General features: G+C 63.4%; 137 protein-coding genes, 5 tRNA genes, 1 rRNA gene and 2 pseudogenes (1 of these 145 cut by a window edge). 72 read left to right on the top strand and 73 right to left on the bottom strand.

Annotated elements, in window-relative coordinates; genetic code table 11:
* The 3 genes from PT282_RS00725 to PT282_RS00715 all read right to left on the bottom strand — a co-directional run.
* Positions 1-1376, bottom strand: the start of a protein-coding gene (locus tag PT282_RS00725) for a hypothetical protein (protein WP_277167685.1). The gene continues 1822 nt to the left of window position 1, outside the view; only the first 1376 of its 3198 coding nucleotides appear in the window; the start codon lies at positions 1374-1376; its stop codon lies off the left edge, out of view.
* A gap of 1035 nt (positions 1377-2411) precedes the next feature.
* Complete coding sequence (locus PT282_RS00720; RefSeq protein ID WP_277167684.1) at positions 2412-3710, bottom strand: ATP-binding protein; 1299 nt, start codon at positions 3708-3710, stop codon at positions 2412-2414.
* A gap of 154 nt (positions 3711-3864) precedes the next feature.
* On the bottom strand, positions 3865-5127 hold the full coding sequence (locus PT282_RS00715) for a putative ABC transporter permease (RefSeq protein ID WP_277167683.1): 1263 nt from the start codon (positions 5125-5127) through the stop codon (positions 3865-3867).
* 397 nt (positions 5128-5524) lie between these two features.
* Here PT282_RS00715 and PT282_RS00710 point away from each other — a divergent pair, with 397 nt between their 5' ends.
* The 3 genes from PT282_RS00710 to PT282_RS00700 all read left to right on the top strand — a co-directional run bounded on the left by PT282_RS00710 (position 5525) and on the right by PT282_RS00700 (position 11139).
* Positions 5525-5893 (top strand): hypothetical protein, encoded by a 369-nt coding sequence (locus PT282_RS00710; protein WP_277167682.1) that lies wholly within the window; start codon positions 5525-5527, stop codon positions 5891-5893.
* Positions 5894-5992: 99 nt separating this feature from the next.
* Positions 5993-8581, top strand: a complete 2589-nt coding sequence (locus PT282_RS00705; protein ID WP_277167681.1) for a YhgE/Pip domain-containing protein — start codon at positions 5993-5995, stop codon at positions 8579-8581.
* A complete protein-coding gene (locus PT282_RS00700) occupies positions 8578-11139 on the top strand; it encodes a YhgE/Pip domain-containing protein (RefSeq protein ID WP_277167680.1) in 2562 nt (853 codons plus the stop codon). The genes PT282_RS00705 and PT282_RS00700 overlap by 4 nt, the downstream gene beginning before the upstream one ends.
* 177 nt (positions 11140-11316) lie before the next feature.
* On the opposite strand, the gene PT282_RS00695 is transcribed toward PT282_RS00700, so the two are convergent.
* From PT282_RS00695 to PT282_RS00675, 5 genes are all read right to left on the bottom strand, one after another.
* Positions 11317-13152 (bottom strand): ABC transporter ATP-binding protein, encoded by a 1836-nt coding sequence (locus PT282_RS00695; protein WP_277167679.1) that lies wholly within the window; start codon positions 13150-13152, stop codon positions 11317-11319.
* 119 nt (positions 13153-13271) lie between these two features.
* Positions 13272-15131 carry an ABC transporter ATP-binding protein gene (locus tag PT282_RS00690; RefSeq protein ID WP_277167678.1) on the bottom strand — a complete coding sequence of 620 codons (1860 nt, stop codon included), beginning with the start codon at positions 15129-15131 and terminating at the stop codon, positions 13272-13274.
* Positions 15132-15623: 492 nt separating this feature from the next.
* The gene (locus tag PT282_RS00685) at positions 15624-16226 is read right to left on the bottom strand and encodes a MarR family winged helix-turn-helix transcriptional regulator (protein ID WP_277167677.1); all 603 of its coding nucleotides are present in this window, start codon (positions 16224-16226) and stop codon (positions 15624-15626) included.
* Between the two features lie 290 nt (positions 16227-16516).
* The gene (locus PT282_RS00680; protein ID WP_277167676.1) at positions 16517-16723 is read right to left on the bottom strand and encodes a hypothetical protein; all 207 of its coding nucleotides are present in this window, start codon (positions 16721-16723) and stop codon (positions 16517-16519) included.
* Positions 16724-16959: 236 nt separating this feature from the next.
* Positions 16960-18531: an amino acid permease gene (locus PT282_RS00675; protein ID WP_374114116.1), complete on the bottom strand. Its 1572-nt coding sequence runs from the start codon at positions 18529-18531 to the stop codon at positions 16960-16962.
* Between the two features lie 187 nt (positions 18532-18718).
* On the opposite strand from PT282_RS00675, the gene PT282_RS00670 reads away from it, so the two are divergent.
* Positions 18719-20380, top strand: a complete 1662-nt coding sequence (locus tag PT282_RS00670; RefSeq protein WP_277167675.1) for an amino acid permease — start codon at positions 18719-18721, stop codon at positions 20378-20380.
* Between the two features lie 296 nt (positions 20381-20676).
* On the top strand, positions 20677-22398 hold the full coding sequence (locus PT282_RS00665; protein ID WP_277167674.1) for an amino acid permease: 1722 nt from the start codon (positions 20677-20679) through the stop codon (positions 22396-22398).
* Between the two features lie 217 nt (positions 22399-22615).
* Here PT282_RS00665 and PT282_RS00660 read toward each other — a convergent pair whose 3' ends face one another.
* Together PT282_RS00660 and PT282_RS00655 are read right to left on the bottom strand one after the other, a co-directional pair.
* Positions 22616-23524: a DUF5067 domain-containing protein gene (locus tag PT282_RS00660; RefSeq protein WP_277167673.1), complete on the bottom strand. Its 909-nt coding sequence runs from the start codon at positions 23522-23524 to the stop codon at positions 22616-22618.
* Between the two features lie 110 nt (positions 23525-23634).
* On the bottom strand, positions 23635-24237 hold the full coding sequence (locus tag PT282_RS00655) for a hypothetical protein (RefSeq protein WP_277167672.1): 603 nt from the start codon (positions 24235-24237) through the stop codon (positions 23635-23637).
* Between the two features lie 350 nt (positions 24238-24587).
* On the opposite strand from PT282_RS00655, the gene PT282_RS00650 reads away from it, so the two are divergent.
* The gene (locus PT282_RS00650) at positions 24588-25778 is read left to right on the top strand and encodes an ATP-binding protein (RefSeq protein ID WP_277167671.1); all 1191 of its coding nucleotides are present in this window, start codon (positions 24588-24590) and stop codon (positions 25776-25778) included.
* Between the two features lie 121 nt (positions 25779-25899).
* Here PT282_RS00650 and PT282_RS00645 read toward each other — a convergent pair whose 3' ends face one another.
* From PT282_RS00645 to PT282_RS00635, 3 genes are all read right to left on the bottom strand, one after another.
* A complete protein-coding gene (locus tag PT282_RS00645) occupies positions 25900-26211 on the bottom strand; it encodes a hypothetical protein (RefSeq protein ID WP_277167670.1) in 312 nt (103 codons plus the stop codon).
* 1519 nt (positions 26212-27730) lie between these two features.
* A complete protein-coding gene (gene ilvC / locus PT282_RS00640) occupies positions 27731-28786 on the bottom strand; it encodes a ketol-acid reductoisomerase (protein WP_277167669.1) in 1056 nt (351 codons plus the stop codon).
* A gap of 471 nt (positions 28787-29257) precedes the next feature.
* Positions 29258-30631, bottom strand: coding sequence for an MFS transporter (locus PT282_RS00635; RefSeq protein WP_374114115.1), 1374 nt, complete (start codon positions 30629-30631; stop codon positions 29258-29260).
* Positions 30632-30846: 215 nt separating this feature from the next.
* Here PT282_RS00635 and PT282_RS00630 point away from each other — a divergent pair, with 215 nt between their 5' ends.
* Entirely contained in the window at positions 30847-31032 is a 186-nt protein-coding gene (locus tag PT282_RS00630) for a hypothetical protein (RefSeq protein WP_277167668.1), read from the top strand.
* An 846-nt stretch (positions 31033-31878) separates the two neighbouring features.
* On the opposite strand, the gene PT282_RS00625 is transcribed toward PT282_RS00630, so the two are convergent.
* Positions 31879-34128, bottom strand: a complete 2250-nt coding sequence (locus PT282_RS00625; RefSeq protein ID WP_277167667.1) for a BspA family leucine-rich repeat surface protein — start codon at positions 34126-34128, stop codon at positions 31879-31881.
* 398 nt (positions 34129-34526) lie between these two features.
* A complete protein-coding gene (locus PT282_RS00620; protein ID WP_277167666.1) occupies positions 34527-41231 on the bottom strand; it encodes a hypothetical protein in 6705 nt (2234 codons plus the stop codon).
* Positions 41232-41697: 466 nt separating this feature from the next.
* Here PT282_RS00620 and PT282_RS00615 point away from each other — a divergent pair, with 466 nt between their 5' ends.
* Positions 41698-42000, top strand: a complete 303-nt coding sequence (locus tag PT282_RS00615) for a hypothetical protein (RefSeq protein ID WP_277167665.1) — start codon at positions 41698-41700, stop codon at positions 41998-42000.
* A gap of 115 nt (positions 42001-42115) precedes the next feature.
* On the opposite strand, the gene PT282_RS00610 is transcribed toward PT282_RS00615, so the two are convergent.
* From PT282_RS00610 to fbaA, 4 genes are all read right to left on the bottom strand, one after another.
* Positions 42116-42883 (bottom strand): DUF3800 domain-containing protein, encoded by a 768-nt coding sequence (locus tag PT282_RS00610; protein ID WP_277167664.1) that lies wholly within the window; start codon positions 42881-42883, stop codon positions 42116-42118.
* A gap of 27 nt (positions 42884-42910) precedes the next feature.
* Positions 42911-44560 carry a ClC family H(+)/Cl(-) exchange transporter gene (locus PT282_RS00605; RefSeq protein WP_277167663.1) on the bottom strand — a complete coding sequence of 550 codons (1650 nt, stop codon included), beginning with the start codon at positions 44558-44560 and terminating at the stop codon, positions 42911-42913.
* 208 nt (positions 44561-44768) lie between these two features.
* Positions 44769-46070, bottom strand: coding sequence for an adenylosuccinate synthase (locus tag PT282_RS00600; RefSeq protein WP_277167662.1), 1302 nt, complete (start codon positions 46068-46070; stop codon positions 44769-44771).
* Between the two features lie 466 nt (positions 46071-46536).
* Entirely contained in the window at positions 46537-47628 is a 1092-nt protein-coding gene (gene fbaA, locus PT282_RS00595; RefSeq protein WP_277167661.1) for a class II fructose-bisphosphate aldolase, read from the bottom strand.
* Positions 47629-47637: 9 nt separating this feature from the next.
* On the opposite strand from fbaA, the gene PT282_RS00590 reads away from it, so the two are divergent.
* Positions 47638-47814 carry a hypothetical protein gene (locus PT282_RS00590; RefSeq protein ID WP_277167660.1) on the top strand — a complete coding sequence of 59 codons (177 nt, stop codon included), beginning with the start codon at positions 47638-47640 and terminating at the stop codon, positions 47812-47814.
* Positions 47815-47922: 108 nt separating this feature from the next.
* On the opposite strand, the gene PT282_RS00585 is transcribed toward PT282_RS00590, so the two are convergent.
* A complete protein-coding gene (locus tag PT282_RS00585; RefSeq protein ID WP_277167659.1) occupies positions 47923-50883 on the bottom strand; it encodes an HAD-IC family P-type ATPase in 2961 nt (986 codons plus the stop codon).
* Positions 50884-51544: 661 nt separating this feature from the next.
* Between PT282_RS00585 and PT282_RS00580 the strand changes: the two genes are divergently transcribed.
* Positions 51545-52129: a hypothetical protein gene (locus PT282_RS00580; RefSeq protein WP_277167657.1), complete on the top strand. Its 585-nt coding sequence runs from the start codon at positions 51545-51547 to the stop codon at positions 52127-52129.
* Between the two features lie 259 nt (positions 52130-52388).
* On the opposite strand, the gene PT282_RS00575 is transcribed toward PT282_RS00580, so the two are convergent.
* Positions 52389-52459, bottom strand: a tRNA-Gly gene (locus PT282_RS00575).
* A gap of 664 nt (positions 52460-53123) precedes the next feature.
* On the opposite strand from PT282_RS00575, the gene PT282_RS00570 reads away from it, so the two are divergent.
* From PT282_RS00570 to PT282_RS00555, 4 genes are all read left to right on the top strand, one after another.
* Positions 53124-54290, top strand: coding sequence for an ABC transporter ATP-binding protein (locus PT282_RS00570; RefSeq protein ID WP_277167656.1), 1167 nt, complete (start codon positions 53124-53126; stop codon positions 54288-54290).
* Positions 54291-54469: 179 nt separating this feature from the next.
* Positions 54470-55441 (top strand): ABC transporter permease, encoded by a 972-nt coding sequence (locus PT282_RS00565; protein ID WP_277167654.1) that lies wholly within the window; start codon positions 54470-54472, stop codon positions 55439-55441.
* 134 nt (positions 55442-55575) lie between these two features.
* Positions 55576-56049: a LytTR family DNA-binding domain-containing protein gene (locus tag PT282_RS00560; protein ID WP_277167652.1), complete on the top strand. Its 474-nt coding sequence runs from the start codon at positions 55576-55578 to the stop codon at positions 56047-56049.
* 1 nt (position 56050) lies between these two features.
* Positions 56051-56488, top strand: coding sequence for a DUF3021 domain-containing protein (locus PT282_RS00555; protein ID WP_277167651.1), 438 nt, complete (start codon positions 56051-56053; stop codon positions 56486-56488).
* A gap of 430 nt (positions 56489-56918) precedes the next feature.
* On the opposite strand, the gene PT282_RS00550 is transcribed toward PT282_RS00555, so the two are convergent.
* Positions 56919-58376 carry an FAD-dependent oxidoreductase gene (locus PT282_RS00550; protein WP_277167650.1) on the bottom strand — a complete coding sequence of 486 codons (1458 nt, stop codon included), beginning with the start codon at positions 58374-58376 and terminating at the stop codon, positions 56919-56921.
* Between the two features lie 246 nt (positions 58377-58622).
* Positions 58623-60533 carry a S1C family serine protease gene (locus PT282_RS00545; RefSeq protein WP_277167649.1) on the bottom strand — a complete coding sequence of 637 codons (1911 nt, stop codon included), beginning with the start codon at positions 60531-60533 and terminating at the stop codon, positions 58623-58625.
* Positions 60534-60882: 349 nt separating this feature from the next.
* Here PT282_RS00545 and tgt point away from each other — a divergent pair, with 349 nt between their 5' ends.
* The 3 genes from tgt to PT282_RS00530 all read left to right on the top strand — a co-directional run bounded on the left by tgt (position 60883) and on the right by PT282_RS00530 (position 64409).
* Entirely contained in the window at positions 60883-62349 is a 1467-nt protein-coding gene (gene tgt / locus PT282_RS00540) for a tRNA guanosine(34) transglycosylase Tgt (RefSeq protein WP_277167648.1), read from the top strand.
* Between the two features lie 555 nt (positions 62350-62904).
* On the top strand, positions 62905-63780 hold the full coding sequence (locus PT282_RS00535; RefSeq protein WP_277167647.1) for a nitroreductase family protein: 876 nt from the start codon (positions 62905-62907) through the stop codon (positions 63778-63780).
* A gap of 543 nt (positions 63781-64323) precedes the next feature.
* Positions 64324-64409 (top strand) — tRNA-Leu (locus tag PT282_RS00530).
* Positions 64410-64561: 152 nt separating this feature from the next.
* On the opposite strand, the gene PT282_RS00525 is transcribed toward PT282_RS00530, so the two are convergent.
* Positions 64562-65137, bottom strand: coding sequence for a TIGR00730 family Rossman fold protein (locus PT282_RS00525; RefSeq protein ID WP_277167645.1), 576 nt, complete (start codon positions 65135-65137; stop codon positions 64562-64564).
* Between the two features lie 873 nt (positions 65138-66010).
* Here PT282_RS00525 and PT282_RS00520 point away from each other — a divergent pair.
* Positions 66011-67018, top strand: coding sequence for a ketopantoate reductase family protein (locus tag PT282_RS00520; RefSeq protein ID WP_277167644.1), 1008 nt, complete (start codon positions 66011-66013; stop codon positions 67016-67018).
* Positions 67019-67367: 349 nt separating this feature from the next.
* Entirely contained in the window at positions 67368-68285 is a 918-nt protein-coding gene (locus PT282_RS00515; RefSeq protein WP_277167643.1) for an Abi family protein, read from the top strand.
* A gap of 136 nt (positions 68286-68421) precedes the next feature.
* Here PT282_RS00515 and PT282_RS00510 read toward each other — a convergent pair whose 3' ends face one another.
* From PT282_RS00510 to PT282_RS00500, 3 genes are all read right to left on the bottom strand, one after another.
* Entirely contained in the window at positions 68422-69633 is a 1212-nt protein-coding gene (locus PT282_RS00510; protein ID WP_277167641.1) for a MalY/PatB family protein, read from the bottom strand.
* 293 nt (positions 69634-69926) lie between these two features.
* A complete protein-coding gene (locus PT282_RS00505; RefSeq protein ID WP_277167640.1) occupies positions 69927-71324 on the bottom strand; it encodes an alpha/beta fold hydrolase in 1398 nt (465 codons plus the stop codon).
* Positions 71325-72006: 682 nt separating this feature from the next.
* Positions 72007-74703, bottom strand: a complete 2697-nt coding sequence (locus tag PT282_RS00500) for a prolyl oligopeptidase family serine peptidase (protein WP_277167639.1) — start codon at positions 74701-74703, stop codon at positions 72007-72009.
* Between the two features lie 245 nt (positions 74704-74948).
* On the opposite strand from PT282_RS00500, the gene PT282_RS00495 reads away from it, so the two are divergent.
* From PT282_RS00495 to pknB, 9 genes and pseudogenes are all read left to right on the top strand, one after another.
* A complete protein-coding gene (locus PT282_RS00495) occupies positions 74949-77693 on the top strand; it encodes a PASTA domain-containing protein (RefSeq protein ID WP_277167638.1) in 2745 nt (914 codons plus the stop codon).
* Positions 77694-78078: 385 nt separating this feature from the next.
* On the top strand, positions 78079-80697 hold the full coding sequence (locus PT282_RS00490; RefSeq protein ID WP_277167636.1) for a zinc-ribbon domain-containing protein: 2619 nt from the start codon (positions 78079-78081) through the stop codon (positions 80695-80697).
* Positions 80698-80914: 217 nt separating this feature from the next.
* The gene (locus PT282_RS00485) at positions 80915-81616 is read left to right on the top strand and encodes a DUF3662 and FHA domain-containing protein (RefSeq protein ID WP_277167635.1); all 702 of its coding nucleotides are present in this window, start codon (positions 80915-80917) and stop codon (positions 81614-81616) included.
* A gap of 27 nt (positions 81617-81643) precedes the next feature.
* Entirely contained in the window at positions 81644-82204 is a 561-nt protein-coding gene (locus tag PT282_RS00480; protein ID WP_277167634.1) for an FHA domain-containing protein, read from the top strand.
* Positions 82205-82593: 389 nt separating this feature from the next.
* Positions 82594-84477, top strand: a complete 1884-nt coding sequence (locus PT282_RS00475; RefSeq protein ID WP_374114122.1) for a PP2C family serine/threonine-protein phosphatase — start codon at positions 82594-82596, stop codon at positions 84475-84477.
* Positions 84474-86357 carry an FtsW/RodA/SpoVE family cell cycle protein gene (locus PT282_RS00470; protein ID WP_277167632.1) on the top strand — a complete coding sequence of 628 codons (1884 nt, stop codon included), beginning with the start codon at positions 84474-84476 and terminating at the stop codon, positions 86355-86357. Before PT282_RS00475 ends, PT282_RS00470 begins: the two co-directional genes overlap by 4 nt.
* Positions 86354-87820 (top strand): penicillin-binding protein 2, encoded by a 1467-nt coding sequence (locus PT282_RS00465; protein ID WP_277167631.1) that lies wholly within the window; start codon positions 86354-86356, stop codon positions 87818-87820. Before PT282_RS00470 ends, PT282_RS00465 begins: the two co-directional genes overlap by 4 nt.
* Positions 87817-88719: pseudogene (locus tag PT282_RS00460) on the top strand (serine/threonine-protein kinase); the annotation flags it as partial. The gene PT282_RS00465 and the pseudogene PT282_RS00460, both read left to right, overlap by 4 nt.
* An 839-nt stretch (positions 88720-89558) precedes the next feature.
* The gene (pknB, locus tag PT282_RS00455) at positions 89559-91577 is read left to right on the top strand and encodes a Stk1 family PASTA domain-containing Ser/Thr kinase (protein WP_277167629.1); all 2019 of its coding nucleotides are present in this window, start codon (positions 89559-89561) and stop codon (positions 91575-91577) included.
* Positions 91578-91925: 348 nt separating this feature from the next.
* Here the strand turns inward: pknB and PT282_RS00450 are convergent, their stop codons facing one another.
* From PT282_RS00450 to crgA, 3 genes are all read right to left on the bottom strand, one after another.
* Positions 91926-93047 carry a class C sortase gene (locus PT282_RS00450; RefSeq protein ID WP_277167628.1) on the bottom strand — a complete coding sequence of 374 codons (1122 nt, stop codon included), beginning with the start codon at positions 93045-93047 and terminating at the stop codon, positions 91926-91928.
* Positions 93048-93213: 166 nt separating this feature from the next.
* On the bottom strand, positions 93214-94899 hold the full coding sequence (locus PT282_RS00445) for a SpaA isopeptide-forming pilin-related protein (RefSeq protein ID WP_277167626.1): 1686 nt from the start codon (positions 94897-94899) through the stop codon (positions 93214-93216).
* Positions 94900-96009: 1110 nt separating this feature from the next.
* Positions 96010-96483, bottom strand: a complete 474-nt coding sequence (crgA, locus tag PT282_RS00440) for a cell division protein CrgA (protein WP_374114121.1) — start codon at positions 96481-96483, stop codon at positions 96010-96012.
* Positions 96484-96773: 290 nt separating this feature from the next.
* On the opposite strand from crgA, the gene PT282_RS00435 reads away from it, so the two are divergent.
* From PT282_RS00435 to trxB, 3 genes are all read left to right on the top strand, one after another.
* Entirely contained in the window at positions 96774-97535 is a 762-nt protein-coding gene (locus PT282_RS00435; protein WP_277167623.1) for a DUF881 domain-containing protein, read from the top strand.
* Between the two features lie 445 nt (positions 97536-97980).
* The gene (locus PT282_RS00430) at positions 97981-99156 is read left to right on the top strand and encodes a class E sortase (RefSeq protein WP_374114120.1); all 1176 of its coding nucleotides are present in this window, start codon (positions 97981-97983) and stop codon (positions 99154-99156) included.
* Between the two features lie 444 nt (positions 99157-99600).
* Positions 99601-100569, top strand: a complete 969-nt coding sequence (gene trxB, locus PT282_RS00425; RefSeq protein WP_277167621.1) for a thioredoxin-disulfide reductase — start codon at positions 99601-99603, stop codon at positions 100567-100569.
* Between the two features lie 792 nt (positions 100570-101361).
* Here the strand turns inward: trxB and PT282_RS00420 are convergent.
* The 8 genes and pseudogenes from PT282_RS00420 to rpmH form a co-directional block, all read right to left on the bottom strand.
* Positions 101362-102768, bottom strand: a complete 1407-nt coding sequence (locus PT282_RS00420; RefSeq protein WP_277167620.1) for a ParB/RepB/Spo0J family partition protein — start codon at positions 102766-102768, stop codon at positions 101362-101364.
* 1 nt (position 102769) lies between these two features.
* Positions 102770-103714, bottom strand: a complete 945-nt coding sequence (locus PT282_RS00415) for a ParA family protein (RefSeq protein WP_277167619.1) — start codon at positions 103712-103714, stop codon at positions 102770-102772.
* Positions 103715-105372: 1658 nt separating this feature from the next.
* Entirely contained in the window at positions 105373-106062 is a 690-nt protein-coding gene (gene rsmG / locus PT282_RS00410; RefSeq protein ID WP_277167618.1) for a 16S rRNA (guanine(527)-N(7))-methyltransferase RsmG, read from the bottom strand.
* Positions 106063-106523: 461 nt separating this feature from the next.
* Positions 106524-107066, bottom strand: a pseudogene (locus PT282_RS00405) (protein jag); the annotation flags it as partial.
* A 441-nt stretch (positions 107067-107507) separates the two neighbouring features.
* Entirely contained in the window at positions 107508-108524 is a 1017-nt protein-coding gene (gene yidC / locus PT282_RS00400) for a membrane protein insertase YidC (protein ID WP_277167616.1), read from the bottom strand.
* Positions 108524-108814 carry a membrane protein insertion efficiency factor YidD gene (gene yidD, locus PT282_RS00395; RefSeq protein WP_277167715.1) on the bottom strand — a complete coding sequence of 97 codons (291 nt, stop codon included), beginning with the start codon at positions 108812-108814 and terminating at the stop codon, positions 108524-108526. The genes yidC and yidD overlap by 1 nt, the downstream gene beginning before the upstream one ends.
* A 79-nt stretch (positions 108815-108893) precedes the next feature.
* On the bottom strand, positions 108894-109376 hold the full coding sequence (rnpA, locus tag PT282_RS00390; RefSeq protein ID WP_277167614.1) for a ribonuclease P protein component: 483 nt from the start codon (positions 109374-109376) through the stop codon (positions 108894-108896).
* Positions 109377-109393: 17 nt separating this feature from the next.
* Complete coding sequence (gene rpmH / locus PT282_RS00385; RefSeq protein ID WP_277167613.1) at positions 109394-109528, bottom strand: 50S ribosomal protein L34; 135 nt, start codon at positions 109526-109528, stop codon at positions 109394-109396.
* Positions 109529-110183: 655 nt separating this feature from the next.
* On the opposite strand from rpmH, the gene dnaA reads away from it, so the two are divergent.
* The 13 genes from dnaA to lepB all read left to right on the top strand — a co-directional run bounded on the left by dnaA (position 110184) and on the right by lepB (position 133727).
* On the top strand, positions 110184-111824 hold the full coding sequence (dnaA, locus tag PT282_RS00380) for a chromosomal replication initiator protein DnaA (RefSeq protein WP_374114119.1): 1641 nt from the start codon (positions 110184-110186) through the stop codon (positions 111822-111824).
* Between the two features lie 120 nt (positions 111825-111944).
* Entirely contained in the window at positions 111945-112220 is a 276-nt protein-coding gene (locus PT282_RS00375; protein ID WP_277167610.1) for a hypothetical protein, read from the top strand.
* Between the two features lie 281 nt (positions 112221-112501).
* Positions 112502-116647 (top strand): BspA family leucine-rich repeat surface protein, encoded by a 4146-nt coding sequence (locus tag PT282_RS00370; RefSeq protein WP_277167609.1) that lies wholly within the window; start codon positions 112502-112504, stop codon positions 116645-116647.
* A gap of 214 nt (positions 116648-116861) precedes the next feature.
* On the top strand, positions 116862-117596 hold the full coding sequence (locus PT282_RS00365; protein ID WP_277167608.1) for a response regulator transcription factor: 735 nt from the start codon (positions 116862-116864) through the stop codon (positions 117594-117596).
* The gene (locus PT282_RS00360) at positions 117575-119809 is read left to right on the top strand and encodes a hypothetical protein (RefSeq protein WP_277167607.1); all 2235 of its coding nucleotides are present in this window, start codon (positions 117575-117577) and stop codon (positions 119807-119809) included. Before PT282_RS00365 ends, PT282_RS00360 begins: the two co-directional genes overlap by 22 nt.
* Positions 119810-120126: 317 nt before the next feature.
* On the top strand, positions 120127-122916 hold the full coding sequence (locus PT282_RS00355; protein ID WP_277167606.1) for a BspA family leucine-rich repeat surface protein: 2790 nt from the start codon (positions 120127-120129) through the stop codon (positions 122914-122916).
* 715 nt (positions 122917-123631) lie between these two features.
* Positions 123632-124756: a DNA polymerase III subunit beta gene (gene dnaN, locus PT282_RS00350; RefSeq protein ID WP_277167604.1), complete on the top strand. Its 1125-nt coding sequence runs from the start codon at positions 123632-123634 to the stop codon at positions 124754-124756.
* A 306-nt stretch (positions 124757-125062) separates the two neighbouring features.
* Positions 125063-126352: a DNA replication/repair protein RecF gene (recF, locus tag PT282_RS00345; protein WP_277167603.1), complete on the top strand. Its 1290-nt coding sequence runs from the start codon at positions 125063-125065 to the stop codon at positions 126350-126352.
* On the top strand, positions 126349-126840 hold the full coding sequence (locus PT282_RS00340; RefSeq protein WP_277167602.1) for a DUF721 domain-containing protein: 492 nt from the start codon (positions 126349-126351) through the stop codon (positions 126838-126840). The genes recF and PT282_RS00340 overlap by 4 nt, the downstream gene beginning before the upstream one ends.
* Before the next feature lie 241 nt (positions 126841-127081).
* Positions 127082-129175 carry a DNA topoisomerase (ATP-hydrolyzing) subunit B gene (gyrB, locus tag PT282_RS00335; RefSeq protein ID WP_277167600.1) on the top strand — a complete coding sequence of 698 codons (2094 nt, stop codon included), beginning with the start codon at positions 127082-127084 and terminating at the stop codon, positions 129173-129175.
* Positions 129176-129234: 59 nt separating this feature from the next.
* On the top strand, positions 129235-131973 hold the full coding sequence (gene gyrA / locus PT282_RS00330; protein WP_277167598.1) for a DNA gyrase subunit A: 2739 nt from the start codon (positions 129235-129237) through the stop codon (positions 131971-131973).
* A gap of 264 nt (positions 131974-132237) precedes the next feature.
* On the top strand, positions 132238-132768 hold the full coding sequence (locus PT282_RS00325; RefSeq protein ID WP_277167596.1) for a DUF3566 domain-containing protein: 531 nt from the start codon (positions 132238-132240) through the stop codon (positions 132766-132768).
* Between the two features lie 128 nt (positions 132769-132896).
* The gene (gene lepB, locus PT282_RS00320; RefSeq protein WP_277167594.1) at positions 132897-133727 is read left to right on the top strand and encodes a signal peptidase I; all 831 of its coding nucleotides are present in this window, start codon (positions 132897-132899) and stop codon (positions 133725-133727) included.
* A 308-nt stretch (positions 133728-134035) separates the two neighbouring features.
* On the opposite strand, the gene gdhA is transcribed toward lepB, so the two are convergent.
* Positions 134036-135382, bottom strand: a complete 1347-nt coding sequence (gene gdhA / locus PT282_RS00315; RefSeq protein ID WP_277167592.1) for an NADP-specific glutamate dehydrogenase — start codon at positions 135380-135382, stop codon at positions 134036-134038.
* A gap of 336 nt (positions 135383-135718) precedes the next feature.
* On the opposite strand from gdhA, the gene mscL reads away from it, so the two are divergent.
* The 3 genes from mscL to PT282_RS00300 all read left to right on the top strand — a co-directional run bounded on the left by mscL (position 135719) and on the right by PT282_RS00300 (position 142098).
* Positions 135719-136201 (top strand): large conductance mechanosensitive channel protein MscL, encoded by a 483-nt coding sequence (mscL, locus tag PT282_RS00310; RefSeq protein ID WP_277167714.1) that lies wholly within the window; start codon positions 135719-135721, stop codon positions 136199-136201.
* Between the two features lie 172 nt (positions 136202-136373).
* Positions 136374-137369, top strand: coding sequence for a helix-turn-helix domain-containing protein (locus tag PT282_RS00305; protein WP_277167591.1), 996 nt, complete (start codon positions 136374-136376; stop codon positions 137367-137369).
* 472 nt (positions 137370-137841) lie between these two features.
* A complete protein-coding gene (locus PT282_RS00300) occupies positions 137842-142098 on the top strand; it encodes a CshA/CshB family fibrillar adhesin-related protein (RefSeq protein ID WP_277167589.1) in 4257 nt (1418 codons plus the stop codon).
* A 110-nt stretch (positions 142099-142208) separates the two neighbouring features.
* Here the strand turns inward: PT282_RS00300 and PT282_RS00295 are convergent, their stop codons facing one another.
* The 5 genes from PT282_RS00295 to PT282_RS00275 all read right to left on the bottom strand — a co-directional run bounded on the left by PT282_RS00295 (position 142209) and on the right by PT282_RS00275 (position 146419).
* A complete protein-coding gene (locus PT282_RS00295) occupies positions 142209-142880 on the bottom strand; it encodes a hypothetical protein (RefSeq protein ID WP_277167588.1) in 672 nt (223 codons plus the stop codon).
* A gap of 74 nt (positions 142881-142954) precedes the next feature.
* Entirely contained in the window at positions 142955-145657 is a 2703-nt protein-coding gene (feoB, locus tag PT282_RS00290) for a ferrous iron transport protein B (RefSeq protein WP_374114114.1), read from the bottom strand.
* Positions 145658-145732: 75 nt separating this feature from the next.
* Complete coding sequence (locus tag PT282_RS00285) at positions 145733-145960, bottom strand: ferrous iron transport protein A (RefSeq protein ID WP_277167587.1); 228 nt, start codon at positions 145958-145960, stop codon at positions 145733-145735.
* 254 nt (positions 145961-146214) lie between these two features.
* Positions 146215-146287 (bottom strand) — tRNA-Ala (locus PT282_RS00280).
* Positions 146288-146345: 58 nt separating this feature from the next.
* Positions 146346-146419, bottom strand: a tRNA-Ile gene (locus PT282_RS00275).
* 137 nt (positions 146420-146556) lie between these two features.
* Between PT282_RS00275 and PT282_RS00270 the strand changes: the two genes are divergently transcribed.
* The gene (locus tag PT282_RS00270) at positions 146557-147159 is read left to right on the top strand and encodes a M48 family metallopeptidase (RefSeq protein ID WP_277167586.1); all 603 of its coding nucleotides are present in this window, start codon (positions 146557-146559) and stop codon (positions 147157-147159) included.
* A 111-nt stretch (positions 147160-147270) separates the two neighbouring features.
* Positions 147271-148056 (top strand): SDR family oxidoreductase, encoded by a 786-nt coding sequence (locus PT282_RS00265; RefSeq protein ID WP_277167585.1) that lies wholly within the window; start codon positions 147271-147273, stop codon positions 148054-148056.
* Positions 148057-148395: 339 nt separating this feature from the next.
* Here the strand turns inward: PT282_RS00265 and PT282_RS00260 are convergent, their stop codons facing one another.
* A complete protein-coding gene (locus tag PT282_RS00260) occupies positions 148396-148893 on the bottom strand; it encodes a Dps family protein (protein WP_277167584.1) in 498 nt (165 codons plus the stop codon).
* 375 nt (positions 148894-149268) lie between these two features.
* Positions 149269-150669 carry a hemolysin family protein gene (locus PT282_RS00255; protein WP_277167582.1) on the bottom strand — a complete coding sequence of 467 codons (1401 nt, stop codon included), beginning with the start codon at positions 150667-150669 and terminating at the stop codon, positions 149269-149271.
* A 481-nt stretch (positions 150670-151150) separates the two neighbouring features.
* On the opposite strand from PT282_RS00255, the gene PT282_RS00250 reads away from it, so the two are divergent.
* The 5 genes from PT282_RS00250 to PT282_RS00230 all read left to right on the top strand — a co-directional run bounded on the left by PT282_RS00250 (position 151151) and on the right by PT282_RS00230 (position 161223).
* Positions 151151-153325 (top strand): leucine-rich repeat domain-containing protein, encoded by a 2175-nt coding sequence (locus PT282_RS00250; protein ID WP_277167580.1) that lies wholly within the window; start codon positions 151151-151153, stop codon positions 153323-153325.
* Positions 153326-154007: 682 nt separating this feature from the next.
* Complete coding sequence (locus tag PT282_RS00245; RefSeq protein WP_277167579.1) at positions 154008-156398, top strand: BspA family leucine-rich repeat surface protein; 2391 nt, start codon at positions 154008-154010, stop codon at positions 156396-156398.
* A gap of 445 nt (positions 156399-156843) precedes the next feature.
* The gene (locus PT282_RS00240; RefSeq protein WP_277167577.1) at positions 156844-157407 is read left to right on the top strand and encodes a redoxin domain-containing protein; all 564 of its coding nucleotides are present in this window, start codon (positions 156844-156846) and stop codon (positions 157405-157407) included.
* Positions 157408-157567: 160 nt separating this feature from the next.
* Positions 157568-159355 (top strand): FAD-dependent oxidoreductase, encoded by a 1788-nt coding sequence (locus tag PT282_RS00235; protein WP_277167575.1) that lies wholly within the window; start codon positions 157568-157570, stop codon positions 159353-159355.
* Between the two features lie 50 nt (positions 159356-159405).
* The gene (locus PT282_RS00230) at positions 159406-161223 is read left to right on the top strand and encodes an FAD-dependent oxidoreductase (RefSeq protein ID WP_277167573.1); all 1818 of its coding nucleotides are present in this window, start codon (positions 159406-159408) and stop codon (positions 161221-161223) included.
* A gap of 266 nt (positions 161224-161489) precedes the next feature.
* Here PT282_RS00230 and PT282_RS00225 read toward each other — a convergent pair whose 3' ends face one another.
* The 3 genes from PT282_RS00225 to PT282_RS00215 form a co-directional block, all read right to left on the bottom strand.
* Complete coding sequence (locus PT282_RS00225; RefSeq protein ID WP_277167571.1) at positions 161490-162731, bottom strand: Fic family protein; 1242 nt, start codon at positions 162729-162731, stop codon at positions 161490-161492.
* Between the two features lie 235 nt (positions 162732-162966).
* Positions 162967-163707: a DUF805 domain-containing protein gene (locus tag PT282_RS00220; protein WP_277167569.1), complete on the bottom strand. Its 741-nt coding sequence runs from the start codon at positions 163705-163707 to the stop codon at positions 162967-162969.
* A gap of 273 nt (positions 163708-163980) precedes the next feature.
* Entirely contained in the window at positions 163981-166860 is a 2880-nt protein-coding gene (locus PT282_RS00215; protein ID WP_277167567.1) for a phosphoenolpyruvate carboxylase, read from the bottom strand.
* A 1054-nt stretch (positions 166861-167914) separates the two neighbouring features.
* Between PT282_RS00215 and PT282_RS00210 the strand changes: the two genes are divergently transcribed.
* Entirely contained in the window at positions 167915-169603 is a 1689-nt protein-coding gene (locus tag PT282_RS00210; protein ID WP_374114118.1) for a threonine/serine exporter ThrE family protein, read from the top strand.
* Between the two features lie 430 nt (positions 169604-170033).
* Here the strand turns inward: PT282_RS00210 and trpS are convergent, their stop codons facing one another.
* Entirely contained in the window at positions 170034-171143 is a 1110-nt protein-coding gene (gene trpS / locus PT282_RS00205) for a tryptophan--tRNA ligase (RefSeq protein WP_277167566.1), read from the bottom strand.
* Between the two features lie 140 nt (positions 171144-171283).
* Here trpS and PT282_RS00200 point away from each other — a divergent pair, with 140 nt between their 5' ends.
* The 4 genes from PT282_RS00200 (at position 171284) to PT282_RS00185 (ending at position 175027) form a co-directional block, all read left to right on the top strand.
* Entirely contained in the window at positions 171284-171700 is a 417-nt protein-coding gene (locus PT282_RS00200) for a DUF3073 domain-containing protein (protein WP_277167565.1), read from the top strand.
* Positions 171701-172173: 473 nt separating this feature from the next.
* On the top strand, positions 172174-173145 hold the full coding sequence (locus PT282_RS00195; protein WP_277167564.1) for a glutamate ABC transporter substrate-binding protein: 972 nt from the start codon (positions 172174-172176) through the stop codon (positions 173143-173145).
* 374 nt (positions 173146-173519) lie between these two features.
* Positions 173520-174203: an amino acid ABC transporter permease gene (locus PT282_RS00190; protein ID WP_277167563.1), complete on the top strand. Its 684-nt coding sequence runs from the start codon at positions 173520-173522 to the stop codon at positions 174201-174203.
* Positions 174200-175027 carry an amino acid ABC transporter permease gene (locus PT282_RS00185; RefSeq protein ID WP_277167561.1) on the top strand — a complete coding sequence of 276 codons (828 nt, stop codon included), beginning with the start codon at positions 174200-174202 and terminating at the stop codon, positions 175025-175027. Before PT282_RS00190 ends, PT282_RS00185 begins: the two co-directional genes overlap by 4 nt.
* 406 nt (positions 175028-175433) lie before the next feature.
* Here PT282_RS00185 and PT282_RS00180 read toward each other — a convergent pair whose 3' ends face one another.
* Together PT282_RS00180 and PT282_RS00175 are read right to left on the bottom strand one after the other, a co-directional pair.
* Positions 175434-175850, bottom strand: a complete 417-nt coding sequence (locus tag PT282_RS00180) for a sterol carrier family protein (RefSeq protein WP_277167559.1) — start codon at positions 175848-175850, stop codon at positions 175434-175436.
* A gap of 280 nt (positions 175851-176130) precedes the next feature.
* Entirely contained in the window at positions 176131-176346 is a 216-nt protein-coding gene (locus PT282_RS00175; protein WP_277167558.1) for a hypothetical protein, read from the bottom strand.
* A 202-nt stretch (positions 176347-176548) separates the two neighbouring features.
* Here PT282_RS00175 and PT282_RS00170 point away from each other — a divergent pair, with 202 nt between their 5' ends.
* Positions 176549-177295, top strand: coding sequence for a rhomboid family intramembrane serine protease (locus tag PT282_RS00170; protein WP_277167557.1), 747 nt, complete (start codon positions 176549-176551; stop codon positions 177293-177295).
* Between the two features lie 109 nt (positions 177296-177404).
* On the opposite strand, the gene PT282_RS00165 is transcribed toward PT282_RS00170, so the two are convergent.
* From PT282_RS00165 to PT282_RS00135, 7 genes are all read right to left on the bottom strand, one after another.
* On the bottom strand, positions 177405-178433 hold the full coding sequence (locus PT282_RS00165; RefSeq protein WP_277167556.1) for an ATP-grasp domain-containing protein: 1029 nt from the start codon (positions 178431-178433) through the stop codon (positions 177405-177407).
* Between the two features lie 10 nt (positions 178434-178443).
* Positions 178444-179778, bottom strand: a complete 1335-nt coding sequence (locus PT282_RS00160) for a PLP-dependent aminotransferase family protein (protein ID WP_277167555.1) — start codon at positions 179776-179778, stop codon at positions 178444-178446.
* A gap of 170 nt (positions 179779-179948) precedes the next feature.
* A complete protein-coding gene (locus PT282_RS00155) occupies positions 179949-180491 on the bottom strand; it encodes a hypothetical protein (RefSeq protein WP_277167553.1) in 543 nt (180 codons plus the stop codon).
* Positions 180492-180626: 135 nt separating this feature from the next.
* A complete protein-coding gene (locus PT282_RS00150) occupies positions 180627-183002 on the bottom strand; it encodes a hypothetical protein (RefSeq protein ID WP_277167550.1) in 2376 nt (791 codons plus the stop codon).
* Positions 183003-183155: 153 nt separating this feature from the next.
* Positions 183156-185606 (bottom strand): murein biosynthesis integral membrane protein MurJ, encoded by a 2451-nt coding sequence (locus tag PT282_RS00145; protein ID WP_277167548.1) that lies wholly within the window; start codon positions 185604-185606, stop codon positions 183156-183158.
* Positions 185603-188116 (bottom strand): DUF6049 family protein, encoded by a 2514-nt coding sequence (locus PT282_RS00140; protein ID WP_277167546.1) that lies wholly within the window; start codon positions 188114-188116, stop codon positions 185603-185605. The genes PT282_RS00145 and PT282_RS00140 overlap by 4 nt, the downstream gene beginning before the upstream one ends.
* 95 nt (positions 188117-188211) lie before the next feature.
* Complete coding sequence (locus PT282_RS00135; protein ID WP_374114117.1) at positions 188212-189144, bottom strand: NUDIX hydrolase; 933 nt, start codon at positions 189142-189144, stop codon at positions 188212-188214.
* Between the two features lie 767 nt (positions 189145-189911).
* On the opposite strand from PT282_RS00135, the gene PT282_RS00130 reads away from it, so the two are divergent.
* Positions 189912-191333 (top strand): CCA tRNA nucleotidyltransferase, encoded by a 1422-nt coding sequence (locus PT282_RS00130; RefSeq protein WP_277167545.1) that lies wholly within the window; start codon positions 189912-189914, stop codon positions 191331-191333.
* Positions 191334-191490: 157 nt separating this feature from the next.
* Here PT282_RS00130 and PT282_RS00125 read toward each other — a convergent pair whose 3' ends face one another.
* The 4 genes from PT282_RS00125 to PT282_RS00110 all read right to left on the bottom strand — a co-directional run bounded on the left by PT282_RS00125 (position 191491) and on the right by PT282_RS00110 (position 195394).
* Positions 191491-192120 carry a LytR C-terminal domain-containing protein gene (locus PT282_RS00125; protein WP_374114113.1) on the bottom strand — a complete coding sequence of 210 codons (630 nt, stop codon included), beginning with the start codon at positions 192118-192120 and terminating at the stop codon, positions 191491-191493.
* 249 nt (positions 192121-192369) lie between these two features.
* Positions 192370-193347: a 16S rRNA (adenine(1518)-N(6)/adenine(1519)-N(6))-dimethyltransferase RsmA gene (gene rsmA, locus PT282_RS00120; protein ID WP_277167543.1), complete on the bottom strand. Its 978-nt coding sequence runs from the start codon at positions 193345-193347 to the stop codon at positions 192370-192372.
* Positions 193348-193531: 184 nt separating this feature from the next.
* Positions 193532-194941, bottom strand: a complete 1410-nt coding sequence (locus PT282_RS00115) for a G5 domain-containing protein (protein ID WP_277167541.1) — start codon at positions 194939-194941, stop codon at positions 193532-193534.
* 379 nt (positions 194942-195320) lie between these two features.
* A tRNA-Thr gene (locus tag PT282_RS00110) sits at positions 195321-195394 on the bottom strand.
* Between the two features lie 690 nt (positions 195395-196084).
* Between PT282_RS00110 and PT282_RS00105 the strand changes: the two genes are divergently transcribed.
* Positions 196085-197068, top strand: coding sequence for a thioredoxin domain-containing protein (locus PT282_RS00105; RefSeq protein ID WP_277167539.1), 984 nt, complete (start codon positions 196085-196087; stop codon positions 197066-197068).
* Positions 197069-197398: 330 nt separating this feature from the next.
* Here PT282_RS00105 and PT282_RS00100 read toward each other — a convergent pair whose 3' ends face one another.
* A complete protein-coding gene (locus PT282_RS00100) occupies positions 197399-198370 on the bottom strand; it encodes a thioredoxin domain-containing protein (RefSeq protein WP_277167538.1) in 972 nt (323 codons plus the stop codon).
* A 159-nt stretch (positions 198371-198529) separates the two neighbouring features.
* Positions 198530-201013 carry a protein kinase gene (locus PT282_RS00095; RefSeq protein WP_374114112.1) on the bottom strand — a complete coding sequence of 828 codons (2484 nt, stop codon included), beginning with the start codon at positions 201011-201013 and terminating at the stop codon, positions 198530-198532.
* A gap of 381 nt (positions 201014-201394) precedes the next feature.
* Between PT282_RS00095 and PT282_RS00090 the strand changes: the two genes are divergently transcribed.
* The gene (locus PT282_RS00090) at positions 201395-203128 is read left to right on the top strand and encodes a hypothetical protein (RefSeq protein WP_277167535.1); all 1734 of its coding nucleotides are present in this window, start codon (positions 201395-201397) and stop codon (positions 203126-203128) included.
* A 142-nt stretch (positions 203129-203270) separates the two neighbouring features.
* Here the strand turns inward: PT282_RS00090 and PT282_RS00085 are convergent, their stop codons facing one another.
* Positions 203271-204851, bottom strand: a complete 1581-nt coding sequence (locus tag PT282_RS00085) for a dicarboxylate/amino acid:cation symporter (protein ID WP_277167534.1) — start codon at positions 204849-204851, stop codon at positions 203271-203273.
* A gap of 1008 nt (positions 204852-205859) precedes the next feature.
* Between PT282_RS00085 and PT282_RS00080 the strand changes: the two genes are divergently transcribed.
* On the top strand, positions 205860-207308 hold the full coding sequence (locus PT282_RS00080) for an amidohydrolase (protein ID WP_277167532.1): 1449 nt from the start codon (positions 205860-205862) through the stop codon (positions 207306-207308).
* A gap of 215 nt (positions 207309-207523) precedes the next feature.
* Here PT282_RS00080 and PT282_RS00075 read toward each other — a convergent pair whose 3' ends face one another.
* On the bottom strand, positions 207524-207835 hold the full coding sequence (locus PT282_RS00075) for a hypothetical protein (protein ID WP_277167531.1): 312 nt from the start codon (positions 207833-207835) through the stop codon (positions 207524-207526).
* 929 nt (positions 207836-208764) lie between these two features.
* Here PT282_RS00075 and PT282_RS00070 point away from each other — a divergent pair.
* From PT282_RS00070 to PT282_RS00060, 3 genes are all read left to right on the top strand, one after another.
* Positions 208765-211569 carry a hypothetical protein gene (locus tag PT282_RS00070; protein WP_277167530.1) on the top strand — a complete coding sequence of 935 codons (2805 nt, stop codon included), beginning with the start codon at positions 208765-208767 and terminating at the stop codon, positions 211567-211569.
* Between the two features lie 268 nt (positions 211570-211837).
* Positions 211838-212974 carry an ABC transporter ATP-binding protein gene (locus PT282_RS00065; protein ID WP_277167529.1) on the top strand — a complete coding sequence of 379 codons (1137 nt, stop codon included), beginning with the start codon at positions 211838-211840 and terminating at the stop codon, positions 212972-212974.
* A gap of 14 nt (positions 212975-212988) precedes the next feature.
* Positions 212989-214398 carry a DUF4032 domain-containing protein gene (locus PT282_RS00060; RefSeq protein ID WP_308201359.1) on the top strand — a complete coding sequence of 470 codons (1410 nt, stop codon included), beginning with the start codon at positions 212989-212991 and terminating at the stop codon, positions 214396-214398.
* Between the two features lie 74 nt (positions 214399-214472).
* On the opposite strand, the gene rlmB is transcribed toward PT282_RS00060, so the two are convergent.
* Together rlmB and dcd are read right to left on the bottom strand one after the other, a co-directional pair.
* Positions 214473-215486, bottom strand: a complete 1014-nt coding sequence (rlmB, locus tag PT282_RS00055) for a 23S rRNA (guanosine(2251)-2'-O)-methyltransferase RlmB (RefSeq protein ID WP_277167527.1) — start codon at positions 215484-215486, stop codon at positions 214473-214475.
* 244 nt (positions 215487-215730) lie between these two features.
* Entirely contained in the window at positions 215731-216312 is a 582-nt protein-coding gene (gene dcd, locus PT282_RS00050) for a dCTP deaminase (protein ID WP_277167526.1), read from the bottom strand.
* Between the two features lie 562 nt (positions 216313-216874).
* Here dcd and PT282_RS00045 point away from each other — a divergent pair.
* Positions 216875-217654, top strand: a complete 780-nt coding sequence (locus PT282_RS00045) for an alpha/beta hydrolase (protein ID WP_277167524.1) — start codon at positions 216875-216877, stop codon at positions 217652-217654.
* A 288-nt stretch (positions 217655-217942) separates the two neighbouring features.
* Here PT282_RS00045 and PT282_RS00040 read toward each other — a convergent pair whose 3' ends face one another.
* A complete protein-coding gene (locus PT282_RS00040) occupies positions 217943-220018 on the bottom strand; it encodes a sodium:proton antiporter (protein ID WP_277167522.1) in 2076 nt (691 codons plus the stop codon).
* A 304-nt stretch (positions 220019-220322) separates the two neighbouring features.
* On the opposite strand from PT282_RS00040, the gene PT282_RS00035 reads away from it, so the two are divergent.
* Positions 220323-220805: a nucleoside deaminase gene (locus tag PT282_RS00035; protein ID WP_277167521.1), complete on the top strand. Its 483-nt coding sequence runs from the start codon at positions 220323-220325 to the stop codon at positions 220803-220805.
* A gap of 39 nt (positions 220806-220844) precedes the next feature.
* Here PT282_RS00035 and PT282_RS00030 read toward each other — a convergent pair whose 3' ends face one another.
* Together PT282_RS00030 and asnB are read right to left on the bottom strand one after the other, a co-directional pair.
* Positions 220845-221687 carry a sulfite exporter TauE/SafE family protein gene (locus tag PT282_RS00030; protein ID WP_277167519.1) on the bottom strand — a complete coding sequence of 281 codons (843 nt, stop codon included), beginning with the start codon at positions 221685-221687 and terminating at the stop codon, positions 220845-220847.
* Between the two features lie 302 nt (positions 221688-221989).
* Complete coding sequence (asnB, locus tag PT282_RS00025; RefSeq protein WP_277167518.1) at positions 221990-224056, bottom strand: asparagine synthase (glutamine-hydrolyzing); 2067 nt, start codon at positions 224054-224056, stop codon at positions 221990-221992.
* Between the two features lie 293 nt (positions 224057-224349).
* Between asnB and PT282_RS00020 the strand changes: the two genes are divergently transcribed.
* Entirely contained in the window at positions 224350-226875 is a 2526-nt protein-coding gene (locus PT282_RS00020) for a bifunctional alpha,alpha-trehalose-phosphate synthase (UDP-forming)/trehalose-phosphatase (RefSeq protein WP_277167517.1), read from the top strand.
* A 122-nt stretch (positions 226876-226997) separates the two neighbouring features.
* On the top strand, positions 226998-228263 hold the full coding sequence (gene ilvA, locus PT282_RS00015; RefSeq protein WP_277167516.1) for a threonine ammonia-lyase: 1266 nt from the start codon (positions 226998-227000) through the stop codon (positions 228261-228263).
* 119 nt (positions 228264-228382) lie between these two features.
* On the opposite strand, the gene PT282_RS00010 is transcribed toward ilvA, so the two are convergent.
* Positions 228383-229144, bottom strand: coding sequence for a Sir2 family NAD-dependent protein deacetylase (locus PT282_RS00010; RefSeq protein WP_277167515.1), 762 nt, complete (start codon positions 229142-229144; stop codon positions 228383-228385).
* A gap of 1375 nt (positions 229145-230519) precedes the next feature.
* Between PT282_RS00010 and PT282_RS00005 the strand changes: the two genes are divergently transcribed.
* Positions 230520-230686, top strand: a 16S ribosomal RNA gene (locus PT282_RS00005); the annotation flags it as partial.

The following is a 230686-nucleotide window of genomic DNA, read 5'->3' as shown; positions in this document are numbered from 1 at the left end:
TAGGCAAATACCTTGTTCACAGTACCGTCATCACTGTCCGCGGGAAGGTTCGGAGCTCCGGAATGCTCTCTGGCCAGTGCCTGTCCGGTTGCGAGTTGCGCCGATGTGCCCGTCAATGAGGTCACCGGTACCCATTGGTCATTGTTTTTAAGCTCAACCCATTGCCACCAATAAGATGAATAAGTATTACATGAGTGTGCCGGATTCGTAACCCAGCTCCTGCTCTTGTTGTCTGTATACCAAGCGATATTGAATGACGCCCACGGAGCGACACCTTCGGCAGTAGGCGTAAGACTAGAAGTTGACCTTGTTTTGTCTCCATTTCTCACTTGGTCATGATTTCCCTTGCTATCTTCCAATGGACTATAGAATGAGCCGCCCAGACCGTAATCCGCAACCAACCCCCAATTGGACTGATTAGCCGTCCACAATTTCTTGGGTTGATCGTTATAGCTCATATAGAGGCTCGGCACATTACAAGCAGGCAAATAATCCTTATTGGTCTCATCGCCATCGCAATCCGGGAATAGGTGCACCTTATAACCAGCCATGATGTTGGTCGTCAAATCATGGTGATTCGCCTGATAATCTTGGAAATCGGCAGTGCTTTTCAATGGATATCCGGAAACATCATAGGCTGCAGGACCCACCGTCAGATAGACTTGTGCAGCATCAGTCAAACGCCCCTCTTTAGTCGTACTCTTCCACCAGCCAGCACCATATCCAGTATCTCTATTGGGATAGTCTTCATCGGCGACGAATGAGATGGTGAGATAATCATAGAGGCCAGAATGGATAATCTTGTGGATAGTGAAATATTCATGTTGGTTGGCAGCCCAAACATTCGCGCCATCGCGACCGACGGATGTAGGCGCATATAAGATTCCTTCATCCGACTTATTTTTACCTTGATTGGTGCTGAAATCCTCACCGATAGTGTCACCACTGACCCTATTGTTAATATAGTTATATTTCATCCTAAGGCCGGTATCACCGCTTGGAGATAAGGAATGGAGCGGATTGCCATTGGGATCAGTGGTGGCAGAAACTTCACCATGTGCCACACGAACCACCGCATCAAGACGATTTTCATCGATATCTGTGTTCATCTTGTCGTTGTATGCGAGCATCTGGAACAACACAGGCTTACGATCGGCGCCATTGGGCGCACAACGAGCATCAGTCTTACGCCAGTCACTGCGCGTCGTGTCATTCGGATCGCCACGCGTCGCACCGCTGGATTCACCAGACGCCATGCAATCTGTCTGCGAGGCCGAAGACAGCACCGACACGGATGCGGGAATCGCCACGGCACATATCATCGTCACCACGGCGATGATGCATCCGAGACTTGCTGAAAGCCTACGCTGCTTCACAAAATCACGTCCTTCTAGACGAATCGACCTTGTCCGCCCCAAGCGTCCCCTACGTTCGGAGCAGACATCAATCCTTTACCCGCGTGTGTAGTCAATCGTAAAATTGAACGTTCCATGCTGTGATTCATATCACGGGTCTTACATTGATAAGAATACTTCGTATGACGACATAAAAACGGTCGATGCCTTTGTTGCCATAGCCAAATATCTAGTCATTTGCCGAAAAAGAGACAATTTTCAGTTCCTGGAGTTCGCATAGGCTGCATAATTATGCATCCCTATCAATCCATCCGATTCCGCGTTTTCAAAACGTTTGAAGCAATCTGCCGATCGTTATCCATCACCGCTATGCACTACGTTTATTACCCGTTATTTAGACATTTTTTCATCACAGACCCTTCACATTCCCGGGCGCGTCCGTTATTCATTTGGCAACAAAGCGCTTACGGGTTAAGAGGATTCTGCGCAAGCGACGATAATTCCAGTCATATCGCGCAACCTTGTTCGTGAGTCAACTCACTCGCAGCACCGTCCGAACGCGCCTCCCCGACGAGACTTCGCTCACAATAAGCTGCTTCCAAACCCCGTACCCAACCATGAGCCATCACACCGTGTCACCCGCCGCGTTTACCGCCAACGCGAAGGCAAGGAGAACGGATCCAATCCGGTGAAGCCCCGAAACCCAACGCGCAATATACAAATCCACCGAACTTGCCAGCGAACTTACCAACTACTTACCACTTAACATGTCAGATTGATAAGTTGTTGGCATGTTAAGTGGTAAGTTGCATGACAAAGAAGTGCTCGACGAGAATCACACGCGGTATAGCGGATTCATCGGTTGCGGCATCGGAGACCTTTCGAGGACTAGGCGAGCAGCAAAGCTTTCATCGAAAGGGGCTGCAATCGGTAGGGACATAAGTCCTCCTTATTCAATAAGACACCGTCGGCCCTGGCGCTACACAACGAGCACCGAGGCCGAGGCGTATCCGCCGCAGGTCGCCGCCGGAATCACGCTCGTAAGCAATTTCGCGCCTACCCGAGCAACCAGTCCATGGCATTGACGACCTCGATACCCTCGACCTCGCCCAGACCGACCGCGTCATAGGTGATGACCATGCGCCGGATGCCCTGCTCGGCAGACAGCCTCGCCAACGCTCGCAACGGTTCCAGCTCGCGCTGCCTGGTCTTCGGGTCGAGCATGCTGGCCGTCACCTGGATCGCCAGTTTGGCGTCAGGCCGGATCGCCACGAAATCGACCTCAGCGGCGCCCAGCCGGCCCACGCGCACGTCGTAACGCCTCACCAACAACTCGTTGTAGACCGCGTTCTCAAGCGCGAAGCCGAAATCGGACGCAGGGAAATCCAGCAGCATGTTGCGGATGCCCATGTCGGCCGGGTAATACTTGCCGCCGCCCTGCAGGTAGGCACCGCCGCGGATGTCGTAACGCCGCGATTTCGAAAACAGGAACGCATCCACCAGACCCTGCACATAGCGCTCGACCGTGGTGCCGGAAGGCTTGCGGTGGGCGGCGGCCAGGCGACGCTCGATTTTCGCCACCGACACACTGGAACCGGCGGTCTCGGCCAGGAAGCGGGCGATGTCGGCGAGCACTTCCATGTTGCGCACCTGCACATGCTGGGCAACGTCCTTGACCACCACCGTGTTGTAGATACCGGAGAGCATGACCGAGGCGAGGTCGCGGTCGTCGCCTTGGTCCACCACCGGCGGCAGACCACCGTAGGCCAGGTAGCGGGTGAGTGCCTTCGTGCGGGCATCGGCCGACGCATCGGAACCGGCAGCGAAACCGGGGACTCCCGCATAGTCCACGAACTCGCGGAACGAAAGCGGATGGACGTGGATCTCCTCGTAGCGACCGGAAAGCAGCGTCGAGATCTGCGAAGAGAGCAGATAGGCGTTGGAACCGGTGAGATAGATGTCGGCGTCGGCATCCACGCGCAAGGCATTGACCGCACGCTCCCAGTGGTCGATCAGCTGCGGCTCGTCCAAGAGCACGTAATAATGGCCGCTCTCCGGCATCTGACGCTGTAACCACGCGGTGAGATCACGGTAATCGGCGATGTCGAAGAACTCGGAGGACTCGAGATTCGCGGTGACGATCCGCTTCGCCGGCACGCCCTTGCCGCGCAGATATTGCGCCAGCAGCATCAGCAGGCTCGATTTGCCGCAACGGCGCATGCCGGTGACGACCTTGACGGCGCCGTTGTCGAGTGTTTTCTCGAGCATCTCGAGATAGCGCGGGCGCTGCTGCAGGTGGGCCTCGGCGTAGCGCGACAGCGAATCCACCTTGCCCTTGGCATTATCGGCGACCATGGTTCACCAACTTTCCCCAGTATACTAGTAAAAGTCCCTTTTTCTTCGTACTTTCACCAGTATACTATGAAAAGTCTATTTTTATTCGCGCTTTCACCAGTATAATATAAAAAGTTTGTCTGATTGAGACGCGGCAGCGACCGAACGACCAGCCTCAGGCACGGCCGGACCACTGGGGGTTGATGCTCATGGTCTGGAAGCGGTGGCGCATCACCTCGTCGCCGAAGTGCTCGCCGAAGAAACGGGTGACCGGCGAGGTCTGCGGCAGCCCGGCGACGCGGCCGTACCAGCAGTCGAGCGCCATCAGGGTGACCGCGATGTCGACCAGCATGAACGCCAGCGCCACCGCTGTGAGGGCATAGCGCCACTTCCACGGAATGAGGTTGACGAACTTGAGCAGCCACGGCAGCAGCTCGCGCACCCAGAAGAGGCCGGCCAGGCCCCAGAAGATCATGTACTTGCCGCTGGTCCTGCCGCCGAACAGGGGCAGCCAGTCGTTCGCGTAGTTCCAGGCGACGATGCCGAAGGCCACCTGCATGAACCAGGCGACGAACGCCTCGAATGCCCCGCCGATCACCGCGCTGGCGCAGAAGATCAGCGCCGCGTTGGCGTGCCAGAGCCGGTTGAGGAACATGGTGAGGATGACCACGCCGAAGCCGTAGATCGGCGAGAACGGTCCCCACATCAGCCCCGCGCGGTCCTGCCACTCGTTGAAGAAGATGAGGTGGTAGACCTCCTCGACGAACAGGCCGCCCACGCAGCCGACCACGAACAGCCAGAAGACGTTGAAGACGTTGAGCTCGACGTAGCCCTTGCCGCTGGGGTCGCGCCCGAGCATGCCGGCGTCCTTCGCCTCCACGTACTCGTCGCGCTCGTCCATCCGCTTGAGCTTGCGCTGCACGGCCCGCTCGCCCAGCAGAGCCGGGTCGAGGGCGATGGCGAGCGCCACCAGGATCACGACCTGCACCAGCGAGAGGCCGACGCCGAAGCCGAGGCCCTGCAGCGCCAGCGAGAGCATGCCCTGGGCCACGGTGACCGCCATCAGCACGTAGGCCCACCGTGCGGCGTGGCGGCGTTGGTCGCGCAGCAGCATGACGCCGAAGACGATCAGCGCCACCGCGTTGGCCAGCGAGACGAGGGCCTGCGCGCAGGTGAGCAGGAAGGTGAGGTCGAGCGCGTCGACGTGCAGGCGGCCGACGAGGATGCTGCGCACGCCCACCACGATCGCGTAGGCGACGTAGGGCACGGCCACCAGGCCGACGGCCAGCACCAGGAAGCCGCAGACGCGGGCGATGACACGGATGCGGCGGGAAGCGCGGGAGGTACGAGAGGTACGAGAGGCACGAGAGGCACGAGAGGCCGAATGCGTCGTGGTCCCCGCAACGGAGTCCTCGGCCCCGCCTGGGATGTTTGCCAAGATCCGCGCCGGATCGCACGTCTGCGCGCCCTTCGGCTTCCCCGCATGTTCGGTATCGGGAGCAACTCCCATGGCCAACTCCCTCTTACTCGTTGTGCTTGTTTTGGCCGTCCGCGATCTTCAGCTCGCGGTCTTCGGCTCGTCCCTACAAGGCTACCCCGCACGGCGACCGCGGCCCATGGGAATCCACGCTATCGGCGGAAACGAATCCGGCGGAACAGTGCCAATGGGCCAGAGACATCCGACGGATTTATGTGGTACAATATTCAATTGTTTCCCCGGCTTTCTCCTTGAGGCAAGAAGTCGACGAAGAGGACATGCCACCCGGCAAAGCCATCATCCACGCCATGCCGATGCGCAAGAAATACTGACCCTGTCTCATCAAAGGCGGCAGAACATGAAAGACGGAATACTTGATTTTGACGACTTCCCGCCGGAGGAGGCTGCGGAACTGCGCGCTACCTACAAGGAGGCGGAACGCGGCTACACCGACGAGCAGATACGCCACAGCAAGATCCGCTACCCCGGCCACCCGCTGCTGACCGCGAGGGCGAACCTGGGCAACCGCATCATCAACACGGTCACCGACCACCGTCGCCGCGGGCGCCCGCTCACCGTCGGCAAGACCCGCGCCGACAGCGTGATCCGCGTACGGCTTGACAGCGCGCGCAAGAACGCGCTCAAGTCCTATATGAAGAAGCACCACATCGCCAACCTGAGCACCGCCGTCCGGCAGCTGCTCGACATCGCCCTGGCCGCGGACTGAGCAACGGCCGCACCCGCACGAGCGTTGCGCTCATGACATAAGGTTCCGGGCGGCGAATATGGTGAGACCTCGGACATCAATGACTTCAAGGAGCAATCCATGCACACAGTGTTGGCCATCCTAAGGCGTGACATCATGCGCCTGCTGAGGGTGCCCGCGGCGTGGGTGGTGCTCTTCGGCCTCGTCTTCATCCCACCGCTCTACGCGTGGTTCAACATCGCCGGGTTCTGGAACCCCTATGGCAACACGCAGGGCATCCAGGTCACCGTGGCCAATGACGACCGCGGCGCCAACGCCAAGCCGATGGGCAGGCTCAACATGGGCAACCAGATCGTCCAGCAGCTCAAGGGCAACAAGCAGATGGGCTGGAACTTCGCCAGCGAGCAGGAGGCGATGCGCCGGGTGGAGTCGGGCGAGAGCTACGCGGCGATCGTGATCCCCAAGGATTTCAGCGCGCGCACGGCCGGGGTGCTGCAGGGCGGCAGCAAGCGGCCGACGCTCGAATACTACGTCAACGAGAAGGCGAACGCGCTGGCCAGCCGCATCACCGACACCGGCGCTTCCACGGTCGACAGCCAGGTCAACGAGACCTTCGTGGCCACGGTGAGCAAGGTGGTCTCGGGAGTGGTCAACAAGACCGGCGAGCGCATCGATGCCAAGACCGGCACCGCCACCGCCGACACCATACGCGACCTGCGCGCCACACAGAAATCCGTGGCCGACATCCGCGCCGACATCAACGACCTGACCGACTCGCTCGCCGACGTGCCCAACCGCACGAAGGTGGCGCGCGGCACCCTGCAGCAGGCGCGTCAGAGCAGCCTGCAGACCGCCAGGCAGCTGGACGGCACCTCCACCGCGATCACCCAGACACAGGCCGCGCTGGGCGAGTTCACCGGTTCGATGGGCGGCACGCTCGACCAGAGCTCGAGCCTGCTCTCGCAAGCCAGCTCGCAGGCCAACGTCACCATCAACTCGATCGCCGCCGGGCTCACGCAGGCCAACGGCGACGTGGGCTCGGCGCTGAGCACCGCCAAGCAGATCAACCGCGCCACCGGCCGGCTCATCGACGCGCTCGACGCCTCGGGCGCGCCCGGCAGCGCGGCGGCCGTCGCCAACCTGCGCCAGCAGAACCAGCGCCTGGCCGAATCGATCGACTCGCTCAGCGATCTCAATTCCAGCCCGAACCTCGGTGCGACCGTCTCGAGCACGGTCTCGGCGGCCAACGGCATCGACAAGGCGACCCAGACCGCGCTCTCCAACTCCGCGCAGGCCCGCAAATCGCTGGCCTCCGACGCCCTGCCCCAGCTCAACAGCGGGCTGACCGGCCTCGCCGGATTCGCGGCCACCTCCAGCGCCGACCTCACCTCGCAGGGCTCGCTGGTCAACCAGTCCGGCCTGGTGCTCGACCAGCTCGACCAGGCGTGCGCCACCGCGTCGAAGGCGCTCAAGGGCACCGACAAGGGCCTGGCCAACCTGCAGGGCCAGCTGGCCACGATCACCACCGACATCTCCGCGCTCTCCGGCTCGTCCGCGCTGGACGGGGACGGCGCGCTGGCGAAGGCCATCGGCGGCAGCGGCAAGCTCGACGCCACGAAGATCGCCGACTTCATGCTCTCCCCCACCGTGCTCGACACCAAGGTGGTCTACCCGGTCAAGACCTACGGCTCGGGGATGGCGCCGCTCTTCACGAACCTGACGCTGTGGGTCGGCGCGTTCATGCTCGTGGTGCTGATGAAGCTCGACGTGGATGACGACGACCTCGAGAGCGTGGGCCTGCGCGGCCTCAAGGGCGTCAGCCCGCGGCCGACGCCCGGTCAGCGATACTGGGGCCGCTGGGCGCTTTTCGCGATCATCGCCGCGCTGCAGGCCATCGTGACCGTGCTGGGCGAGCTGGTGATCGGGGTGCAGTGCCACAACGTGCCCGTCTTCCTCGTCACCGCCGTGCTCGCCTCGATGGTCTACGTGAGCATCACCTACTCGCTCTCCACCTCGTTCATGCACGTGGGCAAGGCGCTGTGCGTGGGGCTGGTGATCATCCAGATCCCCGGCTCGTCGGGCATGTACCCCATCGAGATGATGCCGAAGTTCTTCCGCCTACTCTACCCCTTCTTCCCGTTCACCTACTCGATCAACGCGCTGCGCGAGACCATCGCCGGCTTCTACCGCGCCGACTGGCTGGTCAACATGGCCAAGCTGATGGTCTTCGCGGTGCTCTTCTTCGTGCTCGGGCTGGTGGTCCGGCCGCATATGGGCGCGCTGCGCCAGCTGGTCGACCGGCAGCTGGGGGCCACCGACATCTTCGTCAACGAGCCGTCGCTGCATAAACCGCGCCAATACCGGGTCACGCAGGCGCTGAGCCTGCTGGCCAACAAGGCGGAATACCGGGCGGCCATCGAGCGGCGCGCGCACAAATTCGCCCTGCTCTACCCCAAGATCATGCGCGGCACGCTGGCCTTCGGCATCGCGGTGCCGGTGGCGATGGGGGTCATCTTCTCGCTGACGAACGGCACGCGCGTGGTGGCGCTGGCCGCCTGGCTCATCTGGTTCCTGGCCACGATCATCTTCCTGGTGGCGGTGGAGGCGATCCGCGACAGCCTGGCCCGGCAGGTGCAGCTGGGCAATCTTGACGACGACGCCGTGCGGACGCTGCTGCACGAGGACCAGCGGGGAGGCAAGGCGCGATGAGCACGATATGGAAACTCTTCACCGGCGACGTGCGACGCATCACCGGCAACGTCATCTCGATCATCATCCTCATCGGGCTGGTGGTCATCCCCGCGCTGTTCACATGGTTCAACGTGACGGCGAGCTGGGATCCGTTCGGCAACAGCAAGAACCTCAAGTTCGCCGTGGCAAGCGTGGACGAGGGCTATTCCGGCGACCTCGTGCCCGTCAAGATGCGGTTGGGCGACCAGGTAATCAGCCAGCTGCGCGCCAACAGCCAGCTCGACTGGACCTTCACCACCAAGGACCAGGCCATCGAGGGCACCAAGTCCGGCAAATACTACGCGGCCGTGGTCATCCCCAAGCATTTCAGCCGTGACATGATGACGTTCTTCTCCAAGGACGCCAAGCACGCCACGCTCACCTATTACACCAACGAGAAGAAGAACGCCGTGGCCTCGAAGGTGACCGGGCAGGGCGCCGACGAGATCAGCAAGGAGGTCAACGAGACCTTCGCCAGGACCATCACCACCACCGCGCTCGACGTGGCCGGCGGGCTCTCCAAGCAGCTGGATTCACCGGACGCCCGGCAGCGCATCGGCACCTTCAACGGCAACGTGGCCGACCTCGCCGCCCAGCTCGACGACGCCGCCACCAACGTGGGCGTCTACAGCGGGCTGCTCGCCTCCTCGCAGACTCTGCTTTCCAGCTCCGACAAGCTTCTGCGCAGCACCTCGGCGGACGCGGGCAAGTCGCTGCGGCAGATGAGACAGGCGGGCAAGAGCGTGCACGACGTCTCCGGGGCGCTGGACACCTCGGTCGACACGCTGCTCAAGGCGCTCAAGGCCAGCAGCGCCGGCAACGCGGCCATCGGCACGGACATCGACCACGCGTTCACCAGCGCGGGCAGGTCCTCCGCCGACGTCTCGGCGACCATGCGCACGCAGGCCGGGCTCATCGGCGATCAGGCGGCGCAGTACCAGTCCATCCGCGACTCGCTGGCCGCGGCGGGAGGCTCGACGCCCAACCTGAACGACATCCTCGCCACGCTCGACGATCTCATCGCCCAGCAGAAGTCGCTGCAGAACGCGCTGAACGACGCCGCCACCAAGCTCGACCAGCACACCGCCGACGCCGAGGCGCAGCGCGAGCAGATCGTCAGCCTCGCCAACCAGTCCAAGACTTCGATCGACGGGCTCAACCAGAGCTTCGAGCAGACGCTGAAACCGCATATCGCCCAGATCTCCCAGTCGCTGGCGGGCATCTCGGGCTCGATCGACACCACCGACGCCACGCTCAAGGGCAGCGTCTCGGCGCTGGGCGACGCCACCGGCAAGATCGGCGGGAAGCTCGACGGCGCCAAGCAGACCCTCGACGGCACGGCCGACTCTCTGACGCGGGCGAGCAAGCGGCTGACCACGTTCAGCCACGAGCTCTCCAAGGCGCTCGACACCAACGACATGGCGAAGGTGCGCAAGCTGCTTTCCGGCGATTCCGACCAGCTCGCGGGGGCCCTGGCCGCGCCCGTGCAGCTGCACCGCAACGCCGTCTTCCCGGTGGAGAACTTCGGCACCTCGCTCACGCCGTTCTACACCTTCATCCCGCTGTGGGTCGGCTCGCTGCTGATGGCGCTGGCCATCAAGACCGACGTCTCCCCGGCCATCCGGCGCAGGCTCGGCGAGGCGAAGGCCGGGTGGAGCTGGGCGCGGCGGCGCAGGAGGAACGGCGGCCTTCGAAGCGGCAGAGATGGTGCGGTCGCGGCGACGGCTGTGGGCACGAGCGCGGGCGCGACCGAGGATGCGGCAGACGCACCGGACTCGGCGGCTACGGGCGAAGCAACCAAGGGCGCGGTCGTATCGAATACGGAAACGACCACGGCCACGGCAATGACTGCGAAGACGGCAACGGGCGACCGCGACCTCGCCGATACCATGGATATTCCGGTGGTGGACGGTGGCGACGATGTGGCGTCCGACAAGACATCCAAGACCGACAAGACCGTGACGGCTGCCAATAGCGCAGACCACGAGCAGACCGAAAGCATCCCCATCGACCAGGCCGGCCGCCTGTTCGAGGAGCCGAAGCCGCACGAGCTCTTCCTCGGCCGCCTCGGGGTGTTCATGCTCATCTCGCTGCTGCAGAGCACCTTCTCATGCCTCGGCACCCTGCTGTTCCTGCGCGTCCACGTAGTGCACCCGCTGCTCTTCATGCTCTCCGGCTGGGTCTCCGGGCTGGTCTACGCCATCGTGATCTATACGCTGGTGGCCTGCTTCGGCACCATCGGCAAGGCGCTGACGGTCATCGTGCTGGTCATGCAGATCTCGGGCTCGTCGGGCACCTACCCGCCGCAGGTGCTGCCGAGCTTCATCCGCGTGATCAACCCGCTGCTGCCGGCCACGCATTCCATCCAGGCCATGCGCGCCGCCATCGCCGGCATTTACCAAGGCGACTTCTGGATCCAGATGGGTATCGTGCTCGTCTATGCGGCGGTGATGCTCGTCATCGGGCTGCTCATGCCCAAGCCCTCGAAATTCAACCGATGGTTCACCGGCCAGATCGAGCGCACCAAGCTCATCTAGGGCGGGAGGTGCGCGGCAATCCTATCAAGGGTTTCGCAGGCGATAATACCCTATTTCCATATACGACGATGGCCGCCGCAACCGCGAAAGTTGCGACGGCCATCATCATCTCCGGCGTCTCAGGCCCCGGACCCTGGCCCTCGCCTCAAGCCCTGGGCCAGACCAGGCCAGTCCGGATCAGGCCACGAGCGTGGAGAACTGGCTGTTGTAGAGGTCGGCGTAGAAGCCGCCCTTGGCCAGCAGCTCGTCGTGGGTGCCGCGCTCGACGATGTCGCCGTGGTTCATCACGAGGATCATGTCGGCGTTGCGGATGGTCGAGAGACGGTGCGCGATCACGAAGCTCGTACGGCCCACGGTCAGCGCGTCCATGGCCTTCTGGATGAGCTCTTCGGTGCGGGTGTCGACCGACGAGGTGGCCTCGTCCAGGATCAGGATCGGCGCGTCCTGCACCATCGCGCGGGCGATCGTCAGCAGCTGTCGCTGGCCGGCCGAAAGCGAGGACTTGTCGTCGAGCACGGTGTCGTAGCCCTGGGGCAGCGAGCGCACGTAATGGTCGAGCCCGACGGCCTTGCACGCCTCCTCGATCTGCTCGTCGGTGACGCCCTTCTTGGCGTAGGCCACGTTCTCGCGCACGGTGCCGTGGAAGACCCAGGTGTCCTGCAGCACCATCGAGAACTGCTCGTGCACGTTGGCACGCGGGACGGTGGAGGTGTCGATGCCGTCGATGGTCATGGAGCCGCCGTCGATGTCGTAGAAGCGCATCAGCAGGTTCACCATGGTGGACTTGCCGGCGCCGGTCGGGCCGACGATGGCGACCTTCTGCCCGGCCTTGACGCTCGCGGAGAAGTCGTGGATGATCGTCTTGCCGGGCTCGTAGCCGAAGTTGACGTCCTTGAACTCCACGTCGCCACGCACGCGCGTCGCCTTGCCGGTCTTCGGGTCGCGGCCCAAGAGCGCGGGCTTGGCGGACTCGTCGCTCATCTCGGGCTCCTCAAGGAAACCGAAGACGCGTTCGGAGGCGGCGGCGCAGCGCTGCAGGTTCTGGAAGGCCTGCGCGAACTGCGAGAGCGGCTGGGTGAAGAGGCGCACGTACATCATGAACGCCACGATGACGCCGAACTCAATCTTGCCGTCGATGGCGAGCGCCCCGCCCACGATGCAGACGGCCACGAAGCTCAGGTTGCCGATCATGTTCATCATCGGGCCCATCAGGCCGGAGAGGAACTGGCTCTTCCACGCGGAATCGTAGAGGTCGTTGTTGTACTTCTCGAACTTGCGGATGGAGTCGGCCTCGCCGTTGTAGGCCTTGACGACGACGTGGCCGGCGTACATCTCCTCGACGTGGCCGTTGACGTCGCCGAGCGCGATCTGCTGGCGGGCGAAGTACTTCTGCGAGTACTTCATGATGAGCATCATCACCACGATGCCGAGCAGCGAGACCACGATGGCGCACAGGGTCATGATGACGTTGTTGTAGAACATCATGATTAGCGAGCCGAAGAACAGCGTGACCGAGGTGATCAGCATGCCCAACGACTGGCCGAGCGTCTGGCCGATGGCGTCGACGTCGTTGGTGATGCGCGAGAGCACGTCGCCGTAGCTGGTCTTGTCGAAGTACTTGAGCGGCAGCCTGTTGATCTTGTCGCTGATCGAGCGGCGCAGGCCCTGGCCGACGCGCTGGGTGACGGTGGACATCATCCACTGCTGGATGTAGCCCAACACCGCGTAGCCCACGTAGAGGCCGACGAGCAGCCACGCGATGCGCGTGACCTCGCCCATGTCGACCGCACCCATCACGGGCATGCCGTGCACCATGGAGGGCAGGCCCTTGGCGATGGCGTTGGTCATGTTCTTGAGCTGGTCGGGCCCGATGATCTGGCAGATGGTGCCGGCGGCGCCCAGGACCAGCGCGGCGACGATGGCGGGCAGGTACTTCCTGCAGTACCGCACCAGCTTGAGCATCACCCCGCCGAAATCGGCCGGCTTCTCGACCGGCCCCCTCATTCTTGGCATGTTTTCTTCCTTTTAAAGATTGTTTTCCGAATTCACGCACACACTAACTGGAGAATCAAAAAATCTTCCGCGGAATTCCGCCCCTCTTTTTTTAATTCTTGAGTTAGTGTGTGCGTCACTCACGCGGCCAGCTCGTCCGGGCTCAGCTGCGAGGCGGCGATCTCCTTGTAGACCTCGCAGTTCTCGAGCAACTCCTGATGGCTGCCCTGGCCGACGACCTTGCCGTCGTCGAGCACGACGATCCGGTCGGCGTCCATGATGGTGCCGACGCGCTGGGCGACGATGAGCTTGGTGGCCCCGGCCGCGTGCTGCTTCAGGGCGTCGCGCACCTTGCGGTCGGTCTTGAAGTCGAGGGCGCTGAACGAGTCGTCGAAGACCATGATCTCGGGCTGGCGGTAGACGGCGCGGGCGATGGAGAGTCGCTGCTTCTGGCCGCCGGAGACGTTGGAGCCGCCCTGGGCGATGGGCGAATCGTAGCCACCGTCCATGCGCTCGACGAATTCGCTGGCCTGCGCCACCTCGCTGGCGGCGCGCACGCCCGCCTTCTGCTCGTCGCTCAGCTCGTCGCGCTCCCCTTCGCTGGCGATCAGCTCCAGCTCGCGCTTGCGGCCCTTGGCGGTGGAGGTGTCGGCCACCTCGACGTCTCCGGACTCGCCGGCCCGGTCGCCGTAGCTGACGTTGGACGCCACGGTGCCCTTGAACATCACGGATTCCTGCGGCACGTAGCCGATCTTGTCGCGCAGCGCCTTGATGTCGTAGTCGCGCACGTCGACGCCGTCGATCAGCACCTCGCCCTCGGTGGCGTCGTAGAAGCGCAGCACCAGGTTGACCAGGGTCGATTTGCCGGAGCCGGTGGAGCCGATGAAGGCGACCGTCTCGCCCTTGCGCGCGGTGAAGCTGACGCCGCGCAGCATCTCGTCGCGGGTGCCCGGGTAGGCGAAGCCGACGTTGCGGAACTCCACGGTGCCTTCCTCGCCGGGCTTGCCTTCCCTCAGCTCGCCGGACTTGACGGACGGCTCGGTGTTGAGCACCTCCATGACGCGCTGGGCGGAGACGTCGGCGCGCGGCCAGAGCACGAAGACCATGCTCAGCAGCAGGAAGGCCATGATGACCTGCATCGCGTAGCTGGAAAAGACGACCATGTTCGAGAAGTAGGTCAGGCGGTCGCCCGGCAGCGCGGCGTCCTTGATGAGGTAGGCGCCGATCCAGTAGATGGCGAGGCCGAGGCCGTTCATCACGCTGGACATCACCGGAATCATCGCGCCCATGGTGCGGGTGGTGAAGAGCTGGGTGTTGGTCAGCTCGTCGTTGACGCGGGCGAATTTGGCCTCCTGGTAGTCCTCGGCGTTGTAGGCGCGGACCACACGCAGGCCGGTCAGGTTCTCGCGGGCCACGGCGTTGATGTTGTCGGTCAGGCGCTGCATCGAGCGGAACTTCGGCATGACCATGGCCATGATGATGAGCACGAACGCGAGCATCACCACGGTGGCGATGGCCGTCGCGAGCGTCCACTGGAAGCCCTTGCCCACGATCTTGCAGACCGCCCACACGGCCATGATCGGCGCGCGGAAGACCAGCAGTACGCCCATGGTGATGAACATCTGGATCTGGGTGATGTCGTTGGTGGAGCGGGTGATCAGCGAGGCGGTGGAGAACCTGTTCATCTCGGCCGGCCCGAAGGACTCGACCTTGCGGAACTCGAGCGAGCGCAGACGCTGGCTGAACGAGGCGCCAACCCGGGCCATGAGGTAGCCGACGATGACGGCGCAGACCACGGAGCCGAGCGAGACGAGCAGCATCTTGCCGCCCTCTTTCCAGATATCGGCCATGGCGCTGCCCTTGGTCTCGACCAGCGCCGTGACCTTGGACATGTAGTCCGGCAATTTCAGGTCGAAGAAGACCTGGCCGGCGATGAACGCGAGGCTCAGCAGCATCTGGCCGATCTCCGTCTTGGAGAGGTATTTGCTGATGCGAAGCATGGATCCCCTTTCATACTTCCTTGGGATGGACGACGAATTGTCGACTACCCATACATTACTTACAGTGTTAGATATTTCGTTGGCTGAGCGTTACCTTACACTCAACCTCTACGCTTCATCTGAATTTCGCTTTGCGCTTGAACCGGGTTGGCAGCCGCGATTGGCGCTATGCATCGGAAGGTTTCCGGCAGAACGCACGGGCCAAGCGACAAGCCCGAATCCGATATCGAGCCACGCCAGAGGGACGCATCAAACGACTCGCCTCAAGCCACGCGCACCAGGCAAGCCACGTCAGACGAACACCCCGCATCAGGCATCAGGCCACACACCAGACGACCCACCCCGGTTTACGCGCACCAGGCAACCCATATACCGGCCCCACGCACATCAGGCACCGGACAGGCAGCAGACCACACATGCCGGATAGCATGCACCAAACGCCACGAACGCCCCCACCTCAAGTTTTCACACCAGGCGCCGCGAATCCTCGCCTCAAGCCTTCGCACCGGCCTTCGAATCCGCCTTCGCGCCGACCTTCGCATCGGTCTGCTTCGGCTCGTCCTTATGCGGCCCGCGCACGGCCTTGCCGCCCGACTCGAGCCATGCCCGATGCCGCTCATTGCGGTCCTTGAACGCCTGCGACACCTCATCGGGCGCGGGCCGCTCCTCGCCGGGCTTGCACAGGGTGAGGTAGACGACGAACTCCTCGGCCAGGTCCACGAACTCGCGGGTGCGCCGCTCCCCCATCTGCGAGAAGATCCAGCACACCGCCGAATTGATCTTGCCCTGGTCATTGGTGGCCTGCTCCCGACCGGCGTCGGTGAGTGTCACGAGGATGTTGCGCCGGTCCTTCTCGTCGATCTGCCGCGAGACGAGCCCCTTGGCCTCCAAGGCCTTGAGCAGCGCGGAGATGCGGCCCGAGCTGGCGTGCAGCGCCACGGCGAGCTGGGTGGGCGTGGCGGTGCCGTGCCGCAGCAGCTGACGCAGCACGAACGGCTCGCCACGCTTCGAACGGTCCAATTCGTCCCACAGCACGGATTTGCTGTTCGCCACGCTCCAGCTCAGATCGCGCAACGCCTCCTGCTCGAACCCCATGCCGCACCTCGTTCCCATCACCCAGTCTTCAGACACCCAAAATATCTTATAGTGTAAGTATTTATTGATACCTGTAAATATAGCAGATGCACTCAGCCCAAGACGAACACCGACAGCTTTGCCGGCCATGGGCACGGGACCCGCGCAGACACGCGAAACCCATATGGGCATGCGAAAACGCGGCAACCGCATCGCTGCGATCGTCGCGTTCCTTGTCGTATTGTCGGCGACGCTTCCCTTTCGGACCCACTTATCCCATGGGACTACGAAGCGCGCCTAAAAACCTGGTTTCAGGCCGTCGCGCGAACCGGACGGGCATCGGCGTGATGAGCGTCGAGATACTCACGCACGGCCTCGCGGATCAGCGTGGAAGGACGAACTTCCTCAGCGGCAGCACCGGAAAGCACCCAGTCTCCAAGCTCGGCCGTGGCGCGCACGCACCAAGTCCTCTCACGGCGTTCACGGGTACCATGCTGCACCTGCTTAATCTCAGCCATCTTGCTTTCCTCCATTGCAATTCGGTTATTCACATCTTTACGTCAATCAGTATATGGCAATTTGTCGGACAAATATGCCGTATGACATAAAAATGAAACACATTCGCGCAAAATGAACTTCTCGTTTCACCTAACGCATTGCAATATATATTATCACTGGTACTGCACAATTTGAGCTTGTGCGATTCTCGAACCGATGACTAGTCGTACGTTTACAACCGTTGTCACACAACGCGTCAGCCCTTGAGCTCGACGGTGTCCTTTCCACGATGGCTGATCAGGCTATAGGCGCCGAAGATCGCCAGCCACACCAGCCCCGCGACGGCCGAGCCACGGGTGTCGACCGAGAGGAAGAGGGTGGCGTAGATGAACACGAAGAAGGCGATGGTGAGCGCGCCGGTGAACTTGTAGGCGGGCATCAGGAAGCCGGTCGACTCGAAGTCGGCGGAACGGCGGTAGCGCTGGTGGGCCAGCATCGTGAGCACGTAGATGAAGATGATGGCGGCGCTGGACGCGGAGGCGAAGAGCACGAAGGCGCTGGAGACCTGCGGAATCGCGTTGATGACCGGCGACAGGAGGATGAAGCAGGCCGAGACAATGATGGCGCGGGCGGGCACCTTGTTCTTCGAGACGACGCCGAGCTTGCGCAGCGTGCGCGACTTGGAGACCTCGGAGAGCTGGAAGAGGTGGCGGCCGGCGGAGTAGAGCAGCGAGTTGAGCGCCGAGGACGCGGCGGTGATGACCACGAAGAAGACGAGCGCCGAGGCCCATTTCAGGCCCGCGTACTGGAAGACCATGATGAACGGGGAGGCGAAGGAGCCGTCGCGGTTGGGTTTGAACGACTGCCACGGCACGATGAGCATGATGGCGATGAGCGCGCCCACGTAGAAGATGAGGATGCGCACGATGATCTCGTTGATCGCCTTCGGCAGCACCTTGCGCGGGTTCTTCGTCTCGGAGACGGTGACGCCCACGAACTCGATCATCTCATAGGAGAAGAAGACCATCTGGAAGGCCATGAGGAAGGCGAGCCAGCCGTTGGGCGCCAGGGTGAGGCCGTTGAAGATGTTGCCGAGGCCCGCGTGGCCGGCGGGGCTGATGTGGTCGACGCCGTGGACCTGGACGGCCGGGTAGTGGAAGTTGACGATGACCATGACCACCGCCGTGACGATGAGGCCGGCGATGAGCGTGATCTTGATCATCGAGAACCAGAACTCCGTCTCGCCAAACGCCTTGACCGCCACCAGGTTGATGACCGCGAGCGCCGCGAGGAAGCAGACCTCGATGAGCGGCTGCCAGGCGCGCAGGTCGTAGCCGAAGGTGTCGAAGAAGGTGACGAAATAGGTGCCGACGGCGGTGATCTCGCTCAGGCCCATGAGGATGAGGACGATCCAGTAGGTCCAGCCGGCGAAGTGGCCCCAGCCCGCGCCGAGGTAGCGGCCGATGAAGTTGATGAAGGTGTGCTGGTCGGGGTCGTGGTACATCAGCTCGCCGATGGCGCGCATCAGCAGGAACATGATCAGGCCGACGACGATATAGACCAGGATGATGCTGGGGCCGGTGAACGCGATCGACTTGCCGGAGCCGAGGAAGAGGCCGGTGCCGATGGTGCCGCCGATGGCGATGAACTGGACGTGGCGGTTGTTGAGGCCGCGCTCGAGCTCGTTGCCGGCGGTGCCCTTGCCAGCGGTGGTGGCGCTCGTGGCGTTGGTGCCGCTGCCGCTCGCGCCACCCATCTCCGGCGTCGTGCTGTGGCCATTGCCCTGCGCCCCGACGGCGGCGCCCTGCGTTCCCCTGTTTTCAGTCATAATAGAGATAGAGTACGCCATGTTCCCAGACATCCCCACATCGCCGGCACATATCGTGGACGCGGCGGGCGCGGGACGGCTGAGCGGATCGGCGGCAATGACACCCCGGTGACATAAAATGCTGACATCGCTCGTTTCCCGATGCATCGCCACCGATCCGCAGGAGATGGCGGTAGGGGGAGCGAATATGAGCAATCACGACGACCGGGCGCGCGCAGAAAACATGCCCGCGACCACAAGCGCACCCATATCCGTATCAGCAAACGGACAGGCAGGCACACCCACATCCGCAAACGGACAAGCAGCCGCAAACGAGCCCATACTCGTAAACGGCTCCACAAGAGCGCCCGCAAACGCGCCCACATCCACATCAGCAAACGGGCAGGCAGGCACATCCGCAACCACTCCCACACCCGCGCTAACCCCCAAGAAGCCAACCCTGCAACGCTCGCTGAAGAACCGCCACATCCAGCTCATCTCGCTGGGCGGCGCGATCGGCACCGGCCTCTTCTACGGCTCCAGCGAATCGATCTCGCTGGCCGGCCCCAGCATCCTGCTCGCCTACCTCATCGGCGGTGTGGCCATCTTCATGATCGTGCGCGCGATGAGCGAGATGAGCGTGGAGGATCCGAACGCCGGCGCCTTCAGCTACTACGCCACGCAATACTGGTCGAAGCGCGCGGGCTTCGTCTCCGGCTGGAACTACTGGTTCAACTACATCCTCGTCTCGATGGTCGAGCTGTCGGTGGTCGGCTCCTTCGTCAACTACTGGTTCCCGGCGATCCCGGCGTGGGTCTCGGCGGCCGTCTTCCTCGTGGTGATCACGGCGGCCAACCTGCTCGGCGTCTCGAAATTCGGCGAGTTCGAATTCTGGTTCGCCCTCATCAAGATCCTCGCGGTGGTGGCGATGATCCTCGGCGGCCTGGCGGTCATCGTGCTCAACCTGCCCACCGCCTCGGGCATCCGCGCCTCGTTCGCCAACTGGTTCAACGTGGGCGGCGGCTTCCTGCCCCACGGCCTGATGACGCACGCCCCAGGCCCCGACGGGCAGTGGACGGGCCTGCTGATGGCGCTGTGCGTGGTGATGTTCAGCTTCGGCGGCACCGAGCTCATCGGCATCACCGCTGGCGAGGCCGAGGACCCGCGCCGCACCATCCCCAAGGCCACCAACGGCATCATCGCGCGCATCCTGGTCTTCTATATCTTCTCGCTCGGCGTCATCATGGCCGTGGTGCCGTGGAACACCATCGACGGCAAGTCCAGCCCGTTCGTGCAGATCTTCGACTCGGTGGGCGTGCACGCGGCGGCCGGCATCCTCAACTTCATCTGCCTGACCGCGGTGATGAGCGTCTACAATTCGGCGCTCTACTCCAACTCGCGCATGCTCTACTCCCTGGCGCAGCAGGGCAACGCGCCACGCTACCTGGGCCGCCTCAACTCGCGCGGCGTGCCGGCCAACGGCGTGCTCACCTCGGCCGCGGTCACCGTCATCGCCGTCGTGGTCGTCTTCCTCTGGCCGGAGTTCGCGTTCAACTACCTGATGAGCATCGCCACGATCTCGGCGCTCATCAACTGGGGCATGGTGCTCGTCACCGAGATGAAGTTCCGCAAGGCCGTCGCCGCCGGGCGTGGGCCGAACCTGCTCGCCGGGCTGCACGGCCGCGAGGCGCTCGACCGCATCGCCTTCAAGCTGCCGCTGCACCGCGTCATGCCGTGGGCGGTGCTGGCGTTCATGGCGTTCGTGATCGTGCTGATGTGCTTCTCGCCCAGCTACCGCATCGCCGTGGTCGTCGGCCCGATCTGGGTCGCCACGCTTCTGGTCGCCTACCAGCTCGTCTCGCGCAAGTAGGTGCGGGCCCGGCACAGACGCACCTTTATATATGGATATTTATACATGCATATATAAAGGTATATAAGGAACGCCACGGCCGGGCAGCCACATCGTGACACCGGCGGGACGGATATCCGGCGACGGACTTACACTTTCGTCGAGTCAAGGAAATTCGCAGGCAACGGCCTCTCCGCCCAATCCACGGTCAAGCAGCACACCGTCGATTTTCTCGGCAGACAACATAACCACATATAGGGCATCGCACCGCGCAAGCAAGCAGGCGGACGGTGACCGCAACACGAGCAGGGAATCCCGTGAAAGAGGAGCGCCACATGACCAGCCAGTCGGGCACAATAACAGGCACATCGAGCGAGACCACGTCAATGGCGGCGGGCGGCACAACCGCAACCGGCGGCAGCGCGGCGAACGCAATCGGCAAGGGCGCGACCAACAACACAGACACACACGCGGGCGGCTCCCCCGGCACGGGTTCCGGCGGCAACAGCGGCAACGGCAAGCGCGGCAAGGGCGCGGGCGGCGTGGTCCGCAAGCTCAAGACCCGCCACATCTCGATGATTGCGCTCGGCGGCTGCATCGGCACGGGCCTCTTCATGACCTCCGGCGGCACCATCGCGCAGGCCGGCCCCGGCGGCGGACTCGTCGCCTACGCGGCCATGGGCGTCATGATCTACTTCCTGATGACCAGCCTCGGCGAGCTCGCCACCAACATGCCGGTCTCCGGCTCGTTCGCGGTCTACAGCTCCAAATACGTCGACCCCGCTCTGGGCTTCGCGATGGGCTGGGACTACTGGCTCAACTGGGCGATCGCCGGCGCCACCGACATCTCGACCGCGGCGCTGCTGATGCAGTACTGGTTCCCGAAATCGCCGGGCTGGGTATGGAGCCTGACGATGCTCGTCATCATCCTCTGTCTCAACGCCTTCGTGGTCTCCGCGTTCGGCGAGACCGAGTTCTGGCTGGCGCTGATCAAGGTGGTCACCATCATCGTCTTCATCGTCATCGGCCTGCTGATGATCTGCGGCATCATGTTCCAGCCGGCCATCGGCTTCAAGAACTTCACCTACAAGGGCGGTCCGTTCATCGGCGGCCTGCCCGCGATCATGGGCGTCTTCCTCATCGCCGGCTATTCGTTCCAGGGCACCGAGGTGGTGGGCGTGACCGCCGGCGAGTCCGAGGACCCGAGCCAGGCGGTGCCGAAGGCCGTCAACAACGTCTTCTGGCGCATCATCCTCTTCTACCTGCTCTCGATCTTCGTGATCGCGGCCATCATCCCCTACACCGACCCGAACCTGCTGGGCGCCTCCGACACCAACGTGGCGATGTCGCCGTTCACCATCGTCTTCGAGAAGGCCGGCCTGGCGGGCGCGGCGAGCATCATGAACGCCATCGTGCTCACCTCGATTCTGTCCGCCGTCAACACCGGCGCCTACGCCTCCAGCCGCATGCTCTACGGCATGGCCAAGGACGGCTACGCGCCGAAGTTCCTCGGCAAGACCACCAAGCGCGGGGTGCCGCTGCCGGCGCTCATCACCACGCTGTGCATCGAGGCGCTGGCGTTCTCGAGCAGCATTTTCGGACCGAAGTTCTACATGTGGCTGGTCACGGCCACCGGCCTGACCGGGTTCATCTCGTGGATGGGCATCGCGCTGAGTCACCTGCGTTTCCGTCACGCGTTCAAGCTGCAGGGCCACAAGCTCTCGGAGCTCAAGTACCACGCCAAGCTCTTCCCGTTCGGCCCGATCCTGGCCATCGTGCTGTGCCTGATCGTGATCTGCGGGCAGGACCTGCCGGCCTTCGCCTCGGGCAACTGGGGTGAGCTGATCGCGACCTACTTCAGCGTCATCCTCGTGGCCGTCCTCTACTTCGGCTTCAAGTTCACGCACCACACCCACATCGTGCCGCTCAAGGACATGGACGTGAGCTCCGCCCGGCCCGAGGTGCTGAAGGCGAAGGCCGAGGCCGCCGAGGGGACCGCATCAGCCAAGCAGGAGGCGGCGGCCGCCACGGAGCGGTAATCGACGGACGCGCCAATAGGTCGCAATAATTCTGTCAGTCTGTTGACACTTTTCGACATCTATCGCAAAAGTTGTCAGCAGACTGACATTTTTATGCTCGGTAGGTCAAACGCAGAGCCTCATTGCCCAAACGAAACAACTCGCTGCATATGGCAGCCGCTAGCCGATAACTGCCACCGACCGCTGACCGCGTACGCGTACGCCTGAGCCGCGCATATCAGCTTAATTGAAGCGTCCCTTTGATTGTCGTCTGATCGTCGAAATTCACATTCGAACTCAACTCCACATCCACCGGCGACGATTTATCATGCAGTTGATACGCAATGCTGACGTCCACCCCATGGCCACGCTGGACGGCCCTGTACTCGGAGGAATCATCATATCCGGAAGTGTCGTGTGCGATCTTGGCCCGATCCAACTCAACACCGTCCTGAAACACCCGGGCCCAGACGCCCTCCATGAAGCAGCGGCTCTCTTTATCCGTGTTGGTGTACCGGTAGGTCACGATTACCGAAGGATTGCCATCATTATCCGCCGGCCCTTTCCTGGCGGAAACGATCTTGACCTCGCCGCCCGAGAAGCTGCCGCCGTTTTTCAGCACCTTTCCTTTCGTCCGTTGGAAAGTCTCGGAATCGAACTGCGAAGTGCCGGCGTGAGCCGGATTTTTCATTTTTTCGACCATAGCCGCACGCATATCGGTTGGCGTGACGACCATGATGACCGCAAGAATCAGACCTATGATGCCGGTGACAAGACCGGCAACGGGCATGCCCAGGCTAGCGCGAATCTTACGTATCGCCACGACGCCGGCGGCGATGGCGGCGATACCGCACCCCACACCTATCCCAGGAACCTTGAACAGGACAATGGTGAGGACGCCCAACAGCAGCGAGGCAATGCCCAACTTCGACCAGGAATCCGCCTGCAGTTGGCCAGTCTTCGGCTGGCTCGCCACCAACGGCAGTCCCGCCGAAGACTGGTCCACCGCTGAAAGTTGACCCACCGAAGGCTGATCACTCGACGCCCACTGCGCCGCCGGCGCCTGCGGAAGCCCCTGCTCGGATTGCTGCGCATTGGGCAGAGATTCGGTATTGCCGCCCTCACTTTGATCGTTATCGTACTGCATTGCCCGCATCCTTTCGAAAACCCTTTACCAACACATCGTCCAGCTCATCGATACATCGCAAATCCGAATATGGCTGTCAGGCCACGTATATATCGCCACCGGTTTCAGCGTTACCGGCCGAATACGCCCGCGATGACGACCGTGGCCACAACAATCAGAACGTTGACGGCAAGCGTGATCGCGAGCGCCACCACGCAATTGAGCGATTTGGACCAGTTGCGCTTCTGCATAAGCCAAATCCACCAAAGTATTGGCGCCACCGCCATCAGTACCACCACAAGCGCCAGCAGCAGTAATACAAAATTGTCTATCGGCTGTCCCAACTCAAGATGCAGCGCATCAAAAAGGCCCATGCTCGCGAAAAACAGGAACCACCAGACCAGAGGTGCCAGCGCAAGCGACAAACAGTGAACCACAGCCAATACCGCCACAAGCACCACCGTCAATGGCCCGCCCTTAGGCCTGGCCTGTTTGGCGGACGGGTCCGCGGACGCCGCGACCGGGATCACTGAGTCCGAACACACCGAAGCCGAAGACGCCAAACCCACAGATGCCGAGTCTGCGGACACTGGATCCGGGAACGCGGATGAAGCACCCAAATTCCGCACGCCCTCGGCCAAGCCCCGCATCCCGTTGCTTTGCCGGTTGCCGGCATCACCTACAATCTGCGTCTCGCAACCTTGCCAATCGTCACCGCCACCATCAACCTGCATTCCGTCCCTCGCTTCGCTACCGGCACCTCTGCTCCAACCAAACTACTTTTTCGTACAGCTGCCAGCGATTCCCCGTCGTCGATTTGGCACAATACCGGCACACCGACCATCGTCCGTTCACCGAACATCAACAATTACTTTGGACTGTCGCAATAAATCCGTCAGTCTGCTGACGCTTCTCCGAGCTTTTTAAAAGAATTATCAACAGACTGACACCTTTTATTGACTTAGTAAAAGTTGTCAACAGACTGACAAGTTTTGAATCTTTATGCTAAAGTTGTCAGCAGACTGACATCTTTATCGTTTATTTGGTAAAAGTATCAACAGACTGACAAGTTTGGAGCATGAAGATGATAGACCGTCCTTATTATTTGGACTGGCTGGAACGCTGGCGCGCCAAGGACCCCATCAAGGTGGTGACGGGCATGCGCCGCAGCGGCAAATCCAAGATCCTCGAGATCTTCCGCGACCGGCTTGCCCAAACCGGCGTCGACCCTAGGAACATCATCGCCATCAACTTCGAAAGCCTGGAAGAGGACTACCCCACGCAGGCCAAGCCGCTCTACGACTACATCGCCAAGCGCCTGCAACCGGGGATGAACTACGTCTTCTTCGACGAGATCCAGCACGTCGAGCACTTCGAGAAGGCCGTCGACGCCCTCTACATCCGCAAGGACACCGACCTCTACATCACCGGCTCGAACGCGAAGCTGCTCTCCAGCGAGCTAGCGACGCTGCTGACCGGCCGCTACGTCGAGCTAAACATGTTCCCGCTCTCGTTCGCGGAGTATCGCGGCACGCGTCCGGAATCCGAAGCCGTCGACCAGTCGTTCGAACGCTACCTCACCTACGGCGGCCTGCCCTACACCACCTACCTCGACGACGAGCAGAGCATCGCCGACTACCTCGGCGGCGTCTTCAACACCATCCTGGTGAAGGACATCGCCGCGCGCCGGCCCAAGCTCGACATGCCCGCGTTCAACGCGGTCGCCTCGTTCCTGGCGGACAACGTCGGCAACCTGACCTCCGTCAACCACATCGCCAACACGATGAAACAGGAGCACACCGCGGTCTCGCGCAACACCGTCCAGGAATACATCACGGCGATGCGCGAGAACTACCTGCTCTTCCGCGCCGACCGGTACGACCTCAAGGGCAAGTCCCACCTGCGCACCACCCAGAAATACTATCTGGGCGACCCAGGGTTCAGGTTCTGGTTCCTCGGCAAGACCGGCGGCGACACCGACCATCGCCTCGAAAACGTCGTCTATCTCGAATTGCTCAGGCGATACCGCAGCGTGTCGATCGGCAAGACCGGCAACAAGGAGATCGACTTCTGCGCCACCGACGACTCCGGCATCCATTATTTCCAGGTCTCGCAGACCGTCCTCGACCCTTCGACGCTGGACCGCGAGCTTGCCCCGCTGCAGGCCGTCGACGACAACCATCCCAAGACCCTGCTGACGCTGGACCGCATCGGCAACGGCGACCACGACGGCATCAGGCAGCTCAACCTCCTCGACTGGCTGCTCGACGCCTGACGCGGCATGGATGACGCCGCCTCCGCCCTCCCCTGCACGGCTCCGAATACAAAAGATCCCACCGTTTGTGGCGGTGGGATCTTTCGCGAAAAGGGATTGCTATACGTTCACCTGATATCTCTCAGACGGCGAGAGTGACGGAGGCTTCGTCGACCGCGTCGGCGCTGGGCGTGGTGTACATCGCCGGCGCGACCTCAGCGGACTGCTTGACCGTGGAGTCCGACTCCATATAAACGGCGGAGACGGTGCTCGGGCCCTGCACCTCGATGATGGTGGAGGAGTTCATGGCCTTCATCGCGGCGAACACCACCACGACGATCAAGGCGAACATGACGGACAGCCAAATCGCGTTCCTGACACGGGACCTGCGGGCGAACGCCGCGGCCTTTGTCTTGAAACCGAACCTCGTGCTGATTCCGTTGTGCCTTGTCATGATTTCCATCCTTAATACAAAAGTAATTACCTCTTCACTCGCGACCGGTTGGGGTCGTTACCTGACTGATTGGTGAATGTGAGAACAGCGTATCGCTCCGCGAAGCGCATCGGAGACCAACTTTTGCGCGCCGTGATACATCATTGCGCGGCCAACGTTTGACGTATTTTTACAAGAATATGCACGAAACCCTTATTTTTATTCGGTTTTTTGGTGTTTTAAATGAAGAAATTACGTTTTATTAAATTTATCAAAATGTTATGCCGGTCACAGCCGAAAAACGCCATACAACGCAATACGAGATTCACCAAACGAAATGGGCACCGAGCCGGTGAATGCCGAATAAGCACAATCGGAGATGTTCACGTTCACAAGCGCGTGATTTCAGGGGTTACGGCGATGTTCACCGCGCGCAAGAACGCGCCAGATTCCGCGTTACGCCATCGTAGGTTACGGTTGCGTCACCAGGCCCAAAAATGACGCTTTCCACACCCTCGCGTCGACCGGTCAGAATTCCAGAAAATCAGGTACATTCCCTCTCGGCTAGACATATACGTTGGTATGTCCATTTTTTATAGCTGTATATTAATCCGATTTATGCATAAATATACATACCGACGCTGCGGCCGAAAATCCAGGCAAAACGACCCACAAAGCGATAATTCATATAGGGAATCGAGACGGCCGCGCCTTCGCTTCCGCCATGCCGAAACCGCCTCGCCAACCCCATTGGGACCACATATTATGCGTCGCGGATCACGACCCCAGCACCGTCGCCGCTCCCCCACGAGCCGACTACGGCCTTTCAGGAACTTCTTTCACGCTCGCCGCGAGGCCGTTCGTCCATTTTGCGAAGCTACCTGCGTACACGCGACACTCCCCTGTACTCCCAAAACTCCAGAGACTCGACCACACAAGCTCAGGAACGCCACCCGGCTGCTCCTTGAAGACCCACTCTGACCAACTGCACACCATCCCTGTTCGCACACTCAGCGACTCAGCTGCGCCCCGCTGCGTTCGAACACTCACCTGCCTAGCCAAGTGTTCACACACTCACCTACTCAGCTACGCCCCGCTATGTTCGCATACCAACCCGCTCAGCTGCGCCCTGCCGTGTTCACACACTCACCTGCCCAGCCGCACCCTGCCGTGTTCACACACCCACCTGCTCAGCCGCACCCTGCCGCGTTCACACACTCACTGGCTCGGCTGAGCCCCGCCGGATTAGCACACTCATCTGCTCAGCCACACCCCGCTGTGTTCGCACACCCACCTGCCCAGCCGCATCCTGCCGCGTTCCCTCGCGCTCCACGCCGTCCACGGCACGCAGCGCCTCATCGACCGGAACGCCATCCGTGGCGCGCGGTCCCCCACAATTCCGCGCCCGCCAGAGCACGCAAAAAGCGTTGCCACCGGGCCGAAACCCAGTGACAACGCCACTCTCTTATCTCTCGCCCCTCCCGGCCCCTAGGGCCCCGGGAAGTGCGTGGACGCGAGCCCGCTCAACGCGAGCACAAGCTCACTTCTGCACCTGCGTACGGGCGATCGAGCCGTTGAAGGACTCGTTCTCGTCGGCGTCCGCAGCCTTGCCCTTGAGCCAGGAGAACATGCCGCGCAGCTTCGGGCCGACGGTCTCGATCTTCTCGTGGCTGTACTTCTCCTGCAGCTCCTTGAAGCGCGGGGCGCCAGCGGCCTGGTCGTCCATGAATTCCTTGGCGAAGGAGCCGTCCTGGATGCGCTGCAGCTGATGCTCCATGTTGTGGCGGGTATGCTCGTCGATCACCGTGGAGGTGAAGTCGCCGTACTGCGCGGTGTCGGAGCAGGACCAGCGGGCCTTGTTCAGACCGCCCTCGTTCATCAGGTCGACGAGCATCTTCAGCTCGTGGCAGACCTCGAAGTAGGCGATCTCCGGCTGGTAGCCGGCGTCGGTCAGCACCTCGAAGCCGGTCTCGACCAGGTGGTTGACGCCGCCCATGAGCACGTCCTGCTCGCCGAAGAGGTCGGTCTCGGTCTCTTCCTTGAACGTGGTCTTGATGGCGCCGGCGCGCAGGGCGCCCAGGGCCTTCGCGTAGGCCAGGGTGATGTCCCAGCCGTCGCCCTTGTCGTCGTTCTCGCAGGCGACGACCACCGGCACGCCACGGCCCGCGGCGTACTCACGACGGACGATGTGGCCCGGGCCCTTCGGCGCGACCATGAAGGTCATGTGGCCCTTGCCCGGCTTGATGTAGCCGTAACGGATGTTGAAACCGTGCGCGAACGCGAGCGCCGCGTCGGGCTTCATGTTCGGCTCGATCTCGTCACGGTAGATCTGAGCCTGATACTGATCGGGAGCCAGGATCATGATGATGTCCGCGACCTTGGCCATGTCGGCGACGGACTTGACCTCAAGTCCCTGCTCCTTGGCGTATTCGACGGACTTGGAGGTAGGCCGCAGGCCGACGACGACGTCCACGCCGGAATCGCGCAGGTTCAGCGCGTGGGCGTGACCCTGGGAACCGTATCCGACGATTCCGACCTTCTTGCCGTTGAGAACCGAGAGATCCGCGTCATCCTCGTACCAGATTTGTGCTGCCATAATATGCACTCCTTGCATAATTCATTATTGATTCCCCGCGATCGGGCGAACTGCCCGCCGGGGCCTAGAAACTGGCTCTTGGTCAACAAGGGATTTTGTCCCGTTAGCTGCTCATTGTAACCAGGGTCACAGCGTTCGCCGCGCCATGGTCCAATTATCGAACAACAATTTTCGGGATCGTCCCGGACCGCCCAAGACCTCGAGCCAGCCTCACATTTGTTCTGTTCAGTTATCGATATTCAGTTATGAAACTTGAGTTTGCTGCCGCTTACCCGGGCTCGGCCGCCGCAGCTGCCACCACCCGGCCGCCACGGACCACATTTGTAGCCGATCAAAAGTCTGAAGCTACAAATGCATGTTTAGGGGACTCCCCGTCATCGATTTGTAGCTTTGCACAATCGAAAAGCTACAAACCGATGACTGGACCGACGCCGATGCGGAAAGCGCCCGGCGGCAGCGGGCCATTCGGCATCAGGCGGTGAAGTCGGTGTCCTTGGTCTCCTTGCAGGTGAGCAGGGCGACCAGGCAGCACACGGCCATCACGGCCATGTAGAGCCCGACGGAACGCACGCCCCAGTGCGAGGAGAGCCAGGTGGCGATGGTGGGCACGAAGGCCGCGCCGACGATGGCCGCGAGGTTGTACCCCAGGCCGGAGCCGGAGTAGCGGACGTTGGCGCTGAAGAGCTCGGGCAGGATCGCGCCGACCGGGCCGAAGGCGATGCCCATCAGGGCGAAGCCGACGCACAGGAAGACCATGATCTGGGCGAAGTTGCGGTGGCCCATCAGCAGGTAGGGGAAGACGAACGAGAAGACGACCAGCGCGGCGGCCGAGAACATCAGCACGCGGCGGCGGCCCAGGCGGTCGGCGTAGACGCACGAGAGCACGATGAACGCGGCGAAGACGCAGATGGCGACCATGAGCATCAGCAGGTACTCGCGGTTGGTGAAGCCGAGGCCGCCGCCGCCCTCGCCCTTGGGCTTGGTGCCCCAGGCGAGCGACCAGGTGGCCAGCGTGTAGAAGAGGGTGTAGGTGACCGCGACGATGAAGGTGGCCTGCAGGACCTGGCGCCAGCTGGTGCGGAAGACCTCGACGAGCGGCGACTTGACGGTCTTCTTCTGCTCCTGGGCGAGGCGGAAGATCGGGGTCTCCTCCATATGGACGCGCACGACCAGGCCAATCACCACCAGGACGGCGGAGAGCAGGAACGGCACGCGCCAGCCCCAGGCGAGCATCTGGCTCTCGTCGCAGAACGATTCGAGCAGGAAGTAGGTGCCGTTGGAGAGGAAGAAGCCGATGGGCGCGCCGAGCTCGGGGAACGAGCCGTAGAGCGCACGCTTGTTGGCCGGGGCGTTCTCGGTGGCGACCAGCGCCGCGCCCGACCATTCGCCGCCCAGGCCGATGCCTTGGATGAAGCGGCAGAGGCAGAGCACGAAGACCGCGAGCAGGCCCCACTGGCTGTAGGTCGGCAGGCAGCCGATGAGGAACGTGGCGATGCCCATGGTCATCAGGCTGACCACCAGCGTGGTCTTGCGGCCCATGCGGTCGCCGAAGTGGCCGAAGACCAGCGAGCCGAGCGGGCGGGCGACGAAGGCGATGCCGAAGGTCAGCAGGCTCACCAAGAGCGCCACGGTGGGGTTGGTCTTGTCGGAGAAGAAGATCTTCGGGAAGTAGTTCGCCGAGGCGGTGCCGTAGGCGTAGAAGTCGTAGAACTCGATGGCCGTGCCCACCATCGAGGCGGCGATCACGGTGCCCACCGAATCGTGGGCCATCTCCTTGAGTTTCGCCTGTCGAGCCGCGGCGCTGGTGGCGCCACCGCCGTTCGCAGTCATGTCGACCGATGTCATGATGTTCTCTCCTCCGGTGCTCTCCCGCACCGCTTTCGCCCTTGTTGACCCTGCCTTGCCGTTGGCGCTTCGCGCTCTGGCAAGCGGATCGGGTCGGGGCGAATCCGTGGATTGCTTCTGGATGCCGCGTCCTGGATATCGCGTCCTGGACGTCGCCGGATATTTCTTGTGGATGTCCTGGATTTCTTCTGGATATCCGTCCTGGACGTCGCCGGATGCTTCTGGACATCCTGGACACCCTCGGCAATTCAGCTGTTTCGTCTGTTCGGTTATGGTTATTGAGTTATCTGGTTATTCGTTGGCTATGGGAGATCGGCACCGCCACGCAACCGTTCGCAGGGAACGATGCGCGGGAGGCTGGTGCCATCACGGTGGCCTTTTGGGGCGCGACAACAAAATGAGCCCTGCTGGTGAATGCAGGGCTCGAAGACTAATCCGAAAAGCTGATATCTCGTCTGATCGACGTTGTGCTTGTTCGCCCTGCCTTCATTGGCGGGGCTCAAACTGAATGCTGAAATCAGGCCGCCAACGAAGACGGGCTAATAATTCGTGCTGACATATTGAGCTTGGTCATCGTAGCGTCCTCCTTCCGGCATCTACCAAAATCCCACGAGCGTTTGCTCGTTAGCTTGCACAATAAGCGCGGCCGGGCGGCGCTGCCGGTCATGTTTCACTATTCGGACAGGCGCAAAACTGTTCGGCGGTCAAATCGGCGGGCGTTGGCAGAACGAATCCGGCGACGATACGAGAAGAACGCGGCACGACGAAATTGGCAGGACTCCAGCGAACGAATGGACGTCAGCCGGCCGACTGCCACCCTCGATTGAAAGGACATTGACCAGCCGGCACCGTTGCGGACCAAGCAGGCCAAGCGGACTAAGCGGATCAAGCAGACCATGGAGGCCAAGCGGGCAGAGCGGGCCAAGCAGGCAGAGAGGACCAGGCGAACCAAGCAGGAGCCTCAGGCATCGTGGGCGCTGGTCCGAACCGAACCAGCGCCACCGCGATTGGGGCTCGTCGGGAGGGAGCTAGCCAAGCGGGCGCGGGTTCGCCGGAATGAGTCGATGGCGGCCGAGTCGGCACTGGTACGGGTCAAACCGACGCACGATGGGGCAAGCCTCCGGACCAAGCACACTTGGCGAGATCGCCGGTGACAGGCCAGCGACAGCGAAAGGCGCACACCGGTTAGACCGGCATGCGCCCCTCTCTCAAGCGTCAGGCCCTATGGCCGGCGCACCGTGTGCACGTCACTGCCATTCGGTGGCCGCGTGACGGACCGGGAACATGCTCTTCTGACGCCGCGAGACCAGCATCGCCAGCAGCAGGAGCAACAGCAGGAACAGCAGGACCGCAAGCAACGGCGACGCCACACGATGGCTGGCAGCGGGTGCCAACGCCGACTCCTGCGCATCGGTCGAGCAGCGCACGGCCGCGGGAATCACACCGCCACGAGCGGAACCCTGCCACGCGGTCTCGCACACGTTGCCACTACGAGCGCCCGGCAACGCCTTCGGACCGGCCTGCACGCCGTCATGCGACTGCGCCGCCACAGGCGAAGGAACCAGAGCCAGCACGGCGGGGCCGCTGCTTGGAGCAGGGGCCGGAGCCGGAGCGGGACCGCGGTTCGGAGCCGGGTTCGGGTTCGGATTGCTGGGGCTGGAAGGCACCGGTGTCACGTTCACATTGACCGGGACGCTCTCCCACTGCGCATACAGCGTGATGTCGCCAGAGTGGAAGTGGACCTTTTCAGGGTTGGAGACGCTGATGGTCTTGCCGCTGCCATCGGCCTTCGTGTTCCAGCTGGCCACGCGCCAGCCGACGGCCGTATACGTTCCCTGCGGGTTCGGCGTCACGTTCGGCGTCAGGCTCCTGTCGGCGTTGCCGGCGTCCTGCACCTGCTGCGGAATCAGCGCGCCAGGCGTGCCGTTCATCGACACCGTCGTGTCTTTCGGAGCGTTCGGCAGATAGCTGATCACGATCTTCGACTGCTGCCACAGATACGTGCCCGGCCCAACGCCGCTGCCCGGCTTGTTGGATTGGGTGATGCGTTCAGCGAGTTCTGCGTCGGAACAACCTATGCCACTACATGCATATCCGAGACTTGCCAGACCGTTGTCCGACGGGCTCACCCACGCCGGCAGACCGGTGCCATCGTCATCAGGCGAAAGCTGCAGCCAATGCCCCGTATATGCGGGGTCCGCCACGCAGTTGAAGTAGTCAAAATCCGTACACTTCATACCGGCATTGATTTCAGTTTTGAAATCATGATAAGGAAGGAACACCGTGTCCGGGCCGACAACGATTTTCCTGACTGACTGCGGGAAGCTCCCTTCCATCGCGCTGAAGAAGCTGCTGTTACGCAGTCCCGATAAATCAAGCTCAGTAATCCCCGTCTCATCGAACATGCTATCCGTATTGATAGCCCACTCATCGTTCTCCATTGGGTGCCACCCACCCAGACCGACTAACTGCAACGAAACATCATACCGGAACATGCCCTCGAAGCTAAGACAGTTAGAAACATCCCAGTGGTCGATGCCTTTGATTTCCGCCAGATCCCCTCGACCATAGAACATTTCTCCCATGCTATAGACAGCGCTGGTGTCCCATCCACGCAAATCAATAGTCTTCAGGTGGTCGATGCAAGTGCCACCGCCATAATAATCGAAAACGCCTTCAAACATATAAGCCATCGACTCCACATGAGAAACATCCCATTGGCCGTTCGGACCGGTATGCAGGTCGAGCGAGGTCAATGCGCCGTCACTGGCGAACATGCCTTCCGTCGACCCATCGCCATCTTCATCCGTACCGACCTTTGAAGTATTCCACGAGGTGATAGGCAACGAGGTCACCGAACCGTCATCTGCGAACAATTCAGAAATATCAGTCGCCTGGCTGGTGTCGATCCGCCCGATGCCATCGAACGAGACGACGTTCTCCAAGCTTGCGAACATACGGCTGACGTAGCCGGCCAAATGGGTGTTCGCCGGGTCGTCGAAGACCACGCGCTTGATACGCGACGATGCACCTGGGCTAGCCGCCTCGACCGCATTATAAATCACACCCTTATAGTAGTAATTACTCCTATTGCCAGTGCGCACCATCACGCCCGGGCACACATGCAGCACCGTCGCATCAGCACGGTCGAAATAGAGCGCCGACGGCTGGGTCGTCGGGTCGATGATAACCGGGCACGAATCAACCACCTTGAGCGCCATGCTCGCGTCGGGATCCCCCTGCGCCTGCGGCTTGTTGGCGGACTGCGAACGACCGGCGTCATTGGACTGAGCTTTCGGGCTGGCGGCCGGGGAGGAGGCCACCGCATGCTCCGTCTTCGTCACGGTCTGTGTGGTCTGTGTGGTCTGCTGCTGCGCCGGCGCGTCCGAGGCGTCCTCGTTAGCCGATGCCATCACCGGGACGACGACCATGGCGGAAGCGACCGCAAGACCGATCGCCGCTGTTCTCCACGATTTCATGATTCCCTCTCTGCTCATGTTCTCGATACGGATTCCAGCCCGGCCACGCTTCCCCGCACCCCTTGAGCGGCGGAACGCTTCCTGCCGGAACAATCACATATGTGCATCCATAGATAACACATTTGTGTCGTTTGCATCACATTTAAAATCCGAACTGCGGAAAATCGGTGCTAAACGGCATGAAACGCGGTGCCAATAATTGAGCGTTTTGGACATTGTTCCCATGTACGTTTTTCACGCATTTCATCAAGTTCCGTGAGCGCCATGACCGCTCCGCCATGAACTCCCCGGGCCAAATACAAATCGGCGGGCGGACCCGGGTCGCACAGCCGCTGTGGCCATGTTGCCGGATCCGCCCGCCGATCGGGGTGGCGGCCGCCTGCGCGAGACGACCACCTGACTCACCTATCGATCATCTAACCCCTGTTCTCGTGGCGCTTGCGGATAAACCACACCGCGCCGCCCGCCACCAGCAGGACGATGACCACCACCACGACCGCCGCGATGGCCGCGCCGGTGGAGCCCATGCGGCCCTTGCCGTTGCGGCTGTCGCTACCGTCGCCATTGCTCGGGCTCGGCGGGACGTAGGTGTTGGTGATGAGGGCGGACTGCGCGTCCACGACCTCGTTGGTCGGCTTGTTGTCACCGTCGAGCGTGTCGGGGCTCTCGATGCCCATGGTGTCGGAGTCGGAGGTGTTGCCATCGCCGTTGACCTCCACCACGCGCTTGACCTCGCCGAACTGGCCGGTATAGCCCTCTTCGGAGACCACGCAGGAGGTGGAACCGTTGCCGGAGGCGTCCACGCTCATCGGGATGCCCGAGATGCGGCCGGGAGCGTAGGTGCCATCACCCTTGCGGTTCAGGGCCACCAGGCCCTGCGAGCGGCCGCCGAAGGTCATGGGGTCACCGTCGGCGTCCTTACAGGAGACCGCGCCGTTGATCCTCGCCGGGGCATAGCCGGTGGCGCCCTCGACCTTCTTGGTGACCGATACCGAACCGGTGGCGATGCGCGTGCCGACCTTCTCGGTGGCCGTCGGCGACTGGGTGCCCGCCGCGTCCATATAGAGCAGGCCGAACTGGCTCCAGGCCTCCTGCGGGCCGGACGTCTGGTCGAGCGAGGCGAGGACCGAGGGATCGGTCTGCGCACGCGTGCCGACCGTGCCCTGGGGCACGTTCCTGGTGGTGTAGACCACGTCGGCGCTCTCGCCCGGATTCAGCACGCCGGCGGACGTGCCGGTGAAGTCGAGCGTGACGCGCAGGCCGGTGACCTGCGACCAGTCGGTGCCGGAGCTGGCGACGGTCCACGCATCCGCGGAGCACGCGGCGTTCGCCGGGGTGGCGCTGTTGCCGGGCAGGGTGTCCCACGTGCCCACGCACGCCTGCGCGGCGGTGGTGACCTCGATGATCTTGGTGGTGCCGTCGGGCGCGCCCACGACCTTCGGGGCCTTAGTGAGCTCCGGACGGTAGCCGGACCCGCGGTCGTTGCCGCTGGCCGCGATCATCTTGTCGTGGCTGGCGGGCAGCTGCTCGAAGAACTGTGCCTGCTTGAACGACGTGCTGCCGGCGTTGACCATGTGCAACGCCCAGTCATCGGTGCCGCCGACGGCCGTGTTGGCGCGGCAGGGAGCGCGGTAGTAGCTGTGACCATCGAGGCCCGTGAGCAGCGGGGCGCAGCTCTGCGCGGAGTCGATCGTGTTGACCGCGCCGGAGCGGGCGCCCTTCACGCCCTCGACGATGTAGATCTTCTCACCGGACTGCGTCTGCACGAAGGCGGTCGTCTTGGCGCCGATGGTGTTGGTGCCGGTGGCATCGAGCACCGGATCCACCAGCGCGCTCGTGCCCGCGACCGGGCCGGTGCCGTCGAGATGTTGCTCGGTGAGCACGGTGACGGGCAGGGTGAGGGGATTGCCGGCCACGGCGCCGGGTTCCACCTCGAGCCAGAGGCGGACCACGGCCCGCTCTCCCGGCTTCATGCGGTTCTTGCCCTGCTGCCAGGTGAAGGTCACCGTGTTGGCGGTGCCGTCGGAGGCGACGCTCGGCGCGGTGTTGAAGTCGCCCGAACCGGCGACCTCATCCACCTCGCCCGGGGTGAACGACGTCGGCGGCTGGCTACCGTCGTAGCCGCCCTGGCCGGTGTACATCAGGTGCGCCGGCACCTGCGCGGTCATCGTGGTGATGTTGATATAGCCGGTGCCGCTGTTGGCGATGGTGACGTCCCACGGCACGAGGTCGCCGACGCCCACATCGGGATTGGCGCCGTTGGCGACCTCGTTCAACGCGAGTTCGGCGGTGCCGAGGCTCCAGCGGATCTGCGCGGCGGTGTCGGCGTTGGCGGTCTGGTCCTCATTGCCGCCGCCGATCCTGCTTTCGGCCTCGGAAGAGGCGGCGTTCAACGTATCGCCCGGATAGGCGACCTCTTGCGAGCCGCCGCGGACCTGCTGGCGCTGGACCACCTTGTACTGCACCTGCGCGCTCCACGAGGGATCGGTCGACGAGGAGAAGAGCTTCAGCGCGCCGGTGGTGGCGCCAGGGTTGGTGAAGACGAACCGCAGGCCCTGGATCTGGCCATACTGCGCGGCCGGAACCGGCAGGTCATAGGTCGCCGGGGCAGTCACCGCGCCCTGGTCGGAACCGTCCTTCCACGCCATGGCACCGCCGGCGCCGAACGGGCCGTAGACGCCGATCTTCACCTTGGTGGCGCCGTCGGGGAAGGTGATGGACGCCAGGCCGGTGAAGTCGAAGTCCTTCCAGAACTCACCGGTCTTGGTGGCGCCCGTGGCACGCGACTGGCCGTCGGGCCAGCTGGTGAGCGTCACCTTGGTGGGCGAAAGCGTAGAGGCCACGCTGATGTCGGTGCTGTCCGCATTCATCGTCACCGTCTGCGGCGCCTGCGGATTGGCCTTGAGCACGTTGTTGGGATCGATGGACTCGCTGACCGAGGTCTTCAGCACGCCGGTCTTGTAGCTGACCGTCGAACGGACGAACTTACCGACGGGACCGCGCGTGTAGGTTGCCGGCGCATAGATCTGCGCGGTAGTGCGGGTCTCGTCCTCGGTGACCATGCCGGCGTGCCGCCCATCGGGGATGAACGGCTTGTTGGTGCTGCGCACGGCGGCGCGGGCACGCGTGGTCACCTTGATGTGGACCCAGTTGTCGTTGGTCAACGTGGCTCCGGTCACGTCGGGAGTAGGGCTCTGGAAGGTGACCGATACGCCGACCACATCCTTGAGCTGCGCCTCGGTCAACGCGTTGGCCGCGGCGGCGGTCATCGGCTCCGAACGGAAGGTGCCCTTGCCGTTGACGTAGTCGGTCGGGGTGTAGTGCAGGATGTAGACCACGGAATCGCCGAGCGAGACCTGGCCCGGGTCATCGGAGCTGAGCTCGATCTTGGTGATGTCCTGCCGGTTGAACATGTTCGGCGTCGAGTCGTCACTGTCGAGCTGGCCACTGGCCATGTCGGCGACCCTCGCCGAAGTGAACGGGTCCGACTTCGCCCCGGCCGCCGTGTTGGGCGTATAGCACCTGGGAAGGCTACCATCGGCGCACTCGGAGGGGACGGTCAGGCGCAGGTAGGAGGCACGGTTCGGGGCATCGTTACGGGCCTTGAAATCGTAGGACTGCGTCGGATACGTGGACGAGGCGCCATATGGCGGCACCACGATCGTCGATGTCGTCGGGTCGCCCTCCTTGACCACCGCGTCGAAGTCCTTGATATTGATGGAGCTGCCGTTCACCGCCTCATAGGCGAGGGTGTTCGGATGATTCACCGGGTCTTCGGCCACGAAGGAGTTGGCATGCAGGCTGACGCGCTGCGGCTGTGAATGCATGACATCGTTGCTCGGCGTCTTGCCGACCACCAGGCAGTCGGCGGCGCAATCCTTCCTGACGTTGCGGATCTTCCAGGTCGAGGCGAACTCGCGCTCGCCTACGGCCGAGGGAACGACGCTGCTATGCGCCTCGTCCGAACCGACCGCGGGGGTATAGGGCACGCCCGCGGCGAGATCGGCCGCGCGCCGGGCGACGTTCGGCTTCAGCGAATACTCGATGCCTGTCATCTTGCCGGCCTCGTCGTCGGAGAGCGTGTAGCCCTTGAAGCTGCCGTTCGCGGATTGCCATTGGCCGCTGCCATCCGTGGGATTAGCCACGACCCATTGGCGCGTCTCGGAATCGTAGAGACGGATCTTGGTGATGACGTCGTACTTCAGGTACCAGCCGTTGGTGTAGGCGGCGGCATCGGAAGCGTCAATCGGTTCGATGCTCTGCAGGTCGAACACCGTTCCCCACGCGTCGCTGCTCGCAGGCTCGTCCAGGTAGGGTCCGACGTCACCGGACTGCTTGAGCGTCACGTTCTTCATGTTCTGCTCGACGCCCCACTTCAGATGCGCGGTCGTCGTCCTGCCGGACTGCGAGGGAATGTCGTCCATAGCGGAGCCGGGATTGTTCGAATCCTCGGGATCGGTGAAATCGGCGGCAATCCAGTCGTTCACCTTATAGTAGTCCTCACCGGTGGTCGGCGGAACCTTCTTGTAGACGATGATCTTGGCCGTCTTGGGATTGGAGGGATCCGGGTCCGAGTCGACGGCGTTCGAGACGATCGGATTGGCTTGGTCATCATCAGTGAAGCCCTGCGCGTTGAGGCTGGTGGTGGTGCCATAGGTATAGGACGTCGGCTTCTGATCCTTGTTGTCGAGCACGTCGGTCGGACCGCTGCCGTCGCGCTTCTGCTCACGGGCGGTGAAGCACACATACTGCGAGACGGCGGTGGCTCCGCTGAACGGCGTGGCACCAGGTTCCGCTTCGAGTGTGAACCGGATACCCACCACATCGCTCGGCGTGGCACCAGGATGAGCGGCGCTCAGCTTGCTCACCAAATCCGCATTGGAAAGACTGTAGATATGGCTGTCCGGGGTCTCGGCGCTGGTGTCGAGCGTGACCCAGCTGCCGTCGACCTTCACCTCGACCTTCAGGCTGGTCTTCGAGGGAACCTGCGTGGACTGGATGGAGTTGATGTCGAAGGCGTTCCAGAAATCATCGCTGTCGTTCGCCGTGCCCTCCATGACATGGCCGGACGAATCGAGGCTCTTGGCGACCCACGAATCCTCCACGACCAGTTTCCTGGGCCGCAGGTAATCCGAACTCGTGCTCGTGTGCTCCTGCAACGCGACGACGGCCTTCTGCCCCATGGGAATCGCCGAGGTGGGGTTGACGGTCTTGTTGACCGTCACCCTCACCTGCGGCTTGACCAGGGTCATGGTCGCGGGTTCGGCGTCGGCGGCCTTGTTGGTGCCGTTGTGCGCGAAGACCTTGGCCGCGGGCTTGTCGGTGAACGCCTTGCTGGTCTGGCCGCTGGGGAAGCTGAAATCGTGCGGGCTCTTGACGGTGTAGCCGATGGTACTGCCGGCGCCCGCCGCAATCGGATTCGGGTTGGTGTCGGTCGGCGTCGAGGTGAAGATGACGTCGAAAGACTTGATCTTGCCGCTCGGCGCAGCCGGCACGGCCCCGCTGGCGAAGGTCACGGTCTGGTCGGCGCTGCCGTCGAGCATGTGATAGACGACCTTGCCGCCGCTCGCCCCATTGGGATAGGTGATGGCGTCGAAGCCGCCGAAGGTGATGTCGTTGTCGAAGAAGTCCTTGCCCGCCGAGACCTGCATCTTGTCGGCTGCACCGGTCGCGCCGTTGGTCACGATGAGGGTGGCCTTGGCCTTGTTGCCCGCGGGATGGCTGCCCGGGGCGAAGGACTCGCTGACGCTGACGTTCAGTTCGGCCGGGGAAAGCGTGACGGACGTGGGGTCGGAAGCCACGGAATCGCTGGCCTGCGCGCCCTTGGCGACACTGGACTGCGTGGTCGCGTTGACGGTGGTCGGGGTGGTGAGATTGGCGAACAACGCGTTGGTGGCGTCGTTGCGGTCGCTGGCACGCTGCTTGAGCTTGAGCGCGATATGGCCGCCGCCGGGAATCGTGGCGCCGGAATTCATCGCGCCCGTATAGACGAAGCGCAGGCCGCCGACCTTGGAGGCCGCCGTGACGCTTGCGGGCAAGGCGAACGTGTTGGCGGCCGTGCCCTTGACCCACTTCCACTTGCCGGTTCCGGCGTCCTTCACATAGGCGTCGACCTCGACCTTCGTGGCGCCGGCGGGCATCACCGTGGCCGTGCCGGGGAACCCGGCGAAATCGAAGTAACGGAACGGATTGGACTCACCGAGCTGCTGCGCGTTGTCGGCCGCGCCGGCGTCCTGCGGCACCTGGACGGTGAGCTTGTCGACCTTGACGTTGGAGCCGTTGGTGACGGTGAGGTTCAGGCCTTCGGCGCCACCGGCGTTATAGGGGCTCGTGGTCGGGTCGAAGGCCGCCGTGGAGGCGCCCTTGAGCAGGGTCTCCACGTCCATCGTGATTGGCGAAGTGCCATTGCACGGCTTGGAATTGGCGGCCGAAAGCGTGGACGAGTTGGCGATCGTGGCATGGGCGCGCGAATCGTCGGGCGAGAAATTCTCCGGCACCTTCAGCTTGAGGGTGACGGTGCCGGTCCTGTTGACGACCAGGCCGCTCTCGACGCCGTTGGCGGTCTCGAATTTCTGGCCGGGCGTGACCTCGAACGAGGTGGCGTTGCCGACCGTGGCCGGCTGGCTACCCAGAGCCGTTTCGCCTTCCTTCCACGCCACGGTGCCGCGCAGGTCGGAATCCACACGGAGATCGACGATCTGGAAGCCGTGCAGCTGCGCGGGCAGCGTGTCGGTGAGCTTGACATCCACGCAATTGCTTTCCGAGCATCTCAGGTCGAACTGATAGAGGAACACGTCGCCGGACTGCAGGGCGTTCGGGTCGGAGTGGCCGTCGCCGCTGACGGTCTGGGTGAGGCCGAGGTACTTGTATTGGGGCTCGGAAGGAGCGGGATCCCCGCCCTGGCCGGGCTGGCTTTCGCCGCCGCCACGGGTCTGGCTGGACTGGCCGGACTGACTGGTGCTCGCCGCCGGCTGGCTCTGCGCCGCATCGTCGGCGTTGGCCGTCACCACGCCACCCACGAGCAGCGTCGCGGTCGCCGCCGCCACGGCGGCCAGCCTCTTCAACTTGCGGGCAGGCTTGCGCGCCGAGCCACGGGCCTTGTCATCATCATCGCCCAACATAGAGAAACGCATTCTCCGGGTCCTTTCCCTCTCCACCTACACTTGCGCCGGAAGCCACACCATTCGAGACCACCCTGAACCACATCCGCGCGGAAACCACCGACCATGATGGTCACCGCTGCGGAAGCCGCAATTGCAAAAGTGTGATACCAATCATAGTCCATTTCGAGCGTCTTTATCCGGCGTGGCACGAAAAACCACGGAAATCCACAAGTCATTCTGGACGCGACCTTGTGGACACGGCCGTAGCAACCCTTGCACAGCCTTGGCATCCTAAAATCAAGCAAATAATATCAATTCGCCCAAATAATGGACACATCTGCGAAACCGCTTCCAAATACCACTCTTCCGATCCCGCAACTCCGACGCCGAACCATCCATTTACACTTTTTCGGAGATAAAAATGCGAATCGTTACATTTTTTTGGAGATAAAAATGTATTTTCTACACTTTTTTGGAGATAAAAATGCCGCAGACGCTGACCGCGAGCGGGCACACGCCTCGCTACTGGGTAAGCAAAAGCGACGCGGAGGTCGATTTCGTCGTCACGTTGGACGATGACGGTGCGGCGGACGCAAGCGGCGCGGCCAGCTCGGCGGGCTCGGCCACGCCCATCGAGGTCAAATCGTCCGGCAACGTGCGCTCACGCAGCCTTGGCGTCTACCGTGCCAAATACCAGCCGAGCCAGGCAATCCGCCTTTCGACCAAGAACTTCGGCGTCGATAACGACGTCACCAGCGTGCCCCTCTACGCGGCGTTCTGTTTATAGGGATACCAGCCAAAATGTGCGTCTACACCGTGTATCTGATGCATGATAACATAATAGATATGGATTGGGAGTTCCCGGTCGGCAAAGTCTCGATGAATAATCGAGACTTTGTTTTTTATAAGCTCCAGTGACTCGTTTCATGCTGCCAATACGGGAAAATTTTAATCCCATATCCAAGCATATTTCCAGTCGCGGAAACCCTGATCTTGGATTGCAGTATCCGCCAAGAACGATCCTTAGATTCTGGATGCAGATAATGATTCCCTATCGGCCTTGCAACCATATCCGCAAATTGGAGCCCCACACTGTTGGAAAATTTACTAGCGCACTCACAATCAAACATCTCTGGCATACCCTTACAACGAGTCTTATTCTTAATTCCTTGAATAGCCGCGAGTAGGGCTTTATCTTCCTTTTTGCCACGACTTTCAAAAATTATGGGAATCCGCAGTCCTCTCTGCCCACGTGCCTCCATTTCATAAAATACACGTTCCATGCCAAACTGCGTAGCAACATCATAAGGAGTTCTCGCCCATGTGCTCTTATAAGTTCGTTTATCAATGATTGTGGAAACGACATCGTATTGGGCATTCGTCATAATCTCATTTAATCGAGCAAAGAAAACCTCACGCTTATCTCCATCCATAAGAATCTCAAACGCGTTCTGACGTTTTCTCATTTCCCTCTCATGAAGAATAACAGTGTCCGAACCCCAAAAATCAAATTTCAATTCAGTGATAGCCGGAAGCACATAGTCAAGATAATGCCGTTTCTTGAATATGCAAAAAGCAAGAACGAAAATTGGATAATCCGAATCAGCATTCTTAAGGCTTTGGTCACCCGATTCATCAACGAATACGATATAATCTCCAAAATTATCCATATTCTAAAGGCTACACCAACATTCGGTTCACAAAGTGCTCTTGGAGTGGCCGCTGAGGTAGCGGGCCAGGAGGGCGTCGTAGATGGGGTCGGCGCCGCACAGGTCGGAGACCATCAGCGCGATGAAGCTGCACGCGGCCACCGGGAGCATGTGCATCAGGGTGCCGCTCATCTCCACGGTGAGCAGGATCGAGGTCATCGGCGCCTTGACCGAGGCGGTGAGTGTGCCGGCCATCGCACAGACGGCGAAGAGCGGGATGACGTCGGCGGGAACCAGCGGGCCGCCGTTGAACTCGACTGCGTGAAGCGCGACGCCACAGGCGGAACCGGCCAACGTGCCCACCGCGAGAATCGGCATGAAGATGCCACCGGGCACGCCGCTGCCGAAGCTCGTGGAAGTGAAGAGCATCTTGGCGGCGAGCAGGACCAGCAGCGCCGCCAGGCTCGTGCCGAGCGCGCCCGAGCGTTCCGCGAAACCGATGAGGCTTTCGCCGCCGCCCAGCACCTGCGGCAGGAAGACGCCGACCGGCAGAGCGACGGCCAGCGAGATCACCGGGCGGGCCCACCACGGCAGCTTGTTGAAGAGCGTCTGGGAGGCGAGCAGCAGCTTGCTCATCGCGACGCCGACCAGACCGGCGACGAGGCCGAGCGGGACCATCCACCAATATTGCGGCAGGCTCAGCTGCGCCAGGCGCGTGAAATCGAGCACCGGTTTCAGGCCGAACCAGTATTTCGAGACGATGTCGGCACCCATCGCGGCGGCCGCTGACGAGAGAAGGATGGCCGGCGAGAAGCTGTGGTGGACCTCCTCGAGCGCGAACATCATGCCGGAAAGCGGGGCGTTGAACGCGGCGGAAAGGCCGGCGGCGGCGCCAGCGGTGACGAGCACGTTCGTCTCGGCGGTTTTGGGGCCGCCCGCGCCCGCGCGGCCGTTGGAGCTGGCGCCGACGCTTTCTTTATGTCCAACTTGGCTGGCGGATTGTCCGACTTCGTTTCCGTCATCGTTTCCGCGCACATCATACGTATGCGAAACATCGCCGCCAGCAGCTCGGGCATCGAGACTCCCATCGGCATCGGAATCGACCGACCCCGCATCGGAAACTTTGACTCCAACTTTGCCACCGATTCCGTCATCAGCATCAGCGCCGACCGATTCGCCGTGGCCGGATACCATCGAACGGATCCGGCGAATGACGGATACCCTCGACTTCGGCGCACCGTCGGATTCCGACCCCTTGCGGAAACCCCTCATCGCCCGGGCGGCGCCCTGGCTGGCGGCGGCGCCGATCTGGACCGACGGGCCCTCGCGGCCGAGCGAAAGGCCGAACATACCGCAGAGCAGACCGCCCGCGAAACGGACGACAAGCACCACACCCGCTCGCATGTTCAGTCCGAGCCGCACCACGCCTTCGACCTGCGGAATGCCGCTGCCCGAGGCCATCGGCTCGAGTCGGACCAGCCACGCCACGAAGAGGCCGGCGAGCACGGCCGCCAGGGCCCACGGCGCGATCAGCCATGGATCGGCGCCGATCTGCGCATACATCCAGCGGGCGAAACGGGTGCCGTATTCGATGCCCTGGCGGTAGCAGGTGGCCAGGATGCCAGCGACCAGGCCGCAGACGACGGCGCGCGCGGCGACGAGCCATTTGCTGCGCCGCGATATGCCCACCGTCGCCATCTGCCGCCAGTCCTTTCCGACTATCTGACAGCCGCCTGCCAGCCGCCTGTCAATCTTCGCCCAATCGTTAAATTACGCCATAAACAAGCCACTGAGCATCCGTCAGCAGCCCAAAAATGGCGCAATTATAAGAACCCGCCATAAACGAGCCGCTCACTGCTCGCCAGCGGCCCATTTATGGCGGAATCAGATCATCGCATCCTCATGCTCAGTCGACGAGCGAGCGCACCTCGATGATGTGGTCGCGCTGCGGGCCGGTGCCGATGGCGGAGATGCGGCAGTTGGAGATCTCCTCGAGGCGCTTGACGTAGGCCTGGGTGTTGGCCGGCAGGTCTTCGAACCTGTGCACCTTCGAGATGTCCTCGGTCCAGCCGGGCATGGTCTCGTAGACGGGCTTGGCCTTGGCGAACGCCTCCTGGTCGATGGGCATGTCGTCGTAGCGGGTGTGGGTGCCGTCGCCGTTGTCGACGTCGTAGGCCACGCAGATCGGAATCTCGTTGAGGCCGGTGAGCACGTCAAGCTTGGTCAGGACGATGTCGGTCAAACCGTTGACCTGCGAGGCGTAACGGGTGACGACGGCGTCGAACCAGCCGCAGCGGCGCGGACGGCCGGTGGTCACGCCGAACTCGTGGCCCTGCGCGCGCAGCCATTCGCCGGAATCGTCCAGCAGCTCCGTGGGGAACGGGCCCTCGCCCACGCGGGTGACGTAGGCCTTGGCCACGCCGATGACGCGGTCGATCTTGGTGGGCCCGACGCCCGTGCCGGTGCAGGCGCCGCCGGCGGTCGGGTTGGAGGAGGTGACGAAGGGATAGGTGCCGTGGTCGATGTCGAGCATCGTGGCCTGGCCGCCTTCGAAGAGCACGGTCTTGCCCTCGGCGATCGCCTTGTTCAGGAGCAGCGAGGTGTTGGTGGCGTAGGGCTTCAGGCGTTCGCCGAGCTTCAGCAGCTCGTCGGTGGTCTCCTCGATGTCGATCGGACGGCGGTTGTAAAGCTTGACGAGCATCTGGTTCTTCTGGTGCAGGCTCGCCTCCACCTTGTCGCGCAGTCGGTCGGCGTCGAAGAGGTCGTGAACGCGGATGCCCACGCGGTTGATCTTGTCGGCGTAGGCCGGGCCGATGCCGCGGCCGGTGGTGCCGATCTTGTGCTTGCCGAGGAAGCGTTCGGTCACCTTGTCGATGACGCGATGGTAGGGCGCGATGACCTGCGCGGACTCGCTGACGCGCAGCTTGGAGCAGTCCACGCCGCGGGCCTCGAGGCCGTCGATCTCCTCGAAAAGCACCTCGGGGTCGACCACGACGCCGTTGCCGATGACCGGCGTGACGTGGGGGTTCACCACGCCGCTGGGCAGCAGGTGCAGCGCGTAGGTCTCGTCGCCGACGACGACGGTGTGGCCCGCGTTGTTGCCGCCGTTGAAGCGCGCGACGTAGTCGACTTTCGTGCCGATGAGGTCGGTCGCCTTACCTTTGCCCTCATCTCCCCATTGAGCACCAATCAGAACAATTCCAGGCATAGTAACCTCCCGAGATTCGCGTTATTTCGCCGTTATCAGCGTACCGTCACGCCTATACCGAAGTGAGGGCGGGCTTGGCGCCGACTTGCCGGACCGGTGGTCGACGGCATCCACCGCACCATTGTCCGCCATGCCCAGCCTTCCGAATCGTCACTGTGGAAAAACGTAATCTCATACGCCACCAGATTCTGTTTCCTCACTCATTCCCCTGTCACCGTGAAGAAACAGGACCTTGCCCACCGTCAGGACACGTTTCTCCACTCGTGTATGTCTTATTGCGGAGAAACCGGACCTTGTATGCCACCAGAACCCGTTTCTCCACTCGCATATGCCCTATTGTGGAGAAACAGGACCTTGTACGCCGCTAGGTCGCGTTTATCCATTGAACGCCCGATGCACCTACTTAATGCCCAAGGCAGCGATCCACGCAACGCGCATCAACCGCCGCACGGAGGCGGAAGCCGAACTACTTGAGGGCCTTGCCGGCGCTGCCAAGCTCGACGCAGGCCTCGACGACGCGCCTGGCCATGGCGTCCTCACCCTCGCGGCCCCACGAGCGCGGGTCGTAGTACTTCTTCTCGCCCACCTCGCCGTCGACTTTGAGCACGGAATCGTAATGGCGGAACATGTGGCCGGCGATGGCGCGGGTGAAGGCGTACTGCGTGTCGGTGTCGATGTTCATCTTCACCACGCCGTAGCGCACCGCCTCCGCGATCTCCTCGCGGGTGGAGCCGGAACCGCCGTGGAACACCAGCGCGAACGGCTTGTTGTCGGGGAAATCCGGGGCGCTGGCATTGTCGCCGTTGCCGGAAACCGAGCCGCCGCCCAGCGAACCGTCGCGCACGGCGTCCGCCACCTCGTGCTGGATCTCCTGCAGCAGCCTCGGGCGCAGCTTCACCACGCCGGGCTTGTAGGCGCCGTGCACGTTGCCGAAGGTGAACGCGGCCATGTAGGCACCGCGCTCGCCCAGCCCAAGCCTGCGCGCGACCTCGAGGCCGTCGGCGGGCGTGGAATAGAGCTTGGCGTCGACGCCGGCGCGGTGGCCGTCCTCCTCGCCACCGACCGCGCCGATCTCGATCTCGAGCACGGTGCGCGCCGCGGCGGAACGTTCCAGAAGCTTCGAGGCGATGTCAAGGTTCTCGCCCAGCGGCACCGTGGAGCCGTCCCACATATGCGACTGGAACGCCGGATCCTCGCCATGCGCCACCTGCTCGGCCTCGCGCACCAGCAGCGGGACCACCCAGCTGTCGAGGTACGGCTTGGCGCAATGGTCGGTGTGCAGCGCGATGGAGATATGGGGGTAGCGCGCCGCCACCTCGTGCGCGAAGGCGGCGAAGGCGAGCGAGCCGACCACGCGGTCGTTGACGCGGCTGCCGGAAAAATAGGAGGCGCCGCCGACCGACACCTGGATGATGCCGTCTGAATCTGCCTCGGCGAAGCCCTGCAGCGCGGCGTTGAGCGTCTGCGTGCTCGTCACGTTGATCGCGGGGTAGGCGTAACCGCCGCGTCGAGCCGAATCCAACATCTGCGCATAACGTTCCGGGGTAGCAATGGTCATGTCTCCATTATGAGTGCCACCATGACCGCGGGCGATTCCGGGGCCACTATTCGCATCGTTGCCGGCGAAGGCGTTGGCGACGGAATCGCCGGGACCTTCGGCACTGGCATGAATCGGCAAGGCATCAACGAAACCGAGGCTGACGGCATCGCCGACCACACCTCAGCACGGCCGAGGCCAAGATGACTGCGATACCAATACCAATTGCCAGTATCGCAACGGTCACCTTGGCCGAAACCGACGCGACTCGGGCACTCCTTATTGTCTACTTATTTATGCGACTACTGGATGCGGCTATTGGCCGTCGCGTTCCCTCAGCGCGGTGAGCGCCCAGAGGATCGAGACGACGTCGATGCCCTCCTGCATGAACGCGCCGACGACCACGGGAATGAGGTCGAACGCGGCGGCGACCATGCAGACCAGCGCCAGCCCGAGGCCGGTGACCACGGCCTGCAGCATGGTGCGCTTGGTCTGGCGGGCGATGGCGATGGCGCGTGGCACGTCGGCGATGTCGTCGTTCATGATGACCACCTGGGCGGTCTGCGAGGCGGCGGTGGAGGTGCCGTCGGTCATCGCGATGCCGATGTCGGCGGCCGCCAGAACCGGCGCGTCGTTGACGCCGTCGCCCACCATCACCGAGATCGGGCGCGGCCTGGGCTGGCCGGATAGCGCGTCGAGGAACGTCTCGACCTTCGCCGGACGCCGCAACGTCTCGTGCGAGGCCTCCTTGACCGCGGCGACCTTGTCTTGCGGCAGCAGGTCGGCGCGGACGTCGTCGATGCCCACCTCGGCGGCGATCACCTCGGCGGAATCGCGGGAGTCGCCGGTCACCATCGTCACCTCGTCGACCCCCATGGAACGCAGGCGCCGCAACGATTCGCGGGCGTTGCCGCGCGGCACGTCACGCAGCACGATGCGGGCGGCGAGAACGCCATCGACCGCCACATAAGCGGCCATCTCGTCGGCGGCGCGAGCCTTGAACCGCGAGGCCGGGAACAGTGCGTCGGCAGAATCGGCGGCAGAGACGTCGGTATCGCCCGCGGCCGCAGAACCGACACCATCGATCAGTCGAGCATCACCAGCCGCGGGCGCACTGGTCCGGTGCGCATCGATGCCGACGCCGTGACGGTGACCATTGCCGTCGGCCTTCTGCGAGCGCGTGGAGGCCAAATCGGAGGCGCCGGCGCCAACGCCCGCAACGTCATCGCTGTGGCCTTCCAGCGCATAGCCGAGCCGGCCCACGCGTACGGTATGGCCTTCAACCGTGCCCTGCACGCCGTTGCCGGCATTCTCGTCAACGTCCTTGACCACCGGGAAAGCCGTGTGGCCGTCGTGCAGCTTCTTCGACGCGGCGGCCCCGGCGGCGACGATGCCTTGCGCGAGGATATGGACCGAATACGTCTCCACGACCGCGGCCAGCTCCAGGATGGTGGCCTCGAGTCGCGCCGATGAGGCAGGTTCATGTGCGTCCGATTCCAGCCCCAGCGCTTCCGGCAGGCTCTCGCGCGCCCCGTCCGGCACGTCCACGCGCACGACCTGCGGCCGGGTGACCGTCAGCGTGCCCGTCTTGTCGAAGAAGACGTGCGAGACCTTGCCAAGATTCTCGAGCACCTCCTGCGTCTTGGCGAGGATGCCGGCCTTTGCGAGCCGCCCGGTGCCGGCCATGTAGGCCACCGGCGCGGCGATGAGCAGCGGGCAGGGCGTGGCCAGCACGAGCACCTGCGCGAAGCGTTCCGGGGTGCCGGAAACGACCCATGCGGCGATGCCGATGATCAGGGAGATGATCGTGAAGGGCACGGCGAGCACGTCGGCGGTCTTGACCACCGGCGCGCGCGAGGACCGCGCGGAATCGACGAGCTGCATGGTGCGCTGGTACTGCGAGTCGCCGGCCAGCTGCGTGGCGCGAATCATCACCATGGTGGAGCCGTTGACCGCTCCCGACATGACGCGGGCGCCGGCGAACACGGTGCGCGGCAGGGGCTCGCCGTTGATGGCGCTCAGGTCGAGCGTGGCCGTGCCACTCAGCAGCTTGCCGTCCACCGGCACCGTCTCGCCGGGCAGCACCACCAACACGTCGCCGAGCCTCACCTGGTCGACGGGGACAGTGTGGAAATGCGCGTCGCGCGAGGCCTGGGGCTCCATGGTTCGCGAGGCCTGCGAGGCCCTGGCCAACGAGCCACCGACGAAGGTGTGGCGGCCCAACGAACCGGCGCGAAGCGGGCTTGCCTTGCGCGACCTCTTTTGATTCCGGGAATCGGCACCGTTATTCCCGACGCCGTGCGCACCGCCGTCCCTGGCCACCGAGGCGAGCTCGCAGGTGCAGTCGTCGGCGTCGACCATGCAGAGGTTATCGCCCAGAGCGCGCGCGTCCGCACGAGGCAGGGTCGGCGGCAGCGTTGCGCGGAAGCCGTCGGCCAGGCGCTTGTCGGTACCGGCGAACAGCAATGCGAGCCGCGCTTCGCCGGAGGCGTTGGAGGCATTAGAGGTATTGGAATCGTTGGAAGCCCCGGAAGCATTGAAGGCATCGGAAGCCTCGGAATCATCTGCATCATTGAGGGTATCCGAATCATCGAAACCGTCGGAACCGCCGGAACCGTCAGGGTTGCTCGGAACACCAGAGGTATTCGAAACGTCAAGGTTGGCTGGCCTATCGGAGAAATCGGCATTCCCAGATTTTTCGCCTGCGTCATTGCCACCATGAGTATTGCTTTCGTCTTCGTCGCGGCGGGCATGGCTTGCCTCATCATCACCGCCATCGGAGGCCTCGGCGCTTCCAGCGGCTTGCACGGTATCGCCGAATTCTCCAGCCCGCACGCCCGGCAGGTCCGAGACGTGCGCCATCTGCGGGGCGGCGGCGACCAGCGCGCTCAGGTTGCCCTCGGCCTTGGTCTGCGCGAACCGCTCGATGGCCTCCCCCGACCAGATCATGAGCACCACGGCCCAGGCGGCCCAGTATTCCTGCACCCACAGCGTGGAAAGCAGCGCCAGTATCGCAAGCACATCGATGCCGACGTGGCCCTCCTTGAGCGAGGCGACCATGCCCCTGATCGAGTCGATGACGGAATAAGCGACCAGCAGCACCACGACGATCTGGCCGACCGACGGGTCCAGCGGCCACGGTGATTCGCTCCAGCTGCCCAAGGGGTTCCAAGGGCGATAGTTCCATAGCAACGCCACCGGCAGCACGGCCACGATGGTGATGGGAAGCATAGGTACCTGGCGACATAGCCCGGCGATTTTTGCGATGACCCGCATGATTCTCCTTGCGCGTGTAGATGCCGGGCCACACAAGATGCGCGGCCAAGCAAGTGGTCACGCCTTGTTAACCCACCGGCGACACAGGCCACCGATACACGGCGTAAAGATACGTTGATAGTTTATCTCTCGGCATGCTGAAAAGCAAGGGGCAAATCACGTTCGGCTGCAGCGACGGAAAGGGCCGGACGCTACGCGTTCATGCGCCGATACGGCATGAAAGCACAGGGAGCATATCACGTTTTACGCTTTTAGCGTATTTTATAACATGACATATTGTTCGAAAAAAGAAAAGTCCACAGCCCGTAAAAACCACGAAACCGTAAAACCAAAGGGCAAAAACACAAAGAAACCACCTACGGGCATCAAGCGATGGACAAAAACATGGCATTTTCATCGTCAAGCGCCTGAAAACACTTGCTTTCAAACGATATATGTCGTAATTAACCGACGAAAAAGCGCAAAAGACGGCAATGTTGACACTCGAAGGGTAAAGGCCACGGCTCCCCTTCAAAAGCGGGCGAAACCCCGCCCGAAGCGCGCCGCACGTCGACACACAATCAACGCAAAAACACGTTAGTATTGCAACATATTTACTTTTCGTGGCTTTGCGTCGGCTAAAGACCGCGCGGCCACGGTGGTTTGACATGTGGGGAGAACAATGAAGGAAGTCATCAAGGCACTCGCCGCCGCGTTCGCGGGCCTGGCCATGCTGGCGACACCGGCATTCTCATCGGCCAGCGCGGCCGAGCAACCCTACTTCGGGGGCGCCGCGCAAGCCACGCAGGTCGCCAAGGCGGCACAGATCGCACCGGCCGTGCAGACGCAGGGCACGGAAGGCGACAGCGCGCAGCCCGGCGATGTGGACTCGGATGCGGACACGAACACGGGCACTCCGGACAACACGACCAACGGCAGCGACGGCCAGACCCAGACGCCGGCCCCAAGCCCCGCGCCATCACCGGCCCCGGATCCGCAGACCGGCGACCAGAAGCTGGAGCGGCCCGATTCGCGCAACGACAGCTGCACGGTCTCCACTTCCCGGAACCAATCGGTGGAGCTCACGACCGACAGCTGCACCGGCCTGCAGGCCGTGAGCGAGGCGAAGACGCCGGTCAGGGGCATTCTCCCGCTGTGCGGATTCCTGCTGCTGCTCGTCGCCATCGTGTGCGCGTTCATGATCATGGGCAACAGGAACGATTCCATGTCTCCCTGCCACCACGCCCTAGGCCCCGATCGCCTCTGAGACAGGCGACCGACCAATCCGCGAAATGCGGTATTGACGCAAAGACCCATCCACGACAATCGCCGAAGGATGGGTCTTTTTCATGTCTCCGCACGACGGTCAATCGGTAATGGACGAGCGGACAATCAGTAAAGTCAAAGGCAGTTACCAAGCGACAGCCGCATATGACGTATCGACCACGTGGCGATTTTCTTGCTTCGTTCCCATATCTAAAACATCGGAAAGCAAGAGTTCGAACGGATTAATCAGGATTGGAAAGAGCGGATGACGGGAGTCGAACCCGCCTCTGAAGCTTGGGAAGCTTCCATTCTACCGATGAACTACATCCGCAGCACAGCGCCCGCATTCGCAAGCGCACGCAAGTGAAGAGTCTAGCACACAGCCGCGAGCGCGCCCGTTCGGCGCAAACCCCAAGCGGCACCAACCGACTCGCCACAACCTGCCAACAGCAAGTCACGGCTTCTCCAGCCGATGCACCACGACTTTCCCAGCCAACGCGCCATGGCTTCCCAGCCGATGCGTCACGTTCCTAGCCGATGCGCCACGGATCCTCAACTGGCCCGCCACTGCCTTCCAATCGACGATGCGATGAAAATCAGGGAAACGGGCCGAAAACCCTGAGTTTGCTCGCATCCTCAATCTGGCATGCGATGAAACTCAGCAAAACCGTGCGGAGCCCTAATGTTCATCGCATGGTCGACCAAAGCAACCGCCACTGTGCCGCTTCCGGTCGCCGCCGCTCCAACTACAAGCGCGTCACCGCCAGTCGCCATCTTCTCAATCGCAAACACATTATCATCAGTCGCTGCCTCCCAACCGCAAGCGCGCCGCCTCCGGTCATCGGCGACATTCGACCGGTTGCCGGCCGGCCCGCACCGGTTGTCGACCTCGGCTTTCTCGCCGGCGCGGACGGCGGCACAATCGAGTCATCGGCAAGCCTGCGGCAACGGGCTTGCGCCAGAACAATCCGACACCAGTACGAAGGACGACAACCATGCCGACATTGCTCCATGCCAGTCACCTGATGAAATTCTATGGAAGCCACGAAGCCGTCCACGACGTCTCGCTCGACATAGAGCGCGGGTCGCTGACCGCCGTCATCGGCCACAACGGCGCGGGCAAATCCACCACGATATCGATGCTCATCGGCATCGCCGAACCGGACGCCGGGTCGATCGAATTCCCCGACATTGCGCGCGACAACGGTCACGGTCACGTCCTCCGCCGCGGCCACAGCGACGGCCACACCCGCAGACCCGCCATCGGCGTCGTGTTCCAGCAGAGCGTGCTCGATCCGCTGCTCACCGCCCGCGAGAACCTCGAGACCCGGGCACGGCTCTACCGGGGCCTGCCGCGGCATCGCGTCGACGAGGTCATCGAGCTCGTGAGCGCCAAGGACTTCGCCGGCCAGCGCTACGGATCGCTTTCGGGCGGGCAGCGCCGGTCGGTCGACATCGCGCGGGCGCTCATCAACGATCCCGACCTGCTCGTGCTCGACGAGCCGACCACCGGGCTCGACATCGGCACCCGCAACGCGCTCTGGTCGCTGATGAACCGGCTGCGCGGCGAGAACGGGCTCTCGATCCTGCTCACCACCCACTACCTCGAGGAGGCCGAGCACGCCGGGCAGGTCTATCTGATCGACCACGGGCGCATCAAGGCCTCCGGTTCGGCGGAGGAACTCATCGGCAGATACGCCGATTACCAGCTCAATCTCACGCTCAGGCCCGGCACTGGGCAGGAGGCCGCGAGCGCCATCCGCCGGCACCTTGCCGAACGTGGTGACGGCCGATTGGCGGCGGAGCAGATGCGCGATATGGATTCCGGCGCCATGCGTCACGCCGCCATCCCCGGCACGGCAATCGATGCCGCGTGCGCCTCCGCTCCCAGCATGGCAGCCACTAAGAACGGCACCGTGGATTCCGGCGATTCCAGCGATTTCGATCGTTCCAATGATTCCTCGGCGACCGTGGTTCCAACGCTCGCCGCGAACGTCCCCACACCGGGCACCGGCAATACCACCGACCTCAGCCATATCAATCTCTCGCTGCCGGACGCCGACGCATGCCTTGGCGTCATCGACGCGGCGCGGCCGTTCGTCGCCGATTTCGAGTGCCGGCCGGGGACGATGAACGACGTTTTCCTTGAGCTAACAAAATAGGCGACTCACATTTTTTGAGGCTCGCCAAAAAAAGTGAGTCAAACGCACATCATCGAACATCTGCTCAGAGCTAAAACCCGCGGAATTCCAACGATTTCCGCCATCACGAAAAATTCCCACGACTCACATTTTTTCGAGCGCCTCAAAAAATGTGAGCCACCATCAAGTAAAGGACCCTTATGCTCGCCCTATCGCAGCGAAATCTCAGACTCTTCTTCCGCAACCACGCCCACGCGTTCCTCTCCCTGCTGGGCGCGCTCATCGCCTTCGGCCTCTACGTCGTCTTCCTGCGCCAGACCGTCAGCGGCAGCTGGGGCGGCAGCGGCCTCGACGCCGGCACCGTCAACACCCTGCTCGACAACTGGCTGATGGGCGGCGTGCTGTCGATCACCGGGCTCACCACGCCGCTGGCGATGATGGGCCAGATGGTCGGCGACCGCGAGAACGGCCTCGACGTGGACTTCCGCATGGCTCTCCACTCGCGCTGGCGCATCGTGGCCGGCTACCTGCTGAGCAGCGTCATCGTCGGGTTCGCGATGCAAATCGTGGTCTTCGCCGTCATGCTGGCCTACTTCGTCCCCGTCGACCGCATCAGCGTGCCGCTCGGCGACCCCGCGACCGACCTCGGCCTGCTGGCGATGATGGCGCTCAACGCCACCGTCAGCTCGGTGCTCTCCTACGCCATCGTCGCCGGCATCCGCTCGCAAAGCGCCAACACCGCCCTCAACACCCTCATCGGCACGGCCGCGGGTTTCCTCGCCGGCGTCTACCTGCCCGTCAGCGCGATGCCGGAGTTCGCTCGACGCCTCATCCAGCTCTGGCCGGGCGCCTACACGTCCTCGCTCTTCCGCCGCCTGCTGATGGACGGGGCCATGGACTCGGCCTTCGCGGCCCCGCTCCCCCACGCCGGAGCGGTCGCCACGCGATTCCGCGGCGACATGGGCATCGGCTATACGCTGCCCCACGCCTCCCAGCCGACTTCGGCGCCCGAGGAGATCGCGCTGCTGGTCACCACCACCGTGCTGATCGCGGTGGCCATCTGGGCCGCCCGCATGCTCGCGCGCAGCGTCTCAGCCCTGGGCTTCCACCGGCACCGTGCCGTTACCGCCGCCATCCGGGTGGACAAGACAAGTGCGGCGAGCGCACGATGAGTACACCATCGACTGGGAAATCCACAGCGGCGAGCGTCCGACGGGCATGATTGCCGCCGCCGGCGCTCCCGTGGCCGGCGATACAATCGAGACGACCAGACGGGCAAAACAAGCGCGGAAAGGAGGCGCGAGGCATGAGGATCACGTTCCGGGCGAATCCCGAACTTGAGGACGGCGAGATCAATATCGTCGTCGAGGCGGCGGCGCCCACCGCTGACGCTATCGGCGTGATGAAAGCCGCGGAAACCCTGGGCCGGCGCGCCTCCCAGACCATCTCCATCGACACCGGCGACCGCCTCGAGATCGTGCGCAAGAACGCCGTCATCGCCGTCGAGGTGCACGGCAACTCGCTGGTCGTCCGCCTCGCCGCCTCAGCCGGGTCGCCGGCCCATTCCCTGGTCACCAAAGACCGGTTGCAGCGTTTCCTCGAGTCGCTGCCATCGTCCGATTTCATGCAAATCTCGAAGCAGGTCGCCATCAACCTCCGCCACCTGCAATCGCTGGAGGCCAGCTATTCCGGCAACATGACCGCCAAACTCACCGGTGGCGTCGACGAGACCGTGAGCCGCCGATACGTCGCCGGGCTGAAGCAAGCGTTAGGAGTATGAGATGAGCCAGCACGAATTTCCCGTTGTCAACGCAGAGCGCGGCGGCGAACCGACCCGACCGTCCGGGCTCCTGCGGGCCGTCATCCGCAACGCGGTCGTCGGCCTTGGGCTCGGCTCCTTCTTCTTCCTGCTCGTGGAGGCGGTCTCGCCGGGCTGGATTCCCGTCACCACGATGAGCGTCGCCACCTTCTTCGTGATGACCGCGCTGATCGGCGAACTCACCTTCCTGCTGGGCAACGGCCGCCTGCCCAACTACATCGCCCACTGCGCGCTGACGTTCGCCCTCGTCGTCATCTGGATCCTGGCCAATGGCTGGAATGTCTCGATGCCCGTGGTGTTCGTGGTGTTCGTCGCCATCTACGCCGCGATCTGGGTGCTCATCATCGCCCGCAACAAGTTCGACGCCCGCAAAATCAACGAAAAATTGGTGCGGCGATAAACCCTGGCTTACATTTTTTGGCGAGCCCGAAAAAATGTAAGCCAAACGCACGTAATCGAACATTCGCCATGGGCTAAAAACCGCGGAATTCCAACGTATTTTTGCTCTACCACGATTTTTCGCCGCTTACATTTTTGGGCCGACTCCAAAAAATGTAAGGCTGCACTTCAACATAGAACCAAATAAAGGTTGCGATGAGAATCAAGAGAATGGGACAGAAACCCTGAGTTTGCTCGCATGCTCAATTGAACATGCGAGCAAACTCAGCAAAATGTATACGAAGCCCTGATTTTCATCGCATTGCCGGGATTCCACTACCCAAACATGGGTCAAACATGCGAAACGGCGCCGAGCCCCGAACGGGAACTCAGCGCCGTCAAGCGTCAGGCACCAACCGCCTTACACCAGCGGCGTGAGCCTTCGCCCCGCCTCAGCCGAGCGCGAGGCTGCGCATCTGGTCGGGATCGATGACCTTCTTGTGCTCGCGGCCTTCCTTGGCGCCCTCGGCACGTTCGTAGGCGTCGACCTTCTTCCAGCCGGCGAAGTCGATGGGCTTCACGCCGCGCGAGGCGAGCAGCCGGTCGATGGATTCGGGATCGCGGTCGGTGGCCACGCAGCCGCCCTTGCCGTCGGCGGCGAAGTCCTGCAGCATGTTGCCGACGATCAGCAGCGCGTCGGACTTGGTGGAGCCGATGAGCCCCACCGGGCCGCGCTTGGCCCAGCCGGTGGCGTAGAGCCGCGGGCGAACGGTGCTCTTGCCGGTCTCGGCGGTGAGCGCGGGCTCGGCGAGGATGCGCCCCTCCTCGTTGGCCAGCACGCTGCGCTGCTCGTCGTAGGCCACGCCCGGCACGCTCGCCGGCTTGTAGCCGATGGCGTGGTAGACGGCCCCGACGGGATAGTCGGTGAATTCGCCGGTGTGGCGCATCACGCCGTCGGCGCCGGTCTCGGTGCGCTCCACGTGCAGGCCGGTCACCTTGCCATCGGCCCCCAGCACCTCGCTGGGCGCGGAGTTGAAGTGCATGATGTATTTCTTCGGAGCGGGATTACCCTCGAAGTCGACGCCGCCGTCGTCCTCCATGTCCTCGGCCATCTCGCGGATGGCGAAGAGCTCCTCGACCATCTGGCGGGTGAGCTTGTCCTTGCCGGCCTGCTCGATCGTGTCCTCGTCGAGGTCGAAATCATCCTCGTCGATGACGATCTGCACGCCCGGCAGCTTCTCGAGCTCTCGCAGCTCCTGCACACTGAACTTGGCCTGGGCCACGCCGCGGCGAATGAAGAGGTGCAGCTCGCGCGCCTTGTTGGCCTTGATGCCCTCGTAGACGTTGTCGGGGATATCGGTGCGGCCCTTGAGGTCGTCGGCGTCGCGCATCAGTTCGCGCGCCACATCCATCGCCACGTTGCCGCCACCGATCACCGCCACCTTCTCGGCGTCGAGCGGCCAGGTGCGCGCGCCGGTCGGATAGCCGTCGTACCATTCCACGAACCGCGCCGCGCCGTGCACGCCGTCGAGGTCCGCGCCGGGGATGGTCAGCGGCCGGTCGGCCACCGCGCCCGTGGCGAAAAGCACCGCGTCGTAGCGTGGCATCAGGTCGTCGAGCGTCAAATCCTGGCCGAATTCCACGTCGCAGTAAAGGTGGATGTCGGGGTTGTCGAGCGTCTTCTCGAGCGCATCGGCGATGTATTTGATGGCCGGATGGTCGGGGGCGACGCCGTAGCGCACCAGGCCGAACGGCACCGGCAGCTTCTCGAAAAGGTCGATGCGCGCCTTGGTCGGCAGGCCGAGCTCCTCGCCGGTCTTCTTGAGCTGGCGAAGGAAAATATCGGAGGAATAGACGCCCGCGGGGCCCGCGCCCACGACGGCGATACGCAGTTCATTGTCGTTACTCATATGCCTAGGTTATCGCACCCGGGCCATCGCGCGAAAGGATTTTGACGAAACGTAAGGAAACATACTATTTGCGGTTACCTGCGAGGCCAACCACGCAACCGACCGTCCACGACGCCGCTCCTGCATAAGCGAACGAGGGCGGTCACGGCTTCACGCCGCAATCCGCCCTCGCTTGTTTCATCGACCGTTCAGACCTGGCCAGATTCACCGATATTCAGGCCAGACCCGAACCAAGGCCGAACCGGTTTACCAGAGGCCGAAGGGGTCGAAGAGACCGCCGCCGTCACCGCCGGAGCCATTGCCGCCGTCACTCTGGCCGCCGTCGCTCTGCCCGTCCTTCTTCTGCGATTCGGAGCGGTTGGAGCCCTTGACCTGTGTCTCCTCCTGGTTGAGCGTGACGTCGACGTCCATGGTGTGGCCGCCGCGCACGATGGTGAGGGTCACCTTGTCGCCCAGGGACGAGGCGCGCACGTAGCCAAGCAACGCGGAGCTGCTGCCGACCGCCTTGCCGTTGAAGGCCACGACGGTGTCGTCCGCCTTCAGGCCCGCCTTGTCGGCCGGGCTGCCCTTGACGACCGCGGACCCGCCGTTGGAGGAGGTGATCTGCGCGCCGCCGCGGGTGATGCCGTCGGATTGTGCGGTGGCGTTCTTGATGGTCACGCCCAGCATCGCGTGCTTGACGGAGCCCTTGGTCACGATCTCGTCGGTGATGCGCTTGACGAGGTCGGAGGGGATCGCGAAGCCGATGCCGATGGAGCCGGACTGGCCCTGCGCCGAGGAGGCGGAGGCGATCGAGGAGTTGATGCCGATGACCTGACCGGCCGCGTCGAAGGTCGGGCCGCCGGAGTTGCCGGGGTTGATGGCCGCGTCGATCTGCACCGCGTTGGTCACGATCTCGGAATTGTTGTCGTCCATCACCGAGACGGGGCGGTTGAGCGCCGAGACGATGCCGGTGGTGGCGGTGTCGTCGTAGCCGAGCGGGTTGCCGACGGCCATCACGTTCTCGCCGACCGCAAGCTTGTCGGAATCGGCGAAGGAGACGGCCTTGAGGTCGCTCGGCGCGTTGTTGATCTTGATGACCGCCAGATCGGTGGTGGTGTCGGCACCCACGACGTCGGCGTTGTAGATCTGCCCGTTGGAGAGCGTGACCTGGATGGTCTTGCCGCCGGAGATCACGTGGTTGTTGGTGACGATGTGGCCCTGGTTGTCGATCACCGCGCCGGAGCCCTTGGCCACGCCCTGGCTCACCTGGGTCTGGATGGAGACCACGGAGTCGGAGACCTGCTTGGAGACGCTCGCCCAGTCGGGGGCCTGGCCACCCTTGACGTTGGCGGTGCCGGAGCCGGACTTGTTGGAGGCGATGCCCGACATCGAGCTCGACGCGGGAACGTTGATCCAGCCGCGGGAAACACCCACGAAGCCGACCACCATGACCAGCACCGCGGAGATCACGGCCGCCACCACCGCGGTGACGACGGTGCGGTGGGCCGCGAGCCAGCCCGTGGCGGCGCTGCCGTTGCCACGGTTGTTGGCGCCGTTACCGCCGTTGAAGTTGCCGTTGGTGCCGTTGCCGTTGCCCATGTCGCCCCAGCCATACGGAGGCTGGCCGCCGAAGCCGTCCCGCGGGGCATCGTGGTATTCGTAGCCGTTAGCGCCGTTTTCGGAGGCCTGGCCTTCGCCTGCGGGGTTCTGGTCGGCCGGGTTCGCGGCGCTACCGTAACCGCTACCGGCGTTGCCATAGCCGTTGCCGTTGCCCGCGGGCGCGGAGCCGAGGCCGTCGAAGATGCCGTTCCACGACATGCCCTGCGACATGCGCTGCGAGTCGCTGAGGTTCTGGGTATCACCGTTCATCCCGTTGACGTTGGTGCCGTCGGTGTTATCGGCATCGCCGTTCTGCACCGGCTGCGACGGAGCGTACGCGCCATACTGCGGAGCGGGGCGATAGGGCCCGTCGTCCACGTCATCCTTCGCAATGGGCTCGGTCGGCGCCGCACCGATGTTCGTGGTCGGATTGGTGTTGGCAGAGGCCTCGTCCGCCTTGCGTTCGCCGAGATCGCGCGCCGGCTGGCCCCCGACGGCGTCCGGCGCACCCTGCGCCCCGTCCTCAAAGCGAGCCGGCCGATCGCCGCTCTGCTCACTCCTGTTGTCTTCAGCCATTGCTGCTCCTTCGTGTTTCCGGATGGCACGCCGTGCCGGCATCCGCCGTCTCATCGGACTCGCATCCGTGAACTGCTAATAACGAGTAAAGATAGCCGTTCTGGAAGGTTCCTGAATGTTTCGTGAAAGGACGTTCCAAAATCCAGCATCATCTCCCGCGTTGAGCACGAAAATCCATATGGCACAATACTTTACTAACTCCCATGAACCATTGCCGGACATTGCGGACGGCCCGGCACGCTTCGCCTAAGGTGAACCCACGGCCGGTTTCGCCGGACGCACAAACCGAGGGACGACGCGAGCGCCGGAACCACGGCCATACCACGGAACGAATATGATGGATAGCAATATGAACGACCAAGACCTCACCACCGCATTCAAGCCGACCGCGACGAACGGCGACGCCGGGCAACCAGCCGGCGCCGAACCCTATCCCAACGAGACGTCAGAGGCGACCCGTTTCGCTCTGGTGAACTCGCGGCAGGACGGCACGGCCGACTATCTGGCAGCGAGCGCCTCCGGGCTGCTCGAGCATCCACTCGGTGCCGAACCCGGCAAGCCCGGCGACCGCGGCAGGTTCTATTTCGAGCAGAAGACCCGACTTGCTGATTCCGCAGACGGACTGGGGCGCGGTGGGGCACGATACGGCCGCACCGGCGTCATCCACACCCCGCACGGTGACATCAAGACCCCCGCTTTCGTGCCCGTCGCCACGCAGGCGGCGATGAAGGGCGTGCTGCCCGAAACGATGAAATCGCTCGGCGCGCAATGCCTGCTTTCCAACGCGTTCCACTTGTTTGAACGCCCCGGCGAGGCGATCATCGACGAGGCCGGCGGGCTGGCGCGCTTCGAGAACTGGGACGGGCCGACCTTCACCGATTCCGGCGGCTTCCAGGTGCTCTCGCTCGGCGCTGGGTTCAAGAAGACGCTGGCGATGGACGTCACCGGCATGAAGTCCGACGACGTGATCGCCCCCGGCCGCGAGCGCAAGGCGTTCGTCGACGAGGACGGGGTGACCTTCAAGTCGCCGCTCAACGGGTCTCGCCATCGGTTCAGCGCCGAGATCTCGATGGGTATCCAGCACCAGATCGGCGCCGACATCATGTTCGCCTTCGACGAGCTCACGACGCTGATGAACACGCGCGGTTACCAGGAGCGGTCCATCGAGCGCACGTTCCGTTGGGCCCGTCGCTGCGTCGACGAGCACCAGCGGCTTACACAGGCGCGTGTCGGCAAGCCGTATCAGGCGCTTTACGGCGTCGTGCAGGGCGCGAACTACGAGGACCTGCGGCGGCGCGCGGCCTCCGAGATCGCCTCGCTCAACTTTGACGGCGTGGGCATCGGCGGCGCGATCGAGAAGCGCGTCATCGGCAACACCTGCGCGTGGATCTGCGACGAGATGCCGGAATCGCGGCCACGCCACGTTTTGGGCATCGCGGCCGTCGACGACATCTTCGCATGTGTGGAGAACGGCGGCGACACCTTCGACTGCGTGGCCCCAGCCCGCTGCGCCCGCAACGGCGCCATCTACACGCGCGACGGCCGATACAACATCAAACGCGCCGCCAACAAGCGCGACTTCGGGCCGCTCGAAGAGGGCTGCGACTGCTATACGTGCACGCACTACTCGCGCGCCTACGTCGACCACCTGCTGCGCGCCCACGAGATCAACGGCGCGACGCTCGCGACCATCCACAACGAGCGCTTCTTCATCCGGCTCCTGGACGACATCCGCGCCTCAATCGACGGCGACTACTTCGAGGACTTCCGCGACGAGACCCTGGCCCGCTACTATGCCCACGGCTCCAAGGGCTGAGGCAGCGCAGGCAGCGTCGCACCAAGCCCCCCCCATCTGGCCGCCTTAACGCGACCAAAAGCACGTTTATCGCCCGTTTTTCGTGCTTTTCGTCGCATCCGCCAATTCATTGCGACCAAAAGCACGTTTCTGGGCTGATTTTCATGCTTTTCGTCGCATTGCCTGACTTGGCACATGACGCGACCCGAGGGTTCCCACGCAGAGTCCCATCTCCCGGTGAAGAAACCGCACCTAACAGCTTGCCACATCCCGTTTCCTCACCGATCACACGAATACTGTCAAGAAACGGAATCTGACGGCCCGGCACATCCCGTTTCCTCACTGGAAACTAGAGAAACAGTGACAAAACCGGCCACCATATCCACAGCCATGCTGAGCTAGCCTCTCTGCATCCGCAGCCATGCTGCAACGGCCACCACCATGCGGCCCGCAATCCACACCTGCTGCATTGTGTACAATTCGTCACATTTAGCGCGCGCAGACGCGCACGAACGGCGTGACGCACGTCACGGTTCAGTATGATGGAACCGATCACCAATGACGGGCGGGAGCACGATGGATCTTAACGAGGCGATGGAGCGGCGGCATTCCGTGCGCATGTATAGCGACGAACCGGTCAGCCAAAATCTGCTCAACGATATCGCCGTCGAAGTCAAGCGCTGCAACGCCGCGTCCGATCTGCACTTCCAGATGGCCGCCGGGCTCGACGACGCCTTCTGCGGACACAAGACCCATTACGGCCGCTTCACCGGTGTGCATAACGCCATCGCCTTAGTGGCGAAGATCAACGAGCCCTACGACCTGCACCCAAAGAAGAAACCGGCAGACGTCAACTCCGCCGAAATCGCCGACCCGGTTCCCGCCGCCGAAGCCGCGACCGAGGAGAAGGTGGGATACTACGGCGAACAGCTGGCGCTGACATTGGTTGGGTTGGGGCTGGACTGCTCGTGGGCCGTGCTCGACGACGCTTCGAACGGTTGGTGGGAGCTAGATTCCGGCGAGCGCATGGTGTGGGTCATCGCGTTCGGCCACGCGGCGCGAGCCGGCGCCAAGCACCACAGCAAGCCGCTCGATTCGTTGTGCGCATTGCCCGCGAACCTCGGGAAGAACGGCGAAGCCCCAACGCTCGACGATGCGCCCGAATGGTTCCAGCGTGGTATCGAGGCGGCCTCGCTCGCGCCGACCTCGCTGAGCCAGCAACCCTTCCGTTTCACTCTAGAAAGTGGCCAGACCGATTCACATGGAGCCGCCGTTGCCGCCGAACGAGCAAATTCCCAATGCGCAACGGATGACCTTGAACCCTCCGAAGGCGAGCCGCTGCCCCATGTCAGCGCGTGCGCCACGCCCGGCCTCTTCGCCCACGTCGGCCTGGGCTGCGCCAAGCGCCACTTCGAGATCGGCGCCGGTACCGGCAACTTCGAGTGGGCCTGACAGCCGAACACACATAGACGCCCATGGAGCCTGCGTCGAAAAGCAGATTCCGTGGGCATGTTTTCTGCTTTTCGACGCTATCCGCCATCGTCCCGCGTTCAAAAGCAGGATTTCGCCGCCACGGTTCTGCTTTTCGACGCGCACATCATCTCGCTGCGTTCAAAAGCAAGGTTCTTGCGCCCTGTTTCTGCTTTTCGACGTAGGCACTGGCATAGCTCCGGCTTATCTCTCACCAACTCCCGGTCGCTGCGATGAAAATCAGCGGAATCAGCAGAATTCCTTGAGTTTGCTTGCATATTTGATTGAGCATGCGACCAAAAGCACGTTTCCCGCCCCATTTTCGCGCTTTTCGTCGCATCCGCCAATTTAGGGCGAGCAAAAGCACGTTCCCAGGCCAATTTTCGTGCTTTTGGTCGCAGCGACGACCGGGGTGCACCCGCAGGTCTACCAGTTCCTTTCGGCCGCGACCAAGCGCTGGGCAACACGCAGCGCGGGCATCCTCTTGCGCTCGTCGCAACCTCACGGTAACCTTACTATTTGTCTGCGAGTATGGCGGAATGGTAGACGCGCTGTCTTCAGGTGGCAGTGAGCGAATGCTCGTGGGGGTTCAACTCCCCCTACTCGCACCAGATTTCAAACTCCCGGAAACGTTGGATCACCAAGTTTCCGGGAGTTTTGAGTTTCGGAGGCAGACGGTCTCGCCCACAGATTGCCCGCCAGCTGCCAAACGGTATGCGGCTAAACCTTCACTTCACCCACCGCACCTTAGCCCATCCGTCAATCACTTGCGCTCGGGGAAGGTGCGGATTTGTGGGGGCTGGTAGGTGGCGGCGAAGCGGGTGATCTCGTCGACCGAATCGGTGACCAGCAGCTTCGCGCGGTCAGTGGCAGTGAGGAAACCGGCCGAGACCATGCCGTCGAACATCTGCGCGAGCGGCCGCCAGTAGCCGTCGAGGTCGAAGAGCACGCAGGGCTTAGCGTTGAGCCCGATGCGCGCCCACGAGAACGCCTCCGCGATCTCCTCGAGCGTGCCGGGGCCGCCCGGGAAGGCGATGAGCACGTCACCCAGCTCCATCATGCGGCGTTTGCGCTCGTCCATGTCGTCGACGACCTCCATCGTGGTGAGACCCTCCGCGGCGGCGTTGCGGTCGATGAGCATCTGCGGCATGATGCCGTGGACCTTGCCGCCGCCATCGAGCACCGCCTGCGCCACGACGCCCATCAGCCCGACGCCGCCACCGCCATAGACCAGCTCGCCGTCGTCAAGCCCGGCGATCCACTTGCCAAGCTGCGCAGCCGCAGCCGCGTACTTCGGATCGTTGCCGCTCGCCGCGCCACAATACATCGTGATCTTCATGTGTTGTCCCCTCTTTCGCCTGTCGCCAATCGCTGTCGACGCCGCTATCGTTTCCGGTTGATTTCAGTCAATTATAGGGGCTATTCGCGAGCGCCGACCCCTGCCGTGCCGCTCAGTGGGAACAGCAACGAGCCGGCTCGCATATCCGATGGAAGAAACCGTCACATCGGCCTGCGGTGGCGTCCGGCAAAACTGCCACAAGCCAGAGGCTTCCGGCAGCACCATGCCAAATATCGAAACGCAGCAATACCGGGATAGCGGATACCGAACCATATGCCATCGATATCGTCGAACCCGTCTCCGAACCAAGACGAATCCGCATCGCGCCATCCCTCACTGACAAGAACAATGCCAATGTCGCCATTACCGGGACAGCCGTCAAACCCAACAATCTCGTCACCCGGCCAAACTCTCAACCCCGCCAACCACCAACCTCCAAACCTCGTCAAACCCCACCAAACCGCCAACCTGCAAAACCTCCCCAAACCATCAACCCCCACGTTTCGCGCTTATCCACCTCACCATCCTCTGCTAGGCAATTAAAATCGGAATAGCCAATTTTTCGTCCACGATATGAAATTGGACACCTTGGCCGGAAAAGTATCACGCATACTTCGTATACCGATGACGGCGCAGGACAGCTCCAGACGCAAAGTCAGGGCGGTCCGAGCGGCCGGAGAGACTCGAGCGATCGGATCAATCAGACCACTCGAATCGCCCCGCACGAGCCGAACGGACTGAACGGACCGGGCGAACCAAACGGACCGGACGAACCAAGCAATCAGGGCGACCAGAGCAACCAGCGCCGCGCATCGTCACCAGCCGCCGCGGCCGCAAAGCCGCAAGCGGAGGCGAGAGAAGAGGAGTAACGATATGAAGTACGGAATCATCGGCGCCGGGGCCATGGGCCTGCGATACGGCGTGCTGCTGCAGGAGAAGGCCGGCAAGGAAGTGGAGTACGTCGAGCCGTGGCAGCCCAACGTCGACAAGATTCGCGAGCAGGGCGGTGCCTACGTCTCGCGCGACCACGAGAACCGCCACCTGGTGAAGGCCGACATCTACTCCCCCGAGGACTACGGCGAGAAGCTGCGCCGGGAGGGCGGCGACCCCGACGTCTGGATCATCATGCTCAAGCAGATGCAACTTGAGGACGCGCTCAAACGCTGCGCCGACGCGGGCATCTTCAAGGACCACCAGGTCGTCTTCTCCGCGATGAACGGCTGGGGCCACTTCGACAAGATCCTCAACTACTTCCCCAAGGAGCGCATCTACGGCGGCACCGCGATGGTCGCGTCCGTCTTCAACGGCCCCGGCGACGTCGACTTCATCGGCAAGCCCGGCGCCGGCACCATGCACATCTGCGCGATGACCGAGGAGATCACCGACATCGAGAAGGAGATGGTCGCCGACCTCGACAAGACCGGCTTCAACCCGCAGGTCACGCAGAACTTCCGCGGCACCTGCCTGGCGAAGGTCATCTTCAACTCCGTGATCAACTCGCTGTGCACGATGTACGAGATCACGATGGGGCAGTTCATCTCCTACCCCGGCGCGATGGACATGGCGCGGCAGCTGATCAACGAGGCCTACGACGCGCTCGAACGCGACGGTTTCAAGCCGATCCAGGACCGCGAGGCCGCCGTGCAGGAAGTCGATTACGTCAGCCGCGTCGCCAACCCGCTGCACTATCCGTCGATGTACCAGGACATGCACAACGGCCGCAAGACCGAGGTGGACTACATCAACGGCTACATCGCCGAGGTCGGGCGCAGGGTCGACAGCCCGTGCCGCACGCAGGAGTTCCTGCGCCACTGCCTGCACATCGCCGAGCTCGCCTTCCAGATCCACAAGAAGGAAGCCGCCGAGGCCGGCTCGAAGTAGCTGATGCGATGATGTAGATAAACGGTGGCGAAGCAGATAGCGTCGCTTCCAGTGACGAGAAGGGACCTTGAAACTCTCTAGGTCCCTTTTCTTAACGGCTCCACCACTTTCAGCGAGGAAAGCGCACCTTGGCCGCACTCAGATGCGGTTTCGCAACAGCTCCCGTACATCTAGTGCCCAAAACATTACCATCACACTAGATGTACGGAAAGTCGTGATTTGCCTCCGTGCTGCGGAGTTTGTTATACTGTAGATAACAGCACCCACCCAAGGCTAGTTGCAGAATGTTCGTTCGGAATGTTCGGTAATCCTAAAATGCGGTGGGTCAAGTTTTACTTACAAGGCAACGATGACCACCATACCGAATAAGCCATTCAAAACGACGGACGAACTTGTCACTTTATTGTGCGACGTCCGCGGGCTTTCGTGCGGGCACCGCGATGAGCTTCTCAGGTTTCTTCAAAACAACAACTATTACCGCTTCACAGGCTACTCCCGCCAATGGCAAATAGATCCGCGCCAGCACAATGACAGGTTCACCGATGACGCCTCATTCGAAACAGTAAGTTCAATCATGGCGCTTGACCATAGTCTGCGTCAACTGTTGTTTGAGCAATCAAGTCATGTAGAGATGGCGATTCGCACCCGTTACGCACACGCCATGGGTGAAGCCTACGGCGAGTATGCCTTTTACCTCAACAACGACTTATACAATCCGATTCGATATCCGAACGGGGAAACAGCCGACATTCCCATGGAAATCGCAAAAGAGCTTAACCGTTCGAAAAGCAAGATGATCGCACACTACCGCAGCTCTGAAGCGCATCAAAATCTGTGCGATGATTTTACCAACTTACCAATCTGGGTTGCCGTCGAGGTCCTTTCTTTCGGCAAAGTGTCGAAAATCATCAAAAACTTCTCAGACTTCGAACCAGCCAAATCCGTCGCCACGGAACTCAATATCCAATGGGCTCCATTCACCGATGTTCTCCATTCGCTGTGCGTCCTTCGAAACATGTGCGCCCACCATAGTCAGCTCTGGCACCGTCGCCTTGACATCGCATGCGCCGTGCCTAAGAAAATCAAACACAGACTGAGCAAATCAGGAATATCGTTCGATTCGAAAAGCGTATTCGCCGCCATAATAATGCTGAATGAATACAGAGGGAAAATTGACGGAGACACCGGGACCGCTAAGACAATCAACAAACTCATCAGTTCCAATAAAACATTCAGCGAGGGAATCCTGCATCCACAACCGAAATAACACATCCGATTCCGCCAGCCTCAGCGCCGAGTAGCTAACACCAGGGGCGCCTACCGCGATAACCTGCGGCAGACGCCCCTTTTTGACTACACAATCAGTTGGGCTGACAAACAGCGCCCAAAATGGCGATGAGCCCTCAGTCGATGAAGACGTACTTGTTCAGTCGCTGCATCGCCTCCTGGATGCGCGTCAGTGGCAGGGCGAGGTTCATGCGGATGGCGCACGGGGCCTTGAACTGACGGCCATCCTGCACGGCGACGCCGACGTTCCAGGCGCGCTTCAAGACCTCGTCGAGCGTGACGCCGTGGGCCTCGCACCAGCCGGAGCAGTCGAGGAAGAGCATGTAGGTGCCCTGCGGGTCGGCGAACTCGACACCCTTGAAATGCGAGCGGATATAGTTCGAGGCGTACCGCACGTTGCCGGTGAGCACGTGCCGCAGCTGGTCGAGCCAGTCGTGGCCCTCGGGCTTGTAGGCGCCGATGAGCGCGTGCATGGAGAGCACGTTCATCTCGTTGTAGACCACCTTCGAGCTCTTGGCGACGACGCGGTCGCGCAGGGTCTTGTTGTAGATGATGTGGTACGAGCCGATGAGGCCGGCGAGGTTGAAGGTCTTGCTCGGCGCGTAGAGCGCGACGGTGCGGTTGCGCGCATCCTCACTGACCGACTGGGTCGGGATGTGCTTGTGGCCCTCGAGGATGATGTCGGACCAGATCTCGTCGGAGATGACCACGCAGTCGTTGGCGCGGTAGACCTCCATCGCCTTCTCGATCTCCCAGCGCTCCCAGACGCGGCCGCAGGGGTTGTGCGGGCTGCAGAAGACGGCGACGTGGATGTTGTTCTCCCTGAGCTTGCGGTCCATGTCGTCGAAGTCCATGCGCCAGACGCCCTCCTCGTCGCGCTTGAGCGGCGTGTGGACGATATGGAAGCCGTTGGATTCGATGGAACCGGTGAAGCCCACGTAGGTCGGCTGGTGCACCAGAACCGAGTCGCCGGGCGCCGCGAAGCACGAGATCGCGGAGATGAGCCCGCCGAGCACGCCGTTCTCGTAGCCGATGGCCTCCTTGGTGAGGCCCTCGACGCCGTTGCGGGTCTTCTGCCAGTCGATGATGGAATCGAAATAGTCGTCCGTGGGCGCGAAATAGCCGAACGCCGGGTGCTTCGCGCGCTCGATGATGGCGTCGGTGATCGTGGGGACGGTGGCGAAGTTCATGTCCGCGATCCACATCGGGATGACGTCGTAGCCGTACTTGGGCGGTTCCGGCGCGAAACCGGGCTGCGTGCCGAGCCCGTCCACCGCGATGGCGTCCTTGCCGTGCCGGTCCATAATCGACGTGAAATCGTACTTCATGATCGTTCTCCATTCCCCAACGTTTCGGGCATCTCCATCGTATGCCCAAACCGCGGCGGGACACGGCCGGATTCCACCACCAGCGTCGGCCGTATCCACCAGTCCCGCGGCGTCGCCCATAGTCGGTCGGCCAACCCAACCGGCACGTTTCCGCCATAAACGAGCCGCTCAGCAGCGGTCAGCGGCCTGTTTATGGCGGAATTATAATTTTGCGCCATAAATGGGCCGATGAGCAGCAGTCAGAGGCTTATTTATGGCGCAAACGGATTATGGCACCGGCTGGCCTGCGCGGCTCACTCGGCGTCGGCGACCATTTCGTCGACGGACTCGGCGTAGAAGTCGATGATGCGCTCGACGTAGGGGCCAAGCACAGCGTTGGGCATACTGAAAATCTCGTGGACGGCGGGCTCGACGCGCTCCAGGACCACGTCGCCGCTTTCGAGGCGGACGCGGTCGACGAAACGGTTCTGCGCCGCGTTGTGCACCCACGTGTCGCGCCCGGCCTGGAAGAGCAGGATCGGGGTATCGATGCGCGAACAGGCCTCGCGCCACAGGATCGCGCGCGACATCCTGAGCGCCTGGTTGACCCAGCCGAACGTGGCGGCGTTGGTCTGGTAGTGCCGATCGTGCAGGCGGCGCTCGAAATACCAGCGCACACGAGACTGCTGCGCGCCCTCGTAGCCCTTGAGTCTCATGGTCGGCGAGAACTCGGACTGCCCGGGCGCGCGGCGACGCGAAAGCCCGACGGCGCCGGCGAGCGCGGTGGCGGGGCCGGCGATGGCGTTGGGCATGCCGGTGATCGGCTCGATCATGGGCGAGGAAAGCACGGCGCGGTCGAAGAGCATCGGGTAGCATTCGAGCGCCGCGGCCCCGATGCCGCCACCCATCGAATGGGCGTAGAGGTGCATCGATTCATCGCCCGCATACTGTCGGCCGACGGTTCGCGCAAACTTGGCCAAATCGGCGACATACCGCCGCCAATCGTCGATCCAGACCAGCGAGGGATTGTCGACATCGCGCACCGAATAGCCGTGGCCACGATGCTCCAGGATGCAGACGGAATAGCCGGCGAGCAGGAAGTACCACGTCATCTCGGCGTGCTTGGCGGCGAACTCAGTGAAGCCGAACGAGAAGACGATGGAACCGCGGAACTTCGCGCTGGCGCCGGGCACGTTCAGGCTGTCGAACCGGTGCGCGTCGAAGCAGACATAGTGCAGGTCGCCGGGCGTCGGCGGCGCGGGCAGCGACGAGATGCCGAACAGGGTGTTGTTCGTGAGCGGCGCAGGTTGCCCGTCATTAATCCCGATGCCGGTGCCGATGCCAGGTTCGCAAACTCCGGCCCCTGTGCCTTCCATACCGGCACCAGCCTTCGCGTTCTTTATACCGACATGAGCGGCGTCGCCATCACCATCGGCACTCGCGCTGTCAAAAGAAGCGCGACCGGCATCAGGGCGACCGACGTTGGCATCGTTCGCCGATTCCGCATTGGCTTCATCAGCGATGCCTGAATCGCCGGCGGCGCGCTCAACGTCTTTCGCCCCATCGGCGGGTGCCGAATTGGAAACAACGTCGTCATCGGCCACGCCGGCGGGCGCCATCCATCCCTCGACCCGGCACTTGGCGAGCGCCGGCAGCACGGTCTCGCGCATGGCCTCGTCGTAATGGTCCTCGTCAATCAGCGGTATCCTCATACGGCTAGTCTATCGGCTCCACAGGCACATGCCGCGGAGTCATCGCGCGACGTGTTCGTTCCGATATCATTCCGGCTTCATTCCGACTCCGTCTTGGCTCCACCCCGGCCTCATCTTGGCTCCACCCGCCCCCGTTTCCGAAGCCACACAGCCACCATTCCTCCGCCTAAGTCAGGATTATCGAACTTGCTAAGTCATGATTATCGAGAGCTCTAAGTCATGATTTGCAGGATTTCTAAGTCAGGATTTTCACGCCCTCTAAGTCATGATTTGTTCACGTTCTAGCTAAAACCCGACAAGCGGCAAAAGGAGGCACAGTTGAATTCAACGTATTTTGGCCTATAACCCAGTATCCAAATCGGCATCACACGAAACCCGCTGACTCGATATTGCTGGATCAATCGACCAGCATCGGAAAACAACTAAGGACGAATTCCAGCGAAGAGTAATCAGGAGCCCGGTTATACCTAAGGTGACTAAGTCGCCGACGGCATGAAGCCAACTTCCAATATAACCAGGCTCTCGATATCTCCTAGCATATAAGGACTCTTCTATTATTCACAATTTCTGGTTAATTCCACTGACGACAAAACCCTAAGCAGATATCAACGCCGGCATCGGCCTCGACCCGTCAGACGGACAGGCGGAAGTCGATGCCATTGCGTAATGACCACTCTGCCGCTCAGCGCTCGATGCCCAGCGCGTCGTAGAGGAAGTCGCGCTGGAGGGTGAGCAGGTTCTCGGCGACCTTGGGGTCGTTGGTCATGTGGGTGATGCCGGTGAGCGGCAGGTAGGTGTGGGGGCGGCCGGCCTCCATCAGCGCCTTCGAGAGCCGCAGCGAGTGGGCGATGGTGACGTTGTCGTCGGCGAAACCGTGGATGAACATCAGCGGGCGGCGCAGCTTGGGCGCGTCGGCGATGATGGAGTTGCGCTCGTAGACCGCCGGGTCGAGGCCCAGGTAGCGCTCGGTGTAATGGGTGTCGTAGAGCGTCCAGTCGGTGGGCGGCGCGCCGGCGCAACCCGCGCGGAAGACGTCGGGCGCGTCGAGGACGGCGAGCGCCGAGAGGAAGCCGCCGAAGGACCAGCCGATCATCACCACACGGTCGAGGTCGGCCTCGGGGGCGACCTGCGGCAGCGCGCGCACGGCCTCCACCTGGTCGTCGAGCGAGACGTACTTCATGTCCTCGAACATCTCGCGGTCCCACTTCGGGCCGCGCCCGGTGGTGCCGCGGTTGTCGGCGGTGACCACGATGAAGCCCTGGTCGGCCCACCACTGGGCCTCCCAATAGTTGGACTGCGAGAAGACGACCTGCTGGAATCCGGGGCCGCCGTAGGGCTTCATGAGTACCGGCAGTTTGACCGCGCCCGCGAACCGGCTCGAGGCGCTGGGGCGGATGATCGCGGTGAACATGCGGTGCTCGCCCAGGCGCACGAACTCGATGTTCGGTGCGAATCCGGGGGTTTCGGCGTGGCTGGCGATGGCGGTTTCCGTCACGTAGCCGGAGTCGTTTGCCAGTACGTTGGCAGCATCGACTTTCCCGTCTTGGTTGGCGGGTTTATTCCCAACGAGGTTGCTCTCCGACCCGTCAGCGGCCGCGGAACCGTCAGCATGCGCCATATCGGCTTCGCCATTCCCAGCCACAGGAGCCGCAGCCGAAGCGCGCATCGCATGCACCATCACGGCGTCGGCATGCTCCATGTCGTGGCCGGAGACGACGATGCCGTCGCCCGCGCGATTGGCCGTCCACACGCCGGGCGCAGCGGTGACCGGGGTGATATGGCCGTCGAAATCAATAGTGATCACGTCGTAGCTGCGGGCGTCGTGCAGGGTCTCGTCGCCGCGCCAGGCCGCCGGGACCTCGGGCTTCGAACCGCGTTCGGAGGCGATCTCCATGGCCGGGCGGAGGGAATCGGCAGAGGCACCGGCCGCTGAACCCGCGCCGCTGGCCTCGCCTTGACCGGCAGCTGCGCCCTTCGCCGAGTCCGAAACCTCATGCGGCGTGCGCTGCACCACCACGAGCACGTTCTCGTCGCCGACGTCCAGCACTTCGCGCACCTGCCAGTCGACGGGCGTGAACGCCTTGCCGTCGACGGTCAGCCGGTTGGTGTCGGTGTCCATGTCGTTCAGGGCGCAGACCAGCCGCCCGTCCGGTGTGAAGGCCGGGGTGCCGAGCACGAGGTCGATCCACTGGTCGTTGGCATGCTCCTCGAGCACGCGGGTGCGCCCGTCGGGCTGGACCTGAAGCACCTGGTCGCGCGTCTGGCGGCGGTTCTGCACCAGCACCAGCGGCTCGTGGCCGGCCTTCCAGCTCACCGCGGCCACGTATTCGTAGTCGTCGCGCTTCCAGAACACGTTCTGCACGTCGCCGCCCGCGTAACGCCCGCCGCGCGCCTCGTCGAACTCGAGGTGGGCCAGCATCAGCCGGGTGATGGCGTTCTTGGTGAGCGCCCGCGCGTAACGTCTGCCGGCCGCGGGCTGGTCGGGATGGGCGGGATTGCTGATGTACCACATCGGCTCGGGCGAGCTGTCGTAGGTCTCGAAGATGAGCCCACGCGAATCGGGCGCCCACCAGAAGCCGTCGTAGCGGTCCATCTCCTCGCCGGCCACGAATTCGGCCAGGCCGATCTTCAGCGTGCCGGTCGGGTCGTTGCCGATGCTCCACACCGTGCTGAGCCGGTCGCCGGAAGCGTTGGTCTCGTTGACGTCACTGGCCGCGCCGGCCTCCTCGGCCTCGGCGGCGCAGGTGTGCGGGTGGGCATGGGCATGGCCGTGCGAACCTGCCGGAGCGACCGTCTCGCCGCCCTCACCCTCGCCCCAATCGGCGAGGTCCACCATCACCAGGCGGGTGCCGGTCGTGTAGACGATGTGCGCGCCGTCCGGCGAGATGCGCGGGTTGAGCACCGGCAGCCACTTGTTTCCAGCGCCGTCGCCGTTGTCCTTATTATCGCCGCCGCCAATCGCGATCTGCCGAGTGCGGGCGCCGTCGCCATCCCCGTCGATCTCGCTGACGAAAAGTTGTCCGTTGATGGTGAATGCGACGCGCTTGCCTGCCGCGTCCACGGAATACGAGACGATGCCCTGCCCGCCTTCGCGCGCACGCTCGCGCCGCGCCAGCTCCGCCGCCGGCACGTCCTCGTTGTCGGCGTCGGCCAGCAGCTCGCGCGGGTCGGCCAACAGCACCTCGCGATGCGAGCCGTCGGGTGCGATGACGCTCATCCACAGCGAAGTGACCAAGTCCTCCGCGCCGTCCGAACGCAGGAACAGCGCCCGCGACCCGTCGCCGATCGCCCGCGCCGCCCTGGGCGCACCGCCCGTGAAGCGCAACGAGCGTGCCCGGCGCGCCGGGAATTCCGCAATCTTCTTTGCCTGCTGATCCATATCGCTCTTTTCCGAACCGTTCATGGTTCCAGCATACAAAAGCCAATGGAGACTGCGGGCGGCGTCCCGGGCGCGCCATCGCCTTGGCCGGCCGGCGCCGGAAACGCATACCTTGACGCATATCCGGCCGCATGCATATTCCGCATGAATAACCCTTATATATAAGGTATGGCCATCCCCGTGATTCCCGCGCCGCACGGACAAAACCTGCGTGATACAGTGATTGCATATTCATACATCTGAGCATGCAAGAGGAAGAGACGATGAGGTTCTGCACCAACTGTGGCAAACAACTCGATGACGATGCGCAATTCTGCACCGGCTGCGGCGCCAAGACCGACGTTGCGGAGGGTAACGCCCCGGCCCCGCAAACGGCGGCCATGCCACCGGTTCCGATGCCCGGCAACAGCTCTGCCGGCGCCGCACCGACTCCGTCGCCCATGACTCCGGACTCCGCTTTCACGGCCACGTCCACGTCCGCTGGCCAGACCATGCCCGCGGCCCCCGACACCGTGCCGCTCCCCTCTTCCGCGACTCCCGCGCCGAATGTAACAAGCGAGCCCAACGAACAGACGGCATCAGCCGCACCAACCGAGTCGGCGGCAGCCCTCCCGGACGCCGGCCCGGAGACCAAGGCCATGCCCGCTTTCGCGGATCAAGCCACGCCCCGCACGACCCATTCGTCGCAGACCGTCCATGCGGACCAGTCGCCGCTTCCTTCAACGGATTCGCTTCCCGGCGCGCCCGCGTTCATTCCCGGCAGCGCGAACGGCGCAGGCTCCGCAACCGGATCGGCCACCGCCAACCCGCACGGCCTCGCCGCGGCGTTCGCCCCGCGCAACAGGAAGATCCTGACCATCATCGTCGCGGCCGTGGTCGCCGTCATCGTCGTCGTCTCGGCGGCCGCGTTCGGCACCTACAAGGCAGGCGTCTGGGGCCAGAAGGCCGTGCCAGACCCGTCCAGCCTCGGCATCCACAAGTCCAAGAAGACCCATGCCTACTCGGCCAAGGACGTTGAGAAATCCCTGCACAGCCAGGGCTTCAAGACCACCACCAAACCGACCTTCTCCGGCCAGCCCAAGGGCACGTTCGTCAACTACGGCAGCGTACGGTCCGGCCAGCGCACCAGCGTGCGCAACGACATCACCATCATCTCCTCGCGCGGCCCGGGCGTACCCCACGGCACCTGCGGCCAGCCGGTGCAGAACATCAACGAGAACATCGAGAGCATGAACGTGGCGGTGCACTATTACAAGGTCATCGTCAACGACAGCAGCATCAAGGAAGGCACCGTCGTCGCCACCTCGCCCGCCGACGGCCAGCCCGTCACCGACAGCGACAAGGGCATCGACGTCGGGGTCGCGGAGCATGCCGGCGACGACGCCAAGGGCGTGGGCTACGACGTGATCGGCACCGACAAAGACAAGGCGCAGAGCCAGTACCAGGACGCCGGCTTCAACGTCACCATGCGCGCCCGCTTCTCCTCCAAGAAGATGCTCGGCAAGATCGTCGACTCCAACCCCAAGCCGGGCAGCGAGGCCGACGGCGGCGACCTCACCCTCTACTACGGCATCGACGCCAGCGGGTTCAACGACGCGGTCAGCGCGAAGGCAGTCTTTGGGCCGAATTCCGACACATCCGGCACCGACGGCGAGGTCCTCGGCGCCGCGGCACCAGTGGAGGGCGAATACTGCAACAACACCGGCAAGTGCATCACCCTTGACGATAGCATCCACGCCACGCCTGCGCCACCATATGATCATGGCGTCTTCAGCTCGGAACATCCGGAACAGCAAGATAACCGATACGGCGATCTTCGAGACCAACTCCTGTTCTGCCCCGCCGGGCAGCAAGCATATTGCAGCGCAAACTCCAAGGAAGAACAAATTCAAAACGGACTTTACGGCAAGAATCTAGGCGCCTTCGAGCTGACGCCATTCGATACCGTCTTTAGTTACACGTGCGGCGACAAGGACGTGCCTTACACGGGCTCCGGCCCCGCCATCTGCGTGAACGGCAACAGCGACACGGACGGCGTGGACCTCGATAACCCACCGTCCATGACCGGCGCAAGCTACACCATGGGCCTGCTCTACACCTACTTCCCGGTGGGTGCCGACGTGCAGAAGGTGGTCGATTCCGGCTACTTCGACAAGGGCGAGGTGGCTAAGGCCGCACAGCAGAAGGCCGTGGACACCTCGCGGCCGTTCTTCATCCGCCGCGACCCCTCGCTCTACGACAAGACCAAGGTCGATATCTCCGACCTCTCGGATCCCAACCCGTTCTCACCGTTCGGCCTTGCCGACGGGAAGAGCACCATGGACCCAGTGAAACCGGCGCCCAGCGACGACACTGCTTATTATCTGGTCGACCAGCCTCAGCTCGATTGGAGCCAGCTCACCGAGTTCACCCTCTCGAAGGACGGCAAGACCAGCTCCACCAAGCCCACCAAGGACGCCAGCCCAGACCAGATCACCGCCGCAGTCGGCAAAGGCGACTTCTCCACCATCGCCGGCAAGTACTGCACGAACGACGGCGATTGCATCCAGCTCGACAAGAAGGGCTCCATGACCTATTCAGGCAAGCCGGCCGCCGGCCTGGACCATTCCCCCAGTCAGCTGCAGCTTGTGGATTCTGAGGGATGGAGCGACCAAGCCCACAACCACAATCCAAACTCCCCATATATCAATCTCATGGGCCCAGATTCGGAATACTCCTGCCCAGGCATGACCGGGAAAGCCTGCGAAGACTACACTCCTATGTCCGATATCGTATGGCCAAACGACCTGATCTACGTCTTCAAAAACGCGGACACCTCATGCTTCTCCGCAACGGATGCGTCAGCCGCGGCATGCAATCCCGGCTTCGGTGACGATGAGGTTTATGGCCCCCAGCCGCCCGCTCCCACCGATCGGCCGTACCTCTACGCCATGAACTGGAAGCACAATGACACCCCGTCGGTCAATGGCGTCTTCTACCTGGTGAAGTGAGGAGAACGCTCGCACTTTGGGGCTGATGCCAAACCCGTTTCGCCGGGATTCCGACGATCCGGAGTTCGTATCGGCTTCAAAGTGCGGGCGCGGCGCACACCCAAACCGGGGCATTTACAATCAGAACCCGGAATTCCAGGCCTCAATTTTCAATTCCCCCACTTTGGGTGTGCCGACCGCGCACACGCCAACCGCCGATTCACCGATCGGCCGCTGAAAATTGAATGCCATCACCTGGCAACGAAGCCTTCCACTGGGCAACATACAGAGAAAGTTCCAGTTAACCTAGCAGTAATGCAGTAATGTGGAAAGTATCGACGGCGATTCACCGACGTTTTGCCCTAGAGACTCTCCAAGAGAGAAGAATAAGCGAGGAAGAGCGATCATGAGATTCTGCACCAACTGCGGCAACAAGCTCGATGATGACGCACGGTTCTGCACGGCCTGTGGTGCCGCGCAGCCCGCCTCCAACGGCAATGCCTCCAACGCCACAGACGCGCAAGCCAACCAAGGCACCGTTCCGCCGATTCCTCTGCCCGGTAACGCCGGAAACGCGAGCGTACACGCCGACGACGGACAAACAGCGCATCGTCTAACACCCGCAATTCCTCCGGTCCCACAGCCCGCACCCGGTCTCGCAAACCGGTCATCCATAACAACCGCACAGCCTGCGCTGCCATCACCTGGTAGCGCAGGCCAGCCATCCTCACAGTCAGCGCCATCCTCCACCGCGAGCCCATCCGCCAATACCACCTCCAGCGCAGCCGCCACCAACGCGCCGGCGTTCATCCCCGCAGCGCCGGCAACCGCAACCGCAACCTCACGCATATCAGGCCAGCCAAGCGCGGCGACCGCGACCCAAAAACTCACCAAGAAGCGCTTCATATTCCTCGTCGCGGCCATCGTCGCCGTCGCGCTCGTCGCGGGTCTGACCGCCTTCGGCACCCACAAAGCCGGGCTCTGGGGTGGCAAGACCCTGCCATCACCGTCCAGCCTCGGCATCCACAAATCCAAGAAGACCCATGCCTACTCGGCCAAGGACGTGGAGCAGTCACTGCACAACCAGGGCTTCGAGACCACCACCAAGCCGGCCTTCTCCGGCCAGCCCAAAGGCACGTTCCTCCACTACGACCATGCGCGATCTGGCACCCGCTACAACTCACGACGAAACCCCATCACCATCGTCGCCTCGCGGGGCCCCGGCGTGCCAGCCGGCACCAGCGGCCAACCCGTGCAAAACGTGACCAACAGCCTCGAATCGATGGGCGTTTCGGTGCATTATCACAAAGTGATCACCGACACGAGCAAGACCAGGGAAGGCACCGTCCTCACCACTTATCCCTCGGACGGGCAGGCAGTCACCGACACCGGAACCGGCATCAACGTCGGCGTCGCGACTTCAGGCGACGGCGTCGATTACAGCGTCGTGGGCCAAGACAAGGACCAGGCCAAGCAGCAGTACACGGATAAAGGTTTCCATGTCTGGATGGCACCGCGCTTCTCGTCCAAGAAGATGCTCAACAAAATCGTGGATTCCCAGCCCAAACCCGGCAGCCCGGTCACCGGCGGCGACCTCATGCTTTTCTACGGCATCGACGCCAGCGGTATGGACAAGGCGGTGCAAGGCGACAAGGATAATTATTCCGTTTATGCAACAGCCGCTCCCGTAGGCGGAACATATTGCACCAAGGCCGGCACGTGCATCAATCTGGACGAGACAGTCAGTTTGTCTTCTTCCTCTTACGCCGATTCAACAGATAATGATCCTTGGTTTCCCATCGCAAGTCAGGTGAAAAGCTCCGAGGGCACAAACAGCGACAGCGCAGACGCCACTGGTCTGGGCCACGATTTGCTCTTCTGCCACAACGGCGGCGACCCCGGCTGCAACTCGCGAGCGCGCAAGGACAAGTACGGCACAAACAACGAGCTCTATTACCAAGACTACGGGGCCTTCGAACTGATGGACTCGAGCATCAACCAGATAACCTGCGGCACCAGCGCCGTCGCCCGCTGGGATCCGACGGGAATCTGCGTGGGTGGGCAACTGACCGAGAGGAATCCCTACGATCTAGACCCGAAGATGTCCGGCGCGTCCTACGAAATGCGCACCCATTACGTCTACTTCCCCGTCGGCTCGAACGTCAAGGGCGTGGTCGATTCCGGTTACTTCGACAAGGCCTACGTCGACAAAGCCAAGAAACAGAAGGCCGTCGACACCTCGCGCCCGTTCTTCATCCGTCGCGACAAGAGCCTTTACAAGACCACCAAGGTCGACGTGCCGAGTCTCAACACCCTCAACCCATTCGTCCCGGAGAACGGCGGCGAGCACAGCGAGGGCAGCAAACCCGTCCCCACTAGGCCCGCGCCCAGTGACGAGACCGCTTATTATCTCGTCGACCAACCGCAGCTCGACTGGAACCGATTGCCCGAGTTCACGCTTACAAAAAGCAGCAAGAGCTCAGACTCATCCAAGCCAACCAACGACGCCAGTCCGGACCAAATCACCGCTGCGGTCGACAAGGGCGATTTCTCCATCATCGCCGGCAAATACTGTACCGATGACGGCGATTGCATCCAACTCGATAAGAAGGGGATGCTGACAGGAATGCGAGGGTCGGACCATCCAGACAGCCAATTGCATCTCGCCGGCTCTACGGAAATAGGAGGCGCCGAGGCACGCAACTCCGTGCCCAACTCCTCATATCTCAGTCTCAATGGGCCCGACAGCGATTATCGATGTGCAGCGGGAACGGGAGAACAGACCTGTAGAGACGCCATCGACGCAGAGATGCAAAAGCCCGTGTATATGATGTACGTCTTCAAAAACTCCGACACCTCCGGCTGGTACACCACCGACGGAAAACCAACAATCCCCAACCCCTGCTTCGGCCCAGAAGATACGCCAACGATCCCGGCGAAAACCGACCGCCCTTATCTGTATCAGCTGGCCTATCGTATGAATATGGCACCGGATGAGAGCCGTGTCTATTACCTGGTGAAGTGAGGAGGGCGCACACACTAACTCGAGATATAAAAAACGACCCCTTGGAAACATTGGGGTCGTTTTTTAATTGTCGAGTTAGTGTGTGCGAGTTTTTCGATTCCCACCCCACAATCACCCCGCAATCACACCACAATGAAGAAATTGCACGGATTTAGACCGATTTCACCCCGGGTTCACTGTGCCGCGTAGGATAGTGAGCGATAAGAAAGGGGCTACTATGAGCGTTCTCGACCGTTTCGAAAAGAACCTGGAAGGAGCCGTGAACGGCGTCTTCTCGAAGTTCGGCTCAAAAGACCTGCAGCCGGTCGACCTCTCCAGCGCGCTCGAACGCGAGATCGATTCGGAGGCCATGCCCGTGGGGCGTGAGCGAACCGTCGCCCCCAACGAATACCGCTTCAAGCTGAGCACTCCCGACTTCGACCGCATCGAGCAGTGGGGCAGCGAGACCCTGGCCAACGAGCTCGCCGACAATCTCACGCAGTACGCCAAGAGCCAGCACTACGCGTTCGTGGGCCCCGTCGTCGTCATCTTCGAGGAGGACCTGGGCCTGAGCAAGGGCAACTTCAAGCTCACCAGCGAGTCCGTGCAGGGCAACGCCGTGCCGGTGACCACCGACGAGCAGTCGCAGGATTGCCCGATGCTCGAGATCAACGGCAACCAGTACCTGCTGACCAAGGAGAAGACCGTCGTCGGCCGCGGCTCCGGCTGCGACATCGTCATCGACGACCCGGGCATCTCGCGCAACCACCTCGAAATCGACATCACCGCCAACGGCACCATCGCACGCGACCTCGGCTCCACCAACGGCACCTACGTGGAGGGGCACCAGGTCCCCGCCGCCACGCTGCTCGACGGCAACACGATCACCATCGGCCGCACCCGCATCCTGTATTGGGCCTCGTCGCAGGATCAGGAGTAGCGGCTCTCGCGAAAGCCAACACATCGTATGATCACCGAACTTACCTTTGCGATCCTCAAGTACGGGTTCCTCGTGCTGCTGTGGGTCTTCGTGTGGCTCGTGGTGCGTTCCCTGCGCCAGGACGTCAAGACCCTGAGCCCGCACAAGTCCCGCGCGCACCGCAAAAGCGCCCGTAAGGCACGTCGCGCCGTCGAGGCAGCGCCCGCGCCCGCGATGGCCAACGCGCCCGTCTCGGCAGGTGGCCGGCGGCGCGGTGCGGGTTCGCAAATGGGAGGTCCGCAGCTGGGCCACGTCAATCCGACGCTGCTGACCATCATCGACGGTCCGCTCGCCGGCTCGTCGGTGCCGCTGGGCAACGGCACGATCACCCTTGGCCGCTCGTCGTCGAACACCGTGGTGCTTGACGACGAATTCGTCTCTTCGCAGCACGCCCGCGTCTATGAGGATCCGACGTCCGGCTCGTGGGCGATCGAGGATCTCGGCAGCACCAACGGCACCATCGTCAATCACCGTCGCATCACCGCCCCGGTCATCCTGCAGGCCAGGGTGCCGGTCCGCATCGGCGCCACGACGTTCGAATTGAGATGATCCGCATGAAAGGAACCTCGCGAATCACGACTTCAGATCCCCACGATCCCAGGACTTCCCAAGACCTTTCCGACCTCGCCGCCTCCAGCGCCAGCGCGGCGACGGGTTCCGGGCATGGCGCCGGCCGCGGCGACGGCTACCAGAACGGTCAAGGCGACCAGCACGGCGAAAACGCATCGGGCACCATGACGCCTCCGCCTCCTTCGGCCGAGGACCTCAGGCATGCCGATGCCTCGCGCCACAACGATTCCGAGACCAATGAGACCGGCGAGACCGCTGAGAGGACTAGGGCCACAAAGGCTTCCGGCACTTCCGGCAAATCCGAGGCTCCCGACGCCGACAAAACTTCCGACGCACCCAGCGTCACCAAGACCGCCGAGCAGCCGGCTGTGGACTTCGACGGCCCGGCCCGGCCCGATGACCCAGCCGCCGGCGCCCCCTGCGAGGCGCAGCCGCTCTACCTTTACTCCACCACCGTCTCCGACGTGGGCACGGTGCGCAGCAACAACCAGGACTCATCCTTCGCCGGCGAGCGCCTCATCGCCATCTGCGACGGCATGGGCGGCCACGCGGGCGGCGACACGGCCTCCACCATCGCCATCCGCTCGCTTTCGCACATCGAGCAGAACGACCCGAGCGCCGACGTGGCCTCCGTCGCATCGATGATGGAGACCAGCGTCATGGCCGCGCACGACGCGATCGTGGGCAAGGCCAAGCGCGAGCGCAGCCTGGCAGGCATGGGCACCACGGTCACCGCGGTCTCGCTGGTCGCGGGCCACTGGGTCGTCACCCATATCGGCGATTCGCGCGCCTACCTGCTGCGCGACGGCAAACTGCGCCGTATGACCCAGGACCACAGCTACGTCCAGCACCTCATCGACACCGGCCGCATCACCGAGGCCGAGGCCCGCAACCATCCGCAGCGCAACGTGGTGATGCGCGTGCTCGGCGATTTCGACATCGACCCGCACCCCGATATCGCGGTGATCAAGGCCGAGCCCACCGACCGCTGGCTGCTCTGCTCCGATGGCCTGTGCGGCGTGCTCGAGGACACGACCATCGAGGACGTGCTCGCGACTGTCTCGGATTCCGAGGAATGCGCCCAGCGCCTGGTGGCCATGTCACTGAAGGCCGGCAGCACCGACAACGTCACGGCGGTGGTGGCCGACGCCATCCTGGCCCTGAGCGCCACCGGTTTCGACGTCCCCCACCAGACCCCGCTGATCGGCGGGGCGGCGAGCTCGAACCTCGAGGCCATCGCCGACATCGTCAAGGTCCCGGTCGCCTCGGCCCCGGCGCTGAGGCTCGGCAAGCAGTCCCCGGCCCTACGTGCGGCCGCGCTCTCGCATGGTCCCGCCGCCAGCTCTCCTGCCGCTTCGGGCGCCGACCCGGACGCGGATGCCGGCGACCTCGGCGACGATTCGGCCGGAACCGCCGATACCGAGGCCAACACCGCCGCACAAACCGACGCCGCATCCGTCTCGCCGTCGCAGCCCGGCATCTCGGAGGCGGCCGCCGAAGTCGCCGCAGCTCCCACCGAACCGGTCCACGTGGCCAAGCCGGCCGCCGTGCGCGACGAGAACGACACCAAGGCCAACATGGACACCGGCGAGATCCCGGTGGTCAAGAAGAAGGACGGCCGCCTTTCCGCCGATCCGAACGACCCCGAGGTCGCGCGCGTGATCCGCAAGAAGCGCCTGCGCGCCAAGCAGAAGTCCCGCAAGCGCCATTCCCATTGGCGCCTCGCCATCATCATCGCCGCCGTGGTCGTGGTCGTGGCGGTGCTCGGCGGCGGCGCCGGGGCCTACCGGTGGAGCCAGACCAAGTACTATCTCGGCAAGAGCCAGGGCAAGGTGGCGATCTACCAGGGCGTCAACACCAACTTCTTCGGCGCGCGGCTCTCCCACGAGATCGAGACGACGGACATCAGCAGCTCGCAGCTGCCCCAGTCCTGGGACGACGCGCTCGACCAGGGCATCACCGTCGATTCGCTCGACGACGCCCACAGCCATGTGCGCATGATCCGCAAGGAGGCCCGCAACCTCAAGACCTCCAAGGGCAAGAGCGCCCCGCTGCCCTGGACCGCCGACGCCCGCGCGAAAGACGATGGCAACAGCGACGCCAAGACCGCGCCCAAGGACCAGCCCGCGGGCCAGAGCAAGTCGAGCAAACCAGACAGCCAAAGCGACCAAGGCAAGGCCGGCGACTCCGGCACCTCCGCTGATTCCGGCAACGCGACCTTTGGCGCCGACCCGAAGGCGGCGAGCCAATGATCGCCAAGCACCTTCGCCAGCTCTCCCTGCTCCTGCTCGCCATCGTGTTGGCGGGCATCGCGTTCTTCCAGATGTTCGAGCGCGTCTACAGCACCGTGCCGCCGCGCTTCGTCGCCATCCTCACGGTGGTGGCCGCGCTGTTCATCGTGCTGTGGGGCTTGCTGCTCAAGTTCCAGCCCTACGCCAGCCAGGGCATCCTGCCGTGCGTGCTGCTGCTGACGGCCATCGGCACGATGATGATCGCGCGCATCGATTACGCCGACCACACCTCGGTGGCCTTCCGCCAGCTGGTGTGGGTGTGCATCGCGCTGCTGCTCACCTGCGCGCTCATCGTCGCCCTGCGCGACTACCGCGTGCTGCGCCGCTTCTCGTACGTGAGCATGGTGGTGGGCATCCTGCTGCTGCTCTCCCCCATGATCCCGGGCCTGGGCAAGGAGATCGGCGGGGCGCGCATCTGGATCGGCTTCGGCTCGCACACCCTGCAGCCCGGCGAGTTCGCCAAGCTCTTCCTCGCCTTCTTCTTCGCGGCCTACCTCTTCGACCACCGCGACCAGCTGGCGGTGGGCGGCAAGAAGGTCCTCGGCCTGCAGCTGCCCCGCATCAGGGACCTCGGCCCCATCATCATCGTCTGGTTCGCCTCGATCGGCGTGCTGGTGATCCAGCATGACCTCGGCACCTCGCTGATGTTCTTCGCGATGTTCGTCTCGATGCTCTACGTGGCCACCGGGCGCGGCAGCTGGCTGATCATCGGCGGCATCGCCTTCGCGCTGGCCGCGGTGGTGTCGGTGAAGGTCTTCGCCCACGTCGGCTACCGCGTCGACGGCTGGCTGCACCCCTTCGATCCGAGCGTCTACAACCGTTCCGCCGGCAGCTCCTACCAGCTGGTCACCGGTCTCTTCGGCCTCGCCGCGGGCGGCCTGCTGGGCACGGGCCTCGGCCAGGGCCATCCCGGGCTCACCCCGCTGGCCAACTCCGACTTCATCTACGCCTCGCTCGGCGAGGAACTGGGGCTCACCGGCCTGCTGGCCATCCTCGGGCTCTACCTGATCATCATCACCTCCGGCATCGTCACGGCCATGAAGATCAAGGACGGCTTCGGCAAGCTGCTCGCCTCGGGCCTGGCCTTCACCATGGCCTTCCAGGTGTTCACGGTGGTCGGCGGCATCACGCTGGTCATCCCCATGACCGGCCTGACCATGCCCTATATGGCCGCCGGCGGCTCGTCGCTGTTGGCGAACTATATCCTCGCCGCGCTGCTCATCGTCATCTCGAACTCGGCCAACAAGCCGGAGCCGGATGACGAGCTCTCCACCACGATGCAGTACCAGGCCATGGTCGCCATCAACAACCGCGAGGCCACCCGGCAGCGCGAGGAGGCCAACGCCGCACACCGCACGCCCCGGGCCCTGCGCACCTCGTCCAGCGATAACGGCAACGGCGAAGGCGACGAAGGCAATGAAAACAGTGCCAACGCAGGTCGGGCTGCGGACCCGCGCCAGGACCGCCGTCCCTCGCGCGGACGCCATAGCGCCACGAACGCCAAGTCGGGATGGCTGGCCGGCCTCACCCATCCGAGGCGCCCGGCCAGCCATGGCAACAATGCCAGCCAGGAACGTGACTCCAGCCACGCCAACAACACCACCGTTCCAGCCGCGGCCGAACCCGAGCAGGCCACCAGCGCGTTCCCGGCCATGGCCTCCCAGCCACCGGCTCCGGCGCCAACGTCGACCGTTCCGGCCGCGCCCCGCACCGCCTCGAACGCCGCCCAGCGCAATGCCTCCGGCAGCGCATCCGGCGCCCCGGCGGGCAACGTCTCCGCTACCCTTGGCATCGGCACCGGCAACAGCTCACGAAACACGGCACAGGGAGGCGCACGATGAACAAGTACCTTCGTCAGCTCTTCACGGCCGTGGTCGTCCTCTTCACCGTCCTGGGCCTTTCGAGCACCGCGATCACCGCGATCCGCGCCAACGCGCTCAACTCCGACCCGCGCAACCGCCGCAGCCTCTACCACGAGGTGGGCGCCCCGCGCGGCTCGATCCTCGCCGCCGACGGCACCGTGCTGGCCAAGTCCGAGCCGATCAACGACCCCTTCGAATACCAGCGTTCCTACGGCGACGGCAAGCTCTACGCGCCGGTGACCGGCTACTTCTCGGTGAGCCAGCGCGCCGACCGCGGCATCGAGGCCTCGCGCAACAAGCTGCTCACCGGCGAATCCAACCAGCTGGCGTGGCAGAAGTTCAAGTCGGTCTTCACCGGCAGCGAGAACAAGGGCGCCTCCATCGAGACCTCCATCGATCCGAAGCTGCAGGCCACCACCTACAACCAGCTCGCCGGGCGCGACGCGGCGGCCGTGGCCATCGAGCCCAAGACCGGCCGCATCCTCGCGATGGTCTCCACGCCGAGCTACGACCCCTCCTCCCTGGCCGGCCACGACAGCAAGCAGGTCAACCAGGAGTACGCGCAGCTCACCAGCGAGGACTCGAACCCCATGCTCAACCGCACCGTCTCGCAGCTCTACCCGCCCGGGTCCACCTTCAAGACGGTGGTGGCCGCGGCCGCGCTCGAATCCGGCAACTACCAGCCCGACACCCAGATCCCCGCCGGCGCCAGCTACACGCTGCCCAACACGGCCACGCAGCTGACCAATGTGGAGGGCCAGGCCAACGGCGTTGACGGCAAGATATCCTTCGAGGACGCATTGGCCTATTCGTCCAACACCGCCTTCGCGCAGCTGGGCGTCTCGCTGGGCAGCAAGGCCATCGAGGACCAGGCCAAGAAGTTCGGCTTCGACTCCCCGGTGAAGATCGACGGCTCGGAAAGCACCGGCAGCCCGATGCAGGCGATGTCGTCGAAGTTCCCCACCGACGCGGCTCCCGACAAGCTCGCGCTGGCCTCCATCGGCCAGGGCGACACCCAGGAGACCCCGCTGCAGAACGCGATGATCGCCGCCTCGATCGCCAACAACGGCGTGCTGATGAAGCCGACGCTGGTCGACCGCGTGCGTTCCAGCGACCTGTCGGTGATCTCGAAGACCATGCCCACCGTGATGAGCACGCCGATGAGCCGAGACACCGCCGGCAAGCTCAACGAGATGATGAGGGCCGTGGTCACCAAGGAGAACGCCAACCTGGCCATCAACGGCACGCAGGTGGCGGCCAAGACCGGCACCGCGCAGATCGGTGTGGGCAACTCGAGCATCGACGGCTGGGTGATCGGCTTCGCGCCCGCGGACAACCCGCAGATCGCCGTGGCGGTGGTGGTGCACAACACGGACGTGCTCGGCAGCTACGCGGCCGGCCCGATCATGAAAGCGATGATGGAGGAGGCACTGGGCAAATGAGGCTCGTCGAAGGTCAATTGATTCACAGCCGCTACCGGCTCGACCGCCGCCTCGCGCAAGGCGGGATGGGCGAGGTCTGGAAAGGCTACGACATCCAGCTCAACAAGGTCGTGGCCATCAAGGCGCTGCGAGGGGACGCCAAGGACGTGGAGGCGAAGCTGCGCCGGCTGCGTATGGAGGCGCACAATTCTGCCAATCTCGCCCATCCCAATATCGCCGCGCTCTTCGACTACTACGAGCATGACGGCATCGGCTTCCTCATCATGGAGTACGTGCCGAGCGACTCCCTGGCGGACCTCTACCGCCGCGAGGGCGCGATGGACCCGCTGGAGCTGCTGCCCATCCTGGTGCAGGTGGCGCGCGGGCTCTACGTGGCGCATTCGCACGGGGTCATCCACCGCGACGTGAAGCCGGCCAACATCATGGTCTCCGAGGACGACGAGGTGAAGATCACCGATTTCGGCGTCTCCTATTCCACCAACCAGGCCCAGATCACGCAGGACGGCATGGTGGTGGGCACCGCCCAATACATTTCGCCGGAGCAGGCGCAGGGCAAGCAGGCCACCCCGCAGTCCGACATCTACTCGCTGGGCGTGGTGGCCTACGAAGGGCTGTGCGGCCACCGTCCGTTCACCGGGGCCACGCCCGTCGATATCGCCGCCGCGCATGTCAACGAGGCCGTGCCGCCGCTGCCCGACACCGTCGACGTGCAGCTCAACGAGTTCGTGATGTCGATGCTCGCCAAGGACCCGCTCGACCGCCCGAAGGACGCGCTGGTGGTCTCCCGCACGCTTTCGCGCATCGAACGCCGGCTCATGGACCAGCAGGCCGCGCTCAACGACCCGATCATGATCAGGCGCGACGGGCGCATCGCACGCCGCGTGGTCAGCGCCCCCTACACGCTCGATGGCGTCGCTGGAAGCGGGACTTCTTCGGTGCTGCCGCCGTCGCTTCCCACCGATGGCGCTGACGGCGAGGGCTTCCTGGGTTCCGCGGACGATGTGGATGGCGTTGATGCGCCGGTTGCGGATAACGGGCAGACAGGTTACGGCCAGGACGATTACATCCATGCCGACGATATGGCCGACGATATGGCCGACGATATGGCCGGTGAGCAGCCCCGCAGCATCCAGAGCCACGCCGCCGGCGATGTCCAGCCTCCGGAAGCGGCCACGCCCGCGTCCGTCGAACCCGGATCCGATGCCGACGACGGCCCTACGAGCGACCTCGACGACGACACCGAAGTGCATGCGGACGGTCTGGGCATCAGTACGGATGGTGCGGACGACGCGTATGCGAACGGCACCGATACCAACGGTGCGGCCGCGAGCGCCAACTCCGCCACGCCACGGTCCTTCGAGCCCCACACTGTGGGCACGTCCGGCGAAACGATATCGAACGAGGATACACTCGGTCCAAGCATGACCGATACCAGTAACGATACCGACAGCGCAACCGACGCCAGCGCCGACTCCGGCGACTACTCGCCGGCCGCCAAGGCCGCGATGCACCAGCTTTCGGAGACGCTGCAGGCCATCAAGGACATCGACCTTCCGCCCACGCCGACACTCGGCGCCAGCACCACGGCCGGGCCACCCGGCGCAACCGGCGCGCAACCAGATAGGCGACCTGACGCACAATCTGGCCAACCCGCACAATCCGAGCAACAACCCGGCGAACCCGCCACAGGCGCGGCGCCGGAGGACAGCACTTCACCAGAGAACCAAGAGGAGGAGCAATGAGCACCAATATGCCAGCGGCACTCGCGGACGGCCGCTATCAGCTTGGCCGTCTGATCGGCAGGGGCGGCATGGCGGAGGTCCACGTCGCGCAGGACACACGCCTGGGACGCGTGGTCGCCGTCAAGATCATGCGCTCCGACCTGGCCAACGACGAGATCTTCCTGCGCCGCTTCCGCCGCGAGGCCCACTCCGTGGCGCAGATGAACAACGTCAACATCGTCAACATCTATGACTCCGGCGAGGAGACCATCACCAACGACGACGGCAGCAGCGAACGCGTGCCCTACCTGGTGATGGAGTACGTCAAGGGCCAGACCCTGCGCGACATCATCAAGGCCAACGGCCCGCTGAGCCAGCGCGACACCGAACAGGTGATGCTCGGCGTCCTCAACGCCCTGGACTATTCGCACCGCATGGGCATCATCCACCGCGACATCAAGCCCGGCAACATCATGATCAGCGAGCAGGGCATGGTCAAGGTGATGGACTTCGGCATCGCCCGCGCGCTCGACGACTCCGTGGCCACGATGACCCAGTCGCAGGGCGTGGTCGGCACCGCGCAGTATCTCTCCCCGGAGCAGGCGCGCGGCGAGACCGTCGACATGCGATCCGACCTCTACTCGGCCGGCTGCGTGCTCTACGAAATGCTCACCGGCCGCGCGCCCTTCACCGGCGATTCGGCCGTGGCGATCGCCTACCAGCACGTCTCCGAGGTGGCCACCCCGCCCAGCACCATCGTGCCCGGCCTGCCCAAGATGTGGGATCAGATCTGCGGCAAGTCGATGGCCAAGGACCGCCAGAACCGCTACGCGACGGCCGCGGAGTTCCGCAACGACATCCTCACCTACATGAACGGCGGCATCCCGGTGGCGGCGGCGTTCAACCCGCTCACCGACCTCGCCAACATGAAGGAGCGCAAGCAGGCCGAGCAGGAGGCCGCCACCGAGGCGATGAACCCCGTGGAGACCACCGCCACCCAGGCCTTCGACCCGCTCACCGGCGCCTATCAGCCGGCCGCGCAGGGCGCCGGCACCGCGCTCAAGACCCGCACCGAGCGTGCGGCCGAGGAGCGCGAGCGCAAGAAGAAGAAAATCATCATCGCCTCGGTCATCGGCGGCATCGTCGCCGTGCTCGCGATCGCGGGCATCGTCTTCGGCATCACCCACATGCGCAAGCCGCAGAGCGTCACGGTGCCGACCTTCACCTCCACCACCACGCAGGCACGCGCGCGCGAGCAGCTGAGCAGCGTGGGGCTGAAGATGAAGGTGGAGCAGGACACCGATTCCAGCAAGCCGAAGGGCACCTTCACCCGCCAGACCCCGAAGGGCGGCGCCAAGGCCGTCAAGGGGTCGACCGTGATCGTCTGGTTCTCGGCCGGGCCCGAGAGCCGGCAGGTGCCGAACGTGAAGGGCAAGACGCAGGCGCAGGCCAAGGACATCCTCAAATCGGCCGGGTTCAAGGTCTCGCCGGCCACCCAGACCGAGGACAGCCCGGATGTGGTCAAGGACCACGTCACGCGCACCGATCCGGCCGCCGGGCAGCCGGCCGACAAGGGCACCACGCTGATGCTCTACGTCTCCTCGGGCATGACCAAGGTGCCCGACGTCACCGGCCAGCAGAAGGACGCCGCAGTCAAGACGCTCAGTTCCGCGGGCCTCTCCGTGGTGGTGGAGTCCGAGTACGCCAACGCCCCGAAGGACACGGCCACGCGCACCGACCCGGGCGCCGGCTCCTCGGTGGCCCAGCGTTCCTCGGTCACCGTCTACATCTCCCGTGGCAAGGAGCAGGTGCAGGTGCCCAACATCACCACCGACGGCACGATGTCGCTGGGCGAGGCGCGGGCGCTGCTGCAGGCCGCCGGCTTCCAGGTCAGCGTCAACGGCCCGAACGCCAACAACGCGAAGGTGACGTCGATGAGCCCGGGCCCCGGCCAGCAGGTCGACAAGGGCAGCACGATCACCCTGGCCACGCAGGCTCCGAGCTCAAGTGAGGGCGGTAGTACCGGCGGGCAGTAACGCCAGCCAGTTCCGTCCTTAAGACCGAGGGGCAGTGACGCGAGCATCGCCATCAATGGCACGATGTGAGCGTCACTGCCCTTCGTCGTTTCCGCGTACCTGCTCGTCCACCACCATCGGTCACTTGCCCAGTGGAGATCGCTCGTAGCACGGAGTCATTCGACTTCAAGTACCTGTTCGTCTCCGCACATCATCAAAGCCACATACCAGTCCTATGGTGGCCATAACCACCAATCAGACCGCCAGAGAAAAACCGTCAACATATTCCTGGCGACGCTACAAGGCCGGGATTACTCAACTTCGTAGCAATCCCGGCCTCATCATCAATCACGTCGTCCGCGTCGGCAATCAGTAGCTGCGCGGCTTGTGGCCCGTGCGCTTCGGCCTGGCCGGCGGCCGCGTACGCCCCAGCGGCAGCAGTCCGATCGGCGGCAACCCGCGATTGTCGGTCTTGCGCGGGAAGAGCTTGCTCGCCGAGACCGGCGTGCCATCATAGTGCCAAGGCTGCGGCACGAGCACGCGGTAGTTGCGCGAGAGCACGCCAACCAGCCCGAGCATGAGCACCACCGCCATGGTGATGACTCCCAGCAGCGCGGCGTCCTTCTCGTTGTCCATCTCGGGCACCTGCTGTGGGATCTTGCCCCGCTCGCCGGTGATGACAAGCCGCTGCGTGTTGACACCGTAGGGTGTGCAGGTCATCAGGGTGACCAGGTCACGCCCGGGCACCACCTTATAGAGATGCGTGTCGGAGGGATTGATCACGTTGATGGCCTTCACCTTGTAGCCCATGGTGCGCCCGAGGGTCTGGATGTAGAAGTAGTCACCGATCTTCAGCTCGTCGAGCCGGGTGAACATCATCGCGTTGGGCAGGCCACGATGGCCGGTGATGACGGCGTTGGTTGATTTGCCGCCCACCGGCAGGCTCGTGCCGTAGAGGTGGCCGGCGCCCACGGCGAGCGTGTCCTTGGCGGTGCCGTGGTAGATGGGCAGGCGAATAGAGACCTTGGGCACGCGGATGGTGCCGAGCACGCCGTCGGTGTTGCCGAGCAGGGCTTGGTATTCGGCGTCCTTGCGCGAGCCGGAGTCCTTGTCGCCGCCCGGCGAATACGGGTCGTTCACCTCACCGAGCGAATACTGCCCCGAGGCCGCGATCTTTCGGTTGTAGGCCTGGGCGTCGTGGTATTTCTGCACCGTCTGCCCCTGCGGCCACCGGTTCATCTCCTCGGAGGCCTCGATGGAGGCGCGTGCCTCGCGCTGGGCGTTGATGGCCCAGGTGATAGGGGCGAAGAGGATCAGCGCGACGGTGAGCAACACGAAGAAATCGTGGATCGCCTCGATGAGCACACGGGTCCGGTATTGCTTCCTGCTCACGGTCGAGCGGGCGGCCTCGCCGAAGGGCAGGTCCTTCAGGAAATCGTTGCCGGCATGCATGCGGGCCTCTCGGGTCTCGCCTGGCTTTCCACGCTTCATTCATCCAACCTATCATCCATCGGCGTCGCCCGGGCCGCGCGATGCGTTCGTTTGCCGCATACGAAGGCGGCCAAACCCGAATCGTATCCGAATTTGACCGCCTTCATTTCGATGTTGCTGCCCGGCCCGTCACGGGGACGCGCCGGAGCGTTGTGCTACATCAGGCCTAGCGGGCCATCGCGTTGCGACGACGCAGCACCGCAGTGCCGGCGGCGACGCTACCGGAGATCACGATGAGGGCCGCCAGCAGGATGACGCCCGCGCCACCGGTCAGAGGCAGCTGCGCGACGGAGGTCACGGACTGCACGGTGATGTCGGCTTCGGTCGACGTGGTGTCCTGGGTCGTCTCAGTTTTTATGCCAGTCGGAGAGGCAGAAAAGCCGACGAGGCCCCACACGTCGGGAGTCAGGGTGAACTTCGTCTGGCCGGCGGTGGTGCTGTTCTCGATTTTCACGGTGAAGGTCGGCCGCACGACCTGCGGAATCGCGGTGCCGCCCTTCTTGCCAGAAGTCAGCTGCGTGAACTTGTAGGTGCCGGTCTTGAAGCCGTACATGGTGAGCGTGCCATCGGTATCCGCTGTAAGCGTTTCGGTGCCGTCGGGATCGACATCGTAGTCATTGGACTGCGAGTGGTTGGAGAACTTCGTATCCTCGACGCTGAAGGTCGCGCCGGCCAGAGCGGATCCGTCGGCCTTGAGCTCGTTCTTCAGCTTGATGGTGTAGGAAGCCAGCGAGATGCTGACGGGATCGGTCGTGCCATGAGATCCATCGGTACCGCCGTCGCTCGTGGGCTGGTTGCCGGAATCGTTGGAATAGTCAATCACCGCGGAGTTGTTCTGCGAACCAGACTTGGTCAGCTTCATGGTGTAGTCGATCTTGATCTCGGCGTTGTAATCCTTGTCGCGAATAGTGAGGAACTTGAAGGTGAGCTTGTCACCGGTCGTGTCAATGCTGTAGTCCGTGCCTACGTTCTGTTCCACACCACCGATAGTCACCACGGGCGCCGGGCTCGCCTGATACTCGAAGCCACTCGACGGGGTATCCACGACGTTGAACGTGAAATGATCGAAATTGGTAGTCATCGGCACATGGGTCGTGATCTCGAAACCGAAGTTCGAACCGATGGCGGCGTTCTTCCAGTCCGCATCGCTGGTGACCTCGGTGGTGTTGAGTGTCTTGACTTCCTTGGTTAGCGTCGGCGAGACGGCCTTCATGGCGATCTGGCCGACCTTCGCGGTGCTGGCGTTGAAATCCGTCAGCTTGTTCGGGCCGACGGTGGTGCCGACCAGCATCGGGATCGAATTCGTATCCTTGGCGTTGGCGGCCAGAGCGGTGGTGTCCTTGATCACGTAGACACCCTCGGCCAGATTGGTGAGCTTGTTGCTGGCATCCAGTGCGGTTCCAGCGCCAAAGGTCAGGTTCGGCGTCAGCTTCTCGACGAAGGTGCGCAGGGTGCCAGCGTACGGCGCGCCGCTGCTGTTCATCCAGTTGTTCGCCACCCAGTTCATGGGGTTGCTGGCGTCGTAGTCGCCGGTGGGCGCGGTGCCGCCGTTGGCGGCGGTGACCGCGGCGGCCACGGTGGAAGCGTCGACAGTGGTCAACGAAATGCCCGTAATCTTGCCGTTCGCGGTGTCATCGGTCGCGGTCGCCATGTCGTAGCTGGCGATCTTGACCGCGGCGAAGGTGTGGTCCGCAGGCGCGCCCGTAATTTCGATTTCGCCGTCGCTGACGGTGGTGGTCACGTTCGCGTCATCCGCGTTCGCGGTGCCCGCGCCGGCCACGCCGAGCGCAAGCATCATCGATGCGGAGAGGATGATGCCCGCGACGTCGCGCAGCCCTTTTCCGATCTTCATAGTTATCTCCCTTTGTTGCTGGTCGTCGACCAACGTTTTACTACGTGACATCCATAGTAGTAAGAATGTCGTACTTTTTGACACGAAACTCCGAAATTCATTTCATTATGCACAACATTTTAGAAAATTCACCTAATTTATTGCATAAAATGCCATATATAAGCTCCCATATCGTATACTTTCCATCCTTCACTCATTACGATGGAGTGCCATACATGCGGTACGACCGCCGCCCGGAGACCATCCGGCGATCCCGGCCGATCGCCGAAACCCCTCAACCCATATGGCACAGCCCCTTCCATCCGCTTTCCCACTCTCGGCGCCACACGTGAAGGAGTTGTGACCAGGTGGAGGAAATTACACGCATGTAGTTTTCCACAACTGTGGAAAAGTTTGTGGATAACTTGGGTATAACCCGTGGTTTCGTTGGGGAAAACTCTGCAACTTATCCACACCATTATTCAGAAACCCTTATTTTTCAACGGTTTGCCACTGTGGATAATGTGGATACCCAGTTATTCACTCCGAACAAGGAATTATCCACGTCATAGTGAATAACTCCGTACTTATGCACAACTATCCACCATATATCCCGGAAGCCTGTGGATAACTCGGTAAACGTTCAACGTCGGCAGGCCGTCAAACTCTTACATGCACGCATGCGAGCCCCGCCGGCTCCGTCACCTTCATCGGCGTCGCGCCATCGGCCAACACTGCCGATATCGTGTGCCCCGCCGCCCATCGCATCACCGACAAGCGGATCGGGGAACTCAACGAACAGGCCTGGGAACATTCGCCCGAAGGCGCGGCGCGGCCCCTGGGCTCACCCGAGACATATGGCATCGGCATCGACTGAAACGAATTCCACACCCCGACCTGATACCCCAACCAGACCGACTAGAAACCAAGGCCGACAGACACACAATCTGGCCTATATCACTGGAAAACGAAAGGGGACGAACTCACAGGCGCCGAAACGCAAAACGCGTGCCCGGCGAATCAATCGCCAGACACACGCCACAAAAGATTCGGCCTCAACGCCCATCACGAACCGTACCGCTCACCGAGCGGGACGGAACAGATGCCGGGCACCTCAGCCTTCGGCAGGCCCTACCGCCACCACATGGTCATGAAGAAGCCGACCATCACGATGCAGAAGGCGATCAGCAGGTTCCACGCGCCGATGCCGGGGATCGGGTACTTGGCGGTGAGGTAGTAGACCACGGCCCACGCCAGCCCGAGGATCATGAAGAAGCAGAAAAGCGGCACGAACCAGCCGGGGTTGGCCTTGGTCTTCTTGATCGTCTCTTCGACGCGCTTGGTGGTCTCCACCTGTCGCTGGGCCACGCGGCGCATCTGCGGGGTCATGTCCTTCTTGTCGGTGTTGCTGACGTCGAGTAGCGCCTCGATCTTATCCATGGGCAGATCCAGGTCGTCGTCATCATCATCGTCGTCATCGTCATCATCAGCGTCGTCGTCGCTGTCGTCCGAATCCTCGTCGTCGTCATCGTCGGAGTCTTCGTCCGCGTCATCATCCTCGGAGTCTTCCTCGTCAGACTCATCCTCATCAACGTCCTCGTCGATGGCGACCTCGGCGACCTTCTCGGCTTCCTCGGCCTCGGCGTCGCCCTCGTCCGCCTTCTTGTCCTCGACCTGCGCGTCAGGCTGGGCGTCCTTCTCCACTGCCTGCGCGGATTCGGAAGATTCGGTCGCGTCCGCGGCAGCGGCGGTGTCCTTGTCCAGCTCTTCGTCAGCCATAAGCGTAGTCTCCATTCAATATTCAATAGGCTAATAGATATAGTAGTGGATGCACTCGAAACCAAAGAACATCCATCCGAATAAGGATGGACCGATCAGAGATATCATTGGTAATCATGGCAGCAGAACATACCGGAAGACACAAGGCGAAGCGCTCGCGCCTGGGTGGCGTGGCCGTGTTCGTCATCGTCGCGCTCTCCGGGTTCCTGCTGATGACCAACCTGCGCGTCAACAAGACCGCCGCCGTCACTTCCGACACCGCCGAACTCGTGCAGCAGCGCGTCGGCCAAGTCAACAAGCTGCAGGGGCAGGTCAAGTCGCTGGGCACACAGATCAACGACCTCAACAAGATCACCGACAGCAACGCCAGCAAGAAGGGCAACGCGAGCGAGGACGCGGGTTCTGGCACGGTGCTGCCCGCGCTGCAGGGGCCCGGCATCTCGGTGACGCTCAACGATTCGCCGCTCTGGGACCACATGGTCAACAGCTCCGGCTCGGCCTCCAACATCAACGATTACGTGATCCACCAGCAGGACATCGAGGCCGTGGTCAACGCCCTGTGGCACGGTGGCGCCGAGGCCATGATGATCCAGGACCAGCGGGTGCTCTACAATTCCGCGATCATCTGCAAGGGCAACGTGCTGATGCTGCAGGGCAAGCAATATTCCCCGCCGTACACGGTCTCCGCGATCGGGCCATCCGAGCAGATGCGCGACGCTTTGAATAATTCGAAAGCAATTCAGACCTATCAGGAATATGTGAGCGCCTTTGGTTTAGGCTGGAAGGTAGAAGACAAGGACAACCTGCGTTTTCCCGAGGCCGCGTTGCTGCAGACGTTGCGATATGCCAACGTGAACAAGAACGAGGACAAGAACTAACCATGCCCGCGGGCAGGGGTTGAGGAGCGATGTTATGAGTTACGGCGACAACGACGGCATGGGGCCCGAGGGCGCGGGTTCCGCCGGTTCCGCAGGTGCCGGGGATTCCGCAGACTTCGGATTCGTTGGGGCCTCAGGGTCCACGGGCTTCGGTTCCGCGAGCGCCGCAGGTGCCGGGCAGAGTGCCGGTCGGGGCGATGGCTTCGATGAGTCACCGGACCTCGGGAACGCCTTCGACCAGTTCGACGCGGGCGACGAACCCGACCAGGACGACATGCTCGGGCAGGCGGGATTGCTCGGCCAGCCTTCGGGGCCTTCAGGGCGTTCGGGACAGCGGCATGGCCGCCATGGCCAGCACAGCCAGGCCGGTGTGGCCGCCAGGGCGTCCAGGGAATCTCAAGCACAGTCCACGTCGAACCAGCAGGGCCAAGCCGCGACTGCCACGATGACGATGGACGCGAGCGCCGACGAACCGGGCCACTCCATATATTCTTCCCACAGCGATTACCGCCCCACGGACGGCAACGACGTCCCCGCCACCAAGCATTCCGCGTTCTGGAAGGCGCTGGGCATCGTGGCCGAGCTGCTCTTCACCCTCGCCGCCATCTGCGCGCTCTACGTGGTGTGGCAGATGTGGTGGACGGGCGTGGAGTCCGAGCACAACCAGATCGAGCAGCGGCAGTCGGTGGGTTGGAGCGACCCGAGCAGCGCGAAGCATGGCACCAAGGTGGCGCCCGCGCAGAACGGCGCGCCTCCCGTCCAGCCGAGGCAGGCCTCGTCGGGCGACCTCATCGCCCAGATCTACATCCCGCGCTTCGGCAACCAGTGGCAGCGCAACATCGTGGAGGGCACCGACATGCCCCAGCTCAACGAGCACGGCGTCGGCCACTACACGCAGTCGCAGATGCCCGGGCAGGTCGGCAACTTCGCGGTCGCGGGCCACCGCAACGGCTACGGGCAGCCGTTCGGCGACGTCGACAAGCTCGACGCCAAGGCCGGCGACACCATCATCGTGCGCACGAAGGATTATTGGTATGTCTACCAGTACACCAGCTACGAGGTCGTGACCCCGGACCAGGTGCGCGTGATCGCGCCGAACCCGCAGAACCCGTCCGCAGCGCCGACGCAACGGCTCATCACCCTGACCACCTGCGAGCCGAAGTACTCCACCCCCACCCATCGCTGGATCAGCTACGGCAAGCTCAAGTACTGGGCCAAGGTCTCCGACGGCATCCCGCAGGAGCTGGCGAAGCAGGGCGCAAACGGCAAGGTACAGTTCATCAACAACGGCAAGACCTCGCCGGTGGCGAAGCTCAGCTCGCTGATTCCGCTGATCGTCGCGCTGCTGGTCATCTACCTCGTGCTGTTCATCGCAGCCGCCATCGTGTGGCGCTGGCCGTTGCGCAAGGCGATCCGCCTCGGCGAGCACAAGAAGCCCGAACCCAGCATCTACGGCGGGCTCACCCGGCTGCAGCCCGGCATCAAGCCGCTGAGGGTGCTGCTCGTGCTTCTGCTGATAGCGGTGGCGGCGCTGGCGCTCTTCCAGTGGGCGTTCCCGTGGGCGGCGCAGAACATACCGATCCTGCATCAGATGTCGAATTACGTGGCGGTGCAGCAGTAGACAAGACCGGTTCGAGTATCGCTGCTGCGCCGTCGGGCACGGACGAGACAACTTCGCACGGAGTAGCCGAGCTAGGCGCTTGACTTGGCTTGGATACATGCCGATGATTAGGCATTCTCGCACACACTAACTCGAGAATCAAAAACGGAACTGCGGAATTCAGCCACTCTTTTTTCGTATCTCGAGTTAGTGTGTGCGCCATACCGACGCAACTCGATGCGCGAATGTCCAAATGCACACACATCCAGAAGACCAGCCATCAGGCATATCCACGCGTCCACAAGATTCATCCACAAGGTAGCTCTACAAGATGATGGCTCTACAACCATCGAATGAACCCATGCACTCGGCTTTCGAATGTCTATCCGTCACTTCGCGCAACGATGCGCGTATTCCCGTTGCGCCCAAAGCTCAGACCGCCGCTCCTGATGTTATGGTGGACGCATGGTACAAGAGCAAACTCAGCAGAACAGCGACGTGAAAGACGTCATCATCATCGGTTCGGGCCCCGCGGGCTACACGGCGGCGATCTACCTCGGCCGCGCCGGGTACCACCCGACCGTCATCGCCGGCGCCATCACGCCCGGCGGCCAGCTCGTCAACACCACCGAGGTCGAGAACTACCCCGGCTTCCCCGACGGCGTGATGGGCCCCGACCTCATGGAGAGCATGCAGAAGCAGGCCGAGAAGTTCGGCGCGGAAATCGTGTGGGACGACGTGGTGTCCGTCGATTTCGGCAAGGAAAGCGGCTCGGTCAAGACCGTCACCTGCGACCAGGGCGACGTGCTGCGCGCCCGTGCGATCGTGGTGACCACCGGCTCGGACTTCCGCAAGCTCGACGTGCCCGGCGAGAAGGAATACTCCGGCAAGGGCGTCTCCTACTGCGCCACCTGCGACGGCTTCTTCTTCCGTGGCAAGCCGATCGTGGTCGTCGGCGGCGGCGACAGCGCGTTCACCGATGCCGAGTTCCTCACCCGGTTCGGCACGTCCGTCACCATCATCCACCGTCGCGACGAATTCCGCGCCTCGAAGATCATGGTCGACCGCGCCGAGGCCAACGAGAAGATCTCGTTCCTCAAGAGCTCCGTGGTCACCGAGGTCAAGGGCGAGGACGGCAGTGCCACTTCCGTCATCGTCAAGAACGTGAAGACCGGTGAGACCAGCGAGGTGCCAGCCAACGGCGTATTCGTCGCCATCGGCCACACTCCCACCACCGCGTTCCTCGACGGCGCGCTCGACCTCGACGCCCAGGGCTACATCCAGGTGGATGGCGCCTCCACGCGCACTTCGGTGCCCGGGGTCTTCGCCGCCGGCGACGTGGTCGACAGCGTCTACCGCCAGGCCATCTCGGCGGCCGGCATGGGCTGCCGTGCGGCCCTCGACGCCCAGGACTACCTCAACTCGCTTCAGTGAGCTTGGGTTGATCGACGGTCACTGATCGGCCTGAGCCAGCTGCTTGCCGGCTAGACACGTCGACCGAAACCGAATGGGTGGCGCCATCTTTGATGATGGTGCCACCCTTTCATGTCTCCGTGGTTATTGGCGGATTATAGGCCAAGAAGTGTTGTTTTAGAATCACCATTTTAGTTTTATGACCGCGAACTCCGAATGCTGGTATCCTGCCATTCTGATTGCCGATAAAGTAGGGCAACGCTTGCCAAGCGGCTTCACGAGCATTGAGGACACCGTCCCGCCGCTTTGACCTCGTCCCTATACTCCGAGAATAGGCACGACGGCGCCCCGGCTTTCCCTGGAAGAAAAAGAACAGCATGAAACCCTTACTTCCGCAAAGCCAAACCACGATCATAAACAACACTTTTTGGCCTATAACCCTTATTGGCTGATTACTACGTCACGTGACACTCTCACGGCAGCTGTCTCAGAGAAACATCAATCAGTTCAAACCAAAATAGCAAAAAGGTCTCTTGTACCGGAGCGAAAAAGCTCCACACGCATTGTCGGGCCATACTTTTCTTGGACGGTTCTTTCGTGAACACCTACTTGCGCTCCCAGACGAGCTTCATCCCCATGTCGCAGACACACAGGTGGGTGGCACAACCCTTGGCGATTGTGCCACCCACCTGTTGCAATGGCTGCGAATTATCAAGCCACCTAAGGTGTAACACGTGATAATCACACGGCATCCGCCGAACAGAATCGGCTGATACCAGCGCTTAGTCAGTATATTCCCGTGCCTTCAACGACTCACACCCAGCCGGACTCCTTCTTATCGCCTTTGCCGGGCATCAGCAGGCCAAGGATACGGTCCATGTCCTCGGGTGACGAGAACACGATTTCAATCCGGCCGTGCTTCTTGTTGCCCTTGATGGCCACCTTGGTATCGAAACGGTTCTCCAAGTTGCGTTGGATCGGTGACTCGCTCCAAGGATTCGACTTCTTGCGGTCCTTGCGCTGCCCCTTCTCCCCGTCTTCCATCGACTTCATCGCCACGATTTCCTCGGTGCTGCGCACGGAGAGCCCCTCGGCGATGATGCGGTTGGCGAGCTTGTCCATCTCCTCGGGAGACGAAAGCCCCAGCAAAGCCCTGGCATGGCCAGCCGAAAGCACTCCCGCAGCCACTTTCTTCTGCACCGACGGCGGCAGGTTCAGCAATCGGAGCACATTCGCGATCTGCGGGCGTGACTTCGAGACCGAATGCGAGAGCTGCTCCTGGGTCAGGCCGAAATCGTCCATCATCTGCTGGTAGGCGGCGGCCTCTTCAAGCGGATTCAAGGCCACACGGTGCAGATTCTCGAGCAATGCGTCCCTGAGCATCTCATCGTCCGCGGTCGTCTTCACGATGGCGGGGATCGTCTCAAGGCCGGCGAGATGGGCAGCACGCCAACGACGCTCCCCCATGATCAGCTCGTATTCACTGTCGAAGCCCTGCTGCTTCTGCTGCACGTTCTTGCCGACAATCGTCAGCGCGCTTGGCTCCAGCTTCTGGTTCTTGGGTCGCTTGCGCACCACGACCGGCTGCAGTACGCCCACTTCCTTCAGGGAAGCAGCCAGCTCACTGAGTTCGTCCTCATCGAAGATGCTACGGGGCTGGTGTACGTTCGGTCCTATCTGGTCGAGGTGCAGTTCGGTGAGATAGCCGCCTTGGACCGACTTCAGACCTTGATCGTTGGCTGCCAGCCCGGCATCACTCGCGCTTCGCGTAACTGTTACCTTATTACCGCTACGTTTGCTCTGCTCGGCGCTATGCTTGGCTGAGGAATTGTCAAGAGCTCCGCCAAAGAAGACGTCACTGGGGCCGGCAATCCCCTCGAATGAGGGCATTGACTTCCTCTTCTTACCCTTTCCATGGGATGTTTCACGTGAAACATTGCCCTTGGCGCCCTGCTTCTTTGACTCAGTAACCTTCGATGTTTCACGTGAAACATTCGACTTCACCGTGGTCTTCTTGGTCGCAGACTTGGCCTCATCAGACTTGGAAGTCTTGCCGGTCTTCGATGTTTCACGTAAAACATTGCCTTTTGCGGTGGTCTTCTGCTTTGTCTCAGGCTTGTTCTCCTCTGCCTTTTCGGCAGACTTCGCCGCCTTGGGATCTTCTGGAAGTGCGGGGAACAACGCACCGAGCCCCTTACCTAAACGTGACTTCGATGCCATATCAGTTCCTTCCCTCTTTCTTCTTCAATGCGGCCAAAACCGACGGCGACCGCTTGGCAATTTCGAGCGCGGCCTCACGATACGAAATGGCTCCCATGCCCTTCGGATCATAGGCGATAACCGTCTGCCCGAAGCTCGGCGCCTCGGAAATCTTGACTGTTCTTGGAATCGTGGTCTTCAGGACGATGCTCGGATAGTGCTCCTTGACCTTCTCGAAGATCTCCTTGCTCAGCAACGTGCGGCGATCGAACATGGTCACCAACATCGTCGACACCAACAGAATGGGGTTGTAGTGTTCCTGCACCAGGCTGATGGTGTTGATCAGCTGCCCCAGCCCCTCGAGCGCATAGTATTCGGCCTGAATCGGAATCAGCATCTCCGTCACCGCACACATCGCGTTGATCACGAGCAGCCCTAGGCTTGGAGGGCAGTCCACGATGACATAGTCATAATGCTTCTCGCTCTGGTCCATGAATTTCTTGAGCGCATTGCGAAGGAGATTGGTGCGGTCGTCCATATCAGCGACCTCGAGCTCGGCGCCGCTGAGATCGATGGACGCCGGGACGATATCAAGGTTCGGGAAGTCAGGGCATTCCTGTTTCACTTCAGCGATGCTCTTCCTGCCTTCCAGAACGTCATAGACCGAAGGTTCTCCGGAATTGTGTTGGGCACCCAATGCAGTGGACGCATTGCCCTGGGGATCCATGTCGATGACCAGGATCTTCGAACCTCCGAGGGCCAGTGACGCCGACAGATTGACGGTGGTAGTGGTCTTCCCTACTCCACCCTTCTGATTGGCTACCGCGATGTAGCGAGTGGATTTTGGTTTGGGGAATTTCACCTTATTGAGAGCCTCATACTGGGCGGACAGTTCGGCCATCTCACTGCCGAGCGAATTGGCATCTCCGCCAAAAATCCGTCGAATGGTTTCCGCAGCAGATTCCATACACAACACTCCTACAACTGGACGCCGCTCAATCACGATTTCTGGGATTTTCACAGCACGGTTATTCCTCTAGTTATTCCAGTTTCCCCATTCGTATGGACAGAATTCCTTACTCACACGGTTGTCCACAAGGATGTGGATAACTGTGCACAACATTTGGAGATTTTGAAAATCACTTTAGCGCACCATCCTCAAACCGTTGCGACTCAACCCTTTTCGAACATTTGTACTTCTGAACCTAAAATGTGGATAACTCAAACCTGATGTGCGAAATGTGGATAACTCGATTTATTTAAGTGGATGTTTCACGTGAAACAATCCACACGACCCGCCACCAACTTCTTCGACCACTCCAGAATCTTAAACCTCAGATGTCTCATTTTTCACTTCATCTAAAGAGCCAACAATCTGTTTCTGCACTGTTAAGATTTAAAAATATTCAATTGAATTCTGAGCTGATTTAAGCCTACGCTCCGATATCCGCAGTCTCCCCAATCGCCGCTCTCAGACTCAGAGAGGCAAGTCGCTACGATAATCACATTCCTACATCCTTAATAGCTCAGACCTATGGGGCAACGGACGAAACGTGCACTTCCAGTCGTGACCTCAATTAACAAACAGGATTATAGGCAGAAACAATGGTTGTCTTTGTGTTGTCGCTAGACCGATGGGCTGCAACAAAACTGAACTTCCTCATACTAGCCTCGACAGATCAAACGTCTCTCCCCTACCTTTCGAAATGACCCAGAAGTGTTAACCGTGAGACTTCGCTACTAGAAACCTTCTCTTCCACACTGAGTGATCTTTAAAAATTTCCACAATCTAAAGCAATTGGACGCCTTTGTCAATTACTATGCTGAAACCTTCTGCACAGAATTTCTTAAAATCCGACAAACTGTCCACACCAAAAGCACTGAGACCACGCAATTGATATTAAAGCCTCGAATGTTTCACGTGAAACAATCTAAATATAGGACCGCAGTGTTCAATGAATCAACTTCTGTAAAGAGCACAAACTTATCCAACTAATATCCCAGCACCCTTATCAGCGAGCTCTTTGTTTCACATGAAGCAACGCATCACGTAGTAGACTCCCCATCAAATCATGCCTTATCTGAATCCACAGACTACATCTCTTGGTCTCAAGCATCTTCGACTCTGGAGCTCATGGCAATAAGAAACCTGGATTGGAATACTCGATTCAATGGTAACGTTCCTGAATAGATAGTTGACAGAAGAGACGATCATCCGATGTTTCACGTGAAACATTCAAACTCGAATCATCAAGAACGTAACTGGGAATTCAAGACTGCAACTCAGTTGATGGTCTTTTACCTTGGAAACCAGCTGGCTTTTCTTGGATCTTGTTGGGAGTTTAAGAAGAAACTCCGTATGGATGGAGATGGGCTAAGACTCAGTGCAGTAACATGCTGAAGATCTAGCAATCGGCTGATAAATCCAGATAGGCTCATATATAAGTACAGAGTCAAAGAACATGGGGAATGTTTCACGTGAAACATTCCCCATTCATAAGTTCATTAAAACAGCAGAAGTATTGGGCAGGCCCCTAAACCTTAGTTACAACACAACAAGACAAAGCAACGCTTCACTAATCCGATGAATTCGCCCTTGGCAACGCACTTAAGCCCTGTAAACACTCACTTCTTGTCAACGATTACGGTGTACGTCGGTTCGAATCCTTCAGCGACGGGAGCCTCCAGAGCGCGCGGATTCAGGCCGCCGTTCTTCTTGATCTCCTTCTTCGCCTTGCGGATCTCCGCTGGCGCCGAACGTCCTTTGAGGGCAATAAGCTGCCCTCCACGCCTCAGCAATGGGAGGGTCCAGGCGCTGAGCTTGGTCATGGGAGCCACAGCCCTGCACGTCACCACGGAGAACGGATGCAGTCCCCCATCATGGTGCTTGAGCTTGGCGATATAGTCCTCAGAACGCGCACGAACCACTTTTACGTTGCCAAGTTCCATCTCTTCTACGCACTCATTGAGCCAATCAACACGACGCTCCATGGGCTCGATAAGCGTCAGCTCATAATCCGGAAGGCAAGCGGCCACCACGATTCCGGGGAAACCGCCACCACTGCCGACATCGGCGATGGTCTTGAACCGTTCGTCCTCGGTCGAAGCTTCGATGAAAGGCACGATGGCCGCCGAGTTGAGGATGTGGCGTTCCCAGAGGATATCGACATCACGTGGTCCGATCAGCCCACGCTGCTCCCCTTCCTTGGCGAGCTTGCCATGGAAGATGCGCAATTTCGGCAAGGCGTCTCCGAACACATCCTGAAGGATGGTCGACGCCTCTAGCTCCTGGTCACTGTGGACTGCGATACTCATTGATGTAACTCCTGCTGGTTCCTGATACGAACTTAGCAAAACCCAGTCACAACAGTGTTTCAAAGTGCCTGCAGCGTCATCGATTATATGTACTTGTCAGCAAATGTGTCACGTGATGAATAAAAAGATCAGGACTCTACGGACACAGAAGCGGCCGTTCCCAAGGGAATCCCCTGGAAACGACCGCTTCAACACATCAAGCAATCGCAAAGAATGAGCCACTGCCACACAACGAACGGAGCCAGGAAATCTGTTCCCAGCCCCGCTTGATCCGTATCCGTCGGCCGAATCAGTCCTTCGAATCAGTCCTCATCGGCAGACTCATCGTCTGCCTCATCGGTGTCATCGTCCTCTGACTCATCGACCTCGTCCTCATCAGGACGATCATCGATGTCGTCGTCCACAGCCTCATCGACCTGGCCAGCCTCCTCAACGCCTTCAACACCCTCATCGACCTCGTCAACATCCTCAACCTCGTCGATGTCGTCATCCTCGAGGTCCTCCGGGCGCCGCTTGGCCTTGAGATAGATGGTGACGTAGCGGTGCGGCTCCTCGCCGTGGGAGCGCGACTTCAGCCCCTCCTCGCGCACCAGGTCGTGCACGACCTTGCGCTCGAAGGAGTTCATGGGGTCGAGGTTCTCGGGCTCGCCGGTCTCGCGCACCTCGTCGATGACGTCGAGCGCGATGTCGCGCAGGTGCTGGCGGCGCTTCTTGAGGTAGCCGTCGACGTCGAGGATCAGCCGGGACCGGTCCCCCGTCTTCTGCTGGACGGCGAGCCGCGTGAGCAGCTGCAGCGCGTCCACCACGTCGCCGTTGTGGCCGATGAGGTTCTTGATGTCCTCGTCGTCGTCGGCGACGATCTGCACGGTGGGCCGGTGGTTGCGGATGCCCATCTCGATGTCGCCCTCGTAATCGACGATGTCGAGCAGGCCCTCAAGATAGTCGGCGGCGATGTCGGCCTCGTCGTTGAGCTGCTCGGTCGTCTTCTCTTCGTCGTACGCCATGAATGTCTCCTTTATACCTTCGTTATCACAAGTCTAAACCATGCCCGTCGCAGCCATAAGGCCGTATCCACAACGGTCGTCCCAGCCACGCTGACGGGTACTCACCAGCCGGAACCGCTCCGACGCGGGTGACACCATCGCAACCCACGCCTCGCCGTCTCTCCGCCGAACAGCCACAAGGCCGTATCGCTAGGCAGCCGGCCGTACAAATAGACAGACTGCCCAGCCAGCTATGCAGCCAGCCAGCGAAGCACTCCACGCGACCATCCAGCCAAACACAGCCAGGCCCCACCTCGCGCAAGCCGCACCGCACAGCCACGCCGGCGCGCACCATCGAAGCAGCCATGTTGCCCTGCCTGCTAAGCCGGCCGTAAACCGCACGGCCACGCAACCCTGCCAAGCCCAGCCAGAGCCCAGCCAGCGCAGCCCATCCCGGCCCGGCTACTTCTTCTTCCGCTTGCGCTTCGGCTGCTGGCGCTGGTAGCCCTGGGTCTCGCGCTTCCTGGCGTCCTCCTCGGCCTTCTTCAGCGCCTCCTCCTCGAGCGAGATCTGGCCGGCCTTCTTGCGGCGGTTGTTCTCGTGCTCGTGGTCGCGCACCTTCTTTGCTTCGGCCGCGGGCGAACCCGGGGTCGGGAAGGTGCGGACCTGCCAGAGCGAGCGCACCATGTTGCAGATGTTGTTGGTCAGCCAGTAGACCAGCACGGCGAACGGCATGGAGACGGCGGAGAAGATGTACATGAGCGGGAAGACCCACGTCATGGTCTGCTGCATCTTGTACTGCGAGCCCTCCATGGAGGCCGCGGGCAGGTTCTTGCGCATGTTGTTGAACTGCATGTACCACATGCACAGGCACATCAGCACGGTGAAGATGCCGATGACGATCTTGCCCTGGGTGTCGGCGGTGCCGAACGTGTTGGTGACGCCGAGGCCAAAGACCTTGGTCTGCGAGAACTGCAGGGCGGTCGCCTTGTCGAAGGCGCCGAGCGCGCCGCGCGAACCGTGGGCGATATAGGGAATCGCGGAAAGCATGTAGAACATGCACATGAAGACGGGGCCCTGGATGACCATGGGCAGGCAGGAACCCATCGGGTTGACCTTGTTGTCCTCGTAGAGCTTCATGGTCTCGCGGCTCATGGCCTCTTTGCTGGCCTGGTCCTTCTTGCCCTTGTACTTCTTCTGGATGTGCATGATCTTGGGCTGCAGCGCCTGCATCTTGGTCATGGACTTCATCTGGCGGATGTAGATCGGCAGGATGATCGCGTGGACGACCAGCACCAGGCAGATGATCGAGAGCACCCACGAGGCGCCCACCTGCGCCATGCCCAGGAAGGTGAAGAACTTATGGAAGAGCCACATGATCTGGGTCATGAGCCATTCGACCGGGGTCAGGATCTTGTAGATCCAGCCGAAGAGGCCACTGTCCAGCAGGAAGTGGTTGTAGTCGGGATTGGTGAACATCAGGCCGTCTCCTTTGTGTCCGACGCCAATGGGGTCAGCCGAGGCTCCTCATGGGCACTCGACCAGGAAAATCTATAGAAAATGGAAAACTTCCGCGGCACGTCGTCGATGCCACCGAGGCTCCAGGGCCGGCAGCGCAGCAGGCGCAGGACGGCGAGCAGCGCGCCTCGGGCCGCGCCGAAACGGGCGATGGCCTGGACGGCGTAGTTGGAGCAGCTCGGGTAGTACTTGCAGCAAGGCGGGTTGTGCGCCGAGATATGGCGCTGGTACCAGCGGATGACGCCCAGCATCGCTGTGGCGACGCGGCCACGCGATGGAGCCTTGGACGCTCTCTCGCGCGACGGCACCGCGAACGACGATGGCGCCGAATCAGCGATTGACATGGTCACCCGCTCCGTCCTGCCGAACTTTCTTGGCAGATGGCACTCGCCTGCCCTTGCCACGGCCGGCGTCTGCCTTCGCGGCCGCCTTGCGTTCGATGTCGGCGAACAGCGAGCCCACCTGGGCGTCAAGCGAGGCAAAAAGGGTATGCGCAGCGCTGGGCTTGGCCCGCATCACGATGTCGCAATGCTCGGGCAGCCTTCGCTCGTACTTGCGCGCCAGCACACGGAAACGCCGCTTCACCGAATTGCGGACGACGGCGTTGCCGACGTTCTTGGAGACCGCCAGGCCGAGCCGGTGGTCGAGGCCCTGGGAACCGTTCATCCCCTTGGCCCGCTCCGACAGGCGTGGCGTCGTTTCGTAAGAAGAATCGTCGCGCACCAAAAAATGCACGACGATGTCCTTATCGGTTACTTTTCCGTGACGTCTGAGCACATGGACGAAGTCGCGATGACTTTTCAGCCGCTCCATGTCCGTGATGCCGGATGTCAGACGGCCAGGTGCTTGCGGCCCTTGGCGCGACGGCGGTTGATGACCGCGCGGCCTGCACGGGTGCGCATGCGAGCGCGGAAGCCGTGCTTCATGTGACGGCGACGGTTGTTCGGTTGGAATGTCCTCTTCATAATAATGCTCCCGGTCTTTTAGCCATGCGAAAACACGGCTCCTCATGAGTCAAGCTCTACCAAATTACTCTCACCCCTGGCCGAACGTCAAAACAGGAGCGGAATTCCGACGGTTTCGGCACCTGCCAAGCGCCGTTCGCACCGGCCTGGCGCGTGGTCTGCGTCACTGGCGACGCCATTGGGCGGACAAGGCGAAAACACTGTGATCCGTAGGAAAAGCCCTGCCTAGTTATCCACAAATTACACGAATGTTATTCACAATTCAGCGTTTTCAACACGCAAGGCTGTGGATAACTTCTTGGCGTCGGAGTAAATATTGAGTATTGCCGTTTCGTCGTATGACCAATGCGGACGCTCGCCTGCGCCCGACGACGGACGAGCGGTTCACTTAGGAGCAGAAAGGGTCACCATGGCGTATCAGTCCAACGACCCCAAATCCCAGGCGATGCAGATCTGGGACGACGCTCTGGCGATCCTGCGCAGGGACGCGTCGATGACGCCGCGCAACCAGGCCTGGCTCGAGAACGTGACGCCCGAGGGCGCGTTCGGCTCCACCATCGTGCTGTGCGTGCCGAACACCGCCACCCAGCAGGCGCTGCAGGGCGAGCTGAGCGAGCCGTTGCTGCGGGCGCTGCACCTGTGCACCGGGCAGGACATGTTCCCCGCCTTCAAGATCGTGCCCGCCTCGGCCATGCCGTCCACGTCGCCGGCCCAACCGGCTCAGGCCGAATCGCACGCCACCGGCGAACCCGGCATGGAGACCAGCGGAACCCAGCAGGGCGCGCAAGGTACGGACTCCGCCATCGACCGCAACACCGATGGTTTCTACGTGCCGCCGGCAAACGGCGCAACGACGACTTCCACGGGCGCCGACGAACGCTCCGCGGCACAGCAACACTTCTCCGGCACCGCCTCGGCGCAGATGGCGTTCGACGACCCCGCCTTCGGCGAGGACACCGGCACCGGCGCCTCCTATGCGCACTACCAGCCATCCCTCGGTTCGGCCGGACAGGAGGCCACGCCGACGATGCCGGCGGACCATGGCCAGCCGACCCAGCACGGCCAGCCCATCCAGCCGGTCGAATCGTCCCAGCGGCATTCGCCGTACGAGCCGTTCGCGCCCTCCATGCAGCGCCCGCAGGACACTCTGCCGACGCAGCGCAACGCGGGATCGGCCCCGGCCGTCCCGGCCCAGGCGCCGGAAAGCGCACAGTCCTTCGAGATCAATGACCAGCGCACCGACCGCGACCCCGAGACGCACCTCAACAAGAACGCCACCTTCGACACCTTCGTGCCCGGCGACTCCAACCGCTTCGCGCGCACCGTGGCGCTGGCGGTGGCCGAGGGCAGCGGCAAGGACTTCAACCCGCTGTGTATCTACGGCGGCTCCGGGCTGGGCAAGACCCACCTGCTGAACGCCATCGGCAACTACGCGCTGGTCAAGGACCGCAACCTCAAGGTGCGCTACGTCACCAGCGAGGAGTTCACCAACGAGTTCATCGAGGCGCTGCAGAACCCGAACCAGAGCCAGGGCCAGATCGCCGCGTTCAACCGCCGCTACCGCCAGGTGGACGTGCTGCTGATCGACGACATCCAGTTCCTGGGCGGCAAGGAAGCGACGCTGGACCAGTTCTTCCACACCTTCAACGCGCTCTACCAGGCCAACAAGCGCATCGTCATCGCCTCCGACGTGGCGCCCAAGAACCTCAAGGGCTTCGCCTCCAGGCTCATCTCGCGCTTCGAATCCGGCCTGACCGTCGACGTGAAGCCGCCGGACCTGGAGACCCGCATCGCCATCCTGCGCATGATGGCCTCCGTGAACCGCTCCAACATCCCCAACGACGTGCTCGACCTGATCGCCGAACGCTTCACCGAGAACATCCGCGAGCTGGAGGGCGCGCTCACCCGCGTCACCGCCGTGGCGAGCCTCAGCAACCAGCCGGTCTCGCGCGCCCTGGCCGAGCAGACGCTGCAGGACTTCTTCACCACCGACGTGGAGATCAAGCCGACTGACATCATCGGCCAGGTGGCCAAGTACTTCCACCTGACCTTCGACGACCTCGTGGGCAGGGCGCGCACCAAGAACGTCGCCCTGGCGCGGCAGATCGCCATGTACCTGGCCCGCGAGATGACCAGCATGAGCCTGGTCAACATCGGCGAGGTCTTCGGCGGGCGCGACCACACCACCGTGATGCACGCCTACACCCGCATCTCCGGCGAGATGCAGGAGAAGCAGGAAATCTACAACTACGTGATGGAGCTGACGGTCCGCCTCAAGCAGCGCCCCAGCGACTGACGGTTCCGGGGGTCTGCGGCGTGGCCGGCGAAGCAGCCGGTGGCACAACGACCCATGCCAGCCAAAACCGCCTATGCAAAGAGATCCGCGGGCACGACGACCTACAGCATGGATACGAATATGACGACCTGGAGCAACGAAGCCAATCAGGTCGGCAGGACGATGAACCGAGCGGGACAAAGTATGGGACATCCCTGGCCAAGCGATAGGCGCAGGATTCGACAGAACAACCGGCAGAACTATCGGCGGCGACACTCCCTTGCATCGATGGACTCCCTAAAAATAGTTGAAAAGGAATGGTTTGACGGCAATTATGTAATTGTTTTGCAAATCTTTTCACCGACCGGAAAAAAAAACACATCATTAACGGCTATTGGCCATTCGTGGCGACGTTAGACATTCGTCTACTTAAGGAAAATCCGTATCGCGAAATGTTTACCTCGATGCTATTCTATGACAGATTAAACTATTCATTTCTATACTTTCTGTATATTTTACGTCTCCTTATATGCTGCGCAGCCGCCGGATACTCTGTCAGATGTAGATGTTTGTTTTACAAAACGAATTCCCCCACATGCCCGCGGGGAACGGTTCCGCAAGTCGTTACTGAGGAGCCAAGTGCAGATAGGAATGGAATGAGAAAGACATGGAAAGCCGCGGTCGGCATACTGGCCGCGATGGCAACACTGGCGGCACCTGCCATGGCCGACGCCAACAGCGTGAGCTCCGGTTCCGGGCAGGCGCAGAGTCGTGCGGCGAACACTGTGGGCACGCAGAACGCGATTGCCTGCACGGGCACGACCCAGGCGGCCGCCGCGAACGGCTATGCCGGCTGGACCAAGGAAGACACCGTGGACGGCTGCGCGCTGGCCGTCAAGGCCGAAGGCGCGAACAACAGGATGCCTTCCAACGCGATCACCAATGACGTGCAGCACATCATCTTCATCGGCCCGACCAAGACCAAGCTGGACGCACAGGACCAGAACAGATCCAATCATATCTTCGGCGCACACAACAATCTGGTGACGTTCAACGGCAACGGATTCCTCGACACCTCCGCGCTCAACGACATGTCCTCCATGTTCTCCTCCGACACGGCGCTGACCCAGGTGAACGCCAGCGGCTTCGACACCTCCCACGTCACGAAGATGGGCGCCCTGTTCAGCGGAGATTTCATGCTGCGACAGGTCAACCTCAGCGGGTTCGACACCTCCAAGGTCACCGACATGAGTCACATGTTCGACGTGGCCTTGCGCCTGGAACAGATCATCGGGCTGGACGGGTTCGACACCTCCAAGGTCACCAACATGCAATTCATGTTCGCGCATGCGGGCGAAACCAGCGAATCCGGCGCTACGCAGCCAATCGACCTGGACCTGTCCAATTTTGACACCGGGAACGTGACGGACATGTCCAGCATGTTCGCCGATTCGGGCGTGCGAAGCATCAAGGGACTGGAGAATCTCAACACCTCACAGGTGAGATCCATGTCCCAGATGTTCTCGAGCAACCTCTATCTGAAGACGATGGACCTCTCCGGCTGGAACATGCTCAGCGTCTCCTCGCCGATCACCCTGCCCGACAACCTGAACCAGATCACCCTCGGCCCGCGCAACTCCCTGCGCGCCGCAAGCTTCTACGACTCCAACAGCAGGTGGGCGCAGGTGCTGCCGGAAGCGGCCGACCACGACGTCTCCTACACCACGACGACGCTGGCGATGCGCACCAACAGCACGGGCACCTACGTCCTGCAGAACAAGCGCACCCTGAGCCTGACAAGCGACACTCCGGAAGGCTACGTGCTGGTGGGCTCGACCGATCCCGTGCAAAGCTACGGATATGACGCTCACCAGAACGTGCCCAACGGCATGGGTGGCACGGCCAACGTCGACGCCCACTACACCGGCGTCAAGGCCCCCGCCAACGGATTCTCCATCCAGTACATGAACGGCCGCCGCATCTCGAAGGACTTCACGTTCAACGGCTGGTCCGGCGACAACAGGACCTACCAGCCCAACGACCCCGTGGACATGGCCTCCGGCAACAAGACCTTCAGTGCGAAATGGACGAAGAACCGCGATTCGCGTGAGCTCAACGACGCCTACATCGATGGCTCCACCCTCCACAAGGACAACTACACCAACGCCACCTGGACCGTCTTCCACAATGCGATGACCGCCGCCGACAACGTGCTCAACGACGGCAGCAAGACCCAGGCGGACGTCAACAAGGCGCTGAGCGACCTCAAGGACGCGCGCAACAAGCTGCAGATGGTCCCCAACAAGGAAACGCTCCAGTACCTCTACGACGAGACCGGCAAGCTGAACCAGGGCGACTACACCCCCGCGACCTGGACCGAACTGCAGAACAAGCGCGACAAGGCGCAGCAGGTGCTCAACAACACGAACGCCACGAACGCCGAGGTGACCGACACGTTCAAGGCGCTGAGCAAGGCCAAGGACAACCTGCAGAAGAAGGGCGATCTCACCGCCCTCCAGGCCGCGATCGACAAGGCCAGGCAGGAGCAGCAGGCCGGCTACACCGCCGACTCCTGGACCAACCTCCAGACCGCACTCGCCGCCGCCGAGAACGTCAAGGGCAATGAGAACTCCACGTCTTCCGACGTCGACACGGCCCTCAACAACCTGAACGACGCGCTCAACAAACTGCGGGTCGACAAGTCCCGCCTCGTGGCCGCCATCGGCATGGCCCAGGGCAAGCACCAGTCCGACTTCACCGCCGCCTCCTGGAACGCCCTCAAGGACGCCCTGGACCACGCGACCGACGTGGCCGCGGACGCCGACGCCACCAAGAACGACGTCCAAGACGCCACCGATAAGCTGAACGACGCGCTCGCCGGCCTCATGGTCGACAAGTCCGAGCTGCAGGCCGCCGTCAACCAGGCCAAGCAGGACCATCCCGCCGGCTCCACGGCCGACAAGGACAAATACACGCCCGGCTCGCTCGACCAGCTGCAGAACGCCATCAGCGCCGGCCAGACGGTGCTCGACAAGCCCAACCCCACCAAGAACGAGGTGGACACGGCGAAGCAGAACCTGCAGAACGCCTTGAACAACCTGGCCGAGAAGGGCAACAAGACGCCCCTGCAGAACCTGGTCAACCGGTACAAGGACAACAAGCAGGCCGACTTCGACCCGAGTGACGCCACCCAGTGGCCCGCGTTCACCAACGCGCTGCAGCACGCCAAGGACGTGATCGACGACGCGAACGCGACCCAGGCCGATGTGAACGCCGCGATGGCCGGCCTGGTCAACGCCGCCAACGCCCTGGTGCCCAACGGACGCCAGGACCTCGCCGACGACGTGGCCGAGACCACCCCGAACAAGAACAAGTACACCGCCGCTTCCTGGCAGCCCGTGCAGACCGCCATCGACCACGCCAACGACGTGATCGCCACGACGCCCGCACCCACGGCCGCCGAGGTCGGCGCAGCCAAGCAGCAGCTCGACCAGGCCAAGCTCGGCCTCGTCGCCAAGGGTGACCGCACCGCCCTGGACGCGCTGCTGAGCCAGGCCCACCACGACTATCCCGCCTCGGACCAGGGCAAGTACCTCCCGAACAGCTGGAATGCCCTGCAGAACGCCATCAACGCCGCCACCAACCTGCCGGCCGACGCGACGCAAGGCCCGATCGACCAGGCCAAGCAGAACCTGCAGAACGCGATGAACGCCATGACCAAGGTGCCCAGCAAGACGGTCCTGCAGAACATGTACAACCAGTACAAGGCCAACAGGCAGAACGACTTCGACCCCGCCAACTGGCCCGCGTTCACCAACGCGCTGCAGCACGCCAAGGACGTGCTCGACAATGCGAACGCCAGCCAGACCGACGTGGACGACGCCCTCGCAGGCCTGATCAACGCCGCCAACGCCTTGGTGCCCAACGGACGCCAGGACCTCGCCGACGCGGTCGCCGCGATCATCGGCCAGCAGAACAAGTACACCACCGGCTCCTGGCAGCCCGTGCAGACCGCCATCGACCACGCCAACGACGTGATCGCCACCACGCCTGCGCCCTCCAAGGCGGACGTCGACCAGGCCAAGCAGCAGCTCGACCAGGCCATCGCTGGTCTCATCGCCAAGGGTGACAAGACCGTGCTGAACCAGGTGATCGACAACGCCAACCAGAAGCTGCCGAACCAGAGCAGGTACACCCCCGGCTCCTGGAGCGCCTTCCTGGCGGCCCTGGCGAACGCCAAGAGCGTCAAGAACGACCCGAACGCCACGCAGAGCACCATCGACAACGCCTGGCAGCAGCTGGTCGACGCGATCACCAACCTCGAACCGGTCGCCGCCGACAACGGAGGCTCCGGCAACAACGGCGGTGGCTCCGATAACGGAGGCGGCGACGGCAACGGCGGTGGATCCGGCAACAGCTGGCAGTACACGACCGTGCTGGCGGGCCGTTCCCCGGTCTACTACATCTCCCGCGCGTTCCAGTCGTCCGGCACCACCCTGAACGGCGCCGACACCAACGCCACCGTCACCCCGAAGAGGTCCGACACCTCCACCAACCGCAAGCACAGCTCCAAGGGCGGCAAGGCCTGCGTGAACAGCGACGGCGACATCGTCGAGATGTCCGCGTGGACCACGGGCACCGTCAGCGAGGCGAAGCTCCCCCGCTGCTCGGTCCCCAAGGCGACCACCACCGCGAGCGCCACGCACCATCCGAGCTGGCTGTGGCTGCTGTTGCTGCTGCTCGTCGTCGCGGTCGTCTGCGGCGCGGTGTGGTATGAATACAACCGCCGCAACGAGGAGGAATACGCCGTGGTCGGCGCACAGCACCACACGGAGTCCCGTTGATGATCCCGGCCGGGCAATGACACGCTAGCCCGGCCACCGATTCGTCCCATCGAAACAGGATTCGGTGGGACGAATTCGTATTGTATACACTTGCCGTCAGAGACCGAGGCTGACTACACTGGTAAGCGACAGTGACCCACGCCACAATCGCGAGACCGGCGCACGCCACACCATCGTCCATACCAACGGCCACACAGCCCCTAAGGAGTCCAAGATGCCCACCAACGGGGGGAACACACCAATCAACAACGATGCGACGACCATGCCGTCAGGAGCGGGTGGCCAGGGCGCCGGCAACAGGCCGTTGCGCCTCGCGGTGACCGACAACGACAACTTCGCCCTGATGACGATGGCCAACCTGCTGCCCCGCATCATTCCAAACTGCGAGGTGATCTGGAGCTCCACCTCCGCCACCGAGACCATCACGAAGGCCGCCGATCCACATTCGATGCCCGACGTGCTCATCCTCGACATGTCGCTGAGCTCCAGCTACACGGGCCCCGACGTCTGCCGCGCCATCCGCAGGGCGACCCCCAAGGTGAGGATCCTCGGCATCACCTCCTACTCCCTGGAGCACTACGCGGCCGACTTGGCCTCCGCCGGCGCCCAGGGGCTGGTCTCGAAATCCGACATCCCCCAGATCCAGGCGGCCCTGCGCGCCATCTCTCAGGGCAACACCTACTCGTCGCTCAACAACGTCCGCTTCGAGGACGCCACTCTCGCCTACGACCACATCAGCCGCGAGCCGTCCGACGCCAAGGTGAAGCTGACCGCCCACGAGGAGCGGATCCTCGACCTGCTGGCGCACGGCAAGCGCTACAAGCAGATCGCAGACGAGCTGGGCACCAGCGACTCCTCCATCCGCACCGGGGCCCACCGGGCGATCAAGAAGCTGGGCGCCTCCACCCTGAGCCAGGGTGTGGGCATATGGATGCTGGAGCGCCGGTGAGTTCGGACGGCACGCCGGAAAAGAGCGGTCCGCCTTCGGACGCGAACGCGTTCCGGCACCTGGCAGCAGGCCTGGGAAGGCTGGTGCGTGCCGACCGTCCAACGGCCGCTGTAGCGCTTGTGAGCGCCCTGCTGGTGCTGTGCATCGCGACGTTCGGCAACCTGTTCACCGCGGCCGGCGCCGGAAGCATGATGACCGCGGTGCTTGCCGTGCCCCTGCTCTCCTGTCTCGTCCTGCCGGTGGGCGGACCCATCATCACCTTTGTGTCGACGCTGATGGTCTCGCTGCTCGTCAGCGCCTACGAGGTCCAGAGCGACTACCCCGTCGCGGATTCCAGCTGGACGAACGTTCTGGTCGCGTTCCTCGCCTCCGGGCTGATGCTCGGTTTTCTGAGGCGTTGGGTGAAGACCGGCGCCGTGCTTCCCCTGCTGGTCACGGTCAACGGCGTGCTCACCGTCATCTACAGCAACGTCTCCGGCACGGGCCCCGCGATGCCCATCGACACGGGCCTGTTCGCCGTGATCGTGGTGTTCCTCTGCCCGTGGCTGCTGGGCCGCCTGGCCAGGCAGCAGCTCGAAATCCGCCATGCCGAGGAGACCACCAGCCAGCTGCGACGGACCACCTTCCAACTGCAGCAGGCGGATCGCGACCACCGGATGGCCGAGCAGATCCACGATTCGGTCTCCAGGATCCTGCGTTCGATCATCGCGATCACCGACGGCGCTGACGGCGATACGGAGGACGGGCGCGCCCAGGTCTCTTCGGAAGCAAAGCAGGCCCTCAACCGCACGCACGAGGTCATCAACCTGCTCGACGAAGACAAGATTCCGGATTCGAGCGATACCGGTTGCGGCGCAGGGCCCCGCACTGACGCGGGAGCCATGGAGACGGCGAACGGAACCGCGGTCGGACCAACCGCGAGCGCCCGCGCACCGCAGACCACGCCGCGCAAGGCCCGTCACGGGTCAGGGGCGGTGCAGCCACAAGGCACGTCCGCGCCGCCTCGCCGCGTCGGCGCCACCGCCCTGTCGCGCAGGCCCACTCACGGATCGCGCCTCGTCCGCGCCGACCGGCTCACCCTGACCACCACGGCGGCGAGCATCCTGCTGACAGTCGTGTGCGGGTTCTTCGACGGGGCCTTCACACAGCCGGACTACACCGCGAACCTGCTGGCGTCGAGCCTGCTGACCCTCTCCTCGATGGTCCTGCCCACGGCGGGCCCGGCGGCCACGTTCGTCCTCAGCGCGGTCGGGGCGATGGTGCCGCGCATCCCACGCACGATCGTCTACATACCGGCCATCACCAGCGGCATGCTGCTGGGCCGTTCGCGCCGCGGCAGGTCGTGGAGTCCGGCGCTGTGCGTCACCCTGACCGCGCTGATCTTCTGCGACTTCGCCGCCCTCGGCCGCGCGCATATCGACACCCTGCTGTTGCTGGGACTGATCTACATGGGCCCCTGGCTCATCGGCCGCTACGCCCGGGTCGAGGGCGAGCTGAGCCGGACCACCCGGGAGAACGGGCGGCTGGCCCAACAGACCGACAGACTCAACAAGGAGCGGCACGACCGCGTGCTCGCCGAGGCGCTCCACGACTCCATCACCAACGAGCTCTCCTCGATCATCCTGCTCACCGACAACCCCACCGGCGGCTGGAACCGCGACGAGGCCAGGCTGGCGAACGAGAAGGCGCACGGCGCGTTGAGGAACATCGACGAGGTCATCGCCCTGCTCAACGGCGACAACCGTCTCGGCGAGGCGGCCGAAGAGGCGGCGCAGGACGTGCGCGAGTGGCTGCTCGGCCGGTGCGCGCACGAGGATTCGTCGCTGCACGCGCTGGGCTACGTCGGCACCTCGCAGGTGCGGGGCGACCTGGGCGAGGGCCTTGAGGTCAACATGGACGCGCTGCATTGCACGGACCACCTGCTCACCGAGGTCTACACCAACATCATCCGCCACGCGCGGCCGGGCACCGACCAGTACGTGCTCATCGCCAGCCTCGAGGGCGGGTGCCTGCGCATCATGGAGACCAACGACTGCACCGGCAACGTCAGCGGTTTCGGGCAGGTGGCCCACGGCAAGGGCATCGGCCTGCACCAAGAGGCGATCGAGGCGCTGGGAGGCACCTTCGAGACCGCATCAGAAGAGGGTTCCTGGATCATCAACTGCATGATCCCGCTCGCCGCCAAACAGAGGAACCAAGCTGCAATCGATTAACAGTGAAGATATGGTGAATGTTGTTTATTTAGATATTTGATATAAAACTGTCCAACAGATTTTCCCCGATCTTCTCATAACTAGACAAATGTCCGCCCTCGTCAATGATTGAGCCATAATGCACGCCCACAGAGACCTTTACCGACGCAAAAATCCTATCGGTTTCCACAAATATTGAGACAAACGTCGTCATGCGCCGGATTATCCCAATCAGATAGTCTGGCGTGACACAATATGATGCGTTTTGCGTCATTTGCCGTCGAAATCCCTGCGACCAGCGATGTCGCGGCCGAACGACCAAGCCGATGAGGGAAGCCATGAAGAAGAATCGGAAAGCCATGATTGGCGCGCTGGCGGCGATCGCCATGCTGGCCGCCCCGGCGCTGGCCAACGCCGCCGAAGCCGACGCGGACGCCGGCCAGGCGAGGCCGCAGGCCCAGGTCCAGGCCACTCCCGCACCGATGCGCTGTGTCGCGCCGCTCTCGGCCCCCGCCGCCGGCGGACGCGCCGGATGGCGGAAGTCCGACACCGCCGAGGGCTGCACCCTAACCGTCAAGGCCGAGGGCGCCGACAACATGATGCCCAACGCCGTGAGCAACGAGGTGCAGCACGTCACCTTCGCTGGCCCCACCAAGACCGTGTTCAGCAATGCCGCCGGTCTCAATCTCAGCTACAAATCCAACCTGGTGACGTTCACGAGCGCGAACATGGTGGACTCCTCGCCATTGGCCAGCATGTCCCACCTGTTCATGGTGGACCCGTCGCTCGAACGGATCGACCTCACCGGCTTCGACACCAGCCGCGTCACCACCATGGACAACATGTTCTACGGCGACGTGTCCCTGCGAAGCCTCGACCTGGGAAACTTCGACACCGCCAACGTCACCACCATGGATAGCATGTTCGCCGGCTGCCATCTCCTCGGCCAACTCAGCATCGGCAGCTTCGACACCGCCAACGTCACCACCATGGATAGCATGTTCTCCGGCGACGTGTCCCTGCGAAGCCTCGACCTGAGAAACTTCGACACCGCCAACGTCACCACCATGGCAAGCATGTTCTCCGGCTGCCATCTCCTCGGCCAACTCACCATCACCGGCTTCGACACCGCCAACGTCACCACCATGCAAAACATGTTCGCCGGGCTCAACCGCAACGGCGGCACCCCCATGGCCCTCGACCTTTCCAGCTTCCGCACCGGCAACGTGGAGAACATGAGCGGCATGTTCTCGAACGCCAAGGTAAGCGCCGTTCCAGGTCTCGGCGCCTTCGACACCGGCAAGGTGAGGTACATGTCCAAGATGTTCTCGACGAGCTCCCTGACCGCCCTGGACCTGTCCGGCTGGGACATGACCAAGACCCAGGCTTCCCCGGGCTGCCCACTGCCACCGGGCCAGGCCCCTCCCAGCGCGATCTGGCTGCCTGCTGGCCTCACCCAACTCACCGTCGGTCCGGCCACCCGCCTGGACGCCGGCAGCAGCTTCTCCTCCACCGCATCCACGTTCACCTGGACGCAGGTGACCGGCCCGTCGTCCGGCTTCGACCACGATGCGTCGTACACCACCTCGCAGCTGGCCGATCGGGTCAACGCCGCCTCCGCCGGCAGCTCCGGCACCTATCTGCGGCAGGTGAAGCGGAGTGTGACGCTGAACAACGGGACGCCCCCGAGCGGATATTCGGCGGCCACCATACCGCCGTCCGGCCCCGCGCCGCTGGTCGCCACCGGCTATGACGCCGACAGGGACCTGCCCGATGGAAACGGCGGCACGACGCGCGTCGCCACGCGCCCCACGAAGGTCAGGCTGCCCGGCAACAGCTGGTACATCATCACCTACGTCAACGGAGGCCGCGAGACCAAGGACTTCACCTTCGACGGGTGGAAGGACGAGACGGCCAACAAGGTCTACCAGCCCGGAGACGTCATCACCCTCTCCTCGGACACCCTTGCGCTGAAGGCTGTCTGGACCAGTACCGGAAGGGATTCCAGGGACCTCAACGACGAGTACCTCAACGACCGGGGAATAACGGACGACCATTATTCCGAGGCCACGTGGAACGCGTTCCGGACGGCCCTGCGCGCCGCCGACAACGTGCTCGACGACGGAAGCAAGGGGCAGGCCGACGTCGACACGACCCTGCGCGACCTGCGCGACGCCAAGGCGAAGCTCGACAGGTCCCCGTTGCAGATATTGGCCGACAACGCCAACGGACTCGTCCAAGGCGACTACACCAGCGACTCGTGGAACGGCCTGCAGGCCGCGCTGTCCGACGCGGAAACCGTGCTTGGCAAGCATAACCCGACCCAGGCGGAGATCTCCGCGGCCACCAACCGCCTGACCGGCGCCATGAAGGCCCTGGAGCGTCGGAACCCCAACGGCCGGAACAAGGCCGCGTTGACCGCCGCCATCGGCGAGGCGGCGCACAAGGAACAGGTCGGCAACAACGACCGGTACGACATCTCCTCGTGGGCACGGTTCATCGACGCCCTGGACCTGGCGGAAAGCACGCAGAACGACCCGAACGCGACGCAGAGCACCATCGACAACGCCTGGCAGCATCTGATCGACGCCATCGCCGGCCTCGAGCCGATCTCGGGTCACAGCAGCCAGGGCGAGACGGGCAGGCCGAATGGCTCGGGCGCGGGCCACGGAACCCAAAACGGCACCATCGGCTCCGGCGGATCCGGTCATCAGGGCGACGCGGGCGCGAATGGTGGCAGACACGGTCGTTCCGGCTCGTCCAACGGCAACGCCCGTGGTGGCGTGCAGACCTCGGCGCAGCGTGGGCCGGCGCTGTTCGGAGAGGAATGGCCGGTGGCCACCGCCGAGGGCGCGACCCTCGACAGCCAGCATGACTCGTCGGGCACCGGCGCCCACAAGCGCGTCAACCATGTCGGCAAGCGGCGCGACGCCGGGACAGCGAACACGAACGGCGACGCCGAAGCCGACCCGGGCAGCACGTCTGCGCGGCGGGCATCCGGCTGGGCGGGGATCATCGCTTTGGTGGTCCTGATCGCCGCCGTATGCCTGATTGTCTGGCAGGTCCGCGCGCGCAGGGCCGGCGGCCGGACCGACGACACGGGCGCGGATGGCCCTATCGGGTACTGAGCGGCAAAGACGCCGGAAACGGCGGATACGGGCGACGCCGGCCGGGCCGTGGCGTCGCCACATGACGCGACGGTCCGGAATCCCATGCGGTCGTCATCTCAGAGCATGATCCGGCGCTACTGCACACTGCGAAGTGTCAGAGCCACAAGTATGCCTGTCTGCACGCCATTGCCCCATGGCAGGGCGCTCGACGGCGAGCTTGAGGCCGCGTCGCGCACAGGGACTCTGCCGGCCGAAAAGACCGCATCCAGGAGAACGCCATCCAGGACGGCATTCGCGCGATTTCGCCGTTGTCCACCGCGCGACACACCGGGTGTGGAAAGAATACGACGAAAAGTTATCCACCGATTTATGCACAGATGTGGGTAAAAGCTGCGGATAAGCGGTGGATATACCCACATTTTTCGGTGGAGTACTCGTGGACTAATCCCCAAAAATTGTGGACAACTGAAAAGCAAACGAGTTCCTGTGGATAACCAAGCCTTTTATCCACAATTCTCCGCAAAGTTATCCACACACCTGAAAGCGTTCGATGCCAAGGCGTTCACTGGCTTTTCAGGGTTATCCACATATTCACCGTGCTTATTGACATGATTACTGAACTATCTTACGTTTCATCGTCGCAACGATAACCGGGTCGCCTTGAATCCCAATCCCACCTTCCAAAAAAGCAACTAGACTGGATAGCAGCAAAACCCTCTGAAAGCAGGAGCATATGAAAGTCGAAGTCAACTCAACGGCGCTCGCCGACGCGGTCGCCTGGACCACCCGCGTCATCGACGCCCGTCCCGCCAACCCGATCCTCGCGGGCATCCGCCTCAACGCCGCCGACGGATCGCTCCACCTTTCAGCCTTCAACTACGAGATCTCGGCCCGCAACCACATCGAGGCCGGGGTCGACGAGGCCGGAAGCGTTCTCGTGCTTGGCAAGCTGCTCGCCGACATCTCCAAGTCGCTGCCCCAGGAGAAGGCGTATCTGTCGACCACCGACACCACGCTGACCATCACCTCGGGCAAGTCGACCTTCAACATGCAGCTCATGCCCGAGTCTGAATACCCGGATCTGCCCGATGTGCCGCCGCTGCTCGGCCAGGTCGACACCCCCACCTTCGTCCAGGCGGTCTCTCAGGCCTGCGTGGCGGTCTCTCGTGAGGAGAACCGTCCGGTCCTGACAGGCGTGCGCATCCAGTTCGAGGGCAACAAGGTCGTCATGACCTCCACCGACCGGTTCCGCCTCTCGCGTTCCAGCTTCTCCTGGACTCCGCAGGATCCGGACGTCAGCACCCAGACCCTGGTGCGCGGCTCGCTGCTGCATGATGTGGCGCGCGCGGTCGACGAGCACCAGAACGTCACGGTCGATTTCGACACCGAAAGCCCGTCGTTGCTTGGTTTCGAGAACGCCGGAAGGGTGTCGACCTCGCAGCTGATCGACGGAGAGTTCCCCGCGGTCGACCGCCTCTTCGCCGACGAATACCCGATCGAGGCCGTCATCGACAAGCAGTCGCTGCTCAACGCGATCAAGCGTGTGTCGCTGGTGGCCGAACGCAACGCGCCGATCCGCATGGTCTTCGAGGGCCAGACGCTGACGATGACCGCCGGCACCGCCGACGAGTCGCAGGCCAAGGAGGTGCTCGACGTCGACATGGACGGCGAGAACATCACCGTCGCCTTCAACCCCTCCTACCTGATCGAGGGACTGAGCGCGATCACCGAGCCGTTCGTGCGCATGAAGATGACGACCGCCGTCAAGCCCGTGGAGTTCAACGGGCAGCAGGAGGCCGATTCGGACGAGTCGATGGACTACCGCTACCTGCTCGTGCCGATGCGCTTCAACAACTGACGGCAGGCTTTGCGGGGCGGGCAAAAACGTTGAACCCCGTAAGGTGTTTTCGCCGTAGGAATGAATAAACCGGAGGGTATATGCACTCTTCGGTTTATCGAATCGGGATAGCCTGACGGCGCGTGAGTGCCTTTCGGACTATCGGTTCGCAATGGTTTCGCAACGGCTTGCCGTCCCGTTCGGCTGTCCGTTCGTGATCCCTATGGTGTGACCTATGGGTCACGATGTGTCAGAGTCGCGGCGCGGAACGGGCTGGCCGGATGTGTCATGTCGGGATAATCGGAACAACGGATGCAAGGAGGATGCGTGTACATCTCACGGCTGGTGCTCGACCACTTCCGCTCATGGGGCCATGTGGTCGTCGACTTCACGCCGGGCATCAACATCCTCAAGGGCGTCAATGGGCTGGGCAAGACCAACGTGGTCGAGGCCGTCGAGATGCTCTCCACCGGTTCGAGCCACCGCGTCTCCAGCACCCTGCCGCTGATCGAGCGCGGTGAGCGCAAGGCCACCATCCGCGCCAATGTCAACGAGGGCGATGCCGGGGAAGCTGCCGATGGTGAAGGCGACGTCGAAGCGGGGAAGCCGACCACCTACGAGGTGACCATCGCCGCGCGCGGGGCCAACCGCGGCCGCGTCAACGGCGGCCCCTCGCTCTACATGCGCGACATCGTCGGCCGCGTCTCCAGCGTCTCGTTCACCCCCGAGGACCAGCGCCTCGTCTCCGGAGACCCGGCCACCCGGCGCGGATTCCTCGACCAGGCAGGCGCGCTCTTCTCCCCCGACTACGCGGCGCACCTGTCCGCCACCACCAAGATCGCACGGCAGCGCGTGGCGTTGCTCAAGCAGTTGCAGCAGCGCGAGGAGACCCCCGACCGGCAGCAGGCGGCCCTGAGCGGCCTCGAGGTGTGGACCGGGCAGTTCATCGCCGAAGGCGTGGCCCTCACCCGTGCGCGGGCCGAACTGGTGCGCAATCTGGCCGGGCCGTTCGCCGAGATATACGACCGGCTGGCCGGCGGTGGCCAGGACGTGGGACTCGAGTACGAGCCCTCCTTCGACGAGGTGCTGCAATTCACCGATCCCGGCCCGGAGATCAGCAGGCACTTCCAGCGGCTCTACGCCGGCGAGGTGGCGCGCGGACGCAACCTCATCGGCCCGCACCGCGACGATCTCGCCTTCACGTTGGCGGGCATGCCCGCCCGCGAGTTCGCCTCCAACGGCGAGATGTGGACGCTCGCCCTCGCCCTGAAGATGGCGCTCTTCGACCAGATCGCCGAGACGCGCGGGGTCAGGCCCATCGTGATCCTCGACGACGTCTTCGCCCAGCTCGACGAGCACCGGCGCAGCCAGATCCTCGACTTCGCCCTCGGCCAGGACCAGGTGCTCGTCACCGTGGCCTCCGGCAGCGACATCCCCGAGCGGGCGGCGGGGCTCGGCGGGGTCAACATCATCGACGTGGGGCAGCTGCGCGAAGGCAGCGATGACGCCAACGCCGCGCTGGTCGCCCAGCTGAAGGCCGCGCGCGGGCCGCAGGATGCCGATATTTCCGAGGAACCAAGCGACTCAGGCACATCAGGCGACGGGGAGGCGGCATGAAGGAACCGATAGCCCTCGCCCTGAAACTCGACGAGCGCAAGCTGCCCGCCCAGGTCTTCGACAAGCTCTCCTCGCGCTCGATGGTGCGCCGCGAATGGGCAAGGCGCGAGGAGGAGGCCTGGCAAAACTTCGGCAAGCCGGGGCGCGACCCGGGCAGGCTCGGCGGTGTGATGGCGGCTATGGCCCGGCAGGGCGACTGGGTGCCCCATCTGAAGATCGCGCAGCTGCGCAACCACTGGGACCAAGTGGTCGGCGCCGGCATCGCCCGCCATTCCGAGGTCACCAGCCTCGCCGACGGAGTGCTCACCATCCGCGCCGAATCGACGGTGTGGGCCACGCAGCTGACCTACCTCATCCCCCAGCTCAAGAAGACCATCCGCCAGCGCCTCGAAGGCCTCGACGTGCGCGAGATCCACGTCACCGGCCCTCAGTCGCACCGTTTCAACCGCTACACGGGCGGCGCCCGCCGCTATCCCCGCCGCGGCTGAGGGGCGGATATATCGCCACGTACACCACGCCCATATGCTGGCATGCCCGCGAAAAACGGCGATAAGACCGGGTAAAAACCCAAAAATTCGCTCCACGGGGGCAATGACGAAAAGTCCCCATAAGCTGGTAAAATAGTCCATATTGGAGTTACCAGCCTAGAAGGCCCCATTATTTGCTTTCTAGAGTGTATCGCCTTCGCGGGAACCCTTTCCTACGGAGGAAATCGCAGGAAGGAACCTTGTGGCAAATCCAGAAGCGGATTCACAAAGCAATGTCAACGACGCCGACGAGCCCCAGGAGGACCAGCTCGAAGACGCCCAGCTTGACGACTCATTGGCCCCGCAGCATTACGACGCCAGCGATCTGAGGGTCCTGGAGGGCCTCGAGGCCGTGCGCATCCGCCCGGGCATGTACATCGGCTCCACCGGCCCCCGCGGCCTGCACCACCTGGTCTACGAGATCGTCGACAACTCCGTCGACGAGGCGCTCGCGGGCTATGCTTCGCACATCGAGGTCACGATCCTGGCCGATGGCGGCATTCGCGTGGTCGACAACGGCCGCGGCATCCCCGTCGACGAGGTGCCCGGCGAGGGCGTCTCCGGCGTCGAGACGGTGATGACCAAGCTGCACGCCGGCGGCAAGTTCGGCGGCGGCGGCTACGCGGTCTCCGGCGGCCTGCACGGCGTCGGCATCAGCGTCGTCAACGCGCTCTCCACCGAGATCGACGTGGAGGTGCGCCGCCAGGGCTACCACTGGACGCAGAACTTCAAGAACCAGAAGGCCACCGCGCCGCTCAAGCAGGGTGCGCCCCTGGCCGACGACGAGTCCACCGGCACGTCCGTGACGTTCTGGGCCGACCCCGAGATCTTCGAGACCACCACCTACGACTTCGAGACGCTGCGCTCGCGCTTCCAGCAGATGGCCTTCCTCAACAAGGGCCTGCGCATCAGCCTCACCGACGAGCGCAAGCCCGACCAGGCCGGCGACGAGGTGGCCGGCGAGCAGGGCGACGAGGACGGCGAGGAGAAGAACCAGACCGTCTCCTACTGCTACCAGAACGGCATCAAGGACTACGTCGACTACCTGGTGAAGTCGCGCAAGGCCACCCCGATCGAGGAGGAGGTCATCGACCTGGAGGCCGAGGACCTCAAGCTGGGCATCTCCGCCGAGATCGCGCTGCAGTGGACCACCGCCTATTCCGAGGCCGTGCACACCTTCGCCAACACCATCTCCACCACCGAGGGCGGCGCCCACGAGGAGGGCTTCCGCGCCGCGCTGACCAGCCTGGTCAACCGCTACGCGCGCGACAAGAACCTCCTGAAGGAGAAGGACGACAACCTCTCTGGCGACGACGTGCGCGAGGGCCTCACCGCCGTCGTCTCCGTCAAGCTCACCAACCCGCAGTTCGAGGGCCAGACCAAGACCAAGCTCGGCAACTCGGAGGCCAAGACCTTCGTGCAGCGCGTGATGACCGACCGCCTCGGCGACTGGTTCGACGCCCATCCGAGCGACGCCAAGAACATCATCCAGAAGGCGCTCGAGGCCTCGCACGCGCGCATCGCCGCCAAGAAGGCCCGCGAGAACACGCGCCGCAAGTCCGTCTTCGAGACCGCCGGCATGCCCGACAAGCTCAAGGACTGCCAGTCCAACAACCCCGAGGAATGCGAGCTGTTCATCGTCGAGGGCGATTCCGCAGGCGGCTCCGCCATCCAGGGCCGCAACCCGATCACGCAGGCCATCCTGCCGCTGCGAGGCAAGATCCTCAACACCGAGCGCGCCTCCATCGACCGCATCATGAAGTCCGACACCATCGAAGCGCTGATCACCGCGGTCGGCGGCGGCTACGGCGAGGACTTCGACATCAACAAGGTGCGCTACCACAAGGTCATCATCATGGCCGACGCCGATGTGGACGGCGCGCATATCGCGACGCTGAACTTGACGCTCTTCTTCCGCTACATGCGGCCGATGATCTACGCCGGCTACGTCTACGTGGCGATGCCGCCGCTCTACCGCATCAAGTGGACCAAGGGCGCGCACAGCTTCGTCTACACCGACGCCGAGCGCGACCGCGTGCTTCGCGAGGGCAAGGAGGCCGGACGCCAGCTGCCCAAGGGCGAAGGCATCCAGCGCTACAAGGGCCTCGGCGAGATGAGCTACCAGGAGCTGTGGAGCACCACCATGGACCCCGAGCACCGCATCCTGAAGCAGGTGGAGATCGAGGACGCCGCGCGCGCCGACGAGACCTTCTCGATGCTGATGGGCGACGAGGTGGAGCCGCGCAGGCTCTTCATCCAGCGCAACGCCCACGATGCGAGGTTCATCGACGCCTAGGCGGAGATGAACGGGACGCAGCATCGAACGCAGGATTTTCAAAGACATAAGGATTTAGCGTGGCAGACGAAAACAACAACAGCAATGACAACGATGACGAGTACATCCCCGGTGGCGCGCTCGAGCCGTTGAGCCCGCAGGAGGCCGACAACACCGACTACGGCCTGATGACCGGCGAACGCATCCAGCGCATCGACCTGGGCCAGGAGATGCGAGAGTCCTACCTGGCGTACTCGCTCTCCGTGATCGTGGAGCGCGCGCTCCCCGACGTGCGCGATGGCATGAAGCCGGTGCACCGCCGTGTGATCTACGCGATGTACGACGGCGGCTACCGCCCCGACCGCGGCTACAACAAGTGCTCCCGCGTCGTGGGCGACGTGATGGGCAAGTACCATCCGCACGGCGACTCCGCCATCTACGACACCCTGGTGCGCATGGCCCAGTCGTGGTCGATGCGCTACCTGCTCGTCGACGGCCAGGGCAACTTCGGCTCCCCGGGCGACGACCCCGCCGCCGCCATGCGTTACACCGAGTGCCGCATGGCGCCGCTGGCCATGGAGATGGTGCGCGACATCGACAAGGACACCGTCGACTTCGTGCCCAACTACGACGGCAAGACGCAGGAGCCCACCGTGCTCCCCGCCCGCTTCCCGAACCTCTTGGTCAACGGTTCCTCCGGCATCGCCGTGGGCATGGCCACCAACATCCCCCCGCACAACATGCGCGAGGTCGCCGATGGCGTGCACTGGGCGCTGGACCACCCGGACGCCACCAAGGAAGAGCTGCTCGAGGCGCTGCTGCAGCGCATCAAGGGCCCGGACTTCCCCACCGGCGCCACCATCCTCGGCCACAAGGGCATCGAGAAGGCCTACCGCACCGGCCGTGGCCTCATCACCATGCGCGCCGTGGTCAACACCGAGGAGATCAAGGGCCGCATGTGCCTGGTGGTCACCGAGCTGCCCTACCAGGTCAACCCTGATCGCCTCGCCGCCTCGATCCGCGACGCCGTGCGCGACGGCAAGATCCAGGGCATCGCCGACATGCGCGACGAGACCTCCGGCCGCACCGGCCAGCGCCTCGTGCTCATTTTGAAGCGCGACGCCGTGCCGAAGGTCGTTTTGAACAACCTCTACAAGCACACCCAGCTGCAGCAGACCTTCGGCGCCAACATGCTCGCCCTGGTCGACAACGTGCCGCGCACCCTTTCGCTCGACGCCTTCGTCAGCCACTGGGTCACCCACCAGATCGAGGTCATCGACAGGCGCACCCGCTACCTCAAGCGCGAGGCCGAGGAACGCGACCACATCCTGCAGGGCTACCTGAAGGCCCTCGACATGATCGACGAGGTCATCGCGCTGATCCGCGCCTCCAAGGACGTGGAGACCGCGCGCAACGGCCTGAAGGACCTGCTCGACGTCGACACCGCGCAGGCCGACGCGATCCTGGCGATGCAGCTGCGTCGTCTCGCCGCGTTGGAGCGCCAGAAGATCCTCGACGAGCACAACGAGCTGATGAGGAAGATCGCCGACTACAACGACATCCTCTCCAGCCCCGAGCGCGAACGCCAGATCGTGGGCGACGAGCTTGACGAGATCGTGGCCAAGTACGGCGACGAACGCCGCACCAAGATCCTGCCGTTCTCCGGCGAGATGAGCGACGAGGACCTGATCGCCGACGAGAACGTGGTGGTCACCGTCACGCACTCCGGCTTCGTCAAGCGCACCAAGGCCGACGAATACCGCGCCCAGCACCGCGGTGGCAAGGGCATCAGGGGCGCCAAGCTGCGCCAGGACGACGTGGTCGACCACTTCTTCCTGACCTCCACGCACAACTGGATCCTCTTCTTCACCAACCGCGGCCGCGTCTTCAGGCTCAAGGCCTACGAGCTGCCCGAGGGCTCCCGCGACTCCAAAGGCCAGCACGTGGCGAACCTGCTGCAGCTGGCGCCCGACGAGTCCATCCAGGCCGTGCTCTCCATCCCGAACTACGAGGTGGCCAAGTACCTGGTGCTCGCCACCCGTTCCGGCAAGGTCAAGAAGACCCCGCTGGTGCAGTATGACTCCAACCGCCAGGGCGGCCTCATCGCCGTGCGCCTGATGGCCGACCCCGAGACCGGCGAGCCGGCCGACGAGCTGATCGGCGCGACGCTGTGCAACGCCGAGGACGACATCATCCTCGTCTCGCGCCACGGCATGAGCCTCAAGTTCAAGGCCGACGACGAGCAGCTGAGGCCCATGGGCCGCCAGACCGCCGGCGTGCAGGGCATGAAGTTCCGCGACGGCGACGAGCTGCTGGCGATGGACGTGGTCCGCGCCGACCAGGACGAGGAGCTCGACCTGCTCGTGGTCACCAACGAGGGCTTCGCCAAGCGCACCGATATCGACGAATACCGCCTCCAGGGCCGCAACGGCTACGGCGTCAAGGCGCTGCAGCTGGCCGACGGGCGCGGCGAGCTGGTGGGCGCGCTCATCGTGCGCGACAGCGACCAGGTGATGGCCATCATGAAGTCCGGCAAGGTCATCCGCTCCGACGTCAACGAGGTCAAGCGCACCGGGCGCAACACACAGGGCGTCACGCTGGCCAAGCCCGACAAGAAGGACGAGATCATCTCCATCGCCCGCAACAGCGAGACCGATGACGACGACGAGAACGCCGAAGGCACTCAGGCCGACGGCGCCGATACCGCCGCCGACAAGGCGACCGACGCGGCCGCAGGCGAGGGCGAGGCCAAGGCCGCCGACGCCGAAATCGCAGATGGCGACGACGGCGAAAGCAAGCCCGCAGTCGACGCCGAATAGGCGCCAGCCAAGGCCCTAGGGCCCCAGGCCCGCAAGCCGCCGATCGAATCGCGGCCATGGACATCCCCGGATGCCGGTGGCCGCGATTCGCGTATCCAAGCGGCATTTTGGCCACCGGGCACAGGGTCCGTGCCGGGTCCTCGCCGCCGCGGGAATCCCCGCTTTTCGTCGGTGAAGACTGGTAGCCTCGAGCTAGATGAATCGTGCGAATAAGGCCTCCTCCGCGCACAAGCAGGGCATGGCCATGGGATCCAAGGAGAAAGCATGAGCGAGAGCCCCAACGGCAACGAGTTCGAGCGGGCGCTGCGCCCCGAAGGCGAGCAGGGCGAAGGCGAGCGAGGGCACGCCGCCCCGCGTGTGGCGCGTTCCGCACAGCCCACCGGCGGCGCCAGCCCGTCCGCGCACATCGGCATCAGCAAGCGCCGCAAGCCCCGCGCCCGCCGCATGAGCCTCTCGCTGACCCGCATCGACGCATGGTCGGTGGCCAAGGTGACGTTCCTGCTCTCCGTGGCCGCGGGCATCATCCAGATCGTCGCCGTGGCGCTCATCTGGGCGCTGCTCAACGTGGTCGGCGTCTTCGACCAGGTCACCCAGATCGTCTCCTCCACGGGTCTCGACGCCGGCGGATTCAACCTCGCCAGCGTCTTCTCGTTCAGCACGGTGATCAGCACGGTCACCATCGTCGCCATCGTCGAAGTCGTGATCGCCACGCTCTTCGCCGTCATCGTCGCGGCGCTCTACAACGTCATCAGCCAGCTGGTCGGCGGCGTGCACGTCACCCTCGGCGACGACTGATATCCCGAGCCGCGCCACCGCCGGTTTCCCGGGCGATTCATGCCAGCGAAGGCATTGCAGGCGCGCTAAGATGGATGGCAGGGGAAGAGCGGGTTCGGCAGGTACACGCGATGCATGGGAGTGAGTAAGTGACCGAGGAACAGCAGTCGGAAGATATCGCTCGGGGCAGTGTCTTGCCCGATGCCGGTGGGTCCGCCTCCGGACAGCACGATTCCGCCAGCGCGGACGAGGCAGCCAAGGATGCCAGGGCCGGCAAGTCCGCCAGAACCGTGGCGAAGGCCGCCCAGCAGTCCCAACGCGATCCCAAATCGAAACTCGGCGCCCACGTCAAGGCCTCGTCCGGCTGGCTAGGCTACGAGGACGTCCTCTATATCCTCATCTGCTGCCTCATCGCCATCGTGGTGGCCAGCGTGTTGCGCATGTTCGTCTTCGGGCTCTATATGATCCCCTCCGGCTCCATGGAGGACACGCTCGAAGTGGGTGACCACATCGTCACCAACCGCTTGGCGCCGCGCATCGTCAAGCTGCACCGCGGCGACGTGGTGGTCTTCAAGGACCCCGCCAACTGGCTGCATTCCACCAACATCTACGCCTCCAACGACCTGGTCAAGCGCGTCATCGGCCTGCCCGGCGACGTGGTGGCCTGCAAGGGCGCGGGCGCCCCGGTGACCGTCAACGGCGTGGCCGTCGACGAGAGCGCGTACATCAAGGACGGCGTGCAGCCCAGCAGTTTTGCCTTCAAGACCAAGGTGACCGACGGCAACATCTTCGTGCTCGGCGACAACCGCGCCAATTCCGCCGACTCGCGCTACCACGCCGACGACGGCAACCACGGCCTCGTGCCGCTGGGTCGTGTGAAGGGCGTGGCGATGCTCGACTACTGGCCCGCGAGCCGCTTCCAGGTGGTCCACTCGCACCGCGACGTGTTCGCGCGTGTGCCCGGCGCCACCCACTCCTGACAGATGCTTCTGACGGCCACGTGGCCGGTCGCGCATGTTCCCGAATTTCCTCAGATGTGCGAAGGCCTGCGCGCTGCCCCACGAAGGATTGGCATTTTCATATATAAGGAAGGCGACGCCGGATCATCCCGGTGTCGCCTTTTTGGGTTCCAGCCATTGACCTTTGGATTTATGTCCGCCCATGGTTCATATCCACGGAAATACGACGGAACCCGCCAGCCGATATCTCCAATATGACATCGGCAGCGGGTTCCGTTCGCGATTCGCCGGCCCGACCTGATTGGCCGGAACCGGCTGTGCCCGATTACTCAGCAGACGCCCTGGGCGACCATGGCGTTGGCGACCTTCACGAAGCCGGCGGCGTTCGCGCCGAGCATCAGATCGCCCTCGTGGCCGTACTCCTTGGCGGCGGCCAGCGATTCGGCGACGATGTTCTCCATGATGTCCTTGAGCTTGCCGTCGACCTCGTCGAAGGTCCAGGAAAGGCGGTACGAGTTCTGGCTCATCTCCAGGCCGGAGACGGCCACGCCGCCCGCGTTCGAAGCCTTGGCAGGCCCGTAGAGCAGGCCGGCCTTCTGGTAGGTCTCGATGGCTTCGGGCGTCGAGGGCATGTTCGCGCCCTCGCAGACGACCTTGCAGCCGTTACGCACCAGCGTGGCCGCGGACTCACCGTCGACCTCGTTCTGGGTGGCGCACGGCAGCGCGATGTCGCACTTCACCGTCCAGACGCCCTTGCTGCCCTCGTGGTATTCGGCGCCCGGCACGCGATCGGCGTACTCCTTGATGCGGCCGCGGTGCGCGATCTTGATGTCCTTGACCACGTCGAGCTTGATGCCCTCGGGGTCGTAGACGTAGCCGTTGGAATCCGAGCAGGTGACGACCTTCGCGCCCATCTGCTGTGCCTTCTCGATGGCGAAGACGGCCACGTTGCCGGAGCCGGAGACCACGACGGTCTTGCCCTCGAAGGAGTCGTCGCGAAGCGTGCGCAGCGCGGCGGCGGTGTAGTAGCAGAGGCCGTAGCCGGTCGCCTCGGTGCGGGCCAGCGAGCCGCCGTATTCCAGGCCCTTGCCGGTCAGGACGCCGGAGTACTCGTTGCGGATGCGCTTGTACTGGCCGAAGAGGTAGCCGATCTCGCGCGCGCCCACGTTGATGTCGCCGGCCGGGACGTCGGTGAACTGGCCGATATGGCGCTGCAGCTCGGTCATGAAGGCCTGGCAGAAGTGCATCACCTCGCCGTCTGAGCGGCCCTTCGGGTCGAAGTCGGAGCCGCCCTTGGCGCCGCCCATCGGCAGGCCGGTCAGCGAGTTCTTCAGCACCTGCTCGAAGCCGAGGAACTTGATGACGGACTCGGTCACCGTCGGGTGCAGGCGCAGGCCGCCCTTGTAGGGCCCGATCGCGGAGTTGAACTGGATGCGGTAGCCGCGGTTGACCTGCACGCGGCCTTCGTCGTCCACCCAGGCGACGCGGAACTTGATGGCGCGCTCGGGCTCGACCAGGCGCTCCAGGATGCCGTTCTTCTCATATTCGGGGTGCTTTTCGATCACGGGTTCCAGGGTCTCGAAGACCTCGCGCACGGCCTGCAGGAACTCGGGCTGGTCGCCGTCGCGGCGCTCCACCTGCGCGTAGACGCGCTTCACATACTCATTGGTCAGCATTGATGCTCCATCGTTAGGTTATATCGTCGGTTTTCATTCTAGGAATTCCGCAGACCGCGCCGGGGCCGATGTCCGTAAAAACCGGACGTCAAATGTTAATTTTTGATGACGAAACTTTCCGTTTTTCGCTGGAAAGCATTGATGCGCCCGAGGTGGGAGGCGATATGGAATCGATATCATGCCGGTTCGGTGTAGTGGGTTGCGGCTCGGTGCGGGCGGGACGTGCCCGGGCGCGCGATGGTACGTCCCCGCGCCGCAGCTGTCGTCGCATTCCGCGCAGGACTGAGAAGGGGCGTCATGCCTATGATGGAATCAAAAGTAATACAGGAGGTCAATATGCTCAACGGTTTCAAGAAATTCATCTCTCGCGGCAACATGATCGATATGGCCGTCGGCGTGGTCATGGGCGCCGCGGTGACCTCGGTGGTCAACTCCATCGTCGACAGCCTCATCAACCCGCTGATCGCCATGATCTTTGGCAAGCCCAACATGAAGAACCTGCTGACGGTCACCTTCAACAACTCCACCGTCTCCTTCGGCGCGGTGCTGGGCGCGTTGATCAACTTCCTGCTGATCGCCGTCGCCGTCTACTTCTGCATCCTCGTGCCGATCAACAAGTTCCGCGACGTCTCCGAGGCGCTGTTCAACAAGAAGGATGAGCAGGAGCAGGCCGAGGCCGACAAGGGCGAGCAGCAGGAGGCGCGCGCGGACGAGCGGACCGTCGAGCTGCTCGGCCGCATCGCCGACAGCCTGGACGAGCTGAAGGGGAACGGCACGTCCGTGCCCGCATCCACATCCGCACCTGCCGATCAACGGTGAATCGCCAGTATGATGATTGCCAACAATCGGTAATACATTTGCTATAATGGGGGTAGTCAAACGATTGTCCAAATGCGCGCCCGGGCCTCAAATCGGGTTTTGAATGGTGCCGATGGGCTAGTATGCTGGACTTTAACGATTATCGAGCGGTGGAAGGCGGTAAGATTTCGGTATGTTCGACCGTAACGATTTGCTGAGGAACGGCAAGCTCAGGAATGTGCGCTTCGCCAAGCAGGGCAATGACTCGGTGCGGACCAACGACATCAAGGCCACCGATTACACATCCTCCGACCACGACCCCAGCCACCAATACGATCCGAACGCCGTGGGCAACGCGCATTTCCAGACGCTGGGCGGCCAGAAGAAGATATCGTCCAGGGCGGCGGTCTTCCCCGAGGTGAGCTTCTCGCACATCAGCCTGCCGGCCACGGTCTTCGACTGGAAGCGCGAGGGACCCACCGCCAAGATGGCCACGATGACCTTCCAGCTGCACGGCCACGTCGAGATCAGCACGCAGGACAACAAGATCCTGCGGCGCAACCCGGGCGTCTTCCTCATCCCGCCCGACACCGGCGACGTCGTCTTCAAGACCACGGCCCCGGCCAACGAGCTCATCGGGGTGAGCCTCTCCTCCCGCCTCTTCGCCACAATCCTGCCGGACTACAAGACCTATTCGATGATGGGCCAGAGCTCCAAGCTCGACGTCGTCTCGCTGCAGCCGCTGCTCGCCTTCGTGGTCAGCGCCTGCAACCTCAACAACCCGCATTCGCAGATGGTCGACACCCTCGAGACGGTGGCCGACGGGGTCGCGCGCTCGCTGCTCATCGCCTGCTTCGGGCAGGGCATGAGCGTGATGCCGCTGATCGAGCGCGTGCGCAAATACGTCTCCGAGAACTACACCGATCCCACGCTGAGCGTCACCAAGACGGCCGAGCACGAGAACGTCTCCGTGCGCACCGTGCAGCTGGCGCTGCAGGAGGCCGACACCAACTTCACCAGCCTGGTGCGCCGCGCACGCACCGAGGCAGCCCTGGAGCTGCGCAAGAGCCAGCCGTCGCTCACCTTGGTGGAGATCGGCGACCGCTGTGGCTTCGGCTCTGTCTCGTCGCTGCGCCGCGCGCTGAAGGTCTACGAGGAAGTCAAGAGCAGCGGCGTCGACCCCGAGTAAGGGTCGCCGGCAAGAGTGCCGGGCGATGGTGTTGGGTGATGGCAGTGCTGCCGGTTTCGTCTGGTCGTTGTTCGGATGATGATGTTGGATGTGGATTCGCAACGTCGGTTCCAGCGCCGGAACCTCGGATATCGACGTTGGACGGTGTTTTCGGGTAACGGTTCGATGGCCGTTCGCAATGACGGTTCCGACGATGGTCTTTCCGGCCGACGAATCCTGTGCGAGGATGCATAGATAGACATCGATATGCAGTATGCCAAGTTTCGAAAAACGGCATTTTTTACATTTGTAACCGCGGAAAATCAACAAAATTTCTATTTTGTCCGACAAACGCATAATGTGTTTCATTCAGCGCATAATCCGATATTTGCGCTCACGTTGTGCCATGCTGGAATTGATATAAGACGCTGAGGAGTGTCGCTTTTGAAGGGCAGAGTTGCTCCCCGTGGAGATCTCCTAGAGAGGAGAACTGATGTTGAGACCAGGAAGAACGAAGAGGTTGGCGGCCATCGCGGGCGCCGTCGCGATGAGCCTGACCGGGGCGATCGGATTCGCCACCGCCGCCGATGCCGCGCCGGCGCAGATTGGTGCGCAGGACGGCGTCGAGCGGTCGGCGGCCTCCGATGGCACGGGTCGCCTGAAGGACAGCATCAACTGGATCGAATGGGGCAGCAACGACGGCGAGGAGATCGACGGCTCGCGCGTGGCGTGGACCACCCCGGTCCAGTCCGGCGCCAACGACTGGATCGCCACCCGATGCGACATTGAGCCGTCGAATGATTTCGGCACGAAGAATCCGCTCTCCCCGTCCAACAGGATGAAGGTCTATCAGCCCGGCGACTACTACGGCGACGGCCTTTCCCAGATGTACTACCAGGGCGGCCCCGGCGGCGACAACACCATGAAGGTCGGCCTGGCCAACGAGAACGACGGCGACACCGTCGACTTCGACTTCTCCTGCCACGCCTACCTCATCGACTCCGGTTCCGCGCCCACCCTCGCTGCGGACACCGACACTTCCGGCTTCCGCGACGTCGGCCTGCAGGGCCTGGTCTTCGCGGACTCCGAATCCAACAACTGGACCGCCAACAGCAACTACGGCCAGAAGGAATACATCAAGGCCCAGCCCACCGAGAGCGCTTCCGGCAACGACGCCCCGACCTGGCGCCTGCTCGACAGCTACCGCACCGCGGGCTGCACCACCAACTCCGTGGCCGAGCTCGCCAGCGACGGCACCACGATGCGGTTCCGCTCCGACGGTGGCCAGTGCGCCAACGAAGGCGGCACGGGTCCGTCCTCGGTGATGTTCCTGCAGAACTCGCACAAGGCCCACGTTGAGCTCAAGGGCGGCGGCGTGACGGCCGTGGCCCTGGGCAGCATCACGGCGATGGACTTCGGCGACGCCCCGACCACCTACGGCACCGCGAGCTCGCTCTTCCAGCCCCAGTGGACCGGCGGCAAGCTCGGCGGCGAGGGCATGCCCGGCACGCCCTACGCCGGCGACGACACCGATCCCGACAACGCCAACGCCAAGGGCGCCCAGCTCTACAACCTTTCCGCGGCCAAGGACGCCTCCAACGACCAGCCGCTCTATGTGGCCAACCTCAAGGAGCCGGAACCGCGTCTGGGCGCGCATGAGGACTCCGAGGCCGTCGCCCACCCCACCGCCGACGATTCCGATTACTACAAAACCAGCGCCAGCTGGGACGACGAGCATGGCGACAGCTCGCAGCTCAACGACTTGAGCGGCAAGGTGCAGAGCGACGAGGACGGCATCCCCGCCGACCAGTTCAGCCAGGACGGTGCCGTCAAGGTGCTGCCCTCCGCCGACAGCACATACAAGCTGAAGGTCAACTGCGCCGGCACGGGCAATGTCAAGGGCTGGATCGACTGGAACGACAACGGCACCTTCGACGAGACCACCGCGGCCGGCGCCAACGAGGCCAGCGACCAGGTGGCCTGCACCGCAGGTTCGGCCACGCTGACCTGGCATGTGACCCGTGACGCGAAGCGTCGTATCCTCTCCGAGGGCACCGGTTCCTCCTACATGCGCCTGCGCATCGCGGCTCCCGCCGCCGGCACGCTCGAGGCCAAGGGACTGACCACCGCGGCCGGCGAGGTGGAGGACTACCGCGCCGACATCCACGTGCCGACCCTGAACGTGCGCACCGACATCGTCGGCGACCGCAAGAACCCCACCGACCAGTTCAAGATGACGGTGGACGGCGACGCCAGCAACCCCGGCGGCGCCGGTGATTCCTCCGATGCAACCACCGAAGGCACCACGGGCGGCATCCAGGGCAAGCAGATCGCCCAGAAGAGCGTCGGCCCCGGCTTCAAATACACCATCAAGGACGACCTGGTCAGCGGCAACGCCAATGACTACAAGTCCTCGGTGACATGTGTGGACCTGAGCAAGAACCCCAACGCTCCTGTCGCCATAGACAATGACGGCCACCTGCAGATGCCGCCCAACGACTACGACGCCAACGTGCAGTGCACCTACAAGAAGACCGCCGTCGGCGACGGCCAGCTGACATTGGTCACGCAGGTCAACAACAACCACGGCGGCACCGCCAAGGGCGGCGATTTCACCTTCGACGCGACGCCGACGCCCCACCCGGGCACCACGCCGACCGATCCCAATGCGCCGGCCAAGCATTATGCGGTCGACTCCACGGCCGAGGGCGAGGACGGCAACATCGCCAGCGACTCCCACACGCTCGACCCCGATTACGACTACGCGATCACCTCGTCCGACGTGCCCGCCGGCTACAGCGAGGTCACGCCCACGTCCGACGACCCCAACACGGTGATCGATGGCAACATCGCCTACACCTGCGTCGACGCGGACGGCAATGTCTGCAGGCCCACGTTCACGGACGGCAAGCTCGACGTGCAGCAGGGCCAGCATGTCACCGGCACGCGTATCGTCGAGGACCAGCCCGCCCATCTGACGCTGAACACCGTGGTCGACAACACCTACAGCCCGGACGGCAACGACAAGTCCCCGTCCGACTTCGCCTTCCGTGTGACGCCCGACGGCAAGAGCGCCGCCAACGCCACGAAGTACGACAGCGACAGCGGCGCCCACGAGATGCCCGCCGGCAAGTATACGGTCAAAGGCATCCTGAAGGATGACGACGCCCATATGCTCGGCTGGGAACAGCAGGGCGAGATCACCTACACGGATGACAACACTGGCGCGCCGCTGACCGCCGCGCAGGCGCAGATCGCGCTCGCCAACGGCCAGAGCGTCACTGGCACACGCAAGGTGCGCGCCCAGCCCGGCAGCCTCAAGGTTGTCACCCACGTCGAGGGCGACGGCGACGCGCAGCCGAGCGATTTCCCCGTCACCGCGACGCCCAACGGCGGCAACGACACCGCCAACGCGACGCAACTGACCGACGGCACCGCCGCGGACCTGAAGGCCTCGAACTACAAGATCAGCACCGACATGTCCGGTAAGCCCGGCTATGAGGTGGTGGACGGCAAGAGCCTCAGCTGCGTGACCGGCGCCGCGGACGCCATCGCCGGCTGGCCGGGCAACAAGAGCTCCAAGCCCAACGTTGTGCCGATCTCCAGCGACGACGCCACCCTGGCGATGAAGAACGGCGCGTTCGTCGCGTGCGAGCAGACGGTGAAGCCGAAGGCCAATCCGACGCTGAGCTTCACCACCGAGGTGGAGCGTGGCGACGCGAAGCCGAACGATTTCACCTTCGAGGTGACGCCGACCACCGGTGGTGGCGACAGCCAGAAGTACACCAACGGTGAGTCGAAGGTTCCCGCCTCCCATGACTTCACGGTGGCTCCTTCCACGCTGCCCGACGGCTACGTCGAGGATGGCGACATCCAGTACTACACCGACGACGACACCGCCCATGCGAACCCGATGAACCTGGCTGATGCCCAGCAGGCGCTCAAGAACGGGCAGAGCGTCACCGGCGTGCGCAAGGTGACCACCCACCAGCCCAAGCTCACTGTCAAGGTGGACCGCGACTACCAGTACGGCGGCACCGCGGCAGGCGACGGCTCGAAGGTCACCCTCAAGCCGGAGCATGGCGACGGCAGGGACGTGACGCCGGACCAGGCGGTCTACGTGGCGCCCGGCAAGTACTCCGTCAAGCAGCTGCTCAACGCAGGCTACAAGCAGAGCGACATCAAGGTGGCGCTCGCCGACGGCACACCGATCACGATCGACGAGGATGGCACGTTCACCGTGCCCAATGACGTTGACGCCAATGGCAATGGCGTGGAAGTGATCGTCACCATCAAGAACGTCGACGAGCCCGGCACGCTGACCTGGTCGCGCTACGACGAGGACGGCACGACCCTGCTCGGCGGCTCCGAATGGGAACTGAGCGGACCCGACGGCCAGAAGATCCGCGTCGAGGACTGCACGGCCCTGGAATGCACCGGCGCCGACAAGGATCCGACGCCCGGCAAGTTCAAGGTCACCGGCCTGAAGTGGGGCGACTGGACGGTCACGGAGACCAAGGCCCCCGCCGGCCACCAGCTCACCAAGCCGCAGACGCTGAGGATCGACCCCTCCGAGAACGGCGGCGACGGCAGCGGCCTGCTGAAGTCGGCCTCGTTCAAGGACGGCCTGCCCGGCCTCTCGTCCACCGGCACCGACATCGCATCGGTCGCGCTGGTCGCGGTGCTCACCCTGATGCTGGGCATGGCGGTCTCCTTCGCCACCCGCAGGATGATGGACCACAAGGAGTAGCCAATGGCTGATTGATGGAGCTGTGGTCGGTTCCGGTTTTCCCTCGGGCCGGCCACGACGTCCCCTGATGGGCGGCAGGTGCTTGAATGCGCTCGCCGCCCATCGCGGTTTCAGCGCTCCCCGCGCAGCCTCGTGGCGAGCCGGCCGATGACGGACTGGCGGCGGCGGATGGCGGCCGGCAGGATCGGGCAGCCGGCGCAGACCAGGCTGTCCGGGTCGGGGTCGCAGCCCTCGCCGGTCGTCGAGTTGCAGGAACGCAGGTCGTAGACGTCGAGGCGGCCCGCATGGCGCTCGCGGTCGACGACCAGGTTCACGAAATCCATCGGCAGGCCCAGTTCGTCGGCCACCATGCGGATCGTGCGGCCCTGGGTGAGCATGCCGATGATCCGCTGCGTGACCGGCGTCGAGCAGGCTGCGGAGCCTGTGGAGCCTGTGGAACCGGTGGCCTCGGTGGTGTGGGCCGCCAAAGCACCGGCTGTGGAGCCGGAACCGGACAGGTATGGTGATTGGCCCGCATCATTGCCGGCAGGGGCGGGCACCGTGGCCGGTGGCGACGTGACCGGTTGGCCGGAGGGCCGCCCAGTCTTGCGGAAACCGTTTTCGGCGTGATTGCCAGCCAGTGGCTTGGCCTGTGTGGAAACCGTTGTGTCTGAAGTGTGCGAAGCGTCGACGGCGTATGTTCGACTGACGGTCTTGCGGAAGCCATCGGCGCCGCGTTGGTCGGCCGGTGGCTTGGTCGTCGTGGAAACCGTTATGGAAGAATTGTCTGGAATCTTCGGCATATCGGAAACCTGCTTCGGCACGGCGGTCCTGCGGAACCCATCGGAGCCGCGTTGTCCGGCCGCCGCCCCCGCGCTCATAGCAATCGTCCGACCTGGAAGACGATGATGGCCAATAGGTAAGCCACGATCAGCCCCGTCGCCACCGATTGCAGCGCGGTTTTCATGCCATATTGCCGTTTCATCTCGGCCACCGTCGCCAGGCAGGGCGTATAGGCGAGGATGAAGATCATGAACGCGGCCGCCGCGGCGTTCGGGTGCCCGTCGCTGGACTTTTCGAAGCTCTCGTGCACGGCCTGGCCGAGGCTCCCCTGGCCCTGCTGCTGCTCGGACTGGTCGTCGGAGCCGTTGATGGCGTAGCTCTGCGAAAGCGAACCGACCACCACCTCCTTGGCCACGAAGCCGGTGACCAACGCCGAGGCCGCGTGCCAGTCGTCGAAACCGGCCGGTTTGAACACGGGCGCGATGGCCGACGAGGCCGCGCCGAACGCGGAGTTCTCCACCTCGTCGACGTGCCCGAAGGTGTTGGTGCCCGCCGCCCCCGCCGAGACGGGGATTGCCGAAAGCACCCAGACGATGATGAGCATCGAGACGATGACGGAACTCGCGCCGGTGATGAATGACCAGAGGCGCTGCAGCACGGACTTCAGCAGCTGCAGCAGGCGCGGCATCTGGTAGGGCGGCAGCTCCATGGCGAACGGCTGGGTCTTCAGGTCCTTGAACTGCGTCTTGCGCAGCGCGAAGCCGACCGCGAGGATGATGACGATGGAACTGACGTACATCAGGAAGATGGCCAGGCCCGCATACCTGCCGAAGAAGGCGTAGGCCAGCACCACGTAGACACTCAGGCGCGCCGAGCACGAGGTGAACGGGATGAGCATGCCGGTCAGCAGGCGCTGGCGCGAGTCCGGCAGCGTACGCGTGGAGGCTAGGGCGGGCAGGTTGCAGCCGAAGCCGACCACCAGCGGCAGGAACGCCCGGCCGTCGAGGCCGATCGTGCGCATCGCGCGGTCCATCACGAACGCGGCGCGCGCCAGATAGCCGGAATCCTCCAGAAGTGAGAGGATGATGAACATGATGCCCATCGGCGGGATGAAGGTGCATACGGTGATCGCGCCGTTGAGGAACCCGTCGACCACCAGCGAATAGAACCAGCCGTCAAGCGCGCCCTTGCCGGCGATGGCGGTGAAGATCCAGGCGATGCCGTCGGTGCACCAGCCGCGCAGCGTGACGTCGAACCAGTCCTGCAGCGGGCCGGCCAGCGTGGTGGTCGCCTCGAAGACGAGGAACATGGTCACCAGGAAGACGACGATGCCGATGGCCGGGTGCAGCAGCACGCGGTCGAGCTTGTCCGAAAAGGTCTCGCGGGTGGCGGTGACGGCGTTGGCGCCCTGCGGCAGGTCTCGGTCGATCTCGCGCAGCTTGCCGGCGATCCAGTCGAAACGTTCGTCCGAAGTGGCCCGTACCCACTGCGAGACCTCGTCCTGCGTGGCGCTCGCCGGCGGGGCCGGGATGGAGGTGACGGGCTTGGGCGCGAGCTGGACGTGGATCTCGCGGGACATGTCGGTGCCGCCGTCCGCCAGCGTGGAGGTGGTGCTGGTATTGCCGGGATTGTCGGCATCGCCCGAAGCGAGCACGCTGTCGACCGTTTGTGCGGCCTTGCGCGCGGCCTCGTCGATGTCGCGCCTGAGAGGCTGTGACGTGGCCTGAGAGCGGTTCTTGAGCTGGGGGCGGTGCCGCGATTCGAGGCGGGACTCGACTTGTGAGTGCGACTTGGTCTGAGGCCGCGACTCGGCCTGCGCTCCGGTCGCTTCGGCCAGCACGGATTCGATGGCGTCGAGCAGCTCCGTCTTGCCCTTGCCGGTGCGGCCGTCGACGCGGATCATCGGCATGCCAGGCAGCGTGCGTTCCAACCGCCGCAACGTGATCGGTGAATCCTGCTTCTCGGCCAGGTCGAGCATGGTGACCGCCACGATGATCGGCAGACCCACATCCATCAGCTGGCTCAGCAGGTAATAGGACTTCGAGGGCGAGGTGGCGTTGAACGCGAAGACGATGACGTCCGGCAGCCCGTAGCTGCGCCGACCCATCGCCGCCTCCCCCGCCACTTGCTCGTCGGGGCTGTAGGCGTCGAGCGAGGTGGTGCCGGGGGTGTCGATGAAGTCCCAGCGCACGGGCCTACCGGTGGCCGCGTCGGTGCGTTCCAGGCTGCCGGACTCGACCAGGACGGTGGTGCCGGGCGCGTTCATCACGCTGGCGTTGGCGCCCAGCACCGCGTTGAACAGCGTGGATTTGCCGACGTTCGGGTTGCCGACGAAGACGATGCGCGGGTTGGCATTGCGGGCGGCTGGCGCATTGGTTGCGGCGGCTGTGGTGTCGTCTGTGCCGGGTTCCGGGCATGATGCGGTGCCGTGGCTGCCTTGATGACTGAATGAAGTGTTGTGGCCGCCATGTGCCTGCGAAGTGCTCTGTGCGTCGATATGGCGCGCGTCGTGGCCGGCATGGTCGGTTTCATGGGCGCTGTGGCCATCACCGCAACCATCATGCCCGGTTCCATGGGCGTCGTGTCCGCCGGCGTTCCCGTGACCGTGCCCGCTGTGCCCGCCGTGCCGTTGCGGCAGCAGCACCGCCAGGCCGCGCCGATGGTGGTGCCCGCCATGGCCGCCGTGACCACCGCCGTGCCCGCAGTCCGCAGGTTCCGGCATCATGTCCGGATCGTTGGTATCGGCAGCGCCTGGATGCTTCATCGCGGAGCAGTCGTGTTCCTGTTCGTATACCATATCTGCACTTAATCTAAAGTCGTCCGCAACGCGACGGACGAGGTGGTTTCTCTGGGTCTGGGTAAAGGATAGTCTTCAGCGAGGCGTTACGAAGATGTGGCGGGCGGTGGATCCGTCGATGGCGATGCGCTCGCCGCCGTGCGCGACCACGCAGCCGCCGAACATGGCTTTCTGGATGACTCGCACAGGCTCGTGCAGGCGGAACCCGAGCTCGTTCAACCTGAAGCGGTTGCGGGCCTCGAAGTCCATCCTGCATATCTCCACATCCACTCCGAGTGGGCAGGTGCGCAATGAATCAACCATACTTTGGACAATAGCTCACATTCGCACACGCTGTAAAGACTTTTTGCGAAAAATCTTGCCAATCGTGTGACAAGGTGGAACGGAACGTCAAGCCAGAACGGTCCAGGGGGCATGTGATTTCCGTGTTTCCGTGCATCCCACGTGCATCCCTCATGCACCCTTAGGGCAGTGAAAAACAAAGAAATCATCGTGAAAACGCAGTGACGCCAAAAACAGAAAAACCCGCAGAACATTGATATTCCGCGGATATGAAGTGGAGCTAGCCGGGTTCGAACCGGCGACCCTCTGCTTGCAAAGCAGATGCGCTACCAGCTGCGCCATAGCCCCGTAACCACAACGATTCTCGACCATGAAACCTTGGGATTTGTGATTGAAGAATCTTGCGTGGGCCCGGGAGGACTTGAACCTCCGACCTCATCCTTATCAGGGATGCGCTCTAACCAGCTGAGCTACGGGCCCATCGACACGTTTAAAACGTACAGAGGTATAGCTTACCAGTTTGCTCCCGTTAGTCAACCCGTCGTGTGCGCGTGTCGCAGAAGTCTGGGCGAACGTCGCGGCTTTGCATATCCGGCGTCGCTCGCGCGCGGGAGAATATGCGTATGCCTTATCGACGACGCCAGCGAGCCAGAACCGTCTCCTCCACCACGCTGCGGGTCGACGGTCTGCAGGTCGAGGTGACGCGCAAGACCATGCGCAACATGTACCTGCGCATCAAGCCGCCGGCCGGCCGCGTCGTCGTGACCGCCCCGGCGAGGATGAGCGACGCGAAGATCGCGGCGTTCGTGCGGCAGCGCCGGGACTGGATCGAGCGGCAGCGGGCGCTGATGGCGCAGAAGGCCGCCGAGTCCGGCTTCGAATGGACGGATGAGCGCAAACGGCTGGCGAAGTCCAATATCGACGCGATGCTGCCAGGGCTGCTGGAACGATGGGAACCGGTGGTGGGGCGCGCGCCGACGCATATCACCCTGCGGCTGATGACCTCGCGCTGGGGCTCCTGCACGCCGGCGACCGGGCGCATCCGGCTCAACCTGCAGCTGGGGCTCATGGATCCGCGCTTCCTGGAGTACGTGCTGGTCCACGAGATGACGCACCTGTGGGCGAGCGGGCACGGCGCCGAGTTCCAGCGGCGCATGGACTCCTACCTGCCGAACTGGCGCGAGTTGCGGCGCGATATCAACCGTGAGATGGTGTGGTAGGGAAAGGTCGCACGCACTAACTCGAGAATCAAAAAAAGAACCCAGTGTTTTCAACGATTTATTTTTGATTCTCGAGTTAGTGTGTGCGCGAAACAACGAAGGAGGTTTTCAATGGCTGAAAACAACAAGGAATCCGAGACGGGTGCCAGGCGCGCGGTGATCACCGGGGCGTCCAGCGGCATCGGGCGTGCGACGGCGCTGCATCTGGCGGCGAAGGGCTGGAAGGTCGTGGCCCTGGCTCGGCGCGAGGACCGGCTTGCGGCGCTTGCCGACCAGATCGGCGACGCGTGCGAATACGTGGTGTGCGACGTCACCGACGAGGCCTCCACACAGGCCGCGGTCGACACGATCCTGCACGGCGGCGACGTGAAGGCGCTGGTCAACTGCGCCGGCGGGGCCATCGGGCAGGACCCCATCGAGAGCTGCGAGGTGGAGGACTGGCGCAGGATGTACGACGTCAACGTGCTCGGCACGCTGCGCATCACCCAGAAGCTGCTGCCTGCCCTCAAGGCGGCGCCCGGCGGCGGCACGGTCGTCGTCGTCTCGTCGACCGCCGGCATCGAGCCCTATGAGGGCGGCGGCGGATACTGCGGCGTGAAGTCCGCCGAACGCGTGCTGGCCCAGACGCTGCGTTTCGAGCAGGTCGGCGAGCCGCTGCGCGTCATCGACGTCTCGCCGGGCATGGTGGAGACCAAGGAGTTTTCGCTCAACCGCTTCCACGGCGACCAGGCCAAGGCCGACGCGGTGTACGCCGGCGTGCCGAGCCCGCTGACCGGCGACGACATCGCCGAGTGCATCGAGTGGGCGGTCGACCTGCCCGACAGCGTCGACATCGACTCCATCGTGGTGCGTCCGCGCGCCCAGGCCTCGGCCCAGCGCGTCTACCACGAGCGCTGAGGGGCTGCGTGACCGGTTTCCCGCATTCGTGATTGGATTGTAGCTTTCTCGTTTTGCCGGGCTACAAACAGGTCTTTAGGCTTTCCCGGATGATGCATTTGTAGCTTTCGCATCTCGCCGAGCGACAAATAGGTCGCTGAGCCTCCCCGAGCCTTGCTTTTGTAGCTTTCTGATTACTAAAGCTACAAACCGGTTATGAGGGTCGCGTTCGGGCGCATACGACATTGCGCCGCCACCCACATTGGAATGGGTGACGGCGCAATGGTTGGTTATCGCGGTTCTCGCGGCCTGGTTTCGGGACTGGGTCTCGAAATCTTCAGGCCTTCAGAGCCTCAGACCTCAGGCGTGAGGGGTCTCCTCGATGAGGTGGCTGTTCATGAACCAGTTGAAGTGTTCGAGTTCCTGGACGTGGTCCTGCATGATGTTGGAGCTGATGATGTCGATCGGATCGAGCTCCTCGTAGGCCTTGCGCTCGGCGATGATGAAGTCGCTGTAATAGTCCACCAGAGCCTTCAGGTAATCCTGGGTGTTCTTGCGGCCCATGAGCTTGAACTCGGGCCAGGTGCGGTTGTTGATGATGGACTCGGGGGTGCCTTCCGCGCTGCCGCCGAGGGTGGCGATGCGCTCCGCGGTCTCGTCGGCCATGTTGCGCACGGCGTCGACCTCGGGGTCGAGCATCTCGTGGACGCCGATGAAGCTCGGGCCCGCCACGTTCCAGTGAGCGTGCTTGAGGATCAGCGACGCCTCTTCCTCCTGCGCCAAGCGGTTCTGCAGGACGGAGACGACCTTGTCGGATGTGGCCTGATCGAGGCCGGGGCTCAAGAATTCTGCTGCCATGATTCTTCCTTTCGTATCATTGACAATCGTTGCTTCCAGTCTAGCAATCTATGACGTTCGCCACAGAAATTCATCGTTGGCCCAATATGGCCGAAACGGTTGAAATCTCGCGCATTCTGCGCTACATGTGAGATAAGTCTCATTATGCGACAATGATAATTTTTGCGTCATATGCGACGCCCACGTGGTTCCGCTTGCGACGTTGTGGCCGTAATTCGTGGATTTGCTGCACCATTTCCATCGACGCATCGGATTTGCGCCATTTTTGGGCCGCTGACTGGAGCTCAGCGGGCTTTTTATGGCGTAAATTTTGCATTCCGCCATTTTTGGGCCGCTTGATTGGCGCCGCTGGGCGAGCTGCATGAACCGGCTTCGCTACTTGTCTTCTTTTGCCGGAGCCGAGCCGGAAGCTTCCGTGTCGCCGTCGCCGCTTCCGTCACCATCGCCATCGTCGCCGTCGGCCGTGCTCTTGCGGACCTCGAGCGTCTCGATGCGGCGGCCGTTGACCTGGGTGACCACCATGTCGTAGCCGTCGTCGGAGTGCAGGGTCTCGCCCACCTCGCCCATCTTGCCGGTGTGTGCCAGGAAGTAGCCGGCCACCGTCTCGTAGGGGCCGTCCTCCAGCTCGATGCCGGTGAGGTCGGCGAAGTCCTCGATGGTCATGCCGCCGTCGACCGTGGCCACGCCGTCGACGAACGCGGACTCGCCGTTGCGGCCGTCGCCCACGCCGTTGGCCGCGCCGCCGCTCTTGTCGTCGGGCAGGTCGTACTCGTCGCGGATGTCGCCCACCAGCTCCTCGGTCATGTCCTCGAGGGTGACGATGCCGTCGGTGCCGCCGTACTCGTCGATGACCACGGCCAGGTGGATGCCGCGTTTGCGCAGCAGGGCGAGGCTCGGCAGGATCTTCGAGGTGCCGGGCAGCGAGATGCCCTCGCGAGTCACGTCGGCCACGGTTTTGGCGTTCGGGTCGCGCACGTCGAGCAGGTCGCGCACGTGCACGAAGCCGAGCACGTCGTCGAAGTCCTTGCCGGTGACCGGGTAGCGCGAATAGGGCATCTCGCGCACGTATTTCGCCGCGTCCTCGATCGACTGCGTGCTCTCCAGGAAGACCACGTCGGCGCGCGGGCGCATCACTTCGGCCACGATGGTCTCCGAGGCGTCGAACACGTCGTCGAGGATGGTGCGCTCGTCGTGGCTCAGGTTCGAGTTGGAGTTGACCAGTACACGCAGCTCCTTGTCGCTGACCTCGCTTTCGGTCTGGCTCGGGTCGAAGCCCATGAGGCGGACGATGCCGTTGGTGCTCTTGCCGATGGCCCAGATGATGGGCCTGCAGATCTTGGCGAAGACGTCGATGGCGGGCACGGCGGCGCGGGCGATCTGCTCGGTGCGCTGCATGGCGATGCGCTTGGGCACCATCTCGGCGATGATGATGTCGCAGAACGAGATGATGAGCGTGAGCACGACGGTGGTGACCGGTTCCGCGATATGGCGGGGCACGCCCCAGCCCTCCACGACGGGCACGACCCAGGGCGCGATGGCGGATTCGCCGAACGACGCCGAGAAGAAGCCGGAAAGCGTCACGCCGATCTGCACGGTGGAGAGGAAGGTGTTCGGGTCTCGGCCGATCCTCGCCACCTTCGCGCCGCGCTGATCCTCCTGCGCCATCTCGTCGAGCTGCGAGCCGCGTAGGCTCACCAGGGCGAGCTCGGTGCAGGCGAACACTCCGCCGATGATCATGAAGACGAGAACGAAGACGATATCCAAGGCCAATGACATGCCTCCAAGTCTAGAGGGGCGGCGGGTCATTGGGCGTTCGTCGACGTGCGTTTCGGCCACGGCGTAGTTGGTGGGCGGTTCGCTTGTAGGCGTCGTGATGGTCTTGCGGGCACCGCGGTGGTCTCATGGATGCCGTGGCCACTGTCGTCTCCGGCGATTCCGCTCGTTTTCTTTTGATTTTCTTTTGCTTCGTTGGCCGGTTTTCGTGGGTCTGGGGCCGGGAATCGTTGGAATTCCAACGAAAATCTCTTTTGCCTGCCATTTGCTTTTAAAAGCAAAAGAAACCCGTCGCGGCTGGTTTCCGTCGACGGAGTCGGCTTGGATCTGGCGCGTCGTTTGGTATTGCAATAATGAAAAATAATGACTATTTGTAGAAGGTGACAGGCCAATAAACTTGCGCTGAGTCGGTAAGGCATCGGAAACCGAGTGCCGAAGACGGTGTGCGCAGGTTGGCCATGCCAAGTCGTGAACGGGGAGAGATATGAAAGCACAGGTGAGGGCGTTGCTGTTCTCCGTGTTCGCAGTGGTGCTGCTCTCCTTGACGGTCGGCGCGGTCGGGCATGCCGTGCAGCGGAAATCCAGCGGGGGGTATCCGGTTGCCGATACCTCGGTTTCGCAGGTAAGTAACTATCCACAAGGTCAAGTGGCGCCCGCTGATTTCCGTGCGACTGTAAAAGCCAAGGGCAATGATTCTACGCGGGGTAACCGGATTTACGGTACTGAATTTGACGTGACCTATCCCCTGTCTTATGACGCCAACGGCGGGACAGGGACGGTGCCGACCGACGTGGACTCAGCGCGCCAGAGTGGTGGATGTGCGGTCCAGCACGCTGCCGGGGAAACGGTCGACTTGCCTACGGGGATGGCGACCGATTGCTGGGACGGTGGGTTGAGTCGGACGGGGATGAAGTTCGTGGGGTGGTCGACGACGAAGTATGCGGACCCGTTCGCCACGCTCGCCGATGCCGAGAGCCATGTGATGGGCACGCTGACCATGCCGCAGAATGCCCAGACTATGTATGCGGTATGGGTAAAAGCCTATACGGTGACATTCAAGACGCAGCCGAACGTCAACGGCCATCCGGCGACCTCGACGCTGTCGACGCAGGTGTTGGCCGACGGCGAGGCCCCCACCGCTCCGGCGATGCCGACTTCCTACAACCCAGGCGTGAAATTCATGGGCTGGGGCACGGCCCAAGACACGGATGCCGACGGCGAGGGCCTGATGGACGCGTTCGACGTGACGAAACCTGTGACCGGCAATGTAACGGTGTGGCCGCTGTGGGGGTATGAGGACACGTCGGCCGGGCACCGATGCGTCATGGGCGTGGACGCGTTGGCGCAGTGCTTCCCTGATACGGCGCTGGCGAGTTGGCTGAAAGCCAAACTCTCGTTGCCATCGACGTCATCGGTCTGGACGCAACGTTTCGCATTGGGGATGCAGGGATTGTACTGCCAGCGGACCGGGGCCTCCGACCTGGACGGCGTGCAGACGTTGACGAACCTGCAGGATACTGATCTCAGCGACGATCATTTCAGCGGCGCCGATCTGCACCAATTCAAATATCTGTTCAGCCTGACCGGCATGACGGCCAACCGTGCGGAAATTTCGGACATATCCAATTTGTCGGGACTGACGAATCTGACGTATTTGAGCTTACAGACGAACCAGATCGACGACATAGACCCGTTGGCGAATATGACCCGGATGTACAAACTGTTTCTCGACCACAATGAGATCGTGTCCATTTCTTCCCTGTCGAGCATGACGGGTTTGAACACGTTCGGTGTCAGCAGCAACCGCGTCACCAGCGCCGAACCGCTGCGGCACCTGAGCGCGCTCGAGCAGTTGTGGATACACAACAATGAGCTCACGGACGTGTCGCCTTTGGCTGGGCTGACGAATTTGAAGACGCTCTATATCGGACAGAATCATATCTACGACATCTCGTCGCTGTCGGGACTGACCAAACTGACGAGCGCCAGCCCGTACCAGGGTTTCTATCCCGGCGACCAAACGGTGACGTTGCCCGCCACGGTGGCCGATCCGGGAATATCGATGCCCACCGCGGTGAGCGTGGACGGATCAGCCGTCGAGCCGACATCGAGCTCGCCCGCATCGCCCAGCGCCGGACGACTCGATGCGCAAGCCAAGCGATTGATTTGGCCGGGGCCGATGACGGTCGCCGCTGGTACGTCCGTCTCGCAGACGTTCTCCAAGCAGGTGGCGTTGGGCGACACCACCGGCACGTTCTCCGGTACCATCACGGAAAGCTATACAGTCAAGCGACACACGGTCGGTTTCGACACCAATAACGGTGATCCGCCTTCGTTGCAGCCCTCGTCGGTGTCGGCGTATAGCGGCTATAAGATCACCGCCCCGACCACGGAGCCGACGCGTCTCGGCTACCGTTTCACCGGCTGGTACCCCAGCGTCGACCCATCGGGAGTCGGTCGGGGCGACGCCTTTGATTTCGCTAACGACCCGGTGACCGAGGACATGACGTTGCATGCTGGCTGGCGGTCGGTAAATGTCGCCATTCCGTTGACTGGCGCATCGAAGGTCGGCGCTCTGCTGCCTTGCGTTCTTGTTGCTGCCGCATTGGGTGCGGGAGCTGTGTCTGGGTCGCTGCGCCGGCGGCTGAGGCAACGGTGACGGATTCGGTGGTGGCTCCAGAACGGCAGGCAGTACGCTGGTCCGGTAAGTGGGGTCCGTATCTCCGGTCGTCGGCGATTCGTGGTCTGATGCTCCTGCCGACAATGTCCGACGGGCCGGAAAACTGCGCTTTTTGCCCGGGTTGATGGATGCGACCGATGTCAAAGGATTATTGCGCCGAGTTGCGTCAGACAAATCGGTGTAGTACAACTGACTAATGTGAGATATTGCATAATAATGTCGTAAGGGATTCGACGTTTACTGGTTGATGAGACAAGGAAGCAACAGGGGTTTGGAGTGAGGAACCTCGTCATGGGCGCATAGCCTTATCGAGTTGACGCGACGAACGATGTTTGTCGCGTAATTCGATGTTGGTATGAGCGCGGCGTTGGTCGCCGTCTTTAGGTCGACCGTCGCTGGCTGTGTGCGCTTTCTCGGCTTCATCGGCGTCGCAACGTGTTGTCCATGGGGCAACCGTTTCATGTGGTATCTGCGTATAAATGGAAATCAAGTGTGACCGCCATCAAGAACCTTGGCATTCCGGGGCAGGCGGTCATGTAGGCGGTGCAACGCCGCCATGGAATGGAGGATTGACATGCGCGGTTTGCATTCGCTTGGCTCGGTCGGCGCAAGCGTGTCGACATGGGGGAAGAGCTGCGTCGCCGGTATCGCGAGGCACGGAATGGGAGGCATGGTGGCCGCGGTCGCCTTGCTCTCTTCGGTATCCATGTGCGTGGCGCTGGCGCCGAGCGCCGACGCCGCCGAGACCGGTTCGAGCGCGGTGGCGGGTACCCCTGCGAAGCATGGTTCGCAGGCGCCGTCGGCGATCGGGGGCGCGGGTGTGGATGCGTCCGTGACGGCCAATGGTTCCGGAAGCGCCGCCGCGGCCGGTTCGTCCGCCGGCATCGGCAACACCGCCAACGCAAGTAATGCCGTCAAGGCTGGATTCGGTACACCAGCGCCATCGGCGACCAAGGGCGACGGCACGGCAAACGTCGGCAGCCGTTCCTTGGCGAAGGCCACGTGCACGCAGACCACACCGACGACGTTCCAAGATTCTTTGACTGGTTATTCAACCCCGGGCAATCCTGTCCTCGTGTCGTCGACTCCGGGCAACCAGAACCCTACCCTCGGAGGGGCGTATTGGGAAATCACCTCCGATTGCGTGCTGCATTTACGTGGCAATAGTCAGGGTGGGGACCACAACGTCGCCACGAACGTCATTGGTAGAGAGGACTTCTGGCCTTGGTATGCGCCTGCCTACCGTGACGAGATCACGGGCGTGAGCGTTGACCATCCCATGGGAGCGCTTACCGGCGCGACCCTTGACTACATGTTCGCCGGCCTGCCCAACCTCACCACCGTGGACGTCCGGAATCTCACGGTGAACTCCCCCAACTACATGCGTTATATGTTCGCCAACGATCCCAAGCTGACGACGGTGAACACCACCGGTTGGCAGCCGGATTGGGTTCAGGACATGACGCACATGTTCGCCAACGACATCGCCCTTACCGAAGTCACAGGTATCAATGATTGGTTCGCGGGTTGGGGTACTGCGGCGATTACGGATACCAGCTACATGTTCTCGGAGGACTCCTCGCTCGCCTCGCTGGATCTTTCGCAATGGGCGACGCACTTCAATGCCGGTGCCGTCACGATGAGTTCCATGTTCGACATGGTTGGCGGAGTGGATACCGACATCGTCGATGCGAGCGACCACCAATATGACACCGCGCTGACCGACCTCAATCTGACCGGCTGGCACATGGGCTGGGCAGTGGATGGCATGTTCCGAGCCTGCTCGAAACTCACCCATATTGGCGGCATGCCGAACTGGGATATGAGCGGTGCCAAGAATCTGAACGCCATGTTCAAGGGTTGCTCGAAGCTTGAAAGCGTCGATTTGTCGAATTGGGATACCAGCTCGGCTCTCGACATGGATGGTCTCTTCGAAAAGGATGGCTCGCTGACCGACCTGAGCAGCGTCAGTGGCTGGAACACCTCCAGGGTGAACACCATGGGTGCTGTGTTTGACCGAGACGAGAATCTCACCAGCCTCGATGTGAGCGGGTGGGACACCCGAAACGTCACCAACTTCAGCTGGACGTTCCGCATGTGCCCCAAGCTCCCGAGCATCACGGGCATTGAGAATTGGCACACGCCGGCGGTCATCAAGACCTACGCCATGTTCAACGGCGATGCCGGGCTCACCTCGCTGGATCTTTCGAATTGGGACCTCAAGATCAACAGCTTGCCCACGCCTAACGATCCCGCGGATAGGAATGGCGACATGAGCAGCATGTTCGCCGGATGCGCGAAGCTCGAAACGCTTACGGGACTTGACGACTGGGAGACCTCGGCCGTCACGCAGATGTACAAGATGTTCGAAGGCGACGGTGTCCTGAAGCAGCTCGATTTGAGCGCCTGGAGCACGCCGGCCGTCAATGACATGGGCGACATGTTCCGCGGCTGCAGCTTCCTCGATAAGCTTTCCGTGGGCACCGCCCAGTTCAACCATGGCGCGTTCAACCTGATCGGCGGCGAGGTCCACTTCCTGCGCACCACCGACAATGACACGGACGGCAACGACGTGACGGCGAACGGCATCACTCAGCCGGGCGACTGGTATCGCGCGCACGCGGCGATCAAGATCATGCCCGACGCCACGACCGTCCACTACCAGACCGCGGACAACGACGGCCCCGACCTCCCCCGCACCGCGGGTGGCAGGGACGTCCTCTATTACACGCGTGACGGCAAGCCGGAGACCACGCACTATGCGGTTGGTCCGTGGTCGACGCATAGCGCCGATTCCCAATACGACTACACTGTCGGCTGGGATTACGGCGACCAGGCCGTGCCCGTCACGCTCAGGCCGGTGCTGCCTGACCTCCCCGCCACGCAGGGCAATGGGGCCAACGCTGCGGCCGGCAACGGGCAGGCCGCGGGCAGCCGATCGCTCGGCCGGACCGGTGCCGCCGTCGCGGCAGTAATCGTCGTCGCGCTGGCCGCCATGGCCGCCGGCGTGACCCTCCTGACCATGGCCCGTCGCCGTGGCGACAGGAGCTGACGGCTTCTCTTAGTCGGTAGGGCGCGTCGGGGATTCCGGTTGGTTCCGGCCCCGGCGCGCTTTTTCGTCGCCGGTTTTGATGTCTTCGATTCCGGTCTCCGTAGTGGTCGAAAGCATCCTGTCGTGATGTTTAATCTAGACGATATATATTTATATGTTTAGTTAAATACGGGGCAATCAGACCGTTCGGCCGAGGCAATTCTGACGCTGGGCGCAAACAGCTTTCGAGAGACGAAAAAAAATAAAAAGGACCAAATTCTAGCGTGGGAAATCTCATATTTGGCGTTACCATGGTGACTCATAAGCGGTGAGGTTTCGCCATGCCTGTCAACGGATGCCGGCTTCATATTGCAGCGTCTTTATGGGGAAGATACGCGGATGGGGCGAGGCCAAGTCGCCGGTAACGCAAGAGGTCACGTTATTCGAGGTAAAAGAGGTACACACAATGACTATGCTGCAGCACGAAATCGCTGATTTCACGGCCAACATCTATCAGGACAACAAGTTCGGCAAGCTCACCAAGGCCGACATGCTGGGCCACTGGTCCCTGGTGTTCTTCTATCCCAACGACTTCAGCTTCGTCTGCCCCACCGAGCTCGAGGACCTCGCCGACCATTACGACGAGTTCAAGCAGGCCGGCTGCGAGGTCTACGGCGTCTCCCACGACACCGAATTCGTGCACAAGGCGTGGCACGAGGCCAACGACAAGATCGCCAAGATCCAGTTCCCGATGGTCGCCGACCCCACCAACCAGCTTTCCCGCGACCTCGACAGCTACGACCCGGTCAACGGCCAGGCCGAGCGCGGCGATTTCATTCTGAGCCCCGAGGGAAAGGTGGTGGCCTATGAGGTCATCTCCTCCAACGTCGGCCGCAACGCCGAGGAGATCCTGCGCCGCGTCGAGGCCAGCCAGTTCGTCTACGAGCACGGCGACCAGGTCTGCCCCGCGAAGTGGACCCCGGGCGACGAGACCATCGCCCCGAGCCTCGACCTCGTCGGCCAGCTCTGAGAAGGAGCCCGAAATGCCTAGCCGCGAACGCCGGATGCGGGAGCCGATTCGTCGCCCCGCTTCGGTTTCGTGGCTCTCTGTGGTGTTGACGGCGCCGGGGCGGGATGTGGTCGTTACGGCGTCGCCGACGGATATGAAGTGGTGATTGGTAAAGAGGATCATGAAGCAGCAAGACGATTTGTACGATGTGGTGGTAATCGGCGGAGGCCCCGCGGGGCTTACGGCCGGGCTTTACCTGGCGCGCGCACGATATCGAGTGCTGGTCCTCGAGAAGGAGGACTTCGGCGGCCAGATCACCATCATCAACGAAGTCGTGAACTACCCGGGCGTCGCCTCCACCGACGGACGCGCGCTGAGCGCGACCATGCACCAGCAGGCCGCTGACTTCGGCGCCGAGTTCATGTCCGCCAACGCCACCGGCGTCGACGTCGACGGTGACATCAAGGTCGTGCACACCGACCATGGCGACCTGAAGACCTTCGGCATCCTACTGGCCACGGGCGCCGTGCCGCGCAAGGTCGGCTTCAAGGGCGAGACCGAGTACGCCGGCCATGGCATCTCCTACTGTTCCACCTGCGACGGCGAGTTCTTCAACGGCCAGGAGGTCATCGTGGTGGGCGGCGGCTTCACCGCGGCCGAGGAGGCCGTCTTCCTGACCAAATACGCCACCAAGGTCACCGTGCTGGTGCGTGGCGACGACTTCAGCTGCGACGCCTCCGTATCGGCCGAGGCCAAGGAAGACCCGAACATCGAGGTGCGCTACAACACCGAGATGAAAAGCGTTTCAGCCGATCGTGGCGGGCTTGTCTCCGCAGTGCTCACCGACCGCAAGACCGGCAAGGACATCGACTGGAAACCCGCCGACGGCGGTCACTTCGGCGTTTTCGTCTTCGCGGGCTACGTGCCCCAGACCAGCCTGCTGGAAGGTCTGGTCGACCTCGACGAAGAGGGCTATGTGATCACCGACCAATATCTCGAGACCTCCGCCGCGGGCGTCTACGCGGCCGGCGACCTGCGCCGCAAGACGCTGCGCCAGCTGATCACCGCCGTCTCCGATGGTGGCGTGGCCGCCGTGGAGCTCGAGCGCTACGCCAAGGATGTGAGCGAAAAGCTCGGCGTGATGCCGCCCAGGCCCACCGATTCCAAGTACGAACGCCACGAGCAGGCCTATGAGTCCAACACCGCGTTCGAGCCGCAGAAGAAGAACTCCGACGTCACCAAGGACGTGCAGACCGCCGGCTTCTTCGACAGCACGATCCGCCAGCAGCTCAAGGTGGTCTTCAGCGTGATGGCCAAGCCGCTCATCCTCAAGGTCACGCTCGACGAGACCCCGCTCTCCCCGCAGATCCAGGGCTTCGTCACCGAGCTGGCCGAGCTGAGCGGCGGCAAGCTCTCCGTGGTCGTCTCCACCCCCGCCGATGACGGCGTCGAGGTGGACGACAAGGGCAACGTGGCCTACGACATCGCGCAGAACCTGCCGAAGGTGCGGCCCTGCGTGCGCGTGTGCAAGGTCGGTGCGGACGGCGAGCCGGTGCCCACGGGCATCGCGTTCCACGGCATGCCCAGCGGCCACGAGTTCAGCTCGTTCGTCCTCTCGCTCTACAACGTCGCCGGCCCGGGTCAGGTGCTCGACGACGACGTGCAGAAACGTGTCGACCAGCTGTGCGCCGACGGCGGTAGCATCGACATCATGATCCTGGTCTCGTTGACGTGCACGGTGTGCCCGGCGACGGTCCTGGCCGCCCAGCGCATCGCCTCCAGCAACCCGAAGGTGCACGCCGAGGCCTACGAGGTCTCGCACTGCCGTGACCTCCAGCGCTACTATGGGGCGATGAGCGTGCCCTGTATCGTCATCAACCGGACGAGCGCGGACGGCACGGTCACGCAGAAGATCGAGTTTGGCAAGAAGGGGGTTCCCGGTCTCCTCGACCTGATCGAGGCGCTGTGACCTCTCCGGCGGCCGTTGACGCGAAGAAGTAACGGAACATAAAGGAAAACATGAAGCAGCAAGATGATTTGTACGATGTGGTGGTGATCGGCGGCGGCCCGGCCGGACTTACGGCTGGCCTGTACCTTGCGCGTGCTCGATATCGTGTGCTTATCCTCGAGAAGGAGGATTTCGGCGGCCAGATCACCATCACCAACGAGGTGGTGAACTATCCCGGCGTCGCCCGCACCGACGGACGCGCGCTCACCGAGACCATGCGTCGGCAGGCTGCCGACTTCGGAGCGGAATTCATGGCGGCCGAGGCCACCGGGCTCGACGTCAAGGGCGACATCAAGACCGTGCACACCAACCGCGGCGACCTGAGGACCTTCGGCATCCTCGTGGCCAGCGGCGCCAACCCGCGCAAGATCGGTTTCGAAGGCGAGGCCGAATATGCCGGGCGCGGCGTCTCCTACTGCGCGACCTGCGACGGCGAGTTCTTCAATGGCCAGGAGGTCATCGTGGTGGGCGGCGGCTTCTCCGCGGCCGAGGAGTCCGTCTTCCTCACCAAATACGCCAAGAAGGTCACCGTGCTGGTGCGCGACGACGACTTCACCTGCGACGCCTCCGTGGCCAACGAGGCCAAGAACGACCCGAACATCGAGGTGCGCTACCACACCGAGATGAAGTCGGTCTCCGCCGGCGAGGGCGGGCTCGTGAGCGCCGTTTTCCATGACAGCAGGACCGGCGAGGACGTGGAGTGGAAGCCCTCCGGGTCCAAGAACTTCGGCGTCTTCGTCTTCGCGGGCTACGTGCCCCAGACCGACGTCCTGAAGGGCGTCATCGACCTCGATGAGTATGGCTACGTCATCACGCACGGCTACCTGGAGACCTCCGCCGCCGGCGTCTACGCGGCCGGCGACCTGCGCGAGAAGAACCTGCGCCAGGTGGTCACCGCCGTCTCGGACGGTGCCGTGGCGGGCGTGGAGCTCGAGCGCTATGCCAAGGACATGAGCGAGAAGACCGGACTGGTGCCGCCGCGCCCCACTTCCTCGAAGTACGAGCAGCGCGAGGCCGAGCAGGCGCGCAAGGCCGCCAATTCCGGCACGTCTCCGGCGCCGGCCGCCGCTTCCGGCGCGTCTGGCGCGTCCGGTTCACATGCCGCCTCGCCCCGCACTTCCGGTTTCTTCGACGACGCCATCCGCCAGCAGCTCGACGTGGTCTTCGGGCGCATGAGCCAGTCGTTGGTGCTCCGTCTTTCGCTCGACCAGACCAACCTTTCGCGCGAGCTCAAGGGCTTCGTCGACGAGCTGGTGGGCCTGAGCGGCGGCAAGCTTTCCACCGTCGTCGCCTCCGACGAGGACGAGACGCGACTCGATGGCAACGGCCGCGCCGCGTTCGACGTCGAGGACGCGATGCCGGCGGCCCGTCCGTGCGTGCGCCTGTGCAAGGTCGGCGCCGACGGGAGCGCCGAGCCCACGGGACTGGCGTTCCATGGTGTGCCCAGCGGCCATGAGTTCAATTCGTTCGTGCTGGCGCTCTACAACGCGGCCGGCCCCGGCCAGTCCATCGACGACGCCACCCAGAAGCGCATCGAGGCATTGGGCGCGGACGGCGGCGCCATCGATGTGATGGTGCTGGTCTCGCTGACCTGCACGATGTGCCCGACCACGGTACTCTCCTCGCAGCGCATCGCCGCCGACAATCCGAAGGTGCGCGCCGAGGCCTACGACATCACGCACTTCCCCGAGCTGCAGAGGCAGTACGGCGCGATGAGCGTGCCTTGCATCGTCATCAACAGGACGGCCGCCGACGGCACCACCTCGCAGAAGGTCGAATTCGGCAAGAAGACGGTCGCCCAGATGCTCGACCTGATCGACGAGGCGTAGCGTCTATATTTCTGATTTGCGCCATACGTGAGTCGCTGGGGATTGGCCAGAGGCTTATGTATGGCGCTTTTGCTGGGTTGCGACGAAGCCCGCATGGGCCATAAATGTCGATTTCTTCTTGAAATGACGTTTTGATGGCTTATGCGTGACCTCTAAATGTCGATTTTGGAACTTTTCGCTATTTAGGAGGCTGGAATCGAGGTGCTATATGTCGATTTCAAGGGTTTTCGATGTTTGAGGGATTGCCCCATCGTTCAAAACGGCCGCTAACCATGCAGGCCGAACAATTCGCAAGCCTGGTGGGAAAGCTGGTAATAGATCGGTCGCTTGCCGACGGTGGAGACCAATCCATTTTCCAATAGCGTGCCTAGTTTGGTGCGGATTCGCGCCTGTCCGACGCCTTCATAGCGGGCAAGCAACGCCCTGGTCAATTGTGGTACTTGTTGGTGGAACAGATGCTGCTGAATCAACATCGAGAGGATGTCGTTGGTGAGGGCGTCCAGACCATGCTGGTGTGAGAACTCCGTTGCCGCTCTTTGCGCGGTGTCTAATGCGTTTTCCTTTTCCGTCAAGTTCTCGTCGAGTCGGTGCTGCGCGGTCTGGATGAATTGCAGCATCTGGATCACAAAGAACGAGACTTCCGAACAGTTCAGTGGGTTCTCGGCGTCTTCGAATGCTTTGTAATAGGCTTGCTTGCCTTCGGCAATCACTGGACTCAGCGACAGTGCCGTCGGCGCCGATAGGTATTTGCGTAGTTGCAGCGCCAACAAGAATCTGCCGGTCCTGCCGTTTCCGTCGTAGAAAGGATGGATGTATTCAAAGGCGTAGTGGCAGATAATCGCTTTGAGCAGTGGGAGGACACCGTCTGCGTGCATGAACGCGAGCATCTGTGTGAGCGCTGTCTGGATGTGTGCTTCAGTGGGCAGTCCTCGATGAATCTCGCGTCCTGTGGCCATGTCCTGGATGCCTACGTGGCCTTTGCGGAACAGCTCGCCATCCGGTTTGTCGTCATCGTCCAGCTCGTGGTCCACGACCTGATCGTAGATATTGCGTATGTCGCCAAGCGATTCCGGTAGCTTTGAGGATTCGCTTTGGGAAATGCCGATATATAATTTGGCGAATTCACTGAATCGGGTGTGGGAAGATTGATTGCCTGCCGATTGCAAGGCCTTCGTGACCTCTTGGCGCGTCGAGCGGACGCCTTCCATCTGATTGGTGCTCAACAGTTCTTCGACGAGTAGGCCGCCGATATAGGCGTTGCGGGCCACGCCGGGTAGTTGCCTCCACGCGCGCTCTACGTTGGTTTCGCAACGCAGGATGTCGCTGATGAGCATGATTGCCTCACTTGACAGTACCGCAAAGACCTTATGCGAACCATCGAGCGTGATATCGGTCTGAATCGTGGAGGGGAGTTCCAGGCGGCGTCGGTATTCTTGTTCGGCGAAGTCGGCTGGTTTCATCGTGGAGGAGCTCGCATGGAGCATGGTGCTGATACTTTTATAGCTCATAAATACCGATTCCTCCTCTAATTGATGTTTTAGTGGCTTATATGCTACCTCTAAATGTCGATTTTGGGACTTTTCGCTATTTAGCTGGCTGGAATCGAGGTGCTATATGTCGATTTCAAGGGTTTTTGATGTTTGAGGGATTGCCCCATCGTTCAAAATTGCCGGTAGGTTTTGGCAAGTGGCGGAATGCCACCAATTTGCAAAACCTACCGGCCGAATCTTAATTTGGCTTTGATTAGTTGGCCTGCGGGCCCTGGGTCGGCTGAGTCGGCGATGTCGGCATGGACTGGGCCGGCTGGTTGGCCTGCGGTGCCGGCTGGGCCGGCTGCGGCTGCTGGGATGGAATGGGCTGCTGGGCCGGAATGGGCTGCTGGGCCGGAATGGGCTGCTGCGCGGGCTGGGTCGGCATGGACTGTGCCGGCTGCTGAGGCATGGACTGGAACGACTGACCCTGAGGGGCCATGGGGAAGGCCTGGCCTACGGGCATGGGCTGGCCGGCACCCATGGGCATGTTGGCCGGGGCGACGGCGACGGGCTTGGCGGTCATGAAGACGAGCCAGAGGATGAAAACAGCCAGAATGAGCAGCGCGCCGATGGCGACGACCGCCGGATTGCCGGAGTCCTCATACATGCCGACGCCGACTCCGAGAACGATGGCGGCGACGAACAGCGCGATGTACATGATCGCCACCCAGTAGCTCTTCTTGCCGGAGTCGTGCAGACGGCGGCAAGTGATGCCGATCATCGGGCAGAGGTTGACGAGATCCCAGAGTCTGGCAACCATGTCGCCCACGTGGTCCGGCAAGAAGAGCGAGACGGCCGAGACAACGCAGCCCAGCAGGAATACCCAGAGCATGGCCCACCAGAACTCGCTGCGGCTGGCGCGGCCTTTGAGTTGGGCGTACTGGCTCCAGTAGCGGGTGAATGCGGTACCGGGCTTGCAGCCGCGGATGGGGGTGGCGATTGGTTTTTGCATGACGATGGCTCTTTCTCTTCTCTGCTGATATAGACAACTATTTTCTAGCACTTCCACTTTACAATGACCAATTTGTTTTTGCCTCTCGGACGGACCTACGGCGAGTCGTCGAAAATGGCGGAATATGGCCGAAAATGTGTGACAGACAAAGCGGGATATGGGGGTGTAATGTGAGGCCGTCTCGGGCCGATCGATACCTCTCCCCAAAAGCAACGGGGCCCGCCGGGAAATCAACGATTCCGGCGGGCCCCGTTTTGGCGATCGGCTATGCGATCAGCCGGTGTTCTGCAGGCCGGCGGCGACACCGGAGACCGTGCAGAGGATGAGGTAGGTGAACCCGCTGAGCTGCTGGTCGTGGCTCAGCTTCTCGTTGTCGACCTTCTTGGCGTTCGTTCCGGAGCCGGTCGAGGTGCCGATCCTGCCGGTGGCGCCAGCGGAGGCCTGGGCCGCGGCCTTGGCGGCGGCGTCCTGGTCCTGCTTCTGCAGCTTGCGCAGGCTGCGCAGGGCGAGCACCTGGATGACGGAGAGCGCGTCGACGTAGGGCGAACGCACGCGGATGGCCTGGCCGAGCACGTGGCGGTGCTGCAGCGGCCAGTCGTCGCCGACGATGGCGAGCACCCACTTGCGGGTCAGCTCCATCTCGTTGAGCACCTTGTCGCGCAGGTCGTCGCGGTCGCCGAGCGCCAGGTACATCTTGGCGATGCGCTCGTCGGTCTTGCCCAGCGACATCTCGATGTTGTCGATGAACGTGGAGAACATCGGCAGCTCCTTGTAGGCGCCGCGCAGGCTGTCGAGGTCATCGAGCTCCTCACACGCCGTGCCCAGGCCGTACCATGCGGCGAGGTTGATGCGCGCCTGCGCCCAGGAGAAGACCCACGGAATGGTGCGCAGGTCATCGAGCGACTTGGCGCCGAGGCCGCGCTTGGCCGGACGGGAGCCGATGGGCAGCAGGCCGATCTCGGTGAGCGGGGTGACCGTGGAGAACCAAGGAGTGAAGTCCTTGGTGCCCAGCAGATCGAGGAAGCGCTTGTGCGCGGCGACGTCGAGCTTGTGGGTCATCGGCCAGTACTTCTTGGTCATCTCCGTGGTCGTCTTCTCCACGCTCGGGGCAGACTGCAGCAGCGTGGCGGCGGCGACGGATTCGACGTGGCGGATGGCCAGCACCGGGTTGCCGTAGCGCGCGAAGATGCTCTCGCCCTGCTCGGTGAGCTTGAAGCGGCAGTTGACGGAGCCGACCGGCTGGGCCAGCACCGCACGGTTCGCGGGACCGCCGCCACGGCCGACCGCGCCGCCGCGTCCATGGAAGAGCGTCAGGTCGATGTCGTGCTTCTTGGCCCACTGGGCGATGCGGCCCTGGGCCTCGTGCAGCGCGAGCGTGGCGGTGGTCGGGCCGGCGTCCTTGGAGGAATCCGAGTAGCCGAGCATGACCTCGAGCTTGCCGCCCGTGGCCTTCAGGCGCGCCTGCACCTCCGGGATCTTGATCATTTCCTCGAGCACGTCGACGCAGTTCTGCAGGTCCTGCAGCTGCTCGAAGAGCGGGATGACGTCGATGGTCGGCACGTCCTTGGGGTTCGAGAACGCCATGCGGTTGAGCTCGTAGACGTCGCGGATGTTCTGCGCCGACTTGGTGAAGGAGATGATGTAGCGGCGGGCGGCCTTCTGGCCGTTGCGCTTCTGGATGGCGCCGAGCGCGCGGAAGGTGTCGAGCACCTCGTGGGTCATCGGCTGCAGCGAGCCGCGTTCGCCGTGCAGGCCGTGCTCGCGGATGTCTTCGAGGGCGCGGGCGTGGACGAGCGAATGCTGGCGGAACTCCATCTCGACGAGCTGGAAGCCGAAGGTCTGCGCCTGCCAGATGACGTCCTGCAGCGGGCCGTAGGCGGCGCGCGGGTCGCCGGCGTCGACGAGCGAGCGCTGCACGGTCTTCAGGTCGGCGATGAACTCGTCACAGTCACGGTACATCAGGTCGGCGTCGCGCACCACGGTGTAGTGGAGGCGCTCGGCCATCACCAGCATGACGGCGCGGTGCATCTCGTTGGAAGAGACGGCCAGGGCCCGGTCGGTCAGGCGCTCGCTCATCTCCTTCTGACGGTTCCACAGCCCCTTGAGTTCGTCGCTCGCGGGCGTGGTGACGCCTTCCATGGTCAGGTTCTTGCCGGCGTTGCGGGTGGCCCGCTCGAGCGCCTGGACGGCGTGGTCGCTGAACTTGCGGGCCACGGCGCGGCTCACCTTGGCGGTGACGTTCGGGTTGCCGTCGCGGTCGGAGCCGATCCAGGAGCCGGGGTGGAAGAAGGCGGGGCACTGCGGCTGCTCGCGGCCGGCCTTGTCGCCCAGCAGCCAGTCGTCGAAGCGACGGTAGACCTGCGGGATGGTGTTGAAGAGGGTGTTGTCGAAGATGTCGAGGATGGTGTCGGCCTCCTCCACCGGGGTCGGCTTCTTGGCGCCGATCGGCGAGGTGCGGAAGAGCGCGTCGATCTCGTTGTAGAGGCGACGGTAGTTCTCCTTCTTGTCGGAGCCGCCCAGCAGCTTGCCCGCGCTGAGCAGGTTGGCGATGCGGCGGATCTTGCCCTCGACGGCCTTGCGCCGCGCCTCGGTGGGGTGGGCGGTGAAGACGGGGTGGAACTCGAGCTTGTCGAGCAGGTCCTTGGCCTTGGCCGGGCCCATCTCATTGATGAGCTGGTGGTAGGCGCCGGTCAGTTCGTTGACCGGATCGGTGGCCGAGTCCTCGGTGACGTCCGCCTCGCGCCTGTGCAGCACGGAGACGCGGTAGTTCTCCTCGCACAGGTTCGCCAGGTGGAAGTAGGTGGCGAAGGCGCGGGCCAGCAGCTGCGCGTCGTGGATGTTGAGCGCGTCGATGACCTTCTCGGCCTTCTCGAGGTTGTCTTCTTTGGGCTGTTCCTTGCCGATGGTTTCGGCGTAATGTTCGGCGCTGGCCTTCACGGCGTAGCCGCGCACGGTGTCGAACGTGGAAAGCAGGCCCTGGTCGTATTCGCCGAGCACCTTGCGAAGAATCTCGAGGCAGAGCGCCATGTCGTTCTTCAGGGATTCGGGGAGGTCGCGTTCCTCCGGGCCCTTGGTGCCCACGCCGGAGGTATACATCGAGGCGTCGGGCTGCGTGATTGGTTGATTGTTGTCTGGCTGTCTTGTTTTTGCCATCAGATCTCCTTCAAGCCAAGCGCCGGTTGCTCGATCTGTTGGCGTTCCGCGGCTCCTCCGCGGTTGTGGTGCCATCTGTTGCGAACCCAAAGCCATTGCCTGGCAAGTTCGCTTCAATTTTAGTGTGACCTAATCGACATTTATGTAACAGGAACCAATAATGGCCATATTGCGGACGGATCGGCGCGGAACGCAAGGCGGGAAGGGTGGAAAATGTATGATGAAAGTGGTGTAAAATGCTCAACGCAATGATGCGGGAGTGAGATTTCAAGGTCTGGAAAATACAGTTGACGCGACAATGCTGGGAATTTGGAGTTATGGCGTGAGCGCGTCGTCCCGCTGACGTTGCTTGGGGCTTGAGCGGTGCGATTTGACCTATCGACGTTGTCGTGCTGATTGCGTTGACGCGCGGATGATTTCGATGGGCGGGCGTGCGCCGGGGCAGTTACGTCGCCAGTGCTAAGAATGGAGTGTCCGGAGGTGGGGTCCGAGAGAACGCCTGCCTGCGTCGCGACCCGGTTGGATGGGCGCGCGAACGCGGGTGCCGCCGGAGCGACGGGGAAGCGCTATGGCTGTCATGATTGCCATGGCGAGGAAAGGGAAGAACTTGACGGACGACGAAATCGGCGAGAACGGTGCGAACGATCGCGGTGGTGACAAGGCCGATGGCTTGAACGGCGGTGACAGGCGGGGTGACCGTGACGGTCGTGATGCTCGTGGTCGTGAAAATGACGGACGTGGCAATCGCAACGATGTGACGGATGGAATGGCACTTGGCGTGGTCCCGGCGCCAACCGAGTCCGCCGATGCCGCACCGGTCGATACCGTGGCCGAGGACATCGAGAAGACGGTTGCCATGACCGACGGGGTCAACGACGCGGCCAGCGGCAACGAGGGCATCGATGACATCTTCGGAGACCTGGACGAGTCGGATTCCGAGGAGTACCGACGCGTGGCCGAGGCGGTGGCCTCCCTTGACGCCAACGGAGGCGGTGACGCTAATGGTGACAGTACGGCCAACGGCACCGGCCGCAACGGCGAGCACCGCGCCAAGGTGCACGACCGCCTGACGCACTACATGCCGCTGGACACCGCCGACATCGAACGCGACTGGGACACTCCGGTGGTCGACGCGGGCATCGCGGCGAAAGCGAGCATCATCGCGCGCGTCGGGCTGCTCGACCTGCGCGCCGGCACGGGAAGCTTCCGCATCCGCGAGCTGATGCACCGCATCGGCTACCCGCTCGGCGTGCACGTGCGGGCGAACATCAACCTCACCGACATGGGCGTCTCGTGCAGCGACGGCGTCAGCCGCATCACCCAGGTCGTCGACCTGCCGACCACGGGCGTGAACACCGAGCGCATCTGGCTGCTCGAGCATTTCGCCGACTGGTTCAGCGTCAACATCGGCGCCCCCGCCACCACCTACCACGCGCAGACCGCGGTCTCGCAGGCGATGGTGCAGGAACTCGACAACCCCGACGCCGAGCGCTCCGTGCTGCGCGCCACCCAGAAGGCGCACCACGAGATCGAGCGGCGCAAGCGGGTGCGCGAGAAGGCCGTCAGGCGGGCGAAGAAGCGCGGGTTCCAGCCGCCGAAGGGCCAGTACGCACAGCATTTCGAGCACATCGGCAAGACGCGCGAGGACATGGCCGCCGAGGCCGCCGGCAAAGCCGCCACCGAGTCCGCCGCTGAGGCCACCGCGAGCTCGACCGCCGATTCGGCCGCCCAGTCCCCCGCCAAGAAACCGAGCCGCGGCATCACCGTCCGCCAGGCGCACGAGCGGCTGAACCTCATCCAGCACCGCAAGCCGCTCTACGCGCCGTGGTTCTCGGCCATCGCCTCGGCCGTGGCGTGCGCGTGCTTCGTCTTCCTGCTCGGCGGCGGCCCCTTCGACATGATCGGCGCGTTCGTCGGCGCGGGCATCGGCCACTGGGTGCGCCGGCGCATGTTCATCCACCACCTCAACCAGTTCTTTGTCACCTTCGTGGCTGTGGCGGTGGCCGCGTTCGCCTGCGTGGGCACGCTGCGCCTGATCGGCATCTTCGACCCGGTCGCCCTGCGCCACGACACCGCCTACATCGGCGCGATGCTCTTCGTCATTCCCGGCTTCCCGCTGATCACCGGCGGCCTCGACATCGCCAAGATGGACCTCCCGAGCGGCATCCAGCGCCTGGTCTACACGCTCGCGCTCATCCTCATGGCCACGCTCGCCGGCTGGATGGTGGCGGCCATCGTCCACCTGAGCCCCCAGGGGTTCGAGCCGCTCGGCCTCAATCCGTGGGTCACCGGCGCCCTGCGTGTGCTCTGCGCGTTCGGCGGGGTCTGGGGCTTCTCGGTGCTCTTCAACTCGCCGCAGCGCATGTGCTTCACCGCCGCGATCATCGGCGCCATCACCGACACCCTGCGCCTCACCATCGTCGATTTCGGCATGCCGCCCGAGGCCGCCGCCTTCCTGGGCGCGATGCTCGCCGGCCTGCTCGCCTCGGTCTGGCGCTCGTCGGTGCGCCACGGGTTCCTGCCGCCCTACCTCGGCTACCCGCGCATCTGCCTGACCGTGCCGTCGATCGTCATCATGGTGCCCGGCCTCTATATGTACCGCGCGATGTTCTACCTGGGCCAGTTCGACACGGCCAACGCGCTGGACTGGGCGTTCCGTGCGTTCATGGTCATCCTGTGCCTGCCGATCGGCCTGGCGATGGCCCGCGTCATCACCGACAAGGCCTGGCGCTACGACGTGTGAGATTCCAGGTTCGGCCGATGGGTTTCAAGAGTGGCTATTCCTGCCATTCCCCAAACCCATCGGCCAAATCCGAAACCATGGCCGTATTATTTGCACAAATTCCTGTTTGTGATTCTAAGAATCGATATTGCACTTCTTAGAATTTTAGATTGTATTCTAAGAATGATGTCACTCTGAGTGCGGCAAGATTGCTTTCTTATCAGAAAAGTGATAAAGAATTGACAAAATTTTGATTTCTTGTCACTGCGATTTACAAGAAATCTGGCAATTTTTAAAAGGATTCAAAGAAATTTAGTCTTGGTTCGTGGAATTGCTAACAGACCAATTTACTATGCTAAGAATTCATTTGCGATTCTTGGAATCTGGAATCGTGTTCTAAGAATCGCAAATATTTACAGTCTTTTGCTCAGTCTTTTGCTTGGTTTGGGATTCAGTACCTCATGCCCATGGCGGCGCGGACCTGGTCGAGGGTCTCCTCGGCGATCTCGTTGGCGCGCTTGTTGCCGTCGCGGATGATGTCGCGGATGTAGTCCATGTCCTTGGCCAGCTCCTCGCGGCGCTCGCGGTGCGGGGCGAGGAAGTCGTTGACCGACTTGGTGACGTACTGCTTCAGGGCGCCGGCGCCCGCGTCGCCGATCTCCTCGGCGATCTCGGCGGGGTCGCGGCCGGTGACCAGGCCGGCGGTGGTCAGCAGCGCCGAGACCTGCGGGCGCTTGACCGGGTCAAAGGTGATGCGGCGTTCGGAATCGGTCGGGCTCTTCTTGATGAGCTTGGCGGTCTCCTGGGCGGTGGCGCTCAGCGAGATGGCGTTGCCGTAGGACTTGCTCATCTTGCGGCCGTCGAGCCCCGGGATCTCGGGGGCGTCGGAGAGGATGGCGGCCGGCTCCGGGAAGACCGGGTTCTTCTTGGCGTAGCGCTCGTTGAAGCGGCGCGCGATGGTGCGTGTGATCTCGATATGTGGCAGCTGGTCCTTGCCCACCGGCACGACGTTGGCCTTGCAGAAGAGGATGTCGCAGGCCTGGTGGACCGGGTAGGTCAGCAGCAGGCCGGTCAGCGCGTGGCCGCTTGCCTCCTTCTCGGCCTTGACGGTCGGATTGCGCAGCAGCTCCGCCTCGGTGACCAGCGAGAGGAACGGCAGCATGAGCTGGTTCTCGGCAGGTGTGGCGGAGTGGGTGAAGATCATGGTCTTGTTGGGGTCGATGCCCGCTGCCAGATAGTCCATCACCATGTTGAGCACGTTCTCGCCGATGTGCTCGGTGGTGTCGCGGTCGGTGATGACCTGGTAGTCGGCGATGAGCACGTTGGTGTGCACGCCTTTGTTCTGCATCTCGACGCGGCCCTTGAGGGTGCCGAAATAGTGGCCGAGGTGCAGGCGGCCGGTCGGACGGTCGCCGGTGAGCATGGTGAACTTGCCCGGGTCCTTCTCGAGCTTCGCCGAAACCGCGTCCGAACGCTTCTTCGCGGCGACGAAACTCGCGCTGATCTCGTTGCCCGCGGCCGTAACCTGTGCTGTGCTCGCGTCGCTCTGCGTGTCCGCCATGACTACCTCTCGAATCGTTGGAAACCCTTGGAAATCTTGTTTTTATGGTAAAAGTCTGAGCCGACAATGAAACGTGGCGAACGGGGTGGTATCCTACATATTGATGGATTAAAGCGACAGAAAAACACTCGGAGGGTCAGATGGGCCGCGGACGTCAAAAGGCGAAACAGAAGAAAATAGCCCGTAAGCTTAAGTATCTGACCACCGATACCGATTATGACGAACTGGCGCGCGAACTGGGGGCGAAGGAGCCCGGCAGCGGCGCGAAGGATCCGTTCGAAGAGGTCGAGGAGCAGTATGGCCGCGCGAACCGTCGCGATGCCAAGTCGCAGGATTCCCCCAGTACTTCCAAGATGACGGAGCAGGCCGATTCGGCCGCCGCTCCCGCCGAGGACGACTTGGACGATTACGCCAAGTGGGCAGCCGAGGCCGCCGCGAAGGCGATGAACCAGGGTGGAGCCAAGGCCGCCGAGAAGAAGGCCGCGGCCAAGCCGCACAAGCCGATTCACATGCCGGTGCCGAGCGCGCTGCGCAAGCCCCGCCCGAGCCAGGCCTGAAGGCAGGTCTCGAAGAACCTCGGAAGCCGGATCGGAAGCCTCGGAGCCGTCGCAAACAAGTTCCGACGAGTCTCGAAAGCCAGGCCCGGGAGCCTCGAAGTAGGCGTGAAAGCCCTCAAGGCAAGGCTTCGTTAGGCCCGGCAATTCGCTGACGGCTAAGAGCCGTGTGCCGCATGGTGCCGCGGTCATACGCGGGTTTGGCCGTGATTGCAACCTTTCGATGGACCGCCATAACCAACGGCGATATCCCATAGGATGAATTTTCGCGGACCGTGGTGTCTCCGGCGTTTAGACTTGAACCACCACCGGTGCGCGGGTCCAGCCGCGCTTTCCTTGGGGCCGGTCGGGTCGTGCCGATCGTATCCGATACCGTGCCTGGCAAGGTGGCTGGACGCACGCGCCACAACCTGTGAACAGGCGGGTTCGGCGCCATGCCGGCTCCGCGACGACAAGAAGAACACGAAGGAGGGCACATGGTGCTTTCGAAAACTAGGAAAAGGACCGCGTTCGGCCTGTTGGCCACGATCGCCGCGTTGGGCATGGCGCTTTCGGGATGCGGCGCCCCCAGCTCGTCGCCGTCCAAGGGCGCGAACGCCACGCAGGCCACGGGCAAGCCGCTCGACACCAAGGCCTATGAGAAGCTCGTCAACTCGGGCGAGGTCGCGAGTGCCTCGAGCGTCGACGCCAACAAGTGGGCCAAGTCCGTCAAGGCCGCGGGCGTGCTCAAGGTGGGCGGCGTGAAGTCCTCCACCCTCTTCTCGCTGCAGAGCCCGGACGACAACAAGGTGCGCGGCTTCGACGCGGGCCTCTCCCAACTGCTCGCCCGCTACATCCTCGGCGACGCCAAGACCTCCGTGAGCGTGGTCGACTCCTCCACCCGCGAGGCCGTGCTGCAGAACGGCACCGTCGACACGGTGTTCGCCACCTATTCCATCAACCCGGCGCGCCAGCAGAAGATCGACTTCGCGGGCCCCTACCTGACCAGCCAGCAGGCCATCCTGGTCAAGTCCACCAACAAGACCATCAACTCCGTGGGCGACCTGGCCGGCAAGAAGGTCGGCGTGCAGGCGGGCTCCACCGGCCCGGCCGTCGTCAAGAAGTTCGCGCCCAAGGCCAGCGCGCAGGAGTTCCAGACCGACGCCGAGCTCGTGCAGGCGCTCAAGCAGGGCCGCATCGACGCCTACGTGGTCGACGAGTCGCTCGTGCTGGGCGACGTGGCCAAGGAGCCCAAGCTGCTCAAGGTCGCCGGCAAGCCCTTCGGCGACAAGGACGAGTACGGCATCGGCCTGCCCAAGGATTCCGACGGCGCCGCGTTCGTCAACGCGTGGCTGAAGAAGATCGAGGCCGACGGTACGTGGGCCAAGCTGTGGAAGATCACTGTGGGCAATCGTACCGGCGTCACCAAGGTGCCGACTCCGCCCGCCATCGACGAGCGGCAGAAGTAGGCCAAGTACCTACGATCCGCAATCCTGTGGCGCCGTCGTCTCGCAAGGGCGGCGGCGCCATTCGCGTACTTGCGGACGGTGGTTGGCTTGTTGGCCGGGGTCGGATGCCGCACCGGCTGGCGTGCCGTTGGGCAATGCCGTACGACGTGGGTCATCGGTGCCGGGCCGGGATCGGCGCATCGTCGCCGAACGCGGATTCTCGGCTGGTCGTCCGTATCCGGGACCCGCATCTGTTCTGTGATTTGCGGAACATTGTCTCCGGCGCGAAACACGCGTGGCGTAGGGTGATGGAAGACTGTACTAGGGCCGCGGGCCAGCCAACGGGGCCGACCCGCGCACGGCACATCGCGACAGGAATGGTGAAGAAGGTGGATATGGCCGAGCATCAGTCATTATGGGGGTCGCTGGCCTACCTCCTCGCGCACTACGGCTGGCAGTACGTCTCCAGCTACGGGGTGGCGCTGCGCATCGGCGTGATCTCGTTTATCGGCGGGCTCGTGCTCGCGTTCGTGCTCACCATGCTGCGCGTGAGCCCCATCCCCCCGCTGCGCGCCGCGGTCTCGTTCTACGTCGAGGTCTTCCGCAACATCCCGGTGCTCGCGCTACTCATCTTCATCGTCTTCGCGCTGCCCGAAATCGGCGTGGTCATCGACTACGAGCCCAGCGTCATCGTCACGCTCATCCTCGTCGCCTCGGCGTTCGGCTGCGACAACCTGCGCAGCGGCATCAACGCCATCGACCCGGGCCAGGTGGAGGCCGCCCGCTCGCTGGGCCTCACCTTCTTCGACATCGTCTCCTCCATCATCATGCCGCAGGCGCTGCGCACCGTGGTGCAGCCGATGGTCACGCTCTTCATCTCGGTCATCGTCAGCTCCTCGACCGGCGCGATGGTGCCGTTGGCCCACACCGAGCTGACCGGCCTGGTCAACCAGATCAACACCAAGGACGCGCTGGGCATCCCCACCTTCGTGGTGGCCGCGCTCTTCTATGTGTGCACGGGCCTGGTGATCGCCGCGATCGGCCGGTTCCTCGAAAGGAAGGTGGCGCTATGTCGATGAGTTCGCATTCGCTGAGCCCCACCGAGGCCGCGCTCTTCGAGGCCGGCGGGCCGCGCACCCGCCGCCGCATCGCGCTGGGCACCGCCGTCGCCGCGCTGGCGCTGGTGGCGCTGCTCGCGTGGGTGGGCTACCGCCTCTATATCAACGGCCAGTTCGACCCGATGTATTGGGAGCTCTTCGCCGACCCGAAGGTCTGGGGATTCCTGGGCATGGGGCTGGTCGGCACCCTGCGCGCGGCGTTCGGCGCCGGCGTGATCGGGCTGGTGTGCGGCCTGGTGCTGATGTTCGGGCGCATGTCGGGCTTCGCGCCGATCCGCTGGCTGGCCACCGCCGTCATCGAGTTCGTGCGCGGCACGCCCACCCTGCTCTTCATCTACTTCTTCTTCCTCGTGCCGGCGCAGTTCGGCATCCACCTGAGCACCTACTGGATGGTGGTCATCCCCGTGGCGAGCTACGCTTCGGCCGTGCTGGCCGAGGTCTTCCGCTCCGGCGTCGAGGCGGTGCCGCTCGGGCAGAAGGAGGCCGCCTACTCGCTGGGCCTCACCCGCTGGCAGATCTACCGTTCCGTCATCCTGCCGCAGATGTTCCGCATCGTGGTGCCGACCATGGTCGCCCAGCTCGTGGTGGTGGTCAAGGACACGACCTTCGGCTACGTGGTGACCTACCCCGAGATGATGCAGAACACCAAGGTGGTCATCGCCAACTACAACAGCCTGCTGCCCGTCTACCTGGTCACCTCGATCATCTACGTGCTCATCAACTACGCGATCTCGTGGTTCGCACGCTGGCTCTCCAAGCGCATGGGCCTCGACTTCAAGGTGTGAGCGCCGGGTTCCGATGCGATGGGTCCTGATGCTGCTGTTTCGGCATGCTTCGGCAAAGGTCGTGTGGCATCAATAAGACAGATTCCAGCTCGCTCCGACGAGGCCGTGGAGCGCCGATGAGACGGATTTCGGCGCGACGGTTTCGGATCTGCTTTGGCAAGGGTGCGTACTGAGGCCAATGAAACGGCTGTCGGTATGACGTTCCATATCGCTTTGGCGGGGCATATGGCATCGATGAAATGGACTTCGAGCTTCCGGGGTGATGGTGTTGTGCCGACGCGACGTCGGTCTCTGGCCTGTGGGGTTCCGGGTGTCGGGGTGGCGGGTTCGGCTCGTTTCGACAAGGGATGGCGCTGACGTCAATAAGACGGGTCCAGAGTTCCGGAGGCTGGCTCAGGCGCCGCCCTCAATCCAGCGGGAGCAGCGCGCTCAGGTCGTCGCGCTCGCCCACCGCGCTGATGCGGCCGGCGTCCTTCTCCTCCGCCCATGAGGTCAGCCCGCACGCCAGGCGCAGCCACACGTCCGGGTCCAGTTCGATGACGTCCGGCGGGGTGAGGTTGTGCGGGTCGGATTCCGGGCCGTCCAGGATCTTGACGGCGCCCCAAGGCGCGATGCGCACCTCCACGCCGGGCCCGGGGGCCTTGTTCTCCAAAAGGTAGAGCGAATATCGCACCGCCATCGCCCAGGTGTTGCGCGGCAGGTCCTGCGGTGAGAACGCGAGGCGCCGCTCCGCCGGTTCGCCGCGATGCCCGTCCGCCGCCTTGCGCCACTGGTCGAGCGCGGCCATGCCCTTTGAGATGTCCTGTTCCCGTATCGCTGCCATACCGTCATTGTATATGGCGCATGCCCGCTCGCGGACTCCGCCGTCGGGCTGCCCGGCTGCCTCGCGATTCGAAGATGCGTCGAAAAGCAGGTTTTTGACCCTGATTTCGTGCTTTTCGACGCAAGCAACCAGTTCAATGCGTCGAAAAGCAGATTTTCGATCCCGTTTTCGTGCTTTTTGACGCATCGGCCGATTCGATGCGACCGGCCGCGAAGGCATAGCAAAAAGGGGACCAGCCATCGGCCAGTCCCCTTGGTTCATGCGTTGCGCATGAGACGAATCAGGCGGTTGCGGCTTGCGGGCCCTCGTCGGCCGTAGGCTCGGCGTCCTTCTCGAGGTCGAGATTGACCGGCGAAGAGCTGTTCGCCCAAGGCTCCTCCCACGGATCGTAGTCGGGGTTCTGCTGCTTGTACATATAGAGACCGACGACCGCGGCGAGCAGACCACCGAAGAGCAGCGCAAAGAACTTCCAACCGTTAGAAGACTTGTTCTCCATGACGGCTCCTTTCCAGAACGAGTTGGCTTGTACGTTCAAACCAACGTACTCCCATCGTAGCCGATTTTTTGTGACGATTGGGTGGAAGGGCCAGGGAAAGCCCGACGGCGCACACACTAACCGTGGTATTCGAAATCGGAGCCGCGGAAAATGGCGGTTTTGTTTTCGTATATCGAGTTAGTGTGTGCGCTATCCTGAGGTAATGGCGAATTTTGGTGGGCGAATCAACCTCAGGGGCCGGAGGGGCGACCTGAAAACGCAATGGATCCTCGGCGGTCCGGTGCTCACATGGGCCATCATCTGCCTGTGCGTGGCGATGTGGCTGGTCGAGATCGTCCTTCGCTACGCCGCGCCCTCCGCGTTCGAGGCGCTGCTCAGCAACGGCGCCATGATCCCGGCGCTGGCGGTGGTGAAGCCGTGGACCTGGCTCACCTCGATGTTCCTGCACGCCCCCTCGGTCCTCCACGTGCTCTTCAACATGCTCGCGCTGCTCTCGATCGGGCCGTTCCTCGAGAAGCTGATGGGCCACTGGCATTTCCTGGCGCTCTACCTCATCTCCGGGCTGGGCGGCGCCGCGGGGCTGGTGGTCTACTGCCGGCTGGTCGGCAACTGGGCGATGTCGGCCTACGGGGCGTCCGGCGCGCTGTTCGGGCTGTTCGCGGCGGTGCTCGTCGTCTTCCGCCGCTCGGGCGAGGACATCCGCTCGATGGTCGTCTTCATGGCCATCAACTTCGCGATGCCGCTGATCACGCCGAACGTGGCGTGGCAGGCGCATGTGGGCGGCTTCCTCGTCGGTCTGGCGCTCACCTGGCTGCTGGCGCGCGGTGTGCCGGCGCTGCGCAGGCGGACGCTCACGGTGCGGATGCTGGTCTATGGCGCGGCCATGGTGGTGGTGCTGGTCGCCGTCATCGTCCTGTGCGTGCCGTCCCGCGCGCAGCTGGGGCTGTGAATCAGGACTTGCGCCATAAACAAGCCGCTGAGACGACGTCACCGGCCCGAAAATGGCGGAATTTCAAGATATCGCCATGTTCGGGCCGGTGACGTGTGGGTGTTGGTCGCTACTCGGCGCGATGCTGGCGGATAACCGATTCGACCAGCTGGGAGTAGAGGTCGGGCAGATGGTGTCCGGCGGCCACCGCGGCCTGCGGCAGCTGCGAGGTGGCGGTCATGCCCGGGGCCACGTTCGATTCCAGGAACTGCGGGGTGCCGTCGGCGTCGACGATGAAGTCGGTGCGGGAGATGTCGCGCAGGCCCAGCGTGTGGTGGGCGGCCAGGGCGGCGTCCTGCGCGGCCTTGAGCGTCTCCTCCGGCAGGCGGGCGGGCACGTAGAAGTCCGTGGGCCCCGGCGTGGTGCGGGCCTCGTAGTCGTAGTCGCCGTCGGGCGTGGAGACTTCCAGCGGAGGCAGCGCCAGCGGCTCGCCGTCGATCTCGAGCACGGAGACCGAGATCTCGGTGCCGATGACGGCCCGCTCCACCAGCGCCACGTCACCGTACGCGAAGCAGTCCACCATGGCCTGCGGCAGCTGCGAGGCCTTGTCGACGCGGGTGCAGCCCATCGCCGACCCGCCCATCGTCGGCTTGACGAAAAGCGGCAGCTTGAGCGAGGAGACCAGCAGGTCCACCACCTTCTTGGCGCCGAGCTCGCGGAACATCGACTCCGGCAGCGTGACCGAATAGGGCGTGGAGAGCCCGCCGAGCTTGCGCACCACGTTCTTGGCGATCGGCTTGCTCCAGGCGGTGCGCGAGGCCTTGGCGCGCGAGCCGATATAGGGCAGCCCCTCCATCTCGAGGATGTCGCGGATGGAACCGTCCTCGCCGTTGGCCCCGTGCAGCAGCGGCCAGACGATGTCGGGGCGGGTCTTGGGCGAGCCCAGATAGGGCAGCAGGTCGTCGTCCATGTCGTGGAAGCGGACGTCGAAGCCGGCCGTCTCGAGGTAGCCGCCGACGCGGTGGCCGCTGGCGAGCGACACGTCGCGCTCGTGGCTCATGCCCCCGCAGATGACCAGCACCTTGGTGGCCGCGCGGTCGATGGGCGTGCTGTCCTTCGCCTTGGCTTGGGGTTTGGTGTTCCTGATGTGCTTTGCCATGATTGCCCTCTCAGTGCTTTCCGTTGTGGCCGTCCGCAGCCGAATCGCCGTTGCCGGCGGCCTCGACGCCCGCCTGGCCGAAGAGCTCGGCGGTCTTCAGCTCGTTGTTCATCACGCCCGCCAGGCGCTGGATGCCGATGGTGATCTTCTCCGGGGTCGGGTAGCAGAACGACAGGCGCATATGGTGCGTGCCGCTGCCGTCGAGGTAGAAGCCGGTGCCGGCCACGTAAGCGACCTTGGCGGTGATGGCACGCGGCAGCATCTCCTTGGAATTGAGCCCCTCCGGGATCTTCAGCCAGATGTAGAAGCCGCCCTTGGGCTTGTTCCAAGAGCAGTATGGCAGGTACTTCTTCAGCGCCGCGTCCATGGTGTCGCAGCGCTCCTTGTACATGCCGCGGTACTGGCTGATCTGCTTCTTCCAGTCGAAGTTGTCGAGGTAGGTGGTGATGGTCATCTGGCTCATGTTCGGCGGGCAGAGGATCGATGCCTCGTTGGCCAGGATGAGCTTCTTGCGGATGCCGGTGGGCGCCACGATCCACGCGATGCGCATGCCCGGCGCGATGATCTTGGAGAAGCTGGAGAGGTAGACCACGTTCTCGGCGTCCATCGAGCGCAGCGCCGGGTAGGTCTGGCCGTCGAAACCGAGCAGGCCATAAGGGTTGTCCTCCACCACCAGCACATGGTGGCGGCGCGCGATCTCGAGGATGCGCGGGCGGCGCTCCACGCTCATGGTCACGCCGGCGGGGTTGTGGAAATTGGGTACGGTGTAAAGGAACTTAACCTTCTTGCCGGCCTTCTTGGCCGCGACGATGGTCTCCTCGAATGACTCGGGGATCAGGCCGTCGGCGTCGGTCATCGCGTTGACCACCTCGACCTGGAAGGAGGCGAAAACGCCCAGCGCACCCACGTAGTTCGGGGCCTCCGTGATCACCACGTCGCCCGGGTCGCACATGATGCGCGTGACCAGGTCGATGGCGTTCTGCGAGCCGTTGGAGATGACCACGTCGTCGGGCTGCACGTCCTTGATGCCCTCGAGCGCCATGATCTGCAGCACGTCCTCGCGCAGATGAGGGTCGCCCTGCGCCGAGCCATACTGCCAGGCCACGTCGCCCTTGTCGAGCAGCATCTTGCCGATGAGCTCGGAAAGCTCCTTGAACGGCAGGTAGTCGAGATAGGGCATGCCGCCGGCCAGCGAGACGACGTCCGGACGCGAGGCCGTGGCGAAGAGGGCGCGGATCTCGGAGGCGCGCATGTTGTCGGCCCGGGCGGCGTAGGAATCCATCCACGGGTCGCTTTTGATGACCTTCGAGCCGCCTTGTTGCATGTCGTTGTTGACAGTTGGCATTGCCGATCCTTCTTATGCTTCGATTATGGTGTCGCCCGCGTGAGGCGAGCCGTACGAAAACTCTAGTTCATGGGCCGAGCCGGCGGTATGGCCGCCGCTAAATCGCCACCGCTTCGTCACGGTTGGCGGCAGGAGGCCTGGTATTGCCCCGAGGCGGATACAAAGACGTTTCAGCGGCACTGAGGGGAGACGACGGTGATGTCGGCGGGTCGTTGGTACGGCTGTTGGCGGTTGAGGTTGCTTATCGTCGGTGCCGCGGTGACGTAGGCCCGATCGCCTTTCCATCGCACGTCCAGATTCCTGTCGTCGCCCGTCGAATGGAAGTAATGGATGGCCGGCGAGAACGGGCGCTGCAGGTAGAGGTCGTCGTGGCGTGCGGACGGCGATTGGGCGACGACCACGTGGCAGCCGCGCGGGCTTGCTGGTTCCAGCCGGTAATAGCCGCTGACGCCGCCGGTGGCGTTCTGGAAGGACCAGAAGACCCACCACACCTGGTAGATGAGCAGCACCATGGTGATGATGGCCAGCACGGCACAGACCTTGCCGAAGATCACGCGGGCCCGTCTGGGCGCGCGAATCGCGAGATATGCCACCAGCAGCCCCACCGAAAGCAGGAAGAGGGCGATGGTGAGCAGCCAGAACACGAACGCGGCCGTCCCGCCGGTCCTCGCCGTCACGGCGACGCCGAAGAAGACGAACGTCGGGTCGATCACGCTAAGTACGAACAGGACGCAGCCCAAAGCGAACGCGACCGCGGCCGCCAACGCGAGCCGGCGACGCCGATGTCGGCGTTCGTCACTTGTCGTCATCGTCTCGCCTCCCGCCCGGCGGCCGTGCTCGCCTGCGCCTTAGAAGAACTGTACCTTTTCAATATAGAGCTGGTTGTTGGGCAGCGACGAGGCGGGGACCCACAGGATGAAGTCCTGCGTGTTCACCTTCTTCTTGAGCTTGACGTCGGTGGTGCCGCTGGCGTCGAAGCTGAACTGCGCGACCTGCTGGCCCTGCGTGGGGTCGTGGTTCGAGCCGGCGATCAGGAAGGCGTTGCCGCCCGAGGAGCGGATCCTGACCACGAAGCGGTAGACGTCCTGCGGCTGGCTCAGGTGCATGTAGTAGCCGTAGCCCTGCTGGCCCGCGGGATTGGTGAGGAACTCCTGCTTGTCGATGTCGAACGGGGTGCTGTTCGCCGGCGCGGCCGGTTTCGGCACGGACTTGGAGCGCTTGTCGGAGGTGCCGGCCTTGCCGTCCTTGGCGTGCGACTTGGCCTTGTGCTGGCCGCTCTTCGCCTTGTCGCCACTCTTCGAGCCGCCGTTGCCTCCGTTGCTGCCGTTGGAATCGGCGTCGCCGCCGAACGGGACCTTGTCGACGTTCATGTCGGGCCATGGGTTCGACACGGAGGACGAATGGTCCTTGCCGGGCTTGTTGGACAGCGCGTAGACCGCCACGCCGAGGGCTGCGACGATGAGGACCACCACGGCGACGATAGCCACCATCTTGGTGGTGAACCTGCCGAAGAGCCGGGCGTCGGCGATGTCCTTGGGCTCCTTGCGCGGGGCCGGCGAGGACTTCGGAGTGAAGCTCGGCGGCGTTACGGGGTTCGCTTCCTCGATGGCCTCCCGTTCGGCCTCGAGCGCCCTGGCCGACTCGTCGCCGGGCAGGATCTCCATGCCGTTCTCGTCCATCATGGGGATGCGGCCGGTGGCCTCGAACTGGTGGCTGTTGACCTCCTGCTCGTCCAGGTCGTCTTCGGGGGCGCCGTCGCCGACGCGGGTGGAGAAGTCGAACTGCATGGTCGGATTGGTGGTCGTGCCCATGTCCGGCGACTGCGCGAAATCGGGGAAGATCGAGTCGTCGGCGGTGGAATCGAAGGACTTGAAGACGTCCGCCATCTCCGCGGCCGTCAGGTCGTGCAGGTCCATGCTCGCGTCGTCGCGCCGTGCCGGCTTGTGCTCGTGGTTGCGCGGCTTGCCCCACCACTTCCTGGACTTGTCGGCTGGCTGGTGCGCCTGGGATTCGTTGGAAGCGTTCGATGCGGTGCCGGCGTTCGCGTCGTTGTCGCCATTGGCCTGGCTGGCGTTGCCGGCCGGAGCCGCCGCGCGACCGTCGCCATTGGCCATCGGTACGGACGCGGTCTGCCCACGGTCACCGGGACGGTTGGCGTTATTGACATTCCGAGCGCCCTGGCCCTGCGAGCCATTGCTCTTGCCGTTGACGGCGTTGCCGCCGTTCCGGTCAACGTTCGCGTTGCCGTCATCGCCGTGCCCCGCGGTACCTTTACGCCCGCGGTTGGCGTTGCCGCCGGCCATGGCCGCACCTGCCACGGCGGCCCCCGCACCGGCGCCCTTGCTCGCCCTGAACTGGGCCTGGCTCTGCACCAGCCCCTCCGGGAACGCGACGATCGCGGCGCGGTCGCTGCGGCGCAGCGCCACCCTGCTGATGGAGGCGGGCCCGTCGACGCTCGGCAGATCGATCTCGGACTTGTCCAGCTCCGCCACCGGCTTCCAGTCGCCCAGCAGCGCTATGAGCTCGGCCAGCGAGACCATGGGAATCGTCGGCTTGTCGTTGCTGTAGCTCACCGTCAGGCCGCGTTCGCAGATGACGTGGAACTCCTCGGGCACCTTCTCCCCCAGCGCCGAAAGGTCGTAGCCGTTGATGGCACCGGTCCGCTGGCCGGTCACCATCGCGTAGAGCAGCGCGGCGATCTGGTGGACGGCGATTTCCTCGGGCGCCATCTTCGGCGTCTTCGCGGTGTTCTTGAGCAGGCCGACGAGCGGCGCGTCCGCAATCTGGACGCCCGCCGGGGTGATGCGCACGATGTCGGTGCTCAGCGCGTTGAACTCCAGGTCGTCATCGAGCAGGAACTGCAGGGCGGTGGCCGTCTCGCCGACGATGGAGCGCATGGCCTCGTAGTCCAGCTTGCGCTTGCTTTCCCCGCCGAGGTAGGCGTTGAGGCTCAGACCCTCGTCGAGCCGGGTGATGAGCAGGGGCACCTCGCCCGAGTGCTTCATCTGGTTGACCTTGGTGAAATGCGTGTTGCGCGAAAGGACCAGTGACGAGGAAATCGCCTCGAAGCCGGCGAACACGGTCCTGTCGGTAACGATGAAGATCTGGCAGTCGCGCGCCAGCATGCGGTCGTTGACCTTCCACGCCTCGAGGCCGGGAACGCTGCGCAACAGCGACACCAACGTATAGCGGTTGCTGATGATGTCTCCGAGCTGTGGCTTCATGGTGGTCTCTACTTCGTGGGGTTGGATGGTCCGGCGAGCGAACGGTCGCTTTCGCCGTTCTCATTCTATCCGTGCGGGTATCCCTGGGGCCCGCTGTTCTGGCAAGGTTTTGTGAAAAGGTGTACGGCGATGCCGTGCGCGCGTCGCCTCGCGCTATTCGGCGCCGTGCCTGGCGGGCGCCGAGGGATCGAAGCCGTCGTCGAAATCGGCGGGCAGATGCAGGGCTTCCGGGGTGAGCCAGCCCAGGTCGTGCGGGTCGTGGGCGGCGGCGTTCCCGGGCCCGGCGTCGGGCTGCCGATCCCGGCGCTCGGAGCGGTTTTGGGTCTGGGTCTGGTCCTGGGTTTGCGGTTGGCTCTGGGGCCGGCTGGGGAGCGGAACTCGGCCGTTCGCGCCGTTCGCCTCGCGGGTGTCGGCGCCGTGCCGGGCTCCCTGCGGGCTGATGAGATCCCTGGGGTGGGTCTGCCGCACGGGTTCGGTCGGCTCCAGCGGATAGGAGAAATCGGCGCTGTCGTCGACCACGGGATTCGGCCTGGGCCAGTCAAGCGAGAGATCGTCTTCGTCCAGCGAGGGGAACGCGGGGAACTGGACATCCGGCACGTCGGTATCCAGAGCCTGCTTCAGCGCGTCCTCGGATTCCTCCGACACCGGGCCTGCGGCCGCCTTGCGCACCTTGGCCTCCAACGGGTCGACCGGCACTTCGGCGTGGTGGCGTGCGGGGGCGTTGCGCGGGATGCTCACGCCTTGGACGTCGATGGGCATCGGCGCAGAATCGTCGGCATCGATGCCATCGGCAGGCTCGCCGGTCTCGCCGAAGTCGTCGGAAGCGTTGAGATCAGAGGATCCATCGGGACGCATATCGCCGTCGAACAGGCTGGAACCCTGGTTCGCGGCCGCCGGCTGGTCGGCCATGTTCGCCATGTCGGGCTCCGCCGGCGCGACGCGTCCGAAGCGGGCCGCCACCCCGTCGACGAACGTGGCCAGCTCGCGGGTGCGCAGGATCGAGAGCGTGCCCACATAGAGCAGCAGGATGATGATGGTGAGCACCACGCAGGTGCCAACCGCCTGGAACCAGTTCATGTGCCCTCCTCGCACGCCGGTGCCGGTCTCGATGTCGGCGCGGAACAGCGCATACGTCGGATGGCGCATGACGAGACCGCCGATTATCGCGATGGCCGAAGCGATAATTCCTTTGACAAACGTAGTCCCGATTCTACGCCCGTCAAGCGTGCCGTTGAAACGCCTGCGCAGCATCGCGAACAGCATCGGGTATGACAGCACATAGCTGGCGGAGAGCACGAAGGCGGTGAGCGAGGCCCAGTTGAACGGCGAGATGACGAGGGTGCCGGCCAGCAGCAGCACCACCTGGATACCCGACTGCACCGCGATGAAAAGGAAGGGATGGAAGCCGTCCTCGAAGGCGTAGAACGTTCGCTGCACGATCAGATAGGTGGAGGAGAACGGCAGCCCGAGCGACAGGAACATCAGCGGCCCCGCGATGAGCACCGCCTCCTTGACGCTGATTGACGGCAGCAGCGCCAGGGTGATCGGCACGGGCATGACCACGAAGGCGACGGTAAAGAAGCACATCATCAGCCACACGTTGCGCCACGACTGGCTCAGGTCGGCGCGGGCGGAGTCGACGTCACGGTCGGCGATGGCCTGCGCGATCTTGGGGAAGACGGCCGTCGCCACCGACACCGCGATAAGCGAATAGGGCAGCAGGTCGATGGTGTTGGCGTTCTGGTAGCTGGCGTTGCCGGCCACGTCGAACTCGCTGATATGCAGCTGCGCCATGGCCCGGCCGGGGATGCTGGTGAGCACGCGCTGGTAGATGACGTTGGCGATCTGGTCGATGACCACGATGCCCACGCCCCAGGCCGCCACGGAGCCCATCGAGCGCAGGCCGATGCCGTGGATGCCCCAGCTCGGCCGGTAGCGCAAGCCGATGCGGGTCAGCGGCGCGAAGAGGATGAGGGCCTGGAAGGCGACGCCCAGCGTCCAGGTGCCCGCGGTGAGCGCGATCTTGCCGGTGGTCCAATAGTCGAGCGGCTGGTGGCTGGCGCGGCCGAACACCACGATGAACGCGGTCAGGCCGATGCAGCTGATCACGTTGGCGCCCACCGAGCTCCATGCGTAGGTGCCGAAATGGTCCTTCGCGGCGAGGATCTGGCCGAGCAGGGTGTAGAGACCATAGAAGAAGATCTGCGGCACGCACCAGAGGGTGAACGAGGTGGTCAGCGCCAGCATGTCCTCGCTGCTGTTGACGTAGAGGCGTACGAGCAGCGGGGTGAGCAAGCCGATGAGCGCGGTGACGCCGAGCAGCAGGATGATGGCGAAGGTGATGAGCTTGTTGAGCCGGTCCTCGGCGTCCTTGGCCTTGAGCGTGCGCACGATCTGGGGGACGAGCACGGCGTTGAAGATGCCGCCCGAGACCAGCGTGAAGACGACCTGCGGCAGGGTGGAGCCGGCCTGGTAGGCGTTGGCGGCGAGGCCGGTGGTGCCCAAGGCGGCGGCGAGCAGGATGGTGCGGACCTGGCCGGTCACGCGCGATGCCGCCGTCCCCACGGCCATCACCAGGGAGTTGTGGCCTACTGAAGAACTCATTCGTCGGGATCCTTTACGCGATGGAATTGGCGCCACAGGCCGAATACGCCGAGCAGGAGCGCGATGACCACGAAGACGATGCCGCTCATGTCGCTCAGGCGCAGGGTGCCGGTGATGCGGGTGGATTGCGGGGCGGAGAACGCGTCGCCGTTTCGGTCGAGCAGCTGCAGGTGCGCGGTGGCGCTGCCCGAGGTGGAGACGCGCACATGGAAGGTGGTCTGGGTCTCGCTGCGGGCCGGCACCTCCACGGTGGCGAAGCGCGAGGTGGCGACCTCCATGGAATTGGTGATCGAGGAGATCCGCACCTTCACCGGGTAGGGGTGGCTGTTGCTCACGGTCACCGGCATCTGCGCCGATTCGCTCACCACGGTGATGGATTCGGAGGGGGTCAGCGAGACGCCGTCGAGCAGCTGGGAGGCGAGGCTCCGGGCGCTCGCGTCCATGCGCTGGGCCGTGGCGTCGTCGGAGGAGAGGGCGTGCAGGGCGATGGCGTCGTGCAGGTTCATGATCGCGTTGAACCAGGTGCAGCCGTCCTTCGAATGCCGCGCGGTGGCGTCGGCGTCCTGGCGGGCGAGGGACTGGGCGTCGCCGGAATCGCTGCCGGGGGTGGCGTTGCCGCCGGCCTTGCTATTTGAGTTGGCTTTGTTGCCAGCGTCGGTGGTTTCGGTTTTGCCGGTTTCGGTTTTGCTGTTGCCGGTATCGTTATCGGTTTTGTTGTTTTTGGCCGTCTTGCCGGTTGTATCGCTGGCCTTGCCATTGCCGCTGCCGTCATTGCCGTCACCGGAGGCCTTCGCGCCGTCATCCGTCGAAGCGGTCGCCGGCGTGGTGAGCACGGAGCTGCCGAACCTGGCGATGTCGTTGCGCGAGGCGGCCAACGAGGCCAGGGTGGCCTTGGTCTTCGCCAGCGCCTGGGCGTGCAGTCCGGTCGAGCCCGCCAATGCCCGGGCCGCGCCCGCGCCGCCGAGACGTGCCTCGCTGCCGGAAAGCGTGCCGAGGTCCTTGAGCGAGAGCCACGGGGCCTGCTCGACGGCGCGCATCAGGCCGTCGGTGTCGTCGATCTCGCCGAGCGAATCCGTGGAATCCTGTGAGAGGCAGACCAGCAGGTCGCGCGAGGCGTACGGCCGTTCCATCTGGTAGAACGCGCTCTGGGCCATGAACCTGGCGAGCCTGCCCGCCGTGCTGCGTTCGCCGTCCGCGGCCCTGTCGGTCGCCTTGCCCTGCGCCAGCCGGCTCAGCTCGCTCTGCGCGCTCAGCACGGTGACGTCGCCGGCGTCGGTGGGCACGTCGAACTTGCCGGTGTGGGTCGTGTCGTCGAGGCCGGCGCCGGATCCCGTCGACCCGGTGGCGTCGATGACGGTGCCATAGCCCTGCCGCTTGGCGTTGGCCAGCGATTCCAGCGTGGAGTTGCCGTCGGCCTGCCAGGCATAGCTCGTTGGCTTGGCGTTCTTGTCGTTGAGGGCGCTGCGGTATTGCGCGACCGCCGTGGCCTCGCTCCAGGATTGCGCGCCCAGCCCCGCCTTCTCGTAGGCGCCGGCGTCGCCGATCGCGGTGTAGGCGTTGATGTCGAAGGCGCCGGGCTGCATGATGCCGCTGGACTTCGGGGGCATCGCCAGCGTCTGTGCGTAGGTCGGATCGGTGACCACCTGCAGCTGTGGATGCTTGGCGATCAGCTGGCTGAGCGAGTGCCCCAGCTTGTCGGCCTTGCCGGTTTTGTCGTTGGCCGCCTGCGATTTGTCGGTTTTCCCGGATTTGTCGGACTTCGCGTCGCCGGCCTTGAGCAGCGCGTTGAGGGTGGCCTGATTATCGGCCACATCCGCGCTACCGGTCCCGCCGTCGGCCTTCTCGCTGATCTGGCCGGTGCGCATCAGCGATTTCAGGGCCGAGTCGTCGACGTGCCAGGCGTCGCTGGTCAGCGGCATCGCGATGGTGATGTTCATGGCCGGGGTGTCGGCGGTGTTGAGCCCGTCCGTCGAACGGGTGAAGAAGGTATGCGTGGTGGCGTAGTTCTCGTCCATCGCGTCGCCGCCCCTGCCCGACTGCGGGGCGTCCGCGGGCCCATAGCTCACGCGCACGGGCTTCGGCCCCCAGCTCACCATCTGGGCGAGCGCGGGATTGTCGGCGTTGACGTCGATGGAGACGGTGGTGGAGGCGCCCTTGGCCAGGGCCGGCACGTTCGTCCGCCCGATCTCGTTGGGCACCGTGATGCGCGAGTCCCCGTCGGCCCACTGCTGGATATCGGTGCGCGAGACGAAAGTATAGAAGCTGTTGGTGGCCACGTCGAGCGCGCCCGCCGCCAGGGCCTTGCCGCTGGTATTGCGCACCTCGGCCTTGAGATGGTAGCCGGAGCCGGCCGTCACCACGCTGGTCTCCTCGGTGATGGAGATGGTGGCCGCGGGGGCCTGCGCCTCGTTGTGCCGCACGTTGGTGCCCTGCGTGACTGGCGCGGGTTCGGGCATCGCATTCGCCGCCGCCGGAGCCAGAAGCGTGCCGAAGGCGCACAGCAGCGTCACCGCGCCGGTCGCAAAGGCCTTCAGACGGCGAAACGGTGTGCGCGGCCGCGGGTGCGCGCCGGGGCCGCCGGACGCGCAAGGGTGGGAGTGTGACGTCAACCTTTTGCCTGCCTGTTCAGTTTCTTCGAGTAGAGCCATGCGATCTTGCGTTCATTAGGATAGCTCAGCACGCTGTTCAAGTCCTTAAAGTCTACCCAATCGGCGTCCTCGGCCTCGTGGTCGGGGTCGCCCTCCACGCTCAGCTCGCCGCCGATCTGGCGCAGCGCGAAGTGGTGCACCAGCTTGTGGATGCGCTCCTCGGTGCCCGTGAACCAGTAGTCGATGGTGGCGATGGAGTCGATCACCTCGCCCAGGATGCCGGTCTCCTCGTGCACCTCGCGCACCGCGGTCTGCTCCGGGGTCTCGCCCTTTTCGATATGGCCCTTCGGCAGGCACCATTCGATATGGCCGCTGCGCGAGTGGCGCGCGATGATGGCGACGCGCTGGTGTTCGTCGAAGATTAGTCCGCCGGCGGAATACTCGCGCACGACCGGGAACTCCTGCATCTGCAGCGTCGCGAATTTCGTGGGGCGGTTGCCGTGGCGGTGCAGGGGCATCATCTTGGGTGTCGGGCCGCCGTCGGGTTTGATGAAATGCCGGCCGCGCTCGACTCGTCCGATGTGTTCGACGCGAGTGAAACGCGCGACGTGGGCGATGCTGGTGTATTCAGTGGCATCGCGGGTGCCGTTGCCTTGCCGCTGTTTCATCGGCTCGCCGGAGTCATAAACATTTGTGGTCTTGGTCGTCGCCATCATCTGACGGATGACCGCCGGCGTGACGGGCCGGTGACCGTTTTCCGTTGCCGCGTCTGCCGCGTTTCCGGGTGCCACTGTCGCGCCGTCCGCGCTGCCCCGCCCGTGCGTATCCTCCGTTCGGGCCGCATCCGCCTGACCGGTTGGGTCGTTGATGTCGTTGGTATCGTTGGCATCTCGGGCGTCGTCAGATGCTCCGATATCGTGGCCGTCACCGTTGTTGCCGGAATCATCCATGGCATCTGCGCCACTGGTATTGGCGGAACCTTCGGTGTTGCGGGCATTGCTCATAGCCGTTGCGTGTGCTGCCTGGTGAACCGCGTTGATGGCGGACGCCACCGAAGCAATCCCGGCGTGCGCCGTGACCGTCGCCGTCTTGCCGGCATCCTCCGCCGCTTCGTTCGCCGCCTTGGCGAGGTCGTTCGGAGTGAAACGGTGGGGGACATCCGGCGGTGCGGCTGCACCTGTAGTAGAGGTCGCGTTCGTCGCGCTTGTTGCCATCGATGCGGTAGGAGACGGTTCGTTTGCCGCGTCCGTGGTATCCGTTGCCTCGCTGGTGCCGGAACGCTGGTGTTCCGGGGCGTTCAGGCGCTCGCCGGTGTCGCCCGTCCCGCCGTCGCCGCCGTTTTGGGCATGGTCGCCCGAGGCATTGGCCATCAAGCGGGCCAGGTCTGCGGGCGTTATCATGGTTCCAACCTTACTCAGACCGATGTGCAGGTAGAGTAATGGCCATCATCTCGGTGCACTCTCATTGCATTTGCCGGTCCTCGCCACCGTTTTCCGGTCAGTAATCGGTCAATCCCGCTAGTTTTCGTATGTTTTCGACGGTAAAAATATACGTTTTCTCGCAGGATTGTCCGATTTCTGACAGGAGGGGCGGGACGATAAGAAAATAAGGAGGGCCGTTTCCGGCTTCCGCCCAGCGGCAACCGGCGCCCGGCCGATGGGGGCAACGGTGACGGTATGCTGGTCATGGCGTAAATTTTGGACGTTGGAGGCAAGTCGTGGAGTTTGAGGTGTGGCCCGAGGCCATCGAGCTGGGACGGATGTTCGCCGAGCGGGGCTATGAGCTCTCGCTGGTCGGCGGACCGGTGCGCGACCTGTTGCTGCATCGCAGCAGCCACGACCTCGACTTCTGCACCTCCGCGCGGCCCGAGCAGTTCGAACCGATCCTCAAGCGCTTCGGCCACGACGGCTTCTGGGATATGGGCCGCAAGTTCGGCACGCTCGGCGCGATGCGGCGCAGGCCCGACGGCACCGAGGTGAAGGTGGAGGTGACCACCTACCGTTCCGACCAATACGATCCGGACTCGCGCAAGCCCGAGGTGAGCTATGGCGACTCGCTGGAAGGCGACCTCTCGCGGCGCGATTTCACCGTCAACGCGATGGCCCTGCGCGTGCCCGACCTCGAGTTCGTCGACCCGTTCGGCGGCGCCGGCGACATCGCCAAGGGCGTCCTGCGCACCCCCGTCGACCCGCGCCAATCCTTCGAGGACGACCCGCTGCGCATGATGCGCGCCGTCCGTTTCGTCGCCCAGCTCGGCTTCCGCATCGAGCCGGACACCGCCGAGGCCATCACCGACATGGTCGAGCGCATCCGCATCGTCTCCGCCGAGCGCATCCGCGACGAGATCACCAAGCTGCTGCTTTCCGAGCGTCCGCACGAGGGCGTCGAGGCGCTGGTGGACTCCGGCCTGGCCGACATCGTGCTGCCCGAGATCCCCGCGCTGAAGCTCGAGATCGACGAGCACCACCGCCACAAGGACGTCTACGAGCACACGCTGATGGTGCTCGACCGCGCGATCGCGCTGGAGACCGGCCCCGACGGCCCCGTGCCCGCACCCGACCTCACCCTGCGCCTGGCCGCGCTGCTGCACGACATCGGCAAGCCCGCCACCCGCCGCTTCGAGCCGCACGGCAAGGTCAGCTTCCACCACCACGACGTGGTCGGCGCGAAGATGGTGCGCAAGCGGATGAAGGCGCTGCGTTTCGACCACCACCTCATCCACGACGTCAGCGAGCTGGTGAGCCTGCACCTGCGCTTCCACGGCTACGTCGACGAGCCCTGGACCGATTCCGCCGTGCGCCGTTATGTCAAGGATTCCGGCCGGCTCTACGAGCGCCTCAACCGCCTGACCCGCGCCGACGCCACCACGCAGAACAAGCGCAAGGCCCTGATGTTCTCCTCGGCGATGGACGAGATGGAGGACCGCGTGCGCGAGCTGAAGAAGAAGGAGGACTTCGACGCGATCCGCCCCGACCTCAACGGCAACGAGATCATCGACATCCTCGGCGTCCGCCCCGGCCCCGCCGTCGGCCGCGCCTACAAGCACATGCTCGATTTCCGCCTCGACCACGGCCCCGCCGACCACGAGACTGCCGTGGTCGAGCTCAAGCGCTGGGCCGCCGAGGAAGGCATCGCCTGAGGCCGCGTTCCGTTAGGCGAAGGCTCTTGCGTTTCTGACGAGCTGGCCCCGTTGGCAGCGCAATAGATATGGAGTGTATGGAAAAGCCGCCGAACCCGATTGGAGTTCGGCGGCTTTCTGCGTTCTTTGTTCGTACGCCTGCGCTCAGGCGTACGCCTCACGCGGCGTCGTGCGCGATGGCCTGGGGCAGCTTCGCCGTATTGACCTTCTTGAGCGGGGTGCAGCCTTGGATGTTCTTGATCTTGGTGCCCGGCGCCGGCACGTGCTTCTTGCCGTTCAGGTCGTTGAAGGTGGCGCCCACGATGACGTCGACGAGCTTGTCCTGCCGGTTGTCCATCACCATCTTCGCGTCATTGAAGTTCGAATTGAGCGTGTAGGCCTCGTCGATGGAGTTGACGCCGTAATAGATGGTCGTGCGCTCGATTTTCTGGCTGGTGTAGTTGCTCACGTTGGTCACCGTGAAATGGCGGTTGCTCAGCGCCTCGCCCACGGCCTTCGCGAAGCCGACGAACTTGGTGCCGTTGAGCACGCGGATCTTGACCTCGGTGTTCTGCGGGTACTTGGCTGGCGCGCCCGACTGGTCGACCGGCGCGCACACCGAGGTGGCTCCGAAGTTCGGCTCCGCGGCGGTGGTCTTCTTGATGCCGATGCCGAAGACGTGGAAGAACATCAGCAGCGCGATGATCAGCACGACCACCATCGCCGCGATCGTGGTGAGGATCACTCGGGTCTGGCGATGGCGCACATACTGTCTGCGGGCCTCGCGTTCATCCATATACTCCGGCATACCTTCACATTCCCGTCAACTCGTGCCTGCCATCGGCGCCCAGCGCGCAAGGTCTTGGCGAAATATCGACGACCCTAACTTTAGCCTGAGAGCGTGACGCGGCGATGGCGGCGACGCGGGCCGGTTGGACGGTCGCGTCGCCGGTCGATTCGGCGGACGGACGAACCCGGTGTCGGCTTGGCTTACCGATGGTGCCATTCAGTCGGCCTGATCGGCTTGATTGTTCCGATCGGCTGACCGCGTCCGCGCTCAGGCGGTGGCTTGGCCGGCCGCGTTGGCCAGCGCCGTGAATTCGTCGATGGTCAGCGTCTCGCCGCGTCTTTTCGGGTCGATTCCGGCGGCCTGGAAGGCCTCGGTCGGCACCAGCTTCTTCAGGGCGGCGTGCAGGGTCTTGCGCCGCTGGCCGAACGCGGCGTCGATGAGCTCGAACACCTTCTCTCGATTGGCGTCCGAGGCGTTCTCGCCTGGTTCCTCACCTTCTGCGTCCCGGTCGCGTGTGAACGAGACCAGCGCGGAATCGACGTTCGGCGCCGGCCAGAACACGTTTCGCCCCACGAGCCCGGCGCGCTCGGCGCGGCCGTACCACGCCAGCTTCACGCTTGGCGCCCCGTAGATCTTCGTGCCCGGTGTGGCGACGAGCCTGTCGGCCACCTCCTTCTGCACCATCACGAGGAAATGGCTGAGGTTGCGGAACCGCTCGAGCAGGGTGAGCACGATGGGCGTGGCCACGTTATAGGGCAGGTTCGAGACGAGCGTGAAGGGGTTGGCGCCGTGCGGATCTGGCGCGAATTGCGGCAGCGTCTCGGGGCTCAGGCTCAGGGCGTCGGCCTGGACGACGGTGAGCCGGCCGACGGCCTCGGGCATGAACTGCGCGACGGTCTGCGGCAGGCGCTCGGCCAGGGCCGGATCGATCTCGACCGCGGTCACGTTCGCGCCGGTCTCCAGCAGCGCCAGGGTCAGCGAGCCCAGCCCCGGGCCGACCTCAAGCACGGTGGTGCCGGCGTCCGCGTCCGCCTCGCGCACGATGCGGCGCACGGTGCCGGGGTCGATGACGAAGTTCTGTCCGAATTTCTTGGTCGGGCTGATGCCGGCCTCGTCGGCGATGCGGCGGATGTCGCCGGCGCCCAGCAGGTGGCCGGTCTCGGCCTGGCTGCTCGTGTCTGTTGCTCCGCCGTCGATGCCGCTTCTCGCGATTTCGTGCGTCTCGTCTGCCGTCCGTTTGCTCATGGTTCCAAGATACCCGCACACACTAACCCGCGAATCAAAAAAAGACCCTTGATTTTCCAAGGGTCGATTTTTACATCTCGAGTTAGTGTGTGCGTCTTCTTATAAACCGGCCGAATACGACGATTGCCACGTCAGCGAATGTTGACGCGGCAATCGAGACTTTGGTGAGTGGAATTTGTTCGCTTTAGTACCAGTTGTTATTCAGCCAGAACGCCTTGGCGTTCGACGGACTGCCATAGCGGCCCGCGATGTAGTACAGTCCGGCATCTACCTGGGTTTGGGCGTTGTCGCGCCAATCCGTCCTACTTGTGTACAAGTAGTAGTAGAGGATTTGAGGAATCCCATATGCAGTTGAGGATGGATTGCCAGCTGACCAACTCCAGCCCGATTCATGGTTCCAGACCCAAACCAGAGCTTCGTAATCGGCACCAGTCCAACCGTATTGAGCTGCGGCTCCAACTGCGTAAGCTTGTGCTTGCGCGGGCGTGGCGTGCCATAACGAACCTTGGGCCGGAGGAGTTGGAATTGTCGGCGTCGGGTTCGGCGCTGGATCCGGAGCGGCGCTGCCGCCGCCGTTGCCCGGCGCGCTGGGCGAATCGCCGCCGGACACATCGCCGGAGGTGGCCTGCCCCGCGCTGCTGTTGGCATCCGCGTCGGCCTTGCCGGTGTCGGCGTCCGACTTGCCCTTGTCCTTGTTCTTTGAGGAGTCGTTGCCCTGGTTGCTGCCGCCGTTCGAGCCGGCGGTGGGCCCGGTGGCGATGACCTCGTCGACGGCCGCCTGTGTGATGTTCTCGGACTTGAGCGTTTCGCTCTCCGCGACGCCGTCGACGTAGGTCACGTCGAAGATCTGCTGCTTGTTGCCGTTCTGCCCCTGCCGCTCGATCACGGACTGGCCCGGCTGCAGCTTGGGGTCGACCACGTTGTGCGTGGCGAAGGGAATGGCCACGTTGCGCGTCTGCTGGCCGTGGGTGACGCGCTGCACGCGCAGCACCGTCTGCCCGTTGTCGTCCTCGACGCTGACCCGGTCCTCCTTGCCGAGCGTGATGCTCTTGGAGTCCAGGATCGAGGCCGCGGTGAGCTTGCCGTTGGGCGCCACCGACGACTTGCCGTCGGCGATGACGGTGACCGGGCCGGCCTTGTTGATCACGAGCCCGCCGGTGAGCTGGTTGTAGACGTTGGTGACGTTGACGGTGACCTTCGCGGCGTTCTTGTCGCTCTGCTTGAAGAAGCCGAGCAGCTGGTCGGCGCTCGTGGCGATCGTCCAGAAGGGCACCTGTCGCCCGTCGATGGTGATGGTGGTCTGGTAGGCGCTGCGCACGGTGACGACGTCGTGGTTGACGAGGTTCTGCGTGCCCTGCGCCGACTGCACGAAGTCATGGGTCTTGACCTTGACGCCCTGCTCCTGCAGCAGCCTCGGGACGCTGTTGGCATAGGTGGTCACGGTCTTCGTCTCGCCGTTGACCGTGAGCGCCACGCTTTTGCGCGTCGTCACCGCGAACGTCCCCACGCTCGCGAGCATCACCGCCGCGGCGGTCACCATCACGCGAATGCGCCTCAGCTTGATGAAGCGCTGCGGTGTCCATCGACGTGCCATCGTTCATCCCCCGATCCGGCGATTTTCCGAGCAATCGCATACTCTTCCGGTACTGTTTCACAGTCTAACCGCTGGCGGACACGAATGCACGGGCGCTTCGTATTCATTGAAAAACATTCAGATTTGATGCATGGTTTCGGCGCCTGCGCACCTCGGAGGAGAGGAGAGAATAAGGAAAGAATAAAGGGGAAGAGGGGTGGGAATGAAGGGGATTATCCCGCCCCCCGAAGGGCAAAGCAATTTGGGGGAGTTTCGCCACTTCGATGGCGGTCTCGAGTTGGAGAGACCACCATACTTACTCGAGCTAAGAGTTATCTATGGCCAGACGATACATCGCGCCTGTGCGACTGCACTAAAACCTAGCCCCCTCGCGTTCGTGAGCCTCCTGTCGGGATCGAACCGACGACCTGCCGCTTACAAGGCGGCCGCTCTGGCCATCTGAGCTAAGGAGGCACGGTCATCAGCGGATCTGCATCCGGAAACGACCAAACGCTACTTTATTTTAGCAGTACCAGCCGATTGCTCGGCTTCTCACATCCACCGTTGACCCGCTTCTTTCGAAGAGAATCGTATGATGTTTGTGAAGAATCATCATATCTGATGACGGCATCAGTCACTATTGAACACTATAGGTGAAATTGTCGTAATGCACGTTGGGTATCTCATTTTTAGCGCCAGTTGCATGTCGCGCTGCGCGAGGCGGTGTCGATTGCATATAATCCGCATCGGCGAGAATGGTTTTCACGTCAAGAACAAGACGCGACGGATTCATTATAATTTGTCTCAAAAATCTGTGGAAGAGCGCCGTATTTAGCTGATGGCAACGATTTCTGCTCTGAGGTAGAGCCTTGCGGGATTGCGGACAAAGTGGAGGGTTTGTATACATTACGAGCCAGTACGCGAAAATTGTTGCGTTTTACGCAAAGTCGGTTCAATCGACGATAGGCAGAGCGGAAAAATGGATGAATTTTGATATATTGCAGTCAGATATGGAATGATTGTGAGTTAGGTCATACGATTTGTTTCGCAATCAGAACATGTGAAGAAGTGTTTGGTTATGATATGTGGAAGTCGAATCCAGTCCCTTCCGCGTATGGAGGCGGACCTCCTTCGGAGAGATGCTGAGCCAGGGAAGGGGATCTGATGGCACGGCATGACAATGATTATTTGTCTGGAGCTGGGTCGAATACGCCTTTTAACTTTGATGCCGGTCAGCTGTTGCTGCAGGCGCACCGCGAGCAGCAGAAGAAAGAGCGCCGGCAGCGCCGCATCGTCGGATTCGTGGGCATGGTCCTCGTCATCGCGCTGATCACGGTGATCGGACTGGTGAGCTACAAGTCGATCCACCAGCGCAACGTCGCCCAAAGCGTCACCGTCCAGCAGTCCTACCAGGACCTCCAGGCCGTGAAACTCAAGCCGAAATATGCCGACGCCAAGGGCGGCATCCTCTTCTCCCACCTCGGCTACGGCAAGACGGAGCCCAACGCGCCCACCCTCGAGATCTTCACCGACCCGATGTGCCCGGGCTGCGCGGTCCTGCACCAGCAGATGGACGAGACGTTCCGCTCGATGCTCGACGCCGGCCAGGTGAACCTGTCGATCCACCCCGTCACCTTCCTCGACGGCAGCTCGAGCGACCAATACTCCACCCGCGCCTCGGGCGCCGTGGCCTACATCGCCAGCAATGACCCGGACCCGGACCACCTGCTCGACTTCCTCACCAACATCCACTCCGAGAGCTTCCAGCCCTCCGAGAACCAGGACTACCGCCCCGTCAGCGACGACCAGCTCAAGCAGCAGGCGCTGAGCGCGGGCGTGCCGCAGAACATCGCGGACAAGGCCTTCGATGGGGAATACAAGCCCTGGCTGCAGGCGTCCGCGCAATACACGCTGCGCCGCGACGAGCTGAAGAACAAGTCCGGTGAGTTCGCGGGCAAGATCACCACTCCGCTGGTCCTCATCAACGGCTCGATGATGGACATCTCGGCGATCTCGGACCGCGGGCTGACCTACAAGCAGGCGATCCTGCAGACCATCGGGCTCACCAACGACGGCGTGGGCGTCGAGGGCGTCATGCCGACGCTCGGCGCCAAGGACAAGCCGTCCTACCCCAAGCAGACCGCGTAGGCTGGCCGTCCCGGTCCGGCGGTGACCTTTCGTGATTCCGCCATTTTTACGCCGCTGAGTGCGAGTGAGCGGCCCATTTATGGCGCAACTATATAATCCCGCCATATTTGGGCCGTTGAGCGTCGGTCAGTGGCTCGTTTATGGCGTAACTGTGAGCAGATACGGGAGTGGCACCGGCGCCGGCTTATATGAAATGGGGCCGCCGAGGCTTGATGACCCCGGTGGTCCCGCTTTGTTGGCTGGCGGTATCGGCCCGCTGGACTCGGCGTCCAGGTGACCGATAGCCCGAGCGACTCAGTGGTCTAGCGGTCTAGCGGCCTGGCGCCCGCATCAGTCGAGCGCGATCGGCTTGCCCTTGGCGCCGATGGACGGCATCTCGCCGCTCTGCCCAATCTGGGTCTCCTTGATGCCCAGCTCCTTGAGCAGCGCCTGCTTCTGCGTCATCCCGATCTCGTTGAGCTCGGCCATGTCCATGATCTTGCCGTTGACGGTGACGACCGGCGAGCTGAAGCTGCCCGCGTTCGTGCCCGACGGCGAGGCGAGTTCGCTGCGCTTGATCGTGTAGTTGTTGGCGGCCGTGATCCACTTGTCGTACTGCCTGCCGAACGCCTTGTTGGCGATGGACTGCGGCACCCCGGCCTTGATGGCCTGCTCCTTGATTTGCGCGTCGCTGGTCGGCTGGTATTCCGAGCCTTCCTTCGGCTGGTAGCTCTCCTCGTAGAGGTTGGCGACGAAGCCGAGCACCTGCGAGGTGTCGGAATCGTGGCTGGCGATGTAGGTCACCGCCCCCGAGGCGCGGCTGGAATAGTGGTCGGTGGAGTCCTGGTCGAGGAAGTTCATGAAATGGTAGACCAGGTTGATCTGCCCGGCGTTGACCATCTTCTGCAGGTCGTCGTCGATCTGGCGGTGCAGCGAGCCGCAGCCCGGGCACAGCGGATCCATGTATATCTCGACGGTCGGCGCGCCGGCCACCTTCTTGTTCATGCCCTTCTCGGAGATGAGGAACCCGCCCTGGCTGTTGGCGTTGGCGGGCCGCGGCTTGGCTTTCTGCAGCTTGGAATAGAGCTGGTCGGGGGTCACTTTGCGCTCGGCGTTGTTCTTGCTGACCTGGTGGAAGGTGACCGCGCCGATGATGGCGATGAGCGCCACGATGATGATGACGACGATGACGCCGATCGTGGTCTGCTGCTTGCGCTCGCGGGCGGCCTGCTCCTCGCGCGCCTTCTGCGCTGCGGCCTCGGCGGCACGGCGGTTGGCCCTCGTCTGGCGTTTGCGCGCCTGCTTGTTGCTCGGCTGTGACATGCTATCCCTTTTCCATCATGATCAAAGACGTTGGTGAAGATTCACGTACTGTTGGCCATAATAGCGGGTGCGAAAGAACTTGGGCCGCGCTTTTCGCTCAGCATCGTGCGCGTTGCGCGTATCGGGACGCGTTCGCTGCTTTCGGAGACCTTATATATGTCAGAAGACCAAGGGGTCCGGCGTGGGCAGCGGGAAGAAGTCGATCGGCCGGCCTTGCGCCAGCAGCACGATGGCGACGGCGAGCGCGAGAATCCCAAGCGCCAGCACCACTCCCCTGCGAATCGCGTGGCGCCGGCGTGGGCCGGAAGCCGTCTCGCCATCAGTCGGCATGATATCGGCGTTATCGTCGGTCATGCCGTTTTCCTGTCCTTCGATCACTTCCCCGTTGCCATTGACGCGGACGGAATCGTTCGGATTGCCGTTTTCGCCGGCGGCCGGTGCGGTCTCTTCCGCCGGATCGCGTTTGAGCCCCCACAGCGTGCCCATGCCGATGCGAATGGCCTCCGGCCGAGCGGTGAAGACGACGACCAGCCACGCGGCCAGGGCGAACACGGCCTGCATACCACCGCTGAACGAGGCCCCCGGCGCGGTGGGCACGGGGATATCGAGGTTCCAGCCGCCGAGCGTCCAGAAGGTATTGGCGGTGGGCATGCCCGACACCAGGTCGACCACGATGGGCGCCAGCCAGGCGATGGCCGCCACCAGCAGAGCCCGGGGAACGGTGAGCAGCAGCGCCTTGAGCACGTGCCACGGCAGGCCCAGCATGCGCAGCGCGGCGTCGTGGCGTCTGCGCGCTCCCCCGCGCTTTTCCTCGCGCCGCAGCTGCGCCATCTCGCTATGGCCGATGGCGAGTAGCAGCCAGAGCAGCACGATGACCAGCAGCGCCGAGACGGTGGGCAGAGCGGCGGCGAGTGCGGCGATCGGCAGGGCGAGCAGCCACAGCGGCAGTGTGGAGCGCGAGATGAGCGCCTGACGCCTGAGGTCGGCGGGATTCTGCGCCAACGACATCGGCTCGGCGGCCGGTGCCTGCTGCGCATATTGTGCACTCGGATAGCTCGGTGCCGCATCCTCGTTCGTTGCCTGCGGGGCCGGGCGCAGCGGCTGCACCATGCTGCGGTCAAGCGCCGGGAACGCCTGGGTGAGCGGCTCTCCGTCCGCCGTGGTGAACGCCTGTGTTGCCGGTTCCCCATATGCCGTGGTGAAGGCTTGCGTCTCCGGCACCCCGTCCGCGGTCGCCAGCATCCGTGTTCCCGATTCCCGGGCCAGCGACCGGGTGGGCGGAGATTGTGGGGACAGAGCCCGTGTGGCGCTGCCATCCGAGCCGTCGTCGGGCGATGGGTCGCGCCTGGCCGCGGAAGATGCCCGATTGGCTCGTGGTGCCGTCGCGATGATTTGCGTCATCGCCTCCTGGCCGGTCTTGTCGCCACGCCAGAACGAGCGCGGGTTGCTCGGGTCGCCCGTGGCCGCCTGATGAAGGGTCTCGGTCGCCGCGTCGGAGGCGCTGGGGTTATCTGTGGTATTGAGGTTCGCCGGCTTGCCGGAGGCGTTCGGAGGCGGTGGTGCTCCGGTGCCATCGCGGGCGGGGCCGGACGGACTAAAAGGGGGCATCGCCCCCGGATTGCCGGTCGAGCCACCGTTGCCGCCGTCGCTGTCATTGCCGTCGTCGCCGAACACGGCCGTATCCTCGTCGCCGTCGGCTTCGAAGGGATTGAGCGAATCCAGCGTGATGGCCCGCAGCAGTTCCTCCGGCGTGCAGCGGCGGCCCGGATCGGGGTCGAGCGCCGAACGGAACGCGGCGAGCGTGCGCGCGGGCAGCCCGGCAAGGTTGGCGTTGCCGCTGGCCTCCCGCTCGAGCACGGTCATCATCGGCTTGGACCCGAACACCGGCCGTCCGGTGGCGGCGAAGGCGAGCACGCTGGCCAGCGACCACCAGTCTGTGGCCTCCCCGCTTTCGGCGCCGTCGATGATCTCGGGGGCGATGAACCCGGGGGTGCCCATCACCAGCCCGGTGCGCGTCACATGGCTTTCGCCCGCGCTCATGGCGATGCCGAAGTCCACCAGAACGGGCCCGGCCGCCGAGACCATGATGTTGGTCGGCTTGATGTCGCGGTGGATCACCCCTTGGGCGTGCACGGCCCGCACGGCCTCGATGAGCTTGCGGGCCAGGCGTTCGAGGTCCTCGCCCACGTACCTGCCGTTCGCCGCCACGTCGTCGCGCAGGTTGCGGCCCTCGATCAGTTCGGTGACGATGAAGGCCAGGGAGTCGTCGAGCTCCATGTCGACGATGGCGCACACCCCCGGGTGCCGCACGCGGCGCAGGGCCATGGCCTCCCGGCGCAGGCGCTCGCGGGCGGTGAGCTGCGGGTCGCGGCGGTGGCGGCGGTGCGGGAATTCGCCCTCGCTGGCCGGAAGCTGGCCATCCTGCCCGGGGGCGTAGTTGTCGCCGTCTGCGATATCGGCGGTGTCGTCGTCGTTCTTGAGCGAGTCGCGCAGGATCTTCATCGCGTAGACCTGCCCGCCGTCGTCGCGCACACGCCAGACCGACCCCATCGCGCCCGAGCCGAGCCGTGATATCAGGGTGTATCCGCCGACGAGTGCCCCGGGTTTCAGGTTCAACGCGTTCAAGTCGCTCATGTCCCCCATGATACCGGGGCTGTGGCACCGGCTTCGGCCGTCATTCCAGCGTGCCAGCGGCGATACCGGCGACGGTCTCATGGTTCGAGAATGGCATAAAACGTTTTGAGGATGGAATCCGAGCCACTTGGAATCGGAATGCGACGCGATATCCATGGGGGCAAGTTTGCGGAAGGTCGGTTGATCTGGCCGGGCTTCGCCGTTGGTCGGTTCGTTGAACCGTTGGTTCCCCGCGTGTATGGAGGCTTTCCCGATGCTGATAAGTACTGGTATGCGGAAATCGTTTTCCCTTGCAAATGAGAATTGGCTTCACTGTATCACAATTAGACATTAATGAATCAAATATGGTAATTTTAGTTTGGTATGTCACCCCATAGATAAGGACGAAGAATGAAGAACACAAGAAGGGCGACGATTGTCGCCTCGTTCGCCGCGTTCTGCACGCTGTTCGGCGGCGTCGGACTCGCGGCGGCCGACCAGGCCCCGACGACGGGCGATGCCGGCACGACAATCGCACAGCAGGCGAAGAAGGCTGCCTCGCAGAAGAAGGCCGTGGCGGTTTCGGCGCAGTCCGACTTCGACAAGTCCAATCTGCAGACCGCCTATGACGCGGCAAAGGCGTTCTTCGACGCTTCCGGCAATGCCGCGCAATATACGCAGAGGTCGTGGATGGATTTCGCCATTGATCTCGAGAGAGCGAAGGACATGCTCAACGACGCCAATGACCACACCGCCCTTGGCGCCAGCAACCAAGCTGCCGTGGACAACATGACCGGAATCATGCAGGGTTATCCGGGCAATCTGCAACAGGCGGAATCCGGCAAACCCACGGGCGCCGATCCCCTGAAGACTCGTACCGACCTGCAGTCCCTCTATAACAAGGTGAAGGATGTGCAGGAGAGCTCTTACACCGGTAACGAGAACTGGCAGAAGTTCAACAATGCCCGAAACAGCGCCAGCTATGAGTTCGAGAGTGGCCACGCCTCCGATAGCGACTATGTGATCACCTTGGCCTATGACCAGCTTTACGACGCGACCAAGGCCCTCGACCCCAACCTGCTGACCGACACCACGCCGAGTACGCCGAGCGTCGACAAGTCCGCCCTGCAGTCCGCCTACGACGCCGTGAAGAACAAGCAGGAGTCCGACTACACCGCCGCTTCCTGGGCTCCGTTCGCCAGCGAACTCGCCAAGGCCAAGGCGTTGCTCGACAACGCGAGTGCCACGCAGGCCCAGGTGGATGCCGAGGTCACCGAGCTCAACGCGAAGGCCGCCGCGCTGGTGGAGGCCAGCGCCCCCGCTCCGCCGAGCACGCCGGGTGTGAGCAAGACCGCTCTGCAGACCGCCTATAACAAGGTGAAGGACTACCGGCAGGCCGATTTCGCGGTTGTGGGCTTCAGCGCCTTCGACACCGCGCGTACGGCCGCCAAGGCGGTGCTCGACAACGCGAGTGCCACGCAGGCCGAGGTGGATGCCGCGCTTTCCGATCTCAACGCGAAGGCCGGCGCCTTGGTCGACATCTCCAAGTTCAACACCGCGAACGCCAGGTTCGACGGCGTGGATACCGACATCCACTACACCGAGTTCTCGTGGTACAACGCCGTGATCGCCTACGCCGAGGCCCAGGATATCAAGACCAAGGCGCAGAACGGTGACGCCCTGACCCAGCAGGATGTCGATGCCGTCACCAAGGACATCAACGCCGCCGTCGACGGGCTCAAGGCCCCGAAGCCCGGCGAGAAGACCGGCGCCGACATGCCCACCACCCCGAAGACCAGGAACGACCTGAGCCTCGAGGTCGAGCAGGCCGAGAAGCTGAAGCAGCAGGACTACACCGCCGACTCGTGGAGCGTGTTCGCCGAGGCGCTGAACCAGGCCAAGCAGGCGCTCACCGCCTCCTCCGAGATGCTGCGGAGCAACCCCGACTACACGTATTATTACGTGCAGCTCGAGGACGCGCAGTCCGCGCTCGTCCGTGGTTCCGGAATCGCCGGCGGGCAGGCCAACGGCAACCGTGGCGGCCTGGCCGAGACCGGTGTCACCGTCGCCGCCGTGGCCGGTGCGATGCTGCTGCTGGCCGGTGCCGGCGCGGCCGTGAAGCTCGGCAGCCGCAAAAGCGAGTGATCGCCGGGTAGCCGGTGGATGATCGCCGGCTGCCATCCATCGTCAGACCGCGCGTCGGCGCGATGCAGGAACAATGACGTTCCGCCATCGCGCTGGCGCGCGGTCTGCTATGTTCTGAGGTTCCGGGTGCGTGCAGGTCTGTCTACTTCCGGGCGCCGGGCCTGATGCCGCACATGTCCTCGTCCTGGCCGTCGAGCGCGCTGGCCGGGGAGAAGTCGAGCAGCGTGGCCGACTGGCTCAGGTTGAGCGTGGCTTTCGGTGTTGTGCCATCGGTTGCAGATGCGGCCGAAGCCGTAACGGTGGAGGCGCCAGTGGCTTCGGAGTCATCGGCAGGCGCGATGCCAGTCATATCGGTATCCGCACCCGCGCCCTGTTCCTCGCGGTCCAGCTCGTTCTCCTCGACGTCGGTGAACTCCTTGCGCCCGTGGTAGAGGTCGCGGTCCAGCTCGTGCTCGGTGGCGGCGACGATGACGGCCGTATTGGCCGAGCCCGCCACGTTCAGGGCGGTGCGCCCCATGTCCACGATCTGCGAGATCGGCTGCGAGATGGCGATGAACGGGATCGGCAGGCCCATCGCGGCGAACAGCGAGGTGGCGGTGATGGTCGCGGTGCCGGGCACGCCCACGGTGCCGATGGAGACCAACAGCGTCAGGCCGACGAGCATGAGATATTGCATCGGCGTGTAGTTCAGGCCCATCGCGTTCACCGCGAAGACGGCGAGCAGGGTCGGCCAGACCCCGGCGCATCCCGGCATGCCGAGGTTGGCGCCGAGGCTGGAGACGAACGAGGCGATGTCGCCGGGCACGCCGCCGCGGCGCAGCTGGCGCATCGTGACGGGGATGGTGCCGATGCTGCTTTCGGAGGTGAACGCCACCACGCCCACCGGCCAGTAGAGCCTGAAGAACGGCAGCGGGCTCATGCGCGTGGAGACGGCGAGAATCAGCGGCTGCACCACGAAGAGCTGGAGCCCGATGGCGAGGTAGGCCACCACGAGCACGAGCAGCAACGGCAGCAGCGTGGCGAGGTCGCTGTTGCTCACCGCCGAGGCGATCAGCGCGAGCACGGCGTAGGGGGTGAAGCCGACCACGATCTGCGTGGCCTTGGAAAGCACCACGTTGCCCGCGTCGACGAAGGCCTTGAAGGGTTTCACCGCGGCGGCACCCTTGGCGGTGGAGGCCGCGCCGTTGTAGGCCAGGGCCACGAGGATGGCGAAGATGACCACCGGCACCACCTGGTTGGAGGCCCAGTTGCTCACCAGATTGGTGGGGAAGAGGCCCACGAGGGTGTCGAGCGTGGACGGCACGTGCTTGGGCTGGTAGTCGGTCGGCAGCTTGAAGTCGAAGCCCTTGCCCACCCCGAACGCCAGCGCCAGGCCGAGCGTGAGCACGGAGGCGGTGAGCGTGTTGAGCAGCAGGAAGACCACCGTCTTCACGCCGATGTGCTTGAGCCGCAGCGAGGTGCCGAGGTTGGTGATGCTCGAGATGACGCTGAAGAGCAGCAGCGGCACCACGATCGCGGCGATGGCGTTCGACCACACCATGCCGAAGGCGGCCACGAAGGTGGTGTGGCCCTTGAACGCCAGGCCCACGCCGATGCCGAGCGCCGTGGCGATGATGACCCGGACGCTGAAGCCCGCCTTCTTCTTGATGCTCAGGAGTGCGAGGCCCGCGAAGAGCAGCGCGGTGACGCCGAGCGCCGTCCACTCCCACTGGATTGCTGACATGATGTTCCTTTCGATTGTGCCGCCGCGGCCGGTCTGGTTGTCGTATTGCCGTCGGTTTGGCTGGTGGTCTGGTGATGGTGTTTCTGAAGTGATCCGCGGGCCGGCCATCGGCGAGGCGACGGCGGCTGCGGGCTATGGGGTTGCGGTATGGCTGCGTTATGGCTGCGGTTCGGTTACGCGATGGTGCCGGATCGTCCGTTGCGGGAATCATCGCGTATCGGTTCGTGTGCGGGGATTTGTTTCCCTATATGGCCATTGGGCTCTATAAGGGAAAATCCGGAACCGGAATCCTCGACAGGGACGCATCGGATACGGTGCGCGAACGCGGGTGCCCGAAGGCAGGGGAAAGCAGCCTGTTTGCTGGTTCGTGCCGACGAATTCCCCGAGGGAACGCGGCGAAAGGGTGAATCAGCCGATCAACGGCGACAACAAGGCATCGCGGGCAGGCCGAGAAGACAACGCTGGCTGGAGGTGCGCTCGAGCCCAGCGGTGTTGCCTGCGAATAGAATTTGCGATGTCATGATTGCGATGATAACGGAGGCGGCGCGAAAGCGCAAGGGGCATCTCGGCGCTCGCTCGCCGCGGCAATGTCGTCAAGGCGCTCTCCGACGTGTCTGAAACGTTGGGATTCCGTCGTTTCGTTGGCCGCGTGTCTCATCTGGTTTGTGGCGCTCGCGGATTTCGGCGTGCGCGAACGGTTCGCGCGGTGATGTGGCCGGTGCACCTGGTGCACGGTGGTGCACTTGGTGGCGCTTGGTGGCGGTGTCTGCGGCGCTTGGTGGCAGGGAGCCGGTGGCGCGCGAGCCGGAACCCGCGTTCCCGCGCCCGCCATGTGGACACATCGGCGTGTCGTCGTGGCCGACCGCCCTATGGTGTGAGAACCGATGGGACCTGCGATTTGGCTCCCACGTGCCGGGCGCGTCGAAGCGTTCGCATGGATTCGGTGAGATATGCAACAGGCAAGGCGTGGCCGTCGGTGGCCGCGGACGATTCGAAAGGAAGTGTTTCATGGCAGTTGATGGCAACAAGCAGCGGATCATGGACATCGTCGACGAGAAGAAAGACGAGTTCATCGAGGCGTCCGACCGCATCTGGGAGACCCCGGAGACGCGGTTCACCGTGCCGAAGTCGGTGGAGCAGCACTACAAGGTCCTCGAGCGCGAGGGCTTCAACATCACGAAGGGCGTGGCCGGCATGGACTACGCCTACACCGCCACCTACGGCTCGGGCAAGCCGGTCATCGGCATCACCGCCGAATACGACGCCCTGGGCAACCTGAGCCAGGAGGCCGGCAACCCTGAGCGCAAGCCGCTCGTCGCCGGCGCGCCCGGGCAGGGTTGCGGCCACAACGTGCTCGGCACCGGAGCCCTCGGCGCGGCCGTGGCGCTGAAGACCCTGATGAAGGAGCAGCATCTCAAGGGCACGCTCAAGCTCTTCGGCTGCCCGGCCGAGGAGAGCGGCTACGGCAAGGCGTTCATGGCCCGCGAAGGCGTCTTCGACGACGTGGACGCGGCCTTCACCTGGCACCCCGCCGACACCACGGGGGTCGCCGGTGGCTCCGGCCTCGCCGTGATGCAGGCCAACTTCAGCTTCAAGGGCGTCGCCGCCCACGCCGCGGCGGCTCCCGAGCAGGGGCGCGACGCTCTCGACGCCGCCACGCTGATGACGGTGGGCGTGCAGTTCCTGCGCGAGCACATCATCGACGCCGCGCGCATCCATTACGCCTATCTCGACGCCGGCGGCGAATCCGCCAACGTCGTGCATCCCACCTCCACGCTCTACTTCTTCGTGCGCGCCCCGTTCCTCGAGCAGGCCAAGGAGATCTACGACCGCGTGGTCAAGATCGGCACGGGCGCCGCGATGATGACCGACACCACGATGTCGATCGATTTCGATTCCGCGTGCGCCAACTATGTGCCCAACCACCCGCTGAGCGAGGCCATGGACGCCAACCTCGACCTGGTCGGCCCGCTGGATCTTACCGCCGACGAGCTGGAGTTCGAGCGCAGGATCCAGGCCAACAACCCCGAGGGCTTCGAGGGGCCGCTCGCCGAGCGTCTGAAGGCCGCCGACCCGAGCCTGGGCGACGACGAGGCGCGCGAGCTCGCCGGCTCGAGCATGTGCACGCACAAGTTCCCGCTGGTCTACACCACCGACACCAAGGGCCAGGCCTCCACCGACGTCGGCGACGTGAGCTGGTGCACGCCCACGGCGCAGTACTACGGCGGCTTCGAGCCGCTGGGCACGCCCGCCCATTCGTGGCAGTGGGTGGCCAACGGCCAGTCCAGTGTGGCTCACAAGGGACTCGTGCAGGCCGCCAAGACCATCGCGCTGACTGCATACGATGCGCTCACCGACGCCGACCTGCTGGCGAAGGCCAAGAGTGCATACGCCGAGCAGTTCAAGGGCAAGCCCTATAAGTCCGTCATCCCGCCCGAGACCCAGCCGCACGGCTGAGCGTCGGTGAGGCAGGTCCGCGCGGAGCCGGCGGATGCGCTCCGAACTCGCCTCGCGCGGCTCAGGCCAACGGTTCGGCGCCTGCCTTCCATGGCCCCGTGAAACGCAAGAAGACCGGCGGCCCGATTCCCGCATCTCCCCTTGGAATGCTTGGAATCCGGCCGTCGGCCTTCGCTGTTCCGGTTGTCTACGCCAGCCCGGTCAGGGCTTCGGTCTCAACTCTTCGATTCGTCGCGACGCACGATCTCGTGGGCGATGTCCTGGATGGTGCACAGCTTGAGTGCGTTGGCTCCGCGGATGCCGGAAGCCTCCTCCTCGCTGAGCACGTGGGTCTTCACCAGTGCGTCGACGGGGTTGATGCCGTAGCCACGAGCGATGGCGATGATCTCGTCGGTGGCGAGGTCGTCCATCTTGAAGCGCTTGTAGAGCGTGGCATAGGGGATGTCGCTGCGCTTCGAGATCTTGTTGATGGAATCACTGTGAGTGATCTGCTTCAGCCATTCGATTGGGCTTTCGTTTGAATCCATATTCATGCTCCTGATTATCTGCGATAAACCTTAATAAATAAAGTACGTATGTCGCGGAGTGGTGTGTAAAAACAATCTTTTTCAATGGTTTTCTTGACGAATCGTAATAATGCTCGAAACCATAAGCGCAAACGCACAGGTGAGCATTGTATTCAAGATGCGGGTAATTTTTTCAGCCCAGAGAGGTATATTCCGGCGCGATGAATTATCGATAATGATTTTTTAGCACCCCTGAAATTCCGTTTCGTTATCGGAACGGCAAGAAAATAGGGATAATCGTCTATCCATTTTCGATAAGTATGGGAATTGTGAAGGTTTTTGTGGGTAGATAAAAATGGTCTTTTGTTGCGCGTTTTGCATCATTACATCATACGTATGAGCAATTTGTTGCATTTTTTGTTTCGAGTGTCGGGTTATTTGTGCGGTTGATGGCCCTTTGATGTACATGCAGACAAACGTTGTTACTAATGTAGCGTAGCTTACACCAAATTGCTTGAAGAGGGAACCCCGTTTGGCAACAAAGCGAATGCCGTATGCCAAATTGCGGAGCGCGACGGTCGTCGCATTACCTTTCAGGTAGAACGTTTGCTCTATAATACGTAATATTGTCACTGTGTGTGAGCATGTGGATGCGCAATCATTCTTCGCGCCGGGGGACGCGAAGGTCACGACGCCAGCAACGCCTATGCCGCATCGCCTCTCGCGCAGTTGCCTGAGTTTGATAGGGGGCGTGTGCTGTGGGTAACGGGTTCTGGCGTGTGTTGGCGTCGGTGGTGTGTGCGGGTTCGACGTTGTTGGCCACGGTCCCTGCCAGTGCCTTGCCATCCGCGCGGGCCCAGTCCTCTCCGAGTGCCTCAGCCGTCTCTTCCTCTTCCACGTCGTTCGCCGCCCGGATTGGTACGCGATCGGCCGCGCGGCCTGTGGATTCCATGCCTTCGGCGCCTTCCCTTCCGTCCGCCACCTCCGCGACCACGGCCAGCCAGCAACCGGCGGCACCACACGTTTCCACCGATCCAAAAGCCGGCGTCTCCGCCCAGGCCCAGGGCGACGTGTGCCTGACGCTCTCGTTCGACGGCAAGGGCGCGACGGGCGCGCCGGCCAGCGTCACCGGCCGCATCGACGGATACGGCATGTGCCTCGTTGAGATTCCCGAGTCCACGGGCATGACGCCCGCCAGCGCGGACCAGTCGTTCCGCGGATGGTCCGCGAGCGCCTCCGCCACCACGGCGGATACCGCCTACGACCCGGGCAGCCACCAGTACGATCCTTCGACGCTGACGGGCAACGCGCTCACGCTGTACGCCGTCTGGCGCACCACGCCCGCGCCCACCGACGTCAAGGCCGCCTACCACCACGCCAGCGACACCGTGACCGTCTCCGGCAACGCCGACGACCTCGACGACCATTACGGCACCGTGACCGTCTGCGCCGACGTCGCGGCAGGCTCCACCTCCTGCAAGCCCAGCGGCATCCGGGTGAGTGCGGTCTTCCCCGACCCGAGCGATTCCGGCAAGCTCGCCGTCACGGCCACCGCCAACCGGCTCAGCGCCGGCGATCTGACCTGGGCGGGCGCGCTGGTCTGCCCGGTCGACACCCCGTTCCCGAAATTCAATGCCGGCAATCCCGACAACGCCAAATGCTCGAACATCGAGATACTGACCAACGGCGGCAGCGGCGGCTTCGGCACCAACGCGGACGGCTTCTCCATCGGCGGGCGCTACAACACCAACGACCATACGTATACGACCATCGCCAGCGATTTCAAGAACGGCTCCGGCTCCTACGATGTCTGGATGTTCACGCGCAGCCGCAACTGGGAAGTCATCAGCACGCCGCAACGCGTGGCCCACGGCTACCAATACACCGCCCCGCAGGCCCTGTCGGATTCGGGTCCCCAAGCGAGTGCGAAGCCCGCTTCCCACGCCCCGTCTTCGGCCGCCACGACGCAATTCTCGTCCGGAGCCGTCTCGACGCGTTCCGGCCCCATCACCTCCAGGGCCCAGGAAGTGAGGGTCCAGGGCGCGGGAAGCCAGCCATGGAGCGTCACCTTCTCGGCGACGGATTTCATCGGCTGGTACCCCCGCGACACGTCCTACTATCTTTCCGCGCTCCTGACGCTCGGCGGCGGCTATCACACCACGGTCGCCACCTCGGAGGTGACCAGAAAATCAGATGTGCTGCCATGGGTGCAGGTCAATCTCGACAGCAATAGCGCCAACGGAGGGCCCGCCGCGTCCCTATCGCCCCTCTACGGATTCGTCGACGGCGACAGCGGCAGTTCCACGCTCACCCTGCCCGGCGCGTCCGCCATGCCCGCGGTCGCCAGGAAGATCCTGCTCGGCTGGAGCACCGACCCGAAGGCCGGGTCGTCATCCGGCAATATCTACGCGACGGGCAAACAGTCGATCCAATCCACCGGTGGCACCGCCTCGCCTTCCGGCCATGGCGCCGTCCTCAACCTTTACGCGATATGGGGCGACCCTCCCAAGCCCTACGATATGGAGATCCACTACCATCGCTCCACCGACACGGTGGACGTGACCGGCAAGGTGGACACTGGCAACGATTCCGATGGTGTCATCTCCGTGTGCATGACCAGCGAGGGCGGCTCGAACGCCTGCGAGAACGATTCGGGCGTCAGGGTCGACAAGATGAAGGTGGACCCCACCGACCGCGGCAGGATCGCCATCACCGGCACGGCCGACAGCCTCACCACCGGGACCCAGGGCACCTGGGTGCAGGCCTTGGTCTGCCCGGCCGATTCGCCGTTCCCGAATTTCCCCAACTATGGCGAGACCAGCAATCCGGACAATCCGCTCTGCTCGAACATCGAGATGCTCACCGAGAACGGCAACGACGGCAAATTGCACAGCATGGGCATCACGGACAAACGCAATGGATTCAGGATCGGTGGCCATTTCGATGTGGGGTCGCGTGTCGAAGACCAGGAATGGACCACTTCCGACAGCGATTTCAAGAACGGTCCCGGCCTCTACGACATCTGGATCTATCGTCGTGACCAGCATTTCGAGGTCAAGGACACTCCGATCAAGCTGATTTCCAAATACGGCTTCCCCGAGCACAGCGAGGAGACGTCCGGCACCGACAACATGTACGTCCAGCTGCACGGCAAGGGTGTGCAGAGCTGGAAGATCTCCTACCCGCGCGAGACCTTCGTCGCCAAGTTCCCCATCGGTTCCGCACATCATCTGATCGTGCGCCTGAACGTTGGCAGCACCGTCTCCGATCCAGCCGATCTGGACGGCACGTTGCCCTGGCTCAAGACGACCTTCGACGCGAACCCGGCCCACAACGGCTCCGGCACCCCGCCCGGCGAGCTCAGGGCGCTGATCGACTACGACGAGAAGAACGGGCTGATCGCGCTGCCCGAACAAGGCAATGACATGAGGCCCGCCGGGTTCAACTTCCTCGGATGGAACAGGGATTCGGCCGCCGGGTCGGCGGGCAAGGACGACAAGCGACCGAAACACAGCGCGGCCAACGACCTGTGGGCCGACGCCGACGCCTACTTCGACCAAAACGGCAACGCCACGGAAACCGACGTCACCCTGTATGCCATCTGGCATCGCACGGGTTCCAGCCTCCCCCTGACCGGCGGGTTGCCGCGAATGCTGGTGCTGCTCGCGGCGCTGCTGGGCATCTGCCTGATGGTGCTCGCCGCCACGGCCGTGATGCGTGCCCGTTTCGCCAGCCGCCATCCCTTCGCACGCTGATTCGCTTTGGCTGGCCGTGCCGCGTCGTGGCCCGGTGTGGTGGCCTTCCGATGGGTCCGCCCGCCGCTGCCGCGGGCCCGTGCGGCATTCCCGAGGATTCGCTAGACTACATGGTGTGAGGCGACTTGGCGCGCCGGGCGCTATGCAGGGCCCGATGCCGGACGAAACCGCAGGCGCCCCAACCACAGCCGGTCTCCGGGCGAAGCGGATGGATTGTCGTCTCGATTCCGGGCGTTCGCCGCGCGCCAGTCGATGAAAGGAACGTGTTATGGCAAAAGTCGTGTTCGACCATGTCACCCGCATCTACCCCGGCAGCGACGAGCCCACGGTCTCGGATCTGAGCCTCGAGGTCGAAGACGGTGAGTTCCTCGTGCTCGTCGGCCCCTCCGGCTGCGGCAAGTCCACGACGCTGCGCATGCTCGCCGGCCTCGAGGACGTCGACCAAGGCCGCATTTTCATCGGCAGCACCGACGTCACCACCATGCAGCCGCGCGACCGCGACATCGCCATGGTCTTCCAGAACTACGCGCTCTACCCGCACATGACCGTGGCCGACAACATGGGCTTCGCCCTCAAGATCGCCGGCGTGCCCAAGGACGAGATCCGCCAGCGCGTCGAGGAGGCCGCGAAGATCCTCGACCTCACCGAATACCTCGACCGCAAGCCCAAGGCGCTTTCCGGCGGCCAGCGCCAGCGCGTGGCCATGGGCCGGGCCATCGTGCGCAAGCCGCAGGTCTTCCTGATGGACGAGCCGCTTTCCAACCTCGACGCGAAACTGCGCGTGCAGACCCGCACCCAGATCGCGGCCCTGCAGCGCGAGCTCGGTGTCACCACCCTGTACGTCACCCACGACCAGACCGAGGCCCTGACGATGGGCGACCGCATCGCCGTCATCCGCCGGGGCACGCTCCAGCAGGTCGGCACGCCCACCGAGCTCTACGACAGGCCGCAGAACGTCTTCGTGGCGGGCTTCATCGGCTCGCCGTCGATGAACCTCGGCACCTACCCGGTGGCCGACGGCAAGGCGAGGGTCGGCGGCTGCGACGTCGCGCTGCCCGAGGGCGTGGCCGGTAGGCTCACCGCGGACGATGGGGGCAGGGTCACCGTCGGGTTCCGCCCGGAGGACGCGAGGCTCGTCGGTGCCGGGGAGTCCGAAGCCTTCTCGATGAAGGTCGTCAACGTGGAGGACCTGGGCAGCGACGGCTACGTCTACGGCGACATCGTCGGAGAAGCGGGCGATGCCTCAGCAGGCGGCCGACCCGTCAGGGTGTCCGATCAGAACCGGCTGACTACGGTGCGTGTGGGGCCGGAGGGCCTGCCGAAGGTCGGCGCGACCGTCCGGGTCGCGATCGATGCGGCCAAGGCTCACTTCTTCTCCCCCGCCACCGAACTGCGACTGAACTGAACGGACGATTGACCATGGACTTGCGTGGGCTGCTGGACCCGAGGGCGCTGAAGGCGACGTCCGTCTCGGCGCGCTCCGACGGCGCTTCGCGGGCCGAACCGAGGGCGCTCAAGATCACGGCGACCAGCTCCAACCCCAGGATGTTCACCCTGCCATGGGAAAAGCCGCTGGCCAGCTGGCCCAAGGACCTGCTGGCGAACCTGCCGCGCGGCATCTCCCGCCACGTCGTGCGCTTCGTGCGCGTGGGCGGCGAGATATACGCGATGAAGGAGATCGCCAGCGATGCGGCCAGCCGCGAATACGAGCTGCTGCGCGGGCTGCGCAAGCTGCAGCTGCCCACCGTCGAGCCGGTCGCGGTGGTCACCGGGCGGCACACGCGCGAGGGCAGGCCGCTGGAATCGATCCTGGTCACCCGCCGTCTCACGTTCTCGCTGCCCTATCGCGCGCTCTTCGCCGGCAACCTGCGCGCCGGCACCACCGACCGGCTCATCGATGCGCTCGCCGTGCTGATGGTGAGGCTGCATCTCGCCGGCTTCTATTGGGGCGACGTCTCGCTTTCCAACGTGCTCTTCCTGCGCGACGCCGACGCCTTCTCCGCGTGCCTGGTCGACGCCGAGACCGGCGCCCTGCACGCCTCGCTGACGGCCGGCCAGCGCGGTTACGACATGGATCTGGCCCGCACCAACATCATCGGCGAGCTGATGGACCTGCGTGACGGCAAGCTGCTGCCCGACGACGTCGACGAGGTGGGGGTGGGCGACCGGCTGCTCGAACGCTACGACTCGCTGTGGAGCGCGCTGACCGGCGAGGAGGATTTCAGCCCCGACGAGATGTGGAAGATCGAGAAGCGCGTCAACCGGCTCAACGATTTGGGCTTCGACGTCGACGAGCTCGAGGTCGAGACCGTCGACGACGGACAGCGGGTCCTGGTGCGGCCGCGCGTGGTCGACGCCGGCTACGCCTCGCGCAAGCTGCTGCGGCTCACGGGCCTCGACGTCCAGGAGAACCAGGCCCGGCGCCTCTTGAACGACCTGGACGCCTACCGCACCTCCACATGGCGCGACGGCGAGGACCTCGAGATCGTCGCCACCGATTGGATGCGCGAGGTCTTCGAGCCCACCGTACGCCTGCTGCCGGGCGAATACCGCGATGAGATCGAGCCGGCGCAGTTCTTCCACGAGGTGCTCGAGAACCGTTGGTACCTGGCCGAAAAGGCCGGTCACGACGTGCCCACCGCCTTGGCTGCGAACGACTATATCAAGCGGATCCTGCCGCGCTACAGCCTCGACTCCGAGGCCATCGCCGAGATCAACGGCGACGCGGATGCCGGTGTGATCGCCGAGGGCTATGCGGGCGGTGACGGTGATGGCAGCGATGACGGTGACGCTGATGATGGCGATGGCCGCGACCGTGCCGATGAATGATGAATATGAAAAAATCCGCCGACGGCGGTGAGGTCGTCGGCGGATTCCATAGAGATGCTGGCTGAGGTTGCCCGCTACTTGCCCTCGGCCTGGCTCTCGGCCTTGGCCGCGGCCACCTGGCGCGCGTGGGCGACGGCGTAGAGGCTGATGCCCGCCGCCACCGAGGCGTTGAGCGATTCCACGGTGCTGCTGATGGGGATGCCCGCGATCGAATCGCAGGACTCGCGCACCAGCCGGCTCAGGCCCTTGCCCTCGGAGCCGAGCACCACCACGAGCGGGTCGGTCTCGAAGCCGGACTCGCCCACCATCGCGTCGCCGCCGCCGTCGAGGCCGACCACGTAGTAGCCGCGCTCCTTGAGCGCCTCGATGGCCTTGGTCAGGTTGACCACGCGCGCCACCGGCAGATGCGCCGCGGCGCCGGCCGAGACCTTCCACGCCGCCGCGTTCACCGAGGCGGAACGGCGCTCGGGCAGGATGACGCCGTTGGCGCCGAACGCCGCAGCGGAACGGATGACCGCGCCGAGGTTCTGCGGATCGGTGACGCCGTCGAGCGCGATGAACAGCGGCCTCGCGGCGATGCGCGCGCCCTGCGAGTCCGCCTCCTCCATCGCGTGCGACTTCTTCTCGGCCCGGTCGGCGAGCTGGACGAGCGAGGAATACTGGTAGGGGCTCACCTTGAGGATGATGCCCTGGTGGTTGCGCGAATGCGCGATGCGGTCCATCTCCAGCCGGTCGGCCTCGAGCAGGTTGAGCCCCTGCATGCCGGCGAGCTTGATGATCTCGCGGGTGCGGTCGTCGTGCTCGATGCGGTTGGCGATGTAGAGCTGCGTGCTGGGCACACCCACGCGCAGCGCCTCGAGCACCGAGTTGCGCCCCACCACCAGATCGTCGGAATCCGAGGTGTACTTCGCGGCACGACGGCGCGCGGCCAGCCGTGGATCGGCGAACTGGCGCTTCTCGTTGCGTTTCTTGGCGCGATATGCCTTGTGGTAGACGCGGTCCTCGGCCTTGGGCGTCGGCCCGTGGCCTCTCAGCGCGTTGCGATGTTTCCCGCCCGAACCTTTGCTTGGGCCCTTCTTGTTAGTCATGCCCCCCATTGTCCCAGCACCCCGACCCAATGCCGTCGTCAGACGCAAGCTGCGAGCAAAATCAGGCTAATCTTGGCGGGGAGCTGATTTTCCTCGCAACTTCACGATGGATGCAGAGATAATCACATAAATTGCCTCAAAAGTGTGATTATCTCTGTAATCTGGCTGAACATGCAGGGGTAATCACGAAAGTTGCCTTAAAAGTGTGATTATCTCTGCACCAACGTGGTCGGCGGCGTGGGCCTCAGTCAGTGATCTCGGCGCGGTAGAAGTTCTCGTACGAGCGCGAGGGGGTGGGACCGCGCTGGCCCTGGTAGTGCGAGCCCACACCGTCGGAGCCGTAGGGGTGCTCGGCCGGCGAGCTCAGCTGGAAGAAGCACATCTGCCCGATCTTCATGCCCGGCCAGAGCTTGACCGGCAGCGTGCTCACATTCGAAAGCTCCAGCGTGATGTGCCCCTCGAAGCCCGGGTCGATGAAGCCTGCGGTGGAGTGGGTGAGGATGCCGAGGCGGCCCAGCGAGCTCTTGCCCTCGAGGCGCGCGGCGGTGGTGCCGTCGAGCTTGACATACTCCCAGGTGGAGGCCAGCGCGAACTCGCCGGGATGCATGATCCACGGCTCGTCCGGGCCCACCTCGAACTGCTCGGTCAGGTCGCCTTGGTTCTCGGCCGGGTCCACGTAGGTATAGGCGTGGTTGTTGAACAGGCGGAAATAGCGGTCGAGCCGCACGTCGATCGAGGCGGGCTGCACCATCTCGGGCGTCCACGGGTCAAGCGAGATATGGCCGTCGGCCTGGGCGGCGAGTATGTCGTGATCGGAGAGCAGCATGTGATTCCCCCTGCGTTGCATTGTGGTTCTGCTCTCAGTGTAGTCGTTTGCCAAGTCTTGCGCGGATTGACGCGATGGCGGCGAAATGGGCGGGGAACGTGAGTGGTGGCGGTGCGGAGGTCCTACCATGGCGTGGCGATGGCTTGGTTTCGTTGGAATCGCAACGGAAACAGAGGCTGGTTCAGCTGCTTTGTCGTCGTGAATCCGGTGTTGTGATGAAATGGGACTTGCCCCAGAGCGGTGTGGGAACTGTGAATAAACGGCTGGAAAGTATCGATTTCAGCGAATTCCCAGACTATTTGGTTGTTTCGCCAAGCATCGGGGACTTACATAATAGATGTCAGCAACAACTGGCCGAGAGCCTGGCGACAGGATTTCGATAACTGAACCTTTCTTCTTCTCTCTTTTCTCGCCCCGGTGTTCGCGCACCGGGGTTTTCTCTTTTCGGCATCATTCCGACAGGGTTCCGTCATCATTCCGATATCCACCATCGTTCCGGCGCCTCCCGGTTCCCGCGTTTCTTCCCCGTGTGACTGTTGGGCACGCCACCTATCATTGAGGCATGAGCGAAGTTGCGAATGAAACGAAGAACGACGACGGCGACGGGCTGGTCGGCCGCCAATCCCCCGAGATCCCAGGGCGCTTCGGCGAGCCCATGTCGGTCGGCCACGTCCAGTACTCGCAGGGCGGCGGCAAGACCAGGCCGTCCCGCCCGATGTTCCTGTGCCTGCACGGCTGGGGCTCCAACGAGACCGACCTTGCCGACATGATGCGCTTCGTCGCCCCCTACAACGATTTCGCCTCCCTGCGCGCGCCGCTGGTGCTGCAGGAGGAGGGGCCGGGCGAGTTCGGCTCCGGCTCCGGCGCGTTCAGCTGGTTCCACCAGGGCGTGCCCGCCGGCGACGACCGCGACCGCGACCTGTTCGCCGCCGCCACCGCCGTCGACCAATGGGTCAGCGCGCATATCGAGTCCGGCCGCGACGTGGTGCCGATCGGGTTCTCGCAGGGCGCCGCGCTCGCGATCCATCTGCTGCGCATCAATCCGAAGCGGTATCGCGCCGTCATCGCGCTTTCCGGCTTCGTCGCGCAGGCCAGGGTGGCCGGCACCGCCCCCGCCGACGACGAGCTGGCCTCGCTGGAGACGCCGGTGTTCTATGGTTACGGCGACCGCGATTCGGTGCTGCCGAAGTACGAGCTCAACGCGGCCTGCGCCTGGCTTGAGGAGCACACCTGGCTCACCGCCAAGGACTACCACACCCTCGACCATGCCGTGAGCCTCGAGGAGTTCACCGACGTGCGCCAGTGGCTGGTCCTCAACAACATCTCCTCCGGCATCGAATAACCAACTACCCGGATCCCACTACAGCTCCGCCTCAGCGTCGACCTGCTGATCGCTGAGCCGTTAAGCAGAGAGCCCAGTGGGCTCTCTATAGGCGATGGGAGCGCGATATTCGAGCGCGAAATGTCGAGTATCACTTTGACGGCCAGATTCGTTTATAATTCAGCCTCGGCGTCAACCTGCTGAGCCGTTAAGCGAAGAGTCCTGTGGACTCTTCGTAGGCGAGGTGAGCACGCGCCAAGCGTGCGAAGGATGCAAGTTGAATTAATAAGGTTAACCAGTTTAATTCGGCTATAATTCAGCCTCGGCATCGACCTGCATCACATACACATTCCTCCGCAGATACTTCGCCTGGCTGCGCGTGATGTCGCCGTCCTCGAGCATGTCCTGGATCACCCCGAGCTCGATGGCGAAGCTCTCGTGTTTCACCTCGTCGATCTGCGCGAGGGTGCCCGCGTTGCGTCCCAGGCCCTTCCGGCTGCGCAGCTCGGCCAGCATCCGCCGGTAGTCGAGGATGAGCAGCGAGCAGTATTCGATGGGGTGCACGTTCTCGCGCATCGCCTCGTAGAGCTTGTCGATGACGTAGTTGATGGCGTCGATCTGCATGGAGCGCGTGTAGTAGTAGACCTCGTTGTCGTTGAGGATGGGCGCGCTGCGGCGGATCTTGTTGTCGGCGCGCCTGCCCAGCGTGACGATGCGGCGGCGCAGCCGGTGCGCGCGCCCGCGAATCTGCGAGACCGCCGGATAGTTGTTCTTCTTGTCGCTGGTGTGGCGCAGGGTGTCCATGATCTGGTCGAGCATGCGCTCGCACGCCTCGATCTGCAGCTCCTTGACGTGCTTGTCCATCGTCTCGTCGGCCCTGAGGTCGCTCAGGCGTTCCTTGACGTAGTCCTTCTCCCAGTGCAGCGCCTCGATCTGCAGCGCCTCCAGCTTGGCGTTGTCGATCGAGCCCATGCGTTGGCGCAGGCGGGTGATGCGGCCGTTGTAGGAGTCGATGATCGGCAGCAGCACGCGGCGGTTCTCGTCGGTGACGCGCCCGCTGAGCTCCTCCACCGTCCGGCGCAGCACCTCGATGCTGATGGCCTTGAGCTTCGAGTCCGTCTCCTCGGAATCCGTGCTCGGCGCGAGCAGCGGCAGCATGAAGTTGGCCAGCAGCAGGGTGACGATGATGACCCCCGAGGCCACGAAGATCAGCTCGTTGCGCATCGGGAACGCCTCGCCGGTCTCCACGTTGTAGGGGATGGTGAACATCAGGGAGAGGGTGATGGTGCCCTTGGCCCCGCCGAAGGTCATCACCGCGGCGTCGCGCAGCGAGCGTGGCTTGCGGCGGAAGCGGTTGCCGTCCGGGTCGCGTTTGGGCGCGGCGATGAGCCAGACCCACAGGAAGCGCACGATGATGGCGATCAGCGAGACCAGCAGGATGATCGAGAGCAGCACGCCGTTGCTCACCAGGTGGTTGTCCCAGCTGGCGCGCATGGCCCCGGGCAGCTGCATGCCCAGCAGGATGAAGACGGTGCCGTTGAGGCTGAAGGAGAGCACCGACCACACGCTGCTCGAGACGATGTTGGTGCGGGCGGCGTTCGGGCTGATGCCGGTGTGGTCGAAGTGGACGATGAGGCCGAAGGCGACCACCGCCAGGATGCCCGAGACGTGGATGAGGTCGTCGGCGGCGAGGTAGACGAGGAACGGCAGGAAGAGTTCCATCAAGATGCGCGTGGTCATCGTCTCCCAGCCGAGCCGGCGCGCCATGCCGAAGATCCAGTTGGCGAGCACGCCCGCGAGCAGGCCGATGACGACGCCGCCGACGAAGGAGACGACGAACTCCTTGGTGGCCGTGGCCATGGAGAAGCTGCCGGTCACCGCCGCGAGGATGGCGAACTGGAAGCCGATGACGCCCGAAGCGTCGTTGAAGAGCGACTCGCCCTGCAGGATGCCCTTCTGCTCCTTGCTGAACGTCGCCTCGCTGGAAAGGGAGGAGACCGCCACGGCGTCGGTCGGTCCGAGCGCGGCGCCGAGCGCGAACGCCGCAGCCAGGGGGATGTCGGGACGGGCGGCGTGCAGGGCGAAGCCGATGATCACCATCGTGCCCAGGGCCAGCCCGATGGCCATGGGAAGCGAGTATTTCAGCGTCCGGTAGAGGGTCGGCTTGTCGATCTCGTGGGCCTCGAGGTAGAGCAGCGGCGCGATGAACATCACCATGAAGAGCGCCGGGTTGAGCTTCACGTCGGGGAAGGAGGGCAGGTAGGTCACCGCCACGCCCAGTGCGATCTGGACCAGCGGCGTGGATATTCGTGGAATGAACCGGCTGATGAACGATGAGAGCACGACGGCTCCGAGGATGCAGAGAATCAGCTCGAAGATTTCCACAGACTACCAATGCCTTTCCGGTTGTTCGCCCGCTGCCCGCCGGCGATGTCGCTTCCCGCGCCCCGTGGGTTCAGGTACGGCCCGGCCGTGCTCCCCTGTCTATCACTGTCCGGACGCGGTTGTTTATCCATTCTGACACCGGCGCATACCTTGCGCGCCAAGCCGCCGGCCGTCATTATCCGTGCATATGCACATCTCTGTTTTTCACTATACCTGACGATTATTTCGCTTCCGATTCGTTACGCCCCGAGCGTTCCGGCGGCCGCGCCGCCGCTCCTCTCCACGCTTCCCTACACTGGGAACCATGACATTGGGGACCACGGATTTCGAGGACGCGATGGGCGAGGCCCTGCGACTGGCCGGCGAGGCCGCCGAAGCCGGCGAGGTGCCGGTGGGCGCGGTGGTGCTCGCCGCCGACGGCAACGTGATCGGCCGCGGCCGCAACCGCCGCGAGGTTGGCGGCGACCCGTTGGCGCACGCCGAGGTCGAGGCCATGCGCGGCGCCGCCTCGTCCCTCGCCCGCCCAAACGCGCACAAGGGCTGGAATCTCGCCGATTGCACGCTGGTGGTCACGCTCGAGCCGTGCCCGATGTGCGCGGGCGCTGCCCTGCAGGCACATGTCGGCCGCATCGTTTTCGGCTCGTGGGACGCCAAGCTGGGGGCCTGCGGGTCGGTGTGGGACATCCCGCGCGATCCGCATATCGGCGCCAAACCCGAGGTCTTCGGCGGCGTGCGCGAGCCCGAATGCACCCGGCTCCTCACCGGTTTCTTCGCATCCCGCCGCTGACTGGCGTGGGATACGTGAGAGTGCCGAACGGTTCTGCTTCTACTTCCGAGCGAGCTTCGGCCCGACGCCGGGCGTGATCTTGAGCGCCGTCCATGCCGAGCGCAGCATGATGACGAAGAGGTAGGCGGCCAGCAGGTAGGCCCCGATCCGCGCCGGGATGCCCGAGGCGATGAGCGTGCCCAACGGCGTGGCCACGGCGGCGGCGATGCCGACGATGAGGCCGTTCTTCAGGTGCACCAGGCCGCGCTTCCAGTTCGCGATGGTGCCGGTGATGGAGCTGGGGAACATGGCGAGCAACGAGGTGCCGCGTGCGATGAGGTCGCTGGCCCCGAACGCCAGCGAGAGGGCGGGCACGGTGATGGCACCGCCGCCGATGCCCAGCAGCGCCGACATCATGCCGATGAAGATGCCGAGCAGGACCAGCAGCACGCCCTTGGCCGCGCTCATATGGATCGACGAGTCGCGCGAGGGCACGAACACGAGCTGCGAGACCGTCACGAACGCGAGGAAGACGACGAAGAACCAGCGCAGGAAGAGCTCGGGCAGGCGCGAGAGCAGCCAGCTGCCGATCTGCGAGCCGATGATGGTGCCCACGATCATCAGCAGCGCCGCGATCCAGTCCACATGGCCGCTGGTCGCGTACGAGATGACGCCCGATATCGAAAGCGGGATGATGGACGCGAGCGAGGTGGCCGCCGCGTGGCGCTGGCTCATGCCCAGCCACACCAGGGTCGGCACGATGATCGAGCCGCCGCCGATGCCGAACAGCCCCGAGAACACGCCCGCCACCAGGCCGACGACGATCATGATGACGATCTGCCGCACCGGGCCGCGCTGGGTGTCCGGCTCCACCGCCGGCTCGTCGTGCTTCGTTTCCGCCATCTGCTCGCCCATGCCTTTCTCCGCTGCCTGCTCGGTCGCGGCATCCGCGCCGCGTCGTCGTCTTCGTTACGCGAACCATGATAATGCGGCATGGGGGATTATCGGGGCAACGTCACCCTATGTGGCCATATCCGTTCATGTTTCGTCGATATCCGGTCATATCCGGACGGTATCCTGCCCCAAAATGTAGCGATCCTGCCCCAAAACGTACATGCTCAACCACAACAACGTACGTTTGGAGGCAGGATCGGTCTGTTAGAGGCAGGAACGACCCGTCAAAGGCAGGAACCGGCCGGCAGGACTCAGGCGAGCACGCCCTTGTCCATGAACTCCTGCACGTCGGGTTGCAGGTGCTCGTAGCGCTCGCGCGTGCCGTCGAAGTCGACGAAGAAGAGCTTGTACCAGGTCAGGAAGGTGAAGATGTTCCAGATCTGGCGGCGTGCGTCGATCCTGCCGTCGAAATTGTCCTCCAGCATCTTCAGGATCTTCTCCTGGTCGAAGAACCGCGCCACCCAGTCCTCGCCGAACAGGGTGCGCACCTGGGCGCAGTACTTCTCTTCGCGCAGCCACGCCTTGATCGGGGTCGGGAAGCCGAGCTTCGGCCGCTTCGACCACTCCTCGGGCAGGTGCCGGTTGGCGGCCTTGCGGAAGATGTCCTTGGAATTGTTGCTGTTCAAGAGCTTCGAGGAGGGGATGGTCTGCGCCAGCTCGGCCACCTTGCGGTCGAGATAAGGCACGCGCAGCTCGAGCGAATGCGCCATCGAGATCTTGTCGGCCTTCTGCAAAATGTCGCTGAACATGAAGTGCTTCAGGTCGATGTACTGGATCTGCTTGAGCTCCTCGGCGCCAGCCACCTTGTCGAAGTCGTCCTGGTAGAGGCCGTTGACCGTCAGCTCGTTGCGGTACTCCGGCTGCAGCACCGCGTTGGCCTGCGAGGAGGTGAAGATCGTCGGCTGCGCCATGTCGTAGCCGACGGACTGCCCGGCGTAGTACTCGCGTGGATGCGCCGCCTGCGTGTAGATCTGCGTGCGTCCGGGGAAATTCGGCATCTTCTTGACCGTGCCGGCCACGATGCGCCGCATGCCGTCGGGTAGCTTGTGGATGTCGGCCGCGAAGTTCCAGATGGCGCGGCTCTTGGTGTGCACGCCATAGTTCATGTACCCGGCGAAGAGCTCGTCGGCGCCCTCGCCCGAGAGCACCACGGTCACCTTCTTGCGCGCCAGGCGGCAGAGGTACCACAGCGGGATCACGGAGGGGTTCGCGTCGGGCTCGTCCAGGTGGTACTGCATCTCGGCGAAGTCCTCGAACGCCTCGTCGGCCTTCACGCTGTACTGGTTGAAGTGCAGCCCCTCATGGTCTGCAAGTTCCTTCGCCTTGCCCGCCTCGTCGAACGGCCCCTCGTCGAAGTTGACGCTGAAGACCTCGTTGGGCTTGAGGATGGTGGTCACGTAGCTGGAATCGACGCCCTCGGAGAGGAACGCGCCCACCTTCACGTCGGCGACGCGGTGCGCCTCGACGGATTCCTGGACGGCCTTGTCGATCTCGTCGATCGTCTCCTCGTCGCTGCGCCGGTAGTCGACATGGCCGTAGTCGGCGTCCCAGAACTCATGGACGTCCATCCTGTCGTCCTTGAACTCGAACCAGTGGCCGGCCGGGAAGCGGTAGACACCCTTGAAGAAGGTCTCCTTGAGGTCGTTGTACTGGTTCATCAGGAACGGTTTGATGGCCTTCTCGTTGAGCTCCTTCCTGAAGTTCGGGTGCACCAGGAACGACTTGATCTCCGAGCCGACGATGAACGTGCCGTCCTGATGGTAGTAGTAAAGCGGCTTGATGCCGAAGAAGTCGCGGGCGCCGAACATGGCCTTCTTGTTGTCGTCCCAGATCAGGAACGCGAACATGCCGCGGATGCGCCCCAGCAGCCCCTCCATGCCCCACTGCTCGTAGCCGTGCAGCAGCACCTCGGTGTCGGCCTCGGTGCGGAAGGTGTGGCCCGCCTCGAGCAGTTCGGCACGCAGCTCGCGGTAGTTGTAGATCTCGCCGTTGAAGGTGATGAGAATGGTTTCGTCCTCGTTGAAGATCGGCTGCTTGCCGCTTTTCAGGTCGATGACGCTCAGGCGGCGGAATCCCATGGCCACCTGGTCGTTGGTGTAGTACCCGCTGCCCTTCACGTTCGGCCCTCGGTGCGCGATCATCTTCATCATCGATTGGATCGTCAGGTCGCGATCGAGCACCTTGCGGTCAGAAAAGGCGATGATGCCGCACATGCGTCCTCCTAGGGGTGGTGGTGTGCCCATGCGTTCCCGGTCGTGGCCGGCGGTGACGGCCGTGGATTCGGCCGTGACCCGGGCATGAGTCTGATTGCTTCTCACAAGGATAGTGGCGGCTCTGTCAAATGGGCTGGGTTTTTGTGCCCACTTGGTAGAGAAACGGCCGTTCGGAGGCGCAGGTACCGCCGCTTTTACCGCTTTCGGGCAACAGCCTGCGCGATTGAAAACGACCAGCTTATAATAAGGACGTTGAGTGTGACCTGTTTCGATTGGGCGCACAGGTTGTGATGTGGTTTCGCAGAGTGTGCGCCACCCGGGATGTGCCTGGTTTACGGTGACTTGCGTCAATCCGGGTCCTCCGAACAGATTTCGCCGATGAAATGTGAGGTGTCGTGATGACGCGTTTGATAATCGTTTCCAACAGGCTTCCCATGTCTTTGTACGCCAAGCCCGACGGCACCTTCGCGCTCAAGCAGAACATCGGCGGCCTCGCCACCGCCATCGGCCCCTACCACAAGTCCCACAGCGACTGCCATTGGGTCGGCTGGAGCGGCATCGATCCGCAGACGCGCACCAAGGAGGAGGTCGAGGCCATCACCGCCGAGTTCGACCGCCAGCGCTGCGTGCCCATCTTCCTGAGCGAGCGCGAGATCGACGGCTATTACGCGGGCTATTCCAACGACACGTTGTGGCCGCTGTTCCACGATTTCGCGCACGAGGCCAAGTTCGACCCGCAGACGTGGAAGGTCTACCAGGAGGTCAACCAGAAGTTCGCCGGCGCCGTCGCCTCGATCCTGCGCCCGGACGACACGGTGTGGATCCAGGACTACCATCTCATGCTCCTGCCGGCCATGCTGCGCTCGCGCTTCCCCAAGCTGCGCATCGGCTGGTTCCTGCACATCCCCTTCCCCAGCCCCGAGATCTTCCACCAGCTGCCCAACGGCGCCGACCTGCTGCGCGGACTGCTGGGCGCCGACCTGATCGGCTTCCACACTGTCGATTTCTGCGCGAACTTCATGGCCGTCCTGCGTATGCTGCTGGGCCTCGACGTCGGCGAGAACGGCCGCATCGCCGTGGGGGGGAACCGCTTCGTCACCGTCGACGCCTTCCCCATCGGCATCGACTACAACCTCTACCGGCGCACCGCCCATTCGAGCCTCGCCAAGGCCATGCGCAACGGCATCGAGGCCGTGAGCGGCAAACGCACCCGCCGTCTCAAGACCTCGCTGAGCGCCGAGTCCAAGGCCGCGCTGGAGGCCAGGTCCATGGGCGACCGGCTGCTTGATTTCGAAAAGGACGAGCTGCCCGAGGAGGTGCTCGCCAAATCCGCCTCCGCCAGCGGCAAGGCCATGCCCAACAAGGATGTCATCTCCGTCGACCGGCTCGACTACACCAAGGGCCTGCCTGAGCGGCTGCGCGCCTTCGCCCTGATGCTCGACCGCTACCCCGAGTGGATCGGCCACGTCACCTATTACCTGCTGGCCACCCCCTCGCGCGAGGACGTCGAGACCTACCGCCGCCTCAAGCAGCAGGTCGACCAGCTCGTCGGCGACATCAACGGCAAGTATTCCCTGCTCTCCTGGACCCCGATCCACTACATCACCCGTTCCCTTCCCATCAAGCCCGTCTGTGGCATCTACGCGGCCGGCGACGTCGCGTTGGTCACTCCCCTGCGCGACGGCATGAACCTGGTCGCCAAGGAATACCTGGCCTGCCGTGACGGGCGCGACGGCGCGCTGGTGCTCTCCGACATGTGCGGCGCGGCCCGCGAGCTCACCGACGCCTACATCGTCAACCCCTACGACATCGACGCGGTCTGCGAGGCCCTGCATTCGGCGCTCACCATCGACACCGACGAGGCCAAGCGCCGCAACAAGACCATGCAGACCCGCCTGCAATACCGCACCGCGAGCCTGTGGTCCACCGAGTTCCTGAGCACGTTGCGCCAGGTGAGCGACCCGGCCCTGGCCGACCGGCGCCTGGAGAGCCTGCAGCGCGACAAGCTCGTCGACCGGTGGGGCAAGTCCCGGCGCAAGCTGCTGCTGCTCGACTACGACGGCACGCTCACCCCGCTGGTGCGCACGCCCGACCGCGCCAAGCCCACGCGCCGCCTGCTCGACCTGCTGCGCCGGCTTGGCTCCCAGCCCGACGTCGACCTCTATATCGTCTCCGGTCGCGACCGCGACACCATGGAGGACTGGCTCGGCAGCCTGCCCGTCGGCCTCATCGCCGAGCACGGGGTCTGGCGCAGTGACGTCAGCGATACCGGCAAAGATTCTCATGAGGCCGGCTCCGCCGATTCCACGTCGGTCACCGGCCCCTCCGGCCGTGTCTGGCGCCGTGCCACCGACCTGCCCGATCCGGCCGTGTGGCGTCCGGTCATCGAGGCGATCATGGACGAGTCGGTGACGCGCCTGCCCAAGTCGTTCGTCGAGCACAAGTCGAGCACGCTCGCCTGGCACTACCGCCGCTGCGACCAGAAGCTCGCCGCCGCCGAACGCGACCGGCTGCTGCGCAGGCTGCGTGAGGTCTGCGGCAAATACGGCCTGATGACCATGGAGAACTCGAAGGTCGTGGAAGTCTGCCCCGTCTCGATCAGCAAGGGTCTGGCCGTCGTGCCGCTCGCCCAATGCGACCGTTACGATTTCGTCCTCGCGGCCGGCGACGACACCACCGACGAGACGATGTTCGCCGCCGTTCCCGACGACGGTTCGCTGCAGAACACCTTCCACCCGCGTTCCTCACGTCCCGACGACCTCGGCGTGCTCGCCCGGATCGGCACCGACATCTCCTCGTGGACCATCAAGATCGGCGCCGGCGGCACCAAGGCCCGCACCCGCATCGCCGACCCCGCCGAGATGCTGCGTCTGCTGGGCTACCTCGCCACCGAGTCCGACGCCGTCGCCGTCGACCGCGGGTAGGCTGCGCCGGTTTCGGTTTCGGCCCCGCAGCCGCCACCGGTTTCCGGGATGCCAGGAATGTTGACGTCTGATTATTGGACAACCCGCCCTGTGTCCCGCCGCTTCCGCTTTAGAATGCGCGTATGGAACACGAAGACGTCGTCAAGGCACTGCAGCACGATCACGCGGCCGAGTTGAAGAAGGCCGCCGAACGGTTGAAGGGCACCGCGCTGCACACGCGCATCATGCCCTCGCCGGTCCTCTCCGAGGCCACCGGCCACGAGATCCTCCTCAAGCCGGAGAACCTCCAGGTCACCGGCTCCTTCAAGATCCGCGGCGCCTACAACAAGATCGCCTCGCTGAGCGAGGAGGAGCTGGCGCGTGGCATCGTCACCGCCTCCGCCGGCAACCACGCCCAGGGTGTGGCCTACGCCGCCCGTGAGCGCCACGCCAAGGCCACCATCGTCATGCCCGAAATCACCCCGCCCCTGAAGGTCGACGCGACGAAGTCCTACGGCGCCAACGTGGTGCTGCACGGCGACCTGTTCGACGACGCCGCCGAATACGCTTCCCGGCTTTCGCAGCGCGAGGGCATGGTCTACGTGCCTCCATTCGACGACTACCAGGTGCTTTGCGGCCAGGGCACCATCGGCCTTGAGATCCTCGAGGACGTCCCGAACGTCACCGATGTCGTGGTGCCGTTGGGCGGCGGAGGCCTGGGTTCGGGCGTGGCGCTCGCGATCAAGACCTTCAAGCCCGAGGTGCGCGTCATCGGCGCCATCCCCGAGGGCTCCCCCGCCTTCAAAAACTCGTTCGCCGCCGGTTCCGTGGTCCCCGCCGACAAGGTGGTCACCTCCGCCGAGGGCGTCGCGGTCGGCCATCCCGGCGACCTCACCTTCGCGATCCTCAACGAGTATCTGGACGACCTCGTCACCGTCTCCGAGCGCGACATCAACGAGATGATCCTCCTGATGATGGAGAAGCACAAGCTCGTCGTCGAGGCGGCGGGCGCGGTCTCCCTGGCGGCGCTGGAGCACCTGAGCCTGCGCTCGCGGGTTTTCGCCAAGGCCAAAGGCAAGCACGTCATCGTCCCGATCATCTCGGGCGGCAACATCGACACCGTCACCATCGGCGCCGTCATCCAGAAGGGCATGATCGCCCGCGGCCGCATCATGAACTTCGAGGTCGAGCTTCCCGACACCCCCGGCCAGCTGGTCAAGGTCGCGCAGGTGCTGGCGGCCGCCCGCGCCAACGTCATCGAGCTGAGCCACGACCAGTTCAAGGCCTCCGGCCACTACACGGACTCGGTCTCCCTGGGCGTCACCGTCGAGACCAACGGCCCCGACCACATCCAGAGTGTCCTCAAGGCCCTGAAGGACGCCGGCCTCAACCCCAAGCGCATCTACTGACGGCCGTCCATCTATAGCGTCCGCATATGGGCGCACCCACGTATGCGAAAGCCCCGCCGGATTCGTTCGGCGGGGCTTTCGCTGTCTTATGGATATCTACAGATATATAGGCGGCGTCCTCACGCGCCCTGCGCTTCGGCGATGGTCCGGTCCACCAGTTCCGGCAGCGCCTTGGCGATGTCGTCGTGGATGAGCGTGGTGGCGATGTTGTCGTACTGCGTGCGTCCCATGTTCATGATGGTCATCGGCACTCCGCTCTGCACTGCGGTCGGTGCCAGCGACGCGGCCGGGAAGACCTCGAGCGTCGAGCCGATCACCCAGAACTCGTCCGCCTTGGCCACCTTCGCCATCGACTTCTCCATCGCGCCCTCCGGCAGCATCTCGCCGAAGTAGACCACGTCGGTCTTGATCAGTCCGTCGCAGGGCATGTTGCCGCTATACGGCAGCCTGCGGTGGCAGTGCGGGTCCGGCTCGTTGTCCAGGTTGTCCATGATGTCGGCCGTGTCGTACTTGGCGTGGCACTTCATGCAGTGCGAGGTGCCGATGGTGCCGTGCAGGTTGACGATCAGGTCGCTGGAATTGCCGGCTTTCTCGTGCAGCGCGTCGAAGTTCTGCGTGGCCAGCAGCGTCAGCAGCCCCGCCTTCTCCAGCTTCACCAGCGCCTTATGCGCCTCGCCCGGCTGCGCGTTCCACACCGGCGACGCCTTCTGCCAGGCCCACGAGTATTCGCGTGCCTTCTTGTCGCCCATGAACGCGTCGATGTCATAGACGCTCATCTGGTCCGGGTGCTTGGTCCACACGCCGTCCGGCCCGCGGAAGTCGGGGATTCCCGCCGAGGTCGAGATGCCGGCGCCTGTCAGTACTGCGATTTTCTTGGTCATATATATAGCCTTACCACGTCCGTCCCGCCCGCGCAGTCGCATCTTGCGTTTTCTTCTGCGTCCGAAGTGGAATCGGGGTTCGGTTGGGCAGGCCTCCGGTGGCCCCTATCGATATGAGGACTCTGCCTATATAGAGACAGGGAGGGCATAGGAAGTCGCTGAAGAGGATGCGGCTGTGCGAAGTTCCGTCGGCCCGGTTCTGCGTACCGTCGCCAGGTCATCTCCTTAGCCGGTTATCTGCTATCTGCCGAGCTTGCCATACTCTGGCGCCGCCCTTGGGGCTCCGGCGTCTTGGCGCCTGATAGCAAGACACTTGTGGCGCGGCAAGGATCGGTCAAGGTGTCGTCGCCTCGGCCATCCCGTTGTTGGCGGTATTACCGGCAGGTTCGGTTCCGTGTGGTGGCTTGGTACCGTTTCTTCCGGGTGCGTCTGTCTTTGGCCGTGTCCGTGTCGTCGCGCTTGCCGCCATATTCGATACGGACGGCCAGGTGATCTCCGGCGTCGTGATGCCGTTCTTGGCAGTCGTCGCTGTCGGCGGCCGGCTCGGTCGCATCCAAGGCGAGGTGCCTCTGGCGTCTTGGTGCTGCGAGGGCGTCTTCTTCCCCTATATAAGGGTCTGTCTCCGCGGTGAGGGCCGTGTACTTCATGCCTGACAGCCTTCTGGCCTATACAGCAAGAGTCGTCATAATCCTGTCGCCCGCCATTGCGTCGTCGACAAGCATCTCCCCGGTTGGCTATCCGCCGGGCGCACCATGCTCTGGCGTCGTCCTTCTGCGCTCCTGCATCCTGGCGTCTGATGGCGGGGCGTTCGTAGCGCAGCAAGACTCCGCCAAGGTTCTATCTCCTAAGTGCTTCGCAGGTAGCGCGCCCTTCTTCATATTCATGGGCACTTCTTTCGTGCTGGAGGCAGCCATCGCGGTTTTCGGCCCGATTTATGGCATGGAATGCTGATTTTCAGTGGTCTGAACTTTGCGTTTTAGCTATTTGGGTTTACACTAATTAGGACACAGTAAATATGCGCATTGGCAACACGCCGAAGGAACCGCATCACTGCAACGGTTCCTAGCTCTTTTGCGCCCTTTGATTTGCGCAAACTCGGAAAGCCGCGTATATTTACATCTTGCTGCTCAACACGGCAACTTCAACTCCCAAGAGTTAGAGATTGCTTGTTGGTGTGGTGGTGGTTTGAGAACTCAAGAGCGTGTTTGTACTACTTTTTTTAAGCTTTTTTGATTGCCAGTCCGATGCGTGCCCGGTTTGCCGGGTGGCCGAGGGGTCTTAATTCGTGTCGGGGTTTTTAGTGTGGACCATTCCCCCTTATGGAATGGTTCCGTCAATTATTATGAGAGTCATTTGTTTGGTTCTCTTCGCATTTTTTGTGGAGGGTTCGATTCTGGCTCAGGATGAACGCTGGCGGCGTGCTTAACACATGCAAGTCGAACGGGATCCGGAGTGCTTGCACTCCGGTGAGAGTGGCGAACGGGAGAGTAATGCGTGACCAACCTGCCCCATGTTCCGGAATAGCTCCTGGAAACGGGTGGT

The organism is Bifidobacterium sp. ESL0763 (assembly GCF_029433395.1).
Lineage (GTDB): Bacteria > Actinomycetota > Actinomycetes > Actinomycetales > Bifidobacteriaceae > Bifidobacterium.
This window is presented reverse-complemented; position numbering and strand designations above follow the sequence as displayed.

Bases quoted from the DNA above. Each gene is read 5' to 3' on its own strand.
- PT282_RS00720 (WP_277167684.1), bottom strand. From the start codon at position 3,710: ATGGTCGCCGATAATGCCAAGGGCAAGGTGGATTCGCTGTCGCGCTAC.
- PT282_RS00710 (WP_277167682.1), top strand. From the start codon at position 5,525: ATGAAAGACGGAATACTTGATTTTGACGACTTCCCGCCGGAGGAGGCT.
- PT282_RS00705 (WP_277167681.1), top strand. From the start codon at position 5,993: ATGCACACAGTGTTGGCCATCCTAAGGCGTGACATCATGCGCCTGCTG.
- PT282_RS00700 (WP_277167680.1), top strand. From the start codon at position 8,578: ATGAGCACGATATGGAAACTCTTCACCGGCGACGTGCGACGCATCACC.
- PT282_RS00695 (WP_277167679.1), bottom strand. From the start codon at position 13,152: ATGCCAAGAATGAGGGGGCCGGTCGAGAAGCCGGCCGATTTCGGCGGG.
- PT282_RS00690 (WP_277167678.1), bottom strand. From the start codon at position 15,131: ATGCTTCGCATCAGCAAATACCTCTCCAAGACGGAGATCGGCCAGATG.
- PT282_RS00685 (WP_277167677.1), bottom strand. From the start codon at position 16,226: ATGGGGTTCGAGCAGGAGGCGTTGCGCGATCTGAGCTGGAGCGTGGCG.
- PT282_RS00680 (WP_277167676.1), bottom strand. From the start codon at position 16,723: ATGGCTGAGATTAAGCAGGTGCAGCATGGTACCCGTGAACGCCGTGAG.
- PT282_RS00675 (WP_374114116.1), bottom strand. From the start codon at position 18,531: ATGACTGAAAACAGGGGAACGCAGGGCGCCGCCGTCGGGGCGCAGGGC.
- PT282_RS00670 (WP_277167675.1), top strand. From the start codon at position 18,719: ATGAGCAATCACGACGACCGGGCGCGCGCAGAAAACATGCCCGCGACC.
- PT282_RS00660 (WP_277167673.1), bottom strand. From the start codon at position 23,524: ATGCAGTACGATAACGATCAAAGTGAGGGCGGCAATACCGAATCTCTG.
- PT282_RS00655 (WP_277167672.1), bottom strand. From the start codon at position 24,237: ATGCAGGTTGATGGTGGCGGTGACGATTGGCAAGGTTGCGAGACGCAG.
- PT282_RS00650 (WP_277167671.1), top strand. From the start codon at position 24,588: ATGATAGACCGTCCTTATTATTTGGACTGGCTGGAACGCTGGCGCGCC.
- PT282_RS00645 (WP_277167670.1), bottom strand. From the start codon at position 26,211: ATGACAAGGCACAACGGAATCAGCACGAGGTTCGGTTTCAAGACAAAG.
- ilvC (WP_277167669.1), bottom strand. From the start codon at position 28,786: ATGGCAGCACAAATCTGGTACGAGGATGACGCGGATCTCTCGGTTCTC.
- PT282_RS00635 (WP_374114115.1), bottom strand. From the start codon at position 30,631: ATGACATCGGTCGACATGACTGCGAACGGCGGTGGCGCCACCAGCGCC.
- PT282_RS00630 (WP_277167668.1), top strand. From the start codon at position 30,847: ATGCTTCTGGACATCCTGGACACCCTCGGCAATTCAGCTGTTTCGTCT.
- PT282_RS00625 (WP_277167667.1), bottom strand. From the start codon at position 34,128: ATGAGCAGAGAGGGAATCATGAAATCGTGGAGAACAGCGGCGATCGGT.
- PT282_RS00620 (WP_277167666.1), bottom strand. From the start codon at position 41,231: ATGTTGGGCGATGATGATGACAAGGCCCGTGGCTCGGCGCGCAAGCCT.
- PT282_RS00615 (WP_277167665.1), top strand. From the start codon at position 41,698: ATGCCGCAGACGCTGACCGCGAGCGGGCACACGCCTCGCTACTGGGTA.
- PT282_RS00610 (WP_277167664.1), bottom strand. From the start codon at position 42,883: ATGGATAATTTTGGAGATTATATCGTATTCGTTGATGAATCGGGTGAC.
- PT282_RS00605 (WP_277167663.1), bottom strand. From the start codon at position 44,560: ATGGCGACGGTGGGCATATCGCGGCGCAGCAAATGGCTCGTCGCCGCG.
- PT282_RS00600 (WP_277167662.1), bottom strand. From the start codon at position 46,070: ATGCCTGGAATTGTTCTGATTGGTGCTCAATGGGGAGATGAGGGCAAA.
- fbaA (WP_277167661.1), bottom strand. From the start codon at position 47,628: ATGACCATTGCTACCCCGGAACGTTATGCGCAGATGTTGGATTCGGCT.
- PT282_RS00590 (WP_277167660.1), top strand. From the start codon at position 47,638: ATGAGTGCCACCATGACCGCGGGCGATTCCGGGGCCACTATTCGCATC.
- PT282_RS00585 (WP_277167659.1), bottom strand. From the start codon at position 50,883: ATGCGGGTCATCGCAAAAATCGCCGGGCTATGTCGCCAGGTACCTATG.
- PT282_RS00580 (WP_277167657.1), top strand. From the start codon at position 51,545: ATGAAGGAAGTCATCAAGGCACTCGCCGCCGCGTTCGCGGGCCTGGCC.
- PT282_RS00570 (WP_277167656.1), top strand. From the start codon at position 53,124: ATGCCGACATTGCTCCATGCCAGTCACCTGATGAAATTCTATGGAAGC.
- PT282_RS00565 (WP_277167654.1), top strand. From the start codon at position 54,470: ATGCTCGCCCTATCGCAGCGAAATCTCAGACTCTTCTTCCGCAACCAC.
- PT282_RS00560 (WP_277167652.1), top strand. From the start codon at position 55,576: ATGAGGATCACGTTCCGGGCGAATCCCGAACTTGAGGACGGCGAGATC.
- PT282_RS00555 (WP_277167651.1), top strand. From the start codon at position 56,051: ATGAGCCAGCACGAATTTCCCGTTGTCAACGCAGAGCGCGGCGGCGAA.
- PT282_RS00550 (WP_277167650.1), bottom strand. From the start codon at position 58,376: ATGAGTAACGACAATGAACTGCGTATCGCCGTCGTGGGCGCGGGCCCC.
- PT282_RS00545 (WP_277167649.1), bottom strand. From the start codon at position 60,533: ATGGCTGAAGACAACAGGAGTGAGCAGAGCGGCGATCGGCCGGCTCGC.
- tgt (WP_277167648.1), top strand. From the start codon at position 60,883: ATGAACGACCAAGACCTCACCACCGCATTCAAGCCGACCGCGACGAAC.
- PT282_RS00535 (WP_277167647.1), top strand. From the start codon at position 62,905: ATGGATCTTAACGAGGCGATGGAGCGGCGGCATTCCGTGCGCATGTAT.
- PT282_RS00525 (WP_277167645.1), bottom strand. From the start codon at position 65,137: ATGAAGATCACGATGTATTGTGGCGCGGCGAGCGGCAACGATCCGAAG.
- PT282_RS00520 (WP_277167644.1), top strand. From the start codon at position 66,011: ATGAAGTACGGAATCATCGGCGCCGGGGCCATGGGCCTGCGATACGGC.
- PT282_RS00515 (WP_277167643.1), top strand. From the start codon at position 67,368: ATGACCACCATACCGAATAAGCCATTCAAAACGACGGACGAACTTGTC.
- PT282_RS00510 (WP_277167641.1), bottom strand. From the start codon at position 69,633: ATGAAGTACGATTTCACGTCGATTATGGACCGGCACGGCAAGGACGCC.
- PT282_RS00505 (WP_277167640.1), bottom strand. From the start codon at position 71,324: ATGAGGATACCGCTGATTGACGAGGACCATTACGACGAGGCCATGCGC.
- PT282_RS00500 (WP_277167639.1), bottom strand. From the start codon at position 74,703: ATGGATCAGCAGGCAAAGAAGATTGCGGAATTCCCGGCGCGCCGGGCA.
- PT282_RS00495 (WP_277167638.1), top strand. From the start codon at position 74,949: ATGCAAGAGGAAGAGACGATGAGGTTCTGCACCAACTGTGGCAAACAA.
- PT282_RS00490 (WP_277167636.1), top strand. From the start codon at position 78,079: ATGAGATTCTGCACCAACTGCGGCAACAAGCTCGATGATGACGCACGG.
- PT282_RS00485 (WP_277167635.1), top strand. From the start codon at position 80,915: ATGAGCGTTCTCGACCGTTTCGAAAAGAACCTGGAAGGAGCCGTGAAC.
- PT282_RS00480 (WP_277167634.1), top strand. From the start codon at position 81,644: ATGATCACCGAACTTACCTTTGCGATCCTCAAGTACGGGTTCCTCGTG.
- PT282_RS00470 (WP_277167632.1), top strand. From the start codon at position 84,474: ATGATCGCCAAGCACCTTCGCCAGCTCTCCCTGCTCCTGCTCGCCATC.
- PT282_RS00465 (WP_277167631.1), top strand. From the start codon at position 86,354: ATGAACAAGTACCTTCGTCAGCTCTTCACGGCCGTGGTCGTCCTCTTC.
- pknB (WP_277167629.1), top strand. From the start codon at position 89,559: ATGAGCACCAATATGCCAGCGGCACTCGCGGACGGCCGCTATCAGCTT.
- PT282_RS00450 (WP_277167628.1), bottom strand. From the start codon at position 93,047: ATGAAGCGTGGAAAGCCAGGCGAGACCCGAGAGGCCCGCATGCATGCC.
- PT282_RS00445 (WP_277167626.1), bottom strand. From the start codon at position 94,899: ATGAAGATCGGAAAAGGGCTGCGCGACGTCGCGGGCATCATCCTCTCC.
- PT282_RS00435 (WP_277167623.1), top strand. From the start codon at position 96,774: ATGGCAGCAGAACATACCGGAAGACACAAGGCGAAGCGCTCGCGCCTG.
- PT282_RS00430 (WP_374114120.1), top strand. From the start codon at position 97,981: ATGACGATGGACGCGAGCGCCGACGAACCGGGCCACTCCATATATTCT.
- trxB (WP_277167621.1), top strand. From the start codon at position 99,601: ATGGTACAAGAGCAAACTCAGCAGAACAGCGACGTGAAAGACGTCATC.
- PT282_RS00420 (WP_277167620.1), bottom strand. From the start codon at position 102,768: ATGGCATCGAAGTCACGTTTAGGTAAGGGGCTCGGTGCGTTGTTCCCC.
- PT282_RS00415 (WP_277167619.1), bottom strand. From the start codon at position 103,714: ATGGAATCTGCTGCGGAAACCATTCGACGGATTTTTGGCGGAGATGCC.
- rsmG (WP_277167618.1), bottom strand. From the start codon at position 106,062: ATGAGTATCGCAGTCCACAGTGACCAGGAGCTAGAGGCGTCGACCATC.
- yidC (WP_277167616.1), bottom strand. From the start codon at position 108,524: ATGTTCACCAATCCCGACTACAACCACTTCCTGCTGGACAGTGGCCTC.
- yidD (WP_277167715.1), bottom strand. From the start codon at position 108,814: ATGCTGGGCGTCATCCGCTGGTACCAGCGCCATATCTCGGCGCACAAC.
- rnpA (WP_277167614.1), bottom strand. From the start codon at position 109,376: ATGGAGCGGCTGAAAAGTCATCGCGACTTCGTCCATGTGCTCAGACGT.
- rpmH (WP_277167613.1), bottom strand. From the start codon at position 109,528: ATGAAGAGGACATTCCAACCGAACAACCGTCGCCGTCACATGAAGCAC.
- dnaA (WP_374114119.1), top strand. From the start codon at position 110,184: ATGTTCCCCGCCTTCAAGATCGTGCCCGCCTCGGCCATGCCGTCCACG.
- PT282_RS00375 (WP_277167610.1), top strand. From the start codon at position 111,945: ATGACGACCTGGAGCAACGAAGCCAATCAGGTCGGCAGGACGATGAAC.
- PT282_RS00370 (WP_277167609.1), top strand. From the start codon at position 112,502: ATGGCAACACTGGCGGCACCTGCCATGGCCGACGCCAACAGCGTGAGC.
- PT282_RS00365 (WP_277167608.1), top strand. From the start codon at position 116,862: ATGCCCACCAACGGGGGGAACACACCAATCAACAACGATGCGACGACC.
- PT282_RS00360 (WP_277167607.1), top strand. From the start codon at position 117,575: ATGGATGCTGGAGCGCCGGTGAGTTCGGACGGCACGCCGGAAAAGAGC.
- PT282_RS00355 (WP_277167606.1), top strand. From the start codon at position 120,127: ATGAAGAAGAATCGGAAAGCCATGATTGGCGCGCTGGCGGCGATCGCC.
- dnaN (WP_277167604.1), top strand. From the start codon at position 123,632: ATGAAAGTCGAAGTCAACTCAACGGCGCTCGCCGACGCGGTCGCCTGG.
- PT282_RS00340 (WP_277167602.1), top strand. From the start codon at position 126,349: ATGAAGGAACCGATAGCCCTCGCCCTGAAACTCGACGAGCGCAAGCTG.
- PT282_RS00325 (WP_277167596.1), top strand. From the start codon at position 132,238: ATGAGCGAGAGCCCCAACGGCAACGAGTTCGAGCGGGCGCTGCGCCCC.
- gdhA (WP_277167592.1), bottom strand. From the start codon at position 135,382: ATGCTGACCAATGAGTATGTGAAGCGCGTCTACGCGCAGGTGGAGCGC.
- mscL (WP_277167714.1), top strand. From the start codon at position 135,719: ATGCTCAACGGTTTCAAGAAATTCATCTCTCGCGGCAACATGATCGAT.
- PT282_RS00305 (WP_277167591.1), top strand. From the start codon at position 136,374: ATGTTCGACCGTAACGATTTGCTGAGGAACGGCAAGCTCAGGAATGTG.
- PT282_RS00300 (WP_277167589.1), top strand. From the start codon at position 137,842: ATGTTGAGACCAGGAAGAACGAAGAGGTTGGCGGCCATCGCGGGCGCC.
- PT282_RS00295 (WP_277167588.1), bottom strand. From the start codon at position 142,880: ATGCCGAAGATTCCAGACAATTCTTCCATAACGGTTTCCACGACGACC.
- feoB (WP_374114114.1), bottom strand. From the start codon at position 145,657: ATGGTATACGAACAGGAACACGACTGCTCCGCGATGAAGCATCCAGGC.
- PT282_RS00285 (WP_277167587.1), bottom strand. From the start codon at position 145,960: ATGGTTGATTCATTGCGCACCTGCCCACTCGGAGTGGATGTGGAGATA.
- PT282_RS00270 (WP_277167586.1), top strand. From the start codon at position 146,557: ATGCGTATGCCTTATCGACGACGCCAGCGAGCCAGAACCGTCTCCTCC.
- PT282_RS00265 (WP_277167585.1), top strand. From the start codon at position 147,271: ATGGCTGAAAACAACAAGGAATCCGAGACGGGTGCCAGGCGCGCGGTG.
- PT282_RS00260 (WP_277167584.1), bottom strand. From the start codon at position 148,893: ATGGCAGCAGAATTCTTGAGCCCCGGCCTCGATCAGGCCACATCCGAC.
- PT282_RS00255 (WP_277167582.1), bottom strand. From the start codon at position 150,669: ATGTCATTGGCCTTGGATATCGTCTTCGTTCTCGTCTTCATGATCATC.
- PT282_RS00250 (WP_277167580.1), top strand. From the start codon at position 151,151: ATGAAAGCACAGGTGAGGGCGTTGCTGTTCTCCGTGTTCGCAGTGGTG.
- PT282_RS00245 (WP_277167579.1), top strand. From the start codon at position 154,008: ATGGGAGGCATGGTGGCCGCGGTCGCCTTGCTCTCTTCGGTATCCATG.
- PT282_RS00240 (WP_277167577.1), top strand. From the start codon at position 156,844: ATGACTATGCTGCAGCACGAAATCGCTGATTTCACGGCCAACATCTAT.
- PT282_RS00235 (WP_277167575.1), top strand. From the start codon at position 157,568: ATGAAGCAGCAAGACGATTTGTACGATGTGGTGGTAATCGGCGGAGGC.
- PT282_RS00230 (WP_277167573.1), top strand. From the start codon at position 159,406: ATGAAGCAGCAAGATGATTTGTACGATGTGGTGGTGATCGGCGGCGGC.
- PT282_RS00225 (WP_277167571.1), bottom strand. From the start codon at position 162,731: ATGAGCTATAAAAGTATCAGCACCATGCTCCATGCGAGCTCCTCCACG.
- PT282_RS00220 (WP_277167569.1), bottom strand. From the start codon at position 163,707: ATGCAAAAACCAATCGCCACCCCCATCCGCGGCTGCAAGCCCGGTACC.
- PT282_RS00215 (WP_277167567.1), bottom strand. From the start codon at position 166,860: ATGGCAAAAACAAGACAGCCAGACAACAATCAACCAATCACGCAGCCC.
- trpS (WP_277167566.1), bottom strand. From the start codon at position 171,143: ATGGCGGACACGCAGAGCGACGCGAGCACAGCACAGGTTACGGCCGCG.
- PT282_RS00200 (WP_277167565.1), top strand. From the start codon at position 171,284: ATGGGCCGCGGACGTCAAAAGGCGAAACAGAAGAAAATAGCCCGTAAG.
- PT282_RS00195 (WP_277167564.1), top strand. From the start codon at position 172,174: ATGGTGCTTTCGAAAACTAGGAAAAGGACCGCGTTCGGCCTGTTGGCC.
- PT282_RS00190 (WP_277167563.1), top strand. From the start codon at position 173,520: ATGGCCGAGCATCAGTCATTATGGGGGTCGCTGGCCTACCTCCTCGCG.
- PT282_RS00185 (WP_277167561.1), top strand. From the start codon at position 174,200: ATGAGTTCGCATTCGCTGAGCCCCACCGAGGCCGCGCTCTTCGAGGCC.
- PT282_RS00180 (WP_277167559.1), bottom strand. From the start codon at position 175,850: ATGGCAGCGATACGGGAACAGGACATCTCAAAGGGCATGGCCGCGCTC.
- PT282_RS00175 (WP_277167558.1), bottom strand. From the start codon at position 176,346: ATGGAGAACAAGTCTTCTAACGGTTGGAAGTTCTTTGCGCTGCTCTTC.
- PT282_RS00170 (WP_277167557.1), top strand. From the start codon at position 176,549: ATGGCGAATTTTGGTGGGCGAATCAACCTCAGGGGCCGGAGGGGCGAC.
- PT282_RS00165 (WP_277167556.1), bottom strand. From the start codon at position 178,433: ATGGCAAAGCACATCAGGAACACCAAACCCCAAGCCAAGGCGAAGGAC.
- PT282_RS00160 (WP_277167555.1), bottom strand. From the start codon at position 179,778: ATGCCAACTGTCAACAACGACATGCAACAAGGCGGCTCGAAGGTCATC.
- PT282_RS00150 (WP_277167550.1), bottom strand. From the start codon at position 183,002: ATGAAGCCACAGCTCGGAGACATCATCAGCAACCGCTATACGTTGGTG.
- PT282_RS00145 (WP_277167548.1), bottom strand. From the start codon at position 185,606: ATGAGTTCTTCAGTAGGCCACAACTCCCTGGTGATGGCCGTGGGGACG.
- PT282_RS00135 (WP_374114117.1), bottom strand. From the start codon at position 189,144: ATGGATGATTCCGGCAACAACGGTGACGGCCACGATATCGGAGCATCT.
- PT282_RS00125 (WP_374114113.1), bottom strand. From the start codon at position 192,120: ATGCCGGAGTATATGGATGAACGCGAGGCCCGCAGACAGTATGTGCGC.
- rsmA (WP_277167543.1), bottom strand. From the start codon at position 193,347: ATGAGCAAACGGACGGCAGACGAGACGCACGAAATCGCGAGAAGCGGC.
- PT282_RS00115 (WP_277167541.1), bottom strand. From the start codon at position 194,941: ATGGCACGTCGATGGACACCGCAGCGCTTCATCAAGCTGAGGCGCATT.
- PT282_RS00105 (WP_277167539.1), top strand. From the start codon at position 196,085: ATGGCACGGCATGACAATGATTATTTGTCTGGAGCTGGGTCGAATACG.
- PT282_RS00100 (WP_277167538.1), bottom strand. From the start codon at position 198,370: ATGTCACAGCCGAGCAACAAGCAGGCGCGCAAACGCCAGACGAGGGCC.
- PT282_RS00095 (WP_374114112.1), bottom strand. From the start codon at position 201,013: ATGGGGGACATGAGCGACTTGAACGCGTTGAACCTGAAACCCGGGGCA.
- PT282_RS00090 (WP_277167535.1), top strand. From the start codon at position 201,395: ATGAAGAACACAAGAAGGGCGACGATTGTCGCCTCGTTCGCCGCGTTC.
- PT282_RS00085 (WP_277167534.1), bottom strand. From the start codon at position 204,851: ATGTCAGCAATCCAGTGGGAGTGGACGGCGCTCGGCGTCACCGCGCTG.
- PT282_RS00080 (WP_277167532.1), top strand. From the start codon at position 205,860: ATGGCAGTTGATGGCAACAAGCAGCGGATCATGGACATCGTCGACGAG.
- PT282_RS00075 (WP_277167531.1), bottom strand. From the start codon at position 207,835: ATGGATTCAAACGAAAGCCCAATCGAATGGCTGAAGCAGATCACTCAC.
- PT282_RS00070 (WP_277167530.1), top strand. From the start codon at position 208,765: ATGCCTTCGGCGCCTTCCCTTCCGTCCGCCACCTCCGCGACCACGGCC.
- PT282_RS00065 (WP_277167529.1), top strand. From the start codon at position 211,838: ATGGCAAAAGTCGTGTTCGACCATGTCACCCGCATCTACCCCGGCAGC.
- PT282_RS00060 (WP_308201359.1), top strand. From the start codon at position 212,989: ATGGACTTGCGTGGGCTGCTGGACCCGAGGGCGCTGAAGGCGACGTCC.
- rlmB (WP_277167527.1), bottom strand. From the start codon at position 215,486: ATGACTAACAAGAAGGGCCCAAGCAAAGGTTCGGGCGGGAAACATCGC.
- dcd (WP_277167526.1), bottom strand. From the start codon at position 216,312: ATGCTGCTCTCCGATCACGACATACTCGCCGCCCAGGCCGACGGCCAT.
- PT282_RS00045 (WP_277167524.1), top strand. From the start codon at position 216,875: ATGAGCGAAGTTGCGAATGAAACGAAGAACGACGACGGCGACGGGCTG.
- PT282_RS00035 (WP_277167521.1), top strand. From the start codon at position 220,323: ATGACATTGGGGACCACGGATTTCGAGGACGCGATGGGCGAGGCCCTG.
- PT282_RS00030 (WP_277167519.1), bottom strand. From the start codon at position 221,687: ATGGCGGAAACGAAGCACGACGAGCCGGCGGTGGAGCCGGACACCCAG.
- PT282_RS00020 (WP_277167517.1), top strand. From the start codon at position 224,350: ATGACGCGTTTGATAATCGTTTCCAACAGGCTTCCCATGTCTTTGTAC.
- ilvA (WP_277167516.1), top strand. From the start codon at position 226,998: ATGGAACACGAAGACGTCGTCAAGGCACTGCAGCACGATCACGCGGCC.
- PT282_RS00010 (WP_277167515.1), bottom strand. From the start codon at position 229,144: ATGACCAAGAAAATCGCAGTACTGACAGGCGCCGGCATCTCGACCTCG.